Origin of the sequence: Metabacillus bambusae (genome assembly GCF_017497975.1) — a bacterium.
Classification (GTDB): Bacteria; Bacillota; Bacilli; order Bacillales; family Bacillaceae; genus Metabacillus; species Metabacillus bambusae.
In genome coordinates, this window is sequence record NZ_JAGDEL010000002.1 from 173,014 (window position 1) to 403,699 (window position 230,686).

Consider the following 230,686-nt stretch of genomic DNA (forward strand, 5'->3'; position numbering starts at 1 on the left):
CGTGTGGCCGCATGTATACCTACTGAAAATGGTTCAACCAATGAAGCCTCTTCAAACGAAAGATCATCTGGAATAGGAAATAAAAAATCTTCACGATGTTTAATGTACTGCACAAATGCTCCATCTACAGGGGGAGTTGCTAAAAATTGAACATCTGGACAAAGATTATATCTGCCCTCTTTACAATAATCGCATCTACCACAAGTAATTCCTGGTTCAATAGCCACACGATCTCCGACTTTAACTTTTGTAACATTCTCACCGACCTCTGCTACAATTCCTGCGCATTCATGACCAAGAATAATTGGCTTTTCTACAACGTAACGACCAATTTTCCCATGTTCATAGTAATGAATGTCCGAACCGCAAACACCAACAGCCATTACCTTAACCAATACTTCCTCACCCTGAACCTTTGGAACTGCAACCTCTTGTATTTCAATATCAAATGGTTTATTCATTACAGCTGCTTTCATCACATTTGGTACTTCGATTTTTTCTATCGGTCTTTCTTTATTTTGAATACTCATATCCATTCTCCTTTTGATTATTCTATTTGACAGCTCCCATAGACAATCCTTTAACAAGGTATTTTCTTACTGCTAAACCAGCAATAACCATTGGTGTAATAATAACTGTTCCTGTTGCCATTGCTTGCCCCCACGCAATACCATTTTGCGTGATTAATAGAGAAGCTGCTACAGGCACTGTTTGTGTGTCATGTCCTGAAAACACAGAAGCAAACATAAAGTCATTCCAAGAAAACATTAAGCATAAAATACCTGTTGCAACCAAACCTGGTGCTACTGGTGGAAGGGCAATCCTCCAAAATGCTTGGAAACGACTGCACCCGTCAATCATTGCAGCCTCTTCTAATGCTTGAGGTACTTCTTTAAAGAAGACCATCATCATCCATAAAGCAAATGGTAGATTAAAAGTGGTATAGGCAAAAAGAAGACCTGGCATTGTACCAATTAAACCTAGCTTTGAAAACATTAAGTATAGCGGTAAAATAACAGCAGGAATTGGTGCCATACGAGTACTAATGATCCAGAAAGATAAGGCCTTTTCATTTTTAAAATTGCCTCTAGCTAAGGCAAACCCACCTAAAGTACCTAACACTAAAGAAATCATGGTTGAGAGTACTGATGCAATGACACTATTACTTAAAAAGCTAAAAAAGTTCCCTTCCTCTGAAAACATGAATTTAAATGTTTCAAAATTTGGCTTAAAGAAGAACTTAGGAGGCATCGAAAACATTCCTGCTTCGGTTTTTACTGATGACATGACCATCCAGACAATTGGGAGGAGTGCCCAAATTAATGCTAGTGTTACAATCGTATAAAGAAATGTATTCTTAACAGTTTTTTTGACATGATTTGGTACAGCCATGTTACTCGTCTCCTTTCGTCATGAAATTCACGAATTGTTTTCCTAAGAATATAATATGGTCGCAAACAACATCGTTAATCCTAATGCAGCTGCTGCACCAAAATCCTGGAATTTAAAGGCCACTTCCATTAAATAAAAACCTATTACTTTGGTAGAATCAGCAGGACCACCTTCTGTTGTGATTTTAATTGTATCGACAAAGCGGAGAATATCCATTGAACGGATAAGTAATGCAACTAAAATTGTTCTTGAAACAAGCGGGAACACGACTTTAATTAAACGTTGCATATAATTCGCACCATCAACTTGAGCAGCTTCAAGAGGTTCTTTTGGTAAGGATTGAAGCCCGGCTAATACAATCATGGTAATTAACGGAGTCCATTCCCAAACATCCATTAATATTACAGCTACTAATGCTGTTTTTACATCTCCTAAGATTTGGACATCAACACCTACAAGACTCAATAACCAAGCATAAAGTCCATATGTTGAATTCAAAAGGAAACGTCCTAATAAACCCGCTACAATCGGGGCAACAAAGATTGGAATCATCCACAATGTAACAACTAGATTCCTTCCTTTTGGTAACTCATAGATTGCTAAGGCAATTCCTACGCCAATCATAACTTCTAGTAATAATCCTACAACAGCGAAAATAAGTGTACGTCCCCATGATGCCCAAAACGTGTCATTGATTAGTACCTTCTTCCAGTTGGTAATTCCATTAAATGTAGGCTGATCTGACGAGATCATAAAGTCCATGAAACTGGCATAAATCAAATAAAGGAAAGGAAAAATACTGATAATAGCTAAAATAATTATCGACGGTAGAATCATCCAATGCTCTGTTTTGTATTTTTTTATGTTTAATAGATTAAGAAAAGAAGTTGACTTTTCCTTTTTATAGTTAGTTTGGGTGCTATCCTTCAATTTTGAATATTCTGCATTTGTTCTCATAAGCGTTTTCACTTCCTTTCTTTTAAGGAAAGATAGGAGAAATCCTCCTATCTTTCAGACATACATTAATTTCCTGTTGCTTGATTACTTTGTTTAGCAATTTCTTCAACTGTTTCCTCTGGAGTTTGTTGATCTGCTAACATTTTCGATAATTCAGTGAAAATAAATGTATCTATTTGTGGCCATTGAGGAACTTTAGGTCTCATGTACACATTTTCTTCTTCCCAAGCCTCTAAAGTAACTTTCATTGGTAATAAGTTTGGCATTTGTTTTGATTCTTCAGTACCAGCTTGCATACCTTTTTGTACCTCTTCAATTTCATATACAGAATGACGTGTTGGCGTTGAACCACCCACCTCTGATTTTAAGATCATATATTGTGCTTGAGGCGAGGTTGCCCAAACAAGGAATAACCATGCTGCTTTCTTTTCTTCATCAGTTCCATATTTGTTAATACCTATACCTGTTCCACCGTATGAATGTGCATGACGAACATCACCTTTTGGTAATGATGCCCACGCTACTTTTCCAACAACTTTGGATGAATCTGGGTTTTCGAACATAGATGAGAACTCATGCCATTCTGGTGCCATCGCAATATCACCAGCTGCAAAACCTTCTCCTAATCCAGACCAATCCCAAGAAGTACTTCCTGGTGCTGAAACATCAATGATTTTTTTATAAAGTTCAGCAGACTTTTTTGCAGCATCTGATGTCATTGCAGATTTTCCTGGATTTGATTTACCTACCGCCCCTAATTCTGTATCTTCGAAATAATCTCCACCATATGCAGCAAGGATATTACTATAGTCATTCATTAAGGAGTCATGTTGCTTTGCTTGGTGTCCTGCACCATATTTTACTTCAGTGATTTCACCAGCGGCTGCTTTTTCTGTTATCCACTTAGCAGCTTCATAATATTGTTCCCAAGTTAAATCAGGTCCTGGTGTCCAATCAAATCCTTTATCAGCCATAAATTCGTCTTTATATTTTTCAAATACGTCTTTACGATATGCTAATACCATTGTTGGATTGTCATATGGTAATGTGTAAAGAGCTTCCGTATCCCCCATGTATCCATTAACTTCTAATTGACTCGGGATGAAATCTTCTAAGCCGCCAGGGATAGCAGGCATTGTTTTCTCATCAATAAATGCATTTAAGTCTACAAAATGTTGTGAATGCTTTGCTAAGATTTGATATGGATCCGCATAGATCACATGATATTTTGCTGATTTTGCATTAAAATCAAGACTTGTTTTCTCAACTACTGTTCCTAAATCACTTTGTTCGATATTCACTTTAATTCCTGTTACATCTTCAAATAAATTGATGTTTGCAGCAAGAGCGGATGATGGCGGCGTGTTTTCAGTGATAACATTTAACTCAACTCCTTCAAACTGTTTCCAATCAAAACCTTCCGGAGCAGTAATTTTAGGTAAACCTTCAACCCATCCATCAAACGGTGCATCCACTTGTACTTCAGTGTTAATGTTTTCTGCATTTTTCGCCTTTGTATCAGATGGCTTTTGAGAATTAGTTGAAGATGTTGATGAACACGCTGTCAAAATCAGTGAAATAATTGCTAAAAATACAATCATTTTAAATAAAATATCCCTTTTCATTCCATATCCCCCTTAGAAATTTTTATGTATTTTGAATACGTTTTCATTATATGGTGATGTAAACAAACATTAAAGACAAAGATGTCATAGTTTTGTCACAATCAGAAAATGCCATTATTTTATCATAACAAATTTTCATTTATATATTATTAAAAATAGTATTTTTTGATTTAAATCATCAATTTTAAATATATTGATATATTTAAAATTGATGTAATAATCGAAGGATGTTTGATTTGTTTTCTATGTAAAGTTAATAAAGAACCTTTTCTAGTCATGAACAAAAGCGCAAGCGCCTTGATCAGCCTCGGGCAAATAAGATGATTTAGAATAGAAGGCGTTCTTTGCCTTCAATTCTAAATTAGCTTATGACCTCGAGGGGCTAGGCGCTGGAGCTGGATGTCGTGCGCTTATCCACAGTACAAGAATTTTATAATTTCCTTAGCAACAAAAAAAGGCTTAAACCCTATAAGTGGTTTAAGCCCTTTTCCTATTTATCTATTTGATAAAACTTCCTTCTCATACTTCTTCACATCTTCTAACCAAGTTTCTTTTACTGGAACACCCATTTGTTCACAGTAGTAATCCCAAATTGCTCCGAAAGGATATGTTTTGAACTCCTCAATTAGTGCTAATCTTTCAGTGAAGTTTCCTTCTTCTTGTAATTGTTTTAAATGATCATTCGGTACAAGCATAGCATTCAGTAAGGATTTAATCATATTACGAGTTCCGATTGTCCATGCTGCAACACGGTTAATACTTGCGTCAAAGAAGTCTAGACCGATCATGACTTTATCTAATGCATCATTACGAACGATTTCTAGAGCGATTTCCTTTAACTCATCATCTAGTGTGACAACATGATCACTGTCCCAACGAACTGGTCTTGATACATGTAGTGCTAGTTTGTCACTGTATAGAAGCATCGCAGAAATTTTATTTGATACCATTTCTGTTGGATGATAATGTCCAGTATCTAGAAGACATAGTTTGTTATTTTTCAAGGCATAGCCTAAATAAAATTCGTGTGAGCCGACAACATATGATTCAGAACCGATACCGAATAATTTACTTTCTACTGCATCGATATTATATTGTTCATCAATTTCTTCTGCAAAGATTTTATCTAAAGAATCCTTTAAACGTACTCTTGGTGTAAGACGATCACTTGGTACATCTTTATAGCCATCCGGAATCCAAATGTTTGTTAAAGTCGGTGTTCCTAATTCTTTCCCAAAGTATTCAGCAATTTTACGGCTTGCAATACAATGGTTAATCCAGAATTCTCTAATTTCTTTATCTGGATGTGATAAAGTTAGGCCATCAGCAGACTTTTCATGTGAAAATAACGTTGGGTTAAAATCAAGACCTAATCCGTTTTCTTTAGCCCAGTTTACCCAATTTTCAAAGTGCTTAGGTTCAAGCTTGTCTCTTTCTACTACTTCACCGTTTGTTTCAGCATAGATCGCATGTAAGTTCACACGGTGCGAACCCGGGATGAGTGTAAGAGCTTTTTCTAAATCACTTCTTAACTCTTCTGGTGTTCTAGCTTTACCAGGATAGTTTCCTGTTACATCAATTCCACCAGATAATTCACCTTTGTTTACTTCAAAACCACCAACATCATCACCTTGCCAGCAATGAATTGAGATTGGTACTTGTTTTAACTTTTCTAAAGCCTCATCAACATTGATGCCCCATTTTTCGTATTCTTTCTTTGCTAGTTCATAACTTTGTTTAACTGACATATTTCTCATCCTCTCACAAATGATTGTTTGTATGTTTTTACATCAAAAGAATTTTTAATAATCGTTCTAGCTTGTGAAATATCCTTAATTTCCCCAAGAGCCATAAGCTGGGCCACAATATTACCAATTGCAGTTGCTTCAATTGGCCCTGCAATAACCTCTTTATTGGTCACATCAGCAATGATTTGGTTTAACATTTCATTCTGACAGCCTCCACCAATAACATTTACCTTAGGGAATGTCTTTTCGAAAATTTCTTCTATTTCATTGATGGCATGTTTATAGCTGTCTACCAAACTTTCATACACACATTTTGCAATTTGCCCTGGTGTTTGTGGCACTTGTTGATTTGTTTCTTTACAGTAGTATTGAATTTCTTCAATCATATTTTCTGGTTTCAAGAAACGATCATCATCAACATTCACAATTGAGTTGAACTCTTTCTCTGCGCGAGCTAGGTCAACTAATTCAGCAAATGTATATTTGTCGTTGTAATTCCTTTTTACTTCCTGGATCATCCAAAGCCCCATGATATTTTTTAGAAAACGGAAACGATAGTCGATTCCACCTTCATTAGTAAAGTTGTATTCGAGAGCTTTAGGGACACAAATTGGGAAGCGATTTTCAACGCCAATTAATGACCATGTACCAGAGCTGATATAAATCGTATCCTCTAATTCAGGTACAGATATTACAGCTGATCCTGTATCATGTGTAGCAGGAAGAACAACCTTCATATCAAATCCAAATTCAGATACAAGTTCTTCAGAAAGGGTTCCTAACACCGTTTTTGGTGTTTTAATATCCTGGAACATCTCTTTATTTATCCCTAATTTGTCCAATAATTCATGATCCCACTTTTTCGTAAATGCATTCACTAGTTGTGTCGATGTTGCATTCGTGTATTCGTTTGCTTTTTTACCAGTTAGTAAAAAGTTAAAATACTCTGGAATCATAAGAAACGCTTTCGCACTTTCAAGAACCTCTGGGGACTTCTGTTTTAGCGCATATAATTGATAAATAGTGTTAAATTTTTGGAATTGAATACCTGTTTCAAGGTAAAGCTTTTCCTTTGGGACAATTTTGAATACCTCGTCCATCATCCCATCTGTTCGCGGATCGCGATATGCTACCGCATCTGTTAATGGCTTATTATTTTCATCTAATAAGACAAAGTCAACAGCCCACGTATCGATGCCAATACTTTCTGGCTTAACATCTAAATCCTTGCATTTATTTATTCCAGCTTTTATTTCATTGAATAATTTGTCTACATCCCAACAATAATGCTCACCCTTCTGAACAATATTGTTTTCAAATCGATGAATTTCGTTTAATTGCAGTTTTCCATTTTCAAGATGTCCGAGAATCAATCTTCCACTTGATGCACCTATATCAACTGCTAAGCTATATTTGCTCATTATCTTCACCCTCTTTATTGAAAACGTTTGCCTATTTACATATTAGAACAAATAAATAGAAGATCCAATAACGTAATTCAACTATTTCACTGTCCTTATTTGCACTTTTCTTCTCAAAGCATACAAAAGCCATATTTCTTCAATAAACTTGAAAGATAGGAACTTTTCTTCTGAATTATTTAACCAATTTCTCTCTAAATTGCTTTGGTGTATAACCGTATTTGCCTTTAAACACACGATAAAAATAGCTAATATTTTCATACCCCACCTGCTCAATAATTGCAGTAATAGATAGCGAGGTATTTTCTAATAATTCCTTTGCGACACTTAGTTTTTTCTCTTGAAGTAGTTCTTTAAATGTAAAATTAGTTGCCTTTTTAATTTGCTTACTTAACGTATAGTGTGGCTGATTTAGTTTATCAGCTAATTGATATAATGTAGCATGTTTAAACTGCTCTTCTATATATTTTAAGGACTCTACTATTGTTCGATGTTTATGTGAATCCTCTTTATATCTCACCTTGTCAGAATGCTTAATGAGCTCGACCATTAACAGGCCCATGTATAATTTTATCGTCGATTCAGACATAATTGAAGGATTCATAATTTCCAGAATGATTTTCCCAATCAACTCTTGGATACTTACTACCTCTGATACAGCAAAATATAGATACTGACCATTTTGCGTCTGGTTAAATAAACTATTAATTAGGAAATTACTTATTAAGTTTTCTGTTGTTAAATAGGAAAAGATAAACGAAAAGAATTCGGGTCTGATAATAAAATTAATGATGATATCTTCTTCACCACATGCCTCTAGCTCGTGCTCAATATGTTGATTTAAAAAGAGTAGATCTCCTTTTTTTAAGATTAACCGTTCATTTCCAACTGTTTGCTTAAGCATTCCATTAAAAACATAATTTACTTCAATATAATTGTGTTTATGTTTTGGAAAATCAACAAATCTCGTATGCTTACGTACCATGATCATTGTATTATGCTTTAGGAATTTCTCACTTTCAACGACAAAATGATCCTGACTTGTGTATAGTTCCTTTTTTACTTCATTTTTTTGTTGAAGCATCAACTTTTCTTCACTATTTAATTGGAGTAATTCTTGTAAAAGTTCAGAATTCATGATCATTCCTCACGATTTTCTTTGTTGATTTTTTAGAAAAAGAGGCTGACTCGTTTAGGTCCGCCCTCTCCTTTAACACCTATTTATTTAGGTTGGGGAAGCTGCTGCTTCACTGAGTCATCCTCTGTTACTGATTAACCCCAACAGTTCGGATTTTTACACCCTTCTCCTCTAATGCCCTGCTATAGGCTTCATCGATATTGGAATCTGTAAGTACACAACTAACTTGCCCGATCTCAGTAATATGAGCAAAGGTACGAACACCAAACTTAGTAGAATCAGCCATTAGAATGGTCTGATCAGATATTAACATCATTTGTCTTTTCAGTAGCGCCTGCCATTCATTTGAGTCACTTAATCCACCTTCAATGTGTACTCCTTTACAGGAAATAAACGCTTTGTTCACATGATACATGTTTAGTGATCTTTCTGCTAAAGGACCAACATATGATAATGATTTTGGTAGAAGCATACCTCCTGTTGAGATTACTTTTACCTGCTCCTTTTTACTGAGTTCAACAGCCACTTTTATTGAGTTAGTGATAACGGTTAATGGTACATCTGGCATTTCCTTTGCCATATACCATGCAGTTGTACTTGCATCTAAAACAATTTGCTCACCAGGTTGAATGAGTTTTACCGCTTCTATTGCAATAGATTTCTTTTCCAGCGAGTTTGTTATTTCTCTTTCTGTATAAGAAACCTCTGATTGCTCGTCTTGAATACTAACTGCACCACCATGGCTTCGGCGCAGTAAATTTTCTTTTTCTAATTTCTCGAGATCACGTCTAATCGTTTCTTCAGTGACTTTAAATATCTTACTTAACTCTGTTACTCTTACACTTAGTTTTTCATTTACAACTTCAACAATTTTACGATGTCTTTCTGCTACAAGCATCTGTATTCATACCCTCCCAGTTACTCACAATGAGGAAATTATATTATGAGATTTGAGCTTACGTGCTAAAAGTTATTTCTTACGCTTGTAGGCTCTAAATAAATATTATGACATAGTACACAATTAACGCATAGCCCCTTGTCAACTTCTTAAGTAAAGCGTTTTCATATTTGTGGTTATATTCATTTTCATCTCTTAATTATAGATTAAGGTGTAATAGTATTCTAACCTATTACACCTTGATCTTTTAGTAACTTACTAGGAATTTTGTTAATTTCTTGAAATGTTAATTTTGTGCTTTAACATCTAGCTCAGTTCATACGTCGCTAAACGGGCGCCCTGAGCTTTTGTTTATTATCTAGTAAATGCTGCTGGTACTCCACCGTCAACTGTTAGCATACATCCTGTAGTTCGATCTGATTTTGAAGAAGCAAAGAATAAAATCGATTGTGCGATATCTTTTGGGTAGATGTTCACTAATAAAGTCGTACGTTTACGATAGTGATCTTCTAATTGGTCTGGGTGAATTCCGTACGCTGCTGCACGTTCTTCTCTCCAGCTTGAACCCCAAATTGCTGATCCTTGAAGTACTGCGTCTGGAAGTACAGAGTTTACGCGAATTCCGAATTCTCCGCCTTCTGCTGCGATACATCTTGCAAGGTGAGTCTCCATCGCTTTAACAGAGCTGTATGCTGCTGCATTTTTACCAGCATATACAGAGTTTTTAGAGCCAATGAACACCATGTTTCCGCCAACGCCTTGTGATTTCATTTGTTTAAACGCTTCACGAGCAACTAAGAAATATCCTGTTCCAAGTACGTTCATGTTAAGGTTCCACTCTTTTAAAGAAGTTTCATCAAATGGACTTGATGTCGCAAGACCTGCATTGTTTACGATTATGTCTACACCACCGTAAGATAACGCTGTTTGTACAAATGCTGCTTGAACTGCTTCTTCACTAGTTACATCCATTTTTACAGCAATTGCACGACCTTCGCCGTATTGTTCATTAATTTCTGCTGCTACCTTTTCCGCACCTTCAAGATTAAGGTCAGCGATGACAACATGTGCACCTTCAGCAACAAATTGACGGCAAGTTTCACTTCCGATTCCACCTGCACCACCAGTTACAAATGCTACTTGTCTTGAAAATTCAGCTTCAGCAGGAGCTAATGATAATTTGTAAAGCTCTAGTGGCCAATATTCAACATTGAAAGATTCATTTTCGTTCAGAGAAACGAAGCTTCCTAAAGTAGTAGACCCTTTCATAACTGCAATTGCACGGTGGTATAATGCGCCACTCACGTTTGCATTCGCAACATTCTTCCCAGTGTTAACCATCCCGATTCCTGGGATTAAAATTACACGTGGAGCTGCTTCAGAAATTTGGTCACCTTCGTTTTTATTTCTTTCGAAGTATGCTTTGTACTCTTCTTTAAAGCCTTCAATACCAGCTTTTACTTTTTCTACTAAGCTAGCAACATCTTCTGTTTGTGGATTCCACTCGATGTATAATGGCGTCATCTTTGTGTGAACTAAATGGTCAGGGCATGCTGCTCCAACTTGTGATAGTTCTGGTGCATTGTTGCTGTTTACAAATTGAAGGACATCTTCAGCATCGTCATATGTTAATAGCATTTTCTTTTCGTCACTAACAGCACCACGGATAACTGGCATTACTTGCGCTAAAACATTTTTGCGATCTTCCTCTGAAAGTGCTTCGTATTTTTGTCCGCCAAATACGTTTTCCTCTACAACTCTAGCTTGAATATATTGTTCTGCTTCATTGATGATTGATATTGTTTTTTCATAGCTTTCTTCTGCTGTTTCTCCCCAAACAACTAGACCATGTTTTTCCATTAGTACTAGCTCTGCATTTGGATTGTTTTTCACACCTTCTGCGATCATTTTTGATAATGTAAATCCTGGGCGTACATATGGTACCCATACGAAGCGGTCTCCGTAAATCTCTTCAGCTATTTGTCGGCCATTATCTGCACAGCAAACGCTGATGATTGAATCTGGATGTGTGTGGTCAACATGCTTAAATGGTAAGAATGCATGTAAAAGTGTTTCGATTGATGCACGCGGGTGCTTGCTATCGATCATGCAATGTGCAAGGTAAGCAACCATTTCTTCATCAGGCATTTCTTCTTTTTCAATTAAAGGACGAATATCTTCCATTTTTAAGCCTGTAAAGTTATGAGTTTTCATCGTTGCTAAATCTGAACCGCTTCCTTTTACCCACATAACTTCTACATCACGGCCACGGAAATCCTTTTCAATTGTTTTCATTGACGTATTTCCGCCACCCCAGTTACAAACTGAGCGATCTGATCCGATTAGGTTGGAACGGTATACTAATTCCTCTACCCCTTGAGGTAATACTGAAGCTTGCTCTTTATTCCATAAACTTTGTACCATTTTGTTTCCTCCTCTATATTGTTTGTTTCTGTTTTTTTATTTGATTATCTGTTTTTCATTATACAATATCTTTGTTTATTTTTGAATATGTTTTTTGTTTATTTTTGAAATTCTTCTTTATTTGTCGTTAACCAGGATATAAGTTGCTTTGATCGGACCATGTACCCCAACGATTAAATTCAGTTCAATGTCTGCACTATTACTTGGCCCAGTAATGAAATCTATGCAAGATGAGATTTTTTCCTCTGCTTGAACTTGTTTACTGATCATTGATGTAGCTTGCGTCATTCTCGGGACTAACGTACTTTTCGGCACGATTGCAATATAGGTTTTCGGTAATAAACTTACAGACCTACCCTTATTTTCGTTACTGAACAACACAACCGTTCCTGATTCAGCTAGTGTAATATCACTGAAGGTGATCCCAACATCTGCTTTTTCAGCGGCTTGGATATTCTTTTCCTTTAATGCTGGATCCCAAATATGAACGCTGGTACCTTCGTTTGGTAATTGTGTGAGTAGTCCTTCAGCTAATCCGAATTCTCTATGGCGCTCATCTTTCCAAGTCACGACACTACCAACCTCGTACTGTTCAAATACATTACGTATTGTTTGTGTAAGCTCTTCTAAATTCGTCTCAATAAACTGTGTATGAATAACCTCACAGTGTTTCTTCAGTACATCTACTAATTCATCTTTTGATGCATCTTTTAGTACATCGAATTGTGGGGTAGTTGTCCACACAGGCTTAGAGACATTTGTTTTTCGCTCACGTCCAAGCTTGGCAACAACATTATTTAGGAATGAATCTCGATTGTACACTTGTCCTTTTCCCATTCCTACTCCTCACCTTTCTCTCTCTTTTTATACCAATCTCTAAATCTCTCTTTATTAGGTGCAGGAAAATCTCGGACATCTGTCCATGGTTTCATTGGACCAGGTCCTTTTTGAATGCTGTTAGCTTGTGTAAAAGGTGCCATTACGGTAGATGCTGATTTTGTACCCGCCTTATAAAGACTAGGTGAACTAGCAGCTAACTGATATCCCTTCATTGCGAGCTTTTCTGCAAAAGGAGATTTTTTCTCATCCTCTACAATTTTTCTTCGATGTTTAATCAGCAATTCGTGAAGTGGTATTTTCACAGGACATGCATCTGTACATGCAGCACATAGAGATGATGCATAGGGAAGCTCTTTGTAATCCTCATAACCACCTAAAAGGGGTGTTAAGACAGCACCGATTGGACCTGCATAAATTGAACCATATGAATGACCACCAATATGGCGATAAACAGGACACACATTGACACATGCTGCACAACGAATGCAATGGAGAGCACTTTGGAACTCAGTACCTAATATATTTGATCGTCCATTATCAACAATGACAAGATGGAATTCCTCTGGACCGTCAACATCACCTTCATCCTTAGGGCCTGTTAAACCGGTAATATAACTAGTTAGTTTTTGCCCTACAGAGCTTCGACAAAGTAAACTAACAAGTATATCTAGCTCTTCCCACGTAGGAACAATTCGCTCCATTCCCATTACTGTAATTTGCGTTTTAGGTAAAGCGGTTACAAGACCGGCATTTCCTTCATTTGTCACAAGACTAATTGAACCTGATTCTGCGACAGCGAAATTACATCCTGTTATTCCTAAATCTGCGCTTAAAAATTCTTGACGGAGCTGTTCCCTTGCAAAAAGTGCAAGCTCTTCTGGAATTTCTGATTTATCATAGCCTCGTTTTTCTTTAAACGTGTCACGAATTTGTTCTTTATTTTTATGCAGTGCAGGTACGACAATATGTGATGGTGGATCATGATCATCAAGCTGGAGAATATATTCTCCTAAATCTGTTTCAATGACCTCACAGCCTGCTTTTTCTAAAGCTGCATTTAAATTAATTTCCTCTGTTACCATTGACTTTGACTTTACGACTTTCTTTGCTTGCTTTTCTTTTGCTACCTTTGAAATATACTCATTTGCTTCTTCCTTTGTTGAAGCAAAAAATACGTGACCACCACGCTTTGTCACATTTTCACTAAGTTGTTCTAAATAATAATCTATATTTTCAAGCGTGTGAGTTCTGATTTCCTCACCAAGTTTACGCCATTCTTCCCAATTACCTAGCTCTTCTACAGCTGCTAACCGTTTGCCTTGCATCCGCTCCTGAGCAGAAACAACAGCATTACGCATAAATGTATTTTGAACACCTTTATCTACTCGTTCAAAAAATTTATCTTCACCAATTTTCATTGCCATGGTTATTTCACCTCACTATTAAGTACTTCAGCAATATGCATAACCTTGATTGGTTTTCCTTTTCGGTTAATTCTTCCACCGATATTCATTAAACAACCACAATCAGCACCAATTAAAATGTCTGCTCCAGTTTCCTCAACATGCTGTACTTTTTCATCTACCATCTGTTCTGAAATTGGCACCATTTTCACAGAAAAAGTTCCACCAAATCCACAACAATCTTGGCTATTCGGAAGTGGTTTAATCTCCAAGCCCTCTACATGATCTAAAAGCTTTCCTGGAGCATCCTTCACACCTAACAAACGTGTCATATGACAAGATTTATGATAGGTAGCACATGCTGGTAAACTAGCATTCACGTTTTCTACCTTTAATACTTCAACAATAAACTGTGTTAATTCATAAGATTTACTTGCTAATCTTTCTGCTTTTTCTTTCCAAGCAGGTTCATTTTCAAATAAATGACCATACTCACGAAGCATTGCAACACATGAACCAGATGGTCCAACTACATAATCTGAATCCTCAAAGGTTCGAATCATATGTTTTGCAACTTCCTTTGTTTCCTTATGATAACCACTATTATAAGCAGGCTGACCACAGCATGTTTGTTGTTCAGGAAAATCTACTTCACAGCCAAGTTTCTCTAATAGCTCTACTGTATGTTTACCAACGTTCGCATAAAAAACATCTGCCAAGCAAGTAATAAAAAGAGAGACCCTCATCTATTAACCTCCATTCAAAATGTACCAATTTCTTCTTAGCTATCTTTTAAATGATTATACTACTTTTCTTTTTGTTTTGATACCCGTTTTTGTTTGTTTTATCGTGAATATATTTGTTTACTTTGATTTTGATTTATCTTCATACTTCTCTAAGTTGAAGATCCGCAGTTAGATAACGCTTTCAATTAACTGTATAGGGTAGTTAAAAATGCAGTAAACAATGAATTGGGGAGTAATTGTGTTTGAACGAAATAAGAGCAAACTAATAACATGTGAAATAGAAATCCTACGGAGTGTTCATTTACAATTCCCAATTTCCACTAAGAAGCATAATGATTGAGGCTGACTTTTGTCAGCCTCCTAGTTTATAGGTATTCGTTCTTGTTACTCTACAACCTTCTTCCAATTTATCATTTTTTCCAAACAGACAGACAATAGAACACCCATAATAAATCCATTCCCGATTAATGGTTGGAGATAAATCGGCAAACTTGTAAATATCTCGCTGTCTAATGTCATAATACAAACTCCTACTAATACTGGTATAGCAAGCCTGTATATTGTTTTAGATGTAAAGGTATAGCCATTTAAGCTTTTTAAAGAAGTTCCGAATAATTGAATATAGGCAACAAACAATACTGCATTCCCTACAGTAATTGGAAGTGTAGCCAGTAGAGAACCTAGCGCAGGAATAATTCCAAGAAGAATCATTAGCGCACCCCCGATTAAAAAGGGTTTCTTTTTAACCATTTTCGTACTCTCCAAAAATCCAATCGATGAAGCATATGGAGAATAGGAGATTAGCCCGAATACAGGAGCAAGTGCTGCATATAATCCAGTTAATAAATAAGAGTTTCTGTACCTCTGTTTAGTAGGTTGTTCATAATAGAGTTTCGCTGTTGCTTCAACAGAAGTTGCTGTATTACTTAAGTTAACCAAGCACCCCAGAAAGGTAATCGCGATAATTTCTATTTCCAGATTGGGCTGTCCAAGAGGAAATAATGTAAGCGAAGCAGTCCTACTTATATTCGGAACTTCTGCAGAAAATAATAATGAATATCCTAACCATCCTACTATCATTCCTATTAAAATAGAAAAATTCCCGACACCTTTATTTCCTACTAAATTTAGCAAGCTCACAAAGATGACGATTCCTATTGAAAACAGAGTAATAGGTAAATCTAGTTTTCCATCTTCATTTATTTTTAACATTCCCTTAAAAAATATCATGATCAGTTGAAAGGTAAGTAAAAATAAATAAACACTCATAACCATAGGTGTAATGAGCTTATGTAAAAGCCAATATAAACGAAAGACAGATATGATGATTGTAAAAATACCTGCTACCATCATACCTGTAGCAATTCCTCCACCAATTGTCATCAAGCTCATTCCTAGTACTGAAGCTGAAAAACACAAATTAAGAACAAGTCCCCAAATGACACCGGAAGGACCCTCCATGATTGGATATCGATGCCCAATTATCCCTTGGAGCATACAAGCAACTCCCGTAAAAATAAAAGAGCTCCGTTGGATTGTCGCCACTTCATATGAAGGTAATTCAAATGCAACACCAATAGAGATTGGGACCACAACAACATTAGCAAAAATAAAAAACAACCACTGCAGTGAACCAAACGTAGTTGTTAAAGACTTTTTAAACATTTTTCTTCTTTTCCTCCTAAATCTTTTATCTCTTATATTATGAAAATGTTATTTGCATATAGATAGGAATTATTATGTAATGACTTCTGAAAACAACTAGAAAAAGCTTTATTCTTTCCTAAATAGTTATGTCATCTTTTCTAATATTATCTTAAAAAAATCTTTTTCACAAAGCTATAAATAGATCATTACCTTTCACAGTTGTTTTGGTTTATTTTATACAGATCAGAACACCCATTAACAAAATTGTCACATTCTTCCTAAAAAATCCATCGAATACCTGTTGACGCTTTATTCAAAATATCTTATGATTAACTCAAATAATAAATCGTATCTCCTAAAGGGGAGTAGCTTTAACAACAAAGTCGTCATTACGGAGTTTTCCCACTCTCGGCTTTGTTGGCAACGTAATGTTGTTAGCAAGACCTTTACTATTCGGTAAAGGTCTTTATTTGTTTTCTAAAACCTTTACCAATGATGGTAAAGGTTTTTTATTATCCCTTTTCCTACTAGGGGAACGATAAAAGGAGCTTTCAAAATGAAAAAAGTGTCTTTCATAGAGCTAATGAAAAGAAACAAAGAGGAACTTCTCAAAGATAAAAATCAACTTGAAAAAATTGAAAAACGAATCGACCAAAAATATATTAAACAAAGCAAATAAAACGAGGAGGAATATGAATGTTACTAAGAAAATATATGTCTCTTTTAGGCGTAGGTTCTGCGATCATTGATCTTATTTTACCAAAGGAATCATATCGTAGAGGTGAACTAATTAACGGACATTTTTATATAAAAGGTGGAACAATTGAACAACAACTAAAAAGAATTGAATGTGATTTAGTCATGCTTGATCAATCGACTGGACAGGAAAAGGTCATTGATACAGCAACCGTTTTGTCTTCTAAACTGATTAACTCGGAAGAAGACAATCAAGTTTCATTTACTTTTAAGTTACCTGAAACGATTCCAACTTCATCAGAAAGAATATCTTACCGCTTTAAAACGAGATTAACCTTTAATCAAGGTGTTGAAAGTAAAGACCAGGATATCATTCAAGTAATCTAAGAAAATAGGCAATTGAAAGGAAAGGAAGATACACAATGTAAAATCGACTTCTCATGAATGAACTTAACTTATCGGAGATTGCTGCGCAGATAAAAACCCTGCTAGTTAATCCGGTATAAAAAAGATTTTATTTTAAGGAGAAACGATTTTAATTGTCATTTACGTTAATACGTAATCTATTTTTGGGTATTGTATTAGTAACAATTATTGAAACAAGTTTCATTGCATCTGTAACATTAGAAACGAAAAACCCTCCTAGATTTCATAATAGTATAGTATCAACCATTCAAAGCTATTCGATTAGACCATAAAAGGGGCGATTCGTTTGTTCAAGTATTTTAAAAGAATCAAATTTATCCTTAAGTTTTGGAAGTTTATCCCATTTTTGAAAGAATTCTTTATTTCAAAAGAGGTTGAGGTACAAAAAAAGGCAATTGGAGTATTATTAATACTGACTTATGCGTTTTTTCCCTTTGATTTAATTCCAGATTTTTTATCACTTATCGGAGTTGTCGACGATGTTGTGATTGCTACATTTGTTTTGGAGAGAATGATTAAGATGGCTCCAGAGTCTCTTAGGGATAAATATAAGCTTAACTAAACGCATCTGAACAATTTAAATAATAAAAGAGATTGTTTATTTTATAACATATCTTTTTGCACAGCTTGTAGAAATTACAATTTTTCTTTACAAGCCTTTTTTTAGTTTTATAAATAATAAAAGTTTTTTAATAAATCCTTTTTCTCCTCCCTATGTTGTCTTGGTTTTACTCTTTGAAAATAAATAGCAAATGTTCGTAAGTTGCAATAAAAATATTACTTAAATTGGTATTCCATGAAACTTTTTGTAAATTAGTACGTATATGGTATTCGTAGGTTATAGGGTACTTTATATAAGATTTTGGAGGATTATAAAATATGGTTGAATGGCTTCAACAAACAGATGGTATATGGCAATATTTTATATTATTTTTGCTCGCGTTAGCACCTTTATTAGATGTATTTCTTGTTGTCCCCCTTGGAATAGCATTGGGATTACAACCTGTTGCAGTAGGGATAATTGGATTTGCAGGGAACTTTTTAATGGTATTGATTTTCGGACTCTTTTTTAAACAGTTCTCGAAGTGGAGAGAGAAAAGAAGACAAAAGAAGGGGATTACTGCACCTTCAAAAAGGGAAACAAGAGCAAGAAGAATATGGGAACGATATGGGCTTCCAGGGCTTGCATTACTTGCCCCTGGTCTAGTTGGCGCAGATTTAGCTGCGTTATTGGCACTCACTTTTGGATCTTCTCGTTCCCGTGTTATCACTTGGATGGCAGTTAGTCTTGCTGTATGGACAATCGCATTGACAATTGGCTCAGTATATGGATTTGGATACATGGATTTGATATAAGACTTTTAATGATCCGATTAATCAAGGGCTTGTAGAATTAGGAGCATTTCTACAAGCTCTTTAAACAGTAATTCCACATAAAGAAGCTTATTTTCCTGTTTGTTTGTCTGGAGATGACTTTGTTTGAACTCTTCCTCTATCTTTTTCCTTATTGTCAAGCATAGAAGTAATAGGTATTATGCAAGGCTTGCTAAAGCTTGTATTCCTGTTAAGATTATCCCTATAATAAAACCACAAACCGCTCCGTTAACACGAATCCATTGTAGGTCTTTACCAATATTATTTTCCATCATATCAATCAAAACATCAGTATCTAATTTATCTAAATTCTCTTGGACAAGATTGCCTATCTTCGAGTGATTATGTTCAATAAGAACTGCTATTTGTTTTTGTATCCATTTATCGATGGTTGTGTTTTTTTCTTTTAGGTTGTCTAGTAGGTGATTAATCAGTGGAATAAGATAAGTATCTATAAAAATTTCATCTCCTACTAAATCTAATGCATTTTGTTGAATTTGTCGTAGACTTTCCGTTATTTTTTGATCAGGTTCCCAATTCGCAAGAAGCTGATTTTTCCATTTTTCAACGCTATCTAGCAGCTCACTGTTATCGTTAATAACTTGTATTTCGTTCCGGATATATAAGATTAAAGCTTCTCTATTCGGTTCTTCCTCATGTTTCAAACTTTTTATAACACTTAACAAAAGGTTTTTAATTATATTCCCTAGTTTTTCCTCATCAAGTAGATTCTGAATTGATTTCAGGGCAAACTGAAGAATACCATCTAATTCAATCTTGTTTAGTACATTCATAGAAATAGTTCCTAGTCTGTGACTGGTTTGTTCTTTACTTAACCATGTCTCAGCTTTTTTCAAAATATAATCCAAAGCCTTCCTATCAAACTGCTCTTTAATTAGCTGTGAACTTACTATTTGAATAAATCTGCTAATTTCAATGTTAGAAAGGGCGGATTCTATTTGTTTTTTAACGAAAGGTGTCATTTTTTCAACTTCAATATAACGAATCATTTGCTTGATTAGCTCAATAAGGCCTTTTTTAAAAGCATCAGTTTGTATCTCTTTTACTAAAACCACCATTAGCTTTTCTGTAAAGTGGATTTTTTTTACTTTTTCTTGGATACTTTCTTTAGAAAGCCAGTCATTTTTCAGCAAAGTAACAAGTGCATCTGTCATTCTTTTTCGATTATTGGGCAATAAAGCCGTATGTGGGATTCGTAATCCAAGTGGATGACGGAATAGTGCAGTAACTGCAAACCAATCAGCTAATCCACCAACTAGACCCGCCTCAAATCCCCCTTGTAATAAATCTATCCAAAACGAGCCTTGAAAAGGGATAGTTGCAGTAAAACCTACTCCCATTATTATTAGTGAATACCTAGCAATCTTTTTTGACTCTTTTGTTTTTGTAGACATCGTATTCCCTCATTCTTATAAGAAATAATTACAAAACTAAATACTAACATATGTTAATATTTTAACTCAATTTCACCTAATAAGAAGTATTGAAGCATTATTATATTATTTAGATAAAAAGAGCAGCAACTATTTACTCACCAACCATTAAAACAAACGAATATACACGAAGTAAAGCATTAAATTGCATTTTTGAATTTCCCCTTTATAGCATCATAACCAGGTGGAAGGTTTATAAAATAATTAGTTAAAAAATTTAGAAAAACCCTCTTCGTTTAAGAAGAGGATTTTTGTTCTTTTAGAATTTGACGTGTTTTAACATAGGCATAAACTCACCCGCTATCCCGAGATTAGCCATGAAATGCCTGTTGCCTTGTATTTGGCATCTTGGTTTTTCTTGACATAAACAGAAATTCTTCCTCATTTAAGCTGCTTGTTTCAGCATCCAAGAACTTTTATGTACGTTAAGGTCATTCATCATTTTTGACAGGCAGAAAAAGGCTGAATCAAAAAAAGGGCCTGCCCCCACTAGTGTGGGGGTCAGAACCTTTTGAGTCAGCCTCTTATTAAACCTTATGCAATATGCTTGGAAAAAGCAGTTCTTGGCTTGAACTCTCCCTCCCATTTAGATATAACAACAGCTGCTAGTGAATTACCAACAACATTTACTGCTGTTCTTGCCATATCTAAAATACGATCGATTCCCGCTATGAATGCCAAGCCTTCTACCGGTATTCCTACAGTTCCTAATGTTGCTAAAAGTACAACAAATGAAACACCTGGAACACCCGCAATTCCTTTAGATGTTACCATTAAAACAAGCACTAAAGAAATCTGTTGTGAGATTGATAGATCAATTCCATACATTTGTGCAATAAAAACAGCTGCTAATGCTTGATATAATGTTGAACCATCTAAATTAAAAGAATAACCTGTTGGAATGACAAAGGATGCAATGGCTTTTGGACAGCCGAATTTCTCCATTTTCTCCATAATCCTAGGTAATACAGTTTCCGAGCTTGCTGTTGAATATGCCAATAACAATTCATCCTTAATGAGACGCAGAAACTGGAAAATATTCACTCCAGCTAACTTTGCTACTAAACCTAAAACAACGACGATAAAAAAAGCCATTGTTAGATAAACTGTAATAACTAATTTACCTAGTGGAATAAGCGACTCTAATCCAAATTTAGAGATTGTGACTCCAATTAAAGCAAAAACACCAAAAGGAGCAAACTTCATTATTTGATTTGTCATGTAAAACATTGCATCTGCTGTACCTTGGAAAAATGCTAAGACAGGTTTTCCTCTTTCTCCAATTGCTGTAAGTGCTAAACCAAATATCACGGAGAAAAAGATGATTGCTAGCATATCTCCTTCTACAAATGCCGTAAATAAATTACTAGGTACGATGTTTACAAACGTTTCAGCAATCCCGTGACTTTCTACATTCTCTGCAGTTTCTACATAACTATTAATATCAGTTTTTTGAATTGATCCCATATCCACCCCAGCTCCAGGCTGGAAGATGTTCGCAACAGCGAGACCTAATAATATCGCTATTGTTGTAATAATCTCAAAATATAGGATTGTCTTTCCACCTAATCGACCAAGTTTTTTTGTATCACCTACACTTGAAACCCCAATAATGATACTTGAAATGACGATTGGTATAACAATCATTTTTATTAATCTTAAAAAGATGTCACCAATTGGTTGTAAATAAGAAGCTACTTGTGGGTTACCATAAAAAATAGCACCAACAATGATTCCTAAAACTAATCCAATAAGAATTTGCCAAGCTAGTCCAATTCTCTTCAATAGTTATTCCTCCTCTTCCTTAAGTTTCTATATCTATCTTTTAGATTACTATTTTAAAAAAATCAAATTTCATTATTCAAAGATATCAAAGTTACTTTATTTCGTCTACATGCAAATAGATGTTAAACCTTTCCTTGTTCCTTTTCCCTCTTAAAAAATACCATTATAACTTGTTTCTCAATCGATCTTACTTAAATAAAAAGCATCTGATAGGATACTTTTTTTATTGCTCAATTCATGATTTATTTATTTTGATCAATGGTTTGCTTATTTAATTTTCGTTTGTTCATTAATGGATAAATGAAAATTCCTACTATAAATAGCCCAATTCCTAATGTAAAAGTCTTTAAGTCAGATATTCCTGATTTAATAACCCATATAGAATAGATTAGTGCAAGTGAGGCGATTATTCCGTCTGTTATTCGTGTGCCATTTTTCATTCCGTATGTTTCTCCCTTTAAGATAAGCTTTAAGAAAAACACTGCTGACACTAAATATGGAATGAGATAGGCTAATGTTGCCGATGTAGTTAAGAACGTATAGGCTTCACTTATTGTTCCTGAAATAACCGAGAAAATAAATAATTGTGACATTACATTCGTTACTGTTAGTGAACGTACCGGGTTTCCTTTTTTATTTACCTTGGCAAAATATGCAGGGAATACCCCTTTTTTTGCAGCCTGATATGGCACCTCTGCACTAAGAAGTATCCACCCTAAAGTTGATCCAAATAATGCAACGACAGCTAGTAAACCCATTACTGTTGCACCTGTGTCACCGATCATTACTGAAAGTGCATCAACAAATGGTTTATCTGAATCTCTTAATACCTCTTGTGGTAGGACACCCATAATGAGTAATGTAATCCCCATATAGATCGCTAAAGCGATAAATAATCCAATGATTGTTGCTCTACTGACATCACGTTGGGATTTTGCTCTGCCAGATAAAATGACAGCAGACTCTATGCCTACAAATGCCCAAAGGGTTGAGATCATTGCTAGATTGATTTGACTAGAAAGTCCATGTTCTTGTCCTTCTGAGTCAACGATAGGTGTATAAATATCTCCAAGATTCGAGTATTGGAATGTAAAAAGTGCCGCAACAATGAATAATGCAAATCCAGTGATCTTTGTTACTGTAGCAACAGCATTTAGTTTTCCTGCAACATTTAGATTTGTGACTAAGATAAAGTGGGTTCCCCATAGTAAAATAGTGCAAATGATAAATGTAACAAGCCTCCCTAATTCTACCTCTTGGTTCCCCACTGTAAATAAAACAGAGGGATTGCTCATGATAGGAAAGAACGTTGATAAATAACCGCCAAAGCTTGTAATTATCGCAACATTACTTATCCAGTTAGCGATCCAATATCCCCATACCATACCGAATCCAGCAACTTTCCCTTTACTGCGGGAGTCAAATAGTTCACGCGCATAGCTTTGAGGACCAGCTGTTAAATCCGGTCTACGAATTGATAATTTACCAAAGACTAGTGCAATCATTAATACACCAATCCCTGTAATAATCCATGCAAATGTTACCCCTAAAGGACTGGCTGTTTGAGCAAGTGTGCTAGGTAGCATGAAAATACCTGAGCCCACCATATTCCCAACAACCAAAGATGTTAAGATCAACAGTCCCCATTTTTTGTCTTTCATAGTAAATCCTCCAAAAAGTTAGTAGAACAAAAACTTGCTTGTCGTAAGTGTCCTACTCGTGATAGCTTCGTTTTTCTTATTATGATCTTCATTAAGATATAATTGCTGAATGTATAAAAAAACGCATAGAATAAAGATATCCATGCGTTTTTATACAAAAAAATCCGCATCCTATCTCGTTATAGCTCTCCATAGAAATTAATCTATGACAGTCCTACACCTATTTAATGTAGTCCCAGCATGAATAGCTATGTGGGCTATTCAAACTTCGGCAACAATCCCTTTCGATTCTTTTTCATTGATCCCACAAGATCTCAAAAGAACTACTCTTAATTGTTGCAACCTCTACCTCACCGAGATAGCGATGAGGACTTTATCTTATCTAATTGACTAAATGAGAATAGCAAATAGAAGAATTATATGTCAACCATCCAAGGAAAAGCTCTAATATTCTGTTTCTTCAGAACTAAATTTCGAAATAAAAAATAAAATCCTTTTATAGCCAAGTATAGAAGGATTTTTTACAGATTATCTTACCATTCAATTTCTTAATATTATATTAAATTAGAAATGATCACCTCTCTATTAACAGTATTTACATTAATTTTTAAGAAATTGAAGTCATTCTATCAGTATAATTTTAAAAGAATAAAGATTAGCAAAAAGTTAAGAATAGTATAAAAATAACAAAAGGAGGTTCACTATATGACAAAAGAAGCTGAACCAATATTATCCGATGAGTTTTTAGATGAGGTTGCAAGGGAGATAAACCAGTTATATGGAAGTCCAATAGAGAAACAAGAGGATGATAGAGATAATAAAGTTACTACGTAAAGCAGCTGCGCCACTACCAACTCATTCTGAATGATAGTCTAAAAAAACACAGAGGTATAATACCTCTGTTCATAACAAATGTTAAATTGAAAACCATTTCCCATTAAACTTGTGGTTCGTCTGTATAAACACGTTTTTCTTTGAACGTTTTAATAACACCCTTCTTCTTCAATTCTCTATGCTTCCATTCTACCCATAGCTGTGCAGCGATGAAAATAGAGGAATAGGTTCCAACTATTAATCCAACAAGTAATGCGATTGAAAACGGTCGAATTGCTTCACTTCCAAAAATCATCAAAGATATAACAGTGATCGCAACCATCAAAACTGTGTTAACAGAACGTCCTAATGTTTGGCGTAAGCTTGTATTAACAACATCAACAATATCTTCATAATTCTTTATATACCTTCTTCTTTGCATATTCTCACGCATCCGGTCAAATGTTACGATTGTATCGTTTATCGAATAACCAACAACAGTTAGTAGAGCCGCAATGAACGTAATATCAACCTCAAGACCCGTAATACTAAAGAATGGTATGATGAAAAACGTTGCATACAAGAGAGCGATGACTGCTGAAACAGCCATTCGAAGTTCAAAACGGAATGTGACGAAAATAATCAAGCCAATAACTGAAATCAATAGTGCAGTAAGAGCATTTTTAGCAAGCTCTTTACCAACAGTCGGCGTCACACTGCTTACATTTGGTTCTGCCCCTAATTCTTCACTAAAGTGGCTCTTTAAAGTAGCGATTTCTGATTTCGTAAGGATTCCTTTAAATCGAGCAACAGCTATATTATTATTTTCTCCTGAAATAACAATATCATCTGTCGGTAATTCAACCTTTTCAAGTTCAGCTGTCACCTTTTCCGTAGTAAGAGGGCTGTCAGAAAGCAGCTCTACTCTTGTCCCACTTGTAAAGTCAATGCCAAGATTCAAGCGGAGGACGAGCAAGCAAATGATTCCTACTACCAATAATATCCCTGAGAAAGCAAAAAACTTTCTGCGATGCTTCACAAAATCAAAACGATCAAATTTCGTTGGGAGATCAAGGGTATCAAAGCTTTCAGAAATATGATGGATCTCTTTTTGCTTCACACCAAACCAGCTTGGTTTTTTATTAAAGATTCGACTGTTCACCCAAAGACCTAATAACCATCTAGAAAGATATACGTTGGTTAAGAAGCTTCCTAATATACCTATAATTAAACTTGTTGCAAATCCTTTAACAGAACTTGTTCCATAAAAGAAAAGAACCGCAGAAGCTAAAAGTGTAGTTAAATTTGCATCAGTAATTGCTGAAAATGAACTTTGATTACCTGCTTTAAATGCAGCTTGTATTGTTTTTCCAACTTTAATTTCCTCTCTTATTCGTTCGTACGTGATGATATTGGCATCTACGGCCATACCAACACCTAATATAAGAGCTGCAATACCTGGTAAGGTTAAAACCACATTCATCCAATCAAATACGAGTACAGTTAAATAGCTGTACACTGTTAATGTGATTGTGGCAATAAATCCAGGAAATCTATAATAAAAGATCATAAATAGATAAACCGCTAGTACTCCGATAATCCCTGCAAATACTGTTTTATCCATTGCTTGTTCTCCAAATGAAGCACCTACTGAGGTTGAGTAGATTTCATCGAGTTTTACAGGCAATGCACCTGCATTAAGGATGTCAGCTAAATTTTTCGCTTCTTCTATCGTAAACTCCCCTACAATTGATACAGTATTTTGATTAAATACTTGATTCACAACGGGAGCTGAAATGTATTTTGGTTCAGGGTTAGCACTTTCTTTACTAAATGAATCCTTACCCTCTTCATGGTCTAGCCAAATAACTAATACGTTATTTGGAGCCAATTTAACGATTTCCTCTGTTACGTTACGAAATTTATCAGCACTTTTTAATTTTAGAGAAACACTAGGTTTTCCATTTTCATCAAAGGTTTGTTCTGCTCCTCCCTCAGCAAGGTCAGAACCATCCATCATTAGGCGATCATTAGCATCGCGAAATGAAAGGTTTGCTTCGGTTGATAAGATCTCTCTTGCTTCGTTTTGATCTTCTACACCTGCTAATTGAACTCGGATGCGATTTTCCCCTTCAATTTGGATATTAGGCTCACTGACACCTAATATATTCACACGTTTATCTAAAGCCTCTGCAGTTGCTGCAAGCGCCTTTTCGTCAATGACTTGGCCTTCTTTGGCAGGTTTCACTTCATAAAGAATTTCAAAACCGCCTTGTAAATCTAAGCCTAACTTAATATTACTTAGGATGCCATTAGTCGTAGATAACATCAGACAAGAAAATACCACAATAAAAGCTAGAAAGGCAATTATTCGACTTTTTTTAACCATTTCATAAAATCCCCTTACATTCATAAAAATTAATCATTCATTTTACATTCAATTCTTTAACCTTGAATAATGATTTACAACATACATTTTTAGGAAAGGTAATTGGATTGAAATTTCTTCACAACGAGAAATGGCTTATCATGAGGAAAATATTCTGAAAAAAATAGTAAGATTTGATCATCTATCATTGTATGTATAGCACTATTTTCATTTCCACGAAATGCAACTAAGACTTTTGCAGTTTGCATTTCTAGAAACGATGCTATTTTTACAATATGTATCTCTTGATCAATAATAATAGGTGTATATGATGTTTCTTCTAAATGACCAAAATATAAATGATCCTTTAGAATTAGAAAAGGTGAAATAATCATCATAAAAATAGCAAATAAGAAAGTAATTCCTAATTTAATCATGTATATCCACCTTTCCATCATTTTCCCCATCTCCGATATTATACAATAAGTAAATACAAAAAAATATTTAACCTATCTTTTTTCTATAAATTAACTAGTGAGAGTCGATATGAAGCACATGTGTAAAGCTATCGATATTTAAAATAAAAAGCAGTAAATTCAAAATTGAAATTCACTGCTTGAATGCTATTATTTATTCCTACATGTAACACCTAAAAGATCATACTTTAACTAATTCAATTATCTTTATGTTTTTAAAATATAGCTGTTTTCTAAGAGATTGTTTCTTTTAAAATAAAAACTAATTCAGGTTGATTGGAACGGATTGTGAGACTCCTGCGGGAGCAGCGGGACTGGTGAGACTCATGCAGACGTTTACGCCGAGGAGGCTCAGCCGAAAGCGAGCAACTCTCGCTGCAATCAACAACACCACATTACTTGTTAAATAGCAACAAAGTTTGCGAAAACAGCCTAAAATATATACATAAGTGGCGGTACACTAGAATTTACTTCTCCTCTAAAGGAAGCCACTTCAACACATCTTGTATTTTATCATCCCAATACTGCCAATCATGAACACCTGGTCCAAAATCTGTTGTTAGCTCATAGCTCGTTTGCTCACATTTTTCTTTAAACGTGACATTGCTTTCAAATAGAAAATCCTCTGTCCCACAGCATTGATAGATCGCTGGCTTTTGCTGTTCTGGAGCTTTGTCTCCTTTTTCCAAAAGCCATAAAAGGTCATTTTCTGTATTTTTTAAATCTTCATCACCATAAATGAGTTGGAACACATTGTCTAAATGTCCTTCTTGTTTGATCCAATTCGCCATATCAACGGCACCAGAAAGGCTTGCTGCTGCGGCAAATTTTTCAGGATGGCGAAGCGCCCATTTTAATGCACCATAGCCTCCCATTGATAAGCCTGCAACAAAATTGTCTTCTCTTTTAGCAGATAATGGGAAGAAAGAGCGTGCGATATGTGGTAATTCCTCCGTTAGAAATGTCCAATAGCGATTACCATATTTCATATCAGTATAAAAGCTTTGATGGACCTGTGGCATAACAACTGCCAATCCAAGTGGAGCGACATATCGTTCAATTGAGGTACGACGTGTCCAGATTGTATCATCATCACTAAAACCATGGAGAAGAAAGAGTGTTTTATGCTTATCACCCATTTGCTTATTTTGCATTCCTATTTGTGATGTAGTTTGTTGAGGCAAGATCACTGTCATCGATGTGCTTAATGATAAAACGTCAGAATAAAATTGACATTGAATTAACGCCATTCCCATATCCCCTTTAAGTTAGAAATTATTGAATCTATGATTCTATTTTAATTGGTATTGTTTATTTTTGTAAGTGTTTTCATTTATTGCACTAAGTTTTGATAGGACTATTCCTACTGTGATTGTCTTACTTATGATCTTGTTGCGTCTTTTACTGCTGGTGTTGCGTCAATTTCCACAAATGTCTCGTCAATTCTGTACTCTATCAAGTCTTTTCAACTATTTATCTCGTGAATTCCATTTTCAAACAATATCGAGAGGTAAAAAAAGACCAACTTAAAAAAGTCAGTCGCTCTTCAAGTCTAAGCTTTAGATGTCATCGGGTATTTAAACTGTTTAGGAAATTCAAGTCCAGCTTTCGATTTCACAAACAAAATCTCCTCACCTTTATATGGTTTAGAACCAACATCTTCACTAAGATTAGGTGTAAAGTGAAAGATTACTTTTGTATTCCTTTCACTAGCAATTTTCTTGATAATTGAATGCAAATTTATGTTTATGCTACTTATTACATCATACAAATGAAGGTTTTCACCTTTTTGCTGATAGATAACAATGACCTTTTCTTCTTCAAGATAAACGATATTTTGTGGAAATACATATAAACTATAAAACATTACTAACTCTGCTGTGTTTACTGTAGATACTTGCTGTGATACTGGTAATCTTTCTTTAGCAAGTTCATAAATAAAAGCTAGGTCATCGGAATGGCTACCATCTAGTTTTATTACAGAAGTATTAGTTTCTCTTGATATGGCAAACTCTTTTGAAAACAAGTGCTCACCTACCTCTTTAAAGCCAAACTTAGGGTAGTAGTCTAAAACACTACTATTAGCAAATAAATAAATAACGTCTACAATATTCTCATAGTCACTTAGGACTTTGTTCATCAATCTTTTAGACAGTCCCTTCCCTCTATAATCTGGATGGGTCATAACTGTACCGATTTGGATTGCCCTTTTTGTCTCACCATTTATGATAAGGTCAAGTTTATTAACTGAAACATTTGCTATAACCTTTTCACCATCTATAAATGAGTAGGGCTGATATCGATCTGTCCAGTAGCCCTTTTCAAACCATAACTCAAAGTTAATCCCAAAGGTGGATTGTGCAAGTTTATTAAAGCTAGACCTTAATCGTTCATCTTCCTGATAGTTTTTTACGAATTGTAAATGTTCCACGGCCCTATCTCCTAGTTTTTTCTTTATATTATAACTATTCATTATTAATATTAATAACTAACTCAGCTTCATTTTCATTTCTCTTTCGTCTTTGAGTGTTATTCTGATTCCTCATTAAAGTCAATTTTATAACCGATCGCATTCATTGGTCCTCTAGTAATAAGCTTTGCTAGCAGCTTTGCCATATATTCTGGAGAATAACAAAAGTCCTCTTTTATCCACCATCTCACTACACCTACATAGGCTGAGCAAATAAAGTTAAGGACAAAATCTGAAGGAATATTTAGCTTACTTAAATCCCCAACCATTTCTTTAAATTTATCCTCAAATTTTTCAAAAACAAATTTTTCTACTTTAATTGAAAAATCCTGAACTCCGTTTGGTCCAAACATGACTTGATAAAAGTCACGGTTTTTTTCAATATTTTCAAATACTCTTTTTAATGTAATTTGAAATCTTTCAACATTTACCTCACCTTTTTCAATATGAAAGGAAAAGGTGATTACATCCATTAATTCTTTTAAAAAGGTGTGACTTACCTGCTCCAGCAAATCATATTTATCTTGGTAGTGTAAATAGAATGTTGCTCTATTAATAATCGCTTCATCTGCAATATCCTGAATTGTCAATGTACTGAAGCCTTTTTCTTGAATGAGCTTTAACAATGCCTCTTTAATTACCTTTTTCGTTCTAATTACTCGTAAATCTGTTTTTTTAGCCATTTTCATCATTCCTTTATCCCATACTTAACAGGCAATAAAACCGTCATTTAATAAAATTTCGCTTTTTTGATTTTTTGTAAATTAAGCAACAGTTGATGGTTGAATGTTGTTTAACAAACAAAACAACAACTTTTGCTCATTGAATTTTAAGTTAAATTTTCTATAATTGCATTATAAACAACACAATGTTACTTAATCAACAAACTGTCTATTAAAGGAGAGAAATTAATTGATGATATCATTTTTCAGGAACAAATTGCTTTGGGCTGGTTTAGGCATCATAATACTCGCTGTATGTATTTTTACTTTTGCTTTTATGGGATCTACTGTAAACCCAACCCCTCATGAACTTCCTTTAGCAATTGTGATGGAAGACGAAGGTGTGGTACTGCCTAATGGTGAACAGCTCAATTTCGGGGAAATTTTAGTAGAACAAATTCGAAATAATGATAAGTCTTCTGTAGATTGGAAGATTTTAAATGACCAAGATGAAGCAATTAAGAATATGAATGAGAAAGAGATATACGGGACACTCCTTCTACCAAAAGATTTGTCACAAAATATCTTTTCACTATTAACAGAAAGTCCAAAAAAACCGACAACAAAAATTATCATTAATGAAGGCATGAATTTCACTGGGGCTAATGTGGCAAGCCAAATCACGAATGGTGTACTAACGAGTTTCAATCAACAAATACAGGAACAATTATTTACACAGACAGAAGAAATGAATACCCCTTTAACTGTAGATTTAGCTAAGCAATTAACCAACCCATTAACGATTGAAACAGAAAAAATAAATCCCATCGGAACAAATAATGCAAACGGAAATACGCCTGCTTTATTTACACAGCTTCTATGGCTTACTACCTTCATAAGTTCAATGGTACTCTTTACATTATTGAAGAAAATAACAGGCGGAAAATCGAGTTTTACAGCTATCGCAAGCCAAGTAGTCTCCGGTATTATTTTCGTAGCGAGTATTGCTGGAGTGATTTTATTTATTGCTGTGCAAATGTTAGATGTAAATATACCGAGTATTGGTGACATGTTTATCATGATGTTCTATATTGGTCTATGCTTTTTCTTCTTACAAAATGCCCTTTTAAACTGGATAGGTTATCCTGCAGCACCACTATTTATTTTATTGTTTTTCTTTTCAATGCCTATCTTGACGTTGGCACCAGAAATGCTACCAGATGTAACACGTGACTGGCTTTACTCATGGGTACCATTTCGTTATAGCTTAGAGATTTTTAAGGATATTTTATTTTTTGATAGAGGTATTTTTGAAGAAGGAATTGGAACCATTGGAGTGATTGGACTTAGTAGTTTCATTATCATGTTTTTAGCAAGATTAAAGCCTGGAAAAAAGGTTGGAAAGAAAGAGGAAAAAGAAAATCAGCCTGTAACAGTTTAATTTATATTAAAAAGCCACATCCAATTTTTTTAAAGGACTGTGGCTTTTTTAATCTTATTTCGTAAATGCTTCTGTTAATACAGGAACAATTTGTTTTTTACGTGAAACAACACCTTTAAGTGTAGCTTGGTTGTTGTCTAGTTTCACATTGAATGCTTGCTCTACTTTACTTGTTTCGTTACCAATTGCTAAAGCAACCGAATCATTTGTTAAAATATCAGTAACAACGAATAAGAATAAGTCTAATCCTTTGTCAGCAATAACGCTTGATAGAGCTGCTTCAATTTCCGCTTTATGTACAAGTACATCATTTGTATCAACTGCGTTCACTTGAGCAATTTCTACTTTGCTTGAACCCATTTGGAATTCTTTTGCATCAAGAGAGATTAATTGCGCGACAGATTTATCACTTAAATCTGCACCAGCTTTTAGCATATCTAAGCCGTAAGTGTTCGCGTCAACACCAGCAATTTCAGCTAATTCTTTTGCTGCATCTACATCTTCTTGTGTACAAGTTGGTGATTTGAATAAAAGAGAGTCAGAAATGATCGCTGATAACATTAATCCAGCTGTTTCCTTCTCAATTTGAACACCTTTTTCTTTATACAATTTGTTAAGAATTGTAGCTGTACAACCAACAGGCTCAGCACGGTAGTAAACTGGATCACTTGTTTCAAAGTTAGCGATTCGGTGATGATCGATTACTTCAAGTACACGAACTTCCGTAATATCATCTGCACTTTGTTGACGCTCATTATGGTCAACCAAAATAACTTCTTTTGCTTCACCAGCAACCTTTTCAACAAGACGAGGTGCATCTTTTTTGAAGTAATCAAGTGCATATTGTGTTTCACCGTTTACTTCACCTAAGCGAACAGGCTCAGCATTTTGTCCGATTTTATTTTTTAACTCAGCATACGCAATGGCAGAACAGATTGTATCTGTATCCGGATTTTTATGACCAAAAACAAGTACTTTTTCCATAATTAGCTCCTTTACACAATCAAAATATACTCTATCATAACATAGATTCTACTATTAAATTAACCATCAATTATGAAAAATATCAATTATTATCGAAAATTTGATAGGAATACTTGGCTTAACGATCCTTTAAGCCAATAAAACAGTCTGTTATTGTTTATTTAAGGCCCTCAATGCTTCTTCCATTTCGTATAGCACTTCACGAACGATCGCTTCTGCTGTTCTATCTCCCTTTAATAACCTAGTTGCCTGCCCTGACCATAAAGACATAAAGTTTATCTCATTTTGTACAGCAGCAGCTTTTCGAATATCTGCTGTTAATGTGTTTTGACTAGGAAACGGTAAAGGAGGAATGCCAGACTGTTCAAAATGAGTAATAAATTCATTTTTAATGCCCCGAGCTGGACGTCCTGAAAAGCTTTTCGTGATGACTGTACTTTCTTCTGTACTTTGATATAAGGCAGCTTTATATAAGTGGTGAATACCAGACTCCTTGCACGTAAGGAATTGTGTTCCCATTTGTATCCCTTGTGCACCTAGAGCCATTGCCGCAAGCATTCCTCTTCCATCCATGATACCTCCTGCTGCAACCACTGGTACCTTTACATTGTCGACAACTTGAGGGATTAATGAAAATGTACCAATATTTGCACCATTTGGGTGTTCCTTAATATCAAATGTACTTCGATGGCCACCTGCATCGCTCCCTTGAGCAACAATGATATCCGCTCCTGCCTGTTCAGCAACCTTTGCTTCCCGAACAGTTGTAACCATTGTGATAATCTTTACACCTCTCTTTTTTGCCTGCTGAACCTTTTCAGGAGAAAGGATGCCGAATGCTGTACTAAGAACAGGTACATTTTCTTCTATTACGACTTGAAATTGTTCCTCAAAATCATCTATTGTTTTTACATTGTCCTCATCTACTCGTACCCCAAGCTTTTCTCGAAACGTATTTAGCACAGATTGCACCTCTGTCATGTTTGAAAAATCATCTTCCATAGGTGTACAAAATAAATTAACAGCAAAGGGACGATTTGTCCGTTCTTTTATCGTTTTTATTGTTGTTCTTATGCTCTCAGGCTTCATATATGCTGCCCCTAATGTCCCAAGGGCACCAGTCTCAGATACACTTGTAACTAAATCAGCTGTTGTTGCCCCACCTGCCATTCCTGCTTGGATGATTGGGTGATTGATTCCAAGGATTTTGCATAGGTTTGAATGATTATCATTTTTCAGAATTTCCCCCTCCTTATATATTCTACTAATCAAGAATTCTGTATCAGTATGTTGTTACCTTCTTTTCACATTATAAAATACGTTGATTTTTATCAAGACTTTATAGCTGATAATTTTTTCTTTTCCTTTATCTTTCTATCATTATCAATTCTAATAGAATAGGCTGACTCATTGGAGTCAGCCTATCCTTCTATCTATTTGCCACCGCACCTACAGATGTTTCAATGCTTGAAGAACTTGTTTCAGGTTCTGCTTCAACCTCAACATAGCCTTCTGGATCAAATTCATCTTCCATTTTAGAAATAACCACTGTAGCTACTCCATTACCAATTAGGTTTGTGATTGCACGTGCTTCTGACATAAAACGATCAACACCTAGAATAAGTGCCATCCCTTCTACTGGTATCATCGGGAATGCTGCTAATGTAGCAGCCAACGTAATAAATCCAGAACCTGTAACACCTGCAGCCCCTTTAGATGTCAACATTAATACACCTAATAATGTTGCCATTTGCCAGATTGATAGATCAACACCATATGCTTGTGCAATAAACATTGCGGCCATTGAGAGATAGATAGAGGTACCATCTAAATTAAATGAGTATCCTGTTGGAACAACAAGACCTACTACTGACTTTGAACAACCATATCTTTCAAGCTTTTGCATCAGTTTAGGTAGTGCTGATTCAGAGGAAGATGTACCTAACACAAGTAATATTTCCTCTTTAATATATTTAATAAAGCTAAAAATATTGAATTTATAGTATTTCGCAATCCCACCAAGAACAAGGATGATAAACAAAAACATTGTGATATACACTGAGCCCATTAATTTACCTAATGAAACGAGAGAGCCTATTCCGAAGTTACCAATTGTATAGGCCATTGCCCCAAACGCAGCAATTGGTGATATTTTCATTATCATATTTACAATTGAGAAGAAAATCTCAGTTAATTTTTCAAATAAAGAGATGACAGGTGCAGCTTTCTCACCAACTGAAGCTGTTGCTAGTCCGAATAATACGGCAAAGAATAAGATTGGCAGCAATTCTCCACCTGCTAAAGCTGCAACCGCATTTTCAGGAACAATTCCCATCAAAAAGTCCATAAACCCATGACTTGATTCTTCAGCTTGTTTCGTAAATTCAGAAACATCTGCCCCTTCTGCCCCACTTGTATTAAATCCATTACCTGGTTGAAGAATCGAAACGATTAATATTCCAATCGCTAATGCAAAGGTAGTCACGACTTCAAAATAAAGTAATGCCTTACCACCAATTCTACCAACCTTCTTTAAATCTCCCATACTCCCAATTCCAATGACAATGGTGAAGAAGATAATTGGTGCAATAACCATCTTAATTAACTTTATAAAGATATCTGCCAACACCTTTAGCTGTGCTCCAAACTCTGGAAAAATAAATCCGATCGTAATACCGAGAAGAATACCGATGATCACTTGTACAGTTAAATTTTTGAAATTTATTTTCATAAACCATTCACCCCTTTTTGTTAACGCTTTCAATTACTATCTTTATGTTAACTGATAATTTAGAAAGTTTATATTTATGGTGATAATGGTCTTTTTGTTCTTTTTGGTCTTTTTATGAGTTTAAACAAAGTAATAAGGTTCTCATGAATCACAATAGCTTTTGGGTTTAGTACAAAGGAGAACTTTATTTTTATCAAAACCTAAATAAAGTTTTTACAAAAACTTTACTTGACATCTTGCTGACACATTCAACATATAAACTAGCAATTGTTCGAGACAATCAAATAGCTTATATACTTCCTACCAAAGAGAAGTTTATAGAGAAGGAGGAAAGATAATGCCAGTTCAAACCTCATTTAATCCGAAAGGTCGTAATGAGCTTAAGCACGCTATATCAGTAGCGGAATATCGCGTGTTACGTAGTAAACTTCTGCACTTTATGAGAAGAGATTCAAACGCAGGAGCAAATGGCAAATATTTAATTCGTTCAACTTACTTCGATAATTTTGATAATAAAATTTTGAACGAAAAAAAAGAAGGTTACTTAAACCGCGATAAATACCGTGTTCGTATATATGGCAAGAGCGATGCGGTCGTCAATCTTGAACGCAAAAGTAAGCGGAATAATTTAACATTCAAATCAAAATGCGAAATGACGCGTGCGGAATTTGAAAAAATGAGGATTGGTGACATTCTTTGGATGGAAAAAGACGAGAGAGTCCTTATACGTGATTTATTATTTGAAATTCAAAATCACCAAATCAAACCGAAAACAGTGGTAGATTATGAACGAGAAGCCTTTATGTACCCCTATGGTAATGTTCGAGTCACTTTCGATTTAAAGGTGCAATCAAGCTTACAAAATACAGATATGTTCAATAAACATTTACCAATGGTAGATGTGCTAGAACCAAATTTAGTCATCTTAGAAGTTAAATATGATGAGTACTTGCCAGATGTCATTAAATATTTACTTCAGCTAACAGATACAAGACAAGAGGCTTATTCAAAATATCAATTAGGTCGCATGTATGGATAATCTATAAAAACATAATAGGAGAGTAAAAAATGAATACTACTAATTTTTCAGATATATTCAAATCAAGCTTTTTAGAAACAACTACTTCATTTTCATTAATCGATTCACTACTTGGACTAGGAGTAGCGTTTTTAGTCGGATTGTGTATTTATGCAGTATATAAGAAAACCTTTAACGGTGTTATTTACTCACATTCGTTCAATATTTCCTTAATTATTATGACAATGGCAACAGCTCTAGTCATTATGGGAATTAGTCAAAACGTATTATTATCACTTGGTATGGTTGGGGCATTATCTATCGTTCGTTTTCGTACGCCAATAAAAGATCCAATGGATTTAGTTTATTTATTCTGGTCAGTCATTGCTGGTATTTTAAGTGGTGCAGGATTCATTTTATTAGCTATCATCGGTTCCGTCCTAATTGGTCTTGTCATTATTTTATTTGCAAACAAAATTAAAGTGGACAACCCATATCTATTGGTTGTGAAATTTGATAAAAACACTGTCGGAGAACAAATTGAACAGATTATGAAAGAAAAAACGAAAAAATTCTCTTTAAAATCAAAATCAATTATTCAAGATTATGAGATTGAAGTGACATATGAAATTCGTGTAAAAGAAAACGATGCAGAAATTGCATCAGAAATATCTACTATTCAAGGCGTGCGTTCCGCAGTCATGCTAAGCTATGATGGCAACTTTACAGCATAACCAAATGATCCTAAGTAGATCTTTAGCATTTTAGATCTACTTTATTTCAAAATAAAACGTATCGATTAACAAACAGCTTACGATACTTAAATAAGGATGATTAATAGGATGATTAAAAAAGTTAATAGGTTCATTCCATTATTGTTTGGTATTGCTTTAATCATCAGTGGTTGTAGTAGCGATACGAAAACAAGTAATACAAAGGCCTCTGAACTAGTAAATAATCTAGTTACTTATGCAACCGATGATTTGTATACAGACTGGCAAGATGACAATGTGACATCTATTAAGTTGAGTGAAACAACAGCAACAGTGGCTGAAAATGATGGTGTCATTGTTGAAGATAATCAAATATTGATTCGAACAACCGGGACTTATGTTGTAGAAGGAACTTTAAAGGATGGACAAATTGTTGTAGATGCAGAAGATGCTGGTACCGTTCGCATCATTTTAAATGGAGCAACGATCAACTCTTCAACAAGTGCACCTATTTATGTAAAGCAAGCAGATAAAACGGTGATATCCCTTGAGAAAAACACAAAAAATATTCTATCTGATGCAACAGAATATGTTTATGAAGATGGAGAAGCAGATGAACCTGAAGCAGCAATTTTTAGTAAAGACGATTTGACGATCAACGGCTCTGGAACGTTAAACGTATCCGGAAATTTTAAAGATGGGATTACAAGTCGAGATAACTTAAAAATTACAGGTGGTACCCTAGAAGTCACCTCTGTTGATGACGGGATTGTCGGTCGAGATTTATTAGCCATGAAGGATACAACTATTTCAGTAGTAGCAACTGGCGATGGTGTGAAAGCTTCGAACGATGAAGACGAGACAAAAGGTAACATCATTTTGGAAAGTGGTTCTTTAACTGTTCAAGCAAAAGGTGATGGCGTTCAAGCTGAGAAGGCAGTAACCGTAATAGACGGTGAATATTCCATTATAGCTGGTGGCGGTAGCCCAGAAACAATCGAGAGCGCTTCTGAAATTGGTGGTGCTTTCGGTAGTAATCCAGAGTTTAATAGCAATGGTACAAATGATCAACCAACAGATACAACCGAAATGCCAAGCGGTGACACACCTCCTGAAGAAATGACAGGTGCACCGCCACAAAGACCAACTGATGAATCAACGGAAGAAACAGATTCAGAGGATACAATCAGTACAAAAGGTATAAAGGCTGGTACTGAAATTAATATTGCTGGTGGAACATTTACAATCGACTCCCTTGAGGATGCACTTCACAGTGATCAAAATGTATCTATTTCTGATGGCGAGATCCATATTTCTACCGGGGATGACGGTATTCATGGCGATGCAGATGTAGCAATTAACGGTGGAGCAATTACTATTGATAAAAGCAAAGAAGGTATTGAAGGTATGAATATTACAATTGCTGACGGTACGATTCATGTTAATGCAGCAGATGATGGAGTCAATATTAATGGAGGTAGTAGTGAATTTGGCATGCCTGGTATGGCGATGAGTGTTCCTTTAGCTTCTGAAGAAACAGAAACATCTGAAGAAGAGACAGCTACCGAAGAAACATCTGAAGAAGGTAAATTATTAATCGAGGGTGGCTACTTATATGTGAATGCGGATGGTGACGGACTAGATTCAAATACAGCAATTAAAATGACAGGTGGAACGGTTCTTGTTTATGGACCAGCTTCATCTGGGAATGGGTCTCTTGATTACGATCAGTCCTTCATTATTGAAGGTGGTACTTTAGTTGCTGCTGGAAGTAGTGGTATGGCACAAGGTATTTCAGAAGACTCCAAGCAAAATGCCATTATGATGACATTCACTGAATTCCAAGAAGCAGGAACAACAGTGTATGTCGAGGATAGCAATGGTGAACAAGTCTTTGCAATTGCTCCTGAAAAACAATATCAAACCATTTTAATTAGCACACCAGACCTACAAAATGAACAAACGTATACACTCAGCTCAGGTGGTGTCTTAACGGGTGAAAATAGAGACGGATTGTATAATAATGTAAAATATGAATCAGGCTCACAATCTGTAGAATATACATTATCTGGTGTGATGACATACTTAGACGAATCCGGTGTAACAGAAGCCCCAGCAAATGGAAGGTTTGGCGGGAACGGTGGTGGTCGTAGAGGTATGGAAGAAGGAAATCCATTTAACACAGATCAAAACGATGACCAAACCACACAGACAGAAGAAAGCCAAAGTAATCAATAATGTAAGACCAAGTATAGTAGCACAAACTGATACAAAGTTTGTGCTACTATTTTTGTAGTTTATCGAATTACCAATCAAAATGTTTTGAATAGTATGAAAATGGATAGTATAATAGAAAAAAGGTCAAGGAGTGATTCTTCATGGAAAAGAATTTGCTAAATTCACCACAACCCGAGATAAATGTCATAGACTCTTTATTTGCTGAAATGGTGTTAGATAATGCTTTGCTTAATTTCCGAAAAGAGAAAATCCACGAGAAAATTGACCAGTCCTTACGAGACAGAAACAAAAAAGAATTCCTACGATATACAGAAGAATTAAAGAACATTTCTTAATTGTTCTATAGATATGCATAATCAAGAAAGAGGCTGACTCAAAAGGGTCTGACACCTCCCAACATTACTAATATATAGTAGCCTTTAACGTTTAAGGTGCTGTATATTGTGTTGGAGGGGTCTGACCCTTTGGTTTTGAGTCACCCTCTTCTTTTTGTTTTATACGTATTGGTGACTAACAGATTGTAGAATCAACCCACATCTGACTTATCCTCTTCATTTTGACCGTCACTATTATGATTTTCCCCCTCCAAAAATTCTTTAAGAGCTTCCTTATTTTGTTGAAAATCTACCTCTAATACTTCTCCAATATCCTCATAACGTATATTTTCAAAAGTGTCATTTTCTGGGATGCGAAGAGTCTCTAAATCTCCGCTATTATTTGTTACAAAGTCTTTTCCAATCGTAAACAGTGTAGTAGTATCAATATTTGTATTCACATATGAATTCAAGACGCCCAATAGCTTAGGGAGTTTCGCCACATTACGAAGACTTACAGAATCCTCCACTATTTTTGAAACAACTTCTTGCTGTCTTTGTACTCGACCAAAATCACTCAAACGATCTTGACGATAACGGACATATCCCAACAGCTCTTTCCCGTGAAGGGTTTGCTTACCTTTTTCTATCTCCATTCCGATTCCAGAAGTCATTACATGTGGTACATCCACTTGAATGCCATTTGGAACGAGAATATCTACAGCTTCTTCGAATCCTTTAAAATCTACAATCGCGTAATAATTAATATCTAAACTAAAATTTTCTTTAATAGTTTTCCTCAGTAATTCTGGACCTCCATATGCATAAGCTGCATTTAATTTTTGCTTCCCATGTCCTGGTATTGATACATACATATCACGCATAAACGAAATAAGTTTAACCGAATGAGTACGTTGATCATAGTGTGCAACCATAATCGTATCCGTTCTAGCTTGTTTTTCCCCTCTAGAATCACTACCTAATAAAAGAACGTTCACATCACCTATTTCACTTTTCTCCCCTTCAAAAGCATGGTTTCCTTGATCATTTTTAAACGTTTTGTTGTTACTTTCTAATGTCCCTTGTATGTACTGATAAACACTATATATTCCAATAAAAAAGACACAAAGAATAAGAAGCGCTCCAAATACTCTTCCCCATCTTAGTCTTACTCTCTTTCTTTTCCTTCTCTGCTCTCCCATAACTTGCACCACCTAAACGTAATAACACAAGACTCTCCCCCATTACTTTTCTGGTAATAGGACCACTATCTAACTAATTAAGGTTAACGACAAAATACTAAAATACCTACCTTTTTAATAACCTTATATAAAGTAGAATCAACTCATGAAGTAATCATTCTCCCATAACAAGTTTTCATTTGTTCGAATTTATGATTACATTTGTTTGAAATTTAGGTTACATATTTGACATCGCAACGGATTTTACCGAATCTAAAAAGGATAGGATGTGATTCCACCCTAGCCTTAAAGAAGCATTTGCACTATTTTTCTATACTACTTCGTTTTTTGCTTTCGTTTAGCCTTATGTTTTTCAAAATCCCACTTTGACAAAAATTCCTTTGCGGAAGTATAACCTGAATGATATAGAAATTCAATTTCATCCTTACTTAGTTCAAAATCAGTTGTGGTTATACCGCCAGTCGGAATTTTAATCGTACGGTCATTCGTTTCTTCGTTCAGATGTCGCAAATCATGGGCTTGAAGCATCGTTTTAAAAATATTTTTAAAAAGGTGTAACGGGGTTGGTATTACAGCTCCAATATCAACTTCATCTTTTACAAAACGGAAGCCGAACGTTGGGAAGCGGGGGTTATCAGTATCATATAACCATATTGGAAAGTTACTAAGTAATCCCCCATCTAAAATATAGGATTTGTTGTGGTCTTTAGATTTCCAAATAACCGGACGGTAGAAAAATGGTATTGAGGCGCTCATCATAATCGCGGTTGAAACTTTTAAATCAGCAGGAGTCATTCTATAGCGATCCAAATCATCTGGCAAAATAAGCATTTGTCCATTTGAAACATCTGAAGCGATAATCTTTAATTTTCCTTCTGGGAGATCTGCAAATGTTCTAATGCCTTTTTCTGAAAGAATAGCATCCACCCATTTTTCAAGATAATCATTTTTATATATTCCAAGATGTACCATAAGCTCCAAAAAACTACCGATAAGGGGAATTCGATTCAGGATCGTCCTACCTCGGAATTTTGAATAATCTATTTCCTTAAACCTATCTCTAATTTCATAGCTTTTAAAGCCGCTTGCTAACAGAGCAGCTATTACAGCACCCGCTGATGTTCCTGCTAGCCTTTCCCATTCTACGTTTTCCTCTTCCATGGCTTGAATCGCTCCAATAAAAGCAATTCCCCTCACCCCACCGCCTTCAAAAACCGCATCTATCTTCAATTTTTGCCACCTTTCTATTAGAGTTTATATATTATATAGATTTACGATATTATATGTGTATATAGAGGCGTACAAACCTTTTATCGACATAAAAGGCTCAGTTAAACTAGGTTGTTGATTTCCGCTGCAGGCGTTCGCTTTCCGCGGGCGGTCTGGGAGCCTCTTCGGTGCTTTGTACCTGTGTGAGTCTCCCTTGGACTCGCAATCCCGCAGGAGTCTCACGTATACGTTCCAATCAACAAAGTGCCAAAATCAACAGTGAGCTTTAACAGAGCCAAATAAAAAAGAAGGCACAAAACTACTTCGTCTCCATATCCTTAATTCTTTCCTCTACAAATTCTTTTACAAAATCCTCAGTCACATACTGAAGAAACGTTTGATATACCGGCTGAAGGTTATCTAGCCATTCCCCCCGTTCTTGTTCGGTTAAGTAATGAATATCAATTGAGGATTCTCTTTCTATCACACGTAATTGATCTTTGTTCATTTTCATCGACTCTTCTAACATCCAGGCAGTTGTCTCATCCATTGCATCGGTCAAACTAGATTGAACATCTTCAGGAAGATGATCCCAAAACTCTTTGTTCATCAACACAGCATAGCCTAAAAACCCGTGGTTACTTATTGTCATATAATTTTGAAGCTCATATAGACGTCGAGAATAAATATTAGAAATTGTATTTTCCTGTCCTTCAAATTTTTCCTCTTCTAATGACATATAGACTTGATCAAACGGCATAACGATCGGCTTAGCTCCTAAGTGCTTAAACTGTTCTTCAATCATAGTGCTCGGCATAATCCGAAAACGCTGCCCCTTAAAATCTTCAGGCTTTTTCAATGCATTTTCACTGCTTGTCATTTGTTTAAAGCCATTGCTCCATAATGCCATCCCTGTTATGTTTTCATCTTCGTGGAGTCGTAAAAAGCTACTTCCAATTTCACTAGAAAAGACAGACGTGATATCCTCGTTTTTTTGAAACAAAAAGGGTAAGTCAAAAAATCCCCATTCAGGAGCTAGTCTTGTCATTTTTGATAAGGACGGTGCAATCATTTGAACATTATTGTTCATTAACGCATCTAACTCTTGTTCATCGGTATAAAGAGTACCATTTGGAATAACCTCTACTTTAACTAAACCATTTGTTTTTTCATCAGCTAATTCAGCAAATTTTTGAGCAGCTAAACCCTTAGGCGTATTTTCAGCAACAACGTGGCTAAATCGAATAATGATTTGATCTGATAATCCCTCTTGTTCATCATCATAACTAATTTCTTCCTGTTTAAATCGATCAAAAGGATAAAAAAAGATAGCTAAGATCGTGATAATCACAAAGAAACTCGAGCCTATTAAATACTTCATCTCTCTTAATACCCCCATATTTATGTAATAGTAATTGTAACACGCATCATTTTCCATGGTAAAATAAAGTTCAACTTCCTTCTGGGAGAAGTCTTTTCATTCTCACTGAAGGTTAGTTGAACTTATCGGACATTTACTGGCAGTTTCACCAGTATCGACTTCTATCTATTCTCTCATGTAAAGAATAGGTAGAAGTACTGCCAGTTAATGTGGGATAAAGTTCAACTTCCTTCTGGGAGAAGTCTTTTCATTCTCACTGAAGGTTAGTTGAACTTATCGGACATTTACTGGCAGTTTCACCAGTATCGACTTCTATCTATTCTTGCATCTAAAGAATAGGAATGAGGTACTGCCAGTTAATGTGGGGTAAAGTTCAACTTCCTTTAGGGAGAAGGCTTTTCATTCTCCCTAAAGGTTAGTTGAACTTATCGGACATTTACTGGCAGTTTCACCAGTATCGACTTCTATCTATTCTTTTATCTAAAGAATAGGTAGAAGTACTGCCAGTTAATGTGGGATAAAGTTCAACTTCCTTTAGGGAGAAGGCTTTTCATTCTCCCTAAAGGTTAGTTGAACTTATCGGACATTTACTGGCAGTTTCACCAGTATCGACTTCTATCTATTCTTTTATCTAAAGAATAGGAATGAGGTACTGCCAGTTAATGTGGGGTAAAGTTCAACTTCCTTCTGGGAGAAGTCTTTTCATTCTCACTGAAGGTTAGTTGAACTTATCGGACATTTACTGGCAGTTTCACCAGTATCGACTTCTATCTATTCTCTCATCTAAAGAATAGGTAGAAGTACTGCCAGTTAATGTGGGGTAAAGTTCAACTTCCTTTAGGATTTATTCTATTGAGTATTAGTTCAACTTCCTTTAGGATTTATTCTATTGAAGATTAGTTCAACTTCCTTTATAAAAGAGCCTAAAAAAAAGAAAGGAACTCTTTATGCAACGTTTATCCATCCAAACAAAAATAATGGGTTTAATCTTTTTTATTGTAGGATTTTCCCTTTTTCTCGCCGGCATCGTTATTATTAGCAATTTTATTGATTCTGGAGAAGATGACTTAAAGCAAAGAGCACTTCTAACTGCTAGAACCGTTGCAGAGGTTCCAGATATTAGTGTGATGATTACCGGTAGCACAAAAGAACGAAGCAAGATTAATGATCGAGTTGAGACAATGAGAATGATTCATCATGCTGATTATATTGTGGTGATGGACATGAATCATATTCGCTTATCACATCCTGTTCCTCATCTAATTGGTCAAAAGTCACAAGGCAATGATGAGGACCCTGCCTTTGCTGAACTTACTTATACAACAAAGGCAAAAGGTGAAGCAGGAACTGTCATTCGTGGATTCGTTCCTATTATTAATAAAGAGCATCACCAGGTTGGAGTCGTCTTAGTTGGGTATATGTTACCAACGTTTTTTGAAATCATTTGGAATTTACGAATTGAAATCTTGTTAACTGGTGCGATTTCGCTATTATTTGGTGGCTGGGGTGCATGGTTGCTTGCTTCGCGTATAAAAAAAGAGATGTTTAATCTTGAACCACATGAAATAGCGAGATTGGTGGTAGAGCGAACAGAGACCTTTAATGCAATGCATGAAGGAATCATTGCAATTGATACAGATGAAAAAATAACTGTTTTTAATGATAAAGCAAAAGCAATGATGGGAATAGCAGGTGAGGTAATTGGTAAAAAAATTCATGAGATTATACCTGATACAAGACTTCCAGAAATCCTTCAGTTGCAAAAACCGTTTTACAACAGAGAGTTAACCGTTCGCAATTTAAATATTGTTAGTAATCGAATACCTATTAAAGTAAAAGGAAAGACAGTCGGCGCAGTTGCGATCTTCCAAGACCGCACTGAAGTAAAAAAACTAGCAGAAGAACTTACTGGAGTAAAAGCATTTGTAAGCGCTTTGAGGGTTCAAAATCACGAGCATATGAACAAACTGCATACGATAGCAGGATTACTACAACTAGGTCATAAAAATAGAGCGCTAGAGTATGTCTTTCAAATTACCGAGGAACATGAAGAGTTAACGCGTTTTCTATCAAAAAATATCAAGAGTGAAAGTCTGTCTGGTCTTCTGCTTAGTAAGGTAAGTCGTGGGAAGGAGCTAGGCATCACCGTTCATATTGATCGCCATAGCCGATTAGAGTCTTTTCCACCTTCACTTGATGTTCATGATTTTGTGATCATTTTTGGAAATTTGATCGAAAACGCATTTGACGCTTTTAAGGATAGTAATGAACTAGAAAAAGAGATCTATGTGAGCATTGAACAGCATGAAGACATTTTATCTATCCTAATTGAGGATAATGGATCAGGTATTTCAAAAGAAGTAGAAACCCAAGTTTTTCAAGAAGGATTCACTACAAAGGAAGGTTCTAACCGAGGAATTGGCTTATTTTTAATAAAAGAAATCGTCGCAAAAGCAAATGGTACCATTCAAGTAGAGTCATATCCTGAACGAGGTACCTCCTTTATGATTACCTTTTATATGTAAGGCTCTTTTCTAAGAGATTGTTGCTTTTAAAACGAAAACTATTTAAGGTTGATTGGAACGGATTGCGAGACTCCTGCAGGAGCAGCGGGATAGGTGAGACTCATGCAGGCGTTTACGCCGAGGAGGCGCTCACCGCCCGCCCCGTGGAAAGCGAGCATCTGGAGCTGAAATCAACCACACCGTACTACTTGGTAAATAGCAACAAAGTTTGCGAAAACAGCCATATGTAAAGACGATTGTATGGAGGAATGTTAGATGAAAGCTTCAATTATTCGCGTTCTACTTATTGAAGATGACCCAATGGTTCAAGAAATTAATAAACAATTTGTTGAAGAAGTTGATGGATTTACTGTTATTGGCACTTCATCTAATGGTAAAGAAGGCATCGATTTTATAAAAAAAGAAAAACCTGATTTAGCTTTAATCGATATCTTCATGCCTAATCAGGATGGTATCACAACGATAAAACAAATTCGTTCAGAGGGTCTAGAAACAGATGTAATTGCCATTACAGCTGCTAGTGATATTGAAACAGTTCGGCGCGTTTTGCAATTAGGAGCGATTGACTACATCATGAAGCCGTTTAAATTTGATCGAATCAAACAGGCCCTTACAAACTATCTTAACTATCATTCCAAGCTTCAAGAAAAGGAATCGATCACCCAACAAGAATTGGATCGTCTCCTCTTTCAACCCAAAAAAGTAGAAAATAAACAGTTACCTAAAGGACTCAATGCTCTGACCCTTGAGAAAATAATCAATTATTTACAAGAACAAAATCAAGCAATTTCTGCTGAAGAAGTTGCGGAAGGCATTGGAATAGCACGTGTGACCGCTAGACGCTACCTCGAATTTATGGAACAATCTGGAAATGTAAAGATTCATATTGAGTATGGTGGAATTGGACGTCCTATTAATCGTTATATGATTATTACCTAAATAGAAAAGGAGTGTTAAAAGGGCAGACCCTTTAACACTCCTTACTTTTATTGCTTAGAAAAATGAATCGTTACCCATTCATTCGTCTGTGCCTTTTCATGGATTGAAAAACCACCTGCTTGGAAATCCGCAATTAGCTGATCAATATGCCATTCCACTAAACCAGAGATGATAAAATCATTGCTATTTTTTAATAGGTCATGTTTTTTCAAGATACTCATCGTTTCATTTGCACCAATATTGATTAATATTAAATCATATACATCTTCAATAGTGTAGTCCCCTGTAATTAAATCAGCTTGTACTACCTCAAGATCATTCGTAAGGTTATTCAGCTCGGCATTATGATAAAGCTCTCTTGCAACTTCCTCATAATCAACAGCAATAACCTTTTTTGCACCTTTCAGTGATGCTGCAATTGTAAGCATACCCGAACCAGTTCCTAAGTCGAGGACGCTTTTCCCTGTAAGGTCTTTTTCTAAGATCATTCGTAAACAACCTTGAGTTGTTTCATGGAGCCCTGTCCCAAATGCAGCTAATGGGTCAAATTTAAGAACGTTTTTATCATGATATTGTTCTTGCGAATTGGGATACGAAATAACCCACCCATTTCCTAAATCGACATCTTCAAATTCATATGATTGCTCCCAATCAGCTTCTTCATGTAAGGAATAGCTAATAACTTCCCTTGATATAGAAAGAGTCGTTTCTAGTAAGGAATAATACGCTTCAGGTAGATTCTTTACTTCCATATCACTTGCGTAAATTTTCAAATCAACATGCTGGTCTTCTTTCTCTTCATATCCGTATCCATTTTGGACTTTGATGATTTCAATTGGTGATTCATAGTACAGATTATAAATTCCTGTTGCATTTAACGTGTCTGTGTATTGGTCAATTTCTTTATAAGGTATATTTATTGTAAATTCGTGTAACATGATCGATTCCTCTCTTTATGCATGTGAACTAGTTTATTGGCTACCTTTTGTCCTATCACAGTTTAATATAGATTGAATTGGGATAGCAAATTGTTTTTCATTTCTAGGTGAGATAATTGGATTTAAGGGCTTCTTTAGATCGGGGAGTTTTTCTACAATTTGATAGAGAATTCCCCTTTGGAGTGAACATTCCCCGATATTTCACTCTTTTCCTCTCGCTTTTCCAATAAAAAACAGGGTGATTTAAATGGTCAACCCCATTTGAATCACCCTTAAATAAACTTAATTCTTCACCTTCACATATTCTCTCCAGCTATGCATAGGTTGCCAATTTAATAGCTTCTTCGCTTTTTCATTAGAAAATAATGTTTCGTATGCTTCCAATTGCTTACGAATTTCAGTAGTTGGATAGATTGTCTCAACTAGGTGCTTACTTTCAATATCCATGCTTGTGTCATCTGCTGCGATATTTAGTGCAACAGAGCCTAGTCCATCAGTTTCAACCGCTAGTCGATAGGCAACTGCAGCATCTCTTGTATCAATATAACTCCACATGATTACTTTTCGCTGTTCAGGGTCATTTATAAATTCCGGAAAATTTTCATACATATTTGGGGCAATCACATTTCCTAATCTCATGGATACGACCTGCATCCCAGTTCGTCGATGAATCATATCTGCTGTTTGTTCATTGACGATTTTAGATAATCCATAGCTATCCTCTGGTAATTGTGGGTGCTCTTCGTCGAGTGGAGCATATTGCGGAGACAGCTCATTAACCGCAAATACAATTCCATAAGAAGACTCACTAGACGATATGACTGCTTTTTTAATACCAAGTGTTCCAGCTGCCTCTAATATATTGTATGTAGACATGACATTATTTTTAAAGGTAACTTCATTTGGATGTGAATACGCAACAGGAATGGCTGCCAGATGTACAACTGCATCTGCACCTGCAAGAACCCCATAAACTTCACCTAGGTTTTCTAAATCGGTAATAATCGTTTTACAAATTGGGTCAATTGGATGCTTCACATCTGCATTTACTACTTCATATCCACTATCAAGAAATTCCTTAATAACCCAGTGACCAAGAAGGCCACTTCCACCAGTAACGACTACTTTTTTCAAATAATTCTCTCCCTTACTGTAAAATCTCTTCTACTTGTGAAATGACATCGCTCGTCAATGTCACACCCACACCTTTAATATTTTCAATTATTTGTTCAGGTTTTGTCGCACCAACTAATGTACTTGCCACACCAGGTTGACGCAAAATCCAAGCAATAGCTAGTTGAGATAAACTAATATCAAGTTCATTCGCAATTCCACCTAATTTTTCAACCTTTAACAGGATTTCATCATTTAAAAATTGACCCATATGCATGTTTGCTTTTGGATCTGTTGCACGACTTCCTTCTGGCGCACGATTGCTTACGCTATATTTCCCAGTTAACACCCCTTGTGCTAAAGGTGAAAAGACAATTTGACTTATTCCATGCTGCTCACTTACTGGTAGTACTTCTTTTTCAATATAGCGATGAAACATATTATAGTTTGATTGATTAACAATAATCCGGTCTAATAGATACTTATCTGATGTACCGATTGCTTCTTGAATTTGTTGTGCCGTCCATTCACTTACACCAGCATATAAAATCTTACCTTGTCGGATCAGATCATCAATCGTTCTTAAGGTTTCATCAACTGGTGTTTCTGGATCATAGCGATGACAATAATAAATATCTACATAATCAGTTTTCAACCGTTTTAAACTTGCATGAAGCTGTTCAATAACATGTTTTCTAGAAAGACCTCGATCATTTGGTCCATCTCCCATTTGTCCGAACACTTTTGTTGCTAGCACATAAGAATCGCGATTATATTTGCTAAGAGCTTCACCGACTACTTTTTCTGATTCACCTCTTGCGTATACATTTGCTGTATCAAATGAATTCACCCCATTTTCGTAAGCGGTTTCAATTGTTTGAATCGCTTTATCCTTTTCAGTAGAAGCCCCAAATGTTAACCAACTCCCTAAGCTTACCTCACTGACCTTTAACCCTGATCTTCCTACACGCCTGTATTTCATGCTCCCATCTCCCTTTTCTAATGATCGAGCAAAAAGCAATTGGTGTTCCCCTATTGATAATGGTTACACTTTTATGTTTCTAACCAACTTATAAATCATTCCTCACTAGAATTATAATTTTTTTGAATAGTGTATACAAGTACTGAAATATTATTGATATAATAAAAATTATGTAATCAACTATAAAATTTATAGTTACTACAAGGAGGATACTATGGAGAAATTGGATGGCATACTAATTGAATGCTCGATCGAAAAAGCACTTGATATTATTGGTGGAAAATGGTCTTTTCTTGTGATTAAAGAGCTTTTTGATGGCACAAGACGTTTCGGAGAATTACAGCGTTCAATTCCCAAAATAAGTCCAAAAGCGCTAACCGATACTCTCCGTCATTTAGAAAATCATGGAGTATTAACACGCGAAACCTTTGCGACAGTCCCAGTTACAGTTGAATATACATTAACCGAAAAGGGGCACTCACTTAATAAGATGTTGAAGGAAATGAAAAAATGGGGAGCACAATGGGGATAAGTTAGCATTTTCCTCTTGCTTTGTATAATTTTAAAAACTATATTGAGTGAACTTTAATTTCTATTTGAAGTTCACTCAGGTTAAGTTCAACCTTTACACTTACCTCCTTTATTTAGCCAATAATCAAAAAGGGGACCTTCATGACCAAATACTGGATCTTGATTAGGTATCAGTACTCCTTCAATTTCTTCTCTATCTTTCTCCTTATTTCGATGCTCAGTTCTCAAATTTGGGCTCATTCCCTCTGGATATGCCCCGACAACTTTAAAATCACTTGAGGAAGAAAGTCGCTTATGTCCTGTTCCAGCAGGTAAAATCACCACATCACCTTTCGCGAGATGGAAGTCCTCTCCAGTTTCACCGCCAATTTTCAGCTCTGCTTCTCCCGCAATGACACCTAAAACCTCATGTGTGTTGCTATGGTAGTGATGATAAGGAAATACCCCATTTGTCCAATTATTTAACCAATTATGATGATTGAAAATCGTTTCTATTTCCGCTATTTTACTACCAAAACAATTTTTATAGATCACTACTGGGAATTTCTGATTATTCGGGATAAGCTTGTTCTGTTTACATGAAATTGTAACGATTTTTAGGTCCTTCATAATTGAGTTTCCCTCTCTTTCTCTAAAAAGCTTATTTCTTCACAAGAGACGAAGTTCTCTAGAAGCTGGAGCTGCTGGATGTAAAAGCGCTTGTCCACAGTACAGGGATTTTATCATTTGCTAGACAAAGAAAAAGGATAACATATGTTACCCCCTTGTAATAGAGTTCTATGCTTGAAGCATTTTATAAACCTGCTCTACGTCTTTATCTCCTCTTCCAGAGAGATTTACAATAATTGAATCTTCACGATCAAGCTCTTTTGCTAGTTTCATAGCATGTGCAATTGCGTGTGAGCTCTCTAATGCAGGGATAATCCCTTCAACTTTAGAAAGAACCTGAAAGGCCTCTAACGCTTCTTGCCCACTTACTGTTACATACTCTGCTCGATTCGTTGTTTTCAGATAGCTATGCTCTGGACCAATTCCGGGATAATCTAATCCTGCTGCAATCGAATAGGTTGGCTTTGGCTCGCCGTTTTCGTCTAAGAGCGTTAAGCATTTAAAACCATGGATCACTGCAGGTGTACCTTTTGTTAAGGATGGAGCCTCAGCAGGTTCAACACCGATTAATCGTACTGATTCCTCGTCGATAAAATGAGCAAAAGCACCAATGGCATTGCTTCCACCACCAGCACATGCAACGACTGCTTTTGGAAGCTTACCTTCTTTTTCTAGTATTTGTTTTTTAGATTCTTCACTAATAATAGATTGGAAGTGCTTAACCATTGTTGGGAATGGATGTGGGCCTACAGCTGATCCTAATAGATAAAAAGTATTTTCATAGTTTACAACGAGATCGTTTAACGCTTCATCAACTGCGTCCTTTAGACGTCCTTGTCCCTTTGCAACGGGAACAACTTTTGCACCTAATAGCTCCATACGAAATACATTCAGTGCTTGTCTTTCGGTATCCAATTTCCCCATATAAATCGTACAATCCATACCACCAACAATTGCACAAGCTGTAGCAGTTGCAACTCCATGCTGGCCAGCCCCAGTCTCTGCAATGATCCGTGTTGCTCCCATACGTTTTGCTAATAAAATCTGTCCAATCGCATTATTAATTTTATGTGCTCCTGTATGGTTTAAATCTTCACGCTTTAAATAGATTTTCGCTCCACCAACTTGCTTTGTTAAGTTCTCTGCAAGAGTAAGTGGATTCTCTCGACCGATATATTCTTTCATATAATAATTAAATTCTTCAATAAATTCTGGATCACTCTTGTACTTTTCAAAGTTCTCATCTAAAACATCTAATACATTCTTTAAGGCCTCAGGTACAAAACTTCCACCAAATTCCCCAAAATAACCTTTTTCCATCGTACTTTTTGTCATGTCTATTCTCCTCTCTATTAACTATAATAGTAAAAATTCAGAATTAATAATCTTTAAATATTATACCATTCTAGCCGAGGACGAGCGGGAAATTAGAAAAAAATTTTTACATTCTAATTTCATATAAGCACCAAAGAAGTAAGCCTAGGAGAACGACATTTATCCATAGTAGCAAATGAATATATACATTGTTTTTTTTCATAGAAACTTCCACCTCTAAAGAATGACTTCTATAGTAAAGACGCAGTGAAGAAGAGATTGTTTCAAAAAAATGTTTTTTCTAGTGATTTTGAAATTTTGAGAATTAATCTAGCTTAAAATGCATTTACAATTTTTAAATATGATAAAAAACGGACCCCATTAGGAGCCCGCTTTTATGTCTATTATTCTTCCTCATTTTCACTTAAATAATTTTTAACTTTATATTCTTCTTTTTTCTCTTCTAACCAGGTTGTATACTCTGTAGCCATTTTTTCATCGAATAAGATGTCTTTGATTTCTTCTTTACTATCATCAAAGTTGGCTTCAGCTGCGTCCTGTTTGTCAGTTACTTTAATGATATGATAACCATGTTCTGTTTTAACTGGTTCACTAATTTCGTCAACTTCCATTGAAAATGCTGCTTCTTCAAATTCCGCTACCATACTACCTTCACCAAAGAAACCTAAGTCTCCACCTGATTCAGCTGATCCGGTATCTGTTGAATATTCTTTTGCTAGTTCCGCAAAGTCTTCACCTGCATCTAGCTTTTCTTTTACTTCTTTAGCGGTTGCCTCGTCTGCTACTAATATATGACTAGCTTTAACCTGTTTTGTTTTAGCAAAGGAATCTTTATTCTCATCAAAGTATGTTTTCATTTCTTCATCTGTGATTTTAATACGTGATTCTAATAATTTCTCAATTTGAAGGTTCGTTTTAACATCTTCCTCTACGTCCCCCATTGTTAAACCGCTTGTTGCTAGTTGTTGGTTAAACGTTTCTTCTCCACCATAGGAAGCAATTAACTCTTGAAGCTCTGCATCTATGTCTTTTTCAGATACTGAAACCTTTTCTTTTTCTACCTCTTGCTCAATTACGTTTTTGGTAATAAGAGTATCTAGGGCTGCTTCACCATTTTGCTCGACGAAAAATGTATATAAGTTATCCTTTGTAATAGACTTTTGACCAACCTTTGCAACAACTTCACTTCGAGTTGAAAGAAAAATAAATACTGCAACTGCCACTACTACAAGGGCAGCGAGAATAGCTATTGTTTTTTTACTTGAAAATAATTTCTCTATCATATATTATGTCTCCTCAATCCTATATAGTCTGTCTGATATCATTCTTCTATCTTAACGAATAAATATGAATAAACTATGAACAAAGCATTAAAAATTAGAAAAGTTTAATCATTCTTAATTGGAATCGTAATCGTAAACTTTGTTCCTTTATTTCGCTCACTTGTGAGTTCAATTTTCCCTTCATGCAGCTCTACTAAACGCTTAACAATTGAAAGGCCTAAACCAAATTCACCAAATTGATTACTCGTTCTCGATAGATCAGCCTTATAAAATCTCCGCCAAATTGATTCCACCTCTAATTTGTCCATTCCTATTCCGGTATCCTCAATTTCAATTATCGTCTCTTCATTAGTCTGGCAGCCACGAAGCCAAACTGAGCCTTGATTTGTAAATTGAATACTATTTTTTGTAATATTTATTAAGATTTGGATAAGTCGATCATAGTCAGCGAATACCATACTTTGTTCATCTGCATGAATAATTAAGTCAATATTTTTTGCCTCTGCTTGAAAAAGTAAGTGATCCTTAATCACTTCTAATACCTCTTTAAGCTGAATTCTTTCTTTAATAAGCTTAACTTGATTCGATCGAATTCGTTCATAATCTAGATTCTCATTAACAAGTCGAATTAATCTTTTGGTTTCATGACTAACTAACTGAATCCCTTTTTCTTTTTCATCCTCTTCAATCATATTATTTTTGAGTCCCTCAATCACACCACTTATTGTTGTTAGTGGTGTTCGAAGCTCGTGTGAAACATCGGCTATAAATTGTCTTCGCCGTTTTTCGAGACTATCAATTTCTTCGTTTGAGGATTTTAATTGATCAATCATTTCGTTAAAATCATTTGCCATTTCAGCGATTTCATCAAAGTTAGATGCTGGAATATAGGCATCATAATCACCTTGTGCAATTTTCGAAGTAGCTTTTCTTATTTTTTGAATACGATTCACATGAATGTTTGACAGAATCCAGCTAAGCAAAAATGACACCGATAACGCGATGATCACAGTGTAGAGTAGATATTGATTCATTTCACTGATCATTTCCCGGGAACCACTAATAGGAGAAATGAGTAAAATCCCTCCAATTAGACCGCCCCTACCAATATAGGGTAATGCAACTAGTGAAACTTCTTGGTCAGCCCATTTTATGTTGTGCTTGGTAACCACTTTCTCTCCATTGGTAAGCTTGTTCCAATCTTCTTCTGTTATTCTTGTTCTGGGCGAGTTCGTTGAAATCGGGTAAACAATTCGACCTTGTTGATCAAATATACTAAAAAATATATTTTGCGAGCTCAATACCTGATTGTATTGAGCCAAAACGAACTCCTGTCCTGTCTGTTCAAATTCAGCTAAAATATTCTCACCATAAGAGGTTAATTCATTTACTTTGTTCTCATACACTAAATTTTCGACATAGTGGGCGAACAACAGGCTTAAAATAATAAAAGCTATGATGAGAATACTTATATGACTGATAAATAACTGATAAATGTATTTAATTCTCATTTGCTTCTACTGCTTCATCAAATTTATAGCCTACTCCCCAAACTGTATGAAAGAATGGATGTGTCGGTGTTTCGATTTTTTTTCTTAATCGTTTAATATGAACATCTACTGTACGTTCATCACCATAAAATTGATAGCCCCAAACTCGTTCTAACAGCTGTTCCCGGGTAAATACTTGACGAGGATTTTTCACAAAGTAATAGAGGAGATCAAACTCTTTTGGAGTAAGGTTTGTTATCTTTCTATCTTGTAAATATACCTCTCTAGTCGTTTTACTAATTTTAAAATTTTCAGTTTGCAATAGATCAGAAATACTTGACTGTTGATCAATTTCTGCAATCTGATAGCGACGAGTTACTGCTTTTATCCTTGCCATTAAGGCTAATGGACTAAATGGCTTAGTCACATAATCATCTGCTCCCATTTCTAGCCCTAATACTTGATCAGACTCACTATCCTTTGCTGTAAGCATAATAATTGGAATTGAGCTTTTTTCTTCTCTAATCTTTCGACAAAGTGACACACCATCCATCCCAGGAAGCATCCAGTCGAGGATCAATAAATCCCACTCATTCCCTTTAAAACGCTCATACCCTTCCAAACCATTATGTACAAATTCACCTGTTATTCCTTCCTTCGAAAAAAACATCTCAAGCATAGAACAAACACTTGGATTATCTTCAATGACAAGTACTTTCATTTTCCACCTACCAGTTGTGTAAAAGCTTTTTCTTTTTATCAATTTTAACGTTTTCTTACTCAACACACAAATAAAACCAGTCTAATCAACTATTACAAAAGATGTTAGTTCTTGTCCTCGCCAAATACCTCAATTCTTTGTAATGGTTCTCTTTCAGCAACCTACATTTCAATTATCTTTCTCTCTATGTGACTATTTCACTGCTAGTTTACCAATTAAAGAATGATAGAACAAAAGCGCAAGCGCCTTGAACAGCCTCGGGCAAATAAGACGCTTAAGAATAGAAGGTGTTCTTTACCTTCAATTCTTAAGTGGCTGTAGACCCAAGAGGGGCTAGGCGCTGGAGCTGGATGCCAAGCACTTATCCACAGTACAAGAATTTTATAATTTCCTAGATAATAAAAAAAGACCCCAAAATAGGGGTCTTTTATAAGAGCTGCTTATGCAGCGTTATACTTATTTTTGTACGTTAGCAGCTTGTGGTCCACGAGCTCCTTGCTCAACTTCAAAAGTAACTGTTTGGCCTTCTTCTAAAGTTTTGAAACCTTCGCCTTGGATTGCAGAGAAGTGTACGAATACATCGTCTTGTCCTTCTACTTCAATAAATCCGAAACCTTTTTCTGAATTAAACCATTTAACTTTACCTTCTAACATTGTTTTTCCTCCTGTGTGGAAAATCTAGTCCACATTGTATTACTATTCTTGCTAGACAACGACCTTTTTAAGAGGAATCTTTTAAAGCAATTTCCATCTTTCATCCTTATCCGAACAAAAATAATTAAAACCATTTTAGCACTTTTTTTCTTTAAAATCAAGAAAACCATAGAAAACTTTGAAAATCTTTACATGTTTTTTTCAATAAAAATTTATTAAGTAATAAGGATAAGGAGGTCTATGAAAATAGCACTTATAATATTCAGAGTGGTCATTCGTCATAAAAAAAGGCTGTTTTCGCAAACTTTGTTACTATTTACCATTAATGCGGTGTGGTTGATTGCAGCGAGAGTTGCTCGCTTTCCGCGGGGCGGGCGGTGAGCCCCCTAGGCGTAAACGCCTGCATGAGTCTCACCTGTCCCGCTGCTCCCGCAGGAGTCTCGCAATCCGTTCCAATCAACCTGAAATAGTTTTTGTGTTAGAGCCTAAAAAAACATCATCAATTATCATGTGATACTTTCAAAATGCTCAACAATTGGGAAAGGCTCATAAAAGTGGTGTAATAATTGTTTCCATTTTTGATATTCAGAAGATTGCCTAAACCCAATTGTATGATCCTCTAGTTTTTCCCATTTTACTAGCAAAATATATTTCCCCTGAACTTCCAAGCAACGTTGAAGATCATGTAAGATATATCCACTCATACTCGAAAGAATCTTTGAAGCTTCCTTAAATACCTGTTCAAATTCCTTTTCTTTACCTGATATTACGTTTAACATGGCTACTTCTAATATCATTTTATCTCCTCCACCTTCAATTTAATTCTATTTTCTGACAATAATAGAAATGAATCATACCTCTTTTTATTTTTTTATGCACGAACAAATGCGTAAGCGCCTTAATCAGCCCGACAAGCATAAGATGATTTAGAATAGAAGGCGCTCTTTGCCTTCAATTCTAAATTAGCTTATGACCTCGAGGGGCTAGGCGCTGGAGATGGATGTCGTGCGCTTATCCACAGTTCGAGAATTTTATTATTTCCTGGACGATAAAAAAAGCAGCCGATTTCAACTAGAAATCAACTACTTTGTTCATTTTAAAGCTTATACTCGCTTAAACGGCCACCAGTTTGCAGCACCAAAGTTTTTCACCATGACTGGTACAAAAAGTGGTAATACAATAAATGCGTATAACAACAATCCGGTAAGGATAATCGATGCGATTTGAATGAGTGATAGCATGCCTGATGGAATCATTGCAGCAAATGTACCACCTAATATAACCACCGCTGAAATAATGACTGTTCCCATTTTTTTCATTGCTAAAAGCATCGCTTCTTCTACTGATATGTCTTTATATTCATTAAATCGGTCCATTAAGAAAATACTATAATCTACACCTAGAGCAACAAGAATGACAAAACCAAAGAATGGAACTGCCCAGCTAATCCCGGTATACCCTAAAATATTCACAAATATCACTTCATTGATTCCAAGTGCTGTATAATACGTTAAAATCAATGATCCTATCAAATAAAGCGGCATAATAATCGATCTGAACAAAAATACAAGAATAATAGAAATACCGACAAGCATTAAAATAACTGTACGTGTATAGTCATTATTAGACATCGTATTTAAATCAGCATTAATACTAGTAATTCCCCCAATGGCAACTTTGGCATTTTCAAGCTTTGTACCCTTTGTTGCACGTTCAATTGCAGCATTAATTTCGTCAATTTGGTTGATTGCTTCGTTTGAATAAGGGTTCGCTCCAAAGATAACATCTAATGTCATCACTTTTCGGTCATTTGATAAATATGTGTCAAGTGCTTGCTCGAAGTCTTCACTTTCTAATACATCTTCTGGTAAGTAAAAGCCTGATGATTCTGACGTTTTTGATAAATCAGTTAGGTAGTCTTGAGCAGAACCGAGTCCATCTGATACTTGGTTTAACCCATCAACACTTTGACCTAAGCCATCTGTTAATTGATTCATTTGACCATCAAGGTCACCAAAACCATCTAATAGCTGTTTTTGACCATTTGTTACACCTGACAGACCATCAGATATTTTAGGTATATTGCTTACAACTTGACCTTGACCGTTTGCTAATTGTTCTAGGCCTTCTTGCTGCTGTTCAATTCCCTCAATAAGTAAAGATAATCCCTCAGAGAACTGTCTTTGACCTTCAACAAGTTCAGTAAAATTACTATTCGCCAGGTTTACACCTTCGCTAACCTTGTTTAATTCAGTATTTAATCTGCTAATCCCGTCTGCTAATGTAGGTAACTGAGTTTTAGCTACTTCCTGTACAGTTCCTTTAATTTTCCCATAATTAGGATCCGTCTTCAGACCTGGATATACATTATTATTTTCAAGAGCTGTAAAGTCAGAGTTTAATTGAGTAAGAGCTCCTGAAATTCCTATAATCCCTTGACTTACCTCTTGATATTTTTCATGGAGAGTTCCGATTCCACCCTCCACTTCTTGATATCCAGTAAGTAATTGACTGCTTCCAGCCTGAAGTTCTTCAGCCCCTGCCTTTGCTTCAGCTAAGCCCTTCTTAATTTCATCTGAACCTTGAGATCCTTGGCGAATTCCATCCTCAATTTTTGCTAGGTTTGCCTGTATTTCAGATATCCCAGAATGTATTTCTGTCGTTCCAGAAATTAAATCATTAATGCCATCTGTTGCATCTTTAAGCTGTGGTGAGGATTTAGAAAGCTCACTTTCTGCTTCTGCTAACCCTTCACTAATTTGAGTGATACCATCATTTCCTTCTCCAAGTCCTTCTTCAAGAGTTTTTGCTTGTGTTGCTACATAAAAATCTTCGATCATTTCACCAGTAGGTCGTGTGACAGAGCGAACTGAGTCTACCAAATCTACTGTTTCAAGCTCTTTACTAATTTTTTCAGCAAGACCAATGTATTCGGTTGAATCCATTTTTTCATCATTTTTCAAAACAATTTGCGTTGACATCGATTCCCCTGGACCAAAGCTATCTGCAATGGCATTGAAGGCTTTAATTGAGTTTACATCACCGCTAATTTCCTCTAATGAGTTATAGGATAATTCACCATCATATAGTAACAAAAACGGGACAGATACCACCGCAACGATAGCTAGCGCAATAAGTGGACGTGCTAATGAAAAGCGGCCAACTACACCCCATAATTTACTATCCTTATGTTCAAGTGTCCCTTTTGAAGGCCAGAAAATTTTATTACCTAGTATTGCCATAAAAAATGGTACAACCGTAAATAAAGCGATAAGTAATACAGCAACACCTACTGCTACTGCAGATGCAGATTGATAGAGCTTAAATTGGGAAAATCCGATTGCAGCAAATCCAATCATAACAGCTAACCCACTAAAGAATACCGTACGCCCTGCATTGCGATATGTTTCAACAATCGCTTCTGTCACACTTTCACGATGTGCCAATTCTTCTTTAAATCGACTTAAAAGCAGAATACAGTAGTCTGTGCCGATTCCAAATAAAACAGCGACTAAGAAAATTTGTGTGAAATTTGAGATTGGAAAGTTCACTTTATCAACTAATATCGCAACTATTGATTGTGATGCTAAATACGTAATTCCAACAGTAATGAGTGGAATAAGTGGAGCAATCGCTGATCTAAACACGAGTAAGAGAACAGCTAAAATGAAAACAACAGTGATTCCTTCTGTTTTCTTTAAGCCTTCCTGAGAACTTGTCATTACATCTTCATCAATCATCCAGCCACTTGTATAATAATGATCAACTTTTACATCTTTAATTGTTTCGTAAAGCAATTCAGATACTTCCTTCACTTCACGATCATTCCAACTTACCGAAACAGACGCTAAAATTGTCTTACCGTCCTCTGAAACCAACTGTTCCTTTAAGCTTTCCTTATTAAAATGAGTTAATATATCTGTAACACCAAGCTCTTTGCTGTCTTCGAGTAAGTGAATCGCTTTTTCAGCCTCTTTTATTTCTTCGTCTGTTAGCTTATATTCATTATGAAAAACAAGAGCAACCTGTGTTTCACCTTTAACATTTTCTTGTTTTTGAACATCATCAAGAATTTCACTAGCTAAAGATGAAGAATATCCATCTGGTACACTGACCTGTCCTTTATCTCGTACAAGTTCTGCCATTTTAGGTGCAGCTAAAAATAACCCTACGACTACAGCAACCCATGCAAGAATAACAAACCACTTTCCATTAATGATTTTGTTCACAACTTATTCCTCCATTTTACAGTCTTTACGTTGATCTAATAGCGTATTTAGCTTTTCATATGTCTCAATAAATGACACAATTTCACTTTCTTCAAAGCTAGTGATGATCGATTCTACTAATTTTTTAATTTTTTCTTCAGTTTTTGTGTATATATCATTTCCTTTTTCAGTTAACGTTAAGTAAATAACACGGCGATCACTTTCATCACGAGTTCGTTTAATTAACTCCTTTTCAGTTAATCGATTTATGATCGCAGTAATCGCACTTTTCTTCACCTCAAAGGCTTCTGAAAGCTCTGTAGAAGTGCATGTACCTGCAAGATGAATATAACGTAATGTATAATGCTGATCATTTGTAATATAGTCACCAATACTGTCTTTAATCATATTTTCACCTTTTTTTGTAACTGAAAAGGAAACAGCAAGGTAACGATTAATCAATTCTTCGATTTGTTTTTCCTCCATGAAAGGAGCCACCCTTCTATTAGTTAAATAATTTAACTATTCATGTGTTTAACTATAAAATGATCGTCATTTCCTGTCAAGAACAAAAGCTCAGGGCGCTGGAGCTGGACACCTACAGCTTATCCCTTGTTCTGGAATTTAAAAAATCAATAAAAATTACAAAAGACTGAAGCCTTGGCTATATATCATACTTTTGCCTATTTTAAGAAATACTATTAGAGAATAAAACTACATGGAGGTATATAAGTGGAAAAAATGCCATTAACCTCAGTTACGAGCGGGTTGGGAATTGAGCTTCTACCAGATCTCTTTTGTTTGTCTGTTCAAATTGTAAATGTTTGCTTTATTGGAAATCCACGAGAAACGAATGAATTTACTTTAATAGATGCTGGAATGCCAGGGTCATATGAGTTTATTATGGAAGAGGCTGAGAAAAGATTTGGCGCGGATTGCAAGTTAAATAGCATTATCCTAACTCACGGTCACTTTGACCATGTAGGTGCTTTACATGAATTGATTAAAAAATGGGATGTACCTGTTTATGCCCATCCTTTAGAAGAACCATATTTAACAGGAAAAAATGATTATCCACCTCCAAACCCTGAAGTTGATGGGCTTGTTGCTAAAATGTCACCGATGTTCCCTAGGCACAGTATTGATATTAAATCTAACCTTAAACTATTAAGTGACGATGGAGTAATTCCAAATTTACCTGAATGGCACTATATCCATACGCCTGGGCATACACCTGGACATATTTCACTTTTTAGAGACCGAGACAATGTTTTAATTGTTGGAGATGCTTTTACAACTGTTGAACAGGAATCTTTATATGATGTGATCACACAGAAACAAGAAATGCACGGTCCACCAGCATACTTTACAACAGATTGGCAGGCTGCCAGGAACTCCGTCAAAAAATTAGATGCATTAAAGCCCACGATAGCTATTTCAGGACACGGGCTCCCGATGGCTGATGATGAATTGAGAATAGAACTTGAAAGGCTTGCAGCTAATTTTGAAAATGAAATACCTGAAAATAGAAAATAGTGTAGATCAAAAGCGAAAACGTATAGACTCTAGAGGAGATTGGCAATTATGCTGGATGTAGTATGGTAATCCATAGTATAAGAGTTTTTCAACTCGCATCACCTTTAAATGTTTTAGCTCATTAGAACTTTTTTAAAAGAAATTTTCATAAATATCTCTATCCTCCACTAATAGACCATACACTTTAATATGACTAACATTAAAGGTGGGGGAATATGATCTTTATCGGTAACAACTTGGTTAGTGGCAATCAATTGAAATCCACCACATTGACTGCTGAAGAAAATGAAATCATTGATCGTATGAGTCAATATCAGGAAAGGTATTTATTCTTAAATGATGATCACTTTCAGTTTGTTCTTCATCTTCGTTCAGCCATCATTCATGCATCAAGAAGTTTATTTACTAGCAAAGCAAAGTTTACTACCTTTGAAACTTCACATTGTAATGAGCGGTTTTGGAGATTAACAAATCAAGGTGGTTTTAAGCTTAAAGAAGGCATACGACCATCTGATGCCATAAATGATATATTTCAAAATGGGGTTCTGTATGGGTTTGAATGTGCGACCGCAATGGTGATTATTTATTATAAGGCTGTACTAGACTCAATCAATTTTGCACAATTCAATCGTATTTATCTAGGCATGTATTTACGTGATTGGCAATCAGATGACGATCTTCCAATCTACACGAGAAGAGGAAATGATTACTTACCTGGTGATTGTCTGTATTTTAATAATCCACAGTTTAATCCCAAAACTCCACAATGGCGGGGAACAAATGCAATGGATTTGGGGAATAAGCTTTTCTTCGCACATGGAATAGGCATTAAAACAGCGGAAGGCATCCTTGAGGCTTTGAATAAGCGAAGAAATCCACATGCGACAGAGTTTGCCTATCTCTTATCACAAGTCACTCGATTAGACGACTACTATTTGTATCAGTTCGCTAAAGGAGCTCATAAACGCAGCAATACTCCTATTTTATTTCAGTAGGGAAATAGTAGGAAAGATTGGTCATCACTCGTTTTATGAATAACCTTAGGGTATTATTAACAAAACACAGCCATTTTTCCTACGGCTGTGTTTTATCTTCCTATTTTCTACATTTAATAAAGGCTATGATCACTGTCACAATAACCGAAAGAAACGTATACACAATTACCCAAATAAAAAATGATTCATTAAAAAACAGAAGCATTAAGAATGAGGATAAAACAAAAATTAAAGCTGGTGTAACATAGATTTTTTTAGTTAATACGTAACCAACAATTGACATTATTAACACAATTGCTGGAAAGATGAAAAGAATAAGCATAAATTCCATATGTCACCTCATACTACACTTCTAATTTACCTCATTTTAACACAAAGCGTGTCTTATCACGCTTAAAACGTCACGCCCTGTGGCTTCGCCAGACCCAAACATCATGTTCTTCGTCGCGGATTTGTTCGAGTAGTTATCCTTCACAATCCTCAAAACCTCACTAGAATCCTGAGATTAGTGGTTTCACGATCCGTTCTGAATAAGATAAAGATTAGGAATATTTTATGTAAAAGGTTCTTTGTCGCGGACCATCAAATTCACAAAAGTAAATACCTTGCCATGTTCCTAAAAGCAATCGTCCCTTTGTAATGATAACTGTTTGTGAGGCACCCACAGTGCTCGCTTTCATATGTGCTGCCGTGTTTCCTTCAGCATGCATGTCCTTCACTACATTCCATGGATATATTTCATCAAAGCGTCTCATCATATCACTTTTTACATCAGGATCAGCATTTTCATTGATTGTGATACCAGCAGTTGTATGGGGACAGTAAATTAATATGGTTCCTTCTTGTATCCCGAGCTCATTTACAAATGCTTGGACCATCTTTGTTACATCAATCATTTCATCACGCATACTAGTTTGAATTGTTAGTTGTTTTAGCATTTCAAGAAACACCCTTCTTTTAGAATATAATTATCTTAAGTATATATTGATGAATGTTAGATGTTAAATGATATACGATCAGAAGGCTATTCGTTGGACCTGCCTTTTAATATTATTACTGTCCCTAAATTCGAATGTAGAAAACGAAATAAATTCTTTATGTGGAATACGTTCTTGTTTTCTAGCCACACTTCAAGCTGTCTTCTTACATTTTTCACCAACGTTTGTAAATATTTATTCATGAGTATCTCCAAATATTTGCTGATTTTATCTTTATATTACTACTTTGTTTATTTTGTGTATTAATTTTATTTGCTGAATAACAAGAAATAAATCTATATAGTGACAAAATCCTCATTTTTACCCATCAGAGAAACTTTAACAAAACAATTTCCTCTTTAGTTCCTTTATAATAATTTGATCCATTTCATTAATTCTAGCATCGTATTATTTACCATTAAGTTTAGAGTTTTTTCGCAAGGTATTAAAAGGAAGTGTACATACTAAATAGTGTATATTTCTTAAATTATATTTTTTAGATCAAGGGTATCGTGTTAGTAGAAAGTGGTGATCAATTGAAGGTAAATGAAGAAGAAAAGAAGCTACTAAGTGAAGCAATTGATAAAATGAATGAGGGTTTGGATGCTTTTATAGGATTTTACAATGATTCTGAAGAGGATAAGGGCTTAATTGAGTTCACTGAAGAAACAATTGAAATCATTGAGCATGCAATTGAAGCTTATGGAAAAGAAGAGGTCACAACGAAAATAAACACGATTATTAGAGAAGTTTTATCATTTTTACCTAATAAGAAGGGATGATTGTGTATGGCTAAGTCAAATAAAATGATGATCCAATGGTTACGATGGCCGATTCATTATCGAATTACAATAGTCGTTCTTCTTATTATTCTTGTTTTTGGAGAACTGATTTCTTTAGTGGAACCGAGGGAATTCCCGACAATCTTTGATGGGATATGGTGGGCTGTTGTTACTGTTTCAACTGTTGGATTTGGCGATTATGTTCCGAAAACCCATCTAGGTAAAGGAATTGCTATGATAATGATACTAGCAGGCGCGAGTTTTGTTACAGCTTATTTTGCAACAATTTCTGCAGCAGCAATTAAAAGGCAAAATTCATATACAGAAGGAGCTGTTCCGTTTAAAGGCAATAATCACGTTGTCATAATTGGATGGAATGAAAAAGCGAATGAAATGATCGAATCCCTCTATTCGGTTAAACCATATAAACAAATTGTCTTAATTGATGAATCTTTAAAGGAATCCCCTCTAATTGAAAATGTTCACTTTATAAAAGGGAATCCGTCTGATGATCAAACTTTACTGAAGGCAAATATTTTAGAAGCTGATGCTGCGATCATCACAGCAGATCAATACAAAAATGAGCATGAGGCTGACATGTATTCAATCTTAGTTTTATTAACTTTAAAAGGAATGAATCCTAATCTATATTGTGTCATTGAGATTTTAACTGAGCTACAAACCAAAAATGCAGATAGGGCTGGAGCAGATGAAATTATTAAATCTTATAAGCTCACAAGTCATTTTATTATGAGCAGTTACTTAGCTAAAAATGGGTTGTCAAAATTTTATTCAGAGCTTAATCCTGCTAGTGGAAATCTATTTAAAGTTCTCCCTGTAACAGAAAATCTTATTGGAAAAACGTTCAAGGAAGCTAGTCATGAGCTCTTAGAAAATGAATCAATATTAATTGGAATTAAAAGAGGAGAGGAAACGAAAGTTAATCCGCCCCTCTCCTATGAAATACTTGAGTTAGATGCATTAATTATTTTTACTCATTAAGCAAGCTGCCTTCTAATTCTTGTACAAGCTCCTTCCCGATCTCAATATATTTTTCAGGGAAGGTAGCATCCTTATCTTGTGGCTCCTGAAACTGATTAATTGAGGCACTGAAATTTCCAATCGTAGCATGATCATCTAATCCAATTTGATATTTATGCGATAAAAGAAACGGTGTACCTATTTGAACCATCGTATTTGGTGAATCAAGCTGCCCATCTGTTGCTTCAAAGGGAACTCTTAAATATTGATAGCCTACTTCTGACGCAATTTTATAATCAAAGTACCCATGGTCATACTCCCAATTCCCACCTATCGAGTATCCTAACGTTTTCAATTTTTGCTCAAGATCATATAATTCAATCGTTTGGCCATCGATCTTTGACGGAATTTCAATCACTTGGAAAACCCCCTTTTTCTTTAGATTTTCCTAAGAATCAAAAAACATTCTACTATGAATTTGGTTTAATGGAGTGGGAAAATTGAAGGTCTTGTGGGGATTCAATAGAATTTAACTTTGTTAAGTAGCGATTTAGACGTTTTGTACGCACTGTTGGCACTCTACTCCAATTCTAAGTTAGAAAAAGAAAAAGTACAGACCAAATTTTTTATTGTCCTAAATACAATTATATTGTCGGTTTTTCACAACTTATTGTCTGTTTTTTTATTTTATTGTCCGATAAAGAAATATATCAACTGAAAACACTAAGATATCGACCATTAGACACATATCGACACATCATCTCTTCCCTTGAACATAGCCCGATTCACAACAAAAGGACTGACAAAATGTCAGCCCTCTTCAAACATCTATTATTTATCTAATCGCTTTTCAAGCTCAGCCTTTTTCTCTTCAAATCCTGGTTTACCAAGTAAAGCAAACATGTTTACCTTGTAAGCTTCAACACCTGGTTGGTCAAATGGATTTACACCAAGTAAATATCCGCTCATTGCACATGCCTTTTCGAAGAAATACACTAAGTATCCAAACGTATACTCGTCCATTTCTGGAATTGTCACAACTAGGTTAGGTACTCCGCCATCTGTGTGAGCTAGCATTGTCCCTTGAAATGCCTTTTTATTGACAAAATCAACTGATTTACCAGCTAAGTAATTTAATCCATCTAAATCACTTTCTTCTTCTTCAACAAGTAATTCATGACGTGAATTTTCTACATTGATAACTGTTTCGAAAATGTCACGACGACCTTCTTGAACATATTGTCCTAATGAATGCAAGTCAGTTGAGAAGTTTGCTGATGAAGGATAGATTCCTTTTTGATCTTTTCCTTCACTTTCGCCAAACAATTGCTTCCACCATTCAGAGAAGTATTGAAGGCCTGGCTCATAGTTAATAAGCATTTCAATAGTTTTCCCTTTGTTGTAAAGAACATTACGAACAACTGCATATTGGTATGCTGCGTTTTCTTCTAGCTCAGACTTGCTGAAGTCTTCACTTGCAGCTTGAGCACCCTTCATCATCGCATCAATATCAACACCTGTTACTGCGATTGGTAATAAACCTACTGCAGTTAGAACAGAGAAACGACCACCAACATCATCAGGAATTACAAATGATTCATAACCTTCTTCTGTAGCTAGAGTTTTCAGTGCACCACGAGCTTTATCAGTTGTCGCATAAATACGTTGTTTCGCTTCTGCTTTACCATATTTCTCTTCAAGAAGCTTTCTGAAAATACGGAATGCTAGAGCAGGCTCAGTTGTCGTACCTGATTTAGAAATAACATTAATAGAGAAATCTTTACCTTCAAGTAAATCATGTAAATCTTTCATATATGTAGAGCTAATATTGTTTCCTACAAAAATCACTTGTGGAGTTTTTCTTTGTTCTTTTGAAAGAGCATTATAGAAAGAATGATTAAGCATTTCAATTGCTGCACGAGCTCCTAAGTATGATCCACCGATTCCAATAACAAGAAGGACTTCGGAATCAGATTTAATCTTTTCAGCACTTTTTTGAATACGTGCGAACTCTTCTTTATCATAGTTTGTTGGAAGATCAACCCAACCTAAAAAGTCACTTCCAGCCCCTGTTTGCTCATGAATAGAATGATGTGCAACTTTCACAAAGTCACGTAAGTATGTAATTTCATGTTCGTTAAAAAAAGTGAGTGCATTTGAGTAATCAAAACGTACATGTGTCATAACATTTTCCTCCATTAATTCATCATTATTATTATAGCTACTATCACTTTATCTAAAGTATTGAAGTAAATCAAGCAAAGTTCATAATGTAAGCGTATCCAACTTAACTAATTATGTCTTGTCCTTTTTAACACGTAAAAAGCACGGAGTAACTATTATCTGTAACTCCGTGCTTTTTTAAAATTTCAATTATAAGGATGCAGTTAAAATTGCAGTTACATCCTCTTTATTAAGCTTTTTAAAGTTTCCAAATTCACCATTTATCATCGCTTTATCTGCCATAAGATCGATATTTTCACCATCAATATTATAGTCTTGTAAACGACTTGGCGCACCGATACTACTCCAGAATTCTCGAAGCTTATCAATTCCTTCTAACGCAATAGATCGATCATCTTTTCCACTAGGATCTACATCAAAAACATTGATAGCTAACTGTACAAATCTAGCTATATTTTCATCTAGATTGTGTTTCATCCAATTTGGAAATAGAATCGCTAATCCACCAGCATGTGGAATGTCATAAACAGCTGATACAGCATGCTCAATGTTATGACTAGCCCAGTCACCGCGGTAGCCCATTTGTAATTGGCCATTCAGAGCAATCGTTCCCGAATAAAGGATTGTTTCACGAAGCTCGTAATTTTCAAGGTCTTCAATTAACTTAGGAGCAGTCTGAATTACCGTTTTTAGAAGTGATTCACAAAAGCGGTCCTGGAGGGGTGTATTTTTCGTATGATGGAAATATTGTTCAAAAACATGTGACATCATATCGACCATACCATAAACTGTTTGATCTTTAGGGACAGTAAATGTGTTTACTGGATCTAATATCGAAAATTTCGGGAAGGTTAAAGGGCTCCCCCATCCATATTTTTCTTTTGTTTCCCAATTTGTAATAACAGAACCTGAGTTCATTTCAGAGCCTGTGGCAGCCAAGGTCAGCACAGTACCGAATGGTAATGCCTCTGTAGGGAAGTGTTTTTTTGTGACAATATCCCATACATCGCCATCATATTTTGCTCCTACTGCAATAGCTTTTGTACAGTCGATAACACTTCCTCCACCGACAGCTAAGATAAATTCGATGTTTTCTGCCTTACAAATCTCTACGCCACGATGCACAGTTGACAATCTAGGGTTTGGTTCGACTCCAGATAATTCATATATTTGACTATCATTTTTCGCTAATACTTTTACAACTTCGTCATAGAGACCATTACGTTTAATACTTCCTCCACCATAAACAAGAAGAACTTTTTTGCCGTAATTCAGAACTTCCTTATCTAATTGCTCTACCTGTCCTTTACCAAAAATAAGCTTTGTTGGGTTGTAGTATGTAAAGTTTTCCATTTTATTATCGCCTCCATAATTAGATTATGTACATTTCAAAAATTATTGTAAAGAAAACTGCCTTTACCATAATTTTTCACTGAATAGTTTTTAATTTTTTTAGCAATCTAATAATGTAGTCATTATCTAAGGAGGTAACTGGAATGAGCGCAATTCAACGTATAGCATTGTTACTTACAATAATCGGGGCAATAAACTGGGGACTTATTGGATTTTTCGGATTCAATTTAGTAGCAGCAATTTTCGGAGATGATACAGCATTAACAAGAATCATCTACGGTCTTGTTGGAATAGCAGGATTACTAAACCTTGGTTTACTTTTCAAGCCTTCAGCTGAAGTTGCAAGGGAACCACGTACAGAAATTAGATAAATGTTATGATATGAACTGGGCTGATTTGTTGGCCCTTTTTTATTTATCAATGATTGCTAATAAAACCAATATAGAAAAAGGATGAAACGTATCAACGTTTCATCCTTTTTTTAATCCGTCTTATTTTTTTACTTCTTCTCGTTTTGATTGCTCGATCCACTCTTCAAGCTTATCTTTTAATGTATTAAAGCCTTGTGGAGTTTCTGTTTCAGTTTTAACAGTAGCTTGGCGTTTTTTTGGTTTTTTAGGTGCTGCTTCTCTCTTCTCTTCAACAGGTGCTTCTTGAGTAGCACGAATTGATAAGCTAATTTTCCCTGAATTTTCGTCAACTGAAAGTACTTTCACTTGTACTTCATCGTTTAATTTTAAATGTTCGTTAACATCTTTAACAAAACCATGAGTGATTTCTGAAATGTGAACTAAACCTTGAGTCTCTTCATCAAGTGCTACGAACGCACCATATGGTTGAATTCCTGTAACTTTACCTGTATGCACACTACCTAATTCGTACTTTGTTGTCATGTATAACACTCCCAATTTCTTATATTTATATGTTCTTTTATACGCAATATAAAATTATATCACATCTTTTTATTTTTTTCAAAAACAATTGTATTTGTTCTCATTTTTAGTATACCCAAAAAAGGCTGACTCAAAGCAAAGTGTCAGCCACAGATACATAGCTATCAATAAAGCTATTGTATGTTAGAACTGACACTTTCGAGCAAACCTTATTATGAAAGAGGATTATATTCAACTTTTGGAAAACCATTTTCACTTCTCATTCGAAAACTAACAGTATCTCCATTTGTCTTAATTAAAATATGCTCAATATCTTCTCCAGCTTGTTCATAGATTGATCTGACTTTAATCACTTCGTTTGAAAGTGCTTGATAATTAACTGGCGATTTTTTCATTTCTCCTATAAAAGCCTCTTTTTCTGGAAGCTTTGAATCTGCTCCATTATATAAGAGGCGGTAGGCTGTTTCAAAATCCCCTTTTTCAATGGCATACATATAGATTCTTGCAACTGTTAAATCAATTGAATTTAAACCTGCAAAACCTTCATTAAAAATATTCATATCTCCATTATTTTTGAAATCCTCATATCTAGCTGCCATCTCGTTTGTAATTGGCAATAAGTTTTTTTCTATTGCATATTCTTCCGGATTTGGCTTTAACATTTTAGAAACTACAATTTCTTGATTTTTTAATTCATTTGTTAACGTAAATTGATTTTCCTTAAGCTTATTATAAAATCCCTCAACAATTTTTGCTGTTTCCGAATATTCATTTTCAGTTATTAAGGTTTCGAATTTTTTTTTCACATCGTCTTTGATTTTGCCATTATCAGTTACAATCAAAGTGTTATCCGTTCCTTTTAAATAGAAGTTAATATAAAGTCTGTACTGTACTTTAAACTCTTCCACTTTAGGAGAGGATGGATTATTTAAAACAAAATTTTCAATCTCAAGTAATCGCTCACCTAGCTCTTCATGATTAATTACTAACGCCCCATCCGATAAGGCTTTCTTCTCAGACTTGATTTTCAAATATAACTTAGCATCCTCTTTTAAGGATTTTTCTAATTGATTATGGATGTTTATATAATTTGGCGCAAAATTAATAGTTCCCTCACCATCATTAAAGAAATAATAACCATACTCTTTTAAAATTTTCGAGAGCTCTTTATAATCTTGCTCACCCTTTATTATTTTCCCTGCGTTTAATTCAGATAAATGGGATTCAATATCAGTTATTGTATGCTGGTTAGATTGATACATCGGTATCCATTGCTCATAGAACTGCTCATGAAGCATGTCTAATTTATCTATATAGCCATATATTTGACTATCACTAATTGCTTCGCTATTATCCACTGCCTTCTTCATTAATTCATATTCTTCATGAGGCATTGAAACTCTATAGGTTATAATCTCCTTTACCCTTTCCATATAGTTTGTAAGTTCGGCTTGTGATGCATAACTTTTTCGTTCCTCAAATTTTTCGACGACTATTTTTGCTTCCTGCACAAATCCATATTGTTCAACATCCTCGAAGCCTAATTTATCTTTAAGCTCATCAACCCTACGTTCGTAATAACCTCGAGTTTCATTAATAGCCGTCTCGATATCTGCTTCAGTTATAGGTTGATTCTCTTCAGTCGGTGTTTGTTCCCCACTATTAATATTGTTTTGTGAAAATATTTGAATAGCCAAAAAACCACCTATAAGAAGAACACCAATAAAAGAGGCAACATAAGGAAATTGTAAATACACCCGTTTTTTAACTGGTTTCTCTTGTTCCTTAAGTTGTTTCATTATCCTTTCAGAGGAAGATACTGTAGGAATATGCTCATATGATTTTTTTAATTTCTGCATTCGTTCTTCAAATAGTTTGTCATCCATTTATGTCACCTTCTTTTTTATTAAGTTCTTCCATCACTTTTTTCAGCATTGTCTTTCCTCGTAATATTCTTGTTTTTACAGTTGATAATGTAATTGACATAATTTCAGCAATTTCTTCATATTTCTTTTCGTGAAAATAATATAGTACAATTGGTACCCGATACTTTTCATCGAGTTTTTGAATAGCTAAGTGTAGAATGCGATCTTCTTCGTTCCTGATCACTGCTGATTCTGTTTCAGGATAATCATCTTGTCTAAAGTCTTGTTGTATCTTAAAAACCTTTCGCAGGTTTGATTGGCGTTTTCTCGCAAAATCTCTCGTTACGTTTAATGTAATCTTATATAACCAGGTTGAAAATTTCGCCTTAGTAAATTGATCAATAAACCGATAAACACGGATAAAAACTTCCTGCGTGATATCCTCGATTTCATCTTGTCGATTTCCTAATTGGTAGGCGAATTTTTCGACGACTGGATAATGAAGTTCTACAAGTTGTCCAAATGCGTTCATGTTTCCTTGCTTGGCCTTTTTTATCAGTTCTTCTTCAGTCATTTCTACTACCCTCCTCTTTCATTAATAAAACGAGACATTCTATACTTTTGTTTCATCAAGGATAAATTTTGTTCACTATGTGGAACTTACTAGAGGGAAAAACTATAGAAGTAGGTTTAAAGCGCATAAAAAAGGGGGAATAATACAAGCACAAGGCTTTCTAGTATCCCCCTTTCGTTTCTCTATGTAGCTGACCAGAAATTGGTCAGCTTTTTTTATTTAGGCTTCGCAAACTTAGTTGTTGATTTCCGCTGCAGGCGTTCGCTTTCCGCCCCTATCAACAAAGTATCTAAATAACTATGAGCTTTAAGAGAGCCTTTATTTAAACTCGCTTCTGAACAAAGCGTTTCATTCTTTTTAAAGCCTCTTGCAGCTGATCTAGTGAAGATGCATAAGAGCAACGAATATAACCTTCTCCACACTCACCAAATACATTTCCAGGAACAACAGCTACTTTTTCTTCTAGTAATAATTGTTCAGCAAATTCCTCTGAAGAAAGATTTGTTATTTGAATTGATGGAAACGCATAGAATGCTCCACCAGGTACATGGCAAGTTAATCCGATATCATTTAAAGCTCCAACAAACAAATTTCTTCGTTGTCTATAGCTCTTTTTCATATGAAGAACATCTTCTTTACCGTTTTTCATCGCTTCTATCGCAGCGTATTGAGCCATTGTAGGAGCACACATCATTGAATATTGATGAATTTTTAGCATTGCACTTAAAAATTCAGAATTTGCTGCTACATATCCTAAACGCCAGCCTGTCATTGCAAAGCCCTTAGAAAATCCAGAAACAAGAATCGTACGTTCTGCCATCCCATCAATTGAAACAAAGCTTGTATACACATCATCATATGTAAGCTCTGCATAGATTTCATCCGAAATAACTAGTAAATCATGCTTTTCAATGATTTCAGCAATTCGTTCCAGCTCTTCTTTAACAAGAGTCGTACCAGTTGGATTATTTGGCGAACATAAAATAATCGCTTTTGTTTTTTCAGTGATTGCCTTTTCCAGTTCAGCAGGCTGCAATTTAAATTCCATTTCCCCACTAGTTTGGATCGACACAGGAATACCACCAGCTAATGAAACGAGTGATGCATAAGAAACAAAGCTAGGTTCAATGATAATTACCTCATCACCAGGGTTTACAATCGCTCTTAAAGCAACGTCAAGAGCTTGGCTTGCCCCAACAGTTACTAATAATTCATGTTTTGGGCTGTAATCGATATTGGTTTTTTCTTTTAAATAATAGCTAATCTCATTTCTCAATTCGATTAAGCCAGCATTTGCTGTATAGGATGTATAACCTTGCTCAAGTGAAAGGATACATGCTTCTCTAACATTCCAAGGAGTTACAAAGTCTGGTTCACCAACACCTAACGATATAACACCTTCCATACCAGCCGCTAAATCAAAAAACTTTCGTATTCCAGATGGTTTTAAATCTTTTACCGTATTTGAAAGGTAATGCGAGGGTTCTATCATGGTGACACCACAATTCTCTTGTCCTCATCATCTTGTTCAAATATGGTTCCATCATGCTTATATTTTTTCAAGATAAAATGAGTCGTTGTTGATAGTACTGAATCTAATGTTGAAAGTTTTTCGGATACAAATTGTGCAATAGCTGACATTGATTTACCTTCGATAATGACAGATAAGTCATATGCACCAGACATTAAATAAACCGATTTTACTTCGTTAAAACGATAAATACGGCTTGCTATATCATCAAAGCCCACTCCACGCTTTGGCTGAACTTTTACATCGATCATTGCTTTAACACCTTCATGACCATCAACCTTACGCCAATTTACTTGGGCTGTATAGTCAACAATAATGCGTTGATCTTCTAAATTTTGGATCAATTGTTTTGTTTCAGTTTCGGTTAAATCAATCATTTTGGCGATTTGTTCTGCAGACAGGCGACAGTCATCCTCTAAGATCTCTAAAATCTCGACTTCCTTTTCTGTAAACTTCATTTTCACCACTCCCACTTTTTTCAAATCTTCAGACAATTATACCACTCTATTGCTTGTTTTTCATATGTTTCACCGAAAGATATACGGGTAGATTTTACATGTGTGTTTCAATTAATTTCGGTAAAAATATAAAAAATGTTTATAGCCGTTAATCGACATTTCATTTTATCATATCTTCAATAATTATTAATAGGAAAAACGGAGTGAATGGTTATGGAAAAGAGTCATTATTATTGTAGTACCATGAACATTCTTGGTGTAAACGTTCATTATGAGGTTTATGAGAAAAATCCTTCGAAGCCAACTATGGTGTTAATACATGGATTTTTATCATCTTCCTTTTGCTATCGTAAGATTATTCCACTATTGGAGAACGAATTTAATCTTATTGCCATTGATCTGCCTCCATTTGGGAAAACAGAAAAATCAACAAGGTTTGTTCATTCCTATAAAAATATGGCAAAATTAGTGATTGAATTAGTCCAAGGATTACAAATAAAAAAAGCATATATTGTTGGTCATTCAATGGGTGGACAAGTTTCTCTTATTGCAGCAAAGGAAAGACCAGACTTATTTGAAAAAGTTGTGCTTCTATGCAGTTCTGGTTATATGAAACGAGTTCATCCAACTTTAATATTCGGTTCTTACATGCCTTACTTTTATTTATGTATCAAGCATTGGCTAGCTAGTCAGGGGATATTGAAAAACTTATATAATGTCGTACACGATAGGTCTCTTATCGACCAAGAAATGATGGATGGATACATGGAGCCATTTAATGATGATCGAATTTTCATGGCATTAACCAGAATGATTCGAGATCATGAAGGTGATCTTTCACCAGAGGAATTAAAACTCATTGAACAACCTAGTCTTCTGATTTGGGGCAACGAGGACAAGGTCGTTCCTATCCAAGTTGGGGAGAGGTTAAATAACGACTTACCTAACTCAAGCTTATTTTCATTCCACAACACTGGTCATTTAGTACCTGAAGAAAGACCTGAGCATGTAACTGAAAAAATATTTGAATTTTGTCAGGCTAATTAGGTTTTTTTAGAGGCTTAAGAGAGTATTTCTACAGCCCTTATGCCTCTACATATATTATATTTCACAGCTAGAGTTATTTTTAATAAGGAGAAGTTGCTTAGAGAGGTTTTCGCATTTTTGGAGAGGAATGATTTCCTCAAATGAAAACTCATAAATAGCTTGGATTTTTCTAGCAAGCACCATTTCATCGTCAAATAAATGAACAGCTTGAAGAACATCAACCACTTCTGTTTCATAACTTCCATCTCCATAACCTAAAGGGTCCCACTGTAATAAAAGTTCCATCAATTTAATATTTGTTTGCTGTGCTTCCATTTTTTCACCTTTTATGATCTTATTTTTTGCACTGTCATTGTATCACATTTATGATTATAGTTGAAAAGCTGAAGCTCCGTGCTCAGGTCCGACAAGCGACTAAGCTCTGAAGTAAACACTGACACTCTGTCGAAATATTATATTGCATTTGAACTAAAAATATTAAAATGAGGTGAAGCAATTGAGTCGATTTGATCGAGTCATTAATCGTAAGAATACGGATTCTATAAAATGGGATACAAAAAGAGTTTTCGGAATGGAAGATGTTTTGCCTATGTGGGTAGCTGACATGGACTTTCCTGCACCTGATGAAGTCATTGATGCATTACACTCACGTGTTGACCATGGTATCTTTGGATATACAATGCCTGGAACAAACACGGAAAAAGCAATTCAAAGTTGGTTAAAAACCCGCCATAATTGGGAAATAGATACGAATATCATTACATATAGTCCCGGTATTGTAACAGCCATTAGTATCGCGATCCAAGCTTTTACTGGTTCTGAAGACAAGGTTGTCGTTCAACCTCCTGTTTATTATCCATTTTTTGAAATGGCAAAGAAGCATAAACGCGAAGTGCTTTATAATCAACTTCTATTAAACAGTGATAATCGTTATGAAATTGATTTTGAAGATCTTGAAGAAAAGCTTTCAGACAAAATGACGAAAATGTTTATTCTTTGTAATCCTCATAATCCTAGTGGCCGTGTATGGAGTAAAGAAGAATTAACAAAAATTGGTGAGCTTTGTATCAAACATGATGTACTAATTATTTCAGATGATATTCACTCGGATTTATTGTTATTTGACAATCATTATACACCAATTGCATCAATTAATAAGGCCTTTGCCGATCAAACGATAACTTGCATCGCTCCAAGTAAAACCTTTAATCTTGCTGGACTTCAAGCTTCTGCTGTGCTTATTCCAAACGATTCCCTTAAGCGAAAATACAACGCAGTACTACAGCTTTACGGTCTAATGGCAGTAAATACATTTGGTGCAGATGCTATGGAAGCAGCATATAAACATGGAGGGAAATGGCTAAATGAACTTATTCATTATTTAGAGGAAAATGTACTCCTTATAGAAAATTTCTTAAACGAGCACCTTCCAGATATAAAAGTAATGAGGCCTGAAGCAACCTATCTCGTTTGGCTAGATGCTCGTAAGCTTAAGAAAACTGATGATGAATTAAAAAACCTTCTTTTAACTAAAGGAAAAATTGCATTAGAACCCGGTTCAAAGTTCGGTGAAAATGGAGCTGGATATTTACGAATGAATATAGCATGTCCGCGAGAAACATTGAATGATGGATTACAACGTTTAAAAAAGGCATTAGCCTAATTACTGGTTTTACTGCTAGTTGAAAACAGGAAAAAATAACCTTGAAAAAGACCAGAGTTTAGTGACGTACTCTAAACTCTGGTCTTTTTCTATATTAGGAATAATTACAATTTTATTGAAAATTTAAACAATTATCTGTGATTGGTGGTATAATTAGGAAAACTACAACTAAGGTGACAGTTTAATGGAACTAATAAAAAATTTTATTTTACAAATAACATTTATTGTTTTACCAATTTTCACCTATCATTTATTTTGGTTAAGCAAAAATCATGCTTACATATTAAAACCTAATAAAATTCTGATCACTTGTTGCACTATATTATCTTCCTTTCTTTGTATTATTTGGCCAATTGAGATAATAGACGGTTTAATAGTCAATCTTCAGGCAATTCCTCTATTCATTAGTTTTGTTTATGCAGGCTATATTCCTGGTTTATTGACGCTTTTAACAACTTTCGCATACAAACTTCACATTGAATTAGAGTGGTATTTTACTTTAGCTAGCATAATGTCCAATTGTATACTCCCATTATTACTCCATTTGAAATGGCAGCAATTTGGGTTTAAGAGAAAATTAGGATGGGCTGTTATCCATGGTGCTGTTTTATTAGGGTGTACACTGCTTTCCTTAAGTTTTGTAAGCGTTTCACAAAATATATCTTTTGTTACAGTAGCAAATATTACAATATCCATCTTCGTTCTTACCTTAGTATTGCTATTCGCCATTTATTTGGTTGAATATATAAAAGAGAACGCGTTGATTAGGATGGAACTTATAAAAGCTGAAAAACTAACATTGGTTAGCGAACTTGCAGCAAGTGTCGCTCATGAAGTGAGGAACCCATTAACGGTCGTAAGAGGATTTGTTCAATTAATAGGTAGTTCTACAGATAACAACATTACACAAAAACGAGAGTATATGAATCTTGTTCTCGCAGAATTAGATCGAGCGCAATCAATTATTACAGATTATTTAGGTTTAGCTAGCCAACAATTCATATCAAAAGAAAAAATAGATTTAACAGAAACGCTAGATGAAATCAGAACACTGATGATCTCATACGCAAATTTTAAAACGGTTACATTAACATGTGATTTAGAAAGTCCTTTATATGTTTTGGGAGATCAAGCCAAATTAAAACAAGTATTTATTAATCTTATTAAAAATGCGATAGAAGCAGTACCTAATATGGACGGAAATGTCACGATTAGAGCATATGTATCATATGAAATTGTTCGGGTTAAAATTTCTGATAATGGCGTTGGGATGTCAACAGAACAAATTGCAAGGCTTGGTGAGCCTTACTATTCATTAAAGGAAAATGGTACAGGGCTCGGACTTACTGTTACTTATTCGATTTTAAAGAACCATGGTGGATCTATCCGTTATAAGAGTGAACCAAATAAAGGAACGATTGCAATTGTTTCGCTTCCTACTTATTTTGCCAATGACAAATATGGGGACGACGTATAAACGTCACCCCCATTTTTCATTTCTCTTCTTCCGGTTTTACCACTTTTTTATCTTGTCTATCAGCTTCTTTTTCTGTAATTTCTCCACAGGCAATTCGTTGTCCAGATTCACCGGCAGGCTGTGTCATCCCATCATCTTTAGCTTCAGTAATGACAATAGCTGTACCCTCTTGACCAAGTAAAGTATTTTTTTGATCACTTTTAAGTGTAAGTTGAGGTGCCATTAATTCTGCATCAACTCTTCCGTCCTCTGAAATAATATTCGGTAAATCACCGGCATGTGCACCTTCAGGGTGTAATAAACCATGCTGTTTTTCATCTGGATTAAAGTGATCTCCTGCACTTTTAAAGTCTGGAGCATCACATTTTCCTGTTTCATGAATATGCAAACCATGTTCACCAGGTGGTAACCCTTCTAATAATACTTCTAACTTTACCCCTGCAGATTGTTCAGAAACCTTAATTGTTCCAAGTGAATCACCACTTTGATTAAACATCTCAACGTCCATCTTTGTAATGGTTTTTTCCATACAACCAGACAAAATAAAAGGTAAAACAAATAACAAGGCCATTTTTCGGTTCATAATATCCTCCATTAAAATATGTTGGCTAAAGGATATTATTTGCCTTTGCTCTTGTTTTTATACGAATATGCTATTCTTTCCCCTTATTCTCAGGTGATTGTTTTAAGAGCTCGTCCACTTTCCCTTGTTCTTTTTTCGAAAGTTTTACTATAAAACGGAATGCAAAAAAAGCTGCGATCGTAAATACCACCATTGTAATAGCAGCTGGAATATATTCAGTTTTATCCTCTGGAAAATATAAAAACAAGCCTAAAACAACACTTAATTGATTCATCTTTTCACGACCTTTCTTATCCCTTTACTATAACAAGTTTTTACTTATTTCACTAGGCTACATATCCAGCCCTCTCCAACTTAATAATTTAAATGAAGGGTAGACTGATTGTTACCGCAATCTCCCACTTCAATTTAACCAAGACACATCCTGGCTCTAGATATTATTTTGTGTTTTGTTTAAGCAGATTTCGAACCCCTTTCGTTTATACATAAGAAACAATCAAGAAGCGTTAAAGATTATTATTTTTCATTTTTCCGTGTTAAGATTAAGATATGGAAAGACTTTTAGCAGCAAATATTGATGTTTAATGGTGTATAAAAAATAACGGATCTTAAAAAAGGAATGAAGTAAAATGGAAGAAAAAAAGATAGGAGAAATTGTAACAGGTCTATACAAAACAGGTAAATATATTGGTGAAATAACAGACATTCGTCAAATGCATTATTTAGTCAAAGTAAAGGCTGTGCTTAAGCATCCACAGCAGGGAGATTTACATAATCCAAAACAAGCAGACGTTCAGTTTTTTCATGAGAGACGAGCATTGGCGTTCAATGAACAAACAAATATTCCTAAACAAATGGTAAAGCCTTTTGAAGGTCCTATTCCCGATTATAAAGAATCACTTAAACACGCATTGGACACATTAAAGGATGAATTATTACAATTAGATACTTCATGGGCGCAAAAATCACTTGACGTATTATCTACATTAGAAGCAGATTATTTTCTTAGTAATAAATAAAAAGGATAAACATCACTCAATAACAATATTTACTTTTTCAAAAATCACAATGACAAATATTGTTATTGAGTAAGTCATATATGTTTTTCTCAAAGCCTTGTTTTGCTTTCGGTTAAGTTGCATATTTATTTAGTACCTTTGACAAATCAATTCTTTCACCAATTGTAGGGGGTGTTGGTTTTTGTAAGTATCGTTTGTCCTCTTCAACTAGCTTGAATAAATTATAGGTAGTTAAGGCATCATCTAAAGCACAATGATGCTTTCCAGTAGCTTTTTTCCCATATTCCTCAACAGCCTTCCAAAGTCCAGTTTGGTTTCGATCACCAAAAAACTTTTTATACTCCATTGAAAGATCCCTTGACTTTCCTAAAAATGGAAACACCTCGTTGTTCATTTGACAATTTTGACGTAAAACCTTCATATCCATGTTCCCCCAAGTAATGACTGTTGCAGGAGAATGTTCATTGTATTTATTTAAAGTAGTTAGTAATTCTGAAAAGGAAATTCCTTCATCAATTTTAGCTTGTGAAATCTGAAGAAAAGTTTTACAACGCTCACTTAATAAGGGGAATCGTACTGGTCTAACATATGAGGAAAATTGTTCTTCTACTTTATGGTTTCGAACAGAAACAATTCCAACTTCAATTATTTCTGGATAGAATCCTTTAGGATTTGCTTTTCCCTCGGGCATCGTAAATTCAAAATCAATAAATAATAATCGCTCTTGTCCCTCCAAACTATTTCACGCCTCCTTCCTTTAAAATCAACGTTCGTTTCTATTATTATATCATCGCAGCTACTGATTTAACTTCAATTTTTCAAAAAATAATGAATTATCCCTTGTCTATTTTTTATGTATGAAGGATAAAATCGGGCAATTTCATAAGGACAAGCATCCTAGCTTAAATTTGAAAGTTAATACTCCCCAAACTAGGCTGATTTTCGACTCCTAAAAACCAATTTTTAGTGAAAGGTAAAAATTAGTCCGCCATTTAGAAATAATCGGTTACAATAAAGTGAGACTTCATTCAGCGGGGGTTTTTTTCATCCCCCTCTGAATGGTAGCGAAACTTATCGGATCTTTACAGGCAGTTTTTCTTCATCTACCTTCATTGCTTATATATAGCTTGTTACTTGAGGGGGAGGTCCTTACTGCCTGTTAAGAATGGGATAAAGTGAGACTTCATTCAGCGGGGGTTTTTCCTCTGAATGGTAGCGAAACTTATCGGATCTTTACAGGCAGTTTATCTTCATCTACCTTCATTGCTTATATATATAGCTTGTTACTTGAGGGGGAGGTCCTTACTGCCTGTTAAGAATGGGAAAAGATTAGAATGAATAATTAGAAAGAGTGTGACTTGACTTGAGAAGTTTATTTGGATGGATTTGTGTAATAATAATGGTTCCAATTTTTCTTTTCAGTGGTTTCATAGCTGGTAAAGAATCAAAAGCTATTAAAGGGTTAGGAACTGTTTTAGATGAGAAGATTCCAATTGAATCTGTTGAACTACCACAAAACAGTTTTATCTTTGATCATGATGGTCAGCTTATCTCGGAAATAACCTCACAGCAGCAAAACCGTACTTATATAAAATACAGTGATATTCCCGAGGTTGTTAAAACCATATATATTGAGTCCGAGGATAAACGTTTTTTTGAACATATAGGATTTGATGCTGCAGGAATGCTAAGAGCAGTTTTTATCAATGCGCAATCTCAATCTATTGAGCAGGGTGGAAGTACGATTACTCAGCAGCTTGCTCGAAATGTTTATTTATCTTTTGAACAAACCTATAATCGAAAGCTAAGTGAGCTTCTTTATTCTTATCAACTTGAAAAAAACTTTACGAAAGAACAAATTTTTGAAGGCTATTTAAATGCGATTTACTTTGGTAATGGTGCTTATGGGATTGGCACTGCGGCAACACACTACTTTAATCGGCAAATTCAAGAACTTCATTTAGCTGAACTTGTGTTTATCAGTGCTATTCCAAATAATCCAACCTTGTATGATCCAATAAAAAACTTTGACAATACAAAGGATCGCCAGGAACGATTACTAAACTTGCTAAATCAGAACGGTACAATTACAAAAGAAGAAATGGAAGAGGCGCTCCAATATCCAATTACTCTTTCTATAAAAGAAAGAGTCGATACGCAAGCTGATTACGTTACGTACGTTCATCAAGAATTAAAACAATTAATTTCAGAAAGCGAAGGCTATACTCAAAAACTAGCTGATGCAAAAAACAAAGTATTAATTGAGAATCAACTCACAGAACGTGTAAACAAGGTTGTCAGTCAAGGAGTTATTATTCATACAGCATTAGAATCTACCATACAAAAGAAACTTGTGAACGCTATTGATCAGCATCTCCCTTCTAATCAAGTGCAGGGAGCTGCCACTGTTATCGACCATCAATCCCATAAAATCGTTGCATTATCAGGTGGGAAGGATTATGAGAAATATTCATTCAATCGAGCTTTTCAAGCATTTAGACAACCAGGTTCCGCGATTAAGCCGCTTCTTGACTATGCTCCATATATTGATATAACTGGAGCAACAGCTAAATCGAGAATTGATGCAGGATCCTTTTGTAAAAATGAATATTGTCCAGAAAATTACAGCGAGAAAAACTATGGGATGGTATCACTTGAAACAGCATTGAAATATTCGTATAACACCGCAGCAGTTCGAATGCTTGACGAGATTGGGATAAATGAGGGGTTTTCTTATTTACAACCATTTGGTTTTTCTTCTATATCTAAAGATGATTATAATAACCTTGCCGTGGCAATCGGTGGTTTTAAATATGGAGTTTCACCACTGGAATTGACGAGTGCGTATACAACTTTCGGAAATAACGGACTCTATTATGAAAATCATACAATTGTTAAAGTTACAGACTTAACGGGAAAAACACTTTATGAATGGAAAGATACGCCTGTGAGGATTTGGAAGGAATCTACGAACGAGGAAATGCGAGAGTTATTAGCTGCTGTCGTGAAAAGTGGAACTGGACAAAAAGCATCTGTTTCAAGCACATATGTTGGTGGCAAAACCGGGACTTCAAACGATTATAAGGATTTATGGTTTGTAGGTTTAACAGATACGTACACAGCCGGCATTTGGGTAGGTAAAGATAAGGGTGGAAATGTCAGTAATATCTATAATCAAGGTCCACAAATGCTTATATGGAGAGATGTGATGAAGTGATTCAATCACCTCCAATGAAAGAGGAATGCTCATGAAAACATCAGCAGACCCAATCTTGCTGTTCGATGGGGTATGTCGATTTTGTAATCAATCTGTACAATTTGTCATTCGTCATGATAAACATGGAAAATTTAAATTTGCTGCTCTACAATCGCCGATTGGAAAACAACTATTAAAGAAGTATAACCTCCCAACAAATGACTTTAGCAGCTTCGTCTTGCTCAAGGGAAATTCATGCTACACAAAATCAACAGCAGCATTACAGGTTTGCTTAGGATTAGGTGGACTATGGCGGATTCTTTCTTTACTTATTGTGATACCTAAACCGCTTCGTGATGGAATCTACAATCTTGTTGCAAAAAATAGATACAAATGGTTCGGCAAGAACGATCATTGTATGATTCCTACCCCCGAAGTCCGCAAACGATTTTTGTAATACCTCTAGATGCCTAGCGCTTATCCATAGTACTAGAATTACATTATTTTCCTGAACAAAAAAAAGATGGAGTCGATATTTTATCGACTCCATCTTTTTTATACAGGCAAACTAGCCATTATACTATTATATAGTCTAAAACATAAATATAAGGTCCCTAAAATAAATGTAAACCACACTAACACATGAAATAACACTAAACCGATCAATGAAGCTGAAGTAAGCGAACTGCTAATTTTATAAACAATATACACAAAGTAAAAGATTGTTGCTACGAGAAATATCCCGATAATTGCTATTGGATATTGAATTGCAATTAAAGAAATAGCACCACCAATTAAGTAAAATGCTGATCCACCTCTTATTTGTGTAAGATTCTCACCAGCAACATCTTTTGAAAAAAATAAAAGTGAAAGCTCAGTAATTGTATTTGCAATTAATTTCAGTGCTGAAAAAACCATGAAATAAAGTAAGGCAAATACCGTAAATAATGCTAACTTGATCCCATTATTCGAGAAGAATTCCAACATTCCATCATAAATTCCTAACACTTGCAAATAATCAATGACGATCATGACAGTTGCAATCGATAATGATGTACTAAACAATAAGATTGTTATTAGTGGAAAGTAACTAGTAAAATATGTATTTTTCATTTTCATTCCCCAATTTTGTTAAATAACCTTCGACATTTTCAATAAATTTCTTCACTATTATGTATCAGTGATCTCAATTTGACAAGCAAAATTGACAGATTATTGAAGATTTTCCCCATTAAATTATACAAAAAATATAAGTAGATACTTTTCTCTCTGTATGTTTAGGTTTTTCACATCTAAAGAACAAAAGCGCAAGCGCCTTGATCAGCCTAAGGCAAATAAGATGATTTAGAATAGAAGGCGTTCTTTGCCTTCAATTCTAAATTAGCTTATGACCTCGAGGGGCTAGGCGCTGGAGCTGGATGTCGTGCGCTTATCCACAGTTCAAGAATTTTACAATTTCCTAAACGATAAAAAAACAGAATGTAGATTCTTTTACATCCTGTCAACGAGCAACAACGCGAACATATTCACGTGGCTTAAATTTTTCGAATACATTTGCTTCTTTTGTTAAAAAACCTATTGGTGTTTCTGTATCTGTTAACTGAAGTATTGACTCTTCGAAATTAGTTGAATCGACATAATCTCTTTTTACTTTTTCATTCATATACCAAGCACTACCAAACATGGATGAAAACATGCATCCGGCGACTAGAATTTTCATTTTTTTCATGGAATCACCTCAAAATTTAGGATGCTCCTAAATCTTAAGAATATACAAGTTAGCAAAAATTTGTTATCATTTTTATGTTCATATGAACTTGAAATGATACATATTTCTCTATTATTTCATAGTAACCTATTAACTGGAACATAATAAATCAGTAAAAGTAAAGTCCAATTCACCTTAGTATTAAAAATTTGTGTAACTTGCTTGGTCCAATTTATTTAAAAATTAGGCTAGTTGCATAACTCAAATTTCCCTTTATTTTGCCGGGGATGTCATTCGTTTTGTATGACAACTATTATTATTATTGCCCATACTGTAAGGAGGTTAAAAGATGACATTACTACATGTGGCAATTTTATCACCTTTTATATTTGCCATACTTGTTCCCTTTCTGTATAAACGTTTTCGTAACATTCATACAGGTTGGTTTGTTTTAGTTTTACCAATCCTGCTTTTTGTTTACTTTGTTCAATTCATTGATACGACAATGAACGGTGATACAATAAGCAATACAGCCAATTGGATCCCATCTCTTGGCATTAACTTTACTGCATACATAGATGGTTTAGGATTACTATTTGCCTTACTCATCACTGGAATTGGTGCACTTGTTATTCTTTATTCGATTTATTATTTATCAAAAGAAAAAGAACAATTAAATAATTTTTATGTTTATTTGTTAATGTTTATGGGTGCTATGCTAGGTGTCGTATTATCGGATAACTTAATTGTCCTTTATACATTTTGGGAATTTACATCACTTTCATCATTCCTTTTAATTGGTTATTGGTACAAACGGGAGAAATCACGCTACGGAGCACAAAAATCAATGCTGATTACGATCTTTGGCGGACTGCTTATGCTCGGAGGATTTATCATGTTGTACATCATGACAAACTCCTTTAGCATAAGGGAAATTATTGAACAAGTTCCTGAGATTGCTCAGCATGACTTATTCGTTCCTGCGTTAGTCCTTATCCTCTTTGGTGCATTTACGAAATCTGCTCAATTTCCATTTTATATTTGGTTACCAGATGCCATGGAGGCACCTACACCTGTAAGTGCTTATTTACACTCGGCAACCATGGTTAAAGCAGGGATTTATTTAGTTGCCAGATTTAGCCCAGTATTTTCAGGAGAGCCTGAATGGTTTTGGATCGTATCATCCTTTGGTATCTTTACAATGTTCTGGGGTTCCTTTAATGCTGTTAAACAAACAGATTTAAAAGGGATTTTAGCATTCTCAACAGTCAGTCAACTAGGAATGATTATGTCAATGTTAGGTGTTGGATCAGCAGCCCTTGCACTTGATGCAATAGATGATAGTTATTATACAGTTGCAACTCTCGCAGCAGTCTTTCATTTAATTAATCATGCTACATTTAAAGGAAGCTTATTTATGGTCGTGGGTATCATTGATCATGAAACAGGTACTCGTGATATCCGAAAACTTGGCGGACTTATGAGCTTCATGCCGATTACCTTTACAATATCAATCATTGGGGCATTCTCAATGGCAGGCTTACCACCTTTTAACGGTTTTTTAAGTAAAGAGATGTTCTTTACTAGTATGATACGTGTTCTTGAAATGGATGTTTTCAACTTAGAAACACTGGGAATTTTGTTCCCTATTATTGCTTGGATCGGAAGTATATTCACGTTTATTTACAGTATGGTTTTAGTATTTAAAACATTTACAGGAAAATATCAACCTGAAAAACTTGAGAAAAAGCCACATGAGGCACCATTCGGTATGCTTATTTCACCGATTATTCTAGCGTCACTTGTGATTATTTTCTTTTTCTTTCCTAACTTACTAGCTTACACAATTATTGAACCAGCAATGGCATCAATATTGCCTAACCTACTAAATGATGGGGACCATTTTCATGTTCACATCAGTCAATGGCATGGTCCAAATTTAGAGCTTTATATGACAATTGGTGTAATCTCGTTAGGAACAATTGGCTACTACTTACTAAGAAAATGGCGAGGTATTTATCGTATTGTACCTGAAAAACTAACGTTAAATAAAGGCTATGATGCAGCATTGTATCAACTCGATAAATCGTCCTTTAAACTAACAAGATTATACATGACAGGATTTATTCGCGATTATTTAGCGTATATCTTTACATTCTTCATCATTATTTTAGGAACTACTCTTGTTGTTAAGGATGGATTTTCATTTTCATTAGATGGAACAGCACCAATTGGAATTTATGAAGCAGTTCTTGCTGTTGTTATGGTGATTGGAACCATTACCGTCTTGTTTTCTAAATCACGTTTAACAGCTATCATCGCACTTGGTTCAGTAGGTTATTCCTTATCGCTCTTTTTCGTACTATTTAGAGCACCTGATCTAGCACTTACACAATTATGTGTGGAAACCGTCTCTGTTGCGCTGTTTTTACTTTGTTTTTACCATTTACCTGAGTTTAAGAGGAAGGAAAAAAAGCTTCGTTTTAAATTAACTAATCTGCTAATTTCCTTAGGTGTAGGAACAATTGTTACACTCATCGCATTATCAGCTAACAGTCAACGTGTTTCAGATACAATTGCTAAGTACTTCATCGAAAACAGTTACACATTAGCAGGCGGTAAAAATATGGTCAATGTAATCCTTGTAGATTTTAGAGGATTTGATACCTTATTTGAAATAACAGTGCTCGGAATTGCCTCATTAGGAATTTACGGCATGATTCGTCTTCATGTCAAAAAGGAGGAAGAAGGGTGAAAAAAACGAACATTAAAACAAACGATCTTATTTTTCAAACCGTAACAAAGGTTGTCGTGTTCATCATTATTATTTATTCGTTACACCTCTTCTTTTCGGGACACTATACCCCTGGTGGAGGCTTCATTGGCGGACTAATGACCGCCTCAGCTATTGTACTTTTACTATTAGCATTTGATATAGAAACCGTTGTGAATACATTGCCAATTGACTATATTAAAATGACGGCAACTGGCTTACTTATTGCTTTATTAACTGGGATTGGCTCATTTTTCTTTGATGTTCCATTTTTAACACATACATTTAGCTATGTAGATCTCCCAGTCCTTGGGAAAACATCATTGGCAACAGCTGTCCTATTTGACCTTGGTGTTTATCTCGTTGTTATTGGTGTCACAATGACCATTATCCAAACGATTGGAGAGACGGAATAATGGAAGTATTAATGTCTATTGTTGTTGGAATTTTGTTTAGTGCTGCCGTATATTTAATGCTGTCTAAAAGCTTATTACGCATCATTATTGGCACTGGTTTGCTAAGCCATGGTGCACATCTATTAATATTAACAATGGGTGGACTAAAACAAGGAGCTGCTCCACTGCTTGGTGAACATGCTCAAAGTTATGTTGATCCGCTTCCACAAGCTCTTATTTTAACGGCTATCGTTATTAGCTTCGGGGTTACATCATTTTTCCTCGTCCTAGCGTATCGCTCCTATCAGGAGCTTGGAACAGATGATATGGATCAACTAAGGGGAAATGATCAATATGAGTAACTTAATTATCTTACCAATCGTCATACCGTTATTAACTGGGATTATCTTAATCTTTTTCAACAAAAACATTAAGATCCAGAAGTGGCTTAGTCTTATAGCCTCTCTAGCTGGAATCGTTGTTGCTGGTTCCATTGTTCAAACTGTTCACATAAAAGGAATCCAGACGTTAGAGATAGGGAACTGGAAGGCACCCTATGGCATTGTATTTGTGGCAGATATGTATTCTAGCTTATTAGTGCTAACAACAAGTATTATTGCTTTTACATCATTGTTGTTTGCATTTTCATCTATAAGTGCCGAAAGAGAAAAGTATTACTTTTATTCAGGGGTACAATTTCTTATTTTAGGTGTAACAGGTGCTTTTCTTACTGGTGACATTTTTAACTTATTTGTTTTCTTCGAGGTTATGCTCATGTCATCATATCTGTTGATTGTTCTAGGAAGTACGAAAATACAGCTACGTGAATCAATTAAATACATCCTTGTCAATGTTATTTCTTCCGCGCTTTTCGTTATTGCTGTGGCATACCTTTATGCAGTAACTGGTACGTTAAACATGGCTGATTTAAGTGTGAGAATAGCTGAAATGGGACAATCGGGATTATTAACCGTTATCTCGATCTTATTTTTAATTGTATTTGGTCTTAAGGGAGCGCTTTTCCCACTTTATTTTTGGCTGCCTGGTTCATACCAAGCACCACCGTCAGTTGTTACAGCTCTATTTGGGGCATTGTTAACTAAGGTAGGAATTTACTCGATTACACGAGTTTACACACTTATTTTTTATCACGATACTTCCTTTACACATCAAATCTTAGCTTGGTTATCAGCTTTGACGATCATATTCGGTGTCATCGGAGCTATTGCCTACTGGGATATTAAGAAAATTGTAATTTACAATATTATCACAGCAGTCGGGGTCATTCTGTTTGGTATAGCAGCTAACACGCCAGAGTCTGTTGAAGGTTCTGTCTACTATTTAGTCCATGATATGATCATTAAAGGTGCTTTGTTTTTCTTAGTTGGGGCAATTATCGCTGTAACTGGTACAAGTAATTTACGCAAGTTTAGTGGACTAATCGCAAATCATCCATTTTTAGGTTGGATGTTCTTTATAGCCGCTTTGTCTTTAGCAGGAATTCCTCCGTTTAGCGGTTTCGTAGGAAAACTAAAAATCGTTCAAGGTGGATTTGAAGCAGGTGAATACACAATTGCATTCATCGTCCTGCTATCGAGCTTACTAGTACTATATTCGGTTATGAAAATCTTTATAAATGGCTTTTGGGGAGAACCGAAAGAAGAGATAATTACTAGAAAAGGATCGACAAAGGGTCTCCTATTACCAATTGTTATCCTAATTACTTTAACTGTTGCATATGGTTTTGGGGTAGAATGGCTTTCACCTTATATTTCTCAAGCTGCCGATACTTTGCTTGATCCAACACTCTATATACAAGCCGTATTGAAGGAGTAGTGAATATGGCATTTCAAATCTTACTTAACTTTTTTCTAGCGTTTATATGGATGTTTCTATCAAATGATTATTCTTCGTTGGCATTTTTTAAAGGTTATTTTTTTGGCGGACTCATTATGTTTGCACTTAGAAGGTTCTTTGATCATCGCTTCTATTTAATTAACGTGATTGCTGTCCTCAAGCTTTTCTTCATTTTTTGTAGTGAGCTTGTAAAAGCAAATATTGCTGTACTAAAAGTAATATTATCTCCAAGACTTTCGATGCGACCAGGCATTTTCGCATTAGAAACTGAGCTTGAGAAGGATTGGGAAATCACAGTCCTTTCTAATTTAATTACCTTAACGCCAGGAACTCTCGTTATAGAAGTATCTGAAGACAATAAAACACTTTATATCCATGCGATGGATATTGATGATGTTGAGCAAGCACGACTCGATATTAAGAATACATTTGAAAAAGCTATCAAGGAGGTAAGCCGTTAATGTTTAAAATTGTCATAGGCCTCTCATTGCTCATTGTCGCGATTTCAACCTTATTATTTGTCTATCGCCTTGTAAAGGGGCCTACTACACCCGACAGAGTTATTGCACTTGATGCAATCGGAATAAACTTAATTGCAATAACGGCGATCATCTCTATTGCTCTTAATTCCAATGCTTTTGTTGAGATTATTCTATTATTAGGGATTTTAGCCTTCATTGGAACGGTTGCTTTTTCTAAATGGCTGGAGAAAGGAGAAATCATCGAAAATGATCGAAATCAGTAAATTCATTGTAGGTTTTCTCATTCTCCTTGGTGCATTATTTAGTTTAATTGCGGCGATTGGTGTTGTAAGGTTACCTGATACATACACACGTAACCATGCTGCATCCAAGAGTGCGACCTTAGGGGTTATAAGTATTCTGCTAGGATTATTTATGTATTATTTACTTATTGATCATCACGCTAATGCTAGAATCCTATTAGGTATCATATTCGTGTTTTTAACCTCTCCTGTTGCTGGTCATCTCATAATGAGGGCTGCATATAATAGTGGAGTTCCTTTATGGGAAAAAAGTGTTCGAGATGATTTAAAAAAGGCCAGAAAAGTCGAAAAAAGTAGGTGAGCGCTTTGCTCATCTACTTCTTTTTTGTACTAATATTTATAGAAAAGGAGCGTAGACATTCAGTTACTTCTTTTTTAACACCGCCATTGTACAACGTGATATACAAATTAGTTCATCCTCTTCATCAACAATTTTAATTTCCCATACCATTGTTGTTTTTCCTCGATGCACAGGTTTAGCATAGGCAGTTACAATTCCTGATTTTTTCCCGCGAATATGATTGGCGTTTATCTCCAAACCAACACATGTTTCTGTTTCATGATCAATTAAATAGTATGCTCCTAAGCTTGCAGCAGTTTCTGCTAACGCAACAGAAGCCCCTCCATGCAATAAACCGAATGGCTGATGTGTCCGATGGTCTACAGGCATTGTCGCTACTACACCATCATTTGAAACTGATGTAACAGTAATACCTAAAGCCTCCATTAATGTATTCTTCACGTTATAGTCCATTTTATATCCCCCTCTTAGCTTTCAAAACGAAATGATTTTTTATGTAGAACACAAGGCGAGTATAGCATAAATAGACATATAAACGTTTAAATAATATCCTACCTTCTTAAGACTGCAACGACAAAAATAAAATATACACATATGAATAATAAAGTAGGTAAAACAGCCATAATGTCCATTATAACCTCCTATCAACTGTAAACGCTTTCTGAATCAACTAGGATATAAATAACATCTTAAAGGATGAATATCATGGCTATGTTGAGAATATGTTTAGTTTTTGTAAAAATAGATTTGCGTCATCTATTAGAACTATCCAAAACACAAAAATCCTGCAATACGAAAAGAGAAGTCGAAAATTGATCAACTTCTCTAGAATCTACTATTCAATAATTCCTTCTGCCTTTGCAATTAGAACTGCCTCAGTACGGGTACTTACATTTAATTTATTAAAAATTGATGTCAGGCTATACTCAATAGACCTTTTACTTAAGTGAAGATGATCAGCAATTTCCTGATTGGTCAAACCTTTTTCAACCTCTTTTAAAATAGCCTTTTCACGGTCGTTAAAAACATTATTAATTGAAAGTGTCTCCACAACCTTTGATTGTTTATGTGAAAGTAGTTTCTTGAAATATTGATATGGTACGATAATATCACCGTTTATTGCATGGCGAATAAATGATAACAGTCTTTCCTTAGACTCAGTCTTACTAATCGCGCCATGGATGCCAAGAGCAATGGCCTCCTCGAAATAATCCGCCACATCATATCCAGTGTAAAGAATAACTTTACATGAATGTTCCATATTTAAGATTGTTTTTGAAAGCTGTATCCCATTTATTTCTCCGAGGTTTAAATCCATAAGAATTGCATCAAATGGGGTAAAATCAATTTTTTCAATAGCTTCATTCGTATAAGGTGGATTTAAACATTCTACTTGAACCCCTGGTTCTGCTTTTAGAATTGCTTTTGTACCTTCTCTTACTGCTGGATGATCATCTATGACTAAAATATTAACCTTTTCCTTCATTTTCTTCACCCTTTAAAAAAGTCCTTTAAAGATGTTCAATACATTAATATTCTTTTATAACAAGACTTCCATTAGTTAGGATTTGAATACCAGTTAAAAATGGGATAAAAAGACTTGGCAACAGCCAAGTCCCTTTCACTATATCTCAACATCTATTTTCAATCCATTACCTTTTGACGTATCTATGTTGATGGAGCCCTTTAAAGCTTTCACACGCTCACTTATTCCGGATAACCCCATACTTTCAGTTTTATCATACATAGAATTATACTCAAAGCCGATACCATTGTCTTCATAATGAAGGACAATTTTTTCCTTTATACATACTAGAATAATCAGTACATGTGATGCTTTTGAGTGTTTATTTGCATTAGTTAATAATTCTTGCACAATGCGATAAAGATTTAACTGAGTATCAATATCAAGGTTCATTGTAAAGTTGCCTGTATTTAACCGTATATCAAAATCAACAATCTCCTCGTATTGCATAACAAGCTTATTAAGCGCCTTAACTAACCCTAAATCATATAACAATTGCGGACGCAATTCTTGGCATGTTTCCCGTGTGGTTTTGATAATTTTTGTCATGTTGGTATTCATTTCTTGAAGTTTACTCTTTAACTCAGTGGATTCAACATCTACTTTTGTTAAGGCAAGTTCACACAGTCTTTTTAAAGAAACTAAGTCTTGCAGAACTGAATCATGCAAATCCTTCGCAAGATTTGAACGTTGCTTTTCTTCAATCGAAAATAACAGCTTAGTCAGCCATGCTGGATTTTGCCCCTCTGTTTCAACCTTCTGAAGATGCTGCATTAGCTCGTCTATTTTCAAGAAGTTTTCTAAGGAAACATTTGTGTAGAATGATAGAGTTTTTAGCCAAGAGATTTCATCTCGAGTCAAGATTGGTGTATTTAAGATAGATGTACACAATAAAATGTAACTTCTGTCTTCTGTTTCACCAATATTTATCACAAAACCTTTATCTACTTCAATTATTTTCCCAATTTCATTCGATACGTCTTTGATTTCAGAAACATACGGACCATAGTCAGATTCTTTTGCATGTGGATCAACAGAGGTAATATTCTTTTGTTTATCTATTTCAATAAAAAATGCCTTACTAACTAACAAAACGTCAACAATCACCTGTTTTAGTTCGGAAACAACCTGATCTAAATTACTAGCCTTCCGAATACTTTGTGTGTATTTAAAGATACTATCTTGATAATTATATTTTTCAGAGAATCTCTTAAGGCGGAAACGAAAATCAAAGATTTCTTTTACGTAAAATACAAGAATTAAAGCTATATAGATTATTATAGAAAGTTTAATTTGATAAAAGCTTGGGTTGTTTTCCTTTAGATTTAGCATTATTCCCACCATAATTAGCGTAGGAATGATAGCTAATAAGGAATAATACCTAATTCTGCCTAACAAAAATTCAATATCGTATATTTTGGTAGCTAAAAATTGGTAAACTAAAGAAAATGGAATTAAAAGTAGAAATGCCGCTAAAAAAGTCGGTGGAAAGACATATTTTTGAAATATTAAAAAGGGTAAAACATAAAATAATAAAAACGGTGAAAATGCTAATATATTCGTCACTATTAAGATCTTTATAATATATGATTGTTCTGAATATCTAATCTTTTTTAGACCTATAAGTTTTAATAAGAATGTTAAAATAAGCATTATAAAAAATGAGCTTAAGTTAATTACTCTATTAAGATTAAAGTCATACAAAAAGAACTTTTGAGAAATTTCTGCAATTATATTTATAATAACCAGTAAATAACCAAGTTTTATAAAATTAAAGCTATATAACCTTTTACCAAGTTCAATAAAATATTGATATAAAAAGTGTAGATAACTTACAGGAATCAAAAGAAATAAAGTTAAATTAACATATCTGCTAATTTCGTCTGCTTTCGATGAACCTGTTGCTGTAATATATGCCATCGCAATTATTAATAGAAACAAATTTAATAAGTTAGCAGACTTTAAATTCGCACTTTTATTTGACTTATATATATAAAAGCTACAGAACAAACACAAAGTAAGAACAATGAATGGTATGATAATGATTAATAAACTTTGTGTATTAAAAATTAATGAATTAGACATGGAATATTCTTTGTTTATACCATCTCTACTGAGAGTAAAAGATTCGACCTGCTCAATAACATTTCTATCCTTTACAGGTCCATGTTCAAGTGGATCCGCATTATTAACCTCAATAAGAACATCACCAATTTTAATTCCGATCATTTCAGCCCATGATTTTGGTTCTATATAAGTTATTGCTATTTCATTTTTTGGATCTATTTTTACGCTAGCACCAACATATGGATATTTAATATTCAAAAACGTCATATAAATAGAAAGGATAATACTTAGTACCACAAATAATTGGTAAGTTTTATTGAAGTTATTACGCATTACAAACACCTTTCAAGAAAATTAAACCCAAAAAAGATTCTTTAAAGAACTCGACCCAAGAATACCCTCAATAACTCCTAAAACATCATCCAAATCCACACCTAACAAACTAGCCTGTCCATTAACCACTTTCTCTAATACGTCTGGATTTTCAATTAAAAAGTTTACGATTTCTTGCATGATTATCTCTCCTTATTAGTTGGTTTCTTATTTATGATCAAATGAGATTTTAAATTCTCAATATGATATGAATCTATTTTTAATTCGTCTATTATTCTTGTTGCACGATTTATGGCAACTTGCTTAATAACGTTTAAGTATTGAGCAACTCCAGAATCTATCAGTTTTTGTTTATAGTTTACAATACTGCCGAATTCTTCATTAAAATCCTTACCACTTGCAAAAAACCGCAGTACATCAAGGGCATGTTCATTATAGCCTTTTTGTAAATATATCATTGCCAGTGATCTTTTTTGTGATGATACATCATTTTTCAGTGGATTGAATAAATCTCTGAAATCGTTATCAGACTGTGCAGCAATGCCAATTTGATATGAATATTCTTCAACTTCGGGAAAATTTGCATTGGCTAGCAACATACCACTAACTGATGCTAATGCAATAAGAGAGCCAGATTTACGCTTCATCACATTTAAACATTCTTCTTCCGTGCTTATCGAGTTTTGTAAATCATCGTGTTGACCCTCCATTGCTTGGATGGAGTATTTAAAAAAAGCATGTAGAATTTGATGTTTAAACGGAGAGGATAGTGTTAAAACAGCTTGTTGACTTATAGTGTAAAGTGTTGTTGCAGCGTTTAAAGCAATAGATGGATCAATTTGCATCCAAGGCTCCTTCACATTATCTAAGTCTTCAAGATCATCAAATATGTCAAAGGATAAAATTAGAAGTTCGATCGCTGCTGCAAGTTCAAGAATTTCTGGGTCTTTTCCACTAAATGCTTCATGATGAACAATGGCCAATTGACCAAAATTCAACTTTTGCTTTTCAATTACAAAGGACAGTAATAAGTTTTGTAGCTCTGTATTCTTGGTTTGTAAGGTAATTATCTGCATCATTTGCTTTTTCAAAGATTGAAAGTCTACTTCTTCTATCACAATCCCCCCTCTGGCTTTATCTTACTATACATCTGGGATTTTGAGTAGTAAAAATAGTATAAAGTACCTCCTATCTCATTACATTTTTACCTATTTATATATTATATGTCAATATATAACACAAAAAAACCTGGCAAACTGCCAAGTTTTTAATGGATTACTTGATTAAGAGACGTTTAAAAATGCATATTTATCATACTTATCTATACTTTTATTTATACTGTGTAGTGATTCCTTTGTTTCCTTTATCTCTTGTTCCAATTTTAGTAACAACTTCGTCATTTCTTCAATTTTTTGCTCCATCGTTTCACGCTCCTTATATGTTGGTAAGCGAATGCGCATGGCCAACGTACATACACAAAAATCATTTGCTTTATCTACTTAAAATTCTAATCTAAATGAGTATTTTTTTCACCGAAAATAATACGTAATACTCAAGTGCGTGATACCGCAACGCAAACGCAATAGTCCAAAATATATATTTTAGATACATCTTTATACCTGAATTTCATATGTCCTAGCGGGTATCTTCAATCTCCCTTTAGATTATACGGTTACTTTTAAAGACAAAGTGGGGTAGTTACGCAAATTTATGTAAAAAAACAAATGGTTGACTTCATTGGCTTTGAATTAGAAAGCCAATAAGTCAACCAATTACCATCTTATACAGTTAAAATATTATGTTCAAATATATTCTGTGCTCTTAAAATTGCTAATTCAATTAATTCCGCTTTTCTTTCATTTGGTCCCTGATACTCTAAGGTGTAGTCTTCAATTCCAGTTTTTGAAAACAAGCATTCCATCTTTACTTTGCAATTGTCTTTAATAACCGAAAAAACCGCAACCATCTTATCATCCAACACAAAAAACGTTGGCTGCCCTCCCATAGAGATAAAGACCTCCTTTTATTGCTCTTTTCACATTAGGCTTTGTTAAACTTGGTTGTTGATTTCCGCTGCAGGCGTTCGCTTTCCTCGTCGGTCCGTGAGCCCCTCCAATCAACAAAGTGCCAAAATCAACAGCGAGCTTTAACTTAGCCTCACATTAAAAAGAACAAATGAGTAGTAAGTTGAGTACATTACTACTTTCGACAGAAGGAGTTTATTTCCTTTTTTATCTTTAGAAATTTTTAAGTTTTCCAAAATTATAAACCTATACTTTTATTTCCTTTTATTGTGCGTAAAAACCATATTCGTAATCCTTAATTTTGTGTTAAATCTTTACTAGGATATTTTTCAACATTCGATTAAAAATAGTACAAGTGGGGTGAAAAAGATGAATCTATTTTCGATTGAATTTTTTACTGCACTTCTGTCAATCGTTGTCATTGACTTAGTTCTAGCTGGTGATAATGCTATCGTCATTGGGATGGCCGCCAGAAATCTTCCTAAAGATCAGCAAAAGAAAGTCATTCTTTTAGGGACAGTAGGGGCTATTGTCATTAGAGCACTCGCAACTATGGTAGTAGTTTATTTGTTAAAAATCCCTGGGCTGCTTCTTATTGGAGGTATTGTTTTATTATGGATTGCCTACAAATTAATGACCGAAGAAGAAACACATGAGGTAAAATCAGGATATAGCTTCTGGGCAGCCATCCGAACTATCATCATAGCTGATGCTGCTATGGGCCTTGATAATGTTTTAGCGGTAGCTGGTGCGGCACACGGTAGCTTTTTACTGGTTATTTTAGGCTTACTTATTTCCATTCCAATTGTTGTTTGGGGAAGTACAGTCATTCTGAAATATATGGAGAAATACCCAATCATTATCTTAATCGGTGCCGCAGTAGTGGCTTGGACAGCTACGAAAATGATTGCGAAAGAACCCTTTTTGAAGAATATTTTTGCTGATGTGTGGGTTCAGTATGCATTTGAGTTTATTGTCGTTGCTGTATTAGTCAGTATTGGTTATCAGAAAACAAAGCGTGAAAAAGAAACAAACCATGAAAAAGAAAAAAGTGCTAGTTAAACTTTATGGTTTAACTAGCATCCCCACTAATTCCCTTTATATATTTTTAAGCGCTTACATCAATGGTTTCTTTCATTAACATCTTCGCCCATTCGATGGCTTGTAAATAAATTTTATTTATATCTTCCTTTTGCAAATCCAAGCCTTCTAAATTCAAGTAAGAATGTTCTATTTGTAGAGCCCATGAAAGAACCTGATACAAATCATTTCTCCTACCTAAGAGAGCTTCTTGAATTTCATCTGATAAAGGTAAATCGCTTAAAATATCAACTAAATTACGATGTAATAATGTATCAATTAAGGAAAACATTCCGGTTAGCATATATGGTGCAGTCTGGTGTCTTCCTGTTAAAACTGCAATTTGTTCACAAAGTTTAGCACGTATGAGAGACATTTTGATTACTTCCTGCATTTTTGAATCATCTGTCTTTTCCATGCTTTTAACGGATAGGAAATAAATCCACTTTTTTAATTCATTTAATCCAAGTAAAACAATAGCCTGCTTAATAGACTCAATTTTATTTCTTCGACGAAATGCTGGCGAATTTATTAACTTTAATAGCTTGTACGATAATGAAAGATCACGTTCAATCTCTGTTGAAATGATTTCGATGTCAGGCTCAGCTCTCGATAATTCAGTTAAAATATGATAATACGTTTTTAAATACATTGGCACATCATAACTTGATAAAATAACTGGACGACTAAAGAAGTAACCTTGAAAATATGTATACCCAACTTGTCGTGCAAATAAAAACTCCTCACGAGTCTCTACTTTCTCGGCAAGTAATTCTATTTGAAGTGGCCGATACCTTTCAACTAAGCGTTTTCTTTCTTCATGTGAGGTTTCTAAAAAGTCAACTTTTATTATGTCAATATATTTAATAAGTGAAGGTAATAGTGTATACGACTCCTGTATTTTAAAATCATCTAATGCAATTGTATACCCTTGTTGCTTTAACTCTTTGCATATAGTAATTAACTCTTCATTAATTTCTACATTTTCAAGAATTTCAACAACGATGGAAGCTGGGTTAAAAAAAGCCGGTACTCTCGATTGTAATAAGCCTTGTGTGAAATTCACAAAACACCTTTTCCCTTCAGATAAATCATTTATTCCTATATTCAAAAAACTATTAATTACCTCAGTAGTAGCCTGATCTCCATCAATATTAGGAAAAATATTTTCATGACTCTCTCTATATAAAAGCTCATATGCAATAACTTCCTCATTTAAATTAAAAATAGGTTGTCTTGCTACAAAAACTTCCATCTTAGAACCCCTTATCCAATTTCTGTTTTTCTTTATTTTAACAGAAACTGCATGAGGAATTAACTATATTTTTCTAATATATGTGAAAAAATGTTTTTTCATAAGATGAAGGTTATACATTTAATGTAGGTATTAGGAATTAGGATCTATAGGTATAAATGTGAGACATCTTTATATCTTTACAGAAGTTTTATTAAATTAATTGTTAGTTTCATCCAACCAAAAAATGATAACCATAATGGTACACTTAGTAATGTTGCCCAAACCATTCCTTTAAAGAAATTTTCTTCGTGCATACAACTCACACCTCTCAAAATTAGATCTTAATCTTTATTTTTTCCTCGGTGCATGTATTTAAACATTAAGAGAGCGCTTACAGTTATATTTTTCTTATCTCTATTATCTTTATTCATTATTCAGAAGCTTAATTCCTTTGAAAAACGTTCATCATTTTCTTACATAGTTTTCAAGAAAACTCTTTCCTTCTTAATATGAGAAGTTACACCTTATCTGTTTAAAGCGCATATAGTGTTACAAATAGTTGGTTAGGAGTGAAAAGAGTGCCTGCCATTAGTGGAAAAGAATACTTAGCTCGTATGGATCAATTAAAGCCAAATGTCTGGATGAAAGGTAAACAAATACAAGGGAAATTATCAGAGCATCCAGCGTATAAAGGGGCTATGTTAACAAAGGCATCACTTTACGATACACAGGTTCATCCAGATTTCATCGAAAAAATGACGTATAGTTCTCCTAGAACGAATGAACGAGTAGGTATTTCCTTCCTACAACCTAAATCAAAGGAAGAACTAGAAGCTCGTAGACATATGATAAAAATCTGGGCGACAAAAACTGCAGGAATGATGGGGCGAACTCCCGACTACTTGAACACTGTCTTAATGGCCTTGGCAGCTTCAGCTAGTATTCTTGATGACCAAGATGAGGAATTCAGTAAGAATCTTAGAAGTCTTTATGAAACAGCACGAGATCAAGATCTATCTTTTACCCATAGCTTTATTAATCCCCAAGTCGATCGTTCTTCAGACTATGCCGAGTTGTCTACTCAACCAATTGCAACTAAAATTGTTAAGAAAAATTCAAATGGAATTGTTGTAAAAGGGGCAAGACTTTTGGCAACTCAAGGTGGCATAACTGATGAGGTTCTAGTCTTACCGTCTAGTTCAAAGATTACAGATAATGAATATGCCTTTTCCTTTTCTATTCCTACGGATACAGATGGCCTGAAGTTTATTTGTCGTGAATCCTTTTATCAAGGGGCTTCCTTTTTTAACTATCCACTCTCATCTCGTTTTCATGAGATGGATACTATGATTATTTTTGATAATGTTCTGGTTCCATGGGAGCGTGTGTTTTTTTATCATCGTCAAGACATTGCTCATCAGCTCTTTTTAAGAAGTAGCTTTACACCTCTTACACTACATCAAGTCATTATAAGGCAAATAACAAAAACAGAGTTCATTCTTGGTCTGGCTCAGAAGATGGTGACAACTTTAAATCTATCAGAATACCAGCATATTCAAGAAAAAATAAGTGAAATGATTATTGGATTAGAAACGATGAAAGCATTGTTAGATCGAGCCGAACTGCATGCTAGTGAAGATGAATGGGGAACAATGGTCCCAAATGCACATTCCTTATATATAGCAGTAACAATGTTTCCAAAGCTCTATCCGCGGATGATCGAAATTCTACAACTGATTGGTGCTGGTGGATTAGTCGCCATACCGACAGAGGAAGATTTTCATTCTCCCTTAATCAAAGACTTAGAGAAATATTGTCAAGGAGCTGCCTGTAATGCAGACACAAAGACAAAAATTTTTAGGCTTGCCTGGGATATAACAATGAGTGCATTTGGAACCCGTCAAACACAGTACGAACGTTACTTCTTTGGTGACCCTGTTAAACTAGCGTCAAATTTATACAATGGCTACCCAAGACAAGAGTATATGAATTTGGTTGAGGATTTTTTAGATATAAATAAGGAGGCTCACTGATTTAGAGCCTCCTTATGAGTATTAAATTTGAACTATATCACTTACATTTCTCCAACCCAATGAATCATTTTATTCGCCAATTCTTCCGCAGTTTCATGCGCCACTCTTTTTGACAATGAGTCTAAAAGTCGGGCTTTAAGAACATCTCGTTCTTCCTCATATTGAACTGTAGTAGACCACTCTACTTCAGGTATTGCGATCATACTAAACTCCAGCTTTTTATTTTCATATATATATACATTTGTTATTAGATTGTTACCATTATGTACATTTGCTTTTCTTATTTTCATTTAATCTCTTCCTTTCTGATTTAACTGCTTTTATTATAGTAGAAGTCTAAATTTTTTTCAGCGATTCGATTCCTTAATAAGCAAAAAACTGATTTTAGGGCCAACTAGGAATTTAAATTAAAAACCTACTTTTACCTATAATCAGTCTTAAACTAAAGCTATTTATTTATAATCATTGATTGATCAAATAGATCTAGATCACTAAAATTCGTTATATTAAATAAGTTATGTGTTTCGATAAAATCACCTGTACTAGCTGCACCTGAACCATGCGACGTTTTATTTGCACTTTTTGGTGATAAACTAAATGTATCCCCAACTGTAAAGATTGCACTATTACCAATCGAATTTAATTTAACTGGTCCGACAAACGCAGGCATATTCCTCCTCCTTTTTTCATAAGCTACCAGAGTGTCCAAACTAACTATCATTATTGAATGAATGAAAGAAACTTACTGATATTATATGGTTAAAAGGAGGAAGAGTTCTGCCTAGACATTAACTTTTTCGATATTAAGCTCGGCTTTATATTTCTTCCTTAATTTAATAAGTCTTACAATATTTAAAGTCACCGCTTTTAAAACTGCATATGTTGGTACAGCTAAGATCATGCCCAGGACACCACCAAAACTACCTGCACCAATTAATAGTAAAATGATCGTTAAAGGATGTGTATTTAATCGTTTTCCGATGATTAGCGGGGACAAGAAATTCCCATCAATTTGTTGAACAACTGTAACAACAATTGCAGCTAGTAACGCCTTTGTTGGTGAATCAAGTAAAGCAATGATCACTGCAGGTGCTGCACCGATAAACGGTCCTAAATAAGGAATGATATTCGCAACCGCTACAACGATTCCAAGAACTAATGCATATTCAAGTCCGATTATTGTATAACCTATGAAACAGCCTACTCCTACTGCTAGTGACACAATTAACTGGCCTTGTATATATGCAGCAAGAGTTTCATACAAATCTTGAAAAATCTTTAACGCTTCATTACGATATGTAGTAGGTACAACTTTCACTGCTGTTGAAGGTAGCTTGTGTCCATCCTTTAACATATAGAATAAAATAAACGGTACTGTAATAATCGTTAACGTAATATTTGTCACTACACCTAAAACTTTTGAAAAGCTTGTGGTAATGTTTTCAGGCAAGCTAGTTGCATAACCAGTTAGTGTTTCTTCTATTTGTTCAAATGATACATATTGCTGTTCCATTACCCATTTAAACCACGACGTTTGTGACATATTTAAAATAAATTCACTAAATTCATCCACATATCTTGGGAAATTTGTAATTAAGTCTGTTAGCTGTTCAGATAAAATCGGCCCGATAAAGGCAATAAGTGCCCAAATAACACCGATAAACACAAGATATGGTATTAAAATAGCTAATGTTCTCGGTACCTTGCCTTTTTCAAGTAGCTTCACTAAAGGAGCGAAAATAAAAAATAAAATTCCCGCAATAAGAATCGGAAAAAATAAAGTTGAAGCAAAGACAATGATTGGCTCAAATAAAAAAGAAACCTTTGTACCAACATAAACAATTAATAACAACAATAAAATCTGTAATGTCCAAAAATGGGTCTTCGTTTTAAACACAATTCTTCCTCCTGTTTCTTAACAACCTCTTTTTCTATATCTCTTTTATCTAGTATAGACAGAATTACTCATATATAGGCTAAAAAAAGATCTAATATGGTATTGCCTCATAGTTATGTATACGGATGGTTAGCAGGAATGGTTTCAAATAGTTGATATTTACTTATTATCTATTACAAATGTACAATATTTATCTACAGTTTACCAATATGTTCTAACCACTTTTAGATTATTTCTTAAGGAGCTGTTTTCGCTAACTTTGTTGCTATTTACCAAGTAGTGCGGTGTGGTTGATTTCGTTTTAAAAGCAACAATCTCTTAGAAAAGAGTCTTCCTTTATCAATAATGATAAAACGCAAGGATATTTGCTATCCTTGCGTTTTCATGTCAAATTATTTAGTTAATCCTCATCACTTTGCATTCCTACAAACATTAACACAAAACGTAATAGCTCTGCTATTGCTACAACAGTCGCCGCGACATAGGTTAATGCTGCCGCATTTAAAACTTTTCTAGCTCCACCTTCTTCATCATTTCTGATTAAGCCAGAACCAACCATTGCATTTAATGCTCTTGAGCTAGCGTTGAATTCAACTGGAAGTGTAACAACCTGAAATAGGACTGCAGCAGCCATTGCTATTATTCCAAGTAGCAATAAGTTTGCTGACGATAGAATGATACCGATAAAAATTAATATGAACGAAAAGTTAGAGCCAATATTGGCTACTGGTACTAAAGCATGTCTAATATTTAATGGTGCATAATTTTGAGAATGCTGTAGAGAGTGACCAACCTCATGAATCGCTACAGAAATCGAGGCAATTGAAGTACCATGATAGTTATCACTTGATAGCCTAACGACTTTCGATCTTGGGTCATAGTGATCTGATAATCTTCCTCGCACTTCCTCGACCTTAACATTGTAAAGACCATTTTCATCTAAAATTTTGCGGGCTGCCTGAGCACCTGTCAAACCAGATGAAGCTCCTCTTTTCAGATAATTAGAATAAGTCTTTTTTAAGTATACTTGAATTAATATCGGACCTACCATTATTAGGATGAAATAAAAAATAATCCCCATAAAACCATACTCCTTTCACTTATTTATTCATTCATTTATTTACATTTTAACAAATACATTTTCCATTAATAAAAAATTACAGTTGTTTCATCATAATCTTAGCTTTTAAATGCCATACAGTCAAACATTACAGTTTGAGATTCCTTGTCCAATATTAGTTTAGACATAAAATTCCACAATATGATTTTATTGTAAACTATATTACAAAATAGGAAAAACAGGCTGCTTAAATGCAAAAAGGGCCTGTTTTTTTCTTAGTGGTATAAGAATACTATTTACAAATACGATCTATGTATTAAAGGGAAGGGATATGAACCCGCTTAAACCAATCCTTATGTCTAGCTAAACACATTCATAGACGAGTTTTAGTTATATAGCTTGTTCCTCCCTCATTAAATTTAAGCTTGTAGTAAACCTAGGTCTCTTCATTAATACTTATAGTGGTGATTTTACTTAGGGGGTTTCATTTCCTTTATTTCTTAGACTGTTTTACGATATTCTGTTATAAGCCGTTCAATTTCTTGATCCAGCCTCTCAATTTTTTTGATCGCTTCTTCTCGGCTAATTTTGCGATAATGGTGTTTACCTAGGGGTTCTTCATCCATTTCATCAGCCATACGGACGATTTGTTGAAGCGAGGTTTTCTTCATCGAGTTTTCTGGTAAATAAGAGTCTGTATGAAGCAAAATAGCTAACGCAATTTCCTTTGCATATTGACGATCCTCACCGAGGCGAATTAGCAGTTTATGCGCACGCTCAGCTCCCTTAATCGCGTGAATATCATTTTTCATATATTCCTCATAATCCCATTCCCCGTTTGTATACCATTCGTAATGGCCTATATCATGAAGCAAACCTGCCTTAGCTGCTATGTCCGGATTTACATCATGCTTAATGGCGAGCTGCACAGCATATCCGGCAACTCTAATCGCATGTAAAACACCTGAACGATCTAAATACTTTTGTGCAATTGGATGGGTAAAAACATCCATGATCATCACTCGTCGCATGGTAATCCTCCTTTATTTAAATATTCAGAATAATGTAACATATATTGATAACCTCTTCAACCAAAAGGTTAGTTTTTCTTCCAAATTTATTTGTTTAATAAAAGAATCTTATTATATATATATGTGAAAAAGGAAAGATTGGAACAATTTTATTAAATAGAAAGGATTATTATGCTAATCAGACTATTTTTGGTTACATTTAATGACAAAAATCCTTTTTAATACACGAAAAAAAGAAGCTACCATATGATAGCTTCCATCAAGATTTAACCGGTATTTTCACACTAAAGGTTGTGGTATTTTTATTAGAATGAACATTAATTGCCCCTCCATATCTGTCTACTACTTGTTTGACAATACTCAGTCCGTCCCCTCTAGGGACCCCAAGTCTTTCTTCCTTTGTTGAGAAACCGGCTTTGAAAATTTTATCAACTATCTCTTTCGGAATCTTTGGTCCTATGTTTTCAACTTTAAACAAGTACATAGTAGAAACGGATTTTGCTTCAATGCTAATAAACCGCTCTGATTCAGGTAGCAGTAATGTTGCATCAAAAGCATTATCGATTAGATTTGATAAAATTTTAATTAAATCGATTGATTTCATTTTTTGAAAAGTATGATCATCTACTAGTAAATGCATATCCACCTTATCATTTTGAGCTCGGACCCACTTAGACTGTAACAAAATATAAAGAACTGGATTATTTATTTTCAGTGGTAGTTCCATTGATTCTACTTCACTCGTTAAAGATTTCACATACTCATATGCACGGTCTTCTCGTTTAAGTTTTAACAATCCTTGAATGACTTGAATATGATTGATAAAATCATGGCGAATCGATCTCATTGTCTGTAGCATTGATTGAAATTCACCTTGGTAGGTTTCTTCTGTATCTCCCACTTGTGATGTAACTTCCCTACGTAACCATACTTGAAAAGCTACAAAAATACTAAATGAAAAAAGAACAAACAACCCGCTAAAAATAAAAAACGGAAAGCTGCTTTTTAATACTTCATCTGTTATTTTATCTACCTTTTCAACACTTTCATCGACTACAAGTGATCCGATGCTTTCCCCATTACTACTTACAATAGGGACACCAGATGACACATAAGTTCCAACTGAATCATCCTCAATCCTTGTAAAAAATGGTTTATTTTCTTTATATTCACTCTTAAATTCATTAGAAAGTCTACAGCAATCTCCACTAATGGTTACCGAATCATCTGTTGGAAATCCATCTACAATTATTCTCAGTTGATTTTTATCATCAGCCTTAAGAATATAAGCAAATGTTGCACCTGTATCCCTTATTGCTTTTCCAAGCTCATCTTCAAGCCTACGAAGCTTAGCAGTTGAATCTTGGTCTTGTAAATATGCTTCATATGTATATATATCGAAATGATCTAATACAGCTTGAGCTGTTGATATTCCTTGATTTGCGATCGTTAATTCAATCGTCTTACGTGTATTAAAATAAGTAGCATACAAGTTTAATGAAGATAGTAAAGTGATGATCAAAATTGTCACGGAGATGATGACTGCAAACTTTTTTTGTTTTATTCTGTTAATATTCAGCCACCTCTAAACTGTTTACTATATACAATCGAAAATGACATGTTCACGTCACCATTTTAATGAAAAACTAGGCTATGTTGACCTTTACCAATTCCATTTAGGTAGAGAGAACAACCAAGCTCTACAATAGTTGAAACTAAATTGTTTATATTAAAATAAAATGGCTATAATAATAATTTAGTCTTCTTTGCCCATTTCCTTCATATATATTATTGCATCAGTTGACAATTTTTGCGAATCTTTTTTACAAATTTTTATAAATTTTATTAAATTTTGTATAAAAAAGACAACTTCATTTCCTTCACAAAAAGTCTAAACAAACTCCTTTATATCATATACTCGACCATTTTCTAAAGAGCTTGCCAAAAGCTCTACGAGAATATGAGCAACAAAACTTGGTGCTCTTAACATACCATTTTGGTGATACTCTCTAAACTGATCAATAGAGGAAAAGTCCTTCTTATTAGCAGCGCGTATCACAACTTGCATTTCTGTATCCATAATGCCAGGGGAAAATGCTATCGCCATCACTTTATTCTCACGCTCGCCTTGTTCTACACCGATTGTATTTGTAAACATGTTTAAGCCTGCTTTCGTACTACAATATGCACTCCACCCAGCAATAGGTCGATTTGCAGCACCAGATGTTATATTTACAATGACAGCTTCACCGGCAAATTCCTTCGTTTCATTAATAAAATATTCGCTCATGATCATTGGAGCAAGCAAATTAAGCTTGACATTTAGGCTGAGTTCCTCTTCAATCGCATCACCTACATTTTTTATTGGATCTACGATTCCTGCGTTATTGATCAAAGTAATTTTCTTAGCTTTTAAAAGATCTATTTTTGAAAAAACACTTTTTATTTTAGCTTTTAATTGACTTATTTCAGACAGATCACACTTTTCATAATAAATCGAAGCATGCTTGCCTCTAGCTACTTCCTCAAGAGTTAGATTATTTGTTCTAGATAAATAAAATATCGTATTATCCTTATCAAGCAATTCTTTTACAATCGCCTCCCCTAAACCTCGAGATCCACCAGTTACAATATAATAGTTCATTATTATTCCTCTCCCTTTTCACTTGTTCCGTTCAAGTTATATTCAATTGTCATTTTTATCATAGCCTATATTGAAAAGCAAGAATTAGAAGCGATAAAATATAATGATAAGAGACATTAATTACACCAAGTGTTCTCGGACAATACTATTCTCCTCACGTATTATTAAAAAAGTAGGGATATAATGAGTGAATTTACAAATGATCCATTTAAATATCATTTTGAAAGATTAGAAGATGTTGCTGACCGAATAAGTGAAGTATTACAATGCCCAATTACAATTGAAGATGTTAATCATAGGTTACTAGCCTATAGTACACATGATGAAAGTACAGACCCAGCTAGAATTTCGACGATTATCAGAAGACGCGTTCCTGAAAAAGTCATTAATAGCTTATGGAAGGATGGCACGATCCCAAAATTATTAAGCACAGATGAACCTATAAGAGTAAGTCAAATTGATGAAGTTGGATTAGGTAATCGAATTGCCATTTCAATTTGGAAAAACGATGAAGTATTAGGATTTATTTGGGCATTAGAAATAGATAAACACCTTCAAGAGGAAGATCTCTTGCTCTTAAAAAAGGCTGCCCAAGCAGTGAAAAATAAAATGTTGAATTTGCAAATACGGAAGACAAAAAAAGCGGAACGAAATCAGGAGTTTTTTTGGAAGCTATTGACAGGTCATATTTCCACTGAAGTTGAAATTAATGAAGGTTTTCAAGAATTGAACTTACATCTGCCTATTCCATTTTCTGTCGTAGTGTTTAAATTCCCTCATGAGTTAAATGAAGCAGCAGAAAGGAAGCTTTCCTATTTATTACAAACAACACAGCAAGTAAATATTGTTCTATATACTGTTGATTTTGATGAACTTATTATACTATTATCAGCAAAAAGCGATGCCCCACTCACAGATATAAGGCTGTTCACCCTGTTTACGATTCGTCAGCTAAACGAACGTTTTACCTTTACAGATGTTACAGCAAGTATCGGCGGGATTTCTACACAACCTCTTTTTATTGAAAAAAGCTATAAGGAAGCATTAGCTGTTCTAACAATTAAAAATCGGTTTCCGAGCGAAACAAGAGAATTACATAGTTTTTCAGAGTTAGGCATTTATCAATATTTAGACATTTTATTTGAACAACGAAAGCAACAAGGATTGATAAACTATTCCTTACAAAAATTAATCGACTATGATAAGCAATACAAGACAAATTTAGTCCAAACACTCGAAATATTTTTAGACCATGACAGCCATGTGCATGATGCATCAAAAGCTTTAAATATTCATGTAAACACACTAAATTACCGCTTAAAAAGAATAACTGAAATATCCGAACTGAACCTCAAAAGCTTAAATCAAAAAATGACAATCTACTTAGATATAAAACTCGATCGCCTGTCTTTGTGAAATTTCACAAAAGGAAGAAAAATCTTTCTCTTTTTTAAACAAAGATGTTTAGAAGCATTTTCAATATACTTGTTTTACAGAAGAAAATGCTTCTAGGGGGATGAGTTTTTTATGATTATTGGGGTTCCTACAGAAATTAAAAACAATGAAAATCGTGTAGCGTTAACACCTGGTGGTGTGATCCAGCTTGTCGATGCTGGTCATCGTGTATTAATTGAAAAAGATGCTGGTATAGGAAGCGGCTTTGAAAATGAGGATTACATCAAAGCAGGTGCAGAATTGATTGATGATCCAGCAAAGGTTTGGACAAATGCTGAAATGGTCATGAAAGTAAAAGAACCACTGCCATCAGAATACGGCTACTTTCGAAAAGGTCTCATTTTATTTACCTACTTGCATTTAGCTGCTGAACCAGAACTAGCTAAATGCTTAAAGGATAAAGCTGTGACGGCTATTGCTTATGAAACAGTAACAATGAATCATACACTTCCATTGTTAACACCAATGAGTGAAGTCGCAGGTCGTATGGCTGCACAAATCGGTGCTCAGTTTCTTGAAAAGCCAAAGGGTGGAAAAGGAATTTTACTTGCTGGCGTACCTGGTGTTAACCGCGGAAAGGTGACAATTATTGGTGGTGGTGTCGTTGGGACAAATGCTGCAAAAATGGCAATTGGCTTAGGTGCCGATGTAACAATTATTGACTTAAGTGCAGAACGTCTTCGTCAATTAGATGATATTTTTGGAACGCAAATCAAAACATTAATGTCAAACCCAGTAAATATTGCAACAGCTGTGGCAGAAGCAGATTTACTTATTTGCGCAGTACTAATCCCCGGTGCCAAAGCACCAACCTTAGTAACAGAAGAAATGGTGAAGGCAATGAAGCCTGGTTCCGTTATCGTAGACGTTGCCATTGACCAAGGTGGAATTGTTGAAACAGTTGATCATATTACAACACATGACAACCCAACATATGAAAAACACGGGGTTTTACATTATGCTGTAGCAAATATGCCTGGGGCAGTACCACGTACTTCTACAATTGCTCTCACAAACGTAACAGTACCATATGCTCTACAAATTGCGAACAAAGGCGTATATCGCGCAATAAATGACAATGCTGCTTTAAGAGCCGGCGTAAACGTAATCGCTGGACAAGTGACATATGAGGCAGTTGCCAGGGATCTTGGTTATTTATACAAAAACTTAGAAGATGTATTAGAAAATGAACAGTTAATGAATTAGAATTGAAAGGGGACAGATGATTTTTAGTCTGTCTCTTTTTTTTTTGCTAGAAAGGGACGGAACCTCATATTGAGTTTATTAAATTTGCGATTAGCTGAATTTATTGTTCCGCCCTAATCGAAGTGAGTGAGACTTTTAGGTAATACTTCTTCAATTTAGATGTTTGAGTTGTAAACCAGCTTTTTTTCGTGATGAATATGAATACATAAAGGAGGCTCTACTATGTTTATTAAACTACCCAAAGAAGCAAAAGATGGAATAAAAGAAGAAATTATCAGTTTTTTTTACGAAGAAAGAGATGAGGAAATCGGTGAGATTGCAGCAGAAGCATTTCTTGATTTTTGTTTAGAAAAACTTGGACCTTATTTTTATAATGAGGGAGTACAGGATGCGATTAAAATTATCAATGAACGAAATATGAATGCTGAGGAAGATTTACATTCACTGAAACGAAACGTTTCTCGTTAATTGCTTTACTTTTGGTTCTGGTAATGATCACTGTTGATTTTGGCACTTAGTTGATTGGAGCGGAGGGCGTGGGACTCCTTCGGGAATGCGAGTCCAAGGAGACCCCGCAGGTGCAAAGCACCGAGGAGGCTCCCTGACCGCCCGCGGAAAGCGAATGCCTGTAGCGGAAATAAAAAAACAAGTTTAACAGTGCTTTACTTTTAACTAACATAATCCGATAGAAGAACTAGGAGGGTGAACACTTTGGATATAGCAGCATTATCAATTAATCTAAACCAGGCTTCTCTCGGGCAAAGCGTTAGCATCGCCTTAGCTAAGAAAACGATGGAAGTTGCACAGCAAAATAATCAAGAAATGCTAAAGATGTTAGAAGCCCCACACCCATCTTTAGGGAAATCAATTGATTTAAAAGGGTAATAAGAAGTGACTGTATCTAAAGCTAAGTTACATATCCTATTTTAGAATATAGGAGGTGCTTATGCTATTGATTCAGTCTCTTTTTTAGCATAACCATGTAAACCAACGCACATAATAACTCTCAAAAGGAAGGGTGATTTGTGTGCAACATATTAAGGCACTTGCTATTAAGATAGTCGCTTCTTTAGTTCTAATATATGTCATTCTAGGAATAGGCTTTAACTATTTTTTTGGGAATGTATTAGCTTTAACGTTTCTATTAGGAGTGATTTCTTATATCCTTGGTGATTTGTTATTACTTCCAAGAACGAGCAATATAACAGCAACTATATCAGATTTTGCACTAGCTATGCTTTTAACATGGTTTTTTCTCTCGAATATAACCGACAATACTAATAATGTATTTATAGCTTCATTGTTAACGTCAATTGGTGTGGCCCTATTTGAAAGCTTCTTCCATAGATATATGAGAGTAAATGTTTTACGAGTTGAGGAATCTACGCAAAAAGTGAACAATTTGCGGTATCAAACAGAAGCTTCAGAGGAAATTTCTCCTGATAAGAGGAAACTTGAAAGGGATAATGATTGAAATTATTTATTGCTTCCCACTTCAATAAATTATTGCATCGTAACTTAGTGAGAAGGATTAACAGGTGCTCCTGATATCGGATCACCTGTTATGTTTAGTTAATCAAAACTATACCTCTGTTCCAGCCAAGGATCTCCCTTCATATGATACCCATTCTTCTCCCAAAACCCAGGATGATCTTGTTCTGTAAACTGAATACCCCGAAGCCATTTTGCACTTTTCCAAAAATAAAGATGCGGAAATACCCCTCGAAGTGGGTAGCCATGCTCTGGTGTTAACGGTTCATTATTAAAGGAATGTGCAAGTAGACTTGTCTCATTTAAAAAATCTTCTATCGGAAGATTGGTTGTCCACCCTTCCTCCGCATGTAAAATAACATAATTGGCATTCTCCTGTATCTTCACGTCCTCTACTATGTCCCTCGTACTTATTCCCTGCCAGCTTGCATCTAGCTTTGACCAACCTGTTACACAGTGAATATCATTGGAAAGATCCACCTGTGGAAACAATGTCAGAATGTCTTCTAGCGAGTAAAGCTTCGGATGTTGGACTAAACCATATATTTGTAAATTCCATTTCGAAATATCGTCATAATAAGGTACACTACCATTATGTAGAACTGGAAATGTTGTAGTAACGTTTTGATTAGGGGGTACCCGATCTGATGTAGGAGTGTTCCTTTTTTTGCCAAAGTACATGTTAATCATACCTTTCCTTTTTGTTAACTCAAATAAAAATTAAGTTGACATATATTAAGTCCTCAATTATTCTTTCAATATGGAAATTGTCTTGAATAGGGGAATAATGATGAAAAAAAAGTTAAGTACATATGATCTGACCTTAGTTGGAATGTTTGCTGCTTTAATGGCAGTTGGTGCTAATATTACATCCTGGGCGCCATTTCTTCAAATCGCCAATGTTCCTTTATCCATGCAGCCCTTTTTCTGTATTTTAGCAGGGCTCCTTTTAGGAAGCAGACTTAGCGCATTATCAATGATCATCTATGCATTAATCGGGATTGCTGGAGCACCTGTATTCGCACAGTTTAATGGTGGGATAGGTGTTATTTTCGGCAGTACTGGTGGCTTTATTATTTCTTATATTTTTACTGCTTATGCCGTAGGTAAGATCTTGGAATTAAGTAAAGAGAAAAAACAATTTACATTCTTCACCGCTTCATTTGTTGGGATTATTCTTATCTATATCATTGGTACAACTTATATGTGGTTAGCGTTAAACGTTTGGATGAATGCCCCAATGTCATATGGTACCGCCTGGGCAGTAATGGCATGGTTTATTGTAAAAGATGCTGCATTCACCATTTTAGGTGCGCTTATTGCCCCACGAATTTATTTCGCTGTCACAAGGGCAACAAATAAGAGAATCGCAGCTTAATTAGAAAAGCGGAAGCGCCCGTTTAGCGCAGGAGCTAGACAACTAAACTTCTCTTAAAAGAAGACAGCTACCGCTGTCTTCTTTTACTGGATATTCCCCTTATGATCTTCTAAATACTGCTGCTCTTCTTCAGCAGACAATACTCCTGTCGCCTTTCCTATTGTGCCACCTTGTAAATTCCAAATCGCATTATGATCTTTGTCAGCTTTTGAGAAATCTCCCTCAGCCCAGCGATTAAGGATATCTAAATAGAGATCGCTATTTTCGTAACGATCACTTTCAACAACTCCAATTAAAAATTGAATTCGTTCATTTGTCATTTCGTAATGAAGCCATTTCTTTTCAGCTTCAACCTTTTGGTGTGACATTCCATGCATATAATTTAGCACATCATCCTCTGTCAAAGACGAGCTATTACTACCAAAAGGATTATCTGTGATCGTTTCTGCTGCTGTTGATTCGCTTTTTTGATCGTTTTTAGATTTAGAGATGCTATCTTCTTTTGAAACAACAGGTGAGGAAGATACCGCTTTCTGATCAATCATATCAACTACAATAACACCTAAAAACCCTAAACAGATTACACAAACAAGTATACTAGTAAAAATTAGCTTATGTTCTTTTATCCAAGTCACTAAATACTCCTCCTAAAAATAGGATAATTCAATGATACAATGAGCTAAACAATGAACACAAGAGTAAGGATTGTCGAAATTCCTCGCAATCATACTATTTTACTATTTTTTTATATTAAATGTATAATTAATACTAGTTTTGTCAATAAAAATAGTAGAGTCTATGAAGAGGGTGTGAAAACGATGAAAACATTAGTGTTCAAAAAATATTATTTAGACATAAACGAAAGAGAACAACTTGAAAAAGAAATCATAGAGAAGAATCCTGAATTAGTAGAAACTGTACTAGGATGGGATGATGAGGAGTTACTGGAGAGAATTAATCATAACCGGTAAGAACAAAAGCGCAAGCGCCTTGAACAGCCTCGGGCAAATAAGACGCTTAAGAATAGAAGGTGTTCTTTACCTTCAATTCTTAAGTGGCTTAGACCCAAGAGGGGCTAGGCGCTGGAACTGGATGCAAGCGCTTATCCACAGTACAAGAATTTTATAATTTCCTAGATATTAAGAAAAAGGTTGCTTAATCATTTTTCATACAATGATTAGGCAACCTTTTTTAAGAATATAAGCACCAACTAACTATAGTATCTTATAAAATAATAGCCGCAATCCATCCAAAGATAATTAATGGAATATTATAGTGGATAAAAGTTGGTACACAGGTATCCCAAATATGATTGTGATTCCCATCTGCTGATAAACCTGATGTAGGACCAAGTGTACTGTCAGACGCTGGTGAACCAGCATCACCTAGAGCGGATGCTGTCCCAACAATCGCAATTGTCGCCATTGGACTAAATCCTAATTCAAGACATAATGGCACAAAGATCGTTGTGATAATTGGAATCGTTGAAAACGATGAACCAATCCCCATTGTTACAAGTAAGCCGACAAGCAGCATCAGCAATGCACCGATCGCTTGATTACCATTTATTAAGTTTACTCCATCCTCTACTAATCGTTCTACATGACCTGTTTCCTTTAAGACACTTGCAAATCCAGATGCTGTAATCATAACAAATCCGATAAATGCCATCATTTTCATACCATTTGTAATAACGAAATCTGCTTCTTTCCGCTTTAAGACACCACTAATGTATAAAACGATTAATCCAGCTAGAGCGCCAAATATCATTCCTTCAACCCCAAGCTTTTGCGAAAGATAAAGCTGAACTGAAAGTGACAAAATGATTGAAATGATTGCAATACTTAGCGTTTTCTTTGTGTACGGATTACTCATTTCTTGTCCGACTACTTCACGCGTTTCATAGTGTCTGTTTTTACGATAAGTGAAAAACACTGCTATTAAAAGTCCAACTATCATTCCAAGTGCAGGAATGGCCATAGCTGTTGGAATATCGGCTAAAGATACAGTTAAACCACTTTCCTCCATGTTTTTTTGCATAATCTCATGGAAAATTGCCCCAAACCCAACTGGTAAAAACATATAAGGTGTAATAAGCCCAAATGTTAAAACAGTTGCAATTAAACGGCGGTCCACTTGTAGCTCATTCAACACTTTCAATAATGGTGGGATCAAGACAGGAATAAACGCAATATGAACAGGTATTACATTTTGAGAAAAAATCGCCATGATAAGGATCATGAGGATAATAAGTACTTTTGACAGAGTTTTGCGTTTCGTCTCACCTTCACGACCTACTAGTTTGATTGCACCAGAAACCATTGCATCTGGTAGACCTGTTTTTGATAACGCAACCGCAAAAGCTCCCAACATAGCATAGCTAAGCGCAACATTTGCATTTGCACCTAAACCATCTGTAAACGTTTGGATTGTCGTTGCTACATCCAAACCACCGGATAATCCACCAATAAAAGCTCCTACAACAAGAGCAAAGACTACATTTATTCTTAATAAGCTCAAAATAAGCATCACAATAACAGCTATTACAACAGCATTCAAAATTAAAACCCCCAAAATCCTTTAGTTTGCTAATGTGGTAGAGAAATAAAATAACAGAAATAAATTTACCATATCCTTTTTTCTTGTGTCAATGGTGAATTTATCTAATTAGCAGACTAAATTATGGGACATGACGCTATTCTACTATCTTCAGGATATAAATTATGTTGGAAGGACTAAATTTATCGCCTTTTAAGTCTCTTTTTTGCAATTTTGGTCTTTTATTTTGCAAATTCTAGAGTTTTTCTTGCAACTATCTTTTTTTGGTCAAAATAAACAAAGAACCGACCATTTAAAGCCGATTCCTTGTCTGTTACTTATCTACCTGTTTCAAACCGCTCTACAAATGCAGCCAGTGTTCTTGCCATTACCCCTGTTGCACCTTCTGGACCAAGATCACTATCTTTTGAGGTAGTAGCTGTACCAGCAATATCTAAATGTACCCATGGCGTACTTTCCGCAAACTCTCCTATAAAGGTTCCTGCCATGATGGCATGACCTTCACGACCAGGTGAATTATTTAAGTCCGCCATTTTGCTATTTCGAACGCGCTTTTTGTCTTTTTCAGTAATTGGTAGGCGCCATATTGGCTCCTTACATTCATGTGATGCTTGTAGCACTTGTTCAAACAATTCTTCATTATTTGTCATTGCACCTGTTGTCTCAGTCCCTAATGCTATGATCACTCCACCTGTGAGAGTTGCAATGTCAACTAAATAATTAGCCCCATGATGCTTGGCATATGTAATTCCATCTGCAAGGGCTAAACGACCTTCTGCATCTGTATTTAATACTTCAATCGTTTTTCCACTTAATGATACGATGACATCATCTGGTTTAAATGCTCCACCACTAATCATATTGTCTGTTGAAGGAATAACAGCTACAACATTTTGCTCTGGCTTAATTTCTCCAATGATCTCCATTGCCCCTAATACTGCTGCAGCTCCACCCATATCGGTTTTCATGCCGACAATGCCATCCTTCGGTTTAATTGAATAACCGCCTGTATCATAAGTAATTCCTTTACCGACTAAGCCGATGACGTCCGTCCACTCTTCTTTTCCTTGATATTTTAAAACAATCATCTTTGGGGGTTCTTCAGACCCTTTATTCACGGCAAGTAATGCTCCCATTCCAAGCCGCTCCATTTCTTCCTTCTCTAGAATTTCAACTTCAAACTGATACTTTTTCGCTAACTCTATTGAGTATTCAGCAAGTTCTGTTGCTGTTAATAAATTCGGCGGCATATTTGTTAAAGTTCTTGCACTATTTGTCCCCATACCAAACGCATAGCCAACCTCTAATCCTGATTTAATCTCATCCATCTCTTCTGTATTTGCTACAACATGAATCTTTTCAATGTTCTTTTCAGGCTCATTCGCTTTCTGTTTATAATCGATTATTTTGTATGTAGATAATGCAAATGCCTCTGCTAGTGCATGTGCAGACTCACTTTGATCCAAATAATCTGTAACGAACGTGTCTAACGCAATTGTGACATCCTGGATTTTCGCCTCCTGAATCGCTTTAAACAAGGTTCCAAATACTTCTCTTATTGAATCAAATTTTATTTCCTTTTCTTTTCCTAATCCAACAAAATAAATACGCTTTATCGCTAGCCTTCCGAGGGTATGTACTTTAGTAATCAACTTTCGCTTTGTAGATAGGTCCCCAGCTTTCATTAATTCAGTGATTTGCCCATCCAATTGGTTATCTAAATCAGCAGCAAGTCCTGATAGTTTACTGTTTTGTTGATATAATCCAATCACAAGAGTTTCATGCTTTTCATTTAGTTCTAATTGATTATGTACCTTAAACAATAACAACACCTCCATTTTTAGTGAAAAGACAAATAATGATGTCTGAGAACATTACCAAGATGTGCTATAATGAAGAAAATCTTTTTCACACTTTCATTTTAGCAGCTTTTATACCACTGAATACAAAGAGCTTCGTCATTAACTTAAGGTAAAGATAATGAATACATATTGATTGTATCAGAACAAAACAGCTTTTAAAATGGAAGCGCAAACTTGAGCATTCTCATCAATGAGAGGGGTAGTCACTTTTGGAATTATTTTATAATTTCCCTTTACTTTCATCATTAGCAGCAATCTTCTTTGCACAATTTGTAAAAGTACCTATTCAATTTATCGCTACAAAAAAATGGGATTGGTCCCTTGTGACAAGCACAGGTGGGATGCCTAGCTCTCATTCAGCAGCAGTTACTGCCCTTTCGACAGGGGTAGCACTTGATCATGGACTTGACTCATCAATCTTTGCTATTTCAGCTGTTTTCGCTATTATTACGATGTTTGATGCAACAGGGGTAAGAAGACATGCTGGAGAACAAGCAACTGTTTTAAATCAGCTTGTACTTGATTTTAATAGATTTGTTGAAGAAGCAAAGGTTTGGCCGCAACAAGCTGAAAAAGAGAAACAAAAGAAGCTAAAGGAACTCCTTGGGCACCAGCCAATTGAAGTTTTCTTCGGTGGATTAACAGGCATTGTTTTGTCACTTTGCTTATACTTCATTTTTATGGTGGCTTAAATTACATAATTCCGTTTTGCCAGTAGGAGGGTCTAAATGAAACTAATTTCAATTTGTCCAAGCAACACAGAGCTAGCTGTTTATCTCGGTTTAAAAGATAACCTCGTAGCATTAGATGATTTTTCTGATTGGCCAGAAGAGCTTTGTCAGCTTCCAAGATTAGGACCTGACCTTTCAATAAATATGGATCTTCTCGAGACTTATAAACCAGACTTAGTACTAGCGTCCCTAAGTGTTCCTGGTATGGAGAAAAACGTTGAAGCATTAAAGAATCGAAATATTCCTCATATTGTGTTTGATCCACAAACATTCCAAGATATCGCAGAAAATCTTCAAACATTAGGAGATATCATTGGCAAAAGGAAAGAAACGACACTTGCAATTGAAACATTTAACAACACTCTTGAGACATATCGAAACATAGCTGCTACGATCCACCAACCTAAAACAGTCTACTTTGAATGGTGGCCAAACCCTATTTTCACTCCAGGAAAAATCAACTGGCTAACAGAATTAAGTCAGTTAGCAGGGGCTAGAAATATTTTTGATGATGTTCAACTTGCTAGTGTGCAAACAACATGGGAGGATGTTGTCTCTAGAAATCCTGAGCATATCTGCTTATCATGGGTTGGGGTAAAGCAATCTAGAATGAAGCGTGAGCATGTATTGAAGAGAAAAGACGCATCTGACTTACAAGCTGTACAAAATGGTCAGATTCATTTACTTGAAGAATCATTATTCTGTAGACCCTCTCCTCGTTTGCTTGTTGGTTTACAAAAACTCTCATACTTATTACATCCAGATTATTTCCCTGCCTCTCACCCAATAGAAAGTAATAAAACAAAAAGCTAGTATCGCTTACTAGCTTTTTGTTTTATTTTTTATATATTTTTGCCTGAAAACTTGCATTGATTCCTCTTCATTCAAACTCTCTAATTGTTCTTCCGTTAATTTACCTTCGCCCATTTTCACAACATATACATCTAATTGCTTCTTCCCCCAATTATTGTATACATCTGTTACAGTATCATAATAGAGATCTAATCTATTACCTTTTATTGCACCGCCTATATCTGCAACGACCCCATACCCATATCCAGGAATAAAAAGAATAGTTCCAATCGGAAACACACTAGTATCTGCAGCAACAGTTGAGTATAAATCACGTTTTACTTTTACACCTGAATATGTAATCCCGTAACTCGGATGGTTAGGATATTTACCAGTAGATTCAACACCTGCTGTATAACCTGTTGCGATAACTTTTTTCGTAGGATACTGAGACCAATCAAATGCCTCTTCAAGTGATACATCGTGAATTGTTTCAACACTTGAGGAAACCTGTGTTTCAATAGTTGGTTCATTATTCATTGATTTAAACGTTAACCCTAAAAATCTAAAGGTATCATCATCCTCATTTGCATTCCCACGATCGAGGCTTTCACTTGAACTTGAAGAATTATGATTGTACCAGTTCTTTACGTCTTCTGCCTCTACACCTGATATCGCTTCAAACGTTGTTGTTAATGCCCCTAAAAATAATAAGGTCATAAACATCCTTTTACTAACTCTCTTTATACTTATCATTTATTTCCTGCTCACTCCTCTCACAAATCTATTCGTTCCCACTTTGGAGAGAGAATATTCACAAACAGGAAATATACATATATTAACAGTTTAAAAGCATCCACTAAATAACTTAATAAACCCTTACGGATAAAAGGAGGAATTTGTATGTACGTTTTTATCAAGAGAACAAAAAAAGCCTGGCACCCTAAAAGTGTCAGACTTTTCGTATAAGGATAAAAAGATTCGCCTAAAACATTTGGTAGCCTCTTTTTCGGAGCATTTTAATAACAACTCCAGAAAGAATCGCTCCAAACAGGCCACTAGCTAAAACAAGTATATCTGCAAGCGCTAAAGAAACAATTTTATTGCCCAAAGCAGCAAAGGATTCACTAGGGCTTTGAAAATATTCGATAAACCTAACATTATCTATAATAAAAATACAAACAATAGGATACACAATCGCCATGATCCAAGACATTCGTAAAAGCATATTTAATAAAAATCCAATTCCGAAAAATAAAACTAAAAATAAAAGCATTGAAATTAATAAAACAGGTAAGCTTAACACGCCTATCACCTCCATTACACCTATTTTAGTGTACTGAACTAACGATAGACAGTCAATCCCAACTCAGTGAACGTTTTATGACTTCTTCCCAGTTCCCTCACAGCTATTACAAGTTTCAGATCCACCTAATAGTAACTGAAAATAGCCTTTTCCAGAGCAATAAGGACATTCTTTTGTCTCAACTTCAGTTGTTGTATTCATAAATGTCTCTCCTTTAGTCATTTAATAGTTCATATTAATATATCAATTATTCTGACAATTTAAAAGGGAGATAACCTTACATTATTATTCATGTAAGCGAATACATTTAGGTATTTCTTTAATTATCTAGTTTTTTCGCATAATTAAGAAAATTATAAAAATAACGTGTAAGCACGGTAGCCAAAATGATCGCCAGGATTATAGTGATCATATTTTTTCAGCTCTGTTTCAAAGGATGCTTTAGCAAAATTCATAAGCAACAAGGAGGAATCTGGATCATGAAGTAGTATTTGCGGATTGATAAATGCTGCTTCCTCGAGCTCATCTGTTTGAACGGTAATAGCATTTGTTGTGGCTCTAAGGGTAAAAATGATCATGTTATCACTAATCACATCTTTAATTACTCCAGAACGAATGCCAATAACCCCTTCAACATTACTAATTATTCCTGTTTCTTCTTGAATTTCTCTAATAACCGCCTCATCTATCGTTTCTCCTTGTTCAACAAAGCCTGCTGGAAAAGACCACTTTCCTTTTAATCCACCATATTTTTTCTTTACAACCAGCCATTCATTTTGTTCATTCCGAACAATACCGGATACAGCTAACCACACATTTCCACGCTTTGACTGTGACATGTCATCATTCCCCCTTAGTTACCATGTGAAAAAAGACAAAAGCAGTTAGCTCTTGTCTCTTTTTCATTATAATACCGTTTTATATTATAGTAAGTTAAATTTACCTTTTTTCAATACTAATGAAGGTCCACCAACCATTAATAATGCACGGTTATCAATTACTTTTTTCATGAATGATGCTTTCGTTCCTACTAATTTTTTACCAAATACTACTCCAACTGCATCATTTTCGCCTAAAGATGCAACAGATCCTTTAATATCTGGTGTAAATGTAGCCATTTCACCACGCTCACGAATTGCAACTGCTAAGTTTTTAGCACAAACTTCTCCTTGTTGCATCGCAATTTGTGCTGTTGGTGGGTAAGGGCGATTAATTTCTTCGTTAATAATTAATGCGCAATCTCCAATGATGAATACATCCTCATGTCCTGGAGCACGTAAGTAACCATCAACTTTTACACGTCCACGCATGTTTTCAAAACCAGCTTCTTCAACAACACTGTTTCCGCGAACACCAGCAGCCCATACAACAGTTTCAGCTTTAATTGTTTCCATTTGATCATCTTTCGCAACAATGATACCGCCTTCGATACACTCTTTAATAGCTGTACCGATTCTAAATTCTACACCTTTTTTCTGTAAATGATTTACTGCATAATCAACTAACTCAGGATCAAATCCTGGTAATGCTGTTGGTGCAGCTTCAACACAGATAATGCGTACCTTTTTGAAATCAATATCATACTCTTTACAAAGCTCAGGTACTCTGTTACCTAATTCACCTAAGAATTCGATACCTGTGAATCCAGCTCCACCTACTACAATTGTTAAGCGTTCGTCTTTTTTCTCTGCTTCCATATTATAAGTAGCAAATTGATATTCAATATGCTCACGTAATTGACGTGCAGAATCAATGCTTGTGATACCAAATGCAAATTCCTTCAATCCTTGGATACCAAATGTTTCAGGGTGTGCACCTAAAGAAATAACTAAATAGTCATATTCAACTTCGCCATTTTCTAAAACGACCTTTTTAGCTTCTTTATCAATTGAAACAACTGTGTCCTTCACGAATTTCACACGGTTGTTATCAATGATATCTTTGATTTGATAACGAGCACGATCATGGTGTAAAGTACCTGCTGATGCTTCATGTAACCATGTTGTTTCATAGTGATAATCATTTTTATTCACTAATGTAATTTCTGCTTCGTCTACACCTATTTGCTTTTGTAAACGAGTTACTGTAATTAATCCACCATACCCTGCACCTAATACGACAACTCTTGGCTTTCTCACCGAATACATCCACCTTTTCTTTAAAATTGTTGTAAAAAATCGAATTATGTCTATTACTATAATCCACTGAAATACAACATTTTATTTTGATATGAAAGATAAAACTTTGTGAAATCATTCACTTACCTTCGCATAAAGAAGGTATATTTCCCTGATAATACAAATAAATATATATAATTACACCTATATTCCATATTATCTATTTAAAATTAATTTTTCAAGTAATTTTTTCTTACAAAAGAGTATTAATTTATCTGAAAATATTTTATAATCTTATTTTTTTAAGGCAAATACTATTTAAAGCACATAAATATAACAACATTCTCCAAAAAAAGAACCGAACTTTGTCATATGATATTTAGAACAAGCAAGTAAAAGTAAATGAAATAGTCAATTCACTTATGGTAAGATTTCTACATAGGTATTGTATAGTCTTAAAGAGGAGGATGACATGTGAAAGAAGATACTAAGGTTTATGATATTACCATCATCGGTGGAGGACCTGTAGGTTTATTTACTGCTTTTTACGGCGGAATGAGACAAGCAAGCGTCAAAATAATTGAAAGTCTTCCCCAACTGGGTGGTCAGCTTTCCGCATTATATCCTGAAAAATACATATATGATGTCGCAGGCTTTCCTAAGGTGAGAGCCCAGGAGCTCGTTGATAATTTAAAAGAACAAATGGGACTATTTTCACCAACTGTTGCTCTAGAGCAAGCTGTTGAACATGTAGAGAAACAGGCTGATGGTGTATTTAAGCTAACAACAAACAACGAAATCCATTATACGAAGACAATCATCATTACTGCAGGTAATGGAGCATTCCAACCTCGAAAGCTAGAGCTCGATACAGCTGTAAACTATGAAAACAAAAATTTACATTACTTTGTAGATGATTTAAATAAATTTGCAGGTAAACGCGTTGCACTTTGTGGTGGGGGCGACTCCGCAGTAGATTGGGCCCTTATGCTTGAACCTATTGCAAAAAGTGTTAGCCTTATTCACAGACGTGATAAATTCAGAGCTCATGAACATAGTGTAGAGTTATTAAAGAATTCTAAGGTAAATATTCTAACACCATATGTTCCAACTGAGATTATTGGTGAGGAAAACATTGAACAGCTCGTATTAGAGGAAGTAAAAGGTGATCGCAAAGTAGTGGTTGATATTGATGATTTAATTATTAACTATGGCTTTGTTTCTTCACTTGGACCTATAAAAAATTGGGGTTTAGAAATAGAGAAAAACTCTATTATTGTTAATTCTAAAATGGAAACAAATATTGAAGGCATTTATGCGGCAGGTGACATCTGTACATATGATGGGAAGGTTAAGCTTATTGCAAGCGGATTTGGTGAAGCTCCGACTGCAGTTAATAATGCAAAAGCATTTATGGATCCAAAAGCGCGTGTCCAGCCTTTACATAGTACAAGTTTGTTTAACTAATTATTTTCTTTCTATAAAACAAAACGACTGTATTGGATCAGTCGTTTTGTTTATTTTCTGACTTAATTATTCTTGTAATACTTCAATTGAGGAGATATGAGTAGGGTTAATCGTAATTTTTTTTGCATGATCAAGATAGATGAAACCATTATGCAGCACACTACCATTAGGATGTTCATTGTAAAGAGTTTTTTTAAAGTCATTTACTGAATAACTATCTTCTACTACCACGTACTCTTTTCCACTATTCATGATAACTTTAATTTTCATTTCTTCTCACTCTCCTAATCATATCTTATCTACTTATTCTATAGGAGAAATAAAAACTCCTACCTTCATAAAAAAAACAGACCATCTCTAACTATGAATAGAAAAATTCACAGCTTAAGAAAGTCTGTTTCCAATACTTACTTAGGTATTTTGGCATCCATTTTTCAGTAAGTGTTTTAACACTCTTCAGGAGTACCTGTATTTGCCGCAGTTCTAAACGATGACCCACAACCACAATTAGCGATTGCGTTAGGATTATCGATTGTGAAGCCCCCGCCCATCATTGATTGCTTATAATCAATTTTAGTTCCATTTAATATAGGAGCATCTTCTTTTTTTACGAGGATCGTTAATCCATGTTGCTCTAAAACCTGATCCTCCTCAGTGATTTCGTGTTCAAATCCCATTCCATAAGATAGACCACTACAGCCTCCACCTTTTACCCCTACACGAAGATAAGCATTTTCTTCTTCATGATCTTTCATCATATCTTTTATTTGATAAGCAGCAGCTTCTGTAATTATAACTACATCATTCATCCGTATACCTCCTTATTCAGTATGAAAGGATTATATGTTTAGTATACAACTTAGTCTTCACTCACTCAAATAATAGGTTCCTTCGCATATAACCTCTGCTGGGCCAGTCATTAATACAGTTCCTGCCTTCGTCCAATTTATTTGCAAATCTCCTCCAGCTAGATGAACCGTGGTTTCTTCCCCATGATTTGTATAGTTGTTTAGAACAGATGAAACAACTGCAGCACAAGCACCTGTACCACAAGCTTGTGTTACGCCTGAACCTCTTTCCCATACTCTAAAATGAAGCTCCCTTTCTGATACCACTTGTACAAACTCTACATTTACACCTTCTTGAAAGCGTTCATCCTTCTCAACGATTGGTCCTAATGTTGTTACAGGTGCCTGATTGATGTCATCTACATAAAAAATCACATGTGGATTTCCCATAGATACAGTTGTTACTTCATATAGTTGTCCGTCAAATTCCATTTTTTCATTAATCGTTTTTTCATTACCATTTCCAGCCATTGGGATTTGAGACTTTAATAATCGTGGTTCACCCATATCAACTGTTACTAATTTTACTTGATTATTCTTAAGCTGCACTTTTGCTTCTACAAGACCTGATAACGTCTCAATCTTAAATTCTGTATCTTTTACTAATTTATGCTCAACAGCATATTTCGCAACACATCGTAAACCGTTGCCACAATTTTTACCTTCTGAGCCATCGTTATTAAAAATTCTCATTTTCACTGCAGCTTTATCAGAAGGACAGATTAAAATTAATCCATCAGAGCCGATTCCAGTATAAACATTTGATACTTGTTTAGCGATTTCAGGTAATTTCGCTTCTTCAAGCTGCTCCTCAAAAAGATTTACATATATATAATTATTACCTAGTCCGTGCATTTTTGTGAATTTAAATGAAGTCATTTTATCCTCCAAAAGATTTTGTTTTTATTAGTATAAAATGTTGGAAATATGAACACAATACAATTATCCCCCGTTTTATAGAAGTAAAAGCTTCCTGTCGTTGTAGGAGGCTTTTATTTTTATTGTTATTCCTCTTAAAATTTACAATCAAACTAGTTCTTTTTTCTTATTTTTTGGTATACTTTACTTATTAAATAAAAATATCACATCTTTTATTTTAGGTATAAAGGGGTGGGTGATCGTGATAAAAGAACTAGATTATTTATATAATAAAACCGTTACATGCATAATCTGTAAGGAAAAGTATACAACAAAAAAGGTTTTATCTAAATATGTTAGAGCCAATAAACATGATACTGATTTTTGCTCATACTATGTGTCCACAAAGAAAAACCCATTATTATACTATGTCCAAGTATGTCCGACCTGTGGTTTTTCTTCGTCTGAAGAATTTTCATCCTATTTTCCTCCCACTACTTTAAACACCATTCAAGAAAAGATATGTGCAAATTGGACTGGAACGGACTACTGTATTGAACGATCACTAGATCAGGCGATTAATTCTTATAAATTGGCAATCTATTGTGCCACACTAAAAAATGAAAAGCATATAGCGCTAGCCGGACTATATTTACGATTATCATGGCTATATCGTACAGAAAGAATAAATCTAGAAGAGGAAAAACGTTTTTTACGATTAGCACTTACTGAATATGTGAACTCTTATATGATTGGAGATTTTGCAGAGACACACCTTTCTGAAATAAAGCTCCTTTATATCATTGGAGACTTAAGTAGAAGACTCGGAATGAGAGAACAGGCAACAAAATATTTCTCACGTGTCATAGAAAAGCAAAAAGAAACATTTGAAAAAGGTATTGTTGAAATGGCGAAAGATCGATGGGCTGAAATGCGAGAAAAGAAATTAGGATAAAGTTTAAAAGGAGCTGGTACTATAACAGCTCCTTTTTATGATTATGAAGGAAACGGGCTTTTAGCTATTCATTTCCTTTATTTTATATCGTTGCGATAATACTCCATATCGGTTTTAGCTATTAAAACATTGGGTTTTCCTCTAAAAAGATATAAATATTTTCAACAAGCTCATTAGGATTTGTTCCCGTAACAATTTCTCCATTAACCAATACATAAAGGGAATGACTACATTTACCACAATATCCTAAACATCCATATTCGATAATATCTAAATTTGGATCTTTTTCAAGCTGTTCTAATGCAGCTTGAGCTCCATTTGCTAAATTACTTATACAAAACTCAATAATCGGCTTCATTTTTTACACCTCTCTACTGCTCCCTATTCTCATAGGAATAAACACTTACGTCCAAACTTTATTATACTATTATATTTTGGTCAAGGCACACTTATTAGATGGGAAATTTTTTCTTGAAAAAAGATTATTTTCTTGTAAACAATAACTAAATAATCCATCATTGTGTTGCACAGTTATGTTCTAAGAGTAAATCTCACTATTTTAATTAAAGCTTTTTATGATAATGTGTTGTGATTTCAGCTTAAATTCGTTATACTTTTTATGAAATTTTGAATTATTTAACGTATTATTTCTTGATTTTTATTATATCATCAACATCAAAAACGTGGGGAAAAAGGGGTATCGTAGATGAAGAATCTAGTGATTCTTGGCGGTGGCTACGGTGGAATGCGGATTCTACTTAGATTGTTACCAAACCATTTGCCAGAAGATGTTCAAATTACACTTATAGATAAAAATCCATATCATTGTCTAAAAACCGAGTATTATGCACTTGCAGCCGGTACAATTTCAGATCATCACATTCGTGTTTCTTTTCCTGAACATCCAAGTCTCCATTCAAAGTTTGGGGAAGTGACTTCTGTAAATCTTGATAAAAAAGAAGTTGTTATAAATGAAGAAGAGATTGTTCCTTATGATGACTTAATCATTGGATTAGGCTGTGAGGACAAGTATCATAATGTACCTGGTGCAAATGAATATACTTATAGCATCCAATCAATTGATCAATCACGTGAAGCCTATCAAAAGTTAAACAATTTAAATGCTGATGCTACTGTTGCAATTGTTGGGGCTGGGCTAAGCGGTGTAGAACTTGCAAGTGAACTAAGGGAAAGCCGTAAAGATTTAAATATTAAGTTATTTGACAGAGGAAAGCATATCTTAGCTAGCTTCCCTGAGCGACTAAGCAGCTATGTAGAAAAATGGTTTACAGAGCACGGAGTTGAAATAATTAATGGTGCTAATATCACAAAAGTTGAACCTAATGTTGTTTATAACCATGATCAACCATTTGATTGTGATGTGATTGTTTGGACAGCAGGTATTCAACCTAATAAAATTGTACGTGACCTTCCAGTTGAAAAAGATGCTCAAGGTCGTGTCGTCCTAACAACTCAGCACTTTATCCCAAATTATGAAGATGCATTTGTCGTAGGTGACTGTGCTAGTCTTCCACATGCACCAAGTGCTCAACTAGCAGAAGCGCAAGCAGAACAAATTGTTCAAGTGTTACAAAAAAAATGGAATGGGGAGCCTCTTCCAGAATCATTCCCTCCATTTAAACTTAAAGGTGTTCTTGGATCTCTTGGTAAAAAACAAGGCTTTGGTTTAGTAAACGATCGTCCACTAATGGGACGAGTACCACGTTTGTTAAAATCAGGGGTATTATGGATGTATAAATATCATAATGGTTAAATAGAACAAGCGGAAGACTTAAATTTTGAGTCTTCCGCTTATTTATTATAGCTGTTTTCGCAAACTTTGTTGCTATTTACCAAGTAAAGCGGTGTGGTTGATTGCAGCGAGAGATGCTCGCTTTCCGCGGGGCGGACGGTAAGCCTCCTCGGTGTTAACACCCTGTGGGGTCTCACCTGTCCCGCAGCTCCCGCAGGAGTCTCGCACTTACGCTCCAATCAACCTGAATTAGTTTTTGTTTCAAAAGCAACAATTTCTTAGAAAAGAGCCTTTATTATTGACTTCTTCAACTCTCATATCCATATTGTTCCATAGTTTCATAAATCTTTTTTAATCGCGGATTCCCTTCTCCAACAACCGTACCTTCAATGACAACAAGTGGATAGAAGTATTCATCATTTAATACCTTCTCAGCCATTTCCTGCTTTTTAGGGTCATTTGGAGGCTGATGAATATCAATATAGGTAATCGTAAAATGCTGATCCTGATATTTTCTTTTTAAAGCTGCATCAAGCCATTCATATGTTTCTTTAGCCGATGGTAAGTTCACACAGCTAGGACAAAGAATTTCTGCCCCATATACACAAATTTCAACTGATTTCATTCCTAATCCCCCACCACAATTCTTTTTCTCCATTGTATTCGACTGAATGAAAGATTTCCATCTTATCGTTAGTTAGATGTACCATTTTTTAAAATGAAAAAATATGATAAAATAAGCTGTATCAAGTTTTATTATATCCAATCTTTCGATTAGATTTTTCGCTACATTTCAAATATAATATGAAATAAGGAAAGGAGTCGATTTGTATGACTGAAACAGTAATGATTGAACAAGTTCAAGAAGTATTAGATAAACTACGTCCATTCTTACTTCGTGATGGAGGAGATTGTGAATTAGTAGATGTAGAAGACGGTATTGTAAAACTTCGCCTATTAGGTGCTTGTGGAAGCTGCCCTAGTTCAACAATCACATTAAAGGCTGGTATTGAACGTGCTTTATTAGAGGAAGTACCAGGTGTTATTGAAGTAGAACAAGTATTTTAATAAAAGGAAAGGACTGACCAAAATGGTTAGTCCTTTTTTTATTGGTTCTGTTAAACTTGGTTTTTGATTTCCGCTGCAGGCTTTCGCTTTCCGTGTGCTGGTCCGGGAGTCTCACGTATACGTTCCCATCAACAAAGTGCAAAAATCAACAGTGAGCTTTAATTGAGCCTTTTTAATAGAAAGACTGGCTGATGGTTCAACCAGTCTTTCACACAATATTGGCATTCTAGAAAAAACGCAGGCAACTTCCATCTTTATTATACACTTTTCACTTCTTTAATCTGCTCTACTCTACAGCCTTCAAAGTCAATGTCAAGACGCTCAACATCACAGCTTGAGAACTCACTTGCCAGTTTTTCAGCTAAATAGTCACCTTTTCCTTTTTCAACGAAACAAATAACCGTAGGACCCGCACCGCTAAGGGCTGAACCGTATGCACCAAGATCAAGTATCTTTTCTTGAACCGCAGCAATCTCTGGGATTAAACTGCTTCTATATGGCTGATGAAATAGATCTTTGTTCATCATTTTCCCTACCAGCGTCCAATTGTTCGTGAGAAGTCCAGCGACTAACATATTACTAATTGCACTTGCTTCTACTGCTGCTTTGTAATCAAGTGATTCTGGTAAGACGTTTCTAGCATCACTTGTAAATACCTCATATTTAGGTACAACAACAACTGTGTCGACATCTATATTTTTTACACAAACTAATTCTGTTTGATCCTCTTGATGAAGACCGACAACTAACCCACCAAAAAGGGAAGCACCAACATTATCTGGATGACCTTCTTCAAGGCTTGCTATCCTTAATTTCTCATCATTTGTTAATTGAAGGTTACAAAGCTGATTTGCAAGCTCAATTCCACCAATAATAGCTGATGCACTGCTGCCAATCCCCCTTGCCATCGGTATATCGCTCCATACCTTTACTTCACAAGCAGGCAATTGTTTATTATATTTAGAAGCTGTCTTATTAGCTACCTTTGCAATTAAGTTATCCTCATTTGTAGGAAGGTCCTTAACATGTTCAGTCATTGGGATAAAAAGAAGTTGATCTGCTTTAGTTACTTCAAGTGTTAAATATTTACCGAGCGCAAGCCCAATAGAATCAAATCCCGGACCTAAATTGGCCGTGCTACCCGGTACCGTAATTTTTAACATGTCGCCTTCTTTCATTGAACTGTAACTCCATTTAATTGCTGTAAGAAGACTTCCTCATCATTCGGAAGAACAATTGGTTTGATTTCTGAAATATCGATCGCAGTATTTGGATCTTTTAAACCATTACCAGTTAAAACAGCAACAACCTTGCTGCCTTCTTTAATAAGGCCTAATTTACGATGCTTGATCAAACCAGCTATTGATGCGCAAGAGCCAGGTTCAGCAAATACACCTTCCTCACGAGCAATTAATTGATAAGCTTCTAGGATTTCTTCATCAGTAACAGAATCAATTTTACCATTTGACTCTTCCTTCGCTTTTACAGCTGTTTCCCAGCTTGCTGGATTTCCGATACGAATAGCTGTAGCAACTGTCTCAGGATTTTCAATTGGTTCACCACGAACGATAGCAGCTGCACCTTCAGCTTGGAAGCCATGAATTTTCGGTAAGCCCGTTTGTTTCTTTTCATTATATTCTTTAAAGCCTTTCCAGTAAGCTGTGATGTTACCTGCATTTCCTACAGGAATAGCAAGATAATCTGGTGCACTACCGAGTTGTTCACATACCTCAAATGCAGCAGTTTTTTGGCCTTCAATTCGATATGGATTTACCGAGTTAACTAAAGTAATCGGTAGTTTCTCACTTATGTTTCGAACCATTGTTAGCGCATGATCGAAATTTCCTTGGATCGCATAAATTTCTGCTCCATACATAACCGCTTGTGCAAGCTTACCAAATGCAATTTTTCCGTCTGGAATTAACACGATACATTTCATGTTCGCTCTTGCAGCATAAGCTGCGGCCGCTGCGGAAGTATTACCTGTTGAAGCGCAAATAACTGTGTCACTACCTTCTTCCTTAGCTTTTGCTACAGCCATTACCATTCCACGATCTTTAAATGAACCAGTTGGATTTGTACCTTCTGTTTTCACATATAATTCAACTCCAAGCTTTTCAGAAAGCTTTGGTAAATGAATAAGAGGCGTATTTCCCTCTTGAAGAGTTAACTTAGGTGTATTCTCTGTTACGGGTAAAAATTCTGCAAATTCTTGGATAAGACCCTTCCACATCATATTGAACCGTTCCCTTCTACTCGATACGTACTTTTTACTTCTTCTACTACTTCTAAGTCATTTAAATGTTGTAAAATTTCTTCAAAATCGCTTTGAGCTGCTTTATGAGTAACAATCACAATTTCTGCTAGATTGCTATTTTTAATTGGGAGCTGAAGGATTTTCTCGAAACTAACTCCTCTTTCAGAGAAAAGGGATGTGATATTTGAGAATGCACCTACTTGATCCTTCGCTGTAATTCTTAAGAAATGCTGTGCGTAAATATGCTCTGGGCTTTTTAACTGCTTTTCGAATTGAGGGGCAACTGCACTTCTTCCATTGACATCAAGTCTCATGTTTTTCATGATACCGACTAAATCAGATACAACAGATGTTGCAGTAGGAAGACTTCCCGCTCCAGGACCATAGAACATCGTTTCACCAACTGCTTCACCATAAACATACACTGCGTTATATTCGTCATTCACAGCAGCTAATGGATGAGATTCAGGTAGTAAGGTCGGTTCAACAGCAACTTCAATTTTACCATTTTCTCTTTGTGCTATTCCGATTAACTTCATTGTGTAGCCAAGACGCTTGCTATAGCCAATATCATCGTCAGTAACACTTGAAATTCCTTTTACTTTTACATCGTCTAAGTCAACATGCATTGAAAAGCCTAAGCGAGCAAGAATGGCCATTTTTCTAGCTGCATCCAAGCCCTCAACATCTGATGTAGGATCAGCTTCCGCATACCCCAGATCTTGAGCTTCCTTTAATACTTCGTCATATGCACTTCCGAGCTTCGTCATTTTTGTTAAGATAAAGTTCGTTGTTCCGTTAACAATCCCCATCATCTTTGTAATTCGATCAGAAGCCAAGCCATCTACTAGGCTGCGTAAAATTGGGATACCGCCTGCTACACTTGCCTCATAGAAAAGGTCACAGCCATTCTCTGTTGCAATAGAGAGTAGTTCTGTTCCGTACACTGCCATTAAATCTTTATTCGCTGTAACAACGTGTTTTTTAGCTTGTAGTGCTTCAATTAAATGCTGACGAGTTTCTTCTACGCCGCCCATTACTTCAATAACAACATCTATATCAGGGTTTTTTATTACATCATCTACATTTGTGGTAAAGATCTCTTTTTCAAGGTGGACTTGTCGTTCTTTATCCATATTTTTCACTAATACCTTTTTTACTTTTACTGGACAACCAACTTGGTGCATTAACTTATCTTGGTGATCCTCGATAATCTTAACAACACCACTTCCAACCGTTCCAAGACCTAAAAGTCCAACATGTATTGCTTCCACAAGTTCCACTCCTTTTCATGTTCATCCAGAGAGTACAACTGTACCCTCATAAAAGACACCATTAATATACTTGTCATTATAAAATGCATAGAACTGTTTTACAAGGGCGAATTTTCAGTTTTTATAATGAAAACGCTACCTTTGTTGCTATATAAGGATTTTATTTTTTAAACATTTTTTAAAATTCAAACTCACTTTTGGTATGTATAAAGTTTTTCAGTATATTATTTGTTCTTATTTTACGATGACCTTTGTTTTTGGCGTATTTCCTTTTAGGACAGACGCAATGTTATCTGCACATAAATTCATCATCGTATATCTTGTTTCAAGGCTTGCACTCCCGATATGTGGTAATGCAACAACATTATGTAACCCCACTAATGGGTGGCTCGATTCGATTGGCTCTTGCAAAAATACATCAAGCCCAGCACCAGCAATTTCATTGTTGATTAGTGCTTCATAAAGGTCAACTTCATTCACAACAGCACCTCGACTTGCATTGACAAAAATACTTGAGTTTTTCATTTTAATAAAAGCATCCTTATTAAAAAGCTCACGAGTCTCATCAGTTAATGGGGCTAAACAAACGACAAAGTCAGCATTTGATATCAATTCATCAAACGTAGAATAGATGGCACCAAGCTTAGTCTCTGCCTCCTCATTTCTTGTTCGGTTATGGTAGAGAATCTTCATGTCAAAGCCTGTTGCTCGTTTTGCAACTGCTTGTCCAATTTTCCCCATCCCAACAATACCAATTGTCTTATGATGGACATCATAACCCGCTAGTAGTAATGGTCCCCAGCTTTTCCATTGATTATCTTTCACATAATCAGCAGCTTCTAGTAATCGGCGTGCTGTTGCAAGAATTAAACCGAACGTTAGATCCGCAGTAGTATCTGTTAATACATCTGGAGTATTACAGACAACAATTCCTAAGTCATTCGCATAATGAACATCAATGTTATCATATCCAACTGCTAGATTTGCTACGACTTTTAACTGCCCAGCTACATCTAATAATTGTTTATCAATAGAATCTGAAAGCATTGTAAATAGTGCATCAGCTTTTTTTGCTTTCTCAAGTAATAAATCTCTTGGACAAGGTGTTTCCTCTTCTGGCCACATTTCTACATCTGCTATTTCATAAAGTGGTTGAAGCTGTTGTTCTGAACATTTCCTTGTCACAAAAATATAAGGCCTTGTAGTCAATATGATCACCTCAGAAAGTTATAGTCGGTACCCTTATTTTACCACAAGCCCTACTAAATGTACTTTTTATTAATATAAATACAATGACTGATCCGAATTTCAAAGAAATTGAATCAGCCACCTTAATTTTTAAGTAATCTTTTATGAAGACATCCATTCGACCGTTGGTACAACAATTCTTTTTGTTTTCATAGACAACATACTTGAATAACTTCGTAAGAATGATTCATACTGACTTGAATTTTTCAGTATTTCGTTCATTTTTTCCTCAAAAAATGGTTTATCATCTTCTTGTGACAAATAATAATTTTCTACACACTCAAAATAATGAATAGGGAATAATAATCTACTATAGATAAGTCTCCATGAGAATGCTGAAAGTGGTGTTGTACGATCATAATCTTCTAAAAAGCTGAAACCATTTATTTTTAATTCCTCTTGATTTTCAAAGAAAAGATGTCTCATATATTCTGCAATGTCCCTACTGCCATGATCAAAAACCCATTCGGTTGGTAATTTCACACACATTATCGGATTCCATGTTGTAGAGTTGAAACGATGGTGACAAATAGTTCCTGAGTCAATCGGTTGTGGCTCTTCATCTAGTTCTGTATCTACTAAATATTGAATTGCATTTTCAGCTAATCCTAAATAATAGGGGAAGGACTCTACAAACATTTTTTCAAACTGATTTAGTGGTTGGTTATGCACCCTCCCCATCCAAAATGACTCTAATTGATCTAAGCGCTTTTCCCAAAGAAATTTCCATTGGCCAATTCGCTGTGTTTTTGACACTTGATAGGGATAAGATCTCGCCTTTTGATGAAATCGAGCTAATTCTCTACCAATTTGATTAAACCTCCCTTGTGTATATGATGAACATTTGATAATTGCATATTTTGCTTCATCCTTCTCAAAAAACATATGGTTTTTTTTAGTTAAAACAATGCTTGAAATATAAGGCTCTCTTTTTTCTAACATAAATTGACTTAATTGATATAACTCATATAGTTCTTCCTCATCTATATGTGTGACAGGTATTAGTAGAAAATGGGTTTGGTGCAGATAAAAAGAGTCGTAGTCGCCAAGTTTTGTCATCTCTTGAACTTTTATTCCATACTCTTCGAAAATTGTTTTCTTCATTTTAATCCCTCCTGAACAAATATCCTTATTCTATCGTAATCCATTTTTCTTAAGTTTATGATTAATTAAAGCAGGGAGTACTAATGTTTTGTAGAAGAATATAAGGATAGTCGTTTATTCTTATTAGATTTGTTTAGACTGTTAACAGAGTATTGAATATTCCCTCTAAATTAAGAGAAGTATGAGTGTCCGACTTATTACTGGAATATTTGGCATATATGCGTCATAAACTAAATAAATGCTCAAAACATAAAGAATTGGGTGATGGTTAAATGAAAAGTGAAGAAAAGATGGATCTCGTTGAAAAAACAGCAAGGGAATGGATGGTTAAACGCGGCGTAAAACTCGAAGATATTGCTGATCTAGTATACTTTTTACAGGAAAAGTATCACCCTGATTTAACAATGGAAGAATGTTTAGATAATGTTGACCGCGTTCTTACGAAAAGAGAGGTCCAAAATGCTGTTCTTACTGGTATTCAATTTGATGTATTAGCTGAAAAGGGTCAATTGGAGGAGCCATTACAGAATATCATTGAGACTGATGAGAGCTTATATGGAGTAGACGAAATTCTAGCATTTTCAATTGTCAACATCTATGGTTCAATCGGCTTCACAAATTACGGGTATATTGACAAGCTTAAACCAGGTATTCTGCAATACTTAAATGATAAATCATCAGGAAAATGTCATACATTTTTAGACGATATTGTAGGAGCGATTGCAGCAGCTGCCTCAAGCAGACTAGCACACCGAGCTCGAGATGTTGAATAAGAACAAAAGCTCAGGGCGCCTCGATCAGCCTCAGGCAAATAAGTTGATTTAGAATAGAAAGCGTTCTTTGCCTTCAATTCTAAATTAGCTTATGACCTCGAGGGGCTAGGCTGGAGCTGGATGTCGTGCGCTTATCCACAGTTCAAGAATTTTATAATTTCCTTAAACGAGAACAAAAGCAATTGGTGCAACAAGCGGCCAATTGCTTTTGTTTTTAATTTCGAATTACCCCACACACATAATCTGCTAATGAATCCACTGTATAGGTCGGCTGAATAGAATAGTCTTTTAACTGGATTTTAGATGTCACACCTGTATGCACAAGCAACGTATCTAAACCACAATTGATACCAGCCTTTATATCAGTATCATAATTATCTCCGACCATTAATGTGTCACTTTTATCTGTTCCTAACACCTGTAATGCCTGTTCAACAATGATTGTTTCTGGTTTCCCAATAAAAATCGGCTGAGTATTTGTCGATACTGAAACAACAGACGTAAGTGCTCCATTCCCAGGTAAGAGGCCACGCTCAGTAGGAAGCGCAATATCTGCATTTGTTGATACAAATGTAGCACCGTTTCTTACTGCAATACAGGCTTTTGCCAGCTTTTCATACGTTATTTCTCGGTCAATCCCAGTTACTACAAAATCAGGGTCTTGGTCTACAAGCTTTAAGCCTCTAATCTCTAATGCTTGTTTTAGCCCTATTTCACCAATAGCAAATATTCTAGCTTCTGGATTTTTCCCCCATATAAAATTAGCAGTAGCTTGACTTGTTGTAAAAACATGTTCTTTTGTTGCATGAATATTAAATTGCGTTAGCTTTTCCGCTACTTGTTCCGGTGTTTGTGAGGAATTATTTGTTACGAATAAGTAAGGGATTTGATTTTTCACTAAATAAGCAACAAACTCGCTTGCTGCCTCAATTTGTTCCGTTCCTCTATACATCGTACCATCTAAATCAATTAAATAACCTTTATACTGCTTCACTTGAATCACTTCTTTCCTGTTATTTTCAATTTGAAAGAGGGTGACTAATCAGAGTCACCCTTTTGTGCCTATTCGTTTACTTGTAATATTACTGCTTGTTTTACACAGGTTTAAAAGCTGTGACTGGTCCGAGTTCGTTTTTTATGTAATTTCGTACATTGGTTGGAAACGATTTTAGATTATTTTCATGAGTTACAAACGTAAGTACTAACTTTTCATGGTCAACATCTAAGTAATCTTGAACTAACACTTTTCTAAGGTGAATTACTTCTTTAAGGCCAACTGCTTCATCATTGTTTATTACCTTTTCATCCAATAGGATATCAATTATATCTTCATAGCTTCCTGGATCTCTCATAATAAACCCATCGATTATTGCATTCCCAACATCGAGAATAGTTTCAATGCTCATATGACAGATTCTTTCAAGGGCCACTCTCTCAATAGCGTTAGTCCATTCTTCTGCTTGACTTTTAAAAAGTTCTAACTGATTTTCTAGAAAAGTTAATTTTGCTTCTATTTGTTCTCGATCAACAAAGTACATTGTTTTCACCATCCATTATCCTATTCTTAACTGGCAGTATCAGGACGACTGACCATTAAGAGCCAATAAGTTATAGTAACGCAACTCGTTCTTTCTCTAACGTCCCAGGTTTTGCATAAAAGTATCCTTGCGCTAGGTCGACTTGATTTCTTACTAGAACGTCTGCTTCTTCTTTTTTTTCTATTCCTTCTGCAACTACGAGTGAACCTGTTTCTTTCGCAATCAAAATTAACCCTTTTAGCATTGATTCTTTTACTTTGTTTGTATCAATGTCTTGTATGACAGACCGGTCAATTTTGATAATATCTGGTAGGAGTTCACTTATTGTATGAAGACTAGAATAACCAGCACCTGTATCATCTACTGCAATACGAAATCCTTTTTGACGCAATTGTTTAATGTTATCATGAAAAAACGTTAACCCCTCTATCGAATCCCGCTCTGTTACTTCAAAAATAATTTTGTTAGGTTTAATCTCTGGAAAGTTCGTTAAAAGCTTATTAAGTGCAGGGATAAAGCGTTTGTTCCCTAATGTAAGTGGCGTAAAATTAATGAAAACATCATCCAAACAACCGACTCGGTTAATCAACTTGAACGCTTTTTCTAATACTAACAGCTCTAAATCGTAGTTTAGGTTTGATTGTCTTGCCAAGGAAAATAATTGTAGGGGGTTCTCAAATACTGTTCCTTTTGGACCTCTTGTTAAAACTTCCCACGCTTTAATTTTATTTGTAGACAAATCAATAATTGGTTGTGCTAATAATGTAATCTCACGCTTTTGGATGATATCCCGCATCTCGATTAATGTTTCTATATACCGAGATTGTATTCGTTTTTCTGCCATTGCCACAGCTTGCTGTTGTGCTGTATAAAGTGCATCCTGTGTTGTACAATGTAGCCTTTCAATAAACATATATCCAATATCAAATGTATGATTAAAATACGGGTATTTAGTATAGATCCATCTTTCTAACTTTGGTGTTAGTGTCTTTAACATATTCTCAATCTGCATGACACTTTGTTTTTCGTCATTTATTTTAAGAAAAATTGTTAATCCATCGCTATAATAATCATGAACAACAAGTAAATCATTTTTATAAACTGAATCCTCAAAAATATGTTTAAACCCTATTCTAAGTTCCTCTTTGTATTCGTTTAGTTGATTTAGTTCAAGTTGTTGGGATAACTCTCGAAGATTTGAGGTAGAGATAACGACTACTGCGACTTGCTGTCCATTTGACAGTGCACGATAGACTCCCTCTAATACAGGGTCTCTGAGTACAAATTTTGGTGGGTAATAACGTAATTTGTGATGTGGTAAAAAAAGTTTATTCCACTTTTTAATTCTTCTGAATTGCATATCCCAAAAGCCACTGTTCATGAATACTCAACCCTTCTGGTAGACACCGTTTACGTAATCATATTTTAACACAATTATGGAAATTTCGACTAATTTCTTGAAAAATTTTATTTTGAATTCTGTTTTTCTTTTTTTATTTTTATTTAAAAGATTTCCTTCTATTTGTTATGATGAACTTGTCTTTAAATTGAAGTTATGTAAAATTCTGAAGATAAAATTTTCAAATGTGTGTGTTATGAGAAAGGATTTGTTAATCAACACTGTTGATTAATAGTCCATGAGAAAAAACGAAATGACCAACTTAAAAGGAGAGAAACTTATGTCTGAACGCTTTTTTTTATACGATGATACAGTAGATACGAAAACGAGATTTGTGAGTTTTATGGGAGAAAATCAACGATTTGATCTAGCAATTATTCAAAGTGACCGATACTATGGCAAACATATTGTTCTCGATATCCAAAGTAATCGCTTCGCAATAATTGGCGAGGATGATCTAAAAGAACCAGGATATTTAGAATTTGCCTATAAGCTAGGTGAAGAGGATGCTGAGGAATTACGTGACTTTTTATATCAGCTTATTTAATAATTTGTCATTTTTCCTTCTAAAATTTAATGAATAAGGAAAACGTGGCTTGGTTTAGCCACGTTTTATTTTTTTAACTTCTTCAATACAAAATAAGCACAACCAAAATTGCAATACTCAAAAATATATTCATCCAATGTGCTTATCTTGGTGTCATAGGATGCTTTTTGATTTTGATCATCAAAGAAACCACGCAACCTTAGCTGATTATATCCCCAATCTCCAACAATAAAGTCATATTTATTTAAGATATCACTGTATCTTTCTTTAAATGCATCTTCATTAAAACCACTTTTTTCTTCTTTAACTAATTCAAAACATTGGTTCTGAACACAAATCATTTTGATTCACCTCATCATATTCCTTATTCTTATCATAATCTAATCATACCCAACCATCAATTACTAAGAAAGTTTCTATTATCTTTGGTCATCCTAATGTTGAGGAGGTGCTAATAGTGATAAAAACGAAATTAGCGATTAGTGTTGTTGGTTTATCTCTATTAACTGCTTGTCAGTATGGCGCTGAAGAAGATGCTCAATTTTTACACGAAAGTGGTAATACAATAAATGTACAGGATCGAACCGACCTTTACAATGAGGAAGGTCATACAAATTTAAATAATAGCAAATCAGCCAACTTTGGTTATGTACGTCATCAAAAAAGTGGCATTGCACAGGATGTAACGTTTACCCGAACTCCAGGCTTAGATAGAGAGCAAGCTGCAAACACGATTAGCAGCTTAATTGTCCAGTTACCAAACGTAGAAGATGTTGCGACATTAGTCACAGATGAAGAAGTATTAGTTGCCTATGAGACAGATTCTGATAATCGCTTTGAAACGGCAGACCAAGTTAAGAAAACCGCTTTATCTGCAGTCCCAAGGTATTACCACGTCTATGTTTCAGATGATGTGAATATGATTCAACAAATTGAAGCATTTAGTCCTTTGGATTCCAATAGTCGCGATATTGACCAAATTTTAAACAAGACAATAAAAGAAATGTTAAAGTCACCACAAGGTCGTGCTTTAAATAAGGGTGAAAATGCTAATGGAGAAGGCTATGGTGAAATGAATGAAGAACTAGATGATGATATGAAGGATAACTACGAAAAGACGAGATTTAAACAGAAGACAAAGGAATAACTACAAAAAAGGAAGAGTGACTACCTCTTCCTTTTTTATAAACTATAGTCTAAATACTGTTTAAGCCTGTGCTTGCTTTTGCTTTGCAGCAGCATTAACTTGCTCGTCTGCATGGTAAGAAGAACGTACAAGAGGACCAGCTTCGCAATGGCTAAAGCCTTTACTTATAGCAATTTCACGTAGTTCTGCAAATTCGTCTGGATGATAATATTTTTGTACCTTTAAGTGTTTTTTTGTTGGCTGTAGATATTGACCAATTGTCATAATGTCAACATTATTTGCTCTTAAATCATCCATTGTTTCAATGATTTGTTCCTTCGTTTCGCCTAATCCAATCATTAAGCTAGACTTAGTAGGAATTTCCGGTTGCATTTCTTTTGCACGTTTTAAGAACTCTAAAGATCTGTCATATTTAGCACGAGCACGTACTCTTGGGGTAAGCTCACGTACTGTTTCTATATTATGGTTTAATATATCAGGCTTTGCGTCCATTAACGTTTTAAGGTTTTCATAAATCCCGCCCATATCTGAAGGTAACACCTCAATGGAAGTAAACGGGCTTTTACGGCGAATGGCACGGACAGTTTCTGCAAATACCTTTGCTCCACCATCTTTTAAATCATCACGAGCCACAGCGGTAACAACTGCGTGCTTTAGATTCATTAAAGCAACAGAATCTGCAACACGTTCTGGTTCTGCTAAATCAAGTTCTGTTGGAAGACCGGTTTTTACAGCACAGAAACGGCATGCACGGGTACAAGTATCACCTAGGATCATAAATGTTGCTGTTCTACGAACTGCCCAACATTCATGTATGTTTGGACATTTTGCTTCCTCACAAACCGTGTGAAGATTTTTTTCTCTCATAAGTTTCTTTAAATCAGTATAATTTTCATTTGTATTTAATTTTATTTTTAACCATTCTGGCTTACGTAAATATTCTTCCTTTTTCGCCATCAGATTCATCTCCAGTTATGTAATCTAAAAATATAATTTTCATGTTTCTCTTTAAGTTTTTTATATCCGTATCAACTTTAACATATGACATCGAGCGGGACAAGGGAAAGGGTCTTTTGCAATTTCTAACATTTTCTATTAATGAAAAACAAATTGATAACCAAACTATTAAGAGAAACTTCTCTTTTGGCAGGTCTATTCCTATTAGACAGTAAGCGGAAGAACAGGTAATACTGCCAGTTAATGCGGAATACATGAAATGGCTGAAAGGAGCTCATTACTGTGCGCAAAGTTCTATGTTCCATTATAATCTTTATGGTGATTAGTTTTTCAGCTCAACCTTTAGCTTTTGGTGCTGAAACTGATCAAAATCAAGAATACCAAAAGCTAATGAGCTTATATAAAAAGACAGAAACTGTAACAAATATACCTTGGTATGTATTAGCGTCCATTGATCAATATGAGAGAAATGTTCGCCATTCCCGCAATGATATCCCCAAAGCCGAAGGATTGATTGAAATATATTTCAAGCCAGAGGTATGGAGTGGTCCTCTTAATCCAAATAAAGAAGACCAAAACCCTCTAACTATAGGGTTGTTTGGAGGAATTGGTGAAGACGGTAATGGGGACAAACGAGCTGACCCTAAAAATGACGAAGATATACTCTATTCTTTTGCACATTTTTTACAATCATATGGGACAGATATTGAAAACCTAAAAATTGGCTTATGGGATTATTATCAACGTGATAAAGCAGTAGGACTTATTTTAGGTCATATGAAATTGTATAAAAAGTATGGCCGTTTAGATTTAGATAAGCATGCATTTCCTGTACCTCTAAACCATAATTATAGCTACAATAACACATGGGGTGATGCTCGAGGTTGGGGTGGTCGACGTATTCATGAAGGGACAGATATTTTTGCTAATTATGGGGTTCCTGTGCGTGCAACATGTTTTGGCGTTATTGAAATGAAGGGTTGGAACCGATATGGTGGCTGGAGAGTTGGGATTAGAGATATTGATAATACGTACCACTATTTTGCCCATTTAAATGGTTTTGCAGATGGTCTTCAAACTGGACAGATTGTTGAACCAGGACAACTAATCGGTTCAGTTGGAAGCTCAGGTTACGGACCTCCAGGTACTGCTGGAAAATTCCCTCCACACTTACATTACGGTCTTTATAAGGATAATGGGAGAACCGAGTGGTCATTTGACCCTTATCCACATTTAAAAGCATGGGAGCGAGCAGAGAGAAATAAAAGATAATTATTAACATAAAGGCTCAGTTAAAGTTCGCTGTTGATTTTGGTACTTTGTTGATTGGAGCAGAGGGCTTGAGACTCCTGTAGGAGGGCGAGTCCAAGGGAGACTCATGCAGGTGCAAAGCACCTAGGAGGCTCACGGACTGCCCGCGGAAGCGAACGCCTGCGCGGAAATAAACAACCAAGTTTAACAGAGCCAACACAAAAAATAATAGGCTGACATTAGCAGTCAGCCTATTATTTACATTTTATTTACTTTGCTTTGCCTTTACGACTGCATTTGTAATACTTGCAGCCAAGCCTCCCCAAACAACCACAATACCAATTACCATCATTGTAATAGCAGATGCACTCATTATCGAGATACCTCCTTATTTGACGAAGCTAATGATTCTTCCTTCTTTTTACGCCCGATTGAGAATAGTACACCTACAAAGATTGCACCTAATGCAACTGTCCATCCCCAATTGAATAAGAATTCACGTGGATACTCACCGTATTCACTTGTTAAATTTGTTCTTAAATTATCGAACATCATATAACCTAAAACGATTGGTGTAATAACACTTAAGCAAATTCTCCACCAAGTTCCAATTTGAATGTCTGATAAATCATTTGCATGCTTTTGAATGTTTTTCAATTCCTTAGCAAACCAAGCAATAGCTAACACTTCAATTAAACCAGCCAATGTTACACCAAATGTGTTGATAAAGTAATCAACCGAATCAAGGAAGTATAGTCCTCCTCTAGTTGCAAATAGTAATGAAGCAATTGCTGCTAAACCACCACCGATTGCAACAGCTTTCGTACGAGAAATGTTAAATTTCTCCTGAATACCAGCAACATATGTTTCAATAATTGATATTAATGATGTTAAACCGGCTAATATTAATGAACCAAAGAATAAAAATCCAAATAGACCGTTAAAAGCTGGAAATTCATTAATAATCTGAGGGAATACAACAAATGCTAAGCCAACTCCAGAAGAAACTACTTCTGCCACAGGCACACCTTGTTGTGCTGCCATAAATCCTAAGGCACTAAATACTCCGATTCCTGCAAGAACTTCAAATGCTGAGTTACCGAAACCTGTAATAAATGCATTATTTGTAATATCAGATTTTTTCGGTAGATAACTTGAATAAGTAATCATAATAGCAAATGCAATTGATAAACTGAAGAAAATTTGACCGTAAGCTGCAACCCAAACTTTACCGTCAAGGATTTTACTCCAATCAGGTTTAAAGAATGCCTCTAAGCCTTGTGCTGCACCATCAAGTGTAAGTGCACGAATAACGATGATTGTAAACATAACCACTAATACTGGAATGAAAACTTTATTTACAGCTTCAATTCCTTTTTTAACTCCCGCAAATAGTACTCCTAAAGTAACTACCCACACAAGAATTAATGGAATTAATACGCCCGGTACTAAACCACCGAAATCACCAGGAGTTTCAGCTAACTTTAAATATTCACCAAAAAGGAATCCTTCTGTATCACTACCCCAATTTTGATTGAATGAAAAAATAGAATAGGATGATGCCCAAGCAATGATAACTGGGTAATAACAAGAAATAACAAATGATATAGCTAATTGCCACCAACCAATCCATTCTTTTCCTTTGCTTATTTTTGCAAATGTCAACGGAGCAGAACTACGATATTTATGTCCTAATGTAAACTCCATCACTAGTAATGGGATACCAGCAGTTAATAAAGCAAATAAATATGGTAGGAAGAACGCTCCTCCTCCATTTTCATAGGCTGTTGCTGGGAAACGCCAAATATTACCTAAACCAACTGCAGAACCAACGGCTGCCATAATAAAGCCTGCCCTTGTCCCCCACTGTGGACGATTTTCCATCTAAATTTCCCCCTTTTCAAATAGCACCTTTAAATGTGGAAACAATTTGAAATTATATAATTTTCTGATTATTTACTATAATCTATACATAGTATAAATGGACTTTATTCCTATGTCTATATAAAAATTTCAAAAAAATCATATTAATATAGTTTTTTCAGAACTTTCCAATTTTAATAAACAAAATATGGATATATCATATTAAAATAATATTTTTAGGTACATTTTTAACTTTTTTCTTTTGTTTATTAGCTTATTAAAGCAACCACTTAATAGACTTAACTAAATAATATTTTTCACTTTTTGCCAATTCATATCAAATAGTAATATTAAAATATCTTCCCTCATCACACAAAACTATTATTTAATAGTATATATTGGTAATTATTAGAAAAAAAAGAGATATAGGCGTTAAACCTATACCCTTTTCAATTTATACAGCCTTATCTCTTTTTGCAAAAGTGAAAATAAAGCCGATTAACAACAGAATCACAACAGCTAATCCTATAATACCACTTCCTGTTAGACCTAAAACAAGGTAGCCGATTGTTGCTAAACCTCCGCCAATTAAAGCATATGGCAACTGTGTCATGACATGGTCCATATGATGACTTCCTGCTCCTGTTGAGGAAAGAATTGTGGTATCAGAAATTGGTGAGCAATGATCCCCTAACACTGATCCTGCAAGTACGGCAGCCATTGCTGGTAATAGCATATTAATATCTGTTGCAGCAGTGATTTCGGCTGCGATAGGTAGCATAATGCCAAATGTACCCCAAGAAGTACCAGTAGCAAATGCCATAAATGCTCCTAAAAGGAATAGGATTACCGGTAGATATGCGACATTCAGATTCGATTTTTCAACTAAACTAGCTAAGTATTCACCTGTTTCTAATTGACCAATTAAATCAACAATAACCCAAGCAAACATTAGAATATAAATTGCTGGAAGCATTGATTTTATTCCTTCTTTTACAGCTAACGGAAAATAGTTAACTTTAATGCCCTTAACAAAAAATAATAAAATTGTTACAGCTAGTCCAAATAGTCCCCCATATAAAAGTGATGCTGATACATCTGTGTTTTCAAAAATAGTAAAGATCGTCGCGCCTGTTTTGTCTTCAATTGCTGTGTAGCCAGTAATAAGCATCGATGCTACTGTACCCACAATTAAAGCAATAATTGGCCATACAAGATTACCGATCGTACCTTTGTCACTAGTTGGTAGATCCTCTTTTACATCACCTAGAGATTCTTTAGCTGGATCAACAACTTGTCCAGTCTGAATCGCACGCTCTTCATGTACCTTCATGCTTCCTAAATTTATGTTGAAATAGGCAACAGCAAATACGAGAACCAAAGCGGCAAAAACATAATAATTCATCGGAATCATTGTCATGAACGCACCAAGTGGAGTGAATTCCGTTACACCATGTGTTGCAAAAATTGTAGCGAGCATGGCAATAATATAGGCTCCCCAACTTGAGATAGGTGAAATAACGCATACTGGTGCAGAGGTTGAATCAATGATATAGGCTAGCTTTGCACGAGAAACCCTTTGGCGATCAGTAATCGGACGGCTCACTTGACCAACCGCAAGAGCATTAAAATAATCATCGATAAAGATTAACATCCCCAATAAAGCTGCGGTAAATTGAGCACCAGCACGTGTTTTCACACGCTTTTCTGCCCATTCACCAAAGGCTCTGCTTCCACCTGATATAGAAATTAGAGCTGTAACGACACCTAAAATAAGTAAGAAAAATAAGATGTACACATTCCACGTATTTAGCTCACCATCTGAGATGAAAATGGCCTTTACCGCTTCAAAAATAGTAACTCCAGTTTTAACAACTGAGAAATTTGTGATTAATAATGCTGCTGAAAGAATTCCTACTCCGAGAGAAAGTAATACTCTTCTCGTTAATATAACCATTATAATGGCTAAAAGAGGAGGAATAATTGAATAAATTGTGCCTGACATGAAGTGTTAAGCCTCCCTAGAATATTAATAGTTTGGAAGGTTCTATTGACGATGCAAGGATAAAATTAGTTATGGCATTCACAACTAACTTTTCAACGTACTCTATGGACACTTAGAAAAAAATGCACACAAAAAGAGTAATGATAGAAAATAACTATCATTACTCTTTTTACGAATAATGTTATGTTATCCTCCATCCCGATCAGTAGCCCTCCATTATAGAAAACTCTATAATGACAGTATTACCCTTATTCAAAGTAATACCAGTAAATGAAGCATGACTATTTCATTTACTTCGGCGAAAAGCCCTTTCCAATATGGTCATCGGTGTCATTCTCACATATTGTACTGTTGTTTTTCGCTCCTCTACCTCATCTTGAGATAAGGTGGTTAGGTCAATATTTGATTTTCAACATTTTATAGTTTAACAAAGTATGGATTAAGTAGCAACTATGGTTTTTTTGGTAATTCTATTGAGTGGTCAGCATCTTCACCGCCACTTCCATTAAAATATTGTGGAACGTCTCCTTGTTCAGTCTGAATAATAACTGGAATTGTATTTTCTGCTTTTACCACCTCTGTAGCAAATGGAATAACAACCTGTACACTCACTTCAACATAAATTACGATTTCATGTTTTGCATTATTAATCCCATATTCCTCTGTCGTACTTTTAATATCTGTAAAAACATCACCTATTAAATAATATTCTATTGGAATACCAGGACCAAGTGTACTTAAGATTGCATTATCTGTTATTTTACCTAATGGGATCTCATAAATAATCCCATCATCTCTTGCTTGTTCAGGGGTTATATCATGGAAATTATTCCTTTCAATCTCACCAAGCTTTTTGGTTACATTGTCAGTTACCCTTTTTTTGGCTGCAGTTACTGCTCGTTGATTAAAGCTAAATGAATTGATGTTTCCCTCATTATCCTTATCAATAATCACTAAATCCTCTTGTTCCTCTTTAGTAAGGATCTCCTCTTCAACTGCGTCATGAATAATTGTTGTTGCTACTTTATTAGCCTCTAACCTTGCGATTTTCATCATTGTTGATTCAATCTGAACATTAACTATCCAAAAACTTGTTGCTGTTAAAATTATAAAAATAACCAAAGTTAGTAATAACACATAGCGAAAAGGCAAAGGCCCTCTACGCGGACGACGACCGCGGAACTTAGCCAAAAAAATCCCTCCTTTACAAGCTATGTTTATGCATGTAAAGAGGGATGTAAGCATCATTTTTTATCATTTTTACATTCTAAGATTCATGCCATCTTAAGTAAGGCATCTTTTCCTTTTGTTCCAACAACAATCCCAAGCTTCTCTGCCTCATATGTGACAGATTCTAATGGCGCCTCAAGTAATTGGTCAATTGTTCTAACACCGACTGCTCTACCTGCAATGATACCTCTATCTTTTAACTTTTCGTTTAATAAAGCGACATCGAGAGCACCACACATAATATACCCTTTGTCGTTGGTGATTGCCATAAAGTTCGTTTTAGGTAAAGCAACTGTGATTGCTGTAAATTGTATTCCTTCAATGACAATTGGTGTCATGGTAACCATCACTATCTACACTCCCTTCTTACTATATCTTTATGAGTAAGGAAAGGATACGTGTAGATTGTTAGCCTATAAAGATGGTGTATTTTCACCTAACTTCCAAGCTAAAAGATCCCTTAAAAGTTCTGGCATATAAAAGATTTTTTTCTCCGCGTGACTTATTTCAGGATACAATGGTCCAAGAGTAAACATATCAACTGTAGCAACAGAATAAACTCGATGATGATCAATAGACTTGCCATGTACTAACACATCTGTAACATGCTGTTTACCATCTGCTAGCTTCTCAGACTTTACCTCAATTCCATCGAATACCATTCTCCCCATTACTTTCCCTCTAAAGCCTAAACCTTTTAATTTTAAGTGTTCCATTTTTTCTTCTCTTGCTTGGATAATTACCTCTTTTAGTACATCACCTTTTAAATCGACCTTACATGGATTAATAGGATGTGGGCATATTCGATGGAGATCCTTTTTCGTGACAGGACCTTTGCTTAAAGGTTCTAACAACATTCCTGAATTTACCATTGCAACTTCTCCATCACACCATTCACGAATTGCACGGACTAATAATAACGGTAATGATGATTCATTAAACCAGTCTAATGATAAATCATCCAGTAGTACTCCTACAACTTCAGATAGCTTTGATTCACTATCTACTAATTTATGTTGTAACCATGCCTCTGTTTCTTGACAGATTTCCTTTTGTTCATTCATAGGATATATAGAAGCTTTACGATCTACCAACATTTTTTGTTTGTTATTGATCGTAAGTGAGATATGACCGACATATTGTCCATACTTTCCGGCACCAGCAACCAACGTATGATTAATCATTTCACCATTAGGTAATACATGATGTGTATGTCCACCAATAATAATATCAATATCAGGAAATTCCCTTGCAATGATTTCATCATCACTGATACCAAGATGAGAGAGAAGAATAATGATATCTACTTGTTCCTTCACTTGATTTACTGTTTCTAATAAGCTCTGAAAAGGATCTTTTATTTTCCAACCAAGTAACTCATAAAATTTTTCATAAAATACCGTAACTCCTAAAATCGCTAACTTTACCCCATTATTTAATGTCACTATTTGATAAGGGATAACCCAAGGTGGTCGTTCTCCAAGCTCTGTATATAAATTTGATATGATGATTGAAAAGTTCGCTTCATCATATAACGAATTTAAGTCGTCATGAGAAAAAGTAATCCCTTCATTATTACCTATAGTCACCGCATCATACTGAAGCATATTTAATAAAGTTACGTTTGCCTTACCTTGTGTTGCTTCTGTTATTGGATGAAAGCGGTCTGCGTGATCGCCAATATCAACAAGAAGCATTTGCTCTTTATTTTGTTCATGCAATTTCTTTTTATTTTTTAAAAATTGGACGATAGCTGGCCAATTTTCAAAATGACTATGTAAATCATTTGTATGATAAAGGTGAATTTTCTCTAGCATGTTCCTCTCCCCTTATTCATAAGGTTGTAACTGATGCTACCCATGTACTCTTACATCTCTTATTTCTAAATTTTATGATCCAGTGAAACCCTCGAATATTAATTTTAAGCCAGCAATGATTAACACGATTCTTAATAAATTAACAATTGTCTTGCCTTTTAATTTCGTATTAAGAACGGCTCCAAATCTGCCTCCAAACCACGCACCTGGAATAAGTACTGCTGCATATAGCCAGTTTATGTTTCCTAATGCAATATGAGTAATTGAGCTAGTAGAAGCTGAAAGGAATATAATAAACATTGATGTTGCAACTGCAATATGCGGTGGGAACATGAACAATAGGATCATCGCCGGCACCATTAGAGCACCACCGCCAATGCCAAATAATCCTGAAATGAACCCAACAACAAATGCTATTAAAACGCCTAGTCCAGGATGAAAGGAATAAGAGATTTCAGTTCCATTTTCACTTATGTACGAACGAATCACCTTAATACCAGGTTGCTGTTTCCTTTGTGGAAGCTTATCCTTAACCATTAATATAATAGAGACGAGGATCATAAATAAACCAAACCATATTGAGAAAGAAGTCGTATTAAAAAACTTATTTGCGTATGCACCTACGATTCCACCTGGTCCACTTCCGATAAAAAAGATAAGTCCACTTTTATAATCAACTTTTTTATATTTCATATACGTTAGTGTGGATGAAAGTCCAGTAAAGATCACAACTAATAATGATGTACCTACCGCTACCTGTGGTGACACACTTTCAAATGTAGGTAAGTAGGAGCCTAAAGTTAGCAGCAAAGGAACAACGATAATTCCTCCACCTAAACCAACTAGACTTCCGATAGTTCCTGCAATAACACCTACAACCACTAAAGTTATCCACTCCATATTTTATTATTGCTCCTCTTCAATACTGAATAAGCTTAATTGTTTTTCTGCCAATCCAGTATAGGTGATGTCTAATAGATTTATCATCATTTTTGCATTTTCTGCAGCATCTCCGCCTGAATTATTATTAAAGAGCATATAAATGGTTTTAGATAGGTTTTGAAGTGAACTCAAATGATCTTTCCATTCTAGTAACTCTTCCTGATTATACCGATACAAATATCGGACATCTCTCCAATCTTTACCAGAAGCTGGCTTATTCCAACCATGAACATTTCTTCCATGCAAACGAATAAGCGTTTTACTAGAATCAGTAGGATGAAGAACAGTTGGGATCGACCTTTCCCCTGCTTGTGGTTCATCAACAATACTATGAATCCATTTTTCAGATTCCATAAACTGTAGTGTTTTTTCGTAATGGACGTGCGAGAACCATGATCGATTGCGAAATTCAAGTGCTACTTCATAATCACTCATTTGTTCTCTGCACCACTTTAAATACATAACATTTTCTTTATTACATTGAAACCATGGAGGAAATTGAAATAAGACCATTGCAAGCTTATTAGCTCTTTTTAGTGGTTCGATTGATTTTATGTACGCTTTAAACATAGCTTGTTTAGTTTCGAAGAGGTTTTCTCCTCGAAGATGTCCTGTCATTCCTTGATATGCCTTTGGTATAAATTGGAAGGTATCAGGAGTTTCACTTAACCATTTCTCAATATTTCGTTCGGGTTGAATGGCATAAAAGCTAGCATCAATTTCAACTGTAGGAAAATGTGCAGCATATTCCTGTAATTTATTTGTAGGATTCGTTTTTGAAGGATAGAGTGAATCGTGATCTCCCCACCCCGTTAGACCAATTTGAATTGTCGTCAATCAAATCATCCTTTGGAACATGTTAAATTTTAAGTTTTTCTAAATCTACTATACCATGACATGGGGTGATTAACATCGAACTGATTTTGAAAAAGGTGCGTATTTTTATGAAGGAATTTCTTTAAGAGGTGTTTTAAATTAAGGCTGTTTTCGAAAATTTTGTTGCTATTTACCAAGTAATGCGGTGTAGTTGATTTCCGCTCCAATTAATCTTAAATAGTTTTTGTTTTAAAAGCAACAATCTCTTAGAGCCTAAACAAAAATATTTAAACGAATATAAAAGGGACTGACATTCCTGTCAGTCCCCATTATGTTATCCGATAGAACCTTCCATTTCAAACTTGATTAGACGATTCATCTCAACTGCATATTCCATTGGAAGCTCTTTTGTAAATGGCTCAATAAAGCCCATTACAATCATTTCTGTTGCTTCTTCTTCTGAGATACCACGGCTCATAAGATAGAATAATTGTTCTTCAGAAACTTTAGAAACCTTTGCTTCGTGCTCAAGAGAAATATTGTCATTCATGATCTCATTATAAGGAATCGTATCTGATGTAGATTGATTATCCATAATAAGTGTATCACATTCAATATTTGATCTTGCGCCATCTGCTTTACGACCGAATTGTACAATTCCACGATATGTTACTTTACCACCTTGTTTAGAGATGGATTTAGAAACAATCGTTGAAGAAGTATTTGGTGCTAAGTGAATCATTTTCGCACCAGCATCTTGATGCTGACCTTTACCTGCAATAGCGATAGATAGCGTCATTCCTCGAGCTCCCTCACCTTTAAGGATAACCGCAGGATATTTCATTGTAAGTTTAGATCCGATGTTCCCATCGATCCATTCCATTGTTGCGTTCGCTTCACAAACAGCACGCTTTGTTACAAGGTTAAATACATTGTTTGCCCAGTTTTGAATCGTCGTATAACGGCAATACCCGCCATCTTTAACAATAATTTCTACAACAGCACTATGAAGTGAATTTGTTGTGTAAACTGGTGCCGTACAACCTTCTACATAATGAACATGTGCGCCTTCGTCAACAATGATAAGTGTACGCTCGAATTGACCCATATTTTCAGAGTTGATACGGAAGTAGGCTTGTAATGGTGTATCAACTTTAATACCTTTTGGTACGTAGATGAATGATCCACCAGACCATACTGCAGAATTAAGAGCAGAGAATTTATTATCAGTAGGTGGAATTACCTTACCGAAATGCTCACGGAAAATATCTTCATTTTCTTTTAAAGCAGTATCTGTGTCCTTAAAGACGATACCTAGATCTTCAAGGTCTTCTTTCATATTGTGGTAAACAACCTCTGATTCATATTGTGCAGATACACCAGCTAAATATTTTTGTTCAGCTTCTGGAATACCTAGCTTGTCAAATGTGCTTTTAATCTCTTCAGGAACTTCATCCCATGAACGCTCTGATTTTTCCGAAGGTTTAACATAGTACGTAATTTCATCAAAATTCAATGAAGCCATATCGCCACCCCATTGTGGCATTGGCATACTATAAAAATGTTCTAACGATTTCAAACGAAAATCTAACATCCACTGTGGTTCATTTTTCATACGAGAGATTTCTTCAACGATCTCTTTCGTTAACCCTCGTTCTGAACGGAAGATGGAAACATCCTTATCAGCAAACCCGTATTTGTAATCGCCTATTTCAGGTGCCTTTTTTGCCATCTACATTCACTCCTATCCATTTAGAATATTAGGGATACCCCTAATGACTTATTCATTGTTGCTATTAATGCCCTTTTCCATTGCTTTCCAAGCTAATGTGGCACATTTAATACGTGCAGGAAATTTAGTTACACCTTGTAATGCTTCGATATCACCTAAATCAATATCGTCATCATACTCTTTTCCTAGCATCATATTCGAAAATATATCAGAAAGCTTTAACGCTTTATCAAGTGTTTTTCCTTTAATTGCTTGAGTCATCATTGATGCAGATGACATTGAGATGGAGCAGCCTTCTCCCTCAAACTTAGCATCCTTTACCACACCATCTTCAAGATCCAGTGTTAGGCGGATACGATCTCCACAAGTAGGATTATTCATATCGACAGTTAGACTGTTATCAAGAATCCCTTTGTTCCTAGGGTTCTTGTAATGATCCATAATGACCTGGCGGTATAAGGTGTCAAGATTAATATGATTAGACATTACTGAAGTACTCCTTTGTTTTAATGATACCAGAAACTAATTTTTCAATTTCCTCTTCTGTGTTATACAGATAAAAACTAGCTCTTGCTGTAGCAGATACTTTTAACCACTTCATAAGAGGCTGTGCACAATGGTGGCCTGCACGAACAGCAATTCCCTCAGCATCTAAAACTGTTGCAACATCATGTGGATGAACATCCTCTATATTAAAAGTAACTAATCCAGCACGATGCTTTGGTCCATAGATTGTTAGACCATCTACTTGGCTTAGTTGGTCTAACGCATATTGAGCTAATTTATGCTCATATGCTTCGATCTGATCTAAGCCAATTTGTTCAAGAAAGTCTATTGCCGCACCAAGACCAATTGCTCCAGCGATGATTGGAGTCCCAGCTTCAAATTTCCAAGGAAGCTCTTTCCATGTTGATTCCTGTAAGCCTACAAAATCAATCATTTCTCCGCCAAATTCAACTGGTTCCATTTTTTCAAGAAGCTCTCTCTTGCCATATAAAGCACCGATACCTGTTGGACCACACATTTTGTGACCTGAAAAAGCAAAGAAATCACAATCTAAATCTTGCACATCGATCTTCATATGTGGCGAGCTTTGGGCACCATCAACAACCATGACCGCTCCATGTTTATGAGCAATTTTAGCGATTTCTTTGATTGGGTTGATTGTACCAAGTACATTTGATACCTGCATGACCGAAACAATTTTCGTATTAGAAGTGACTGTTTCTTCAACATCCTGTAAATCAATTGTACCATCTTCTTGTAAAGGAATATATTTCAACGTCGCACCAGTAGCTTTTGCTACTTGCTGCCAAGGTATAACATTAGCATGATGCTCCATGTATGTGATGACAATTTCGTCACCTTCTTTAACATTCGTTAAACCATAGCTTTGAGCAACGATATTTAACGCGGTTGTCGCACCTCGGGTAAAGATAATTTCTTGGATAGATTTCGCCCCAATAAATCTTCTAACCTTTTCACGGGCTCCTTCATATCCATCTGTTGCTTTTGTACCAAGTGTATGCACCCCACGGTGAACATTAGAATTATATTCACGATAATATGTGGATAGTGCTTCAATAACAGCTATCGGTTTTTGGGAAGTTGCTGCACTATCTAAATAAACTAGGTCCCGACCATTTACTTGCTGATCCAAAATCGGAAAGTGCTGACGAATATCAGTGATATTCATTATTTAACTTTCCTTTCAATAACCTCAACTAACTGCTTTTTCACGCCTTCGATTGGAAGTACGTTTACTACTGGTGCTAAAAAGCCATGTATTACTAGACGTTCCGCTTCTACCTTCGGAATACCACGACTCATTAAATAATAAAGTTGAATTGGATCAACACGTCCAACAGATGCAGCATGACCTGCTGTTACATCGTCCTCGTCAATTAATAAAATTGGGTTTGCATCACCACGTGCTTTTTCACTTAGCATAAGTACGCGAGATTCTTGTTCTGCATTTGATTTAGAAGCTCCATGTTCAATTTTCCCAATACCATTGAAAATAGATGAAGCACTGTCCTTCATAACACCATGTTTTAGGATATAACCTTCAGAGTGCTTACCAAAGTGTACAACTTTTGTTGTAAAGTTTTGCTTTTGTTCTCCACGACCAACAACAACTGACTTTGTATCACCGAAAGAACCGTCACCGATTAGATTCGTAACATTTTCAGAAATTGTATCGCCATCATTCATTAACCCTAATGCCCACTCAATGCGAGCGTCACGGCCAGCTATTCCACGACGGTTTACATATGTTGTAATACCTTTTGCAAGTGTATCAACGGCTCCGTAGGTTACACGTGCATTTGTATTAGCAAATACCTCTGTAATAATATTAAAGACACCTTCAACATTTTGAACAGTTGAAATGTAGTTCTCTACATACGTAACAGCACTGTTATCTTCTGCAACAACAATTACGTGATTAAATAGCGTAGTATTAGGATTATCATGTACAAATATTGCTTGGATTGGTTCAGCAACCTCTACATTCTTAGGAACATAAACGAAGACCCCACCATTTAAAAGAGCTGCATGTAAAGCTGTTAGACGATGCTCGTCAACCTTTACTCCATCTTTCATAAAGTATTTTTGAACTAATTCAGAATGTTCACTTGCAGCAGTATGAATATCAGCTAAGATAACACCTTTCTCTTTTAACTCATTAGAAAGTGTTGTATAAGCTGCTGTGTTATTTAATTGAACATATAAGTTTTTGTTAGCAGACTCAATATCAATTAAAGCTTTTACATCTTCATGTAAATCATTTAAAGAATTTAGTTTTTCACTAGTAACTGTATGTTCCTTAAAGCTAGTGAAATTCCATTTGTCTATTTTCGTTTTATCTGGTCTAGGCATTGGTAGATCCTCTGATTTTGCAAGTGCTTGTAAGCGAAGATCTGTAAGCCAGTCCGGTTCACCAAGCTGCTTTGAAAAGCTTGTGACATAGTCCTGATTGTAAGTTTTCGTTTCCATACGTCCTATACTCCCCCTTGCGCTTATGCTTCTTGCCCAACAGTTTCGTCTTCAATACCTAATTCTTGTTTAATCCAGTCATAACCCTCTGCTTCTAAGCGTTGTGCTAGCTCAGGTCCACCTGATTTCACAACACGGCCTTGCATCATTACATGCACTTTATCTGGTGTAATGTAATTTAATAAACGTTGATAATGAGTAATCATTAAGCAACCAAAATCTTCGTTGCGCATTTTATTAATACCTTTTGCTACAACTTTTAAAGCATCGATATCAAGACCAGAATCTATCTCATCAAGAATCGCAATTTTTGGCTCGATCATCATTAATTGAAGGATTTCATTACGTTTTTTCTCTCCACCAGAGAAACCTTCATTTAGGTAACGTTGTGCCATATCTGGATCCATTTCTAATTCTTCCATATTAGCATCCATTTTACGGATAAACTTCATTAAAGAAATTTCTTCGCCCTCTTCACGGCGTGCATTGATTGATGAACGTAAGAAGTCTGCGTTCGTAACACCACTTATTTCACTTGGATATTGCATTGCTAAGAATAGACCAGCACGGGCACGCTCATCAACTTCCATTTCTAATACATCTTCACCATCTAAAGTAATACTTCCACTAGTTACTTCATATTTCGGGTGACCCATAATTGCTGATGATAAAGTTGATTTACCTGTTCCGTTAGGTCCCATGATCGCATGGAACTCTCCGCCTTTTATTTCGAGATTTACACCTTTTAGAATTTCTTTACCATCAATTTCTACGTGTAAATCCTTAATGATTAATGTAGAACCTGCCATAACTATACCTCCATAATATATAAAGTTTACTTATTCTCAATTTATTCTCATTCTTATCTTATAACAAATCAAAAGTGAATACAACCTTTAAGGAACAGACTCAAATTTTGTCTAGGATTGTATAATTAGCTGTATTAATTCAAAATGTATGTAGAGTGAGAAATGAGCCTTTTTCTACTATATAACACATTGATCTGCGAATCTACCTTCATACTTAGATTAGTTTTTACTTCCTTTTAAAAAAACATTCTATAATAAAGACAAACTTACCTAAGTTAATATATGTAAAAGGACCAGTCTGCGACTGGTCCTTTCCATATTCTCTATTTAACATTAAAATGCTTATTTTTTCATTCTTCTTTCTATTTCCGCATGAATCAACTGACTCTTGCGATAATCCTCTTCACGACTTAATTCTACATCCATTCTTTTTTCAAGCTTTTGTGAGTACTCAGCATACCCAATGCCATGGGAATTATGCATTGCCTTTTCCATTTCAGTTGTGTAGTTGAGTTCTAGCATTTCTTGACTCGAGTGGATAATGAATCAATCCTTTCAACTTTTAATTTACATAAAAAGTTTATCAAGAATATTCAAACAACTCAAAGTGCGTCAGATTATGTGACAATCTTTTGAGAGCGATTATGATTCATTTTGTAAAAATTAAACCGTGTTTTTATACATTTCCTCAAACATCCTCTGGAATACTCGCACTTAAGATTATTTTGCTTCAATTAAAATAGAAATAATCCCTACTAATTAGTCCTAGGTTCTATAACAGATTTTATTGTTTTAATTGATTTAGTTCCGTTATACACTCTTGTACAAGTGTTACAGCTTGACTCATAGCTGCACCACCGCCAAATGCAGCTGTTACACCAATTGCCTCTAAGATTTCTTCTTCACTCGCTCCTTGATCTAGGCAGCCCTTAGTATGGTAGACCATGCAATATTCATCTTGAGATTGAATACTAATTCCTAAAGCAATTAAATGCTTTTGCTTTTGTGATAATTTCCCTTCCTTAAAACAAGCCTCAGTAAATGCATTGTAATGATGTGCAATCTCTGGCATTTTTTGTGTGAATGTTCCTATACCACTTTTGAATTCGAGTAAAGCAGCTTCAGTTGAATTTCTCGGTTCATGAATATGTTCCATTTCCTACAACTCCATTCAGCATTTTTTCACGGTTAGTATGCTTTAAATAAAAAAATGTATGCTAAAAATGAGATGGAGATTGGTACTGAACAAAAGCTCAGGGCGTCTTGATCAGCCTAAGGCAAATAAGATGATTTAGAATAGAAGGCGTTCTTTGCCTTCAATTCTAAATCATCTTATGACCTCGAGGAGCTAAGCGCTGGAGCTCGATGCCTAGCGTTTAGCCACAGTACTAGATAGTTTTATAATTTCCTAGACAAGAACAAATAGAGGCCAACAATTTCCCATTGTCAGCCTCTTTTTCTAATTATTCACTTTTTGCAGCAGAAATAACAGAACCTTTGTATTTTGTTTCGATAAATTCTTGGATCTCTTCTGATTGTAATACTTCTACTAATGCTTTAATTTCTTCTCTGTCTTCGTCACCCTCGCGAACAACAATTAGGTTTACATAAGGATTGTTCTCCGGTGATTCTAGAGCAATTGCATCTTCAGCTGGGTTTAAATCAGCATCTAGTGCATAGTTACCGTTAATTAGAATAGCATCTGCTTCATCATTTTCATAAGCCTTTGTAAGCATTGCTGCCTCAATATCAGCTTCAAACACTAAATTTTTAGGATTCTCTGCAATATCTTCAATCGTTGCTGCTGTTTTTTCAACGCCCTCTTTAATCGTAATTAAACCTTTCTCTTCTAACAAAGAAAGCATACGACCGTGATCAGCAACAGAGTTACTCATAATAATTTTTGCACCATCTGGTAGATCTTCTAATGACTTATGGCGTTTTGAATAAACACCAATCGGCTCGATATGGACTCCACCAGCACTCACAAACTTATAATTATTATCAGCAATTTGAGACTCTAAGTAAGGCTCATGTTGGAAGTAGTTTGCATCTAACTCTTCTTCAGCTAATGTCTTATTTGGTAAAACATAATCTGTAAATTCTACTATATCTAACTCAATCCCTTTTTCTTCCAATAAAGGTTTTGCTTCTTCTAATATCTCAACATGTGGTACAGGTGATGCACCTACTTTTAATGTTTTTGCCTCTCCTTCAGAACCTTCAGTTCCTTCCTGTGACGCCCCTCCACAAGCAACAAGTGCTGTTGTGAAAATCGTAAATATAATTATTAATAAAGCTTTTTTCATTTTTCTTCCTCCTATCGTTTGTCAATCGACTTAGTTATGATATCTCCAATAATTTGGATGATAAACACGAAAATTAATATGATAACCGTTGCAATTAATGTAACTTGATTATTCCCACGGTTAAAGCCTTCCATAAATGCTAGATTCCCTAATCCACCAGCACCAATTGCACCTGCCATTGCTGTATACCCTATTAACGCAATAGCGGTAACTGTTATACCAGAAACTAACGCTGGCATTGCTTCGGGTAAAAGAACCTTCCAAATAATTGTGCTCGTTTTAGCACCCATTGATTTCGCGGCTTCAATTACACCTTTATCAATTTCCCTTAAGGCAATCTCGACCATACGCCCATAAAAAGGGGCTGCCCCGATTATTAACGCTGGTAATGCGGCATTAGCACCTAGTATTGTTCCAACAAGTACTTTTGTAAAAGGTAATAATAAAATAATTAAAATAATAAATGGTATTGATCTGAATACATTAACAATTCCTGCAACTAGACTATTAACATACTTACTTTCCCATATGTTTCCCTTTGCCGTTAAAAATAACAACAAACCTAGAATAATTCCTAAAATAAATGTCGCCACAACCGATAAGCTCGTCATATAGATTGTTTCCTTTGTGGCTTCCAAGACCTTTTCCCAATCCACTTCAGGTAGAAGTTGTTCAAGCATTGGCAATCACCTCCACCTCAATGTGTTGATTATAAATAAATTCTAATGCTCTATTTAGTTCTTGTTCATCACCATCTAAATGAATAAACAGACTTCCATATGAACCACTTTGTGTTTGTGAAATCTTCCCTTGTAAAATATTTACGTCGATTGCAAACTTTCTAATTAGATTTGTTATCAATGGTTGTTCTGCTGATTCACCAACAAAGGTTAATTGAATAACCTTACCCTTTGGATAATTCTCTAAAAGATTTGCCACTACTTCATTCGTTTCCTCAGGTTCTGTAACTTGTTTCACAAAGCGCTTTGTAATCGGTTGGTTAGGATGCTTGAAAACGTCAAGTACATTCCCTTCTTCAACAACTTGGCCATTTTCCATCACTGCTACACGATGACATATTTTTCTAATAACATGCATCTCATGAGTAATTAGCACAATGGTAAGTCCAAGTCGTTTATTAATATCTACGAGCAGATCTAATATAGAATCAGTTGTTTGGGGATCTAAAGCTGACGTAGCTTCATCACATAATAATACTTTAGGGTTATTAGCTAATGCTCTCGCAATTCCAACACGTTGCTTTTGCCCACCACTTAATTGTGAGGGATAAGCATCTTCACGACCTTCAAGTCCTACAAGCTTGATTAGTTCATCCACTCGTTTTAATCTCTTTGCTCTTTTCACACCTGCAATTTCTAGTGGAAAAGCAATATTTTCTCTCACTGTTCTTGACCATAAAAGGTTGAAATGCTGAAAAATCATACTTATTTCTAAGCGTGCTTTTCGTAATTTCACTCCACCAATCGAATCTATTTGACTACCGGCAACACTAATATTACCACTTGTTGGTTTTTCCAATCCATTTAACAATCGGATTAGTGAACTTTTACCTGCCCCACTATATCCAATAATTCCGAAAATTTCGCCCTTTTCAATTTTCAGATTCACATTATTAACAGCAGTTACATTACCTGATTTTGTTTGATAAACTTTATTAACATTCTCTAATGTAATCAAGTTGTCACCTTCTTTCAGTTCGAATACCTCACTTCAATCTTTCACTTTTATGAAAAATCCATGTTGCAATATAGTATTTTGATAAAGAAAAAACCCTTCTGCAATGAGCAGAAAGGCACAAAAATGTCCTTTCTCTCATCTCTCAAAGCTTAATAGCTTTGTGTGAATTGGCACCACTTCAACAAATGTTGATGGTTGCCGGGCTTCATAGGGCACTTCCCTCCACCTCTCTTGATAAGAGAACTACGTATATAATTAAAGTTTAAATTAATTTAAGTGAGCTTAAGTACGTTTGTGATTGTATCATGCTCATTAAAATCATGTCAAACAAATTCTCTTTTTTCTAATAATTGCATTTTATTTTAGTGATAAACTATTATAAGATAACTCCAACTATAAAAGGGGATGACTTTGTATGAATAGTCATCCCCTTTATTCTTTAGACTGTTTTCGCAAACTTTGTTGCTATTTACCAAGAATTGCGGTGTGGTGATTTCTTTTCCAGTTGCTCGCTTTCCGCGAGGCGAACGATGAGCATCCTCGGCGTAAACGCCTGCGGGGTCTTACCTGTCCCGCTACTCCCGCAGGAGTCTCGCAATACGTTCCAATCTACCTCAACAGTTTTCGTTTTAAAAGCAACAATCTCTTAGAAAAGAGCCATTCTTTAACACTAAATATTATATATGGACACTTTCGGTTCCCTTAACGCCAGTTGCTTTGTAAATAGCTTGATCAAGATCATCGATGATATCTTGAATATGCTCTATTCCAACCGATAAGCGAATTAAGTCCTCCGTTACACCCGATCTTTTTAAGTCCTCTGTACTTAACTGTTGATGTGTTGTACTAGCAGGATGGATGATTAAACTTTTGGCATCCCCTACGTTCGCAACGTGTGACCACAGTTCTACATTATTAATAACAGTAGCTCCTGCCTCTCGTCCACCTTTTATTCCGAAAACGATAACGGACCCAGCACCATTAGGTAAATATTTTGCTGCTAAATCTTTTGCAGGATGATCCGAAAGTTCAGGATATAGAACCCATTCAACAGAAGGGTGCTGCTCTAAATACTTAACCATCTTTCTAGCATTAGCAACATGCTCCTTCATTCGAACATGAAGAGTTTCTAATCCTAGTGTGAATTGGAATGCATTATATGGGCTAATTGCGGGACCTAAGTCTCTTAGTAATTGAACTCTAGCTTTAATAATGAATGCCTGCTCGCCTAATGCTTCTGCATATACTAGGTCATGATAACTCGGATCAGGTGTCGTAAAACCAGGGAATTTAGGGTTATTCCAATCAAACTTCCCACCATCAACGATTACTCCTCCTAGAGTTGTCCCATTTCCTAATAACCATTTTGTTGCTGAGTGGATAACGATATCTGCACCATGTTCAATCGGCCGGCAAAGATAAGGTGTAGCAAATGTATTATCTACAATTAACGGAATCCCAGCTTCATGCGCTATATTCGCGACAGCTTCAATATCAAGTACATCTAAACTTGGATTTCCAATGGTTTCAGCAAATATAGCTTTTGTTTTAGGTGAAATAGCAGAACGGAAGTTTTCAGGATTTTTCGGATCAACAAACATTGTGTCTATTCCATATTTAGGTAATGTATTTGCAAAAAGATTGTAAGTTCCTCCGTATAATGTTGAAGCAGATACAATTTCATCACCTGCTCCAGCAATATTTAAAATCGAAAGTGTTATCGCTGCCATTCCACTAGATACTGCTAAGCTACCTATGCCACCTTCAAGCTGTGCAATTCTTTCTTCAAAAACAGTTGAAGTTGGATTATGAATTCGGGTATATATGTATCCTGGTTCTTTTAAACCGAAGAGGTTCGCTGCGTGTTCTGTATTCTCAAATAAGTAAGCATTTGATTGATAAATAGGTACAGACCTGGCACCTGTCATTGAATCTTTCTTTAAACCTCCGTGAATTGTGACCGTTTCAGGCCGATAATTTTTCTCTTGCATCTTATTTCCTCCTCTTATAAGATGTTTTTAACAAAATATACTTCACCGTTGGTTTTGAATTCTAAGATGCGAAATTTCTATATCTATTAGACTACCTATTTAGTAAACGATTTCAAACTTCAGTTTCAAGGATTTCCCCTTATCAACTTAACTTTATGATTGCCTCGAATTTTAAAAAATCACGATAAGAGCCTTTAATCGTAATTTTCCCAAAAGCAATTAATTGTTTTAAGCTTACAGTGTTTAACAATACTTGTTCGAGGTCATCACCTTCTCCTTCCAAGACAAAGTCAATCTTCGAAGGATGGGTATGTAATGTTTTTGCGCCTTTTGATGAAAGTTCAATAAAATGACTAGTCTCTTGTTGAGGTTTTATTTCTACTATTAGAGTTTGATTCAAGAGTATTGGAGTTAAAAACCGAGCTTTATTAAAATTAGAAATAAACGTTGTCATATACATAAAAAAACCTCCGATATCAATCAAGCTATATAATAACTTCATTGAATCACGGAAGAATCCTTTATAAATAAGTCGACAGTTTCTGCTTATTTATTCATTATTTGTGGGATTATTAATATTTCCCAAGAAATATGTCATATTCGCGAGACTTATCGAATCTTTAGGACAGTTTTATACTATCTATCTTATTTGTTTTATTAAGAATCTTAAGTCAGGCATTCTGCCCATTTAGGTTGGAATATTGCTTTATTTTTTCAAGTAAGTATCCAACTGATTGAAACGCATAAATCTTCTCCTTTTCTTGGCCATTTTCATAAATAAGCAAGCAAGGCACACTTTCAATTCCAAGCTCTTTAGCCTCGTTAGGAAAGTAATTTAAGTTAACCGAATAGATGCGAACAGCCGGTACTAACTCATCTACGACAGATAACATTCGTTTAGCTACTTGACATGTTCCACACATCGGAGTGTATAAATACAAAACCATTAGACCTTCTCTTTGTATAGTAAGCTGTTTCTCTTCCCATTCAATCATATTTAAATAATGTTACACCTTTCTATAGAAATCTCGCATCCACATCAATATTAGCACTTAGTAAAACAGAAGCAACATGATGATCTGGTGCAGTCGCTACTTCTCGATATGATCTGTCGATATAGATATGCGACGCCTCTGGAAATTCCCTTTTGAATTGTTTACGAAGTCGATCCCCTGCATCATCAGAGTCCACTAAAATATAAACATCTTTTAAAAATAATTCATCAATTAATTCATCAAGCTTTGTTACACTTATCGTACCATTTGTGCAGATAATTTCGATTGATTCATTTAACACATTTAGTACTTTCTTTTTATCTGATTTCCCTTCGACAATTAACACTTTTTCAACCTCAACTAACGACATAAACATCACCTGTTTTTATAGTAAAAGTCTTTTCTATAAACTATTCGATTTGTCGAGGTTGTTTCCTTTTTATTAATGTTTTTTCTTAAGTTTTATTTAAACAGCTAATACTACCTTTGAAAAAACTAGAAAGAAACGACCACATTTAAAAAAAGAGCAGTGGAACTTTCCACTGCTTTTAGCACCAGCCATTTTCGTCATCACAGTCAACATATTTTTGGTCTGATCCAGTTAGACCATCTGCAAATTGATAAAACCGACTATTATTAAATTCATATCCTGATTTTAATTCATAATTATTTTCTGATACCATCTGACCAATCTTTTCTTTTTCAAGATAAAGATTTAATTGCCCATCAGTAAATTTCCCTACAACTCGATCTGTAATATCCAAACGTTGCTTTTCAAAAGACATATGGACACCCTCCTTTACCTATTTGTAGGGTGTCCATATTTCATCATATCATGCTAATTAGTCTTCATTTGTCATTTCTTCATATTGCTCAGCTGTCATTAAGTTCTCTACGTCAGCCACATTAGCAGGTTCCACAACAATCATCCAAGCCTTTTCATATGGAGATTCATTTACAAATTCAGGGCTGTCATCAAGATCTTCATTGATTTCAACTACTTTACCGCTGATTGGTGCATATAGCTCAGATACAGTTTTCACTGACTCAACGCTACCGAATGGCTCGTCCGCTTTAACCTCGTCGCCAACCTCTGGTAATTCTACAAATACGATATCGCCAAGTTCAGATTGTGCGAAATCTGTAATACCAATACGAACCTTTTCTCCTTCTACTTTTACCCATTCATGTTCTTCAGAATAACGAAGTTCTTTCGGTGTGTTCATTTACATTACCTCCAGCATTCATTTCGATTTTTAGTTTGTCATATACTAGGGATGACCTAGATTCTAATTACATGATTACAATTATTGAGTTAGTCAATATTGTTGTACCAGTTTATAGCAGACTATGCAAGAATTATCTATAAAATTTCCCAATTTTCTGCATACTGTTCTTCCTTAAACCCAACTGTGACAGTTTTTTCCCCAACTGCAATTGGTCGTTTGATTAACATACCATCTGAAGATAATATTTCAATCATTTCTTCCTCAGACATTGTAGCTAATCTATCCTTAAGCCCAAGCTCGCGATATTTTTGTCCGCTCGTGTTAAAGAACTTTTTAAGCTCCAATCCACTTTTCTTATATAAAGATGATAGCTCCTCCTTAGATGGTGGATTCTCGACTATATGTATTTCATTAAAGTTAACATTGTGTTCTTCCAACCATTTTTTCGCCTTACGACATGTACCACATTTAGGATACCAATAAAAATCTAAAGACATACCATATCACCACCTATACCTACATTTTCATTTAACTTTATCTTATCATATCCACTCATACAATCCTAATTAGAAATATTCTAATTTCATAGCTTTTATAAATAACTTAGACTCTGTAATTTTGTAAAATCTCATGAGCTTTAGAAAAAAACCTTAAAATAAAAAGGCTGTTTTCGTTTTCGCAAAATTTGTTGCTAATTACCAATTAATGTTTGTGGTTGATTGCAGCAAGAGGATGCTCGCTTTCCGCGGGGCGTGCGGTGAGCCTCCTCGGCGTAAACGCCTGCATGAGTCTCACCCTGTCCCGCTGCTCCCTCAGGAGTCTCGCAATCCGTTCCAATCAATCTAAAATAGTTTTTTATTTTATAAGCTACAATCTCTTCGAAAAGAGCCAATAAAAAAGAAGACAATCCAAAGTAAAAATTGCCTTCTTTACCTCAACGTTTTATGCTAAATACGCATTTTTATCAATTATTGCTGCTGCGATTTCTCTTTTCTTTCCAATCACATTAATTGGAGTATGGCGTGTAAACTTTCGTAATGCCGAAATCATCATTCTTAATGAATCCCCTGATTCAGCTGCAATCAATGATTCTTTTGCATGTGCTTCGATTTCATTAAAAGCTTCCTGACAGTAAACTTGAGTATAGAGAAGCTTTTGTTTATTTTTCTCTTCTCCTGTTTTCGCAATGGCTTTTTCTGTTCGTAAAATTGCCGATTCCATTGCATAGACATTGCTTACAATATCAGCAATATTGACAAGGATCTCTTGCTCTTTTTGTAGGCCCTTTCCATACTTTTGTGCCGCTAATCCAGCAATAAGCACACCGATTTTCTTAGCATTTTTCAACAGGTATTTTTCTTGTTCAAGTGTGCCCTCACCAACCTCCTCAGGCATCAGCATCATGAGCTCTTCTTGTAAGCTTTGAGCTTTTTGGAATAGAGGAAGCTCACCTTTCATTGCTTTTCGTAAGTAAGTTCCAGGCACTAATAGACGATTAATCTCGTTCGTTCCTTCAAAAATTCGATTTATACGCGAATCCCGGTACACTCGCTCAACCTCGTATTCTGCCATAAATCCATATCCACCATGAATTTGAACCCCTTCATCCACTACATAATCGAGTGTTTCTGAGCCAAATACTTTATTTAATGAGCATTCAATTGCATATTCTGCAATTGATGCAGCTACCTCTTTACCGTCTTTTATCTGCTCATCGGTTAAACGGCTCATACGATCCTCGAATAATCCAACAGTTCGATATACTGAGCTTTCCATTGCATAGGTTTTAGCTGCCATATTAGCAAGCTTTTCCCCGATAAGTGAGAAACGAGAGATTGGTGTTTTAAACTGTTGTCTCTGGTTTGCATATTGAACAGATACGTCTATTACCCGCTTTGCACCACCAATTGTTCCTACAGCTAATTTATATCGACCAATGTTTAATATATTAAAAGCAATCACATGCCCTTTACCAAGCTCACCTAATAAGTTTTCTTTTGGTACCATCGCATCCTCTAAAATTAATGTTCTTGTCGAAGATCCCTTTATCCCCATCTTCTTTTCTTCAGGACCAGTTGATACACCTGGATATTCCTTTTCAACTATAAATGCTGAGAAGTGCTCACCATCGATTTTTGCATAGACAACAAAGACGTCAGCAAAACCTGAGTTGGTAATCCACTGCTTTTCTCCATTTAAGACATAATGTGTACCTTCTGCATTTAACTTTGCAGTTGTTCTTGCACCAAGTGCATCTGATCCTGAGTTTGGTTCAGTAAGTGCATATGCCGCTAGTTTTTCACCAGAAGCTAGATCTGGTAAATATTTTTGCTTTTGTTCTTCATTCCCGAACAAAACGATTGGCAGTGACCCAATTCCTACATGTGCACCAAAGGATAATGAAAAGCTACCACCTCTTGAGATCTTTTCGGTTATTAATGCAGAACTAATCTTATCAAGTCCTAAACCACCATATTCTTCCGGAACATCTGCACCTAATAGTCCAAGTTCACCAGCTTGTTTTAGAAGCTTTACTGACTTTTCGAACTGATGATTTTCGATATCTTCAAGATGTGGCAATACTTCATTAATAACAAAATCTTCCGTCGTCTTTGCAATCATTTTATGCTCATCTGTAAAATCCTCAGGTGTAAAAATTCGATCATAAGAAACATCTTCAATTAAAAAGCTACCACCTTTAAGACTCGAGTTAGTCGCTTTTGACATAAAAAATTCCCCCATTGTCTAAGTATTGTAAAAGAATACTAAATTTCGTCCCCTATAAACCTATTAAATTAACTCAAATACACCTGCTGCTCCCATACCTCCACCTATACACATTGTGACAACACCGAATTGTTCATTGCGACGTTTCATTTCATGAATGAGTGAAAGAGTTAGTTTAGTACCTGTACAGCCAAGTGGATGTCCTAGCGCAATTGCTCCCCCATTGACGTTAACTTTATCTTCATCCAAGCCAAGTTCACGAATAACTTGTATGGATTGTGAAGCGAAGGCTTCATTTAACTCAAATAATCCTATATCTGAAAGCTCTAATCCTGCATATTTTAATGCTAATGGTATTGCAGCAACTGGACCAATTCCCATCACTTCAGGTGGCACTCCTGCGACTGCAAATGAACGAAACTTTGCCATTGGGGTATACCCTAGTGAGCCCGCTTTTTCTCGATCCATTAACATAACCGCTGCTGCACCATCACTTGTTTGTGAAGAGTTACCGGCTGTAACAGAACCCTTTGTAGAGAAAGCTGGTCGCAGCGTTGCTAAAACCTCAGCTGTCGTATTGAAGCGTACTCCCTCATCTTGTCTGAACTGTACAACCTGCTCCCTAAACTTATGATTAGAGTCAACTGTTCTAATCGGAACATCAACCGTCACAATTTCTTCAGCAAATTTTCCTTCATTAATTGCCATTGCAGCTTTTTGATGGCTTCTTACTGCAAAGGCATCTTGATCTTCTCTGGAAATACCAAATTTTTGGGCAACTTGCTCAGCAGTATGCCCCATTCCCATATAGTATTCTGGTGCATCCTCAGCTAATCTAGCATTAGGCCTGACAACATGCCCCATCATTGGAACAAGACTCATTGATTCCGCACCACCCGCTATAGCTGTGTCGGAATGGCCCAGCATTATTTTTTCTGCTCCATATGCGATACTTTGTAGGCCAGATGAACAGTAGCGGTTAATCGTTACTGCCGGTACTGTATATGGAAGACCAGCCAATGCCCCAATATTCCTAGCCATATTAAGACCCTGCTCTGCTTCAGGCATAGCACAGCCAATAATTAAATCATCGATATTCCCCTGGTAATCCCCTGCCCGTTTTAACGTTTCCTTTACAACTAACGCACCAAGATCATCAGGGCGCATATTAGCTAATGTTCCTTTTTTCGCTCTCCCCACTGGTGTTCTAGCACCTGCTACAATGACTGCTTCACGCATTTCTTAAAACCTCCCTTTGTCGTCTAGTCGTTATATTTCTCTTAATTCCTAAGGGGCTTCCCTTTTACGAGCATATGCTGCATACGTTGTTGAGATTTGCCCTCGGCTACTAAACTTAAAAATGCCTCTTTTTCCAAATCGAGCAGATACTGTTCATCTACTTCAGTACCGAATGGAACTCTACCACCAGCAATAACAAAAGCAAGTTTTTTGGCAATTTTTAAATCGTGATCAGAGATGAAGCCTGAAAGGTACATAGATTGTGCACCAAGTAGTAATGTTGCATAGCCAGTTTCACCAACAACTGGTACTTTCTTTCTAGTAGGTGGTTGGTAGCCATTGTCATGCAGTTCAATGACACGCTGTTTCGCATCATATAATAGATGATCATTATTCACACTAATCTTGTCATTACCATTTAAAAATTGATTTTCCCTTGCTTCTGCAGCTGACGTTGAAACCTTTGCCATTGCAACTGTTTCAAACACTTTATTTGCAACTGCTTGTATATCAAAATCTACACCTTTAGGCATATTGTTTAATTGCTTAATATAGAGTTCTTTATTTCCACCACCACCTGGGATTAAGCCTACACCAACTTCAACTAACCCCATATATGTTTCCGAGGATGCTTGAATACTGCTTGCAGGTAAACAAATTTCTGCACCGCCACCTAGTGCCATTCCAAATGGTGCAGCTACTACTGGCTTTTTACTGTATTTAATCCTCATCATCGCTTGTTGGAACTTGCGGATAACCATATCTATTTCAAAGAAATTATCGTCTTGAGCTTCCATTAATATCATGCCAAGATTTGCTCCCACACAGAAGTTTTTGCCTTGGTTGCCAATGACAAGTCCTTTATAATTTTTTTCTACTTCATCGATTGCAAAATTAATCATTTGGATGATATCTAGACCTATTGCATTACTTTTTGAGTGGAATTCAAGTAATGCCACATCATCCCCTAGATCAATCAAGCTTGCACCACTGTTTTTCTTAATGACTCCATTTACTTCTTTATGTGTTTTTAAATCAATTACTTTTGCATTTTTTAAAACTTGGCGGTATTCTCCATTTAGATAGAAGAATAGAACACCATTTTCCTTTCGATAGAATGTCTCATTACCTTTCTCAACCATCTCTTTTACCCAAGCTGGAACAGAAAAGCCTTTTGCTTCCATTATTTCAATGGATTGCTTAACACCAATTGCGTCCCAAAGCTCAAACGGACCCACTTCCCAACCAAATCCCCATTTCATAGCACGGTCAATCGCAACAATATCATCGGCAATATCTCCTAGCAGCTCTGCAGAATAGATAAGCGTTGGAATGGTGATATTTTGTAAAAGAAGCCCTGCCCGATCGTTAGAATATATAAGCGCTTTCAATTTATCATTTAATCCCTTAGCCTGTTTAGCAAGCTCAATCGATGGACACGTTATTTTCTTTTTCTCAACATATTCAAACGTTTCAGGGTTTAATTCAAGAATTGTTTTTCCTTGTTTTTTATAAAAGCCCTGACCACTTTTACTTCCTAGCCAACCATTATCAAGCATTTTTTGCATGAATGTAGGAACCGCAAATACCTCTTTTTCCTTGCCATCTACATGGTCATAGACGTTTTTAGCCACATGCGCAAACGTGTCTAAACCAACGACATCAAGTGTACGAAAGGTTGCACTTTTCGGTCTGCCAATAAGAGGTCCTGTTACAGAATCAACTTCACCAACACTGTATCCCCCTTTAAGCATTTGTTGGACAGTTACTAGTAATCCATACGTACCGATACGATTAGCAATAAAGTTAGGTGTATCCTTCGCTTCAACAACACCTTTACCTAATACATCCTCTCCAAATGTTTTCATAAACGATACAACCTTTTCATCGGTATCCTTTGTTGGTACCACCTCTAAAAGCTTTAAATAACGTGGTGGGTTGAAAAAATGTGTTCCAAGAAAATGCTTTCTAAAATCCTCAGAACGACCTTTAGCCATCGCTTCAACAGATATTCCAGATGTATTTGAACTTATAATACTACCTTGTTTTCTATGTTTATCAACTTCAGCAAAAACCTTTTGTTTTACTGCTAAATTTTCAACAACTACCTCTATTACCCAATCAACTTCAGAAAGGCGATGTAGGTCATCCTCAAGGTTGCCTGCTTCTATAAGATCAATATTTCCCTTTACAGTTAATGGGGCTGGCTTTTGCTTTAGCAGCTTTTGTATAGATGTTGCTGCAATACGATTTCGTACTGCCTTATCTTCTAAGGTTAACCCCTTCTTAATTTCATCCTCATTCAATTCACGTGGCACAATATCCAATAGTAAGACAGGGATGCCGATATTCGCTAAATGTGCTGCAATTCCTGAGCCCATTACCCCTGAACCTAATACTGCAGCTTTCTTAATAAATTGGCTCATGTTTCTTCCCCCTTTTTTGAATGAATACTCATTCATTTTTTTCTCAAAAAAAATGACCCTTGCAACTTAGTTCCTTTATTCTTAATATAAAAGATTTTGAAAATTTCTTCAATACATTTATGATATTTTTTCCTAAATAATCAAATTCCACTTTGGAAAAACTATTTTCTTAGGAGGTGATAGTTCATGGCACGTTTAAAAAAGGATCCTTCAAAAGCTGGTGTTAGTGCTGCAAGTGTAAAGGGCAACGCTGGTCCTACAAATGAAAAAGCAGGTGGCGGAAAACGCACAAGCCAAAACCAGCAATATAAGCAACATAATATGGGAAATGATAACTTGTAAATTTTTCAAAGGTCTAACCCCTCCGCTTTAAGTAAAGACAAACTATTGGGGGGGCTGACCCTCCTTACATATTATTTTTTAATTATTCCTTTCAACACAAAAGCTACGTTTGCAGGTCTCTCTGCAAGCCTCCTCATAAAATACCCATACCAATCAGTTCCATATGGAACATATACACGCAGCCGGTACCCTTCTTTTACGAGTTCTAGCTGCTTTTCAGGACGAATGCCATAGAGCATTTGAAATTCAAATTGTGATTTAGGTATTTTGTGCACTTTCACTAGTTTTTTTGTATAATCTATTATAGCGTCATCGTGCGTTGCTACGGCGGTAAAATTTCCATTCAATAAATGCATCTTAATGATTTGTTTAAAATTTTCATCAACTGCTTTTTTTTCTGGAAATGCAACCCTTGAAGATTCTTTATACGCTCCCTTAACAAGTCTCAAATTAGCACGATACTCGGCTAACTCCTCAATATCCATAACTGTACGGTATAGATATGCCTGAAGAACCGTACCAACATTATTAAATTCTTTTCTAAGCTCTTTATAAACTTCAAGAGTTCTTTCACATCTTGAATAATCTTCCATATCAATCGTGACAAATACTTTATATTGCTTAGCAACAGATAGAATTCGTCTCATATTTTGTAATACAACTTCATCCGATATGTCTAATCCCATGGATGTTAATTTCAATGATAGCTGTGATTGTAGGTGTTCTTTACCTATTGCTTCAATTGCTTTTATTGTGTTGTTAGCCATTTCATTTGCTTCTTGTTCATCTTGGATAAACTCACCTAGATAGTCGAGTGTTACATCAAGACCTTTTTTATTTAATTCTTCAATCACCTTTGTTGCCATTTCAATAGTATTTCCCGCAACAAATCTTGCTGCACCAAACCTTAAACCATACTTTTTTGCTAATTTTGTCATCATCTTATTTCTGGATAAAAACATGAAAGAGTTTCGAAGTAGTTTTTCCATATAAACCCCTCCTATAGCGTTTTCATGCCCAGCTGATATTTAGAAGGTCTTTGGAGGTTAACCCAAAGACTTTTTATAAAGCGTATTCATAAAATCTTCCTTACTAAAGACTGTATTCTTCCTACATTATCTATATGTCCTCGAAAAAAATCTGTTAAAACTGATGGTGTATAGATCCGTTATTTCGTGGAACGATAATGATGACAATATGTGAGGAGGGTTACAAAACTATGCAACAGCAACAACAACAAAACATGCAGCAACAAGCAATGATGCAGCAGCCACCAAGTATTGTAACAACAAAAGATCAGCTTTACTTAACTGATATGCTTTCTTGGAACCTTTTAGCGATGAAAAAGGCTCATTTTTTTGCGTCTCAATGTCAAAATCAAGGAATAAAAACTCAACTAGATCAAGTTGGTCAAATGCATCATCAGCATTATCAAAAAATATTAACTCACTTACAAAATCAGCAACAACAACCTTCAGCTGGATCACAACTTCAATAGGAGTGATAGACATGAATATAAATCAACAACAAAAAATAACCAACCCTGAAACACAAATACAAAAAGGACCACAAATGAATGATCGTGATTTTGTTAATGATCTTTTGTCTACAGAAAAATACATGACTGCTTCCTATTCATCTGCTTTAAATGAGGCAAGTCACCAAGCACTCTATCAAGATATATTAACCATCTTCAACGAAACACAGCAATCTCAACGAGACCTGTACAATCTCATGTTTAGAAATGGTTGGTACGCACTTGAAGCTGCTGACACACAGAAGCTTCAGCAATCACATCAGCAATTTTCAAACTATATCGGACAGCAATCACCTTATAGTAGTGGTATGTCTCAGTAAAATAAACAACTCAGCTTCAAAACAGGAAGCTGAGTTGTTTATTTTGGGTTTGTTTTTTCACGATGTTTTTCATTAAGAGCTTTAATTTCATTAATGATTGTTTTCATTTCATTTTTAGCATCAGGATATGTAACATTCCAATGCTTCGCTAAAGGTGGCATTGACTTTGCTATATGTATGTATAATGCCCACATTTTTACCTTCTCTGTCAATTCATCGGTTACTTCCCCGATTAGTAGTTCTGTATATTTTTCCAACAAACCATCAAACTGTTTAGTAAGTTCTTTATCCATTTAAATGTCCTCCTTAATGATTCATGGTCTTATACATTCAATTGGACATGTCGTACAACGATCATCATTTTTTGACGTTAAATAAAACAAACAGCAAGTTTTTCGCAGTCGGACGTCATTTTGTTTTGGACGATCATATTGAGATAGTGGGTTTCGCGCTTTTGTTCCAAACAGCTGTGGTGGTGCATCATGTATAACATAATAAAAATCCTCTTGTATCTTTACTAATTGTTCTTGAGAAAAACTATCATTTTGTAATAACGTTTCATACATCCAAAAAATATATACCGCAATATTTTCCCATAGGATTGCTTTAGCAACTTTAGCTTGCTTTGAAATAGAGGTAATTACTTTTGCGATATTTTCTAAAAAGAGTGTTTGCACAACAGTAGTTCTCCATTGAATTCTATCTATTCCTGGAGTCGTTACCTCCAAGTTATCAAAATAAAAGCTAGGCAACCATAACGGATCCGATTCATCTGTTTGGAGAGAAACATTTTGAATTGAGCTATCAATTCCTTTATCAAATGCACTCATTGCATACAACACTAATGCTGCTATAAAAGCATATCTTTTTACAAGCATTGAGCCAATTACATTATATTTATCCGTATTTAGTTTTCCATGAAGTTCTTTATTAAAAATCTCATTAAGTCGTTCCTCAAGAAGTATATCAATACCACTTATTGTTAGGCTTGGTGCAACCGCTTCTGTTTTTAAGCGATACTTCTTTAGAGCATTGATTTCGATTTCAGTAAGTCTAGCCATTAACAATGCCAACTTCTTTAACGATGCATCTGCCTCTTCCATGTGGAATACATAATGGTGTTCCAAATAACGGATCAACTGTCACTTCACAATTCATTTGAAAAACATTTTGGACTAAGCTACAATTTATTACTTCCTCAGGTTTGCCTTGAGCAAATATTTTTTGATCTTTAAGGGCTACAAGATTATGAGCATAGCGACAGGCTAAGTTCAAATCATGTAGTACCATAACAATTGTACGATTTTCTCGTTCATTTAATTCAAATAAAAGATCTAATATTTCAATTTGATGTGTCATATCAAGATATGTTGTTGGTTCATCAAGCAAGATAATATCTGTTTTTTGTGCTAGAGTCATGGCGATCCATGCACGTTGCCTTTGACCACCTGATAGTGAGTCAACAGGTCTTTCAGCAAAATCCTGCATACCTGTTGCTTCAAGTGCACTAGTAACAGCAGCCTCATCTTCTATTGTCCATTGTTTTAACCAGCTTTGATAAGGATATCTCCCCTGCTTAACAAGCTGAAGAACCGTCAAGCCTTCAGGTGCAACAGGACCTTGTGGTAAAATCGCAAGCTGTTTTGCCACTTCTTTTGTAGGTAATTTAGCAATTGCATTTCCTTCAAGTAAAACAGAGCCTTCTTTTGGCTTTAGCAGTCTTGCAATTGAGCGAAGCAATGTTGATTTTCCACAGCCATTACTTCCTATAAAAACGGTAATTTCACCTTTTGGAATTTTCACATCTAACTCATTAATAATAATTGTATCTCCATAAGAAAGTGTGAGCGCATTTGTTTCAATTGAATGCATACTAAATCGCTCCTTTTCAATAGTAAGAAAATATTAGTTTTTAATTAGGAATTCCTCGTTTTAAATAATAGATATATAAAATATGGTGCCCCGATTGCTGCGGTAAAAACACCGGCAGGAACTTCTAACGGAGAAAACAATGTTCTGCCAATTAAATCTGCTACCATTACTAGAAGTGCTCCTATTAATGCTGAAACAGGTAGCAAAGAGCCGAAAGAAGATCCAACTAACCTTCTTGCAATATGTGGAGCCATTAATCCAACAAAACCAATTGCACCTGCGAATGCTACAGCACATCCTGTTAGAGCTGTACTTAAAATTAACAAGAAAAGCTTATTTTTTTGAACTGCACTTCCAACACCAGTTGCAAGTTCATCCCCGAGCTCTTGGATGTTAACATTTCTGACTGAGATCATACTGATAATCAATAATATAAGCACAACTGGCAGCAGAATTCGTACCTGTTCCCAGTTTGCTGCATATACTGTTCCAGTTATCCAAACATTCGCTTGTGCAGCTTGGTAAATCGGTCCTTTAATCATAAATAAGGTTGTTAATGATTGAGTAAGCATTGATAAACCTATACCTATTAAAACAAGCCTTATAGAAGATGAGCCATTTTTCCACGAAAGAAGATAAACTAGTAATCCTAAAATTGTAGCACCTAAAAATGCTGCGACAGGGATCCATTCTATACTCACTGTTAAGGCATTGTTCTTATTACTAAACAGCATAAAGAAAACGACAACAGCTACCGAACCTCCACCTGTAATACCAATAATATCAGGCGATGCTAACGGGTTTCGAATCAGCCCTTGGAGGATCGAACCTGCCACCGCTAAACAGATCCCAACTAACAAAGCAATAATGATCCTTGGTAATCGAAATGAGAAAATAAATAAATTCTCCATTTCAGTGCCAAAGCCAAATAATGTTTTCATTACATTCAATGGACTGATAATGACTTCACCAATTCCAGTACTAAAGATAAATATTACAACAACGATTGTACTTAATATTGCTGATGTCATGACTGTCTTTTTATCTATTAAAAATGAAAATTTATCTGAGGCAATACGCAGTTTGAAGTATTTTTTCATTTTTGTCCGAACCCCCTACGTGCAATATATACAAAAAAGGGAGTTCCAATTAAGGCTGTCATTACTCCTACTGGCACCTCTTCAGGCATGATGATAAATCTTGCTAATATATCAGCAAATACTAAAAGAGCCCCACCAAGCACCGCACAATAAGGAATAACCCAACGATAATCATTCCCTACTAAAAACCTTGCAAAATGCGGTATAACAATCCCAATAAATGCAATTGGACCAGCTACTGCAACAGAGCCTCCACCAAGCACAATGACGATAAAAGCAGCAGTAAGTTTAACAAACCCAGTTCGTTGACCTAATCCTTTTGCCACATCTTCTCCCATTGTTAACACATTTATTTTCTGCGACAAGATCATACTTAAGATAATTGCAGGTGCTACATAAGGTAAAACTGTAAGCAAACTTTCCATTTTCCGTCCTTGAACTGAACCAGCTAACCAAAAAAGGACTTGATCTAAAGCTGATTCATTCACAACAAGCAACCCTTGTGTTAAAGAGGAAAATAAAGCTGCCATTGCAGCTCCTGCTAATGTCAACTTCATAGGAGTTAATCCTTCTCTTCCAAATGAGCCGATGAAATAGACGACAAACGCGGTGATTGCCGCTCCAGTAAATGCAATCCAAGTATAAGCCTGCAAAGAATCCACATAAAATAAGGAAACAGCTACTACTATAAAGAAACCTGCTCCTGCATTAATTCCAAATACACTTGGTGAGGCTAACGGATTTTTTGTTAATGCTTGCATGATTGCACCAGCAATAGCTAAACTTGCACCAACGACGGCTCCTATTAGAGCCCTCGGCAACCTAACATTATGAATAATAATATGTTCATTAGAACCGTCAAAGTTAGTAAATGCATCATACGCTATTTTTAAGTTTGTATTTGCATAACCAAATATAAGACTTCCACACATTAATAATAGAAGTATTGCAAACCCTAGTAATAGGACGGTTATTTTTAAGTTAGTTGATTTAGATAACATAATGTAATGTACTCCCTATACCTTCTTTATCTACTTTTATTTTAACAAAAATAAATGAATTTGAAAATCATTTTCAATTAAATGTTGACATTTTAGTTGATAACTTTTATCATTCTCTTAGTAAATGAAAATGATTATCAAAACAATTAGGAGGTTTACAATGGAAACTACATACAAAAAATCATTGCTATCATTATTCTTACTTAGCTTAACGATGTTACTATTAGCAGCTTGTGGGAATAACACAGAAGAAAATGCTGAAACAGAAGGTACTGCAGGCAGTAACGATGCTCCAGCAGAAGAAACATATACAGTAGAACACGCAATGGGAAATACTGAAATTACTGGAACACCAAAAAAAGTAGTTATCTTAACAAATGAAGGTACAGAAGCACTTCTTTCAATGGGTGTTACACCAGTTGGGGCTGTTCAATCATGGTTAGGTGAGCCATGGTATGATCATATTACAAGCGATATGAAAGACGTAGAAGTTGTTGGAACTGAAAGTGAAGTAAATATAGAAGCGATCGCAGCTCTTAAACCAGATCTTATTATCGGTAACAAAATGCGTCAGGAAAAAATTTATGACAAATTAAGCGCGATTGCCCCTACTGTTTTTTCAGAAACATTAAGAGGTGACTGGCAAGAAAACTTCAAATTATATGCAAAAGCATTAAATCATGAAGAAGAAGGTCAAAAGGTTATTGATGATTTCGAAGCTCGTATTACCGAGATGAAAGAAACAGCTGGTGAAAAATTAAACCAGGAAGTATCTGTTGTTCGCTTTATGGCAGGTTTAACAAGAGTCTATTATACTGATACATTTTCTGGCGTTATTTTTGACAAGCTTGGAATAAAACATTCTAGTTCTGTTCAGGAATTATTTGCTGATAATCCTGATGACTTGTTTGTTCGTGAAGTGGGGAAAGAAGTCATTCCACAAATGGATGCTGATATTCTATTCTACTTTACTTATGCACCACCTGGTGATACTGAAGCTACTAAAACAGAAGAAGAATGGACAAATGATCCACTTTGGAAAAACTTAGATGTAGTAAAGGCTGGAAAGGCTTATAAAGTAGATGACGCGATTTGGAACACTGCAGGTGGCGTAATTGCTGCAAATAAGCTGCTTGATGATCTTGAAAAAAAATTAACTGAATAAAGTTGTTGTTATGCGGCTGACATTTGTCAGTCGTTTTTTTTTTTACATTTCCCTCTAATTAAATTTACCGCCGAATCGTTTTTTCTTATTAAAATGGGGAAAATAATCTAAAAAGGACAGGAGATGAGAATTTTGCTTCAAGCTGCACTTTGGGGAGCATTTGCGGGGTCTTCCATTTTAATCGGAGCTCTACTGGGAATTTTTAAAGATCTTCCCAAAAGGATAACTGGACTTATTATGTCTTTTGGGACTGGTGTTTTAATTGGTGCGGCTTCGTTTGAGCTACTTACCGAATCGGTTAATGAAGGTGGCCTACTAGCTACGGCAATTGGTTTTCTTTCTGGGGCATGCATCTTCACATTCTCTGAACTTTTGATTACAAAGAGAGGCGGACATGAAAGGAAACGTGCAAATAAGACAAATAATAATCACTCTGGTCTTTCTATTTTTATCGGTACTATTATAGATGCGGTTCCAGAGTCGGTGATTATTGGAGTTAGTTTACTTGAACAAGGGACTGTAAGTTATTTAATGGTGATTGCCGTTTTTATAAGTAACTTTCCAGAAGGGTTATCTAGCACAGTCGGGCTAAAAAAGGATGGATATAGTAAGAAAACACTTTTATTGATGTGGATGGTTGTCGTAATACTTGCCTCATTAAGCTCTTTACTCGGTTATTCACTTCTTCGGGACGCTTCAACAACTATTCTCTCGTTTATATCTGCTTTTGCAGCTGGAGGAATTATGGCAATGGTAGCTTCAACAATGATGCCAGAAGCATTTGAAGAGGGCGGAGCTATAGTTGGCTTGATTTCTTCACTTGGATTGTTATGTTCATTATTTTTATCACACATATAAGGGCATCTAATCGGATGCCCCATTTATTACCGGTATCAACCAGTCAAAATATCTTCTTGAGGATAGCGAATTTTCTCTTTTGAAGGTTTTGCTAAAGAGAACATTAACGTTAAAGGCCCGAGCTTTCCTACAAACATAATGAAAATAATAATTTGCTTTCCTATAGGTGTCAGTTCTGCTGTTACTCCAGTTGAAAGACCAACAGTTCCAAAGGCTGAGACAACTTCAAACATTAAATCAATAAACGGTGCCTTTTCAGTTAAATTTATCATGACAGTCGCAATAATAACAAACACAATACTAACCATGGTAATGGAAAGTGCTTTTAAAATATAACCAGAATTAATCGTCCTCCTTGAAATAACAATCTCACTTTTCCCTCTTAAAAATGAAATGGTTGCTAAACCAATCACTAGAGCAGTTGTTAGTTTTATTCCTCCACCTGTTGATCCACTACCTGCACCAATAAACATTAAAATAATTATAATAAATATCGTTGTTTCATCTAAACTTCCGATATCAATTGTATTAAAACCCGCAGTTCGTGGTGATACAGCTTGAAAATAGGCAGCCCAAAGTTTCTTACCTATTGAAAGTTCTCCTAGTGTATTGGGATTACTATACTCTACACAGAATATGAAAAGCATCGCAATTACATTAATAACTAATGTTCCTACCAGCATCAATTTTGTGTGCAGTGAAAATTTTTTAAAAGATCGTTTATGCCAAATATCTACTAAGACAGTAAAGCCGATTCCCCCAATTATAAAAAGCGTTGAAATGACAATATTAATTAACGGGTCTCCTACATACTGCATGAGATTATCTGGCCATAAAGCAAATCCTGCGTTGTTAAAAGCAGATATTGAGTGAAAGAAGCTATAAAATAAGCCTTTCGAAAAACCAAATTGTGGGATCCACCGAAATGCAAGGAAAACCATCGCCATCATCTCAATTGTAAAAGAAAAGATAAATAAATATTTAACGAGCTTTATTACCCCGCCTACAGATGTTTGATTTAAAGCATGCTGCATTAATAATCTTTCCTTTATTCCGATTTTTTTCCCTAGCATAATAAAAATTAAAACAGCAAAAGACATAATCCCTAATCCACCAATTTGGATTAGCAACGCTATGATAAATTGACCGAGAGTAGTGAAGGTTGAACCTGGATCTACAGTAGCAAGGCCAGTAACCGTCATTGCCGAAGTCGCAATAAACAAAGCATCTACCCACTTAATTGAATGATGTGTAGAGAAAGGCAATTTCAGCAAAATTGTTCCAACTATGATCGAGACAACAAACACCAGCACTAAAAGTTGCGATGGATTAAGCTTAATGACCTTTTTCATATTCACCATTTACATTCCATCTTCTTCAAAGTGAATGATTTCTTTGTTTTTCCCAATAATTAACAAGACATCTCCTAAGCCAATTTTTTCATCTGCACTCGGAGACACACAGATTTCTTCTCCACGCTGAATGCCGACAATATTACAGCCAAACTTTGAGCGTATATCTAAATCTGAAAGTGTTTTGTTAAATAATTTCTTTGTTGCGACAACCTCAACCATGCTATATTCTCTTGAAAGCTCAATGTAATCAATCATTTTTTCAGAAATAATGTGGTGCGCAATTCTCTTTGCCATATCTCGTTCAGGGTGAATAACACGGTTAACTCCAATCTTATCTAACACCTTTTGGTGATAATCATTTTGAGCCTTTACCCATACTTGAGGGATTCCTAATTCTTTGAGTAATAAAGATGTTAAGATACTTGCTTCAATATCATCACCAAATGATACAAAAGCATGGTCTACATTTCTTACTCCTAGCTGCTTTAAGGCATTTTCATCAATAGCATTAGCTTTAACAGCATGTGTCGCATATTGTGTATACTGCTGAATCTTTTCTTCACTTTTATCGATGGCAAGTACTTCAATCCCAAGCTCATGAAACTCTTTCACCAAGCTACCTCCAAAACGACCTAAACCAAATACAGCGAACTGCTTTTTCACACAGAATTCCTTCTTTCACTTTCATTTTAAAATAGTTGTTTTCAAAAAAAAGACACAGAGGCATAATGAACCCCTGTGACCGTTATCACACGTTCATTCCCTCTCTAACGCTTACGAAGTTAGCTGTCGGATTCGGGCAAAAGAGTAGCCCTACAAACGAATCATTTCGTTTGATTCACCCCTAGTCGAAGATCGACTCAATCATTGGGTCCTCCGCTCCTATAATTAGGATTAAGCGATTTTGAATGGTATATTCTTGTTTTTTAAATTTTCAACCCTTACTTAATAGTATGATCTTAAATATTTCATGAATGTATATTACTCCTCTAGTGTTTTACAGTAAAGGATCGAATTTAACTTAAAAATCTCAAATAAACCTAAAAACAACCGATTAAGCGTTTACACAAATAGTTTGCTTATCCGCTCTTTATTTTTCAAAAGTGCTATTTGTTCTAAATTAAACAAGCTTGAATTTCCCATTGAATGGAGTACATAATATAAAAAATGTTAACCAGATCGATTCTGGCTAACATTTTTTAGTCAATATTATAGATTAGCTTCTTTCGTATTCATATGCTTCTTCTCTGTTTCAGATACATATAATGCACAAGCTGCATCACCTGTAATATTAATTGCTGTACGAGCCATATCTAATAAACGGTCAATTCCTAAAATTAAGCCAATACCTGCAACCGGTAAGCCAACAGAATTTAAAACCATTGCAAGTAAGATTAAGCCAACTCCTGGTACTCCAGCAGTTCCGATACTTGCCAATACAGCTGTTAATACAACTGTAACAAGTTCCATAGGAGTTAAAGACACACCATAAACTTGAGCAATAAAAATCGTTGCTACACCTTGCATAATCGCTGTTCCGTCCATATTAATCGTTGCACCTAAAGGTTGAACAAAGCTACTAATTGACTCAGGTACTTTTAACTCTTTCTGTGCTGTTTCCATTGAAACAGGTAATGTTGCATTACTACTTGACGTACTAAAAGCAACACTCATTGCTGGTGAAAACTTTTTGAAAAACGTTATTGGATTGTATTTAGCTAGGAAGAAAACAGCTGAACCGTATGTTACGACCGCATGAATAACAAGCGCTAAAACAACAACCATCATGTATAATCCCATTGCTTTAATAGCTGAGTATCCTTGACTACCTACTGCGGTAGCGATTAATCCAAATGTACCGTAAGGAGCAAACTTCATCACTAAATTCACTAAGTACATCATTAAGTCATTTCCTTGCTCAACTACAGTAAGTAATGTGCTTGCCTTTTTCCCAAGCATCGTAATACCAAATCCAACAAAGATAGAAAATGCAATAATTTGGAGCATATTCCCTTCAGCAAAGGCTTTAATCGGATTTGTTGGGATAATATTAAGCAAGGTTTCAGCAGTAGATGGTGCCTCTCCAGCTTCAAATTCTGCCCCCGCTGTATCAAAGGTTCCAATATTACCTGGTTGAATAATACTTGAAAGTAGTAGACCAATAACGATCGCAATAGCAGTTGTCACTAAAAAGAAAGTAATCGTTTTAAAACCAATCCTGCCAAGCTTTTTAGGATCACCTAAGCCCGCAACCCCAAGTGTAATTGAAAAAAAGACAATTGGTACAACAAGCATATTAATTAAATTTAAAAATATTTTACCTAAAGGTGTAAATAAAAATGTATTAAGTATTTTAAATAAATCAGGTGAAACAATGTTTAAAATTAATCCAACAATTGCCCCTACTATCAAACCAATAATAATTTTAGTTGCCAGCTTCAAGCTAACCACCCCTGTTCTATAATTTATAATCTTTTCCCTTTTTCCTTTAAGGTGAAAACCTTTTTTGAAAAGATTATTTATTTGTTAACTGAATGAACTCTTCTACATCACTTACAGCCATCTTAACTGCTTGTTCCCAGAAATCTCTTTTTGTTAAATCTACTGACAAATGCTTGGCTGCTAATTCTTCAACAGACATAGAACCTGTGTCCTTCAGTAAAGCAATATATTGCTTTTCAAACACTTCACCTTCCTCAAGCGCTTTTGCATAAATTCCAAGTGAAAATAAATAACCGAAAGTATATGGAAAATTATAAAATGGTACATCTGTAATAAAGAAATGAAGCTTAGACGCCCAAAAATGTGGGTGGTATTCTTCAAGTGAATCACAATATGCCTCCTTCTGAGCTTCAACCATCAACTCCGATAATCTTTCACTTGATACGTAGCCTTGCTTCCGTTCTTCATAAAATCTAGTTTCAAATAGAAAGCGAGCATGGATATTCATTAAGAGGGCTACACTTCGTTGTAATTTATCTTCAAGCAAGGCAAGTCTTTCTGTTTTATCGTTTGCTTGATTCACAGCTGCATCTGCGACAATCATTTCAGCAAATGTTGAAGCAGTCTCTGCTACATTCATCGCATAATCACAATTTAATGGATGAACATCACTCATTGCATATGAGTGAAAAGCATGACCTAATTCATGAGCAAGTGTTGATACATTTGATGGTGTACCTGAAAACGTCATAAAGATTCTTGATTCATTGCTCTCAGGAAAACCTGTACAAAATCCACCAGGTGCTTTACCAGGACGATCCTCTGCTTCTATCCATTGCTTTTCAAAAGCGTTTTTTGTAAATTCAGTTAACATAGGTCCAAATTGGCGGAATTGATTTAAAATGAACTGAGATCCTTCTTGATATGTTACTTTCGAATTTGTTGACTCAACAACTGGCGCTTCTATATCATACCAATTTAGTTTGTCTACCCCTACTATCTCAGCTTTTCTCTTTATATATTCCACAAGCGGCTGTTTATTTTCAGAAATTACTTGCCACATCGTTTCAAGGGTTTCATTTTTCATTCGATTTATAGCAAGCGGTTCTTTTAATGGATCATCCCACCCACGTTCTTTATAAACAGTTAATCGGAACCCGGCTATTCGATTTAGTGTCTCAGCAAACACATCTGCATGTGTTCCCCAGGCTGTTTCCCATCCTTCAAATAGTTCTCTACGTTTTATAGGGTTTTTATCTGAAAATTTATTTGAAGCTTGTCCAACAGACAAAGTCTTCGTTTCACCATTCTCGTTAAAGGGAATTTGTATTTTTGCAACAAATAGATCATATAGCTGCTCCCAAGCATAATAACCGTCAACAGATAACCCTTGAATTAACTGCTCCTTTTCAACCGTAAGTCTCTCTTTTGATTGATTTCGCATTTCATTCAAAACATATGTAAGCTCGATTAACCGCGAGTCTTTGTGTAGCACATCCCAAGCATCTTGTTCTATATCTCCAAGTAATTGTTCAAACGTCAGCATACTTTTTGAAAGCGCTGTACTTATTGTTGTTAGCTTTGAACGCAAAAGATTAGCATGTGCATCTGCCGTGTTTTGAGCCTGCAGGCAGCCCACAAAGGAACTAGCTTGTTCTAATTTCATTTTTATGTATGAAATCTTTTCTAATGTCACTAAGAGTATGTTTATGGATGTTGATGAAAAGCTCTTTGGCCAGCCTGAAATTGTTTGGTCTAACTCATTAACAAGGCTTTCAATTTCCTTTATGTACTGTTTAAATTCATTAGATTGACTACCATCTTTAAATAGAGATTCTAAATCCCAAGTATTCATGTAAATAGGTGTCTTCATAAATAACGCCCCCTTTAAAAGTATTATACTCACATAATATGTTATTTGTCGCTGGCATTGAAACGGTAAAGCAAAAAAATCGCTAATACCATTATTACGCATTTTTCTCCATAAAAAAAGAGGCATTGACAAATTGCCCTGCCTCTCATCCTTATATCCTAAAACCTTTATAGTTATTTTTTAACGGATGAATCCTCATCATCGTCCATAAGTCCCTTAGTTGCTCTTTTAAATTCTCTTAATGTTTTTCCTGCAGCCTTACCTAACTCAGGTAATTTCTTTGGACCAAATAATAATAAAGCGACAAATACAATAAGCATAATTTCACCGAAACCTAAGTTCATCAAATAACACTTCTTTCTTAAGAGAATGGTAGAAATCTTACTAAATTATATATGAGTGAACAAAAATTTGCAAAATGATTCGTAATTATCTCGTGCTTTAAAAACCATAATTATATTCTTCTTACATGTATGAAAAATATCCCTGAAATAAAGAAAGTGATCACAAGTGCAAGTGGCACGATGAATCGCAAATGGGTTTCAGCTTTCATTTCATCTCCAGCTATGGGGGAAGCCACCACTTTACTTTTCATTTGTTCATCATTTTCTTTACTTTTTAATTTTACAAGGTTTTGTCTTTGCAACGCTCTCCCGTCCTCCCCTTCTATAACTAGCTCTCCAGAGGGACTAATTTCCGTTTCAACAGACTCACCTATTTTTTTTGTAAAAGCAATATCTTGATTTGTTACAAAAATATTTCCCTGATTATCTTTAAACTGTTCATTCGTTATGATTTTATCAGTTTCGAAATGTTGAAACCCATAATCAAGTAGTGCTGAAGTGTCAGCATAGGTTTGGTCATCAGATTTAGACTTTAAAGTAACAGCAATTAGGCTCAAATTTTCTCGTTCTGCAGTTGTTACAAGTGTAAAACCAGACTCAGTAACAAAGCCATTCTTACCACCTGTTATTCCTTCATAAGATTCGTCGCGTACCATAACATGGTGATTAACAAGGGTTGTATCCCAGGTTTCACCATCCCATGGAAGCTCTTTAGTTTTAAAGATGTCACGAAATATTTCATTATCTATTGCGTATTGAGTAATCTTAGCCATATCTTCGGCAGTTGTTAAATGCTCTGGATCATAAAGTCCATGTGGATTTGTAAAATACGTATTCTCTACACCGATTTGTTCTTGTAAATATTGATTGAAGTCGATAATAAATTCATCTACTGATCCACTTAAATGTTCTGCGATTGCCACCCCTGCGTCATTACCTGAATTGATAAGAAGACCTTGGACTAGCTTCAGTAGGGGTACCTGCTCTCCTACCTCTAAATAAACCACTGTACCATCTACATTTCTTGCATTTTCACTTACAGTAACAAGATCATCTAAGTTGCCATTTTCAATTGCATATATAGCTGTTGCAATCTTCGTAATGCTCGCTGGGGATAGCTTTACTTTGCTGTTTTTCTCGTATATCACTTGACCTGATTGGGCATCTATTAAAATAGCGGCTTCACTATTTAACTGTAATTCAACGTTTTCATTGCTTGCACTTATCATATTTGGAAATAAGAAGAAGCAAAGAGTGATTAAAAAAATCGAACTATATATGTTTTTTTTCATGATGCTTACTCCTCTTTAAAATCATTTTCTGATTAATGTGTGTGAACTGGTTATAAACCTACCATCTAATAGAATAACAAGGCAAACACCAAAAAATCAATGTCAGGAAATAGCAGCGATAGGTAATAATATCTAATTTCTGATTATCTATGATTATCCATTGACTCTTTTATTACGGACAATTATACTAGGAAACTGACGAACGTCAGGAAGGGATGATGATGATGTCTTCTAACGAAATTAAAAAATCTGCATTGAATCATTTTGCAAGTAGTGGATATGATGGAACGTCTTTATCTGTTATAGCAAGTGATGTTGGAATTAAAAAGCAATCGATATACGCACATTTTGCGAATAAGGATGAATTGTTTCTAAAGATAATGGAGGAGGTACTAATTCAAGAGACAAGTTATATCAAGAGCTTTTTCTCAAAGAATAACACTCTCGCTTTAGAAAAGAAGCTTTTTCAATTTTTACAACAATATAGCAAGCGTTATGAATCACAAGCAGAAACTAGGTTTTTACTAAGAATGGGCTTTCTTCCACCAACTCATCTCCATCAGCAAGTAATCGATAGTCTCTATAACTATTATGATGAATTGGAAGAAATTTTAATCGAGATATTTACTAATCATAAGGACTCCATTATCACACCGGTAAGTGAAGCAGTTATCGCATATATTGGGCTATGTGATTCTGTATTAGTTGAGCTACTATATAGTGGAAACGATCGTTTTCAACGCAGACTAAATGCTTGTTGGAAAGTTTATTGGCAAGGTATTCGTTCTAAGGAGGAATAACAACATGAATAAGAAGTGGTTGCTTATTTTTGTAGCGGCTTTTTTCGAAGTAAGCTGGGTTACTGGTTTAAAACATGCTGAAGATCCACTAGCCTGGATTGGAACTATTTTTGCAATTATTATTAGTTTTTATTTATTAATTAGCGCGACAAATTCATTACCAATTAGTACTGTTTATGCAGTATTTACTGGATTAGGTGCAGTTGGAACTGTTCTCGTGGAAATTCTCTTTTTCAGTACATCTTTTAGTTGGGTGAAAATTGGTTTATGTGCTGTCCTCATTTCAGGAGTAATCGGTCTTAAAGTAGTAACACCTGAACGTGATGCAGCGAAAGGGGAGGTGTGAGAAGATGAATTGGGTCGTTCTCATTTTAGCTGGATTTTGTGAAGTTGCTGGTGTTGCAGCTATATCCAAATTTAATAAGAAAAAATCGGTCATTCATGTTCTTCATATGATAGCTGGATTTGCAATGAGCTTTTTCTTTCTCTCATTTGCAATGAAAACTATTTCTATGGGGACGGCCTATGCTGTTTGGACAGGAATTGGTACAGTAGGCAGTGCTTTAATTGGAATCATATTTTTAGGAGAATCAGCAGGTTGGAAACGGTTAGTGTTTATTTCCATGATTATTTCCGCTACAATTGGTCTTAAATTTATCCCGTATTAACAATGGTTAGTGAGTCAGTTCGTTTTATTGCCCGCTTAGTAAGGAGAGATTTTTTGTGTTAATGATGTTAAAATACTCAAGCTTAGTTCTACTTGGAGCTTGTAGCTACGGAATTCTTTCCGTTATCGTTAAACTAGCTTATAAACAAGGATTTACGGTTTCAAAGGTTATTGGTAGTCAATATTTATTTGGTTTTTTATTGATGTTAGTACCCTTCCTTTTCTTAAAAAAATCGTTTACTAGAAAAGACGTACTTTCTTTAATAGTTGCTGGTATTACGACTAGCTTAACAGGCCTGTTTTATGGAAAGTCTCTTGAAACACTTTCAGCATCCATTGCAGTAGTGCTATTATTTCAATTTACATGGATCGGGATTATCATTGAAGCACTAGCAAATCGTAAAGCACCTAGTAAGGAAAAGATTTGTGCAATGATCATTTTATTTATCGGTACAATCCTTGCAGGTGGCGGCTTGACTAATAGCTTACTAGATTTATCTCCAATAGGCGTCATTTACGGACTGCTATCAGCCGTTTCATTTGCATTTTTTATTTTTGTCAGTGGAAGAGTTGCCATTCATTTACCAGCTCTAACCAGAAGTTTTTTTATGTCTACTGGAGCTTTACTATTTTTATTAATTATTCTTTCACCCGATTTCATTATAAATGGTTCTTTAGGTGATGGGTTATGGAAATATGGTAGTCTTTTGGGTTTCTTTGGGGTCCTTTTACCTGTTTTACTTTTTTCAATTGGTGCACCCAAAATTGGTACAGGTCTCGCGACAATTATTGGCGCAGCTGAACTACCTACAGCCGTTATTGCATCCGTCATTATCCTTAATGAACATGTCTCATTTACCCAGATAATAGGTGTTTTAATAATTTTAATTGGTATTGCTGCACCTCACCTTTTACAACTTAAAAAACAAGGGACAGTCCCCCATAGAGCGTAGAGCTATTTTATTTTACTCTACACTTTGTTGTAGGGACTGTCCCCCTATTGAGCGTTGGGCTTTAATTTTAGTCTACACTTTGTTGTAGGGGACTGTCCCCTATTGAGCGTTGAGCTTTATATTTTAGTCTACACTTTGTTGTAGGGGACTGTCCCCTATAGTGCGTCGAGCTTTATATTTCAGTCTACACTTTGTAACAAGGGACTGTCCCCATTTAGAGCGTAGACCTTTAGATTTTAGTCTACACTTTGCAGCAAGGGACTGTCCCCATTTAGAGCGTAGAGCTTTTTTAATTTAGTCTACACTTTGTAACAAGGGACTGTCCCCTATAGAGCGTAGAGACTATATTTTTTTTAGTCTACACTTTGTAGGGGACTGTCCCTTTAATGCTTATGCTTTTTTACCTTTTTTATTTTTGCTCGAGATATCGATCCATACTGCTAGTATCAAAATGCTTCCTTTTACTATATATTGCCAAAATGATTCCATTCCCATTAATGACATACCGTTATCTAATGAAGTCATAACGAGTGCTCCAATAATGGCACCAAATATGGTTCCAACCCCACCCATTAATGAAGTTCCACCAATTACACAAGCTGCAATTGCGTCTAATTCGTACATTTCACCAGCAGAAATAGTTGCAGAAGTTAATCGCGCTGTTAATACAATCGCCGCAATTGCTGATAATAATCCTGTAAACATAAATAACATCATCGTTTTATTTTTTATATTAATACCTGACAGTTTGGCTGCATCTGCATTTCCACCAATGGCATATACATGTCGACCAAAAGTTGTTTTGTTGGCAATGTAAGAAAATATCAATGCTAAAATTAAAACAAAGATAATTGGAAACGGCATGCCTTTATAGCTGTTCATTGTTAAAACAAACGCATATGTAGCGCCACCTAGGATAACTAATTTTGTGACATCTAATCCTAAAGGAGCTACCTCAAATCCATATTTTCTCCGTGAGTTTCTTTTCTTAAAGATCGATAACGCAAGGAATACTAAAACAATTGTTGCTAGGATGATTCCAAATCCCCTAGAGAAGTATGCGTTTCCAAGTGCAACAAATATTGGATCAGAAACTGAAATGGTAGTCGAATTGGTAACTCCTAATAAAATTCCTCTAAAGACCATCATACCACCAAGTGTAACGATAAACGCTGGAATCGCACGATACGCAACCAGCCATCCTTGAAGGAGTCCAAGCAAAGCACCTGCAACAAGTGTACCTATTAATACAACACCTGTCGGCAGTCCCATCCAGTTACTTAAAATAGCTGCAATTCCACCAGTTAATCCAACAATTGACCCTACAGATAAGTCAATATGTCCCGCTACGATAACGAGAACCATCCCAATCGCTAAAATAGCTGTTACAGACATTTGGGTAAATAAATTAGAAAGATTTCTTGCTGTGAAAAATGTTTCATTTAAAACCCCAAAAAATAACCAAATAAGAACAACTGCTCCAATCATCGTATATGCACGAACATCCATCTTTCCAAATAGAGCTTTTAATGAGCTATCTTTTTTCGTCACAACTACCTCTGTTTGTATTTTAGCAGACATGTTATTTACCTCCTGTCGCAGCGACCATAATGTTTTCTTGAGTTGCCTCTTGATGAGTAAATTCTTTCGCAAAGTATCCTTCATGCATAACCAATATCCGATCACTCATTCCTAGTACCTCTGGTAATTCTGAAGAAATCATTATAATTGCAACACCATTTTCAACTAGTTGATTCATAAGATTATAGATTTCATATTTTGCACCGACATCAATTCCACGGGTAGGCTCATCAAGAATTAATACTTTTGGATTTGACATGAGCCATTTTGCAAGTACTACCTTTTGCTGATTACCTCCTGAAAGTGTTCCAACCTTTGTTTCTAAAGATGCTGTTTTCGTCCTAAGTTCTTTAACATATTTTTCACTTGCTTTAATTTCTTCATTTTCATTAATCGTTCCAAAACGACTAACTTTATTTAAATTAGGTAGTGTCGTGTTTTCCTTAATATCCATATCAAGCACTAAACCTAAACGCTTTCGGTCCTCAGTTACTAATGCAAGTCCCTCTTTAATAGCTTGCTTAATTGATTTAATTTGTTTGGATTTTCCCTCTATTAAAACATTTCCTTCACTTCTACCTTCATAAGCACCAAATAAACTCATCACAAGTTCAGAGCGACCTGCACCCATTAATCCAGCAATTCCTAGTATTTCTCCTCTTCGCAGTGAAAAACTTACATCATCAATCACTTTTTGGTCTGGTTTTTCCTTGTTCCACACTGAATAATTTTTCACTTCTAAAACAATTTCTTTTGGTTTATGCTCTACTCTTGGATAACGTTCTGTTAATTCACGTCCAACCATTAATGCAATAACATCATCTTCAATCACTTCGTTTTTATCTAATGTCTTGATTGTTTGCCCGTCTCTTAACACTGTAATACTATCTGATAAATGGAAAACCTCTGGCATTTTGTGCGAGATATAAATACAAGAAACACCTTTGCTTCTAAGTTCATCCAAGATCCCCATTAATATCTCTACTTCACTCTCTGTTAACGCTGCAGTCGGTTCATCTAAAATTAATATTTTCGTATTTTTTGATAATGCCTTTGCAATTTCAACCAACTGCTGTTGACCTATTCCAAGTGTATGTGTAATTGTTTCGGGGTTTATATCCAACCCAACCATTTTTAGCCATTTTGAAGCTTCATAGTAAAGAGAATCCCATTGAATCGTTCCCCATTTTCTCGGCTCACGACCAAGAAAAATATTTTCTCCAACTGTCATATCCTTTACTAATGCTAATTCCTGGTGAATAATGGTTATTCCCGTATCCTCAGCATCTCTAATCCTACGAAAATCTGCTTTTTTTCCATCAACAACGATATTCCCTGTATATGTTCCAGTAGGATAAAGTCCGCTCAATACCTTCATTAGAGTTGATTTACCAGCACCATTTTCTCCACAAAGTGCGTGTATTTCGCCTTTTTTTACTTTAAAACTAACATTATCTAATGCTTTTACACCGGGAAATTCTTTCGTAATATGATCCATTTCTAAGATATAACCCATCATAGAACACTCCCACTCTAAAAATAGAGGGTGTCTCATAAAGGTCTGATACCTCCAACATACTTATATATAGTAGTTTATTACTTTTAATGAACTATATATTGTTTGGACTGACCCTTTAGTTTTGAGGCACCCTCATTTTTCATTTAATTATTTCTCTTTTGGCCACTGATCCTCAGGCACATTTTTGTAAATTTCCTCTAGTTTTTGGAAACCATCTTTCACTACAGTATCTACGATGTTATCTTTTGTTACTGCAATTGGATCAAGTAATATAGAAGGAACATCAAATTGTCCATTATTTACTGTTGTATCTTGTTTAATTTCTTCTCCCTTTCCAACTTTCACAGCCATCTCAGCAGCTTGTGTTGCAATTAAGTGAATTGGTTTGTAAACTGTCATCGTTTGTGTACCTTCTACAATTCGTTGTAATGCAGCGATATCAGCATCTTGACCAGAAACAGGTATCTTTCCTGCAAGACCTTGTGCATTCAGTGCTTGCACGACTCCACCAGCAGTACCATCATTTGCTGCAACTACAGCTTGGACATTGTTATCATTAGCTGTTAAAGCATTTTCCATATTCTTCAATGCTTCTTCAGGCTTCCAGTCTTTAGAGAATTGATCATAGACTAGTTTTATATCACCTTTATCAATCAGTGGTTGAAGAACACTCATCGCACCTTCTTTGAACATATGTGCATTGTTATCTGTATCTGCTCCACCGATATATGCAAAATTACCCGAAGATACTTGGTCTACAATTGCTTGTGCTTGCATTTCTCCTACACGTACATTATCAAATGATAAATAGTAATCTACTTCTGAATTTTTAATTAAACGGTCATATGAAATGACTTTAATCCCTTCATCATGCGCCTTTTTAACAATTGCTGCCGAAGCTTCAGCGTTATGTGGAATAACAACTAATACATCCACACCTTCTGAGATTAATTGCTCAGCTTGACTTAATTGAAGTGCATCATCTCCGTTTGCTGATAATGTTTTCACCTCTGCTCCAAGTTCTTCTACTTTTGCTTCGAAAAGGTCTCTATCCTTTTGCCAACGCTCTTCTTTTAGCGTATCCATTGAAAGTCCAATCACTAATTTGTCATCCTTTTCTTTCGGCTCGTTGCTTGCAGCTTCTTCACCAGATGAAACGATTCCACAACCAGCAAGAGCAGAAGCAAATAACAATCCAACTGCACCAACCTTTATACTCTTAAACCATTTTTTCATTTTTATGCCCCCTTATATTTTGTTACCGTTTACATTTTGAATATATCATGCTCTGAAGCAATACTGATGGCCAATCATCTGTACTCATTTGGCATCTATCTTCACTTTTATACGATTTGTTGAAAACGCTTTCTGTTTTATTTAAATTTAGTACTTTTTTGGTTTTTAGATAGCAAAAAAGTACTAGTCTCCAGACTAGTACTTTACTAATTGATTTCGATATTCAGATGGGGATAATTCCGTTACTTTCTTAAAAACTCGACTGAAATAATTTGGATCATTATACCCAACTTGAAAACAAATTTCCTTTAAGCTTAAATTGTGGTCAAGTAGCAACTCTTTTGATTTTTCAATCCTCACAAATGTTAAATAATCGATAAAAGTAGTACCCTCTATTTTTTTGAATATTTTACTAAAGTAATAAGGACTTAGATTAATCATTTCTGCTACTAGTTCCATACTAATTTCCTTTGAATAGTTTTCTTGAATATACTTTTTTGCCTGTTCGATTAGTGATTCTGTCTTACTTAGCTTATCCTTACTAATAACTTCTACGATTAAATGCAAAGAGACTTCAGCAGCATGTCTTAGCTGTTCAAGCTCAATTGCTTCACTAAAGTTTCCGATTCCATCAATGCTAACTCCCTGTCGAAATAAATATTTATTTAGTGTAATAAATAGTTCAGTAACTTCTCCTCTGCAACGATTAACATCACCATTAGTTGTTTCAACCAACATATCAAAAGCTTGATGGAAGATCTGAATAGCACAATCTATTTTAAGATTAGTTAATTCTGTAAAAAGTTGTTCTTCAATCCTTAATGTTAGTTCTTTCTCTTGACCAGTTTTTTGTTTCGAATAATAACGAATTGGTTGTCCGTTAGAAGGGTTGCTTAAGACCATTGATGCTTCATAATATGAGCTGCGAAGTCCTTCCACACCTTCACGCATTGTCCCAATGCCAATACTTGCTTTTATATTGTATTCCTTACAAATGAAATGATGGACCTTTTCTGCAAACAAAGTGGCTTCTTCTCTCACTGAATATGTCACACGATGATCCTCTGGAAAGTTAGTGAATAATGTTATCCTATTTCCAATTAATGGGCTTACCAAGCAATCCTTCCCACTCATTTTAATGAAATTTTTAATAGTTGAATACATATATTGTTTTTCAGGCTCATATTGGTCATCATCATCAGTTGGAAGGGAAATGACAGTCGAATAGCCTTTGTGAATTTTTAGTTTTAACAATTCATTTATCTGATCGAAATCCGTATCCAGAATAAAATTCATCATAATCATTAAACAAATTTCACTTTCTAACAAAGGTAACAATTGTGAAATTGTTTCTCGTTGCTTAAGCTCCTCACTTCGTTGTATCTTTTCTGATTCTATCTTTTCTATGAGTTTTTTGACTACATCGAGTACTTGCTCTTTTTTCTTTGGCTTTAATAGATAATCTTGAACACCAAGCTTTAATGCCTCTTTGGCATATCCAAAATAATCGTACGCTGTAACAAGCACTATCTTTGAATGTGAATGCTTTTGGGTAATTTCTTTTATCGCATCAATGCCTTGTATACCAGGCATTTTTATATCCATAAATATTATATCCGGCTTTTCTTGCTCTGCTTTTTCAATTGCAATTCTACCATTTTCTGCATGGGAAAATTCAAACGTCCCAGGCATTGCTCGTGAAATCATTAGTTCTAATCCTTGACGTTCGATTGCCTCATCATCTGCTATTAATATTCGATACATACATAATGAACCTCCAATCTATTTTCAAGAAATACTCATTTGTTGTAGCTTAGGTAGTTTAAAAATCACTGACGTTCCGATGCCTGGTTGACTTTCTATTTCTATTTTCGTTTCTTCACCATAAAATAAATGTAATCGCTTAAACACATTAATTGTGCCAAGTCCTGTAGAACTTTTAGTAGGTGATAGTGATGTTGAATGTTCTTCAGTTAAAAAGTTCAATAATTTATATCTGATGTTTTCATCCATGCCATTCCCGTTATCACTTAATTGAATCTGAATAATTGAGTCAACTTCTTTCATACTTATTGTAATTCTTCCACCTTGTTCCTTTTCTTCGATCCCATGGACGAATGCGTTTTCAAGAATGGGTTGAAGCGTTAAACTAGGGATGATTTGATCTAACACCCTTTCTTCAATATCGTACTCATATGATACGCGATCTTGAAACCGCGCCTTTTGAATCATGAAGTATTCCTTTATATGCTCCACTTCATCCTTTAATGTAACTGGTTGATCAAGCTTTCGTAAATTATAGCGAATTAAATTTGAAGTAGTCACTGTTAAGTCACTAGTTTTCTCAGCTCCTTCAATGTAAGCTAACTGAGAAATAATGTTTAACGTGTTAAATAAAAAATGAGGATTAATCTGACTTTGCAGTGCCTTCAACTCTAATTCCTTTACTATTCGATTATTTTCAAGAGCCTGTATATGTTGAGATATATAATGTTTCAAATCCTTTAACATTTGATGAAAAGCCTTTCCTAATATACCGATTTCATCATTGGTTTTTGTTACATCCTCTGTTTCAATATCCAAATTACCTTTTGATATTTGCTTTGCTTTATCTACTAGTCGACTGATTGGAATCGATATGGATTGAGACATCCAAAAAGCAAATACAATACTCAACAAAGTCGTCACGATAAATAAAGCAATCCCAAGCTTATTTATCTTTTCTGAATAGTTAATAATATCATTATAAATTGGCTGATAATAACTTAATTCACGATCAACCATAAGTTGTCCATCTTCCTTTATAAATTCTGCTACCCTTTCTGCATCTTCATATTTTGATAGATAGGATTCAAAATCATCGCGTTTTAGGCTATCAATTACTGCTGTTTCAAAATCCAAAAATGAAGTAACCATTTGATGATAATTTTTCATCTGTATATCCTTAAATTCACCATCTTCTTCCTTACTAAGTTGAAGCCATAGCTCAATTAGTTGCTCTTTATGTTGAATAAATTCGTCATAGCTTTTATCATCGTGATTTAATATATAAGAATTTAAAAATAGTAAATTTTCAGAGGTTTCATTTGAAATCTGTTTATATTGTAATACACGTTCCATCATTATATTGTAGCTATCCTGAACGATTTTCCCATTTTGAAAAATAACAAAGGCAACAACATTTAACAGCAAAACAAGTATAGGTATGAAAATAAATAATTTTGCTCGTATATTCAATTCTCTCACTCCAAGTTGACATTTGTAGAATCAATGATCGTTATATCTGTAAAAGCCTCATTTGGAATGGGGATCCCTTTAATGTAATCATTCATTAATGAAACCGATTTGTAGCCAATTTGATATGGCATTTGAGCAAGGGTAGCTGCAATCTTCTTTTCATTAATTGCCTGTAACGTATCATCTACATTATCAAATCCAAAAATTTGAACATCTGTCCTATTTAAATTTTCCGTTGCCTCTATCATCCCTACAGCATCTAGTGCACTTGTTCCTACTAATATTGTAATCTCTGGATTATTGCGTAATATTTTTTCAGCCTGTTGTCCAGCTTTGATTCTTGATATGTTTGAAGGTAAAACCTCAATAATTTCCATATTCGGTTGTTTCTCTATAACGGATTGAAGACCATTAAGACGTAATTTTTGATTTTCTGCAGTCAGGTCTCCAATTATGACACCTACTTTTCCCTTTCCATTGGTTTCCTTTATTACTTTATTACCAAGCTCCTGTCCTGCGTAATAATTATCCGTTCCTACATAGGACAGCCGATTACTAGATGGCGCATCAGTATCGATTGTAATAACAGGAATTCCTTTTGACATTGCTTTATTGATTAATGGGGTGAATTTCTCGTTATTTAAGCTTTGAACCAGAATTCCATCAACATTTTCTGCAATTGATTTTTCTAATAGCTTCAGCTGCTCGTCCATGTTACTTTGAATCGGACCCCTATATTCCACATAAATATCAAATTTTTCACCTGCATCTTTAGCACCAGTACCAATAGCAGTCCAATATGGGTTACCGTACTCTTGGGCAATTAAAACAAGATGTTTTTTACTATATGTGCTTTTATTATTTACTTCCTCCAATTTATCGACAGATACCTTAAGCCCGTTGGCTGTATAAATAAATTGACTTAACAAGATGATAAAAACCAACGATAACATAATCAGTAATACTGTCCAATACTTATTTCTCATTGCAATTTCCTTTCTACAGCACAAAATGAAAACACTTACACATTAGTCATAACATGAGGTAAGGAATTTATCAATGTAAAAATCAAAGAAATACTATATTACAACAACATCATTGTTCATTAGAAAAGGCTGTTTTCTAAGAGTTTGTTGCTTTTAAAACAAAAACTAATTCAGGTTGATTGGAACGGATTGCGAGACTCCTGCGTGAGCAGCGGGACAGGTGAGACTCATGCAGGCGTTTACGCCGAGGAGGCTCACCGCCCGCCCCGCGGAAAGCGAGCAACTCTCGCTGCAATCAACCACACCGCATTACTTGGTAAATAACACAAAGTTTGTGAAAACATCCTTAGAAAAAGTGCTATAAGTATGCAATTCACTTTGAAGTAGGTTACCTGTGAACAGAGTAGTTACCCTCATTGGACTATTCGTTTGAGTTTGTGCAAGACTAATTTCTATAACCTTTTTTAACCCCTTAATAGACGAGTCCCCCTACGAACAATCATAGAGGGACTCGTCTATTAAGCTTCTAACCTAGGTTTTGTCGGATCACAATCAGGCTTTTTTGTATTAGTTGATTGGGCAACCTTCATTAAGTAATAGCATTCCTCACGCATCATATGATCAGCCATTAAAGCTGAAAAAGTACTTAACATTTGATTGGTTAATTCCATCTCTTCCACTTCAGCTAAAAAGCCTCTAAACAATTCGATTTCAAGCTTAACATCCTTATTCATTTTCGTTAAAGCTGGAAATGAATCTATGTTTGCTCTTAAGTAACCTGACAACTCAACTGCTTTAAGATAAAAATCCTCAAACTGTTTTGCAAACAATTCACTTTTCAGCTTAAGATTCTTTTCTGCACGATCAAGAGTATCTGATATCGCACCAGCATGACCCGCAGCGTCTAACAACCACACCAAATGATGATGTAGCTCATGGAAGATCGGTGGCTTTACTTTCTTTTTTAAATACGTTAAAACAAGCAAGTATTCCTCTAGCTCATTGACCATGTGGTTAATAAATGATGGTGGTAAATGAATGGTAATCTTACCGGCAATATGCCTTCTTATTATGGAAAGCTTAAATTCACGAAGTTCTCGAGCATATTCTTCCGCCTCTAACGTCAAAGAGGAAAAATCAGTTTGTTCCCTTGCCTTTTTTAATAATGTGTCAAAAATCTGTTGGAATTTCTTTGCCTTTTCTATATCTTCTTGCTGACTTACTGCTAAAGAATCTAAAATAAATCTTGCGTGATCACCTAATATTTGAAGCCAAAATTGATGTTCGAAGGCAGCTACCTCTTCATATGTTCTCATTCAGTTTATCCTCCCTATTGTTATACTTTAATTTTTATGATGTGAAAGCTTATCCTATTAAAAAGATGTTTTTGACTCTGCATTGTAGTTTGAACATAACCTTGTATGAAGGAAAAAAAGCACAATATTCTTCATACAAGCTGAAGTTTATTGTGCTTTTTCGATTAATGCTGAAGATTTCGTTCCCAGTAAATCATTTGTTCTTTTTCATCCGTTCGCATCATTGCTAGTTTTTCTAGAACTCTGATCGATTGTTCGTTATTACGTAAGCATTCTGCTGTAATCTTTATTACTATATTTGTATCGAAAGCCCAATTAATCAATGCTTCCACTGCTTCTGTTGCATATCCATTATTTTGCGCTTCTTTTTGGATACCATAGCCAATTTCCACCACACCATCTTGTGGTTTACCTTTAAAGCCAATATCACCGATAAATTGATCATTTTCTTTTAGAAATACAAACCATACACCCCAACCAACAAGGCTCGGATCTATTTCAATTTCATGTAAGTAATATTGTATATGATCACCAACATCAATATCTTCACTAAGTAAATCTTCTTTACAAGGTACTATTTTTAATCGTTTCGTCGTAATCTCCATGTTTCATTCCTCTTTCTATCTTCGAATACTGTAAGTTACAAGCACAATTTCACCAAGTTGTTTCAATATATGGGATGAGTTATCAAGAATTGGTTTAAAGATGCTATTTCGAGATTGGAAGAATGACAGAGATCGTGGTGCCATTTGAATTACTATCGATCTTTACCTCACCATTATGGTGCTTAATAATTTCATAGCTAACCATGATTCCTAACCCGGTACCATTTTCTTTTGTTGTAAAAAAGGGTTTTCCAATTTCTCTTAACATCTCTGTCGGAATACCTGTACCTTCATCAGCAATTTTTATGATAACTGATCTATTTCCATCAGACTGAGCACTTACTGTGATATTCCCTCCATTATGCATAGCTTCAATTGCGTTTTTTATAAAATTAATAAAAACCTGCTTTAATTTATTTTCATCACATAAAACATTTAAATGCTTGTCTCTTATGAATGTAGTGATATGAATATTATGTAAAGTTGCTTGTGAACGCGTAAGAGCGACAACATGCTGTAAAATACTACCTATGTTTTTATGGCGATAATTATCTAGAGGAGGTTTCGCTAAGGATAATAATTCACTCAAGATTAATTCGATTCGATTAATTTCAGAAGATATAACAGAATAGAATTCTTTCTTATATTGTACTCCTCCCTCCATTAACTGCAAAAATCCTTTAATTGCTGTAATAGGATTACGGATTTCATGCGCAATTCCAGCAGCTAGTTGCCCAGCTACAGATAGCTTTTCTGAATTCAACATTAATTCATGCGCTACCTTTCTCTCAGTAATATCCCTAATAATTAAATAAACTGCTGGGCTTCCCTCAAAAACGGTTGGAATTGCTTTTACTTCAACATCAAGTTCATTACCAGAGGCTTGGATGATTTTCACTTCATTAAGTGCCGAAGGAGAACCTTTTTCTGCCTCTTCAATGTAATTTAAAATCGCGCTATTATGATTTGTGGGAATATATTTAGATATGCTTTCCCCAATAATATTCAATTTATTACTAACACCTAGTAAACATGCTGCTTCTTGATTTGTATAGACTAATTGATTATCTCGAATTACAACAATTCCATCTGGTGAATGGTCTACTAGATGACGATGTAACTGTTCACTCTCTTGTACCTTCCTTTTTTGTTCATGATATTTCGTAATATCCTTTGCAATCCCATAGACTCCAAGAACCTCATCATCAACAATAATTGGTGCATTTGTAACATCCAAATCTAGTTTCATATCCTTCTTTGTCATAATCGTACATTGATAATTTTGTATTTTCCCCCTAAGAGACTTAACATAAGAAGCGTTTACAATTTCAAAACAATCACTTGTAAGAAGGTCTTTGTAAAATATGTTGTACAGTTCTTCTTTCACATAACCAGTTACGATCTCACATTGCTTGTTCACCTGGACAAATCTTCCATCTAAATCCAAGGCATAATAACCTTCAGGATGTTCTTCGAATATTTGTTGATTAAAAAAACCGCTATTCCTCAAGAAAACTTTAAGCTTTTCTCTCTTTATACTAGCCATCGCGCTATTCATGTTGTTCTCCTTCCATAGCTTTTTCATAATCACTAAATAGACCACTATGTGATTTCTGTATGTAAAAGTCGCTTTGTTACTTTATATTCTAAGTTTACATGATTTTTTTTTCAAACACTTTCAATTATTTTCTGTGGTTATTGAGTAAATATCTAGGCGCTGAAGTTAAGATGTCAAAGCGCTTTTCCACAGTACTAGAATTTTATAATCTCCTAGGAACAAAAGCGCAAGCGCCTTGAACAGCCTCGGGCAAATAAGACGCTTAAGAATAGAAGGTGTTCTTTACGTTCAATTCTTAAGTGGCTGTAGACCCAAGAGGGGCTAGGCGCTGGAGCTGGATGCCAAGCGCTTATCCACAGTACAAGAATTTTATAATTTCCTAGACATAAAAAAAGAACCTACATAAAAGTAGGCTCTCCCAGTATTCTACATCAAAAAAAAAGAAAATTAGTATCCGCCACCAACGTAAGCAGCACCTACGATGATTAACAAGATGAACAAGACAACGATTAATGCAAAACCTCCTGCATATCCTCCACCTTCATAACCCATTCTGTTCACCTCTTTCTTTTTAAGTGTAACAATACAATACATAAACAATATATGCTGAACTACTTTTATCGTTAAAGATAATTGCATAGAGAACAACCCATTTTGTGGATACAATGAATAAAAGGTGTATGCGCCTTGACCAGTGAAGTAGAAAAGAGAGCATTTGGATTGTTTCCTAAACGCTAAAAAAGGTTGAACTCCTTCTACAAGGACCGTTCAACCTAATTAACAATAATATGTAAATGTTTACTACTTTTCTTTTTTAGATATACTTTCCGAATCATCAACATTCTTTTCAAGCATAGCATCGATTGTACCTTCCATATAGTCATCAGATGCTTGTTCATGGGTAGTAGCTAGTCCAGATGATAACTCGTCCTGTCGCTTGTAATCTTCTACCTCGTATTGTCTTCCTGCGATTTGACTACTTTCTACCTTCGTTTTCTTCTCCACTTCCGACCACTCCTTTTATCAATTTCTTACGTATACTATTTGCTAATAGCTTATCTGTTACTCATTGCACTTGAAGAAAACCTACATTTGCAAAGTGAGAGTTTTTATCCACCTAAAACTAAGATGGGTCTACCTCATCATAAGATAATGTTACCACCTTCGTTGAGTCCCCTTTTTCAATTTCCTCTTGCGATGCTCTTTGATTCAATTCAAAGTCATCATCCATACCAGGTGCAATTTTATCTGCATCAACTTGTTTACTTTCCTTTTTCAATGTCATCACTCCTCGAATATAAACATTCCCGTAAGTTATTATGAATATACAAGAGCTTTATTATTACAATGAATAATGCAATTCGTTTCAAAAAAAACTGACCTAAGGTGAATATCCATCTATGTTGGACGATACTCACGCCTAGGTCAGCAAATTGATATCTATAGTAAAGAGTAACACGTTATTCCCAATAACTATTTAAGCATTCGTTGCATCCCGATTTGTCAGCTTAATGGTGACTGTCTTTTTTTCCCCTGCACGATAAAGGGTTATTTGTACTTCTTCACCTATTTCTGTTTCCGAATAAAGAAATTTTCGTAATTCACTTGCATTTGTTATCGCGGTATCATTCATTGAGACGATAACATCTTGTTGTTGTAAGCCCGCCTCATCAGCTGGTGAGCCTTGTGAGACATTTCCAACAATTACCCCTTCCTTTACATCTTCAGGAAGCTTCATGTTTTCTTGCAAATAATACTGAGGAATTTCACTCATTTCTACAAGGCCAACACCAATAAATGGTCTTTGTATTTTCCCATTTTTCATTAGCTCTTCGGCAATTGGAATAACATCGTTACTCGGAATGGCAAATCCTAAACCTTCAACACCACTGTCACTAATTTTCAAGCTATTAATACCAATTACTTCGCCACTCATATTGATAAGTGGGCCACCACTATTCCCAGGATTGATGGCTGCATCGGTTTGAAGTACATCTAAAGCCCAATCACCTTCAGATGTTGTCACATCGATTGTACGATCAACACCACTAACAATTCCTTGTGTAACTGTTCTTGAGAACTCTTCACCAAGTGGGTTCCCAATTGCAATCACATTTTCCCCTGTACGAAGTGAAGATGAATCACCTAACTCAGCAACAGCTGTTACATCCTCTGCATTGATTTTTAAGACCGCAATATCTGTTAACGCATCAGTTCCAACTAATTCTGCGGTTACTTTTTCTCCACTAAAAAGGGTTACTTGGATCGATTCTGCTCCTTCAATAACATGGTTGTTTGTAATCACATAGCCTGATTCGCCTTCTTTTTTGAAAATGACGCCTGATCCTGTCCCACTTTCTACACTTCCACTCTCAGAATTTCTAAATATGTCCCCACTCATTTGTGATTGCATATTTGTAATACCAACAATTGCTGGTGAAAGACTATCAACAATATCTGCAATTGAATTAGCATTACTAGATAGTTCCTGTGTAGCGACTGGTGTCGTCGTTTCGGTATCATTATTCTTTACCGCTGTTTCAATAGTAGCTTTATTATCTGTTGCAGTTGGTGCTTGTTGATCGGTAAATGTAGTTACTCCTAATACAAGAGCGCCACCGACCACGCCACTGAGAAGTGATGTAAATAATGGTTTTATACTTCTACGTGGCTTAACCTTTTCACGTGTAATATCTGTTTCATCATAATAACCCATACTATATTCCTCCTGAAATTTTATTTATGAAAATGAATTTTATACTCCTTGTGAACTTACATATCCACCAATTACAATCAGAATTAATAATAGTGAAACTCCTGTAAAAATAAGTGCTCTCATTCTTGTAAACCCTTCTTTCTTCATAATAAGTAATGAAAGTTTCAAATTAGTTTGCGTGTCTAGGTCCTAAGATAAATGCAGTTATTTATTGAATGAAGCATTTATAAATACTAATGTTTCATTTGTTTAAGCATGACTAAGGTCATCCGTTTTTCTTATAATGTAACTATACAAAATGAGTTTGGGAGAATAATGAAAGAATTGTGGGAAATTGTGAAAAGAGCGAACGATCTAGAAAGTACGTTGTATAATAGTGCCTAAAGAGGATGTGAAAGCATGAATTACACCATTTATTTAGTAGAAGATGAGAAAAATTTAAATGAATTACTTACAATGTACTTAAAAAATGAAGGCTGGTCTGTAACTTCTTGTTTAACAGGTACGGAAGCAAGAAGTTTAATCAATCAGCCTCCACATTTATGGATTTTAGATATTATGCTACCTGATATTGATGGCTACCAATTAATAAGAGAAATAAAAGCTGCTACACCAGATGTGCCTGTAATTTTCATATCAGCTAGAGATGCCGATATTGATCGTGTATTAGGGTTAGAACTAGGAAGCGATGATTATATCTCTAAACCCTTTTTACCAAGAGAGCTAGTGATTCGGGTGCAAAAACTGTTGTCACGAACATATTCAGAGGAAGTAAGTACACTCATTAACCTCCCTCCTTATCAAATTGATGAACAGGTGAGAATTGCTTATTTAAATGGGCAGGAACTAAACCTTACTTCAAAGGAATTTGATTTGCTACAGCTTTTTCTACACAATCAAGGTCAAGCCTTTTCTAGAGAACAAATCTTAACAAGTCTATGGGGATCAGATTATTTTGGCACAGATCGGGTAGTAGATGATCTTGTGAGACGATTGCGAAAAAAAATGCCGGAGCTTAAGCTTGAAACGATTTATGGCTTTGGCTATAGGATGTTAAAAGGATGAAAAATAAGTCATTAGCATTTCAAATATGGTTTGTTTTTTCAGGTATTCTCTTAGCCATATCCTTATTATTAGTAATCCTATTTCCAACAACATTACGAGGTTTCTTCACGCAGGAAATCTATAAAACAATTGAAAATGAACAGCTTATTCTAACCGAATATGGAAATCCCGGAAATAATCATGAATTGGGTGATGCCAAACAAAAAGATCGTTCTGTCTCACATTTGGTCCTACCTATACAAAGTCCATACTTCTTATATTCTGAGGAATTACCAATTGATTTTATTAAGCAAACACAAGAACTAGCAACAAACCAATCAAGATCAGTCGAGCGCTATGAAAAGAATTTAAAAAATCAAACACTCTTTTATGTGATTCGGAAGTTAACGGTTAATGGGGAACAAAGCTATCTATTATCGTATTCTTGGGATTCTTATCGAAATGACCTAGTCTTTACGCTTTTTCGTCAATTAATGTTAGTAATGTTTATTGTGTTTTTATTTAGTTGGATACCTTCTATTTGGCTAGCTAAATACTTATCTAGGCCACTTGTTACACTTGAGAAACATGTAAAAAAGTTTTCAGAGCAAGAATGGCATGAGCCAGTAGAGGTAGACCGAAATGATGAAATTGGGAAGCTTGGGCATACAATTGAAAAAATGAGGCAGCATCTTATTCGAAAAGATGAAGCCCAGCAAACATTACTGCAAAATATCTCTCATGACTTAAAAACACCTGTCATGGTGATACGCGGCTATGCCAAATCAGTCAATGATGGCATTTTCCCAAAGGGTGATTTAACGAGTACAATGGATGTCATTGAAGAGGAATCTGAAAAGCTAGAGAAAAAAATAAAGGATTTACTTTATTTAACAAAGCTTGACTTCTTGTCCACGCGTAAGCCAACTAAAACAGCATTTCGTCTTGATGAGTTGATCCAAGATGAGGTAGATCGAATCAAATGGGCAAAGTCTTCACTTGATTGGCAGCTTCAGCTAGATGAAGCAACGATTCTAGGTGATGCAGAACAATGGGAAAAGCTTGTAGAGAACCTTCTTGAAAATTCATTGCGATACGCGACTCAAACCATTTCACTCTCGATTTCAAAATCTAGTCAACATATTGTATTACGTTTATGGAATGATGGACCGTCAATTGATGAAGCTATAATGGATCAAATTTTTGAGCCATTTCAAAAGGGGCATAAAGGTGAGTTCGGCATAGGATTAAGCATCGTGAAACGAATTGCCGATTTACATGCTTCAAAGGTCTGGGCTACAAATGAAGAAAATGGAGTCGCTTTTTACACACAAATTCCATTTGTAGAGGTCGAAGCTAAGTGAAAAATAAGGTACTTCTAGAAAAGCCCAGATATAAACAGAAGCTTTCACAGTTGAATCAGAAATAGAAAGATTAAGTAGACAGTAGTGGATTCCCCCCATTACTGTCTCATTTTATTTTATGACATCGTAATAATAAGTCATTTATAATGATGTGTTGAATGTTTCGTTCATACTAGTTATAAGGCTTAAAAACATGCAACTCTCTCTTTTATTTATTTGAGAATAATGTTGTTATCATTTACACATTCTAGTTGCAAACACTCTTAAAGGGAGATAATACATGAATGAGCATAATATCCAACTAACTACTCCAGAGATTACAGCCCTGTGGACTACATATATGCAAAATAGTGCAACAATCTGCTTTTATAAACATTTTCTTCATTATCTTCAAGACTTAAAAATAAAGCCAATTGTAGAGGAAGCTTTACTTTTGGAGCAAGCATACATAAAAAAAATTGAAACAATCTTTGTAGAGGAAAATTTCCCTATTCCAAAAGGTTTCTCTGACAATGATGTTGATTTATCTGCACCACCACTTTATACAGATTTGTTTGCTTTAAGCTTTGTTTATCGTGTTGGTCAAATGACAATCCCCCATTTCAGTACTGCTCTCTCAAAGGTAGCAAGGACTGATGTCGTTACATTCTTTGATGAATGTCAGAAATCCTCAACCGAGTTGTATAAGAGATCCTTAAATTTAATGCTTTCCAAAGGAATCTATGATCGGCCTCCTAAGATTCCTTATCCTAATGAAGTAGAATACATAAAAAAGTCACAATCTCTTTTAAGTTTATGGTTTGGTGATAAAAGACCATTAAATGCTCCAGAGTTGGGTGAAATCTTTTATACTATTGAAAGAAATTATATAGGTTTACTCCTATTAATGGGATTAATTCAAGGAATGAAGGATAAGGAAATTAAGGAATACCTCATAAAGGGGAAAAAATTATCGGAAAAACAGATAGACATTTTTAATAAGATTCTAAAAGAAGAAGAGCATTTAGGTAATATTCCAGTTAGTATGGAGGTTACAGATTCTACCGTTTCTCCATTTTCCGATCGACTCATTATGTTTCTAATTGTTTCAACGACTGCAGCAGGAATTCATTTAACGGCATATACCATGTCTGTTTCATTAAGAAAAGATTTACTTGCTCATTATTCTGTCATTATGGCTGAAATTATGACTTACTGTAATGAAGGATTAGAAATTTTGATTAATCGACATTGGATGGAGCAACCACCACAACCAATAAATAGACATGATTTATACAAAACATAATGATAGGGACAATTACTTTATGCAGGCAAAGTCACAGTATATTATGAGCTTCTCTTTTAAGTATATTTAGTTCAAATAATTAAATTTATAGCAGAAAAAAGGATCTTCAATTGAAAGGTAACGGGTTCTCTTTTCGGAGGGGAAACTTGTTTTTCATTATTGAATTGACATCGCAGTAAAATTAACATACCAAATCACACAAAAAAGAGCAGGTCATACCTGTTCTAGTTATTCACCAGAATATCTTTTAGTGTTTGGGCATCTTCTTTGTCTAATGTTCCTAAAGCATTCATTTCTCTGTCAATAATCGTTGCTGATGCATTGCCTTGATTAAACCATATAAAATATTCAAATAATCTCTCTGGCATATTTTTATCAAACGTGAAGAATAAAGTGGCTTTCACATCTTCTTTTCGAGCCATTTGAGCCTTTACATTCTGTTCCCACTCAATTTTTGCAAATACTTCTCTTAAAGCTTTAATCTTTTCTTCCTCTGTCATTATTATTTCATTGCCACTGTTTTCACCCGTGAATAATTGAACATCAACTCTAGTTAGTGGTTCAAATCAAACTCTTTAGGGACTTCATTTGAACATCCAATAAGAGTTATTAGGAAAATAGTATATATAGATAAATTGATAGGAATTTTTTTCATTCAAGACCCCCCCGATTATTTCACTCTTTTAATCATTCTACGATTACCATTTAAACCCTTTTAACCGCTTTGTTAATAACATAAAAATAGCACTTTTATTAGTAAAGACAATAGTTATTGTCCGAACTCATTTTATATGTTAATTTTCTGCTATTTTCATTAAATTTTCAATTAAAACCCCTAATTTATCAATAAAAAAGACAGACCAATAAATTGCTATTTGGTCTGTCTTTTAACTAATCAATTTATAACTTTCTCTCCCAAAGGAGAACCCGTTAAATTGAAAGATCCCCTTTTTATTTTTGTACACAATTTAATCCTCTGCATGAACTGTAATTTGTGAACCTCTAAACGCAAATTATTATTACGAAACTCAATCCTTCTTTTCATTTTTAGGAAATGTCATTTCCCCTGGTTTTACATATTGATCAAATTGTTCGCCAGTTAACAAATTCAATTGAACTGCAGCTTCTTTTAGCGTTACCCCTTCTTTATGAGCGAGCTTCGCAATTTTAGCAGCATTTTCATAACCTATATGAGGATTTAAGGCTGTTACTAGCATTAATGAATCATTTACATAGCGTTCTATGACTGGAAGATTCGCTTCAATTCCTACAGCACAGTGATCATTAAAAGAGATAATTGCATCTGCAACAAGCTGTACCGATTGAAGGAAATTATAAATAATAACTGGCTTAAATACATTTAACTCAAAATTACCTTGACTTGCAGCAAAACTGATTGCTGCATCATTCCCCATTACTTGTACAGCAACCATCGTTATTGCTTCACTTTGAGTTGGGTTCACTTTTCCTGGCATAATTGAGCTTCCCGGCTCGTTTTCTGGAATCGTAATTTCTCCAATTCCACATCTAGGTCCACTCGCCAACCAGCGAACATCATTTGCAATTTTCATCAGATTTGCAGCTAATGCCTTTATCGCGCCATGGGTATGGACTGTTTCATCATGACTTGTTAAGGCATGAAATTTATTAACCGACGATTTAAAATCTTGCTTTGTATATTCACTTATTTCCTTTGCAACTCGACTGCCAAATTCCGGGTGAGCATTAATCCCTGTTCCAACAGCTGTTCCACCAATTGCTAGATTCTTCATATATACGATGGACTGTTGTATCATTTCTTTTGTTTGATGAAGCATATGTGCCCAACCACTAATTTCCTGTCCTAAAGTCAAAGGCGTTGCATCCTGCAAGTGTGTACGTCCTATCTTGACAACATCTTTAAATTGCTTCACTTTTTTATCTAATGTGACTGAAAGCTTATCAATAGCTGGCAACAACTTAGTTTCTACAGCTATCACACCTGCTATATGCATGGCGGTGGGAAATGTATCATTTGAGCTTTGACTCATATTGACATCATCATTCGGATGAATCGTAGCATCTATTCCCTTTTCTGTAAGTAATTCATTCCCTCTTCTAGCGATCACTTCATTTACATTCATATTACTTTGTGTTCCACTTCCGGTTTGCCATACAACAAGTGGAAAATGATCATTTAATTTACCTCCGATTATTTCATCACATGCAGCTATAATTGCTTGTGCTTTTTCTTTATGTAGCTTACCAAGTGAATCATTTACAATAGCTGCACATCTTTTTAAAATCGCAAAACCAACGATGACCTCATTTGGCATTCTCTCTCGACCGATTTTAAAATTTTGCTTACTACGCTGTGTTTGAGCACCCCAATACTTTTCAGCAGGCACTTGAATCTCACCCATTGTGTCCTTTTCAATACGAAAATCCAATCTCACACACCTCCAAAAATGACCTCATGCTCTTAGTGTATGGTTTTTTTTGCCTTTTTAAAAGGAAAACACAAAATAGATTTTCTTTCATAAACATAGTCCCTTGTTACAAAACTCTAAAATATGGCTTTAAAAGATATAATGATCGAATAAATATTTATATAAAAATTTTAATAAAAACTTAGTTTATTGGATAGACAAACTAAGTTTACCCTGTTATAATGAAAAAAGTTACAAAAACATTTTATTAAGTTAGCTATTAGTGTAAGCGATAACAGCAAAGTAAGTATTAATTCTAGAACTTAAAAATTGGAGGCTACTAAAATGAAATATTTCCAAGACATTAATAAGATTCAATATGAGGGTGCAAGCTCAAAAAACCCCCTATCATTTAAATACTACAATCCTGAAGAAATCATTAACGGAAAAACAATGGAAGAAATTCTTCGTTTTTCTGTAGCATACTGGCATACATTTACTGCAGATGGTTCAGATCCATTCGGTGTAGGAACAGCTATCCGTCCTTGGAATCATTTACAAGGTATGGACTTAGCGAAAGCTCGTGTAGAAGCTGCATTTGAATTATTTGAAAAATTAAATGTTCCATTTTTCTGTTTCCATGATGTTGACATCGCACCAGAAGGCGCAACATTAAAAGAAACATACCAAAACTTAGATACAATCGTTGCGATGATTAAAGAATATATGAGTACTAGCAAAACTAAACTTTTATGGAATACAGCAAATATGTTCACACATCCTAGATATGTACACGGTGCTGCTACTTCAAATAATGCAGATGTATTTGCTTATTCCGCTGCAAAAGTTAAAAAAGGTTTAGAGGTTGGTAAAGAGCTAGGTGCAGAAAACTATGTATTCTGGGGCGGTCGTGAAGGTTATGAAACGCTTTTAAATACAAATATGCAACTTGAACAAGATAATTTAGCACGCTTCTTCCATATGGCAGTTGATTATGCAAAGGAAATTGGCTTTGATGCACCATTCTTAATTGAACCAAAACCAAAAGAGCCAACGAAGCATCAATATGATTTTGATGTGGCAACAGGTCTAGCATTCCTACAAAAATATGATTTAACTGCTTACTTTAAGTTTAATATCGAAGCAAACCATGCGACTCTTGCAGGCCATACGTTCGAGCATGAATTACGCACAGCACGTATTAACAATATGCTAGGTTCTGTTGATGCGAACCAAGGTGATACGTTACTAGGCTGGGATACAGATGAATTCCCAACAGACTTGTATTCTACAACTCTTGCAATGTATGAAATTTTGAAAAATGGTGGTTTAGGTAAAGGTGGACTTAACTTTGATGCAAAAGTAAGAAGAGGTTCATTTGACGCTGAGGATCTTTTCCACGCACACATTGCAGGTATGGACAGCTTTGCAATTGGCTTAAAGGTTGCGAATAAGTTGGTTGAAGACAAGGTGTTAGACGATTTTGTTGACCAACGTTATAGCAGCTATTCAGAAGGCATTGGCCTTGATATTGTTGAAGGAACAACTGATTTCCACAAGTTAGAGGCTTATGCACTTCAATTGAATGAGATTAAGAATGAATCTGGTAGACAAGAACGATTAAAAGGTATTGTAAACCAATATTTACTTGAAACGCTTTCGCGTGTAACGGTTTAATAGACTATTAAGAATTATGGATGTGCTGGTAGCTTTACTGCTCCAGCACATATTACTTCTAGTTTGCTATCTCATTAATAGATTGTTTACATTTAATACTAGATTGGATAATAATTATTTTTCCAATCCTAAGAGAAAGGAGAATAGAGACAACTTTTTAAAAGGTTTAATAATCAAAAGGGAAATGTAAGCGCAGTAATAATTGATATCTAACCTAGAAATAATAGGAATATATCTAGATAGGAAATGAACATAGGGTAACCATGTTATTAAAGCGCTATCAAATCTTATATAGAATTCCTTCCTTTTTTATTGTTAAATTTGTCTCTTAAAAACAACTATGCAAAAATCAAATTCTCTTTATATTATTGTCATTACTCTAGTCGCAACTCTTGGAGGCTTGCTTTTTGGTTATGATACAGCAGTAATTTCCGGAGCTGAAAAATCTTTAGAAGTATACTTTATTGACAGTTTAGGATTAGATTCTTTCATACACGGAGCTACAACATCAAGTGCATTAATTGGATGTATCGTTGGTGGATTAATATCAGGCTACTTTGCTTCTAATTTTGGTAGGAAAAATTCTCTATTAATAGCGGCTGTACTATTCTTACTTTCGGCATTAGGTTCAGCTTATCCTGAATTTTTATTTTTCACGAAAGGTGAACCTACCATTTCACTGTTACTAACATTTAATTTATATCGAATCTTGGGTGGAATTGGTGTAGGTTTAGCATCTGCGATTTGCCCAATGTATATAAGTGAAATTGCTCCCGCTAACATTCGTGGTCGTTTAGTATCATTTAATCAATTTGCCATTATTTTTGGAATGTTAGTCGTTTACTTTGTCAATTTTGGAATTGCCCAAGGACAATCATTGGAATGGATCAATGATGTTGGCTGGAGATATATGTTTGCTTCAGAAGCAATCCCAGCATTGCTGTTCGGTGTACTATTGCTTTTTGTACCAGAAACACCGCGTTATTTAGCTATGAAAAAGCAAGATAAAAAGGCTTTAGACATTTTAACTAAAATCAACGGTTCATCAGAAGCTAAAGCAATCCTCTCGGAAATTAAGCTAACTGTAACGATTCCTAAAGATAAACTATTATCTTATGGGAAACTTGTAATCATTGTCGGAATTTTGCTTTCAGTTTTCCAACAGTTTGTTGGGATTAATGTTGCGTTATATTATGCTCCACGTATATTTGAAAGCATGGGAGCTGCGAAAGATGCTTCTATGCTACAAACAATTGTCATGGGATTTATCAATGCATTATTCACTATTGTTGCAATATTAACTGTTGATAGATGGGGTCGTAAGCCTTTATTAATAGTAGGTTCAATCGGTATGGCACTTGGTATGTTTGGTGTTGCAGGGATGGCGTTTGCGAACGTGATCGGAATTAGCACTTTACTATTCATTATTGTTTACACAGCATCATTTATGATGTCATGGGGACCAATTTGTTGGGTGTTAATTTCTGAAATCTTCCCTAATAAAATTCGTGGACAGGCCGTTGCCATTGCTGTAGCTGCACAATGGGCTGCAAATTATTTCATTTCTTCAACTTACCCTATGATGATGGAGTACAGCGGTGGAATGACTTATGGTTTTTATGGTCTAATGAGTGTTTTATCAGCGATATTTGTTTGGAAGTTTGTTCCTGAAACAAAAGGAAAAACATTAGAACAAATGGAGATGGTATGGCAAAAAGATAAGAAATCAGCATAAATGATTAAAGGCAGTGAAGCTCCTATAAATCTTTTGGAGTTCCACTGCCTATTTTTTAGCCAATTGAAGGAAGTACCTATTCAACAAGACGTTATAGTGCTTGTAATCCAGCCTGATTTAAGAAATTCCACGGCTTATTATAATGCGGTTGGAAGAAGAAATCGACAAAGCCTAGTTCATCTGTTGTCATCTTGTTTTGAATACAAACAGATAATGTATTAATAGATTGTGTGACATCTACTTTAGACATAACCTGTGCACCAACGATCCGTTTTGTGTTTTCCTCATAGACCACCTTTAACCTGATATCTTCATATGTTGGCATAAACTCTGGACGATCATGCTCTAATATTGTGATACTTTTCACATTCATTCCCATACGAAGTGCCATCATTTCCGTTAAACCAGTTGTCGCTATATTTTGATCAAAAATCCTAATACCAGATGTGCCTTGTGTACCCATATATCGGATTGTCGGTTTCATTAAATTTTTCGCAACTAATGTCCCCATTCGAACAGCATTTGTTGCAAGTGGAATATATGCATGTTGACCAGTTGGATTGTAACGGATCGCACAACTATCACCTGCTGCGAAAACATCTTGATTACTTGTTCGCATATATTCATCTACTTTAATTGCCCCATTATCAAGCATATCGATTTGCCCTTTAACTAAATGTGTATTAGGTTGAAAACCAATACATAAGATGACGAGATCTGCTTCATACGTTCCTTTTGTTGTTTCAACCGCTGTAACCTTTTCTTCATTTCCTACAAAACGTGTAACTGTTTCACCTAAGGCTAAGCGTATATCACGGTTTTGGAAATCCTCTTCAATGATTTCTGTAAAAGACTCATCCAAGTATTTGCTTAATATTCTACTTTCCCCATCAATAAGTGTAACGTTTTTCCCGCTCATTTCAAATGCTTCTACTAACTCGATGCCAATGTAACCTGCACCGACAACAACAATATTCCTAGCGTCTTTTGCCTTTTCAATAATTGTGTTTGCATGATGGAAGTTTTTACAAAGAAGAATATTCTCCATATTAATTCCTTCAATTTTCGGGATTACAGGCCAAGACCCTGTTGCGATCACTAATTTATCAAATGTCTCATTTATCATTTCGTTTGTTACAAGATTTCTTGCAACAAGTGTCTTCCCTTCAACATTTATGTCCAGTACTTCATGTTTCATAAACATATTTACACCTAATTCAGTTAGCTCCTCAGGAGTGCAATAAAATAAACCATTCGCATCCTTTACGACTCCACTAACATGTAAAGCAATTCCGCAAGATAAAAATGAGATATTATCGTTCTTTTCATAAACATTTATCGTAGCATCTGGGTAAAGTTTTATCATATTTGAGATAGCTGCTGTCCCAGCATGAGTACATCCAATAACTGCAATTTTCATTTTATATTCCTCCTAAATAAGTTTGTGAAATATTTCACATGATTTATGTTTTTATTATAATCCACCTTTTTTAAAACTGCAATACCTTTTGTGAAGTTTTTCACAAATTATACATTTACCTCAGTAAACCTCAAGTATAGCAAGGCTTTACATCTTAATTAAAGGATGCTATTAAGCTACAAATGGCTTATTGTCTGTAATTCATGTTTTATTGTCGAGTTTACGCATTATATTGTCCACATCATTATTTCATTGTCAAAAAAAGGTAATATTTCAACCAAAAAACAAATATATCGACCATACGACACAATTTGAATATTTTCAACACATGCCTTTAATGACCTTTCAACTAATCTCATCGGAACTTGAGCTTCTTATGAAAATAGAAAGGGGTTCCCCCCTTTCTATTCCTCGTTATGATCGATTGTTAAACCTTCAACATACTTCCGATCCATCATTTTTTTCTTTTTACGCACGCCCTTAGAATCAAAAACCTGATTTAAATCATATTCCTCTGGATACAACTCTTCAGCATCAATAAATGGTTTTACACGTTTATGATTTAATATCATTTTTTGTCCCTTTATTAATAACTCCATCTCTCCCATCGAATTAGGGGTTGAGACAACAATCCCTTTTGTTTGAAGGTGTGAAATCCAAACAGCATCACCAATTTGATACGGTATCATCGATAGATTGTCTTTTTGTATTGCCTTTTTCTTTTGACTATTTCGATTATCCCGTTTAAAGGTAGCTGGAGTAATGTTACGTTCCCCATTAGGCTGATCATAGGAAATTTCCTTCGCTCTGTTAATGATTGATGCGGGCATTCCTAGCTTTTGTGCAATTGAAAATGCCTGACTTTCTCCGCCTTTCCCTACTATAAGTTTATAAAGAGGTTGAAGTGTTTCAATATCAAAGTCCATTGATCCATTTTGAAAGCCACTAGCTTTTTCTGCAAATTCCTTAATCTCACTGTAATGGGTAGTAGCGACGATCATCGCTCCTGAGTTATATAATGCTTCTAAAATTGAAATAGCTAACCCCATTCCTTCCCTTGGATCAGTACCTGAACCAATTTCGTCAAGAATAATTAATGTATCTTCTCGAGACTTTTGAAGAATGTCAATTACATTTCGAATATGTGAAGAAAACGTACTTAGTGAGTGCTCAATACTTTGATGATCACCAATATCTACAAAAATATCTTTTACAATACAAAAGCTGCTATTACGATCTGCAGGAATATGAAGTCCTGATTGAACCATCATCGACAATAAACCAACCGTTTTAATTGTGACCGTTTTACCTCCTGTATTTGGTCCAGTAATAACCAATGCCATATACTCATTTCCTAATGTCATTGTTAATGGGATAGCATCCCTTCCTAATAAAGGATGTCTGGCATTTAAGATCTGGAAGCCTTCATCCTGTTGTAATTGAACTTCATTTCCACGCATGAATTTACTTAACTTTGCTTTAGCAAAGATAAAATCATAGGAAATCATTCCTTCAATATTAATAAGCAGTTCTTGCTTATACATTGCCGTTAGATCAGTTAATTGTCCAAGAATTTTCTGAACCTCGAGTTCTTCCTCTACCTTCAAAAATAAAAGTTCATCCTGCAGCTTATTAAGATCCTTCGGCTCCATATATACGGTTTGCCCGCTCGAAGATTGATCAACGATTGTTCCTGAGAACTTTCGCTTGTATTCATTTTTAACAGGTACAACATACCTTCCATTTCTCACACTTACGACTTGTTCTTGTAGATAACTAGAAGCTGTTTTCATAATTTGAGCTAACTTTGCTTTGATCTTTTCTTCTATTGTAACGATCTTGTTTCTTGTTTTCGTTAATGACCTGCTTGCATAATCATCCACTTTATTATTGCGAATGCAACGTGAGATTTCATCTGCTATGTCTGTTAATTCATAAAGTGAATAGGCATACGAACTAATCGTAGGTGCATGGTATTCTTGCTTCATCATAAACCGTTTGATTTTCTTGACGCTATCTAAAAACGTAGCTAGAAAACCGAATTGCTCTGGTGTGAGTAAATACCCTTTATCCACTAATGCAACGATTTGTTCAACGCCATGAAGCGAGTTGACAGGAATACTTGAAGACTTTTCAATGATTGTACTTGCCTCTGTCGTTTCATTAATCCACCTTCTTATTTTTTTCTCATCATAAATTGGTAATAGCTCTGTCGCTCTTTGCTTTGCTGCATCACTCATTGCAAATTCACTTAGTAAAGCTAATACTTTATCAAATTCTAAACTTTCGATTGTAGTTTTGTTCAATGTTTGAACCTCCATTTGTTTTAATTGAAATAAAAAAAAGGTGATGAACATTGGTTGTTCATCACCTTTTTAAAACCTCTACCTATTAAGCAGACCATGCCTAATAACCATATTTGCCCATTAGAAAAACTCGCCTTTGAAAATCGCAAAAGCCAAAGTTTTCCTTATGCTATCATCTTTAAGGAATAATTTGATAGCATAAAAAAACGTGCTTAAACAAAAGCACGGATTTGTACGAGCACTATGCAAAGAGATCGCAAATTGTGTACGATAACCGTTTTGTTCTTAACCCTCTACAGAAACATACTCAAATAAACCTTTAAAATCGTAAAAGTTTTTTCAAGCTTATTCATGTAGATGAAGTATTTACTTCGATTAGTTAAGAACAGAAACCCTCACAAAAAACATCTCCTAAAATATTGTTACCTATAAAATAACAGAACTCAGGATTAACTGTCAATATAAGGATAACCATTTACAGCCCATTTTTAGCTACTTCGAATCTCTTCAATACTTTTACCACCTAAAAAAGCATGACCAGTTTTCAAATTCGCGATTGTTTCAAAACCTGATTTCTTATAAACCTTCTCAACTCTTTCACTTATCGGCATCACCCAAAATCGTTCTACATGATTCTTTGCCACTTCAGCTTGAATATGATGAATCAGCTGTCCAATCAAACCCTTACCTCGGTAGGCTTCCAATGTAGCTACATTCTCTAGTCTAGCATCCTGTTCATACTGGAATATACATGCAGTTGAACAAGGGACACCATCATATTTTAATAAATAGTGAGTATAGGCCTCTTGTGAAAATTCCTCTTCAAAGGCTTTTTCCCTAATTGATCCACCTAGCTCTTTAATTTGGCATTCGATATTTATAGCATCTTGTTTATTTTCACTTGTTACTTTTTCAATTGTTACATTTTGATCCTTTACTAAATCAACCTTTGTTTTCCAAAGTTGAATAGGGCAATCAAATTCTTCAAATCCAAACCCTTTATGTTTAAGAGCAGTAATAAAACCTGAATGCCCTTCATAGTGGGATAGATAAAATCTTGGAATTAATTGTTGAGCCTGATAAAAAGAAATAACCTCATCAATGATCTTTTCATAATCACCATCGTAAGAAGAAATATGTGCATGATTTGCATCATAATAGTTTGGTTGATTTTTATTATAAAAAAGATAGCCCCAGCCTGTTTCTAGCTTTGTTGAAAACGAAGAAACATACGCAATATCTAACGCTCCCATATATTTTTCGATCATCGTGTCTTCCCCCAAAGTTTATCGTATTGATTTGTTATGCTTATCATAGCAATTATTTACATCTAGCTACCACTTCTTTTTTGATCATGGTGAAAAAGGTGACGCAACCTTTAAACCCTTTAAATTTGCTATTTCTGAATCATTGTCCACTCATCCAATAATCGTTTAGCCGTAGATTTTGGAAAGTTGAATGATTGCCATTCTGTTGTCCCTTGATTTCATTCAATCGCTTGTTCTTTTTTACATTTTTCACTCAACTTTTTCTCTAATATTTCATTTTTTAATGGTAGGATAGGTTAAACTGTTTTTATTGAAGGCTGTTTTCACAAACTTTGTTGCTATTTACCAAGTAGTACGGTGTGGTTGATTGCAGCGAGAGATGCTCGCTTTCCGCGGGGCGGGCGGTGAGCCTCCTCGGCGTAAACACCTGCATGAGTCTCACCTGTCCCGCTGCTCCCGCAGGAGTCTCGCAATCCGTTCCAATCAACCTTAAACAGTTTTCGTTTTAAAAGCAGCAATCTATTAAAAAGAGCCTTATTGAAAGGAGTTAGATATGATGAATGTTTTGTTAGCCGAAGATGACGTTAAGCTTGGCGAGCTTATTACATATATGCTAGAAAAAAAGGCAAATTACCAAGTTGAATGGGTTCAAACTGGTGAGGATGCTTATGATTATGCAAGTGCATCTCATTATGATGTCATTATTATGGACTGGATGATGCCTAATGGTGATGGAGTTGAGATTTGTAGACGACTAAGAAACGATAGCTACGGTGGAGCAATTTTAATGTTAACAGCTAAGGATGCTCTTCAGGATCGTGTTGTTGGCCTAGATGCTGGTGCAGATGATTATCTTGTGAAGCCGTTCGAGATTGATGAGCTGTTAGCAAGACTTCGAGCACTAGCCCGTCGTAATTTTTCACCAATTCGTGAAGAAATACTTACGATTGATGGCCTTTCAATCAATCGAACAAGCCAATCCCTGCAAATGGATCAACAGGTGATACAATTAACCCCTCGAGAATACCAGCTACTAGACTTATTGGTACAAAATAAAGGACAAGTATTAACAAGAGACATTATTTTTGATCGTATATGGGGAAATGAAACAGATGTTTCGTATAAAACAATTGATGCTACAGTGAAATTACTTCGTAAAAAGCTAACCAAGTTTGAAAAGGGAGATTGGTTACAAAGCATCAGAGGGGTAGGATATAAGCTTGATACGTAAACGACATGACCTATTCTCGAAAACACAGCAAATGTTAACAGTAAAATACAGCTTACTCATTATTTTGTTTCTATTATTATTTATCATTATTCTTTATTCAATTGTTTATATTTGGTTTACAACTGCCGAGAAAAATGAATTACGAGATACAGCACAGCATGAAGCAGATTTGGTTGAAACATTTTTGTCTATGGACTACGACAATGGCCCAAACGATAGGAAAGCTAATCCACAATTTGTGACCACAGATAGTGATCAATTATTTTATTATGTAATGAACAATCGAGGTGAATTAGTCTTACAAAATGAGCAGCTTCCCCTTCTCCAAACTGAATTTATCACGATCATTTCAGAGTGGAAGCCGCAAAGAGAAGAATTGCAGAATGCGGATATCATTATTGATCGTAAACAATTCATGCAGAATAATGAGGAAAATCGATTTTCAACCTATGGACCGAAAAATCAACAGCTGGAGCTCCTTATGATTGCAAAGCCAATCTATGACCGAAACCAACTTGTTGGCTATCTCTATATCGGTCAAAATATCACTGATTTAACTCACCTTTTAAAGGGACTTTTTAGGATCTTAGTGATTTCAACTCTCATTTTTTCAGGTGTTGCTTTTTATTTAAGTAGAATGATGTCAAAACGGGCAATGATTCCAATCGAGCAAGCTTTTAAGCGACAACAGGAGTTTGTAGCAGATGCGTCCCATGAATTAAGAACACCTTTAAGTGTCATGTTGTCTTCATTAGATATATTAGAAATGGAGGACCAGCACCAAAATGAAATTTCGACAAAAATGGTCGGCAACTTAAAAGAAGAAGTGAAGCGAATGACCGGACTTGTTGGGGATTTACTGACTTTAGCAAGATCTGATTCAGATGATCAAAAGATTGCATTTGAAGTATTTGACTTGGTTCCTATTTCCCAACGAGCAATCGATTCTTTTGAAGCTCATGCTCATACAAAAAATATCCAGCTGGAATTAAAGAGTCCAGCATCTATTAAGATCAACGGAAATATAGAACGTTTGACCCAGCTACTTTATATTCTACTTGATAATGCCATTAAATATTCTCACGATTCTGGTTCAATATCATTGTCTATATGGAAAGAATCAAATATGATTTTTATCTCTGTAAAGGATACAGGAATTGGGATTGATGCTAAAGACCTAGCCAATATATTTGATAGATTTTACCGTATCGATAAAGCTAGAACAAGACATCTTGGTGGTCATGGACTAGGTTTATCAATTGCAAAATGGATCGTAGACATACACGGTGGTCGAATAACTGTAGAAAGTAGTGTTGGTGAAGGAAGTACGTTTCTAGTGAAAATTCCATATAAGGATAGCTTGTAGAGAAAATTCTACAAGCTTTTTTAATATCGCATAAAAGAACGCACTCTCCCTTTTAAGGAAGGCAAGGATTCTCTATTTATCTACGAAAATGATCAATTTATCTTTGATTTTTTCTATTTATCTACGATTTTTCTAATTTATCTTCGATTTTCCCAATTTATCGATTATTCGACAAAAATCTACCTTTCTAGCTTTTTATTATTTTTTTTTACACGCTCTTCTATTTTTCACCGTCTTTTCACCAAACTCTATTAAATTATACATATAGCAAGTTAAGTACAACTTGAAAGGAGGTGAAGAAATGAAGAGAACGAGAAAAAGTCCTTTACTTTGGATTGGGATTGCCATACTCGGACTAATTGTCCTATCGATCCTATTAAATGTGATTGGGCATTTCTTTACACAAACTTCAGTCCATCAACATATGGGACATGGACGAGGTGGTGGCTTTAATCATGGAGGTGCAAGATTTGGAAACCACATGAACATGTTCGATTTTCCACTTTTACCGTTCCTTGTTTCTATAGGATTAATTGCTTTAGGCTGGTGGATTTGGAAAAAGGCGGATGGTGAATCAGTGAAGAAATGGGTAGGTATTTTCTTGCTAACAGTTGGGTTGTTTTCAATCTTACCACTGATTATTGCAATTCCAGTGTTATTACTAGCATTATATCTAGCTTTTAAAGAAAAAAAGGCGGATACAGATTTTATAGATGAACCAATCATAGTTACTTCCCCTTCATATCATACAACTACTCACGATATTCTTGATGAATGGGAACGTAAAACAAATAAGGAGAATGATAAATAATGGGGATTTTTAAACGTGTAAAAACAATAGCAGTTGCCGATATGAACCACAAATTGGACAAATATGAGGATCCAATAAGTATGGTAAAACAGTATATTAGAGAGCTTGAAACAGAGCTTGAAAAGGCGCAATCTGCATTAGCAAATCAAATTTATTTTGAACAAAAACATGAAGGGTTAATTGAACAGGTTAAAACAGCAATTGATAACCGTAAAAGACAACAACAATTAGCACTAGAAAAAAATAATGACGATATGGCTAAGCTAGCAATCCATGATCGAATTGAGCAGGAGAAAAAGCTACAAGCCCTTGAGCAACAACTAGCGTCTATTAAAAATCAAACAAAACAATTAAAAGCTCAAGTTGTAAAATTAAAGGATACTTATGCTGAATTACAAAATCGCAAAGCATTACTTATATCAAGAGCAAATGCCGCACAAACAACTTATAGCATTAAAAGCACATTACACTCTTCTCAATCTGAAAATATCTTGAATGGCTTTGCTAGAATGGAAGATAAAGTACTACGCTTAGAGGCTCAAGCAAGTGCTCAGGATTACTTGTACGAAAAAGATCACTTAAATGAAAAGACGTATTCTGTAGAAGTTGAAGAGGAATTTATAAAAGCAAAAGAAGCAATCAACGAAAAGCAAGCTTAAAAAGGCAAAGAACCTGCTCAAAAATAGGACAGGTTCTTTTCTCTTTTAATAGAGCAGAATCATTATCTATGTATTGTATTAAACAACATCATACCCTTGATCTTCAATCGTATTCTTCAATTCCTATTTTTTCATTAATCTTTGTACCGTTACCAATAACTCATCGATGATTTCTTCATCACCCTCTTGTATTCTTTCAACAACACATGTCCGTAAATGTCCTTCAAGCAACAGCTTACCAACACCATTTAAGGCAGATTGTGTTGCTGAGATTTGAGTAATGACATCATCACAATACGTATCCTTTTCAATCAAAGCTTTTATCCCGCGAATTTGACCTTCAATCCGATTTAAACGGGTAACAAGATTCTTTTTCACTTTCTCTGAATGATGACTGCTTCTATGTTCATTATTACTACAGTGGTCCTGACAATCATTCTCTGTACTCATTGAACCATCCCCTTAAACTTTTATTTCCTTCATTTTAATATACCCCCTGGGACTATTCCAAGTAGTTGCTTATTTATATTACTTATTCTAAAACAAAAAAAGCTTCTCAGATTATATTTTAGTGTGAAAATCGATATTTCTATACATGTAACCTTATAAGTTAGGCTATATATGTAATAAGAATGGCTTTTCGAAATGAGGGATTCTAATGAGAAGAAGTGCTCTTTTGCTTTTTACTATTGTCATTTATTTAACTGGTTGTGGAGAAATATCAGAACGACATAATCAAGAGAATTCGAAAACAACCGAAGTAGCAACCACAAACAGTACAATGGAAAATAAGAATGAAGAAAAAAGGAATGCTGAAATAAAGGAACAATCAATCATCTCAGCACAAGCAATCTATATCGGTTTAATGGACACACATACAATAGAAGTTATGATAAATAATCAACCATTAGCTATTCAAATTAATGAAGAACAATTTAAAATACTTGAACCACTAAATACAAATAAACAGATTCATATTGAGTATTACTATAATGATGAAACCTCTCAAAATATATTAGATAAGGTTGAAGTGCATTAATAACGATAAAAAAAAGGGGCTGACACAATTAATTGTCCGCCCTCTCCATTACCAATTATTAATTTCATTAGATAACTCGCTAATAATTATTGCGATACCCTTTTACAACTCATCATCCCCTGCTGGAACCTCCATTCCTAGTTCTTCCATAATTTCTTCTGCAGTCTTTCCATCTGTTTCAATTCCTGCTTCTTCTGCTCTTTGAATTAGTTCTTCCTCGTTAATTCGATCACCTTTCCCCATCGCAGGTCTATTCTCTCTTAATTCTTCTTGGACCTCTTCAATTGTTTTACCATCTGTCTCAATTCCAGCCTGTTCAGCCATTTCTATTATTTCTTCATCACTAAGCTCCTCACCAGTGATGCCTGGTCTTTGTCTTGATTCTTCAGCTTCTTGCAGATCTTGTTGCTCATTCATTAAAGTTTCTGTTGATGAATCACCATTCGCATTTCCACATCCTGTAAGAAGTAATACTCCTAAAATGCTGATACCCAGTATTTTTAATATACTACTCATTATTATCCTTCCTTTCATCTTGTCCAATTCCTTATGGATTAAGCATAACGAATGTTTGTGTCAGGATAATGTCAACAGACGCTTATATAAACAGCAATTTTCAGTAAACAAAAAGCCGACTTTTACGTCAGCTCTTTGGTTCAACAATCATTCTTTTGTCTTTAATTGTTTATCTAAATAAAATGTTCCAAACGGTATAAATGCTAAGAAAAGGGCCCAAATTCCCCATAAATAAGACCAACGCTTTTTAAACTTAACAAAAGCAATCATGATGACATATAAAACAAATAGGAAGCCATGCAAACCCCCAACAATTGTTACTGCAATTGGAATATCAAGAAAATACTTTAATGGCATTGCAATTAACAGTAGGACTAAATAAGAAATACCCTCTAATATACCGAAAAAACGCAATATCCCAACAGATGTGTTAAACATCCTATCAACTCCAATATTATACGATTTATACTATTTATTATACATGCATCTCCTCTTCAGAAAACGATAATCTTTGACAATTTCCCAACAGAGCCTCTGTCTATGAAACAAACTATTAGGAAATAAGGATAAAACCTTCTATTCCCTTCATAACTAATGCTACTTTAATCTCATAAAGAAACTCAATATCGAGTCTTAAAAAGATAAAAAAAAGGAACAGACACAGTAGCAACTATTTGTATCGTTGCAGTGTGTCTATCCCACTATTTATATTTGAAACTAAGTTAATCATAATATAAAAGTCATTAAGCTCTTAATTTCTACTTATATCAAAAACGACTAATTTCCCTTCACTTTAAACTTATGAATGATTTCTTCCAGCTCATAAGTCGTGCTTGATAGTGAAGCAGCCAAATCCCCTAATTCTTCAGCAGCTGCTGCCTGCTCTTCGGTTGTGGCTGTTACCTCTTCTGTTGTTGATGAGGATATTTCTGCAACCTCAACCATTTCATTGATTGCGATTTCAACTTTTTCTTTATTTGTATTAATCTTGCCGATCGACGCTTCTACATAATTAATTTCGCTTATAATTGAATTTGTTCCTTCTAGGATATTTTCGAATGACTTTTGAGTATGATGAATCGAATTTGTCTGTTCGTTAAATAACGTAATTGTTGTTTTAACTAATTCAACCGATCGTTTTGTTTGGTTTAAAATACTTGCAATAACTGTTTCAATTCTCATCGAAGAGCTCTTTGTTTGATCAGCAAGCTTACGAATTTCCTGGGCAACAACAGCAAATCCAAGTCCAGCATCACCAGCTCTTGCCGCCTCAATACTTGCATTAAGAGATAATAAATTCGTTTCATCACTAACACTCTTAATCATTTCCACGATGTCTTTTATTTGAGCAATTTCCTTATTTAAAGCATTCATCGTCATATCCACTTGTCCGATATTAGCACCCATCTCATGATTTTTATCTGTTAAATCCTTTATTGTTTCAATCGATTGGCTGCTAAGTTTTTTCGTCGTTTCTGTGATCGTTGATACTTTTTCCATATTGTTAGCTACCTCAACGATTTCACTTGATAGCTCCTTCATTTCTCGGTTCGTTCTTTCTGAGTAGTCAACTTGACTAACTGCACCCTTTGCAACTTCATCAATAGCACTAGCAATTTGTTCAGATGAGGAAGCAGATTCTTCTGCAATCCTTTTGAGATCATTTGCACGATTAACAGCATATGTTGAAACCTTTTTATTTTCTTCGATCATCAACGTGATATTGTCAATCATGTTATTAAAGCTTTGTCCAAGCTGGCCTGCTTCATTTTTATATAAGTAGTCAGCTCGATGTGTTAAATCACCTTTTTCAGCCTCTTTCATGATCGTGACAACTTTATTAATTGGTCTGATCATGCTCTTCGCTATAAAGATACTAACAAAAACGGATAACAGAACAAATGCTAAGATTATGATATACACAAGATATATAACATCATGTATGTCTTTTAATAAATATGATTTTGAGGTTGAAACAGAAACCTGCCAGCCATTTTCACTTTCAATTGTGGATACTAAATACTCTTCACTATTTTTATGATTTTCATATTTACTACCTACTAATTCCTTTTTGTTACTAGAGATAATAATGCCATTTTCATTAATAATGGAGATATCTCTACCTGAATTCTTCTCACCATTTTCAAAGACATCTTGAAATAGCTGTACATCAGCCATAAGGATAAGGGTCCCAATGTTATCATACTCTCTAATCAAGTAAATATTTTTATAATTATTTTCTAGACCTGAAGCCCAAAATACCGAACCAGATAATTCATTTACTTTCTCAGGGATATCTGAATTAAAGTAGGTTTCGATGTCAAATTCCTCTGCAGCACTTGTTTCACCATAAACTGTTTTTTCTTCATTAACAAAGAGAATAGCCTTCGCATTTTTATTAGTAAATGTAATACTTGAAAAATACTCCGTTATTTCTCTTTGCTTATTAAAAAGTTCATACTCCGTCAATCCTTCATCATTATCCAATTGTTCCATTAAATCCATATTTGAGAAGGGAATTAACGTAATATTCTCAAATTCTTTTAGTGCATGATTTACATTTTTCGTGACTTGAACACCAATATCTTCATTCATATCAGATACTTTGTTTTCAATTGTATTCGAAGAAACAATATAAACAACATTTCCGATGATAACACTTGGGATAATCGTAAATAAAAGCAAGAATAAGATAATTTTAGATTTAAGTGTCATCCCCTTTAGATTAGGAGAAAATTTTGTTCTCGTTCTTTTCTCTTTTTGTTGTAAATTATGTTTGTGAGTGGAATTCTTGTTATTATTATCTTTTTTCTTCAATATCGCTAACCCCTTTGAATATATTTTCCTAATATTCCGTCAAAATTAAGTAAAAATAAATGAACCTACTTTCTCACTATATTAGGCTAGTAAGAAACATAATTTACTACTTAAGTATTCTCCCACATCTGTATACGCTTTCAATTATACTATAATTCAACCGTTTTTCCGCATAAAAATATTAGTTTTTCGACCATTTATAGTAATATTATCCTATTATTTATTTAGGACTTTAATAACTAATGACTTTTAATAATTCCTTTAGCACGAAAACTAAATAATTGTAGAATTTTGTCGATACAATAAGAGAATTTATAATTCAGCTTTTTTATTAAAACTAACACCAAATCAACTTAGTCATACTGGAGGGATATTTTTTGTTAAAACACCTAAGATGGAAAAATGCAAAAATTGGTGGTAAGTACTTTTATGTTTTTTTAGTTGTTGCCATTACGTTTCTACTATCTATTATCATCACATTTTCTTTATTGAAACAAACAAGTCAAACGATGAAAAATACACTAGTGAAAAATGAAATTGCTCTTTATAGTGCAGATTTAGTTTCACTCTACCATGAAAAATACAATCTCATTCCTGAATATATTTTATTATCTGATGATAAAAAGCTTCTCGAATATTTAGAGGATAGTAGAGAATTTGTTTCTACAGCAAAGAAATTAAAACAGCAATTAGATAATGAAGAGCAATTAGCTATTTTCCATAAGATTATTGAAAACAATCATAAACTGGATGAGTATTTTTTTAGTACGATAGTCCCTAAAGTGAAACAAATTAATACAGCTGAGTTTAATAAGCTTCAAAATGAAGCTAATGCAATAAAAGTAGAGACGACCGATCTGAGTAATCAGCTTAAGGAAATTGCAACAGAATCTAATAAAGCGTCACTAACAAAATCACAAAATGCGATCGAGAAGACGATCTTTTTATTAGTAACATCAGGGATTATTTCATTGTTAATCTCTGTGATTCTACTTTTTGTCATCAGTAAGCGGATATCAGCAGGATTGAATAGAGTTGTGCTTACTAGCGAAGAAATCGCAAATGGAAATCTTAATTTTAAGCCTTTAAAAGTTGTTGGTTCAGATGAAATTGGTCAGCTTTCACAATCGATTAACCACATGGGTACCCGGTTACGTGAGATGATTTTAGAGGTTTCACATATTGCTTCAGATGTTGATTCCCAAAGTGCAACATTTGCGCAATCTTCATCAGAATTAAAGCAAGGAAGCTCTCAAGTTGCACATACAATTGAAGAATTAGCAACTGGAGTGAATAACCAAGCAAATGAGGTATCTGATATCTCTGAAAATATAAGAGAATTTAGTGACAAATTAATTGAGGTAAACCAAGATGGTAGTAAATTAGTTCAATTCTCCGACGAAGTGCTACTCGTATCTGTTAACGGAGATCAACAAATGAAACAATCGCTAGAACAAATGAAACTCATTCATTCTATTGTAGAGCGTTCAGTTGAAAAGATTAAGATTCTTGAGACGAAAACGCAATCTATTACCGAACTTGTTACTGTCATTAAATCAATTGCAGAGCAAACAAACCTTCTTTCCCTTAATGCATCGATAGAAGCTGCAAGAGCAGGTGAAAGTGGTAAAGGATTTGCTGTAGTAGCCTCAGAAGTTAAAAAACTAGCAAATGAAGTATCAAGTTCAATCGAAAATATTACGTCACTTGTTACTAGCATTAAGGAAGAAACTACCTCTATGTCTAATGAATTATATAGTGGTTTTCAAAAGGTGAATGAAGGTACAGAACAGATCCAATTAACCGGTCAATACTTTTCTGAGATAAAAGATAAAATTACTGATATGACCGATCGAGTAAAAAATATTTCCTCAGCATTTAATTATTTTGAAAAGACTAGTCATGAGATTAATCAGTCTGTCGAGCATATCGCTGCTATTTCAGAGGAGTCAGCAGCAGGTTCAGAAGAAATATCTGCTGCTGTTTATCAGCAAACTCAATCAATTGATAACATTTCAACTAGTGCAAACACGTTATCAAATATGGTTGTGCG

The 230,686-nt window shown here is 35.2% G+C and carries 227 protein-coding genes and 4 riboswitches (2 of these 231 running past the window's edge); of the genes, 71 read left to right on the forward strand and 156 right to left on the reverse strand.

Annotated elements, in window-relative coordinates; translation table 11 throughout:
- The 13 genes from gutB to I7822_RS03430 form a co-directional block, all read right to left on the reverse strand.
- Positions 1-530: the 5' portion of a sorbitol/xylitol/iditol dehydrogenase GutB gene (gutB, locus tag I7822_RS03370; protein ID WP_243459243.1), read on the reverse strand. The gene continues 574 nt to the left of window position 1, outside the view; 530 of the gene's 1,104 nt are visible here — the first part of the coding sequence; its start codon is at positions 528-530; its stop codon lies off the left edge, out of view.
- A 22-nt stretch (positions 531-552) separates the two neighbouring features.
- The gene (locus I7822_RS03375; protein ID WP_207975366.1) at positions 553-1,392 is read right to left on the reverse strand and encodes a carbohydrate ABC transporter permease; all 840 of its coding nucleotides are present in this window, start codon (positions 1,390-1,392) and stop codon (positions 553-555) included.
- A 42-nt stretch (positions 1,393-1,434) separates the two neighbouring features.
- A complete protein-coding gene (locus I7822_RS03380; protein ID WP_243459244.1) occupies positions 1,435-2,349 on the reverse strand; it encodes a carbohydrate ABC transporter permease in 915 nt (304 codons plus the stop codon).
- A 65-nt stretch (positions 2,350-2,414) separates the two neighbouring features.
- A complete protein-coding gene (locus tag I7822_RS03385) occupies positions 2,415-3,974 on the reverse strand; it encodes an extracellular solute-binding protein (RefSeq protein ID WP_207975367.1) in 1,560 nt (519 codons plus the stop codon).
- A 494-nt stretch (positions 3,975-4,468) separates the two neighbouring features.
- Complete coding sequence (gene rhaA, locus I7822_RS03390; RefSeq protein WP_207975368.1) at positions 4,469-5,722, reverse strand: L-rhamnose isomerase; 1,254 nt, start codon at positions 5,720-5,722, stop codon at positions 4,469-4,471.
- Between the two features lie 5 nt (positions 5,723-5,727).
- On the reverse strand, positions 5,728-7,143 hold the full coding sequence (rhaB, locus tag I7822_RS03395; protein ID WP_207975369.1) for a rhamnulokinase: 1,416 nt from the start codon (positions 7,141-7,143) through the stop codon (positions 5,728-5,730).
- A gap of 175 nt (positions 7,144-7,318) precedes the next feature.
- Positions 7,319-8,281 (reverse strand): AraC family transcriptional regulator, encoded by a 963-nt coding sequence (locus I7822_RS03400; protein ID WP_207975370.1) that lies wholly within the window; start codon positions 8,279-8,281, stop codon positions 7,319-7,321.
- 127 nt (positions 8,282-8,408) lie between these two features.
- On the reverse strand, positions 8,409-9,179 hold the full coding sequence (locus tag I7822_RS03405; RefSeq protein WP_207975371.1) for a DeoR/GlpR family DNA-binding transcription regulator: 771 nt from the start codon (positions 9,177-9,179) through the stop codon (positions 8,409-8,411).
- A 354-nt stretch (positions 9,180-9,533) separates the two neighbouring features.
- The gene (locus I7822_RS03410; RefSeq protein ID WP_207975372.1) at positions 9,534-11,603 is read right to left on the reverse strand and encodes a bifunctional aldolase/short-chain dehydrogenase; all 2,070 of its coding nucleotides are present in this window, start codon (positions 11,601-11,603) and stop codon (positions 9,534-9,536) included.
- Positions 11,604-11,720: 117 nt separating this feature from the next.
- On the reverse strand, positions 11,721-12,440 hold the full coding sequence (locus I7822_RS03415) for a LutC/YkgG family protein (RefSeq protein ID WP_207975373.1): 720 nt from the start codon (positions 12,438-12,440) through the stop codon (positions 11,721-11,723).
- A 2-nt stretch (positions 12,441-12,442) separates the two neighbouring features.
- Positions 12,443-13,867, reverse strand: a complete 1,425-nt coding sequence (locus tag I7822_RS03420; RefSeq protein ID WP_207975374.1) for a LutB/LldF family L-lactate oxidation iron-sulfur protein — start codon at positions 13,865-13,867, stop codon at positions 12,443-12,445.
- Positions 13,868-13,869: 2 nt separating this feature from the next.
- Positions 13,870-14,592 (reverse strand): (Fe-S)-binding protein, encoded by a 723-nt coding sequence (locus I7822_RS03425; RefSeq protein WP_207975375.1) that lies wholly within the window; start codon positions 14,590-14,592, stop codon positions 13,870-13,872.
- Between the two features lie 384 nt (positions 14,593-14,976).
- A complete protein-coding gene (locus I7822_RS03430) occupies positions 14,977-16,257 on the reverse strand; it encodes a uracil/xanthine transporter (RefSeq protein WP_207975376.1) in 1,281 nt (426 codons plus the stop codon).
- Positions 16,258-16,795: 538 nt separating this feature from the next.
- On the opposite strand from I7822_RS03430, the gene I7822_RS03435 reads away from it, so the two are divergent.
- From I7822_RS03435 to I7822_RS03455, 5 genes are all read left to right on the forward strand, one after another.
- A complete protein-coding gene (locus I7822_RS03435; RefSeq protein WP_207975377.1) occupies positions 16,796-16,918 on the forward strand; it encodes an FbpB family small basic protein in 123 nt (40 codons plus the stop codon).
- 17 nt (positions 16,919-16,935) lie between these two features.
- The gene (locus I7822_RS03440) at positions 16,936-17,322 is read left to right on the forward strand and encodes a sporulation protein (protein ID WP_207975378.1); all 387 of its coding nucleotides are present in this window, start codon (positions 16,936-16,938) and stop codon (positions 17,320-17,322) included.
- Positions 17,323-17,474: 152 nt separating this feature from the next.
- Positions 17,475-17,633 carry a hypothetical protein gene (locus tag I7822_RS03445; protein WP_207975379.1) on the forward strand — a complete coding sequence of 53 codons (159 nt, stop codon included), beginning with the start codon at positions 17,475-17,477 and terminating at the stop codon, positions 17,631-17,633.
- A 14-nt stretch (positions 17,634-17,647) separates the two neighbouring features.
- Positions 17,648-17,923 carry a YkvA family protein gene (locus I7822_RS03450; protein WP_207975380.1) on the forward strand — a complete coding sequence of 92 codons (276 nt, stop codon included), beginning with the start codon at positions 17,648-17,650 and terminating at the stop codon, positions 17,921-17,923.
- Positions 17,924-18,240: 317 nt separating this feature from the next.
- Positions 18,241-18,717, forward strand: a complete 477-nt coding sequence (locus I7822_RS03455; protein WP_207975381.1) for a small multi-drug export protein — start codon at positions 18,241-18,243, stop codon at positions 18,715-18,717.
- Positions 18,718-18,893: 176 nt separating this feature from the next.
- Here the strand turns inward: I7822_RS03455 and I7822_RS03460 are convergent, their stop codons facing one another.
- From I7822_RS03460 to I7822_RS03470, 3 genes are all read right to left on the reverse strand, one after another.
- Complete coding sequence (locus I7822_RS03460; RefSeq protein WP_207975382.1) at positions 18,894-20,150, reverse strand: DUF445 domain-containing protein; 1,257 nt, start codon at positions 20,148-20,150, stop codon at positions 18,894-18,896.
- A 573-nt stretch (positions 20,151-20,723) separates the two neighbouring features.
- Complete coding sequence (locus I7822_RS03465; protein WP_207975383.1) at positions 20,724-21,974, reverse strand: cation:dicarboxylate symporter family transporter; 1,251 nt, start codon at positions 21,972-21,974, stop codon at positions 20,724-20,726.
- A gap of 242 nt (positions 21,975-22,216) precedes the next feature.
- Complete coding sequence (locus I7822_RS03470; RefSeq protein WP_207975384.1) at positions 22,217-23,635, reverse strand: amino acid permease; 1,419 nt, start codon at positions 23,633-23,635, stop codon at positions 22,217-22,219.
- Positions 23,636-23,809: 174 nt separating this feature from the next.
- Positions 23,810-23,991: riboswitch (Lysine riboswitch) on the reverse strand.
- 349 nt (positions 23,992-24,340) lie between these two features.
- Here I7822_RS03470 and I7822_RS03475 point away from each other — a divergent pair.
- Complete coding sequence (locus I7822_RS03475) at positions 24,341-24,469, forward strand: hypothetical protein (RefSeq protein WP_207975385.1); 129 nt, start codon at positions 24,341-24,343, stop codon at positions 24,467-24,469.
- A 103-nt stretch (positions 24,470-24,572) separates the two neighbouring features.
- Here the strand turns inward: I7822_RS03475 and secDF are convergent, their stop codons facing one another.
- The 5 genes from secDF to I7822_RS03500 all read right to left on the reverse strand — a co-directional run bounded on the left by secDF (position 24,573) and on the right by I7822_RS03500 (position 30,445).
- The gene (secDF, locus tag I7822_RS03480; protein ID WP_207975386.1) at positions 24,573-26,837 is read right to left on the reverse strand and encodes a protein translocase subunit SecDF; all 2,265 of its coding nucleotides are present in this window, start codon (positions 26,835-26,837) and stop codon (positions 24,573-24,575) included.
- Between the two features lie 89 nt (positions 26,838-26,926).
- Positions 26,927-27,253 (reverse strand): hypothetical protein, encoded by a 327-nt coding sequence (locus I7822_RS03485; RefSeq protein WP_207975387.1) that lies wholly within the window; start codon positions 27,251-27,253, stop codon positions 26,927-26,929.
- Between the two features lie 506 nt (positions 27,254-27,759).
- On the reverse strand, positions 27,760-28,542 hold the full coding sequence (locus I7822_RS03490) for an alpha/beta hydrolase (protein ID WP_207975388.1): 783 nt from the start codon (positions 28,540-28,542) through the stop codon (positions 27,760-27,762).
- 302 nt (positions 28,543-28,844) lie between these two features.
- Positions 28,845-29,723: a GNAT family N-acetyltransferase gene (locus I7822_RS03495; RefSeq protein WP_207975389.1), complete on the reverse strand. Its 879-nt coding sequence runs from the start codon at positions 29,721-29,723 to the stop codon at positions 28,845-28,847.
- A gap of 98 nt (positions 29,724-29,821) precedes the next feature.
- Complete coding sequence (locus I7822_RS03500; protein WP_207975390.1) at positions 29,822-30,445, reverse strand: TetR/AcrR family transcriptional regulator; 624 nt, start codon at positions 30,443-30,445, stop codon at positions 29,822-29,824.
- A 232-nt stretch (positions 30,446-30,677) separates the two neighbouring features.
- On the opposite strand from I7822_RS03500, the gene I7822_RS03505 reads away from it, so the two are divergent.
- On the forward strand, positions 30,678-31,865 hold the full coding sequence (locus I7822_RS03505; RefSeq protein WP_372442101.1) for a YhgE/Pip domain-containing protein: 1,188 nt from the start codon (positions 30,678-30,680) through the stop codon (positions 31,863-31,865).
- A 54-nt stretch (positions 31,866-31,919) separates the two neighbouring features.
- Here the strand turns inward: I7822_RS03505 and I7822_RS03510 are convergent, their stop codons facing one another.
- The 3 genes from I7822_RS03510 to I7822_RS03520 all read right to left on the reverse strand — a co-directional run bounded on the left by I7822_RS03510 (position 31,920) and on the right by I7822_RS03520 (position 35,580).
- Positions 31,920-32,849: a manganese-dependent inorganic pyrophosphatase gene (locus I7822_RS03510; protein WP_207975392.1), complete on the reverse strand. Its 930-nt coding sequence runs from the start codon at positions 32,847-32,849 to the stop codon at positions 31,920-31,922.
- 150 nt (positions 32,850-32,999) lie between these two features.
- A complete protein-coding gene (locus I7822_RS03515) occupies positions 33,000-34,121 on the reverse strand; it encodes an NAD(P)H-dependent flavin oxidoreductase (RefSeq protein ID WP_279381912.1) in 1,122 nt (373 codons plus the stop codon).
- Between the two features lie 157 nt (positions 34,122-34,278).
- Positions 34,279-35,580 (reverse strand): dicarboxylate/amino acid:cation symporter, encoded by a 1,302-nt coding sequence (locus I7822_RS03520; protein ID WP_207975393.1) that lies wholly within the window; start codon positions 35,578-35,580, stop codon positions 34,279-34,281.
- Positions 35,581-35,917: 337 nt separating this feature from the next.
- Between I7822_RS03520 and I7822_RS03525 the strand changes: the two genes are divergently transcribed.
- The 4 genes from I7822_RS03525 (at position 35,918) to I7822_RS03540 (ending at position 39,884) form a co-directional block, all read left to right on the forward strand.
- A complete protein-coding gene (locus I7822_RS03525) occupies positions 35,918-36,619 on the forward strand; it encodes a polyphosphate polymerase domain-containing protein (protein WP_207975394.1) in 702 nt (233 codons plus the stop codon).
- Between the two features lie 29 nt (positions 36,620-36,648).
- On the forward strand, positions 36,649-37,332 hold the full coding sequence (locus I7822_RS03530) for a DUF4956 domain-containing protein (RefSeq protein WP_207975395.1): 684 nt from the start codon (positions 36,649-36,651) through the stop codon (positions 37,330-37,332).
- A 108-nt stretch (positions 37,333-37,440) separates the two neighbouring features.
- Positions 37,441-39,549, forward strand: a complete 2,109-nt coding sequence (locus tag I7822_RS03535) for a carbohydrate-binding domain-containing protein (protein ID WP_207975396.1) — start codon at positions 37,441-37,443, stop codon at positions 39,547-39,549.
- 140 nt (positions 39,550-39,689) lie between these two features.
- A complete protein-coding gene (locus I7822_RS03540) occupies positions 39,690-39,884 on the forward strand; it encodes an IDEAL domain-containing protein (RefSeq protein ID WP_207975397.1) in 195 nt (64 codons plus the stop codon).
- A 191-nt stretch (positions 39,885-40,075) separates the two neighbouring features.
- Here I7822_RS03540 and I7822_RS03545 read toward each other — a convergent pair whose 3' ends face one another.
- The 3 genes from I7822_RS03545 to I7822_RS03555 form a co-directional block, all read right to left on the reverse strand.
- Entirely contained in the window at positions 40,076-41,065 is a 990-nt protein-coding gene (locus tag I7822_RS03545; RefSeq protein ID WP_207975398.1) for an LCP family protein, read from the reverse strand.
- Between the two features lie 315 nt (positions 41,066-41,380).
- A complete protein-coding gene (locus I7822_RS03550; RefSeq protein WP_207975399.1) occupies positions 41,381-42,295 on the reverse strand; it encodes a patatin-like phospholipase family protein in 915 nt (304 codons plus the stop codon).
- A gap of 298 nt (positions 42,296-42,593) precedes the next feature.
- Positions 42,594-43,655 carry a DctP family TRAP transporter solute-binding subunit gene (locus I7822_RS03555; RefSeq protein WP_207975400.1) on the reverse strand — a complete coding sequence of 354 codons (1,062 nt, stop codon included), beginning with the start codon at positions 43,653-43,655 and terminating at the stop codon, positions 42,594-42,596.
- 947 nt (positions 43,656-44,602) lie between these two features.
- Between I7822_RS03555 and I7822_RS03560 the strand changes: the two genes are divergently transcribed.
- Both I7822_RS03560 and I7822_RS03565 read left to right on the forward strand, forming a co-directional pair.
- Positions 44,603-46,180, forward strand: coding sequence for an ATP-binding protein (locus tag I7822_RS03560; RefSeq protein ID WP_207975401.1), 1,578 nt, complete (start codon positions 44,603-44,605; stop codon positions 46,178-46,180).
- A gap of 267 nt (positions 46,181-46,447) precedes the next feature.
- Positions 46,448-47,119 carry a response regulator gene (locus I7822_RS03565; protein WP_307847679.1) on the forward strand — a complete coding sequence of 224 codons (672 nt, stop codon included), beginning with the start codon at positions 46,448-46,450 and terminating at the stop codon, positions 47,117-47,119.
- 47 nt (positions 47,120-47,166) lie between these two features.
- On the opposite strand, the gene I7822_RS03570 is transcribed toward I7822_RS03565, so the two are convergent.
- The 3 genes from I7822_RS03570 to I7822_RS03580 all read right to left on the reverse strand — a co-directional run bounded on the left by I7822_RS03570 (position 47,167) and on the right by I7822_RS03580 (position 50,152).
- Entirely contained in the window at positions 47,167-48,057 is an 891-nt protein-coding gene (locus tag I7822_RS03570) for a 50S ribosomal protein L11 methyltransferase (protein WP_207975403.1), read from the reverse strand.
- Positions 48,058-48,339: 282 nt separating this feature from the next.
- Entirely contained in the window at positions 48,340-49,191 is an 852-nt protein-coding gene (locus tag I7822_RS03575; protein WP_207975404.1) for an NAD-dependent epimerase/dehydratase family protein, read from the reverse strand.
- Between the two features lie 13 nt (positions 49,192-49,204).
- Positions 49,205-50,152, reverse strand: coding sequence for an aldo/keto reductase family protein (locus I7822_RS03580; protein ID WP_207975405.1), 948 nt, complete (start codon positions 50,150-50,152; stop codon positions 49,205-49,207).
- 214 nt (positions 50,153-50,366) lie between these two features.
- Here I7822_RS03580 and I7822_RS03585 point away from each other — a divergent pair, with 214 nt between their 5' ends.
- Complete coding sequence (locus tag I7822_RS03585) at positions 50,367-50,684, forward strand: winged helix-turn-helix transcriptional regulator (RefSeq protein WP_207975406.1); 318 nt, start codon at positions 50,367-50,369, stop codon at positions 50,682-50,684.
- An 86-nt stretch (positions 50,685-50,770) separates the two neighbouring features.
- Here the strand turns inward: I7822_RS03585 and I7822_RS03590 are convergent, their stop codons facing one another.
- From I7822_RS03590 to I7822_RS03630, 9 genes are all read right to left on the reverse strand, one after another.
- The gene (locus I7822_RS03590; RefSeq protein WP_207975407.1) at positions 50,771-51,292 is read right to left on the reverse strand and encodes a cupin domain-containing protein; all 522 of its coding nucleotides are present in this window, start codon (positions 51,290-51,292) and stop codon (positions 50,771-50,773) included.
- Between the two features lie 168 nt (positions 51,293-51,460).
- Positions 51,461-52,627, reverse strand: coding sequence for a tryptophan synthase subunit beta (gene trpB, locus I7822_RS03595; protein ID WP_207975408.1), 1,167 nt, complete (start codon positions 52,625-52,627; stop codon positions 51,461-51,463).
- A 383-nt stretch (positions 52,628-53,010) separates the two neighbouring features.
- Complete coding sequence (locus tag I7822_RS03600) at positions 53,011-53,910, reverse strand: peptidylprolyl isomerase (protein ID WP_207975409.1); 900 nt, start codon at positions 53,908-53,910, stop codon at positions 53,011-53,013.
- 104 nt (positions 53,911-54,014) lie between these two features.
- On the reverse strand, positions 54,015-55,421 hold the full coding sequence (locus I7822_RS03605) for a sensor histidine kinase (protein ID WP_207975410.1): 1,407 nt from the start codon (positions 55,419-55,421) through the stop codon (positions 54,015-54,017).
- The gene (locus I7822_RS03610) at positions 55,411-56,121 is read right to left on the reverse strand and encodes a response regulator transcription factor (RefSeq protein ID WP_207975411.1); all 711 of its coding nucleotides are present in this window, start codon (positions 56,119-56,121) and stop codon (positions 55,411-55,413) included. The genes I7822_RS03605 and I7822_RS03610 overlap by 11 nt, the downstream gene beginning before the upstream one ends.
- Before the next feature lie 456 nt (positions 56,122-56,577).
- Entirely contained in the window at positions 56,578-56,775 is a 198-nt protein-coding gene (locus I7822_RS03615) for a cold-shock protein (RefSeq protein WP_066330280.1), read from the reverse strand.
- A gap of 506 nt (positions 56,776-57,281) precedes the next feature.
- Complete coding sequence (locus I7822_RS03620) at positions 57,282-57,572, reverse strand: antibiotic biosynthesis monooxygenase family protein (protein ID WP_207975412.1); 291 nt, start codon at positions 57,570-57,572, stop codon at positions 57,282-57,284.
- A 306-nt stretch (positions 57,573-57,878) separates the two neighbouring features.
- Positions 57,879-61,004 (reverse strand): MMPL family transporter, encoded by a 3,126-nt coding sequence (locus I7822_RS03625; protein WP_207975413.1) that lies wholly within the window; start codon positions 61,002-61,004, stop codon positions 57,879-57,881.
- 3 nt (positions 61,005-61,007) lie between these two features.
- Positions 61,008-61,469, reverse strand: coding sequence for a MarR family winged helix-turn-helix transcriptional regulator (locus I7822_RS03630; protein ID WP_207975414.1), 462 nt, complete (start codon positions 61,467-61,469; stop codon positions 61,008-61,010).
- A 255-nt stretch (positions 61,470-61,724) separates the two neighbouring features.
- Here I7822_RS03630 and I7822_RS03635 point away from each other — a divergent pair, with 255 nt between their 5' ends.
- A complete protein-coding gene (locus tag I7822_RS03635; RefSeq protein ID WP_207975626.1) occupies positions 61,725-62,519 on the forward strand; it encodes an MBL fold metallo-hydrolase in 795 nt (264 codons plus the stop codon).
- 215 nt (positions 62,520-62,734) lie between these two features.
- Entirely contained in the window at positions 62,735-63,514 is a 780-nt protein-coding gene (locus I7822_RS03640; protein ID WP_207975415.1) for a protein-glutamine gamma-glutamyltransferase, read from the forward strand.
- 100 nt (positions 63,515-63,614) lie between these two features.
- Here I7822_RS03640 and I7822_RS03645 read toward each other — a convergent pair whose 3' ends face one another.
- Positions 63,615-63,845 carry a DUF2651 family protein gene (locus I7822_RS03645; RefSeq protein WP_207975416.1) on the reverse strand — a complete coding sequence of 77 codons (231 nt, stop codon included), beginning with the start codon at positions 63,843-63,845 and terminating at the stop codon, positions 63,615-63,617.
- Positions 63,846-64,056: 211 nt separating this feature from the next.
- Entirely contained in the window at positions 64,057-64,452 is a 396-nt protein-coding gene (locus tag I7822_RS03650; RefSeq protein ID WP_207975417.1) for a secondary thiamine-phosphate synthase enzyme YjbQ, read from the reverse strand.
- Between the two features lie 575 nt (positions 64,453-65,027).
- Here I7822_RS03650 and I7822_RS03655 point away from each other — a divergent pair.
- Both I7822_RS03655 and I7822_RS03660 read left to right on the forward strand, forming a co-directional pair.
- Positions 65,028-65,273, forward strand: a complete 246-nt coding sequence (locus tag I7822_RS03655) for a protein mistic (RefSeq protein ID WP_207975418.1) — start codon at positions 65,028-65,030, stop codon at positions 65,271-65,273.
- 6 nt (positions 65,274-65,279) lie between these two features.
- Complete coding sequence (locus tag I7822_RS03660) at positions 65,280-66,275, forward strand: potassium channel family protein (protein WP_207975419.1); 996 nt, start codon at positions 65,280-65,282, stop codon at positions 66,273-66,275.
- On the opposite strand, the gene I7822_RS03665 is transcribed toward I7822_RS03660, so the two are convergent.
- From I7822_RS03665 to I7822_RS03675, 3 genes are all read right to left on the reverse strand, one after another.
- Entirely contained in the window at positions 66,265-66,672 is a 408-nt protein-coding gene (locus I7822_RS03665) for a YugN-like family protein (RefSeq protein ID WP_207975420.1), read from the reverse strand. The two genes, I7822_RS03660 and I7822_RS03665, sit on opposite strands and share 11 nt — an antisense overlap.
- Before the next feature lie 413 nt (positions 66,673-67,085).
- On the reverse strand, positions 67,086-68,438 hold the full coding sequence (locus tag I7822_RS03670; RefSeq protein WP_207975421.1) for a glucose-6-phosphate isomerase: 1,353 nt from the start codon (positions 68,436-68,438) through the stop codon (positions 67,086-67,088).
- A gap of 189 nt (positions 68,439-68,627) precedes the next feature.
- Entirely contained in the window at positions 68,628-69,791 is a 1,164-nt protein-coding gene (locus I7822_RS03675) for an iron-containing alcohol dehydrogenase (protein WP_207975422.1), read from the reverse strand.
- A gap of 143 nt (positions 69,792-69,934) precedes the next feature.
- Between I7822_RS03675 and I7822_RS03680 the strand changes: the two genes are divergently transcribed.
- Positions 69,935-70,162 (forward strand): DUF378 domain-containing protein, encoded by a 228-nt coding sequence (locus tag I7822_RS03680; protein ID WP_207975423.1) that lies wholly within the window; start codon positions 69,935-69,937, stop codon positions 70,160-70,162.
- A 120-nt stretch (positions 70,163-70,282) separates the two neighbouring features.
- On the opposite strand, the gene yugI is transcribed toward I7822_RS03680, so the two are convergent.
- The 5 genes from yugI to I7822_RS03705 all read right to left on the reverse strand — a co-directional run bounded on the left by yugI (position 70,283) and on the right by I7822_RS03705 (position 75,112).
- On the reverse strand, positions 70,283-70,684 hold the full coding sequence (gene yugI, locus I7822_RS03685; protein ID WP_066330292.1) for a S1 domain-containing post-transcriptional regulator GSP13: 402 nt from the start codon (positions 70,682-70,684) through the stop codon (positions 70,283-70,285).
- A gap of 212 nt (positions 70,685-70,896) precedes the next feature.
- Entirely contained in the window at positions 70,897-72,570 is a 1,674-nt protein-coding gene (locus I7822_RS03690; RefSeq protein WP_207975424.1) for a hypothetical protein, read from the reverse strand.
- Positions 72,563-73,123 carry an RNA polymerase sigma factor gene (locus tag I7822_RS03695; protein WP_207975425.1) on the reverse strand — a complete coding sequence of 187 codons (561 nt, stop codon included), beginning with the start codon at positions 73,121-73,123 and terminating at the stop codon, positions 72,563-72,565. Before I7822_RS03695 ends, I7822_RS03690 begins: the two co-directional genes overlap by 8 nt.
- Before the next feature lie 322 nt (positions 73,124-73,445).
- Positions 73,446-74,615, reverse strand: a complete 1,170-nt coding sequence (locus I7822_RS03700) for an aminotransferase (RefSeq protein ID WP_207975426.1) — start codon at positions 74,613-74,615, stop codon at positions 73,446-73,448.
- A complete protein-coding gene (locus I7822_RS03705) occupies positions 74,612-75,112 on the reverse strand; it encodes an Lrp/AsnC family transcriptional regulator (protein WP_207975427.1) in 501 nt (166 codons plus the stop codon). The genes I7822_RS03700 and I7822_RS03705 overlap by 4 nt, the downstream gene beginning before the upstream one ends.
- A 213-nt stretch (positions 75,113-75,325) precedes the next feature.
- On the opposite strand from I7822_RS03705, the gene I7822_RS03710 reads away from it, so the two are divergent.
- Entirely contained in the window at positions 75,326-76,159 is an 834-nt protein-coding gene (locus tag I7822_RS03710; RefSeq protein WP_207975428.1) for an alpha/beta fold hydrolase, read from the forward strand.
- Between the two features lie 54 nt (positions 76,160-76,213).
- Here I7822_RS03710 and I7822_RS03715 read toward each other — a convergent pair whose 3' ends face one another.
- Positions 76,214-76,474, reverse strand: coding sequence for a DUF1871 family protein (locus I7822_RS03715; protein WP_207975429.1), 261 nt, complete (start codon positions 76,472-76,474; stop codon positions 76,214-76,216).
- Between the two features lie 181 nt (positions 76,475-76,655).
- On the opposite strand from I7822_RS03715, the gene I7822_RS03720 reads away from it, so the two are divergent.
- Together I7822_RS03720 and I7822_RS03725 are read left to right on the forward strand one after the other, a co-directional pair.
- Complete coding sequence (locus tag I7822_RS03720; RefSeq protein ID WP_207975430.1) at positions 76,656-77,822, forward strand: MalY/PatB family protein; 1,167 nt, start codon at positions 76,656-76,658, stop codon at positions 77,820-77,822.
- Between the two features lie 184 nt (positions 77,823-78,006).
- Complete coding sequence (locus I7822_RS03725) at positions 78,007-79,299, forward strand: ATP-binding protein (RefSeq protein WP_207975431.1); 1,293 nt, start codon at positions 78,007-78,009, stop codon at positions 79,297-79,299.
- Between the two features lie 16 nt (positions 79,300-79,315).
- On the opposite strand, the gene I7822_RS03730 is transcribed toward I7822_RS03725, so the two are convergent.
- Together I7822_RS03730 and I7822_RS03735 are read right to left on the reverse strand one after the other, a co-directional pair.
- Positions 79,316-79,882 carry a superoxide dismutase family protein gene (locus I7822_RS03730; protein ID WP_207975432.1) on the reverse strand — a complete coding sequence of 189 codons (567 nt, stop codon included), beginning with the start codon at positions 79,880-79,882 and terminating at the stop codon, positions 79,316-79,318.
- A 70-nt stretch (positions 79,883-79,952) separates the two neighbouring features.
- Positions 79,953-80,156: a hypothetical protein gene (locus I7822_RS03735; protein WP_207975433.1), complete on the reverse strand. Its 204-nt coding sequence runs from the start codon at positions 80,154-80,156 to the stop codon at positions 79,953-79,955.
- A gap of 355 nt (positions 80,157-80,511) precedes the next feature.
- Here I7822_RS03735 and kapB point away from each other — a divergent pair, with 355 nt between their 5' ends.
- Entirely contained in the window at positions 80,512-80,901 is a 390-nt protein-coding gene (kapB, locus tag I7822_RS03740; RefSeq protein WP_207975434.1) for a kinase-associated lipoprotein KapB, read from the forward strand.
- 112 nt (positions 80,902-81,013) lie between these two features.
- Here the strand turns inward: kapB and kapD are convergent, their stop codons facing one another.
- A complete protein-coding gene (gene kapD / locus I7822_RS03745; protein WP_207975435.1) occupies positions 81,014-81,637 on the reverse strand; it encodes a 3'-5' exonuclease KapD in 624 nt (207 codons plus the stop codon).
- A gap of 663 nt (positions 81,638-82,300) precedes the next feature.
- On the opposite strand from kapD, the gene I7822_RS03750 reads away from it, so the two are divergent.
- Both I7822_RS03750 and I7822_RS03755 read left to right on the forward strand, forming a co-directional pair.
- Positions 82,301-84,118 (forward strand): transglycosylase domain-containing protein, encoded by a 1,818-nt coding sequence (locus I7822_RS03750; RefSeq protein WP_207975627.1) that lies wholly within the window; start codon positions 82,301-82,303, stop codon positions 84,116-84,118.
- Positions 84,119-84,149: 31 nt separating this feature from the next.
- On the forward strand, positions 84,150-84,554 hold the full coding sequence (locus I7822_RS03755) for a thiol-disulfide oxidoreductase DCC family protein (protein ID WP_207975436.1): 405 nt from the start codon (positions 84,150-84,152) through the stop codon (positions 84,552-84,554).
- Between the two features lie 98 nt (positions 84,555-84,652).
- On the opposite strand, the gene I7822_RS03760 is transcribed toward I7822_RS03755, so the two are convergent.
- Positions 84,653-85,210 (reverse strand): YufK family protein, encoded by a 558-nt coding sequence (locus I7822_RS03760; RefSeq protein ID WP_207975437.1) that lies wholly within the window; start codon positions 85,208-85,210, stop codon positions 84,653-84,655.
- 388 nt (positions 85,211-85,598) lie between these two features.
- On the reverse strand, positions 85,599-85,826 hold the full coding sequence (locus tag I7822_RS03765) for a hypothetical protein (protein WP_207975438.1): 228 nt from the start codon (positions 85,824-85,826) through the stop codon (positions 85,599-85,601).
- A gap of 328 nt (positions 85,827-86,154) precedes the next feature.
- Here I7822_RS03765 and I7822_RS03770 point away from each other — a divergent pair, with 328 nt between their 5' ends.
- Genes I7822_RS03770 through mnhG form a run of 7 tightly spaced genes read left to right on the forward strand, consistent with a single transcriptional unit; the run spans position 86,155 to position 91,915 of the window.
- Entirely contained in the window at positions 86,155-88,560 is a 2,406-nt protein-coding gene (locus I7822_RS03770) for a Na+/H+ antiporter subunit A (RefSeq protein WP_207975439.1), read from the forward strand.
- 11 nt (positions 88,561-88,571) lie between these two features.
- Entirely contained in the window at positions 88,572-88,994 is a 423-nt protein-coding gene (locus tag I7822_RS03775) for a Na(+)/H(+) antiporter subunit B (RefSeq protein ID WP_207975628.1), read from the forward strand.
- Positions 88,994-89,335 carry a Na(+)/H(+) antiporter subunit C gene (locus tag I7822_RS03780; protein ID WP_066330308.1) on the forward strand — a complete coding sequence of 114 codons (342 nt, stop codon included), beginning with the start codon at positions 88,994-88,996 and terminating at the stop codon, positions 89,333-89,335. The genes I7822_RS03775 and I7822_RS03780 overlap by 1 nt, the downstream gene beginning before the upstream one ends.
- Entirely contained in the window at positions 89,328-90,809 is a 1,482-nt protein-coding gene (locus I7822_RS03785; protein WP_279381913.1) for a Na+/H+ antiporter subunit D, read from the forward strand. Before I7822_RS03780 ends, I7822_RS03785 begins: the two co-directional genes overlap by 8 nt.
- A gap of 5 nt (positions 90,810-90,814) precedes the next feature.
- Positions 90,815-91,291, forward strand: a complete 477-nt coding sequence (locus I7822_RS03790) for a Na+/H+ antiporter subunit E (RefSeq protein WP_207975441.1) — start codon at positions 90,815-90,817, stop codon at positions 91,289-91,291.
- Positions 91,291-91,575, forward strand: a complete 285-nt coding sequence (locus tag I7822_RS03795; RefSeq protein WP_207975442.1) for a Na(+)/H(+) antiporter subunit F1 — start codon at positions 91,291-91,293, stop codon at positions 91,573-91,575. The genes I7822_RS03790 and I7822_RS03795 overlap by 1 nt, the downstream gene beginning before the upstream one ends.
- Positions 91,559-91,915: a monovalent cation/H(+) antiporter subunit G gene (mnhG, locus tag I7822_RS03800; RefSeq protein ID WP_207975443.1), complete on the forward strand. Its 357-nt coding sequence runs from the start codon at positions 91,559-91,561 to the stop codon at positions 91,913-91,915. The genes I7822_RS03795 and mnhG overlap by 17 nt, the downstream gene beginning before the upstream one ends.
- A 63-nt stretch (positions 91,916-91,978) precedes the next feature.
- Here the strand turns inward: mnhG and I7822_RS03805 are convergent, their stop codons facing one another.
- The 7 genes from I7822_RS03805 to I7822_RS03835 form a co-directional block, all read right to left on the reverse strand.
- The gene (locus I7822_RS03805; RefSeq protein ID WP_207975444.1) at positions 91,979-92,368 is read right to left on the reverse strand and encodes a hotdog fold thioesterase; all 390 of its coding nucleotides are present in this window, start codon (positions 92,366-92,368) and stop codon (positions 91,979-91,981) included.
- 382 nt (positions 92,369-92,750) lie between these two features.
- Positions 92,751-93,401, reverse strand: a complete 651-nt coding sequence (locus I7822_RS03810; protein ID WP_207975445.1) for a response regulator transcription factor — start codon at positions 93,399-93,401, stop codon at positions 92,751-92,753.
- A gap of 138 nt (positions 93,402-93,539) precedes the next feature.
- A complete protein-coding gene (locus I7822_RS03815; RefSeq protein WP_207975446.1) occupies positions 93,540-95,840 on the reverse strand; it encodes a histidine kinase in 2,301 nt (766 codons plus the stop codon).
- Positions 95,841-95,861: 21 nt separating this feature from the next.
- Positions 95,862-96,020, reverse strand: coding sequence for a competence pheromone ComX (gene comX, locus I7822_RS03820; RefSeq protein ID WP_207975447.1), 159 nt, complete (start codon positions 96,018-96,020; stop codon positions 95,862-95,864).
- Positions 96,021-96,022: 2 nt separating this feature from the next.
- Positions 96,023-96,958, reverse strand: coding sequence for a polyprenyl synthetase family protein (locus tag I7822_RS03825; RefSeq protein ID WP_207975448.1), 936 nt, complete (start codon positions 96,956-96,958; stop codon positions 96,023-96,025).
- Positions 96,959-97,123: 165 nt separating this feature from the next.
- The gene (locus I7822_RS03830; protein WP_207975449.1) at positions 97,124-97,261 is read right to left on the reverse strand and encodes a DegQ family regulator; all 138 of its coding nucleotides are present in this window, start codon (positions 97,259-97,261) and stop codon (positions 97,124-97,126) included.
- 359 nt (positions 97,262-97,620) lie between these two features.
- A complete protein-coding gene (locus tag I7822_RS03835) occupies positions 97,621-97,845 on the reverse strand; it encodes a hypothetical protein (protein ID WP_066330319.1) in 225 nt (74 codons plus the stop codon).
- Between the two features lie 388 nt (positions 97,846-98,233).
- Here I7822_RS03835 and I7822_RS03840 point away from each other — a divergent pair, with 388 nt between their 5' ends.
- Positions 98,234-98,926 (forward strand): TerC family protein, encoded by a 693-nt coding sequence (locus I7822_RS03840; protein WP_207975450.1) that lies wholly within the window; start codon positions 98,234-98,236, stop codon positions 98,924-98,926.
- A 46-nt stretch (positions 98,927-98,972) separates the two neighbouring features.
- On the opposite strand, the gene I7822_RS03845 is transcribed toward I7822_RS03840, so the two are convergent.
- Entirely contained in the window at positions 98,973-100,199 is a 1,227-nt protein-coding gene (locus I7822_RS03845; RefSeq protein WP_207975451.1) for an EAL and HDOD domain-containing protein, read from the reverse strand.
- A gap of 560 nt (positions 100,200-100,759) precedes the next feature.
- Between I7822_RS03845 and hpaB the strand changes: the two genes are divergently transcribed.
- Positions 100,760-102,214 (forward strand): 4-hydroxyphenylacetate 3-monooxygenase, oxygenase component, encoded by a 1,455-nt coding sequence (gene hpaB, locus I7822_RS03850; protein ID WP_207975452.1) that lies wholly within the window; start codon positions 100,760-100,762, stop codon positions 102,212-102,214.
- Positions 102,215-102,255: 41 nt separating this feature from the next.
- On the opposite strand, the gene I7822_RS03855 is transcribed toward hpaB, so the two are convergent.
- From I7822_RS03855 to I7822_RS03885, 7 genes are all read right to left on the reverse strand, one after another.
- Positions 102,256-102,504, reverse strand: coding sequence for a YueH family protein (locus tag I7822_RS03855; RefSeq protein ID WP_207975453.1), 249 nt, complete (start codon positions 102,502-102,504; stop codon positions 102,256-102,258).
- Between the two features lie 158 nt (positions 102,505-102,662).
- On the reverse strand, positions 102,663-102,884 hold the full coding sequence (locus tag I7822_RS03860) for a spore germination protein (RefSeq protein ID WP_207975454.1): 222 nt from the start codon (positions 102,882-102,884) through the stop codon (positions 102,663-102,665).
- A gap of 111 nt (positions 102,885-102,995) precedes the next feature.
- Entirely contained in the window at positions 102,996-104,111 is a 1,116-nt protein-coding gene (locus I7822_RS03865) for an AI-2E family transporter (protein WP_207975455.1), read from the reverse strand.
- A 400-nt stretch (positions 104,112-104,511) separates the two neighbouring features.
- Positions 104,512-105,192, reverse strand: coding sequence for a zinc metallopeptidase (locus I7822_RS03870; protein WP_207975456.1), 681 nt, complete (start codon positions 105,190-105,192; stop codon positions 104,512-104,514).
- A gap of 479 nt (positions 105,193-105,671) precedes the next feature.
- On the reverse strand, positions 105,672-106,202 hold the full coding sequence (locus I7822_RS03875) for an HD domain-containing protein (RefSeq protein WP_207975457.1): 531 nt from the start codon (positions 106,200-106,202) through the stop codon (positions 105,672-105,674).
- Between the two features lie 259 nt (positions 106,203-106,461).
- Positions 106,462-107,733: a sensor histidine kinase gene (locus I7822_RS03880; RefSeq protein WP_207975458.1), complete on the reverse strand. Its 1,272-nt coding sequence runs from the start codon at positions 107,731-107,733 to the stop codon at positions 106,462-106,464.
- Positions 107,734-108,093: 360 nt separating this feature from the next.
- Complete coding sequence (locus I7822_RS03885) at positions 108,094-108,846, reverse strand: (S)-benzoin forming benzil reductase (RefSeq protein ID WP_207975459.1); 753 nt, start codon at positions 108,844-108,846, stop codon at positions 108,094-108,096.
- 183 nt (positions 108,847-109,029) lie between these two features.
- Here I7822_RS03885 and adeR point away from each other — a divergent pair, with 183 nt between their 5' ends.
- The 5 genes from adeR (at position 109,030) to I7822_RS03910 (ending at position 112,981) form a co-directional block, all read left to right on the forward strand.
- Positions 109,030-110,262, forward strand: coding sequence for a sporulation transcriptional activator AdeR (gene adeR / locus I7822_RS03890; RefSeq protein ID WP_207975460.1), 1,233 nt, complete (start codon positions 109,030-109,032; stop codon positions 110,260-110,262).
- 111 nt (positions 110,263-110,373) lie between these two features.
- Entirely contained in the window at positions 110,374-111,507 is a 1,134-nt protein-coding gene (gene ald, locus I7822_RS03895; RefSeq protein ID WP_207975461.1) for an alanine dehydrogenase, read from the forward strand.
- A 222-nt stretch (positions 111,508-111,729) separates the two neighbouring features.
- A complete protein-coding gene (locus tag I7822_RS03900; RefSeq protein WP_207975462.1) occupies positions 111,730-111,975 on the forward strand; it encodes a DUF2164 domain-containing protein in 246 nt (81 codons plus the stop codon).
- A 234-nt stretch (positions 111,976-112,209) separates the two neighbouring features.
- Positions 112,210-112,392, forward strand: coding sequence for a YjfB family protein (locus I7822_RS03905; RefSeq protein ID WP_372442088.1), 183 nt, complete (start codon positions 112,210-112,212; stop codon positions 112,390-112,392).
- 142 nt (positions 112,393-112,534) lie between these two features.
- The gene (locus I7822_RS03910) at positions 112,535-112,981 is read left to right on the forward strand and encodes a YndM family protein (RefSeq protein WP_207975464.1); all 447 of its coding nucleotides are present in this window, start codon (positions 112,535-112,537) and stop codon (positions 112,979-112,981) included.
- A 98-nt stretch (positions 112,982-113,079) separates the two neighbouring features.
- Here the strand turns inward: I7822_RS03910 and I7822_RS03915 are convergent, their stop codons facing one another.
- Positions 113,080-113,679 (reverse strand): sulfite oxidase-like oxidoreductase, encoded by a 600-nt coding sequence (locus tag I7822_RS03915; protein ID WP_207975465.1) that lies wholly within the window; start codon positions 113,677-113,679, stop codon positions 113,080-113,082.
- A gap of 106 nt (positions 113,680-113,785) precedes the next feature.
- Between I7822_RS03915 and I7822_RS03920 the strand changes: the two genes are divergently transcribed.
- The gene (locus I7822_RS03920; protein WP_372442089.1) at positions 113,786-114,376 is read left to right on the forward strand and encodes a biotin transporter BioY; all 591 of its coding nucleotides are present in this window, start codon (positions 113,786-113,788) and stop codon (positions 114,374-114,376) included.
- Positions 114,377-114,459: 83 nt separating this feature from the next.
- On the opposite strand, the gene I7822_RS03925 is transcribed toward I7822_RS03920, so the two are convergent.
- Positions 114,460-115,011, reverse strand: coding sequence for a DUF6241 domain-containing protein (locus tag I7822_RS03925; RefSeq protein WP_207975467.1), 552 nt, complete (start codon positions 115,009-115,011; stop codon positions 114,460-114,462).
- A gap of 183 nt (positions 115,012-115,194) precedes the next feature.
- On the opposite strand from I7822_RS03925, the gene I7822_RS03930 reads away from it, so the two are divergent.
- Positions 115,195-115,347 carry a hypothetical protein gene (locus I7822_RS03930; protein WP_207975468.1) on the forward strand — a complete coding sequence of 51 codons (153 nt, stop codon included), beginning with the start codon at positions 115,195-115,197 and terminating at the stop codon, positions 115,345-115,347.
- A 253-nt stretch (positions 115,348-115,600) separates the two neighbouring features.
- Here the strand turns inward: I7822_RS03930 and I7822_RS03935 are convergent, their stop codons facing one another.
- Both I7822_RS03935 and I7822_RS03940 read right to left on the reverse strand, forming a co-directional pair.
- The gene (locus tag I7822_RS03935; RefSeq protein WP_207975469.1) at positions 115,601-116,935 is read right to left on the reverse strand and encodes a Na+/H+ antiporter family protein; all 1,335 of its coding nucleotides are present in this window, start codon (positions 116,933-116,935) and stop codon (positions 115,601-115,603) included.
- A gap of 317 nt (positions 116,936-117,252) precedes the next feature.
- Positions 117,253-118,758 carry a leucyl aminopeptidase gene (locus I7822_RS03940; RefSeq protein ID WP_243459246.1) on the reverse strand — a complete coding sequence of 502 codons (1,506 nt, stop codon included), beginning with the start codon at positions 118,756-118,758 and terminating at the stop codon, positions 117,253-117,255.
- A 248-nt stretch (positions 118,759-119,006) separates the two neighbouring features.
- Here I7822_RS03940 and I7822_RS03945 point away from each other — a divergent pair, with 248 nt between their 5' ends.
- Positions 119,007-119,489 (forward strand): divergent PAP2 family protein, encoded by a 483-nt coding sequence (locus tag I7822_RS03945; protein WP_207975471.1) that lies wholly within the window; start codon positions 119,007-119,009, stop codon positions 119,487-119,489.
- A 36-nt stretch (positions 119,490-119,525) separates the two neighbouring features.
- Entirely contained in the window at positions 119,526-120,341 is an 816-nt protein-coding gene (locus I7822_RS03950) for a cobalamin-binding protein (protein WP_207975472.1), read from the forward strand.
- A gap of 9 nt (positions 120,342-120,350) precedes the next feature.
- On the opposite strand, the gene spsC is transcribed toward I7822_RS03950, so the two are convergent.
- From spsC to I7822_RS03975, 5 genes are all read right to left on the reverse strand, one after another.
- Complete coding sequence (gene spsC / locus I7822_RS03955) at positions 120,351-121,076, reverse strand: stationary phase survival protein SpsC (RefSeq protein WP_207975473.1); 726 nt, start codon at positions 121,074-121,076, stop codon at positions 120,351-120,353.
- A 229-nt stretch (positions 121,077-121,305) separates the two neighbouring features.
- The gene (locus tag I7822_RS03960; RefSeq protein WP_307847673.1) at positions 121,306-121,626 is read right to left on the reverse strand and encodes a YuiB family protein; all 321 of its coding nucleotides are present in this window, start codon (positions 121,624-121,626) and stop codon (positions 121,306-121,308) included.
- 75 nt (positions 121,627-121,701) lie between these two features.
- A complete protein-coding gene (locus I7822_RS03965; protein WP_207975475.1) occupies positions 121,702-121,827 on the reverse strand; it encodes a YuiA family protein in 126 nt (41 codons plus the stop codon).
- A 152-nt stretch (positions 121,828-121,979) separates the two neighbouring features.
- Positions 121,980-122,465, reverse strand: a complete 486-nt coding sequence (locus I7822_RS03970; RefSeq protein WP_207975476.1) for an NUDIX domain-containing protein — start codon at positions 122,463-122,465, stop codon at positions 121,980-121,982.
- A gap of 84 nt (positions 122,466-122,549) precedes the next feature.
- The gene (locus tag I7822_RS03975) at positions 122,550-123,773 is read right to left on the reverse strand and encodes an NAD(P)/FAD-dependent oxidoreductase (protein ID WP_207975477.1); all 1,224 of its coding nucleotides are present in this window, start codon (positions 123,771-123,773) and stop codon (positions 122,550-122,552) included.
- Between the two features lie 444 nt (positions 123,774-124,217).
- Between I7822_RS03975 and yumC the strand changes: the two genes are divergently transcribed.
- Positions 124,218-125,210 carry a ferredoxin--NADP reductase 2 gene (gene yumC, locus I7822_RS03980; RefSeq protein WP_207975478.1) on the forward strand — a complete coding sequence of 331 codons (993 nt, stop codon included), beginning with the start codon at positions 124,218-124,220 and terminating at the stop codon, positions 125,208-125,210.
- A gap of 66 nt (positions 125,211-125,276) precedes the next feature.
- Here the strand turns inward: yumC and I7822_RS03985 are convergent, their stop codons facing one another.
- The 3 genes from I7822_RS03985 to dapF form a co-directional block, all read right to left on the reverse strand.
- The gene (locus I7822_RS03985; protein WP_207975479.1) at positions 125,277-125,480 is read right to left on the reverse strand and encodes a hypothetical protein; all 204 of its coding nucleotides are present in this window, start codon (positions 125,478-125,480) and stop codon (positions 125,277-125,279) included.
- Positions 125,481-125,656: 176 nt separating this feature from the next.
- Positions 125,657-126,019, reverse strand: coding sequence for a HesB/IscA family protein (locus I7822_RS03990; protein WP_207975480.1), 363 nt, complete (start codon positions 126,017-126,019; stop codon positions 125,657-125,659).
- Between the two features lie 57 nt (positions 126,020-126,076).
- Positions 126,077-126,937 carry a diaminopimelate epimerase gene (dapF, locus tag I7822_RS03995; protein ID WP_207975481.1) on the reverse strand — a complete coding sequence of 287 codons (861 nt, stop codon included), beginning with the start codon at positions 126,935-126,937 and terminating at the stop codon, positions 126,077-126,079.
- Between the two features lie 244 nt (positions 126,938-127,181).
- Here dapF and I7822_RS04000 point away from each other — a divergent pair, with 244 nt between their 5' ends.
- Positions 127,182-127,871 (forward strand): DUF2225 domain-containing protein, encoded by a 690-nt coding sequence (locus I7822_RS04000; RefSeq protein WP_207975629.1) that lies wholly within the window; start codon positions 127,182-127,184, stop codon positions 127,869-127,871.
- A gap of 121 nt (positions 127,872-127,992) precedes the next feature.
- Here I7822_RS04000 and I7822_RS04005 read toward each other — a convergent pair whose 3' ends face one another.
- Positions 127,993-128,229: a YuzB family protein gene (locus tag I7822_RS04005; RefSeq protein WP_066330348.1), complete on the reverse strand. Its 237-nt coding sequence runs from the start codon at positions 128,227-128,229 to the stop codon at positions 127,993-127,995.
- 348 nt (positions 128,230-128,577) lie between these two features.
- On the opposite strand from I7822_RS04005, the gene I7822_RS04010 reads away from it, so the two are divergent.
- Positions 128,578-129,645, forward strand: coding sequence for an NAD(P)/FAD-dependent oxidoreductase (locus I7822_RS04010; protein ID WP_207975482.1), 1,068 nt, complete (start codon positions 128,578-128,580; stop codon positions 129,643-129,645).
- 286 nt (positions 129,646-129,931) lie between these two features.
- Here the strand turns inward: I7822_RS04010 and I7822_RS04015 are convergent, their stop codons facing one another.
- Positions 129,932-130,249 (reverse strand): YuzD family protein, encoded by a 318-nt coding sequence (locus tag I7822_RS04015; RefSeq protein WP_207975483.1) that lies wholly within the window; start codon positions 130,247-130,249, stop codon positions 129,932-129,934.
- 206 nt (positions 130,250-130,455) lie between these two features.
- On the opposite strand from I7822_RS04015, the gene I7822_RS04020 reads away from it, so the two are divergent.
- Entirely contained in the window at positions 130,456-130,692 is a 237-nt protein-coding gene (locus tag I7822_RS04020; RefSeq protein WP_066330351.1) for a NifU family protein, read from the forward strand.
- 257 nt (positions 130,693-130,949) lie between these two features.
- On the opposite strand, the gene thrB is transcribed toward I7822_RS04020, so the two are convergent.
- The 5 genes from thrB to yutH all read right to left on the reverse strand — a co-directional run bounded on the left by thrB (position 130,950) and on the right by yutH (position 136,575).
- Complete coding sequence (gene thrB / locus I7822_RS04025) at positions 130,950-131,870, reverse strand: homoserine kinase (RefSeq protein WP_207975484.1); 921 nt, start codon at positions 131,868-131,870, stop codon at positions 130,950-130,952.
- A complete protein-coding gene (gene thrC, locus I7822_RS04030; protein ID WP_207975630.1) occupies positions 131,867-132,925 on the reverse strand; it encodes a threonine synthase in 1,059 nt (352 codons plus the stop codon). The genes thrB and thrC overlap by 4 nt, the downstream gene beginning before the upstream one ends.
- On the reverse strand, positions 132,925-134,223 hold the full coding sequence (locus tag I7822_RS04035; protein WP_207975485.1) for a homoserine dehydrogenase: 1,299 nt from the start codon (positions 134,221-134,223) through the stop codon (positions 132,925-132,927). Before I7822_RS04035 ends, thrC begins: the two co-directional genes overlap by 1 nt.
- A 234-nt stretch (positions 134,224-134,457) precedes the next feature.
- Positions 134,458-135,432 carry a 2-hydroxyacid dehydrogenase gene (locus I7822_RS04040; RefSeq protein WP_207975486.1) on the reverse strand — a complete coding sequence of 325 codons (975 nt, stop codon included), beginning with the start codon at positions 135,430-135,432 and terminating at the stop codon, positions 134,458-134,460.
- Positions 135,433-135,573: 141 nt separating this feature from the next.
- On the reverse strand, positions 135,574-136,575 hold the full coding sequence (gene yutH / locus I7822_RS04045; RefSeq protein ID WP_207975487.1) for a spore coat putative kinase YutH: 1,002 nt from the start codon (positions 136,573-136,575) through the stop codon (positions 135,574-135,576).
- Between the two features lie 272 nt (positions 136,576-136,847).
- On the opposite strand from yutH, the gene I7822_RS04050 reads away from it, so the two are divergent.
- Positions 136,848-137,348 carry a phosphatidylglycerophosphatase A family protein gene (locus I7822_RS04050; RefSeq protein ID WP_207975488.1) on the forward strand — a complete coding sequence of 167 codons (501 nt, stop codon included), beginning with the start codon at positions 136,848-136,850 and terminating at the stop codon, positions 137,346-137,348.
- A 214-nt stretch (positions 137,349-137,562) separates the two neighbouring features.
- On the opposite strand, the gene nucF is transcribed toward I7822_RS04050, so the two are convergent.
- The 3 genes from nucF to I7822_RS04065 all read right to left on the reverse strand — a co-directional run bounded on the left by nucF (position 137,563) and on the right by I7822_RS04065 (position 140,267).
- Positions 137,563-138,342 (reverse strand): 5' nucleotidase NucF, encoded by a 780-nt coding sequence (gene nucF / locus I7822_RS04055; RefSeq protein ID WP_207975489.1) that lies wholly within the window; start codon positions 138,340-138,342, stop codon positions 137,563-137,565.
- 100 nt (positions 138,343-138,442) lie between these two features.
- Positions 138,443-138,886 carry a DUF86 domain-containing protein gene (locus I7822_RS04060; RefSeq protein ID WP_207975631.1) on the reverse strand — a complete coding sequence of 148 codons (444 nt, stop codon included), beginning with the start codon at positions 138,884-138,886 and terminating at the stop codon, positions 138,443-138,445.
- Positions 138,887-138,956: 70 nt separating this feature from the next.
- Complete coding sequence (locus I7822_RS04065) at positions 138,957-140,267, reverse strand: EAL domain-containing protein (protein WP_243459247.1); 1,311 nt, start codon at positions 140,265-140,267, stop codon at positions 138,957-138,959.
- Between the two features lie 298 nt (positions 140,268-140,565).
- Between I7822_RS04065 and I7822_RS04070 the strand changes: the two genes are divergently transcribed.
- On the forward strand, positions 140,566-140,832 hold the full coding sequence (locus I7822_RS04070; protein WP_207975490.1) for a DUF3055 domain-containing protein: 267 nt from the start codon (positions 140,566-140,568) through the stop codon (positions 140,830-140,832).
- A gap of 65 nt (positions 140,833-140,897) precedes the next feature.
- On the opposite strand, the gene I7822_RS04075 is transcribed toward I7822_RS04070, so the two are convergent.
- Positions 140,898-141,173, reverse strand: a complete 276-nt coding sequence (locus I7822_RS04075; protein WP_066330361.1) for a YutD family protein — start codon at positions 141,171-141,173, stop codon at positions 140,898-140,900.
- Positions 141,174-141,289: 116 nt separating this feature from the next.
- Here I7822_RS04075 and I7822_RS04080 point away from each other — a divergent pair, with 116 nt between their 5' ends.
- The gene (locus I7822_RS04080) at positions 141,290-141,979 is read left to right on the forward strand and encodes a YhcN/YlaJ family sporulation lipoprotein (protein WP_307847674.1); all 690 of its coding nucleotides are present in this window, start codon (positions 141,290-141,292) and stop codon (positions 141,977-141,979) included.
- Between the two features lie 60 nt (positions 141,980-142,039).
- On the opposite strand, the gene lipA is transcribed toward I7822_RS04080, so the two are convergent.
- Positions 142,040-142,936, reverse strand: a complete 897-nt coding sequence (gene lipA / locus I7822_RS04085; RefSeq protein WP_207975491.1) for a lipoyl synthase — start codon at positions 142,934-142,936, stop codon at positions 142,040-142,042.
- A gap of 282 nt (positions 142,937-143,218) precedes the next feature.
- Between lipA and I7822_RS04090 the strand changes: the two genes are divergently transcribed.
- Positions 143,219-144,208 (forward strand): M23 family metallopeptidase, encoded by a 990-nt coding sequence (locus I7822_RS04090; protein ID WP_307847675.1) that lies wholly within the window; start codon positions 143,219-143,221, stop codon positions 144,206-144,208.
- 244 nt (positions 144,209-144,452) lie between these two features.
- Here the strand turns inward: I7822_RS04090 and I7822_RS04095 are convergent, their stop codons facing one another.
- The 28 genes from I7822_RS04095 to I7822_RS04230 all read right to left on the reverse strand — a co-directional run bounded on the left by I7822_RS04095 (position 144,453) and on the right by I7822_RS04230 (position 173,012).
- Positions 144,453-144,560 carry a methionine/alanine import family NSS transporter small subunit gene (locus I7822_RS04095; protein ID WP_083964563.1) on the reverse strand — a complete coding sequence of 36 codons (108 nt, stop codon included), beginning with the start codon at positions 144,558-144,560 and terminating at the stop codon, positions 144,453-144,455.
- Positions 144,560-146,071, reverse strand: a complete 1,512-nt coding sequence (locus I7822_RS04100) for a sodium-dependent transporter (protein WP_207975492.1) — start codon at positions 146,069-146,071, stop codon at positions 144,560-144,562. Before I7822_RS04100 ends, I7822_RS04095 begins: the two co-directional genes overlap by 1 nt.
- 433 nt (positions 146,072-146,504) lie before the next feature.
- On the reverse strand, positions 146,505-148,055 hold the full coding sequence (locus I7822_RS04105) for a Na+/H+ antiporter NhaC family protein (RefSeq protein WP_207975493.1): 1,551 nt from the start codon (positions 148,053-148,055) through the stop codon (positions 146,505-146,507).
- A gap of 198 nt (positions 148,056-148,253) precedes the next feature.
- Positions 148,254-148,432: riboswitch (Lysine riboswitch) on the reverse strand.
- Positions 148,433-148,505: 73 nt separating this feature from the next.
- The gene (gene yunB / locus I7822_RS04110) at positions 148,506-149,246 is read right to left on the reverse strand and encodes a sporulation protein YunB (protein WP_207975494.1); all 741 of its coding nucleotides are present in this window, start codon (positions 149,244-149,246) and stop codon (positions 148,506-148,508) included.
- Between the two features lie 83 nt (positions 149,247-149,329).
- The gene (locus I7822_RS04115; protein ID WP_207975635.1) at positions 149,330-149,632 is read right to left on the reverse strand and encodes a YunC family protein; all 303 of its coding nucleotides are present in this window, start codon (positions 149,630-149,632) and stop codon (positions 149,330-149,332) included.
- A 66-nt stretch (positions 149,633-149,698) separates the two neighbouring features.
- Entirely contained in the window at positions 149,699-151,102 is a 1,404-nt protein-coding gene (locus I7822_RS04120) for a bifunctional metallophosphatase/5'-nucleotidase (protein WP_207975495.1), read from the reverse strand.
- A gap of 72 nt (positions 151,103-151,174) precedes the next feature.
- A complete protein-coding gene (locus I7822_RS04125) occupies positions 151,175-152,002 on the reverse strand; it encodes a sulfite exporter TauE/SafE family protein (RefSeq protein WP_207975496.1) in 828 nt (275 codons plus the stop codon).
- 6 nt (positions 152,003-152,008) lie between these two features.
- Entirely contained in the window at positions 152,009-152,881 is an 873-nt protein-coding gene (locus I7822_RS04130; RefSeq protein WP_207975497.1) for a DUF72 domain-containing protein, read from the reverse strand.
- A gap of 313 nt (positions 152,882-153,194) precedes the next feature.
- The gene (sufB, locus tag I7822_RS04135; protein ID WP_066329949.1) at positions 153,195-154,592 is read right to left on the reverse strand and encodes a Fe-S cluster assembly protein SufB; all 1,398 of its coding nucleotides are present in this window, start codon (positions 154,590-154,592) and stop codon (positions 153,195-153,197) included.
- Positions 154,593-154,640: 48 nt separating this feature from the next.
- Positions 154,641-155,078 (reverse strand): Fe-S cluster assembly sulfur transfer protein SufU, encoded by a 438-nt coding sequence (gene sufU, locus I7822_RS04140; RefSeq protein ID WP_066329948.1) that lies wholly within the window; start codon positions 155,076-155,078, stop codon positions 154,641-154,643.
- Positions 155,071-156,288 carry a cysteine desulfurase gene (locus tag I7822_RS04145; RefSeq protein ID WP_207975498.1) on the reverse strand — a complete coding sequence of 406 codons (1,218 nt, stop codon included), beginning with the start codon at positions 156,286-156,288 and terminating at the stop codon, positions 155,071-155,073. Before I7822_RS04145 ends, sufU begins: the two co-directional genes overlap by 8 nt.
- Complete coding sequence (gene sufD, locus I7822_RS04150) at positions 156,288-157,589, reverse strand: Fe-S cluster assembly protein SufD (RefSeq protein WP_207975499.1); 1,302 nt, start codon at positions 157,587-157,589, stop codon at positions 156,288-156,290. Before sufD ends, I7822_RS04145 begins: the two co-directional genes overlap by 1 nt.
- Positions 157,590-157,612: 23 nt before the next feature.
- The gene (gene sufC, locus I7822_RS04155; RefSeq protein ID WP_066329944.1) at positions 157,613-158,398 is read right to left on the reverse strand and encodes a Fe-S cluster assembly ATPase SufC; all 786 of its coding nucleotides are present in this window, start codon (positions 158,396-158,398) and stop codon (positions 157,613-157,615) included.
- 342 nt (positions 158,399-158,740) lie between these two features.
- Entirely contained in the window at positions 158,741-158,920 is a 180-nt protein-coding gene (locus I7822_RS04160; RefSeq protein ID WP_066329942.1) for a YuzK family famiily protein, read from the reverse strand.
- A 262-nt stretch (positions 158,921-159,182) separates the two neighbouring features.
- Complete coding sequence (locus tag I7822_RS04165; protein WP_066329940.1) at positions 159,183-159,554, reverse strand: carboxymuconolactone decarboxylase family protein; 372 nt, start codon at positions 159,552-159,554, stop codon at positions 159,183-159,185.
- Between the two features lie 307 nt (positions 159,555-159,861).
- Entirely contained in the window at positions 159,862-160,707 is an 846-nt protein-coding gene (locus I7822_RS04170) for a MetQ/NlpA family ABC transporter substrate-binding protein (protein WP_207975500.1), read from the reverse strand.
- A gap of 11 nt (positions 160,708-160,718) precedes the next feature.
- The gene (locus I7822_RS04175; protein WP_207975501.1) at positions 160,719-161,387 is read right to left on the reverse strand and encodes a methionine ABC transporter permease; all 669 of its coding nucleotides are present in this window, start codon (positions 161,385-161,387) and stop codon (positions 160,719-160,721) included.
- On the reverse strand, positions 161,380-162,405 hold the full coding sequence (locus I7822_RS04180; protein WP_207975502.1) for a methionine ABC transporter ATP-binding protein: 1,026 nt from the start codon (positions 162,403-162,405) through the stop codon (positions 161,380-161,382). The genes I7822_RS04175 and I7822_RS04180 overlap by 8 nt, the downstream gene beginning before the upstream one ends.
- 132 nt (positions 162,406-162,537) lie before the next feature.
- Positions 162,538-162,646: riboswitch (SAM riboswitch) on the reverse strand.
- A gap of 436 nt (positions 162,647-163,082) precedes the next feature.
- Complete coding sequence (locus I7822_RS04185) at positions 163,083-164,396, reverse strand: O-acetylhomoserine aminocarboxypropyltransferase/cysteine synthase family protein (protein WP_207975503.1); 1,314 nt, start codon at positions 164,394-164,396, stop codon at positions 163,083-163,085.
- 142 nt (positions 164,397-164,538) lie between these two features.
- A complete protein-coding gene (locus I7822_RS04190) occupies positions 164,539-164,856 on the reverse strand; it encodes an SCP2 sterol-binding domain-containing protein (protein WP_207975504.1) in 318 nt (105 codons plus the stop codon).
- A gap of 211 nt (positions 164,857-165,067) precedes the next feature.
- Complete coding sequence (locus I7822_RS04195) at positions 165,068-165,391, reverse strand: thioredoxin family protein (RefSeq protein WP_207975505.1); 324 nt, start codon at positions 165,389-165,391, stop codon at positions 165,068-165,070.
- A gap of 22 nt (positions 165,392-165,413) precedes the next feature.
- The gene (locus tag I7822_RS04200; RefSeq protein ID WP_207975506.1) at positions 165,414-165,761 is read right to left on the reverse strand and encodes a toprim domain-containing protein; all 348 of its coding nucleotides are present in this window, start codon (positions 165,759-165,761) and stop codon (positions 165,414-165,416) included.
- A gap of 178 nt (positions 165,762-165,939) precedes the next feature.
- Positions 165,940-166,176 (reverse strand): YusG family protein, encoded by a 237-nt coding sequence (locus I7822_RS04205; RefSeq protein ID WP_207975507.1) that lies wholly within the window; start codon positions 166,174-166,176, stop codon positions 165,940-165,942.
- A 57-nt stretch (positions 166,177-166,233) separates the two neighbouring features.
- Positions 166,234-166,617: a glycine cleavage system protein GcvH gene (gene gcvH / locus I7822_RS04210; RefSeq protein WP_207975508.1), complete on the reverse strand. Its 384-nt coding sequence runs from the start codon at positions 166,615-166,617 to the stop codon at positions 166,234-166,236.
- A 137-nt stretch (positions 166,618-166,754) separates the two neighbouring features.
- Positions 166,755-167,117 (reverse strand): arsenate reductase family protein, encoded by a 363-nt coding sequence (locus tag I7822_RS04215; protein ID WP_207975509.1) that lies wholly within the window; start codon positions 167,115-167,117, stop codon positions 166,755-166,757.
- 445 nt (positions 167,118-167,562) lie between these two features.
- Entirely contained in the window at positions 167,563-169,347 is a 1,785-nt protein-coding gene (locus tag I7822_RS04220; RefSeq protein WP_207975510.1) for an acyl-CoA dehydrogenase FadE, read from the reverse strand.
- Positions 169,348-169,410: 63 nt separating this feature from the next.
- Positions 169,411-170,586, reverse strand: coding sequence for an acetyl-CoA C-acetyltransferase (locus tag I7822_RS04225; RefSeq protein ID WP_207975511.1), 1,176 nt, complete (start codon positions 170,584-170,586; stop codon positions 169,411-169,413).
- Between the two features lie 41 nt (positions 170,587-170,627).
- On the reverse strand, positions 170,628-173,012 hold the full coding sequence (locus I7822_RS04230; RefSeq protein WP_207975512.1) for a 3-hydroxyacyl-CoA dehydrogenase/enoyl-CoA hydratase family protein: 2,385 nt from the start codon (positions 173,010-173,012) through the stop codon (positions 170,628-170,630).
- Between the two features lie 186 nt (positions 173,013-173,198).
- Between I7822_RS04230 and I7822_RS04235 the strand changes: the two genes are divergently transcribed.
- On the forward strand, positions 173,199-173,354 hold the full coding sequence (locus tag I7822_RS04235; protein WP_207975513.1) for a YuzL family protein: 156 nt from the start codon (positions 173,199-173,201) through the stop codon (positions 173,352-173,354).
- A gap of 71 nt (positions 173,355-173,425) precedes the next feature.
- Here the strand turns inward: I7822_RS04235 and I7822_RS04240 are convergent, their stop codons facing one another.
- The gene (locus I7822_RS04240) at positions 173,426-174,343 is read right to left on the reverse strand and encodes a proline dehydrogenase family protein (protein ID WP_207975514.1); all 918 of its coding nucleotides are present in this window, start codon (positions 174,341-174,343) and stop codon (positions 173,426-173,428) included.
- Between the two features lie 230 nt (positions 174,344-174,573).
- Here I7822_RS04240 and I7822_RS04245 point away from each other — a divergent pair, with 230 nt between their 5' ends.
- The gene (locus tag I7822_RS04245) at positions 174,574-174,852 is read left to right on the forward strand and encodes a hypothetical protein (RefSeq protein ID WP_207975515.1); all 279 of its coding nucleotides are present in this window, start codon (positions 174,574-174,576) and stop codon (positions 174,850-174,852) included.
- A gap of 11 nt (positions 174,853-174,863) precedes the next feature.
- On the forward strand, positions 174,864-175,211 hold the full coding sequence (locus I7822_RS04250; protein ID WP_207975516.1) for a spore coat protein: 348 nt from the start codon (positions 174,864-174,866) through the stop codon (positions 175,209-175,211).
- 38 nt (positions 175,212-175,249) lie between these two features.
- On the opposite strand, the gene I7822_RS04255 is transcribed toward I7822_RS04250, so the two are convergent.
- From I7822_RS04255 to I7822_RS04275, 5 genes are read right to left on the reverse strand one after another with little or no spacing between them, the layout of a single operon-like run.
- Positions 175,250-175,504 (reverse strand): YusU family protein, encoded by a 255-nt coding sequence (locus tag I7822_RS04255; RefSeq protein WP_207975517.1) that lies wholly within the window; start codon positions 175,502-175,504, stop codon positions 175,250-175,252.
- A gap of 21 nt (positions 175,505-175,525) precedes the next feature.
- Positions 175,526-176,272: an IucA/IucC family C-terminal-domain containing protein gene (locus tag I7822_RS04260; protein WP_207975518.1), complete on the reverse strand. Its 747-nt coding sequence runs from the start codon at positions 176,270-176,272 to the stop codon at positions 175,526-175,528.
- Positions 176,265-177,083, reverse strand: a complete 819-nt coding sequence (locus I7822_RS04265) for an ABC transporter ATP-binding protein (protein WP_207975519.1) — start codon at positions 177,081-177,083, stop codon at positions 176,265-176,267. Before I7822_RS04265 ends, I7822_RS04260 begins: the two co-directional genes overlap by 8 nt.
- A 44-nt stretch (positions 177,084-177,127) precedes the next feature.
- On the reverse strand, positions 177,128-178,183 hold the full coding sequence (locus tag I7822_RS04270; protein ID WP_207975520.1) for a FecCD family ABC transporter permease: 1,056 nt from the start codon (positions 178,181-178,183) through the stop codon (positions 177,128-177,130).
- The gene (locus tag I7822_RS04275; protein WP_207975521.1) at positions 178,180-179,184 is read right to left on the reverse strand and encodes a FecCD family ABC transporter permease; all 1,005 of its coding nucleotides are present in this window, start codon (positions 179,182-179,184) and stop codon (positions 178,180-178,182) included. Before I7822_RS04275 ends, I7822_RS04270 begins: the two co-directional genes overlap by 4 nt.
- 160 nt (positions 179,185-179,344) lie before the next feature.
- Here I7822_RS04275 and I7822_RS04280 point away from each other — a divergent pair, with 160 nt between their 5' ends.
- A complete protein-coding gene (locus tag I7822_RS04280; RefSeq protein ID WP_207975522.1) occupies positions 179,345-180,349 on the forward strand; it encodes an ABC transporter substrate-binding protein in 1,005 nt (334 codons plus the stop codon).
- 132 nt (positions 180,350-180,481) lie between these two features.
- Positions 180,482-181,207: a ZIP family metal transporter gene (locus I7822_RS04285; RefSeq protein ID WP_207975523.1), complete on the forward strand. Its 726-nt coding sequence runs from the start codon at positions 180,482-180,484 to the stop codon at positions 181,205-181,207.
- Positions 181,208-181,242: 35 nt separating this feature from the next.
- Here I7822_RS04285 and I7822_RS04290 read toward each other — a convergent pair whose 3' ends face one another.
- The 6 genes from I7822_RS04290 to I7822_RS04315 all read right to left on the reverse strand — a co-directional run bounded on the left by I7822_RS04290 (position 181,243) and on the right by I7822_RS04315 (position 188,513).
- Entirely contained in the window at positions 181,243-182,568 is a 1,326-nt protein-coding gene (locus I7822_RS04290; protein ID WP_207975524.1) for a TrkH family potassium uptake protein, read from the reverse strand.
- Positions 182,569-183,225, reverse strand: coding sequence for a potassium channel family protein (locus I7822_RS04295; protein ID WP_207975525.1), 657 nt, complete (start codon positions 183,223-183,225; stop codon positions 182,569-182,571). It lies immediately after the preceding gene.
- Positions 183,226-183,318: 93 nt separating this feature from the next.
- Positions 183,319-183,473, reverse strand: a riboswitch (cyclic di-AMP (ydaO/yuaA leader).
- A 298-nt stretch (positions 183,474-183,771) separates the two neighbouring features.
- The gene (locus I7822_RS04300; RefSeq protein ID WP_207975526.1) at positions 183,772-185,004 is read right to left on the reverse strand and encodes a dicarboxylate/amino acid:cation symporter; all 1,233 of its coding nucleotides are present in this window, start codon (positions 185,002-185,004) and stop codon (positions 183,772-183,774) included.
- 73 nt (positions 185,005-185,077) lie between these two features.
- Positions 185,078-186,877: a M3 family oligoendopeptidase gene (locus I7822_RS04305; protein ID WP_207975527.1), complete on the reverse strand. Its 1,800-nt coding sequence runs from the start codon at positions 186,875-186,877 to the stop codon at positions 185,078-185,080.
- 173 nt (positions 186,878-187,050) lie between these two features.
- A complete protein-coding gene (locus I7822_RS04310; protein ID WP_066329867.1) occupies positions 187,051-187,221 on the reverse strand; it encodes a twin-arginine translocase TatA/TatE family subunit in 171 nt (56 codons plus the stop codon).
- Positions 187,222-187,331: 110 nt separating this feature from the next.
- Positions 187,332-188,513: a D-alanyl-D-alanine carboxypeptidase family protein gene (locus tag I7822_RS04315; protein WP_207975528.1), complete on the reverse strand. Its 1,182-nt coding sequence runs from the start codon at positions 188,511-188,513 to the stop codon at positions 187,332-187,334.
- A 221-nt stretch (positions 188,514-188,734) separates the two neighbouring features.
- Between I7822_RS04315 and I7822_RS04320 the strand changes: the two genes are divergently transcribed.
- The 4 genes from I7822_RS04320 to I7822_RS04335 all read left to right on the forward strand — a co-directional run bounded on the left by I7822_RS04320 (position 188,735) and on the right by I7822_RS04335 (position 190,933).
- Positions 188,735-189,313 carry a TetR/AcrR family transcriptional regulator gene (locus I7822_RS04320; RefSeq protein ID WP_207975529.1) on the forward strand — a complete coding sequence of 193 codons (579 nt, stop codon included), beginning with the start codon at positions 188,735-188,737 and terminating at the stop codon, positions 189,311-189,313.
- A 4-nt stretch (positions 189,314-189,317) separates the two neighbouring features.
- Positions 189,318-189,659 carry a DMT family transporter gene (locus I7822_RS04325; RefSeq protein ID WP_207975530.1) on the forward strand — a complete coding sequence of 114 codons (342 nt, stop codon included), beginning with the start codon at positions 189,318-189,320 and terminating at the stop codon, positions 189,657-189,659.
- A 4-nt stretch (positions 189,660-189,663) separates the two neighbouring features.
- Positions 189,664-189,981 (forward strand): DMT family transporter, encoded by a 318-nt coding sequence (locus I7822_RS04330; protein ID WP_207975531.1) that lies wholly within the window; start codon positions 189,664-189,666, stop codon positions 189,979-189,981.
- A 61-nt stretch (positions 189,982-190,042) separates the two neighbouring features.
- Positions 190,043-190,933 (forward strand): EamA family transporter, encoded by an 891-nt coding sequence (locus I7822_RS04335; RefSeq protein WP_207975636.1) that lies wholly within the window; start codon positions 190,043-190,045, stop codon positions 190,931-190,933.
- 390 nt (positions 190,934-191,323) lie between these two features.
- Here I7822_RS04335 and I7822_RS04340 read toward each other — a convergent pair whose 3' ends face one another.
- The 13 genes from I7822_RS04340 to I7822_RS04400 form a co-directional block, all read right to left on the reverse strand.
- Positions 191,324-192,514 carry a sugar ABC transporter permease gene (locus I7822_RS04340; protein WP_207975532.1) on the reverse strand — a complete coding sequence of 397 codons (1,191 nt, stop codon included), beginning with the start codon at positions 192,512-192,514 and terminating at the stop codon, positions 191,324-191,326.
- Position 192,515: 1 nt separating this feature from the next.
- On the reverse strand, positions 192,516-194,033 hold the full coding sequence (locus tag I7822_RS04345) for a xylose ABC transporter ATP-binding protein (RefSeq protein WP_207975533.1): 1,518 nt from the start codon (positions 194,031-194,033) through the stop codon (positions 192,516-192,518).
- A 147-nt stretch (positions 194,034-194,180) separates the two neighbouring features.
- Positions 194,181-195,269: a D-xylose ABC transporter substrate-binding protein gene (gene xylF / locus I7822_RS04350; RefSeq protein WP_207975534.1), complete on the reverse strand. Its 1,089-nt coding sequence runs from the start codon at positions 195,267-195,269 to the stop codon at positions 194,181-194,183.
- 195 nt (positions 195,270-195,464) lie between these two features.
- A complete protein-coding gene (locus I7822_RS04355; protein WP_207975535.1) occupies positions 195,465-197,033 on the reverse strand; it encodes a response regulator in 1,569 nt (522 codons plus the stop codon).
- A 24-nt stretch (positions 197,034-197,057) separates the two neighbouring features.
- Positions 197,058-198,506, reverse strand: coding sequence for a sensor histidine kinase (locus I7822_RS04360; protein WP_207975536.1), 1,449 nt, complete (start codon positions 198,504-198,506; stop codon positions 197,058-197,060).
- A 5-nt stretch (positions 198,507-198,511) separates the two neighbouring features.
- Positions 198,512-199,492 (reverse strand): sugar-binding protein, encoded by a 981-nt coding sequence (locus tag I7822_RS04365; protein WP_207975537.1) that lies wholly within the window; start codon positions 199,490-199,492, stop codon positions 198,512-198,514.
- A 518-nt stretch (positions 199,493-200,010) separates the two neighbouring features.
- The gene (locus I7822_RS04370) at positions 200,011-200,808 is read right to left on the reverse strand and encodes a DUF2935 domain-containing protein (RefSeq protein WP_207975538.1); all 798 of its coding nucleotides are present in this window, start codon (positions 200,806-200,808) and stop codon (positions 200,011-200,013) included.
- Between the two features lie 164 nt (positions 200,809-200,972).
- Positions 200,973-201,413 (reverse strand): GNAT family N-acetyltransferase, encoded by a 441-nt coding sequence (locus I7822_RS04375; RefSeq protein WP_207975539.1) that lies wholly within the window; start codon positions 201,411-201,413, stop codon positions 200,973-200,975.
- 103 nt (positions 201,414-201,516) lie between these two features.
- Complete coding sequence (locus I7822_RS04380; RefSeq protein WP_207975540.1) at positions 201,517-202,971, reverse strand: PAS domain S-box protein; 1,455 nt, start codon at positions 202,969-202,971, stop codon at positions 201,517-201,519.
- A gap of 447 nt (positions 202,972-203,418) precedes the next feature.
- Positions 203,419-203,523, reverse strand: coding sequence for a YjcZ family sporulation protein (locus I7822_RS04385; protein ID WP_083964539.1), 105 nt, complete (start codon positions 203,521-203,523; stop codon positions 203,419-203,421).
- A 249-nt stretch (positions 203,524-203,772) separates the two neighbouring features.
- The gene (locus I7822_RS04390) at positions 203,773-203,976 is read right to left on the reverse strand and encodes a YozQ family protein (protein ID WP_207975541.1); all 204 of its coding nucleotides are present in this window, start codon (positions 203,974-203,976) and stop codon (positions 203,773-203,775) included.
- A 118-nt stretch (positions 203,977-204,094) separates the two neighbouring features.
- A complete protein-coding gene (locus I7822_RS04395) occupies positions 204,095-204,250 on the reverse strand; it encodes a hypothetical protein (RefSeq protein ID WP_207975644.1) in 156 nt (51 codons plus the stop codon).
- Positions 204,251-204,448: 198 nt separating this feature from the next.
- A complete protein-coding gene (locus I7822_RS04400) occupies positions 204,449-205,687 on the reverse strand; it encodes a S1C family serine protease (RefSeq protein WP_207975542.1) in 1,239 nt (412 codons plus the stop codon).
- 399 nt (positions 205,688-206,086) lie between these two features.
- On the opposite strand from I7822_RS04400, the gene I7822_RS04405 reads away from it, so the two are divergent.
- The 3 genes from I7822_RS04405 (at position 206,087) to I7822_RS04415 (ending at position 209,380) form a co-directional block, all read left to right on the forward strand.
- A complete protein-coding gene (locus tag I7822_RS04405; RefSeq protein ID WP_207975543.1) occupies positions 206,087-206,752 on the forward strand; it encodes a response regulator transcription factor in 666 nt (221 codons plus the stop codon).
- Positions 206,749-208,095: a sensor histidine kinase gene (locus tag I7822_RS04410; RefSeq protein ID WP_207975544.1), complete on the forward strand. Its 1,347-nt coding sequence runs from the start codon at positions 206,749-206,751 to the stop codon at positions 208,093-208,095. The genes I7822_RS04405 and I7822_RS04410 overlap by 4 nt, the downstream gene beginning before the upstream one ends.
- A 280-nt stretch (positions 208,096-208,375) precedes the next feature.
- A complete protein-coding gene (locus I7822_RS04415) occupies positions 208,376-209,380 on the forward strand; it encodes a DUF3231 family protein (RefSeq protein WP_207975545.1) in 1,005 nt (334 codons plus the stop codon).
- A 224-nt stretch (positions 209,381-209,604) separates the two neighbouring features.
- Here the strand turns inward: I7822_RS04415 and I7822_RS29715 are convergent, their stop codons facing one another.
- Complete coding sequence (locus I7822_RS29715) at positions 209,605-209,880, reverse strand: hypothetical protein (RefSeq protein WP_243459248.1); 276 nt, start codon at positions 209,878-209,880, stop codon at positions 209,605-209,607.
- A gap of 528 nt (positions 209,881-210,408) precedes the next feature.
- Positions 210,409-211,809: a class II fumarate hydratase gene (gene fumC / locus I7822_RS04425; protein WP_207975546.1), complete on the reverse strand. Its 1,401-nt coding sequence runs from the start codon at positions 211,807-211,809 to the stop codon at positions 210,409-210,411.
- 324 nt (positions 211,810-212,133) lie between these two features.
- Here fumC and xylA point away from each other — a divergent pair, with 324 nt between their 5' ends.
- Together xylA and xylE are read left to right on the forward strand one after the other, a co-directional pair.
- Entirely contained in the window at positions 212,134-213,465 is a 1,332-nt protein-coding gene (gene xylA / locus I7822_RS04430) for a xylose isomerase (RefSeq protein WP_207975547.1), read from the forward strand.
- A gap of 340 nt (positions 213,466-213,805) precedes the next feature.
- A complete protein-coding gene (gene xylE, locus I7822_RS04435; protein WP_207975548.1) occupies positions 213,806-215,200 on the forward strand; it encodes a D-xylose transporter XylE in 1,395 nt (464 codons plus the stop codon).
- A 91-nt stretch (positions 215,201-215,291) separates the two neighbouring features.
- On the opposite strand, the gene I7822_RS04440 is transcribed toward xylE, so the two are convergent.
- The 3 genes from I7822_RS04440 to I7822_RS04450 all read right to left on the reverse strand — a co-directional run bounded on the left by I7822_RS04440 (position 215,292) and on the right by I7822_RS04450 (position 220,194).
- A complete protein-coding gene (locus tag I7822_RS04440) occupies positions 215,292-216,620 on the reverse strand; it encodes an FAD-dependent oxidoreductase (protein WP_207975549.1) in 1,329 nt (442 codons plus the stop codon).
- A gap of 404 nt (positions 216,621-217,024) precedes the next feature.
- Positions 217,025-218,926, reverse strand: coding sequence for an endonuclease MutS2 (locus I7822_RS04445; RefSeq protein ID WP_207975550.1), 1,902 nt, complete (start codon positions 218,924-218,926; stop codon positions 217,025-217,027).
- 488 nt (positions 218,927-219,414) lie between these two features.
- Positions 219,415-220,194, reverse strand: coding sequence for a GNAT family N-acetyltransferase (locus I7822_RS04450; RefSeq protein ID WP_207975551.1), 780 nt, complete (start codon positions 220,192-220,194; stop codon positions 219,415-219,417).
- 556 nt (positions 220,195-220,750) lie between these two features.
- On the opposite strand from I7822_RS04450, the gene I7822_RS04455 reads away from it, so the two are divergent.
- The 4 genes from I7822_RS04455 to I7822_RS04470 all read left to right on the forward strand — a co-directional run bounded on the left by I7822_RS04455 (position 220,751) and on the right by I7822_RS04470 (position 224,261).
- Positions 220,751-221,425 (forward strand): response regulator transcription factor, encoded by a 675-nt coding sequence (locus tag I7822_RS04455; RefSeq protein WP_207975637.1) that lies wholly within the window; start codon positions 220,751-220,753, stop codon positions 221,423-221,425.
- Entirely contained in the window at positions 221,415-222,791 is a 1,377-nt protein-coding gene (locus I7822_RS04460; RefSeq protein WP_207975552.1) for a sensor histidine kinase, read from the forward strand. The genes I7822_RS04455 and I7822_RS04460 overlap by 11 nt, the downstream gene beginning before the upstream one ends.
- Positions 222,792-223,092: 301 nt before the next feature.
- Positions 223,093-223,602: a hypothetical protein gene (locus I7822_RS04465; RefSeq protein ID WP_207975553.1), complete on the forward strand. Its 510-nt coding sequence runs from the start codon at positions 223,093-223,095 to the stop codon at positions 223,600-223,602.
- The gene (locus I7822_RS04470; protein ID WP_207975554.1) at positions 223,602-224,261 is read left to right on the forward strand and encodes a PspA/IM30 family protein; all 660 of its coding nucleotides are present in this window, start codon (positions 223,602-223,604) and stop codon (positions 224,259-224,261) included. Before I7822_RS04465 ends, I7822_RS04470 begins: the two co-directional genes overlap by 1 nt.
- A 123-nt stretch (positions 224,262-224,384) precedes the next feature.
- On the opposite strand, the gene I7822_RS04475 is transcribed toward I7822_RS04470, so the two are convergent.
- Positions 224,385-224,711, reverse strand: coding sequence for a metal-sensitive transcriptional regulator (locus I7822_RS04475; protein WP_207975555.1), 327 nt, complete (start codon positions 224,709-224,711; stop codon positions 224,385-224,387).
- A 208-nt stretch (positions 224,712-224,919) separates the two neighbouring features.
- Here I7822_RS04475 and I7822_RS04480 point away from each other — a divergent pair, with 208 nt between their 5' ends.
- Positions 224,920-225,300 carry a LytA/YqiH family protein gene (locus I7822_RS04480; RefSeq protein ID WP_207975556.1) on the forward strand — a complete coding sequence of 127 codons (381 nt, stop codon included), beginning with the start codon at positions 224,920-224,922 and terminating at the stop codon, positions 225,298-225,300.
- Positions 225,301-225,402: 102 nt separating this feature from the next.
- Here I7822_RS04480 and I7822_RS04485 read toward each other — a convergent pair whose 3' ends face one another.
- From I7822_RS04485 to I7822_RS04495, 3 genes are all read right to left on the reverse strand, one after another.
- Entirely contained in the window at positions 225,403-225,816 is a 414-nt protein-coding gene (locus tag I7822_RS04485; protein ID WP_207975557.1) for a hypothetical protein, read from the reverse strand.
- Positions 225,817-225,963: 147 nt separating this feature from the next.
- Complete coding sequence (locus I7822_RS04490) at positions 225,964-226,254, reverse strand: DUF3817 domain-containing protein (protein ID WP_207975558.1); 291 nt, start codon at positions 226,252-226,254, stop codon at positions 225,964-225,966.
- 339 nt (positions 226,255-226,593) lie between these two features.
- Positions 226,594-228,633: a methyl-accepting chemotaxis protein gene (locus tag I7822_RS04495; protein WP_207975559.1), complete on the reverse strand. Its 2,040-nt coding sequence runs from the start codon at positions 228,631-228,633 to the stop codon at positions 226,594-226,596.
- A gap of 377 nt (positions 228,634-229,010) precedes the next feature.
- Here I7822_RS04495 and I7822_RS04500 point away from each other — a divergent pair, with 377 nt between their 5' ends.
- Positions 229,011-230,686, forward strand: partial view of a methyl-accepting chemotaxis protein gene (locus I7822_RS04500; protein WP_207975560.1) — the 5' portion only. It continues 34 nt past the right edge of the window; 1,676 of the gene's 1,710 nt are visible here — the first part of the coding sequence; it begins with the start codon at positions 229,011-229,013; its stop codon lies off the right edge, out of view.

Coding starts and splice junctions, on each gene's coding strand:
- I7822_RS03375 (WP_207975366.1), bottom strand. CDS start 1,392: ATGGCTGTACCAAATCATGTCAAAAAAACTGTTAAGAATACATTTCTT.
- I7822_RS03380 (WP_243459244.1), bottom strand. CDS start 2,349: ATGAGAACAAATGCAGAATATTCAAAATTGAAGGATAGCACCCAAACT.
- I7822_RS03385 (WP_207975367.1), bottom strand. CDS start 3,974: ATGAAAAGGGATATTTTATTTAAAATGATTGTATTTTTAGCAATTATT.
- rhaA (WP_207975368.1), bottom strand. CDS start 5,722: ATGTCAGTTAAACAAAGTTATGAACTAGCAAAGAAAGAATACGAAAAA.
- rhaB (WP_207975369.1), bottom strand. CDS start 7,143: ATGAGCAAATATAGCTTAGCAGTTGATATAGGTGCATCAAGTGGAAGA.
- I7822_RS03400 (WP_207975370.1), bottom strand. CDS start 8,281: ATGAATTCTGAACTTTTACAAGAATTACTCCAATTAAATAGTGAAGAA.
- I7822_RS03405 (WP_207975371.1), bottom strand. CDS start 9,179: ATGCTTGTAGCAGAAAGACATCGTAAAATTGTTGAAGTTGTAAATGAA.
- I7822_RS03410 (WP_207975372.1), bottom strand. CDS start 11,603: ATGGTACAAAGTTTATGGAATAAAGAGCAAGCTTCAGTATTACCTCAA.
- I7822_RS03415 (WP_207975373.1), bottom strand. CDS start 12,440: ATGGGAAAAGGACAAGTGTACAATCGAGATTCATTCCTAAATAATGTT.
- I7822_RS03420 (WP_207975374.1), bottom strand. CDS start 13,867: ATGGCAATGAAAATTGGTGAAGATAAATTTTTTGAACGAGTAGATAAA.
- I7822_RS03425 (WP_207975375.1), bottom strand. CDS start 14,592: ATGAGGGTCTCTCTTTTTATTACTTGCTTGGCAGATGTTTTTTATGCG.
- I7822_RS03430 (WP_207975376.1), bottom strand. CDS start 16,257: ATGTTTAAAAAGTCTTTAACAACTACGTTTGGTTCACTGCAGTGGTTG.
- I7822_RS03435 (WP_207975377.1), top strand. CDS start 16,796: ATGAAAAAAGTGTCTTTCATAGAGCTAATGAAAAGAAACAAAGAGGAA.
- I7822_RS03440 (WP_207975378.1), top strand. CDS start 16,936: ATGTTACTAAGAAAATATATGTCTCTTTTAGGCGTAGGTTCTGCGATC.
- I7822_RS03455 (WP_207975381.1), top strand. CDS start 18,241: ATGGTTGAATGGCTTCAACAAACAGATGGTATATGGCAATATTTTATA.
- I7822_RS03460 (WP_207975382.1), bottom strand. CDS start 20,150: ATGTCTACAAAAACAAAAGAGTCAAAAAAGATTGCTAGGTATTCACTA.
- I7822_RS03470 (WP_207975384.1), bottom strand. CDS start 23,635: ATGAAAGACAAAAAATGGGGACTGTTGATCTTAACATCTTTGGTTGTT.
- I7822_RS03475 (WP_207975385.1), top strand. CDS start 24,341: ATGACAAAAGAAGCTGAACCAATATTATCCGATGAGTTTTTAGATGAG.
- secDF (WP_207975386.1), bottom strand. CDS start 26,837: ATGGTTAAAAAAAGTCGAATAATTGCCTTTCTAGCTTTTATTGTGGTA.
- I7822_RS03485 (WP_207975387.1), bottom strand. CDS start 27,253: ATGATTAAATTAGGAATTACTTTCTTATTTGCTATTTTTATGATGATT.
- I7822_RS03490 (WP_207975388.1), bottom strand. CDS start 28,542: ATGGCGTTAATTCAATGTCAATTTTATTCTGACGTTTTATCATTAAGC.
- I7822_RS03500 (WP_207975390.1), bottom strand. CDS start 30,445: ATGGCTAAAAAAACAGATTTACGAGTAATTAGAACGAAAAAGGTAATT.
- I7822_RS03505 (WP_372442101.1), top strand. CDS start 30,678: ATGATATCATTTTTCAGGAACAAATTGCTTTGGGCTGGTTTAGGCATC.
- I7822_RS03510 (WP_207975392.1), bottom strand. CDS start 32,849: ATGGAAAAAGTACTTGTTTTTGGTCATAAAAATCCGGATACAGATACA.
- I7822_RS03520 (WP_207975393.1), bottom strand. CDS start 35,580: ATGAAAATAAATTTCAAAAATTTAACTGTACAAGTGATCATCGGTATT.
- I7822_RS03525 (WP_207975394.1), top strand. CDS start 35,918: ATGCCAGTTCAAACCTCATTTAATCCGAAAGGTCGTAATGAGCTTAAG.
- I7822_RS03530 (WP_207975395.1), top strand. CDS start 36,649: ATGAATACTACTAATTTTTCAGATATATTCAAATCAAGCTTTTTAGAA.
- I7822_RS03535 (WP_207975396.1), top strand. CDS start 37,441: ATGATTAAAAAAGTTAATAGGTTCATTCCATTATTGTTTGGTATTGCT.
- I7822_RS03540 (WP_207975397.1), top strand. CDS start 39,690: ATGGAAAAGAATTTGCTAAATTCACCACAACCCGAGATAAATGTCATA.
- I7822_RS03545 (WP_207975398.1), bottom strand. CDS start 41,065: ATGGGAGAGCAGAGAAGGAAAAGAAAGAGAGTAAGACTAAGATGGGGA.
- I7822_RS03555 (WP_207975400.1), bottom strand. CDS start 43,655: ATGAAGTATTTAATAGGCTCGAGTTTCTTTGTGATTATCACGATCTTA.
- I7822_RS03560 (WP_207975401.1), top strand. CDS start 44,603: ATGCAACGTTTATCCATCCAAACAAAAATAATGGGTTTAATCTTTTTT.
- I7822_RS03570 (WP_207975403.1), bottom strand. CDS start 48,057: ATGTTACACGAATTTACAATAAATATACCTTATAAAGAAATTGACCAA.
- I7822_RS03580 (WP_207975405.1), bottom strand. CDS start 50,152: ATGAAATACAGGCGTGTAGGAAGATCAGGGTTAAAGGTCAGTGAGGTA.
- I7822_RS03585 (WP_207975406.1), top strand. CDS start 50,367: ATGGAGAAATTGGATGGCATACTAATTGAATGCTCGATCGAAAAAGCA.
- I7822_RS03590 (WP_207975407.1), bottom strand. CDS start 51,292: ATGAAGGACCTAAAAATCGTTACAATTTCATGTAAACAGAACAAGCTT.
- trpB (WP_207975408.1), bottom strand. CDS start 52,627: ATGACAAAAAGTACGATGGAAAAAGGTTATTTTGGGGAATTTGGTGGA.
- I7822_RS03600 (WP_207975409.1), bottom strand. CDS start 53,910: ATGATAGAGAAATTATTTTCAAGTAAAAAAACAATAGCTATTCTCGCT.
- I7822_RS03605 (WP_207975410.1), bottom strand. CDS start 55,421: ATGAGAATTAAATACATTTATCAGTTATTTATCAGTCATATAAGTATT.
- I7822_RS03610 (WP_207975411.1), bottom strand. CDS start 56,121: ATGAAAGTACTTGTCATTGAAGATAATCCAAGTGTTTGTTCTATGCTT.
- I7822_RS03615 (WP_066330280.1), bottom strand. CDS start 56,775: ATGTTAGAAGGTAAAGTTAAATGGTTTAATTCAGAAAAAGGTTTCGGA.
- I7822_RS03620 (WP_207975412.1), bottom strand. CDS start 57,572: ATGATATTAGAAGTAGCCATGTTAAACGTAATATCAGGTAAAGAAAAG.
- I7822_RS03630 (WP_207975414.1), bottom strand. CDS start 61,469: ATGGAGGAAAAACAAATCGAAGAATTGATTAATCGTTACCTTGCTGTT.
- I7822_RS03635 (WP_207975626.1), top strand. CDS start 61,725: ATGCCATTAACCTCAGTTACGAGCGGGTTGGGAATTGAGCTTCTACCA.
- I7822_RS03640 (WP_207975415.1), top strand. CDS start 62,735: ATGATCTTTATCGGTAACAACTTGGTTAGTGGCAATCAATTGAAATCC.
- I7822_RS03645 (WP_207975416.1), bottom strand. CDS start 63,845: ATGGAATTTATGCTTATTCTTTTCATCTTTCCAGCAATTGTGTTAATA.
- I7822_RS03650 (WP_207975417.1), bottom strand. CDS start 64,452: ATGCTAAAACAACTAACAATTCAAACTAGTATGCGTGATGAAATGATT.
- I7822_RS03660 (WP_207975419.1), top strand. CDS start 65,280: ATGGCTAAGTCAAATAAAATGATGATCCAATGGTTACGATGGCCGATT.
- I7822_RS03670 (WP_207975421.1), bottom strand. CDS start 68,438: ATGACACATGTACGTTTTGATTACTCAAATGCACTCACTTTTTTTAAC.
- I7822_RS03675 (WP_207975422.1), bottom strand. CDS start 69,791: ATGGAAAACTTTACATACTACAACCCAACAAAGCTTATTTTTGGTAAA.
- I7822_RS03680 (WP_207975423.1), top strand. CDS start 69,935: ATGAGCGCAATTCAACGTATAGCATTGTTACTTACAATAATCGGGGCA.
- yugI (WP_066330292.1), bottom strand. CDS start 70,684: ATGACAACAAAGTACGAATTAGGTAGTGTGCATACAGGTAAAGTTACA.
- I7822_RS03690 (WP_207975424.1), bottom strand. CDS start 72,570: ATGGATGACAAACTATTTGAAGAACGAATGCAGAAATTAAAAAAATCA.
- I7822_RS03695 (WP_207975425.1), bottom strand. CDS start 73,123: ATGACTGAAGAAGAACTGATAAAAAAGGCCAAGCAAGGAAACATGAAC.
- I7822_RS03700 (WP_207975426.1), bottom strand. CDS start 74,615: ATGATAGAACCCTCGCATTACCTTTCAAATACGGTAAAAGATTTAAAA.
- I7822_RS03705 (WP_207975427.1), bottom strand. CDS start 75,112: ATGAAGTTTACAGAAAAGGAAGTCGAGATTTTAGAGATCTTAGAGGAT.
- I7822_RS03710 (WP_207975428.1), top strand. CDS start 75,326: ATGGAAAAGAGTCATTATTATTGTAGTACCATGAACATTCTTGGTGTA.
- I7822_RS03715 (WP_207975429.1), bottom strand. CDS start 76,474: ATGGAAGCACAGCAAACAAATATTAAATTGATGGAACTTTTATTACAG.
- I7822_RS03725 (WP_207975431.1), top strand. CDS start 78,007: ATGGAACTAATAAAAAATTTTATTTTACAAATAACATTTATTGTTTTA.
- I7822_RS03730 (WP_207975432.1), bottom strand. CDS start 79,882: ATGAACCGAAAAATGGCCTTGTTATTTGTTTTACCTTTTATTTTGTCT.
- I7822_RS03735 (WP_207975433.1), bottom strand. CDS start 80,156: ATGAATCAATTAAGTGTTGTTTTAGGCTTGTTTTTATATTTTCCAGAG.
- kapB (WP_207975434.1), top strand. CDS start 80,512: ATGGAAGAAAAAAAGATAGGAGAAATTGTAACAGGTCTATACAAAACA.
- I7822_RS03750 (WP_207975627.1), top strand. CDS start 82,301: ATGGTTCCAATTTTTCTTTTCAGTGGTTTCATAGCTGGTAAAGAATCA.
- I7822_RS03755 (WP_207975436.1), top strand. CDS start 84,150: ATGAAAACATCAGCAGACCCAATCTTGCTGTTCGATGGGGTATGTCGA.
- I7822_RS03760 (WP_207975437.1), bottom strand. CDS start 85,210: ATGAAAAATACATATTTTACTAGTTACTTTCCACTAATAACAATCTTA.
- I7822_RS03765 (WP_207975438.1), bottom strand. CDS start 85,826: ATGAAAAAAATGAAAATTCTAGTCGCCGGATGCATGTTTTCATCCATG.
- I7822_RS03770 (WP_207975439.1), top strand. CDS start 86,155: ATGACATTACTACATGTGGCAATTTTATCACCTTTTATATTTGCCATA.
- I7822_RS03780 (WP_066330308.1), top strand. CDS start 88,994: ATGGAAGTATTAATGTCTATTGTTGTTGGAATTTTGTTTAGTGCTGCC.
- I7822_RS03785 (WP_279381913.1), top strand. CDS start 89,328: ATGAGTAACTTAATTATCTTACCAATCGTCATACCGTTATTAACTGGG.
- I7822_RS03790 (WP_207975441.1), top strand. CDS start 90,815: ATGGCATTTCAAATCTTACTTAACTTTTTTCTAGCGTTTATATGGATG.
- I7822_RS03795 (WP_207975442.1), top strand. CDS start 91,291: ATGTTTAAAATTGTCATAGGCCTCTCATTGCTCATTGTCGCGATTTCA.
- mnhG (WP_207975443.1), top strand. CDS start 91,559: ATGATCGAAATCAGTAAATTCATTGTAGGTTTTCTCATTCTCCTTGGT.
- I7822_RS03805 (WP_207975444.1), bottom strand. CDS start 92,368: ATGGACTATAACGTGAAGAATACATTAATGGAGGCTTTAGGTATTACT.
- I7822_RS03810 (WP_207975445.1), bottom strand. CDS start 93,401: ATGAAGGAAAAGGTTAATATTTTAGTCATAGATGATCATCCAGCAGTA.
- I7822_RS03815 (WP_207975446.1), bottom strand. CDS start 95,840: ATGCGTAATAACTTCAATAAAACTTACCAATTATTTGTGGTACTAAGT.
- comX (WP_207975447.1), bottom strand. CDS start 96,020: ATGCAAGAAATCGTAAACTTTTTAATTGAAAATCCAGACGTATTAGAG.
- I7822_RS03830 (WP_207975449.1), bottom strand. CDS start 97,261: ATGGAGCAAAAAATTGAAGAAATGACGAAGTTGTTACTAAAATTGGAA.
- I7822_RS03835 (WP_066330319.1), bottom strand. CDS start 97,845: ATGGGAGGGCAGCCAACGTTTTTTGTGTTGGATGATAAGATGGTTGCG.
- I7822_RS03840 (WP_207975450.1), top strand. CDS start 98,234: ATGAATCTATTTTCGATTGAATTTTTTACTGCACTTCTGTCAATCGTT.
- I7822_RS03845 (WP_207975451.1), bottom strand. CDS start 100,199: ATGGAAGTTTTTGTAGCAAGACAACCTATTTTTAATTTAAATGAGGAA.
- I7822_RS03855 (WP_207975453.1), bottom strand. CDS start 102,504: ATGAAAATAAGAAAAGCAAATGTACATAATGGTAACAATCTAATAACA.
- I7822_RS03860 (WP_207975454.1), bottom strand. CDS start 102,884: ATGCCTGCGTTTGTCGGACCAGTTAAATTAAATTCGATTGGTAATAGT.
- I7822_RS03870 (WP_207975456.1), bottom strand. CDS start 105,192: ATGGGGATTATTTTTTATTTCATCCTAATAATGGTAGGTCCGATATTA.
- I7822_RS03875 (WP_207975457.1), bottom strand. CDS start 106,202: ATGCGACGAGTGATGATCATGGATGTTTTTACCCATCCAATTGCACAA.
- I7822_RS03885 (WP_207975459.1), bottom strand. CDS start 108,846: ATGAACTATTATATTGTAACTGGTGGATCTCGAGGTTTAGGGGAGGCG.
- adeR (WP_207975460.1), top strand. CDS start 109,030: ATGAGTGAATTTACAAATGATCCATTTAAATATCATTTTGAAAGATTA.
- ald (WP_207975461.1), top strand. CDS start 110,374: ATGATTATTGGGGTTCCTACAGAAATTAAAAACAATGAAAATCGTGTA.
- I7822_RS03900 (WP_207975462.1), top strand. CDS start 111,730: ATGTTTATTAAACTACCCAAAGAAGCAAAAGATGGAATAAAAGAAGAA.
- I7822_RS03915 (WP_207975465.1), bottom strand. CDS start 113,679: ATGTACTTTGGCAAAAAAAGGAACACTCCTACATCAGATCGGGTACCC.
- I7822_RS03920 (WP_372442089.1), top strand. CDS start 113,786: ATGATGAAAAAAAAGTTAAGTACATATGATCTGACCTTAGTTGGAATG.
- I7822_RS03930 (WP_207975468.1), top strand. CDS start 115,195: ATGAAAACATTAGTGTTCAAAAAATATTATTTAGACATAAACGAAAGA.
- I7822_RS03950 (WP_207975472.1), top strand. CDS start 119,526: ATGAAACTAATTTCAATTTGTCCAAGCAACACAGAGCTAGCTGTTTAT.
- spsC (WP_207975473.1), bottom strand. CDS start 121,076: ATGATAAGTATAAAGAGAGTTAGTAAAAGGATGTTTATGACCTTATTA.
- I7822_RS03965 (WP_207975475.1), bottom strand. CDS start 121,827: ATGAATACAACAACTGAAGTTGAGACAAAAGAATGTCCTTATTGCTCT.
- I7822_RS03970 (WP_207975476.1), bottom strand. CDS start 122,465: ATGTCACAGTCAAAGCGTGGAAATGTGTGGTTAGCTGTATCCGGTATT.
- I7822_RS03975 (WP_207975477.1), bottom strand. CDS start 123,773: ATGTATTCGGTGAGAAAGCCAAGAGTTGTCGTATTAGGTGCAGGGTAT.
- I7822_RS03985 (WP_207975479.1), bottom strand. CDS start 125,480: ATGAAAATTAAAGTTATCATGAATAGTGGAAAAGAGTACGTGGTAGTA.
- I7822_RS03990 (WP_207975480.1), bottom strand. CDS start 126,019: ATGAATGATGTAGTTATAATTACAGAAGCTGCTGCTTATCAAATAAAA.
- dapF (WP_207975481.1), bottom strand. CDS start 126,937: ATGACTTCATTTAAATTCACAAAAATGCACGGACTAGGTAATAATTAT.
- I7822_RS04005 (WP_066330348.1), bottom strand. CDS start 128,229: ATGAAGCCGATTATTGAGTTTTGTATAAGTAATTTAGCAAATGGAGCT.
- I7822_RS04010 (WP_207975482.1), top strand. CDS start 128,578: ATGAAGAATCTAGTGATTCTTGGCGGTGGCTACGGTGGAATGCGGATT.
- I7822_RS04015 (WP_207975483.1), bottom strand. CDS start 130,249: ATGAAATCAGTTGAAATTTGTGTATATGGGGCAGAAATTCTTTGTCCT.
- I7822_RS04020 (WP_066330351.1), top strand. CDS start 130,456: ATGACTGAAACAGTAATGATTGAACAAGTTCAAGAAGTATTAGATAAA.
- thrB (WP_207975484.1), bottom strand. CDS start 131,870: ATGAAAGAAGGCGACATGTTAAAAATTACGGTACCGGGTAGCACGGCC.
- thrC (WP_207975630.1), bottom strand. CDS start 132,925: ATGTGGAAGGGTCTTATCCAAGAATTTGCAGAATTTTTACCCGTAACA.
- yutH (WP_207975487.1), bottom strand. CDS start 136,575: ATGAAGAAAACAATTTTCGAAGAGTATGGAATAAAAGTTCAAGAGATG.
- I7822_RS04050 (WP_207975488.1), top strand. CDS start 136,848: ATGAAAAGTGAAGAAAAGATGGATCTCGTTGAAAAAACAGCAAGGGAA.
- I7822_RS04060 (WP_207975631.1), bottom strand. CDS start 138,886: ATGTACTTTGTTGATCGAGAACAAATAGAAGCAAAATTAACTTTTCTA.
- I7822_RS04065 (WP_243459247.1), bottom strand. CDS start 140,267: ATGAACAGTGGCTTTTGGGATATGCAATTCAGAAGAATTAAAAAGTGG.
- I7822_RS04070 (WP_207975490.1), top strand. CDS start 140,566: ATGTCTGAACGCTTTTTTTTATACGATGATACAGTAGATACGAAAACG.
- I7822_RS04075 (WP_066330361.1), bottom strand. CDS start 141,173: ATGATTTGTGTTCAGAACCAATGTTTTGAATTAGTTAAAGAAGAAAAA.
- lipA (WP_207975491.1), bottom strand. CDS start 142,936: ATGGCGAAAAAGGAAGAATATTTACGTAAGCCAGAATGGTTAAAAATA.
- I7822_RS04095 (WP_083964563.1), bottom strand. CDS start 144,560: ATGAGTGCATCTGCTATTACAATGATGGTAATTGGTATTGTGGTTGTT.
- I7822_RS04100 (WP_207975492.1), bottom strand. CDS start 146,071: ATGGAAAATCGTCCACAGTGGGGGACAAGGGCAGGCTTTATTATGGCA.
- I7822_RS04105 (WP_207975493.1), bottom strand. CDS start 148,055: ATGTCAGGCACAATTTATTCAATTATTCCTCCTCTTTTAGCCATTATA.
- I7822_RS04115 (WP_207975635.1), bottom strand. CDS start 149,632: ATGGTTACCATGACACCAATTGTCATTGAAGGAATACAATTTACAGCA.
- I7822_RS04120 (WP_207975495.1), bottom strand. CDS start 151,102: ATGCTAGAGAAAATTCACCTTTATCATACAAATGATTTACATAGTCAT.
- I7822_RS04125 (WP_207975496.1), bottom strand. CDS start 152,002: ATGGAGTGGATAACTTTAGTGGTTGTAGGTGTTATTGCAGGAACTATC.
- sufB (WP_066329949.1), bottom strand. CDS start 154,592: ATGGCAAAAAAGGCACCTGAAATAGGCGATTACAAATACGGGTTTGCT.
- sufU (WP_066329948.1), bottom strand. CDS start 155,078: ATGTCTAATCATATTAATCTTGACACCTTATACCGCCAGGTCATTATG.
- I7822_RS04145 (WP_207975498.1), bottom strand. CDS start 156,288: ATGAATATCACTGATATTCGTCAGCACTTTCCGATTTTGGATCAGCAA.
- sufD (WP_207975499.1), bottom strand. CDS start 157,589: ATGGAAACGAAAACTTACAATCAGGACTATGTCACAAGCTTTTCAAAG.
- sufC (WP_066329944.1), bottom strand. CDS start 158,398: ATGGCAGGTTCTACATTAATCATTAAGGATTTACACGTAGAAATTGAT.
- I7822_RS04160 (WP_066329942.1), bottom strand. CDS start 158,920: ATGCTAGAACTCAACTACACAACTGAAATGGAAAAGGCAATGCATAAT.
- I7822_RS04165 (WP_066329940.1), bottom strand. CDS start 159,554: ATGGAACATATTCATGAACCGAGAAATTCAACTGAAGCTGCTTTACTC.
- I7822_RS04170 (WP_207975500.1), bottom strand. CDS start 160,707: ATGAAAAAAGCTTTATTAATAATTATATTTACGATTTTCACAACAGCA.
- I7822_RS04175 (WP_207975501.1), bottom strand. CDS start 161,387: ATGCTTGAACAACTTCTACCTGAAGTGGATTGGGAAAAGGTCTTGGAA.
- I7822_RS04185 (WP_207975503.1), bottom strand. CDS start 164,396: ATGCAAGAGAAAAATTATCGGCCTGAAACGGTCACAATTCACGGAGGT.
- I7822_RS04190 (WP_207975504.1), bottom strand. CDS start 164,856: ATGTATATGACAACGTTTATTTCTAATTTTAATAAAGCTCGGTTTTTA.
- I7822_RS04195 (WP_207975505.1), bottom strand. CDS start 165,391: ATGATTGAATGGGAAGAGAAACAGCTTACTATACAAAGAGAAGGTCTA.
- I7822_RS04200 (WP_207975506.1), bottom strand. CDS start 165,761: ATGTCGTTAGTTGAGGTTGAAAAAGTGTTAATTGTCGAAGGGAAATCA.
- I7822_RS04205 (WP_207975507.1), bottom strand. CDS start 166,176: ATGTCTTTTGAAAAGCAACGTTTGGATATTACAGATCGAGTTGTAGGG.
- gcvH (WP_207975508.1), bottom strand. CDS start 166,617: ATGAACACACCGAAAGAACTTCGTTATTCTGAAGAACATGAATGGGTA.
- I7822_RS04215 (WP_207975509.1), bottom strand. CDS start 167,117: ATGTCTTTAGATTTTTATTGGTATCCTAAATGTGGTACATGTCGTAAG.
- I7822_RS04220 (WP_207975510.1), bottom strand. CDS start 169,347: ATGTCAAAAGCGACTAACTCGAGTCTTAAAGGTGGTAGCTTTTTAATT.
- I7822_RS04225 (WP_207975511.1), bottom strand. CDS start 170,586: ATGCGTGAAGCAGTCATTGTAGCAGGTGCTAGAACACCAGTGGGGAGA.
- I7822_RS04230 (WP_207975512.1), bottom strand. CDS start 173,012: ATGAGCCAATTTATTAAGAAAGCTGCAGTATTAGGTTCAGGGGTAATG.
- I7822_RS04235 (WP_207975513.1), top strand. CDS start 173,199: ATGGCACGTTTAAAAAAGGATCCTTCAAAAGCTGGTGTTAGTGCTGCA.
- I7822_RS04240 (WP_207975514.1), bottom strand. CDS start 174,343: ATGGAAAAACTACTTCGAAACTCTTTCATGTTTTTATCCAGAAATAAG.
- I7822_RS04245 (WP_207975515.1), top strand. CDS start 174,574: ATGCAACAGCAACAACAACAAAACATGCAGCAACAAGCAATGATGCAG.
- I7822_RS04250 (WP_207975516.1), top strand. CDS start 174,864: ATGAATATAAATCAACAACAAAAAATAACCAACCCTGAAACACAAATA.
- I7822_RS04255 (WP_207975517.1), bottom strand. CDS start 175,504: ATGGATAAAGAACTTACTAAACAGTTTGATGGTTTGTTGGAAAAATAT.
- I7822_RS04260 (WP_207975518.1), bottom strand. CDS start 176,272: ATGGCTAGACTTACTGAAATCGAAATCAATGCTCTAAAGAAGTATCGC.
- I7822_RS04265 (WP_207975519.1), bottom strand. CDS start 177,083: ATGCATTCAATTGAAACAAATGCGCTCACACTTTCTTATGGAGATACA.
- I7822_RS04270 (WP_207975520.1), bottom strand. CDS start 178,183: ATGAAAAAATACTTCAAACTGCGTATTGCCTCAGATAAATTTTCATTT.
- I7822_RS04275 (WP_207975521.1), bottom strand. CDS start 179,184: ATGTTATCTAAATCAACTAACTTAAAAATAACCGTCCTATTACTAGGG.
- I7822_RS04280 (WP_207975522.1), top strand. CDS start 179,345: ATGGAAACTACATACAAAAAATCATTGCTATCATTATTCTTACTTAGC.
- I7822_RS04290 (WP_207975524.1), bottom strand. CDS start 182,568: ATGGTGAATATGAAAAAGGTCATTAAGCTTAATCCATCGCAACTTTTA.
- I7822_RS04305 (WP_207975527.1), bottom strand. CDS start 186,877: ATGAAGACACCTATTTACATGAATACTTGGGATTTAGAATCTCTATTT.
- I7822_RS04310 (WP_066329867.1), bottom strand. CDS start 187,221: ATGAACTTAGGTTTCGGTGAAATTATGCTTATTGTATTTGTCGCTTTA.
- I7822_RS04315 (WP_207975528.1), bottom strand. CDS start 188,513: ATGAAAAAAAACATATATAGTTCGATTTTTTTAATCACTCTTTGCTTC.
- I7822_RS04320 (WP_207975529.1), top strand. CDS start 188,735: ATGATGTCTTCTAACGAAATTAAAAAATCTGCATTGAATCATTTTGCA.
- I7822_RS04325 (WP_207975530.1), top strand. CDS start 189,318: ATGAATAAGAAGTGGTTGCTTATTTTTGTAGCGGCTTTTTTCGAAGTA.
- I7822_RS04330 (WP_207975531.1), top strand. CDS start 189,664: ATGAATTGGGTCGTTCTCATTTTAGCTGGATTTTGTGAAGTTGCTGGT.
- I7822_RS04335 (WP_207975636.1), top strand. CDS start 190,043: ATGATGTTAAAATACTCAAGCTTAGTTCTACTTGGAGCTTGTAGCTAC.
- I7822_RS04340 (WP_207975532.1), bottom strand. CDS start 192,514: ATGTCTGCTAAAATACAAACAGAGGTAGTTGTGACGAAAAAAGATAGC.
- I7822_RS04345 (WP_207975533.1), bottom strand. CDS start 194,033: ATGATGGGTTATATCTTAGAAATGGATCATATTACGAAAGAATTTCCC.
- xylF (WP_207975534.1), bottom strand. CDS start 195,269: ATGAAAAAATGGTTTAAGAGTATAAAGGTTGGTGCAGTTGGATTGTTA.
- I7822_RS04355 (WP_207975535.1), bottom strand. CDS start 197,033: ATGTATCGAATATTAATAGCAGATGATGAGGCAATCGAACGTCAAGGA.
- I7822_RS04365 (WP_207975537.1), bottom strand. CDS start 199,492: ATGAGAAATAAGTATTGGACAGTATTACTGATTATGTTATCGTTGGTT.
- I7822_RS04370 (WP_207975538.1), bottom strand. CDS start 200,808: ATGAGAACATATGAAGAGGTAGCTGCCTTCGAACATCAATTTTGGCTT.
- I7822_RS04375 (WP_207975539.1), bottom strand. CDS start 201,413: ATGGAGATTACGACGAAACGATTAAAAATAGTACCTTGTAAAGAAGAT.
- I7822_RS04380 (WP_207975540.1), bottom strand. CDS start 202,971: ATGAATAGCGCGATGGCTAGTATAAAGAGAGAAAAGCTTAAAGTTTTC.
- I7822_RS04385 (WP_083964539.1), bottom strand. CDS start 203,523: ATGGGTTATGAAGGTGGAGGATATGCAGGAGGTTTTGCATTAATCGTT.
- I7822_RS04400 (WP_207975542.1), bottom strand. CDS start 205,687: ATGGGTTATTATGATGAAACAGATATTACACGTGAAAAGGTTAAGCCA.
- I7822_RS04405 (WP_207975543.1), top strand. CDS start 206,087: ATGAATTACACCATTTATTTAGTAGAAGATGAGAAAAATTTAAATGAA.
- I7822_RS04410 (WP_207975544.1), top strand. CDS start 206,749: ATGAAAAATAAGTCATTAGCATTTCAAATATGGTTTGTTTTTTCAGGT.
- I7822_RS04415 (WP_207975545.1), top strand. CDS start 208,376: ATGAATGAGCATAATATCCAACTAACTACTCCAGAGATTACAGCCCTG.
- I7822_RS29715 (WP_243459248.1), bottom strand. CDS start 209,880: ATGACAGAGGAAGAAAAGATTAAAGCTTTAAGAGAAGTATTTGCAAAA.
- xylA (WP_207975547.1), top strand. CDS start 212,134: ATGAAATATTTCCAAGACATTAATAAGATTCAATATGAGGGTGCAAGC.
- xylE (WP_207975548.1), top strand. CDS start 213,806: ATGCAAAAATCAAATTCTCTTTATATTATTGTCATTACTCTAGTCGCA.
- I7822_RS04440 (WP_207975549.1), bottom strand. CDS start 216,620: ATGAAAATTGCAGTTATTGGATGTACTCATGCTGGGACAGCAGCTATC.
- I7822_RS04450 (WP_207975551.1), bottom strand. CDS start 220,194: ATGATCGAAAAATATATGGGAGCGTTAGATATTGCGTATGTTTCTTCG.
- I7822_RS04455 (WP_207975637.1), top strand. CDS start 220,751: ATGAATGTTTTGTTAGCCGAAGATGACGTTAAGCTTGGCGAGCTTATT.
- I7822_RS04465 (WP_207975553.1), top strand. CDS start 223,093: ATGAAGAGAACGAGAAAAAGTCCTTTACTTTGGATTGGGATTGCCATA.
- I7822_RS04470 (WP_207975554.1), top strand. CDS start 223,602: ATGGGGATTTTTAAACGTGTAAAAACAATAGCAGTTGCCGATATGAAC.
- I7822_RS04475 (WP_207975555.1), bottom strand. CDS start 224,711: ATGAGTACAGAGAATGATTGTCAGGACCACTGTAGTAATAATGAACAT.
- I7822_RS04480 (WP_207975556.1), top strand. CDS start 224,920: ATGAGAAGAAGTGCTCTTTTGCTTTTTACTATTGTCATTTATTTAACT.
- I7822_RS04485 (WP_207975557.1), bottom strand. CDS start 225,816: ATGAGTAGTATATTAAAAATACTGGGTATCAGCATTTTAGGAGTATTA.
- I7822_RS04490 (WP_207975558.1), bottom strand. CDS start 226,254: ATGTTTAACACATCTGTTGGGATATTGCGTTTTTTCGGTATATTAGAG.